At 55.6% G+C, this 230,686-nt stretch carries 211 protein-coding genes, 4 tRNA genes, 1 other RNA gene and 2 pseudogenes (2 of these 218 running past the window's edge); 77 read left to right on the top strand and 141 right to left on the bottom strand.

Going from position 1 to position 230,686, the window contains the following annotated elements:
• Window positions 1-22 carry the 3' portion of a glucitol operon DNA-binding transcriptional repressor SrlR gene (locus L466_RS16060; protein WP_014171348.1) on the top strand. It extends 752 nt beyond the left edge of the window, so the window shows 22 of its 774 coding nt (coding positions 753-774); its start codon lies off the left edge, out of view; it ends in the stop codon at window positions 20-22.
• Window positions 15-980, top strand: a complete 966-nt coding sequence (gene gutQ, locus L466_RS16065) for an arabinose-5-phosphate isomerase GutQ (RefSeq protein ID WP_014171349.1) — start codon at window positions 15-17, stop codon at window positions 978-980. The genes L466_RS16060 and gutQ overlap by 8 nt, the downstream gene beginning before the upstream one ends.
• Here gutQ and norR read toward each other — a convergent pair.
• Window positions 977-2,491, bottom strand: a complete 1,515-nt coding sequence (gene norR, locus L466_RS16070) for a nitric oxide reductase transcriptional regulator NorR (RefSeq protein WP_020883845.1) — start codon at window positions 2,489-2,491, stop codon at window positions 977-979. The genes gutQ and norR overlap by 4 nt on opposite strands.
• Before the next feature lie 186 nt (window positions 2,492-2,677).
• On the opposite strand from norR, the pseudogene norV reads away from it, so the two are divergent.
• Window positions 2,678-4,116, top strand: a pseudogene (gene norV, locus L466_RS16075) (anaerobic nitric oxide reductase flavorubredoxin).
• The gene (gene norW, locus L466_RS16080; protein ID WP_032680414.1) at window positions 4,113-5,246 is read left to right on the top strand and encodes an NADH:flavorubredoxin reductase NorW; all 1,134 of its coding nucleotides are present in this window, start codon (window positions 4,113-4,115) and stop codon (window positions 5,244-5,246) included. The pseudogene norV and the gene norW overlap by 4 nt, the downstream one beginning before the upstream one ends.
• Window positions 5,247-5,367: 121 nt before the next feature.
• Here norW and L466_RS16085 read toward each other — a convergent pair whose 3' ends face one another.
• From L466_RS16085 to L466_RS16100, 4 genes are all read right to left on the bottom strand, one after another.
• Window positions 5,368-6,390 carry a HoxN/HupN/NixA family nickel/cobalt transporter gene (locus L466_RS16085; protein WP_032680413.1) on the bottom strand — a complete coding sequence of 341 codons (1,023 nt, stop codon included), beginning with the start codon at window positions 6,388-6,390 and terminating at the stop codon, window positions 5,368-5,370.
• Between the two features lies 1 nt (window position 6,391).
• A complete protein-coding gene (hypF, locus tag L466_RS16090) occupies window positions 6,392-8,614 on the bottom strand; it encodes a carbamoyltransferase HypF (protein WP_032680411.1) in 2,223 nt (740 codons plus the stop codon).
• A gap of 6 nt (window positions 8,615-8,620) precedes the next feature.
• Window positions 8,621-9,166 carry an electron transport protein HydN gene (hydN, locus tag L466_RS16095; RefSeq protein WP_023308960.1) on the bottom strand — a complete coding sequence of 182 codons (546 nt, stop codon included), beginning with the start codon at window positions 9,164-9,166 and terminating at the stop codon, window positions 8,621-8,623.
• A gap of 134 nt (window positions 9,167-9,300) precedes the next feature.
• Window positions 9,301-10,314, bottom strand: a complete 1,014-nt coding sequence (locus tag L466_RS16100) for a LacI family DNA-binding transcriptional regulator (protein WP_032680410.1) — start codon at window positions 10,312-10,314, stop codon at window positions 9,301-9,303.
• A gap of 214 nt (window positions 10,315-10,528) precedes the next feature.
• Here L466_RS16100 and ascF point away from each other — a divergent pair, with 214 nt between their 5' ends.
• Both ascF and L466_RS16110 read left to right on the top strand, forming a co-directional pair.
• Window positions 10,529-11,980, top strand: a complete 1,452-nt coding sequence (gene ascF, locus L466_RS16105) for a PTS cellobiose/arbutin/salicin transporter subunit IIBC (protein WP_032680409.1) — start codon at window positions 10,529-10,531, stop codon at window positions 11,978-11,980.
• An 18-nt stretch (window positions 11,981-11,998) separates the two neighbouring features.
• Complete coding sequence (locus tag L466_RS16110; RefSeq protein WP_032680408.1) at window positions 11,999-13,423, top strand: 6-phospho-beta-glucosidase; 1,425 nt, start codon at window positions 11,999-12,001, stop codon at window positions 13,421-13,423.
• 87 nt (window positions 13,424-13,510) lie between these two features.
• On the opposite strand, the gene hycI is transcribed toward L466_RS16110, so the two are convergent.
• The 9 genes from hycI to hycA all read right to left on the bottom strand — a co-directional run bounded on the left by hycI (window position 13,511) and on the right by hycA (window position 21,374).
• Window positions 13,511-13,966 carry a hydrogenase maturation peptidase HycI gene (hycI, locus tag L466_RS16115; RefSeq protein ID WP_032680407.1) on the bottom strand — a complete coding sequence of 152 codons (456 nt, stop codon included), beginning with the start codon at window positions 13,964-13,966 and terminating at the stop codon, window positions 13,511-13,513.
• Window positions 13,959-14,369 carry a formate hydrogenlyase maturation HycH family protein gene (locus L466_RS16120; protein WP_032680406.1) on the bottom strand — a complete coding sequence of 137 codons (411 nt, stop codon included), beginning with the start codon at window positions 14,367-14,369 and terminating at the stop codon, window positions 13,959-13,961. Before L466_RS16120 ends, hycI begins: the two co-directional genes overlap by 8 nt.
• Window positions 14,366-15,133, bottom strand: a complete 768-nt coding sequence (locus L466_RS16125; RefSeq protein ID WP_014171362.1) for an NADH-quinone oxidoreductase subunit B family protein — start codon at window positions 15,131-15,133, stop codon at window positions 14,366-14,368. The genes L466_RS16120 and L466_RS16125 overlap by 4 nt, the downstream gene beginning before the upstream one ends.
• On the bottom strand, window positions 15,133-15,675 hold the full coding sequence (locus L466_RS16130; protein ID WP_014171363.1) for a formate hydrogenlyase complex iron-sulfur subunit: 543 nt from the start codon (window positions 15,673-15,675) through the stop codon (window positions 15,133-15,135). Before L466_RS16130 ends, L466_RS16125 begins: the two co-directional genes overlap by 1 nt.
• A 94-nt stretch (window positions 15,676-15,769) precedes the next feature.
• Window positions 15,770-17,479, bottom strand: a complete 1,710-nt coding sequence (gene hycE / locus L466_RS16135) for a formate hydrogenlyase subunit HycE (protein WP_020883834.1) — start codon at window positions 17,477-17,479, stop codon at window positions 15,770-15,772.
• A 15-nt stretch (window positions 17,480-17,494) separates the two neighbouring features.
• A complete protein-coding gene (locus tag L466_RS16140) occupies window positions 17,495-18,418 on the bottom strand; it encodes a respiratory chain complex I subunit 1 family protein (protein WP_032680405.1) in 924 nt (307 codons plus the stop codon).
• A 1-nt stretch (window position 18,419) separates the two neighbouring features.
• On the bottom strand, window positions 18,420-20,234 hold the full coding sequence (hycC, locus tag L466_RS16145) for a formate hydrogenlyase subunit 3 (RefSeq protein WP_032680404.1): 1,815 nt from the start codon (window positions 20,232-20,234) through the stop codon (window positions 18,420-18,422).
• Window positions 20,231-20,839, bottom strand: coding sequence for a 4Fe-4S dicluster domain-containing protein (locus L466_RS16150; protein WP_014171368.1), 609 nt, complete (start codon window positions 20,837-20,839; stop codon window positions 20,231-20,233). The genes hycC and L466_RS16150 overlap by 4 nt, the downstream gene beginning before the upstream one ends.
• Window positions 20,840-20,909: 70 nt before the next feature.
• Window positions 20,910-21,374: a formate hydrogenlyase regulator HycA gene (gene hycA, locus L466_RS16155; RefSeq protein WP_032680403.1), complete on the bottom strand. Its 465-nt coding sequence runs from the start codon at window positions 21,372-21,374 to the stop codon at window positions 20,910-20,912.
• Window positions 21,375-21,584: 210 nt separating this feature from the next.
• On the opposite strand from hycA, the gene hypA reads away from it, so the two are divergent.
• The 6 genes from hypA (at window position 21,585) to flhA (ending at window position 27,333) form a co-directional block, all read left to right on the top strand.
• Complete coding sequence (gene hypA / locus L466_RS16160; protein ID WP_014171370.1) at window positions 21,585-21,935, top strand: hydrogenase maturation nickel metallochaperone HypA; 351 nt, start codon at window positions 21,585-21,587, stop codon at window positions 21,933-21,935.
• Window positions 21,936-21,938: 3 nt separating this feature from the next.
• A complete protein-coding gene (gene hypB, locus L466_RS16165; RefSeq protein ID WP_032680402.1) occupies window positions 21,939-22,802 on the top strand; it encodes a hydrogenase nickel incorporation protein HypB in 864 nt (287 codons plus the stop codon).
• Window positions 22,793-23,065 carry a HypC/HybG/HupF family hydrogenase formation chaperone gene (locus L466_RS16170; protein ID WP_014171373.1) on the top strand — a complete coding sequence of 91 codons (273 nt, stop codon included), beginning with the start codon at window positions 22,793-22,795 and terminating at the stop codon, window positions 23,063-23,065. Before hypB ends, L466_RS16170 begins: the two co-directional genes overlap by 10 nt.
• A 3-nt stretch (window positions 23,066-23,068) precedes the next feature.
• On the top strand, window positions 23,069-24,190 hold the full coding sequence (gene hypD, locus L466_RS16175; protein WP_032680401.1) for a hydrogenase formation protein HypD: 1,122 nt from the start codon (window positions 23,069-23,071) through the stop codon (window positions 24,188-24,190).
• Entirely contained in the window at window positions 24,187-25,197 is a 1,011-nt protein-coding gene (gene hypE, locus L466_RS16180; protein ID WP_032680399.1) for a hydrogenase expression/formation protein HypE, read from the top strand. The genes hypD and hypE overlap by 4 nt, the downstream gene beginning before the upstream one ends.
• 63 nt (window positions 25,198-25,260) lie before the next feature.
• A complete protein-coding gene (gene flhA, locus L466_RS16185; protein WP_020883827.1) occupies window positions 25,261-27,333 on the top strand; it encodes a formate hydrogenlyase transcriptional activator FlhA in 2,073 nt (690 codons plus the stop codon).
• A 66-nt stretch (window positions 27,334-27,399) separates the two neighbouring features.
• Here flhA and L466_RS16190 read toward each other — a convergent pair whose 3' ends face one another.
• Window positions 27,400-27,744, bottom strand: a complete 345-nt coding sequence (locus L466_RS16190) for a nitrous oxide-stimulated promoter family protein (RefSeq protein WP_032680398.1) — start codon at window positions 27,742-27,744, stop codon at window positions 27,400-27,402.
• Window positions 27,745-27,918: 174 nt separating this feature from the next.
• On the opposite strand from L466_RS16190, the gene L466_RS16195 reads away from it, so the two are divergent.
• Entirely contained in the window at window positions 27,919-28,149 is a 231-nt protein-coding gene (locus tag L466_RS16195; RefSeq protein WP_032680397.1) for a SymE family type I addiction module toxin, read from the top strand.
• A gap of 113 nt (window positions 28,150-28,262) precedes the next feature.
• On the top strand, window positions 28,263-30,824 hold the full coding sequence (gene mutS, locus L466_RS16200; protein ID WP_032680396.1) for a DNA mismatch repair protein MutS: 2,562 nt from the start codon (window positions 28,263-28,265) through the stop codon (window positions 30,822-30,824).
• 97 nt (window positions 30,825-30,921) lie between these two features.
• On the opposite strand, the gene L466_RS16205 is transcribed toward mutS, so the two are convergent.
• From L466_RS16205 to L466_RS16215, 3 genes are read right to left on the bottom strand one after another with little or no spacing between them, the layout of a single operon-like run.
• The gene (locus L466_RS16205) at window positions 30,922-31,158 is read right to left on the bottom strand and encodes a non-oxidative hydroxyarylic acid decarboxylases subunit D (RefSeq protein ID WP_014171381.1); all 237 of its coding nucleotides are present in this window, start codon (window positions 31,156-31,158) and stop codon (window positions 30,922-30,924) included.
• 10 nt (window positions 31,159-31,168) lie between these two features.
• Entirely contained in the window at window positions 31,169-32,596 is a 1,428-nt protein-coding gene (locus tag L466_RS16210; RefSeq protein ID WP_025203369.1) for a non-oxidative hydroxyarylic acid decarboxylases subunit C, read from the bottom strand.
• The gene (locus tag L466_RS16215; protein ID WP_014171383.1) at window positions 32,586-33,188 is read right to left on the bottom strand and encodes a non-oxidative hydroxyarylic acid decarboxylases subunit B; all 603 of its coding nucleotides are present in this window, start codon (window positions 33,186-33,188) and stop codon (window positions 32,586-32,588) included. Before L466_RS16215 ends, L466_RS16210 begins: the two co-directional genes overlap by 11 nt.
• A gap of 171 nt (window positions 33,189-33,359) precedes the next feature.
• Between L466_RS16215 and L466_RS16220 the strand changes: the two genes are divergently transcribed.
• Window positions 33,360-33,767: a MarR family winged helix-turn-helix transcriptional regulator gene (locus L466_RS16220; RefSeq protein ID WP_020883824.1), complete on the top strand. Its 408-nt coding sequence runs from the start codon at window positions 33,360-33,362 to the stop codon at window positions 33,765-33,767.
• On the opposite strand, the gene L466_RS16225 is transcribed toward L466_RS16220, so the two are convergent.
• A complete protein-coding gene (locus tag L466_RS16225; protein ID WP_032680395.1) occupies window positions 33,764-34,651 on the bottom strand; it encodes a LysR family transcriptional regulator in 888 nt (295 codons plus the stop codon). The two genes, L466_RS16220 and L466_RS16225, sit on opposite strands and share 4 nt — an antisense overlap.
• Window positions 34,652-34,758: 107 nt before the next feature.
• Between L466_RS16225 and L466_RS16230 the strand changes: the two genes are divergently transcribed.
• Both L466_RS16230 and L466_RS16235 read left to right on the top strand, forming a co-directional pair.
• Entirely contained in the window at window positions 34,759-35,967 is a 1,209-nt protein-coding gene (locus L466_RS16230) for an MFS transporter (RefSeq protein WP_032680393.1), read from the top strand.
• Entirely contained in the window at window positions 35,964-36,341 is a 378-nt protein-coding gene (locus tag L466_RS16235; protein ID WP_014171387.1) for a DUF4440 domain-containing protein, read from the top strand. The genes L466_RS16230 and L466_RS16235 overlap by 4 nt, the downstream gene beginning before the upstream one ends.
• A 52-nt stretch (window positions 36,342-36,393) precedes the next feature.
• On the opposite strand, the gene rpoS is transcribed toward L466_RS16235, so the two are convergent.
• The 13 genes from rpoS to cysG form a co-directional block, all read right to left on the bottom strand.
• Window positions 36,394-37,386, bottom strand: coding sequence for an RNA polymerase sigma factor RpoS (rpoS, locus tag L466_RS16240; RefSeq protein ID WP_013098493.1), 993 nt, complete (start codon window positions 37,384-37,386; stop codon window positions 36,394-36,396).
• A 59-nt stretch (window positions 37,387-37,445) separates the two neighbouring features.
• Window positions 37,446-38,570: a murein hydrolase activator NlpD gene (nlpD, locus tag L466_RS16245; protein ID WP_020883821.1), complete on the bottom strand. Its 1,125-nt coding sequence runs from the start codon at window positions 38,568-38,570 to the stop codon at window positions 37,446-37,448.
• Window positions 38,571-38,686: 116 nt separating this feature from the next.
• Window positions 38,687-39,313, bottom strand: a complete 627-nt coding sequence (locus L466_RS16250) for a protein-L-isoaspartate(D-aspartate) O-methyltransferase (protein WP_020883820.1) — start codon at window positions 39,311-39,313, stop codon at window positions 38,687-38,689.
• Window positions 39,307-40,068, bottom strand: coding sequence for a 5'/3'-nucleotidase SurE (gene surE, locus L466_RS16255; RefSeq protein ID WP_020883819.1), 762 nt, complete (start codon window positions 40,066-40,068; stop codon window positions 39,307-39,309). The genes L466_RS16250 and surE overlap by 7 nt, the downstream gene beginning before the upstream one ends.
• On the bottom strand, window positions 40,049-41,098 hold the full coding sequence (gene truD, locus L466_RS16260; RefSeq protein ID WP_032680392.1) for a tRNA pseudouridine(13) synthase TruD: 1,050 nt from the start codon (window positions 41,096-41,098) through the stop codon (window positions 40,049-40,051). The genes surE and truD overlap by 20 nt, the downstream gene beginning before the upstream one ends.
• Window positions 41,095-41,574, bottom strand: a complete 480-nt coding sequence (ispF, locus tag L466_RS16265) for a 2-C-methyl-D-erythritol 2,4-cyclodiphosphate synthase (RefSeq protein WP_014171394.1) — start codon at window positions 41,572-41,574, stop codon at window positions 41,095-41,097. The genes truD and ispF overlap by 4 nt, the downstream gene beginning before the upstream one ends.
• The gene (gene ispD, locus L466_RS16270; protein WP_032680391.1) at window positions 41,574-42,284 is read right to left on the bottom strand and encodes a 2-C-methyl-D-erythritol 4-phosphate cytidylyltransferase; all 711 of its coding nucleotides are present in this window, start codon (window positions 42,282-42,284) and stop codon (window positions 41,574-41,576) included. The genes ispF and ispD overlap by 1 nt, the downstream gene beginning before the upstream one ends.
• A gap of 19 nt (window positions 42,285-42,303) precedes the next feature.
• Window positions 42,304-42,615, bottom strand: coding sequence for a cell division protein FtsB (gene ftsB / locus L466_RS16275; RefSeq protein ID WP_008499609.1), 312 nt, complete (start codon window positions 42,613-42,615; stop codon window positions 42,304-42,306).
• A 166-nt stretch (window positions 42,616-42,781) separates the two neighbouring features.
• Complete coding sequence (locus L466_RS16280) at window positions 42,782-43,108, bottom strand: DUF3561 family protein (RefSeq protein ID WP_014171396.1); 327 nt, start codon at window positions 43,106-43,108, stop codon at window positions 42,782-42,784.
• A gap of 58 nt (window positions 43,109-43,166) precedes the next feature.
• Window positions 43,167-43,772: an adenylyl-sulfate kinase gene (cysC, locus tag L466_RS16285; protein WP_014171397.1), complete on the bottom strand. Its 606-nt coding sequence runs from the start codon at window positions 43,770-43,772 to the stop codon at window positions 43,167-43,169.
• Window positions 43,772-45,196 (bottom strand): sulfate adenylyltransferase subunit CysN, encoded by a 1,425-nt coding sequence (cysN, locus tag L466_RS16290; protein WP_014171398.1) that lies wholly within the window; start codon window positions 45,194-45,196, stop codon window positions 43,772-43,774. Before cysN ends, cysC begins: the two co-directional genes overlap by 1 nt.
• Window positions 45,197-45,205: 9 nt before the next feature.
• The gene (gene cysD / locus L466_RS16295; protein ID WP_022649190.1) at window positions 45,206-46,114 is read right to left on the bottom strand and encodes a sulfate adenylyltransferase subunit CysD; all 909 of its coding nucleotides are present in this window, start codon (window positions 46,112-46,114) and stop codon (window positions 45,206-45,208) included.
• A 9-nt stretch (window positions 46,115-46,123) separates the two neighbouring features.
• Entirely contained in the window at window positions 46,124-47,473 is a 1,350-nt protein-coding gene (cysG, locus tag L466_RS16300; RefSeq protein WP_217493744.1) for a siroheme synthase CysG, read from the bottom strand.
• Between the two features lie 246 nt (window positions 47,474-47,719).
• Here cysG and L466_RS16305 point away from each other — a divergent pair, with 246 nt between their 5' ends.
• Window positions 47,720-48,763, top strand: coding sequence for an aminopeptidase (locus L466_RS16305; protein ID WP_032678868.1), 1,044 nt, complete (start codon window positions 47,720-47,722; stop codon window positions 48,761-48,763).
• Window positions 48,764-48,817: 54 nt separating this feature from the next.
• Here L466_RS16305 and cysH read toward each other — a convergent pair whose 3' ends face one another.
• Genes cysH through cysJ form a run of 3 tightly spaced genes read right to left on the bottom strand, consistent with a single transcriptional unit; the run spans window position 48,818 to window position 53,085 of the window.
• The gene (cysH, locus tag L466_RS16310; RefSeq protein ID WP_014171401.1) at window positions 48,818-49,552 is read right to left on the bottom strand and encodes a phosphoadenosine phosphosulfate reductase; all 735 of its coding nucleotides are present in this window, start codon (window positions 49,550-49,552) and stop codon (window positions 48,818-48,820) included.
• 15 nt (window positions 49,553-49,567) lie between these two features.
• Complete coding sequence (gene cysI, locus L466_RS16315; protein WP_014171402.1) at window positions 49,568-51,280, bottom strand: assimilatory sulfite reductase (NADPH) hemoprotein subunit; 1,713 nt, start codon at window positions 51,278-51,280, stop codon at window positions 49,568-49,570.
• The gene (gene cysJ, locus L466_RS16320) at window positions 51,280-53,085 is read right to left on the bottom strand and encodes an NADPH-dependent assimilatory sulfite reductase flavoprotein subunit (RefSeq protein WP_014171403.1); all 1,806 of its coding nucleotides are present in this window, start codon (window positions 53,083-53,085) and stop codon (window positions 51,280-51,282) included. Before cysJ ends, cysI begins: the two co-directional genes overlap by 1 nt.
• 306 nt (window positions 53,086-53,391) lie before the next feature.
• On the opposite strand from cysJ, the gene queD reads away from it, so the two are divergent.
• Window positions 53,392-53,754, top strand: coding sequence for a 6-carboxytetrahydropterin synthase QueD (queD, locus tag L466_RS16325; RefSeq protein WP_014171404.1), 363 nt, complete (start codon window positions 53,392-53,394; stop codon window positions 53,752-53,754).
• Window positions 53,755-53,782: 28 nt separating this feature from the next.
• Here the strand turns inward: queD and queE are convergent, their stop codons facing one another.
• Genes queE through L466_RS16340 form a run of 3 tightly spaced genes read right to left on the bottom strand, consistent with a single transcriptional unit; the run spans window position 53,783 to window position 56,775 of the window.
• The gene (gene queE, locus L466_RS16330; protein ID WP_020883810.1) at window positions 53,783-54,454 is read right to left on the bottom strand and encodes a 7-carboxy-7-deazaguanine synthase QueE; all 672 of its coding nucleotides are present in this window, start codon (window positions 54,452-54,454) and stop codon (window positions 53,783-53,785) included.
• Window positions 54,455-54,508: 54 nt separating this feature from the next.
• A complete protein-coding gene (locus L466_RS16335; RefSeq protein ID WP_032678870.1) occupies window positions 54,509-55,216 on the bottom strand; it encodes an N-acetylmannosamine-6-phosphate 2-epimerase in 708 nt (235 codons plus the stop codon).
• The gene (locus tag L466_RS16340) at window positions 55,216-56,775 is read right to left on the bottom strand and encodes a maltose/glucose-specific PTS transporter subunit IIC (protein WP_020883808.1); all 1,560 of its coding nucleotides are present in this window, start codon (window positions 56,773-56,775) and stop codon (window positions 55,216-55,218) included. The genes L466_RS16335 and L466_RS16340 overlap by 1 nt, the downstream gene beginning before the upstream one ends.
• A gap of 166 nt (window positions 56,776-56,941) precedes the next feature.
• On the opposite strand from L466_RS16340, the gene L466_RS16345 reads away from it, so the two are divergent.
• On the top strand, window positions 56,942-57,766 hold the full coding sequence (locus tag L466_RS16345; RefSeq protein ID WP_020883807.1) for a MurR/RpiR family transcriptional regulator: 825 nt from the start codon (window positions 56,942-56,944) through the stop codon (window positions 57,764-57,766).
• A 359-nt stretch (window positions 57,767-58,125) separates the two neighbouring features.
• Window positions 58,126-59,235: an SDR family oxidoreductase gene (locus tag L466_RS16350; protein WP_032680389.1), complete on the top strand. Its 1,110-nt coding sequence runs from the start codon at window positions 58,126-58,128 to the stop codon at window positions 59,233-59,235.
• 52 nt (window positions 59,236-59,287) lie between these two features.
• Here L466_RS16350 and eno read toward each other — a convergent pair whose 3' ends face one another.
• From eno to rlmD, 5 genes are all read right to left on the bottom strand, one after another.
• A complete protein-coding gene (gene eno, locus L466_RS16355; protein ID WP_014885045.1) occupies window positions 59,288-60,586 on the bottom strand; it encodes a phosphopyruvate hydratase in 1,299 nt (432 codons plus the stop codon).
• Between the two features lie 83 nt (window positions 60,587-60,669).
• A complete protein-coding gene (gene pyrG, locus L466_RS16360; protein ID WP_014171412.1) occupies window positions 60,670-62,307 on the bottom strand; it encodes a glutamine hydrolyzing CTP synthase in 1,638 nt (545 codons plus the stop codon).
• Between the two features lie 223 nt (window positions 62,308-62,530).
• Window positions 62,531-63,322 (bottom strand): nucleoside triphosphate pyrophosphohydrolase, encoded by a 792-nt coding sequence (gene mazG, locus L466_RS16365; protein ID WP_032680388.1) that lies wholly within the window; start codon window positions 63,320-63,322, stop codon window positions 62,531-62,533.
• A gap of 69 nt (window positions 63,323-63,391) precedes the next feature.
• Window positions 63,392-65,623: a GTP diphosphokinase gene (gene relA, locus L466_RS16370; protein WP_014171414.1), complete on the bottom strand. Its 2,232-nt coding sequence runs from the start codon at window positions 65,621-65,623 to the stop codon at window positions 63,392-63,394.
• Between the two features lie 51 nt (window positions 65,624-65,674).
• A complete protein-coding gene (rlmD, locus tag L466_RS16375) occupies window positions 65,675-66,973 on the bottom strand; it encodes a 23S rRNA (uracil(1939)-C(5))-methyltransferase RlmD (protein ID WP_032680387.1) in 1,299 nt (432 codons plus the stop codon).
• A 57-nt stretch (window positions 66,974-67,030) separates the two neighbouring features.
• On the opposite strand from rlmD, the gene barA reads away from it, so the two are divergent.
• On the top strand, window positions 67,031-69,790 hold the full coding sequence (gene barA / locus L466_RS16380; protein WP_032680386.1) for a two-component sensor histidine kinase BarA: 2,760 nt from the start codon (window positions 67,031-67,033) through the stop codon (window positions 69,788-69,790).
• 46 nt (window positions 69,791-69,836) lie between these two features.
• Here the strand turns inward: barA and L466_RS16385 are convergent, their stop codons facing one another.
• From L466_RS16385 to syd, 8 genes are all read right to left on the bottom strand, one after another.
• Entirely contained in the window at window positions 69,837-70,982 is a 1,146-nt protein-coding gene (locus tag L466_RS16385; protein ID WP_020883802.1) for a glycerate kinase, read from the bottom strand.
• A gap of 77 nt (window positions 70,983-71,059) precedes the next feature.
• A complete protein-coding gene (gene gudD, locus L466_RS16390) occupies window positions 71,060-72,397 on the bottom strand; it encodes a glucarate dehydratase (protein WP_032680385.1) in 1,338 nt (445 codons plus the stop codon).
• 15 nt (window positions 72,398-72,412) lie between these two features.
• On the bottom strand, window positions 72,413-73,753 hold the full coding sequence (locus L466_RS16395) for an enolase C-terminal domain-like protein (RefSeq protein WP_032680384.1): 1,341 nt from the start codon (window positions 73,751-73,753) through the stop codon (window positions 72,413-72,415).
• The gene (locus L466_RS16400; RefSeq protein WP_032680383.1) at window positions 73,753-75,108 is read right to left on the bottom strand and encodes an MFS transporter; all 1,356 of its coding nucleotides are present in this window, start codon (window positions 75,106-75,108) and stop codon (window positions 73,753-73,755) included. Before L466_RS16400 ends, L466_RS16395 begins: the two co-directional genes overlap by 1 nt.
• Window positions 75,109-75,479: 371 nt before the next feature.
• Complete coding sequence (locus L466_RS16405; protein WP_014171421.1) at window positions 75,480-75,929, bottom strand: flavodoxin; 450 nt, start codon at window positions 75,927-75,929, stop codon at window positions 75,480-75,482.
• Between the two features lie 15 nt (window positions 75,930-75,944).
• Complete coding sequence (truC, locus tag L466_RS16410; RefSeq protein ID WP_032680382.1) at window positions 75,945-76,730, bottom strand: tRNA pseudouridine(65) synthase TruC; 786 nt, start codon at window positions 76,728-76,730, stop codon at window positions 75,945-75,947.
• The gene (locus tag L466_RS16415) at window positions 76,727-77,056 is read right to left on the bottom strand and encodes a YqcC family protein (protein ID WP_032678877.1); all 330 of its coding nucleotides are present in this window, start codon (window positions 77,054-77,056) and stop codon (window positions 76,727-76,729) included. Before L466_RS16415 ends, truC begins: the two co-directional genes overlap by 4 nt.
• Window positions 77,057-77,686: 630 nt before the next feature.
• A complete protein-coding gene (gene syd, locus L466_RS16420; RefSeq protein WP_032680381.1) occupies window positions 77,687-78,232 on the bottom strand; it encodes a SecY-interacting protein in 546 nt (181 codons plus the stop codon).
• 69 nt (window positions 78,233-78,301) lie between these two features.
• Between syd and queF the strand changes: the two genes are divergently transcribed.
• From queF to xni, 5 genes are all read left to right on the top strand, one after another.
• Window positions 78,302-79,144, top strand: a complete 843-nt coding sequence (gene queF, locus L466_RS16425; RefSeq protein ID WP_032680380.1) for an NADPH-dependent 7-cyano-7-deazaguanine reductase QueF — start codon at window positions 78,302-78,304, stop codon at window positions 79,142-79,144.
• A 116-nt stretch (window positions 79,145-79,260) separates the two neighbouring features.
• Window positions 79,261-80,625, top strand: a complete 1,365-nt coding sequence (gene ppnN, locus L466_RS16430) for a nucleotide 5'-monophosphate nucleosidase PpnN (protein ID WP_032680379.1) — start codon at window positions 79,261-79,263, stop codon at window positions 80,623-80,625.
• A 514-nt stretch (window positions 80,626-81,139) separates the two neighbouring features.
• Window positions 81,140-82,435: an HAAAP family serine/threonine permease gene (locus L466_RS16435; protein WP_020883794.1), complete on the top strand. Its 1,296-nt coding sequence runs from the start codon at window positions 81,140-81,142 to the stop codon at window positions 82,433-82,435.
• Between the two features lie 65 nt (window positions 82,436-82,500).
• Window positions 82,501-83,868, top strand: a complete 1,368-nt coding sequence (locus tag L466_RS16440; protein ID WP_032680378.1) for an L-serine ammonia-lyase — start codon at window positions 82,501-82,503, stop codon at window positions 83,866-83,868.
• A gap of 112 nt (window positions 83,869-83,980) precedes the next feature.
• Window positions 83,981-84,736, top strand: coding sequence for a flap endonuclease Xni (xni, locus tag L466_RS16445; protein WP_014171431.1), 756 nt, complete (start codon window positions 83,981-83,983; stop codon window positions 84,734-84,736).
• 57 nt (window positions 84,737-84,793) lie between these two features.
• On the opposite strand, the gene rlmM is transcribed toward xni, so the two are convergent.
• The 4 genes from rlmM to L466_RS16465 all read right to left on the bottom strand — a co-directional run bounded on the left by rlmM (window position 84,794) and on the right by L466_RS16465 (window position 87,816).
• Window positions 84,794-85,894, bottom strand: coding sequence for a 23S rRNA (cytidine(2498)-2'-O)-methyltransferase RlmM (rlmM, locus tag L466_RS16450; RefSeq protein ID WP_025203351.1), 1,101 nt, complete (start codon window positions 85,892-85,894; stop codon window positions 84,794-84,796).
• Complete coding sequence (locus L466_RS16455; protein ID WP_008499646.1) at window positions 85,887-86,282, bottom strand: DUF423 domain-containing protein; 396 nt, start codon at window positions 86,280-86,282, stop codon at window positions 85,887-85,889. Before L466_RS16455 ends, rlmM begins: the two co-directional genes overlap by 8 nt.
• Window positions 86,283-86,321: 39 nt before the next feature.
• Window positions 86,322-87,239, bottom strand: a complete 918-nt coding sequence (gene gcvA, locus L466_RS16460) for a glycine cleavage system transcriptional regulator GcvA (RefSeq protein WP_014171433.1) — start codon at window positions 87,237-87,239, stop codon at window positions 86,322-86,324.
• Between the two features lie 349 nt (window positions 87,240-87,588).
• Window positions 87,589-87,816, bottom strand: coding sequence for a YgdI/YgdR family lipoprotein (locus L466_RS16465; protein WP_003862759.1), 228 nt, complete (start codon window positions 87,814-87,816; stop codon window positions 87,589-87,591).
• Window positions 87,817-88,018: 202 nt separating this feature from the next.
• Here L466_RS16465 and csdA point away from each other — a divergent pair, with 202 nt between their 5' ends.
• Both csdA and csdE read left to right on the top strand, forming a co-directional pair.
• Complete coding sequence (gene csdA / locus L466_RS16470) at window positions 88,019-89,224, top strand: cysteine desulfurase CsdA (protein ID WP_020883790.1); 1,206 nt, start codon at window positions 88,019-88,021, stop codon at window positions 89,222-89,224.
• Window positions 89,224-89,670, top strand: coding sequence for a cysteine desulfurase sulfur acceptor subunit CsdE (csdE, locus tag L466_RS16475; protein ID WP_032680377.1), 447 nt, complete (start codon window positions 89,224-89,226; stop codon window positions 89,668-89,670). The genes csdA and csdE overlap by 1 nt, the downstream gene beginning before the upstream one ends.
• On the opposite strand, the gene tcdA is transcribed toward csdE, so the two are convergent.
• Complete coding sequence (gene tcdA, locus L466_RS16480) at window positions 89,661-90,467, bottom strand: tRNA cyclic N6-threonylcarbamoyladenosine(37) synthase TcdA (protein ID WP_032678882.1); 807 nt, start codon at window positions 90,465-90,467, stop codon at window positions 89,661-89,663. The genes csdE and tcdA overlap by 10 nt on opposite strands.
• Window positions 90,468-90,543: 76 nt before the next feature.
• On the bottom strand, window positions 90,544-91,641 hold the full coding sequence (gene mltA, locus L466_RS16485; RefSeq protein WP_032680376.1) for a murein transglycosylase A: 1,098 nt from the start codon (window positions 91,639-91,641) through the stop codon (window positions 90,544-90,546).
• 209 nt (window positions 91,642-91,850) lie between these two features.
• Here mltA and L466_RS16490 point away from each other — a divergent pair.
• The 3 genes from L466_RS16490 (at window position 91,851) to L466_RS16500 (ending at window position 92,169) form a co-directional block, all read left to right on the top strand.
• Window positions 91,851-91,927 (top strand) — tRNA-Met (locus L466_RS16490).
• A gap of 44 nt (window positions 91,928-91,971) precedes the next feature.
• Window positions 91,972-92,048, top strand: a tRNA-Met gene (locus tag L466_RS16495).
• Window positions 92,049-92,092: 44 nt separating this feature from the next.
• Window positions 92,093-92,169: transfer RNA gene (locus tag L466_RS16500), tRNA-Met, on the top strand.
• An 87-nt stretch (window positions 92,170-92,256) separates the two neighbouring features.
• On the opposite strand, the gene amiC is transcribed toward L466_RS16500, so the two are convergent.
• The gene (gene amiC, locus L466_RS16505; protein WP_020883787.1) at window positions 92,257-93,510 is read right to left on the bottom strand and encodes an N-acetylmuramoyl-L-alanine amidase AmiC; all 1,254 of its coding nucleotides are present in this window, start codon (window positions 93,508-93,510) and stop codon (window positions 92,257-92,259) included.
• 227 nt (window positions 93,511-93,737) lie between these two features.
• Between amiC and argA the strand changes: the two genes are divergently transcribed.
• The gene (argA, locus tag L466_RS16510) at window positions 93,738-95,069 is read left to right on the top strand and encodes an amino-acid N-acetyltransferase (protein WP_020883786.1); all 1,332 of its coding nucleotides are present in this window, start codon (window positions 93,738-93,740) and stop codon (window positions 95,067-95,069) included.
• Window positions 95,070-95,103: 34 nt separating this feature from the next.
• Here argA and recD read toward each other — a convergent pair whose 3' ends face one another.
• The 12 genes from recD to rppH form a co-directional block, all read right to left on the bottom strand.
• Window positions 95,104-96,924, bottom strand: coding sequence for an exodeoxyribonuclease V subunit alpha (recD, locus tag L466_RS16515; RefSeq protein ID WP_032680375.1), 1,821 nt, complete (start codon window positions 96,922-96,924; stop codon window positions 95,104-95,106).
• Complete coding sequence (gene recB, locus L466_RS16520) at window positions 96,921-100,463, bottom strand: exodeoxyribonuclease V subunit beta (protein WP_032680374.1); 3,543 nt, start codon at window positions 100,461-100,463, stop codon at window positions 96,921-96,923. Before recB ends, recD begins: the two co-directional genes overlap by 4 nt.
• Entirely contained in the window at window positions 100,460-103,342 is a 2,883-nt protein-coding gene (gene ptrA / locus L466_RS16525; protein ID WP_032680373.1) for a pitrilysin, read from the bottom strand. The genes recB and ptrA overlap by 4 nt, the downstream gene beginning before the upstream one ends.
• A 139-nt stretch (window positions 103,343-103,481) precedes the next feature.
• Complete coding sequence (gene recC, locus L466_RS16530) at window positions 103,482-106,856, bottom strand: exodeoxyribonuclease V subunit gamma (protein ID WP_032680371.1); 3,375 nt, start codon at window positions 106,854-106,856, stop codon at window positions 103,482-103,484.
• Between the two features lie 12 nt (window positions 106,857-106,868).
• Window positions 106,869-107,192, bottom strand: a complete 324-nt coding sequence (locus L466_RS16535; protein WP_014171443.1) for a prepilin-type N-terminal cleavage/methylation domain-containing protein — start codon at window positions 107,190-107,192, stop codon at window positions 106,869-106,871.
• Window positions 107,177-107,578, bottom strand: coding sequence for a DUF2509 family protein (locus L466_RS16540; protein WP_032680370.1), 402 nt, complete (start codon window positions 107,576-107,578; stop codon window positions 107,177-107,179). The genes L466_RS16535 and L466_RS16540 overlap by 16 nt, the downstream gene beginning before the upstream one ends.
• Window positions 107,575-108,135 carry a prepilin peptidase-dependent protein gene (locus L466_RS16545; RefSeq protein WP_025203343.1) on the bottom strand — a complete coding sequence of 187 codons (561 nt, stop codon included), beginning with the start codon at window positions 108,133-108,135 and terminating at the stop codon, window positions 107,575-107,577. The genes L466_RS16540 and L466_RS16545 overlap by 4 nt, the downstream gene beginning before the upstream one ends.
• Window positions 108,126-108,590, bottom strand: coding sequence for a prepilin peptidase-dependent protein (locus L466_RS16550; protein WP_032680368.1), 465 nt, complete (start codon window positions 108,588-108,590; stop codon window positions 108,126-108,128). Before L466_RS16550 ends, L466_RS16545 begins: the two co-directional genes overlap by 10 nt.
• 184 nt (window positions 108,591-108,774) lie before the next feature.
• Entirely contained in the window at window positions 108,775-109,569 is a 795-nt protein-coding gene (gene thyA / locus L466_RS16555; RefSeq protein ID WP_032680367.1) for a thymidylate synthase, read from the bottom strand.
• Between the two features lie 6 nt (window positions 109,570-109,575).
• The gene (lgt, locus tag L466_RS16560; RefSeq protein ID WP_014171449.1) at window positions 109,576-110,451 is read right to left on the bottom strand and encodes a prolipoprotein diacylglyceryl transferase; all 876 of its coding nucleotides are present in this window, start codon (window positions 110,449-110,451) and stop codon (window positions 109,576-109,578) included.
• A 213-nt stretch (window positions 110,452-110,664) separates the two neighbouring features.
• The gene (ptsP, locus tag L466_RS16565) at window positions 110,665-112,911 is read right to left on the bottom strand and encodes a phosphoenolpyruvate--protein phosphotransferase (protein WP_014171450.1); all 2,247 of its coding nucleotides are present in this window, start codon (window positions 112,909-112,911) and stop codon (window positions 110,665-110,667) included.
• Between the two features lie 12 nt (window positions 112,912-112,923).
• Window positions 112,924-113,454 (bottom strand): RNA pyrophosphohydrolase, encoded by a 531-nt coding sequence (rppH, locus tag L466_RS16570; RefSeq protein WP_013098553.1) that lies wholly within the window; start codon window positions 113,452-113,454, stop codon window positions 112,924-112,926.
• 463 nt (window positions 113,455-113,917) lie between these two features.
• On the opposite strand from rppH, the pseudogene L466_RS23910 reads away from it, so the two are divergent.
• The 4 genes and pseudogenes from L466_RS23910 to L466_RS16585 all read left to right on the top strand — a co-directional run.
• Window positions 113,918-113,983, top strand: a pseudogene (locus L466_RS23910) (hypothetical protein); the annotation flags it as partial.
• 154 nt (window positions 113,984-114,137) lie between these two features.
• Window positions 114,138-114,830, top strand: coding sequence for a DNA mismatch repair endonuclease MutH (gene mutH, locus L466_RS16575; RefSeq protein ID WP_032678891.1), 693 nt, complete (start codon window positions 114,138-114,140; stop codon window positions 114,828-114,830).
• Window positions 114,831-114,958: 128 nt separating this feature from the next.
• Entirely contained in the window at window positions 114,959-115,177 is a 219-nt protein-coding gene (locus L466_RS16580; protein ID WP_020883776.1) for a YgdI/YgdR family lipoprotein, read from the top strand.
• Window positions 115,178-115,309: 132 nt separating this feature from the next.
• Entirely contained in the window at window positions 115,310-116,350 is a 1,041-nt protein-coding gene (locus L466_RS16585) for an NADP(H)-dependent aldo-keto reductase (RefSeq protein ID WP_032680366.1), read from the top strand.
• Window positions 116,351-116,428: 78 nt separating this feature from the next.
• Here the strand turns inward: L466_RS16585 and lplT are convergent, their stop codons facing one another.
• Window positions 116,429-117,622 (bottom strand): lysophospholipid transporter LplT, encoded by a 1,194-nt coding sequence (gene lplT / locus L466_RS16590; protein WP_032680365.1) that lies wholly within the window; start codon window positions 117,620-117,622, stop codon window positions 116,429-116,431.
• The gene (gene aas, locus L466_RS16595; protein WP_032680364.1) at window positions 117,615-119,774 is read right to left on the bottom strand and encodes a bifunctional acyl-ACP--phospholipid O-acyltransferase/long-chain-fatty-acid--ACP ligase; all 2,160 of its coding nucleotides are present in this window, start codon (window positions 119,772-119,774) and stop codon (window positions 117,615-117,617) included. Before aas ends, lplT begins: the two co-directional genes overlap by 8 nt.
• A 424-nt stretch (window positions 119,775-120,198) precedes the next feature.
• Here aas and galR point away from each other — a divergent pair, with 424 nt between their 5' ends.
• The gene (gene galR, locus L466_RS16600) at window positions 120,199-121,215 is read left to right on the top strand and encodes an HTH-type transcriptional regulator GalR (protein ID WP_020883772.1); all 1,017 of its coding nucleotides are present in this window, start codon (window positions 120,199-120,201) and stop codon (window positions 121,213-121,215) included.
• Here the strand turns inward: galR and L466_RS16605 are convergent.
• The 4 genes from L466_RS16605 to L466_RS16620 form a co-directional block, all read right to left on the bottom strand.
• Complete coding sequence (locus L466_RS16605; RefSeq protein ID WP_032680363.1) at window positions 121,176-121,652, bottom strand: GNAT family N-acetyltransferase; 477 nt, start codon at window positions 121,650-121,652, stop codon at window positions 121,176-121,178. The two genes, galR and L466_RS16605, sit on opposite strands and share 40 nt — an antisense overlap.
• Complete coding sequence (locus tag L466_RS16610; RefSeq protein WP_014171459.1) at window positions 121,649-122,422, bottom strand: GntR family transcriptional regulator; 774 nt, start codon at window positions 122,420-122,422, stop codon at window positions 121,649-121,651. Before L466_RS16610 ends, L466_RS16605 begins: the two co-directional genes overlap by 4 nt.
• A 90-nt stretch (window positions 122,423-122,512) precedes the next feature.
• On the bottom strand, window positions 122,513-123,940 hold the full coding sequence (locus L466_RS16615) for a glycoside hydrolase family 1 protein (protein WP_032681948.1): 1,428 nt from the start codon (window positions 123,938-123,940) through the stop codon (window positions 122,513-122,515).
• Window positions 123,941-123,947: 7 nt separating this feature from the next.
• Window positions 123,948-125,273, bottom strand: coding sequence for a PTS sugar transporter subunit IIC (locus L466_RS16620; protein WP_020883770.1), 1,326 nt, complete (start codon window positions 125,271-125,273; stop codon window positions 123,948-123,950).
• Between the two features lie 300 nt (window positions 125,274-125,573).
• Between L466_RS16620 and L466_RS16625 the strand changes: the two genes are divergently transcribed.
• Window positions 125,574-126,611, top strand: coding sequence for a LacI family DNA-binding transcriptional regulator (locus tag L466_RS16625; protein ID WP_032678896.1), 1,038 nt, complete (start codon window positions 125,574-125,576; stop codon window positions 126,609-126,611).
• Here the strand turns inward: L466_RS16625 and lysA are convergent.
• Window positions 126,581-127,843 (bottom strand): diaminopimelate decarboxylase, encoded by a 1,263-nt coding sequence (gene lysA, locus L466_RS16630; RefSeq protein ID WP_032680362.1) that lies wholly within the window; start codon window positions 127,841-127,843, stop codon window positions 126,581-126,583. The two genes, L466_RS16625 and lysA, sit on opposite strands and share 31 nt — an antisense overlap.
• Window positions 127,844-127,965: 122 nt before the next feature.
• Between lysA and L466_RS16635 the strand changes: the two genes are divergently transcribed.
• Window positions 127,966-128,889 carry a LysR family transcriptional regulator gene (locus L466_RS16635; RefSeq protein ID WP_014171464.1) on the top strand — a complete coding sequence of 308 codons (924 nt, stop codon included), beginning with the start codon at window positions 127,966-127,968 and terminating at the stop codon, window positions 128,887-128,889.
• Here the strand turns inward: L466_RS16635 and L466_RS16640 are convergent.
• On the bottom strand, window positions 128,884-129,576 hold the full coding sequence (locus L466_RS16640) for an aspartate/glutamate racemase (RefSeq protein ID WP_032678900.1): 693 nt from the start codon (window positions 129,574-129,576) through the stop codon (window positions 128,884-128,886). The genes L466_RS16635 and L466_RS16640 overlap by 6 nt on opposite strands.
• A 136-nt stretch (window positions 129,577-129,712) precedes the next feature.
• Between L466_RS16640 and L466_RS16645 the strand changes: the two genes are divergently transcribed.
• A complete protein-coding gene (locus L466_RS16645) occupies window positions 129,713-130,036 on the top strand; it encodes a cupin domain-containing protein (RefSeq protein ID WP_020883766.1) in 324 nt (107 codons plus the stop codon).
• Between the two features lie 41 nt (window positions 130,037-130,077).
• Here the strand turns inward: L466_RS16645 and wzz(fepE) are convergent, their stop codons facing one another.
• On the bottom strand, window positions 130,078-131,202 hold the full coding sequence (gene wzz(fepE), locus L466_RS16650; protein WP_032670189.1) for an LPS O-antigen length regulator Wzz(fepE): 1,125 nt from the start codon (window positions 131,200-131,202) through the stop codon (window positions 130,078-130,080).
• 540 nt (window positions 131,203-131,742) lie between these two features.
• Here wzz(fepE) and L466_RS16655 point away from each other — a divergent pair.
• Genes L466_RS16655 through L466_RS16670 form a run of 4 tightly spaced genes read left to right on the top strand, consistent with a single transcriptional unit; the run spans window position 131,743 to window position 135,969 of the window.
• Complete coding sequence (locus L466_RS16655; protein ID WP_014171468.1) at window positions 131,743-132,633, top strand: carbohydrate ABC transporter permease; 891 nt, start codon at window positions 131,743-131,745, stop codon at window positions 132,631-132,633.
• Window positions 132,626-133,528: a carbohydrate ABC transporter permease gene (locus L466_RS16660; RefSeq protein ID WP_025203331.1), complete on the top strand. Its 903-nt coding sequence runs from the start codon at window positions 132,626-132,628 to the stop codon at window positions 133,526-133,528. The genes L466_RS16655 and L466_RS16660 overlap by 8 nt, the downstream gene beginning before the upstream one ends.
• Window positions 133,529-133,540: 12 nt before the next feature.
• On the top strand, window positions 133,541-134,668 hold the full coding sequence (locus L466_RS16665; protein WP_032680361.1) for an ABC transporter ATP-binding protein: 1,128 nt from the start codon (window positions 133,541-133,543) through the stop codon (window positions 134,666-134,668).
• Window positions 134,669-134,682: 14 nt separating this feature from the next.
• Window positions 134,683-135,969 carry an ABC transporter substrate-binding protein gene (locus L466_RS16670; RefSeq protein ID WP_032680360.1) on the top strand — a complete coding sequence of 429 codons (1,287 nt, stop codon included), beginning with the start codon at window positions 134,683-134,685 and terminating at the stop codon, window positions 135,967-135,969.
• A 38-nt stretch (window positions 135,970-136,007) separates the two neighbouring features.
• On the opposite strand, the gene L466_RS16675 is transcribed toward L466_RS16670, so the two are convergent.
• From L466_RS16675 to kduI, 3 genes are all read right to left on the bottom strand, one after another.
• A complete protein-coding gene (locus L466_RS16675; protein ID WP_223862521.1) occupies window positions 136,008-137,441 on the bottom strand; it encodes an arabinose-proton symporter AraE in 1,434 nt (477 codons plus the stop codon).
• 295 nt (window positions 137,442-137,736) lie between these two features.
• Window positions 137,737-138,498: a 2-dehydro-3-deoxy-D-gluconate 5-dehydrogenase KduD gene (gene kduD / locus L466_RS16680; protein ID WP_032680357.1), complete on the bottom strand. Its 762-nt coding sequence runs from the start codon at window positions 138,496-138,498 to the stop codon at window positions 137,737-137,739.
• A gap of 63 nt (window positions 138,499-138,561) precedes the next feature.
• Window positions 138,562-139,398, bottom strand: a complete 837-nt coding sequence (kduI, locus tag L466_RS16685) for a 5-dehydro-4-deoxy-D-glucuronate isomerase (RefSeq protein ID WP_032680355.1) — start codon at window positions 139,396-139,398, stop codon at window positions 138,562-138,564.
• A gap of 298 nt (window positions 139,399-139,696) precedes the next feature.
• Here kduI and L466_RS16690 point away from each other — a divergent pair, with 298 nt between their 5' ends.
• Window positions 139,697-140,872 carry an oligogalacturonate lyase family protein gene (locus L466_RS16690; protein ID WP_020883760.1) on the top strand — a complete coding sequence of 392 codons (1,176 nt, stop codon included), beginning with the start codon at window positions 139,697-139,699 and terminating at the stop codon, window positions 140,870-140,872.
• Between the two features lie 152 nt (window positions 140,873-141,024).
• Here the strand turns inward: L466_RS16690 and L466_RS16695 are convergent, their stop codons facing one another.
• From L466_RS16695 to L466_RS16705, 3 genes are all read right to left on the bottom strand, one after another.
• Window positions 141,025-141,708: a porin gene (locus tag L466_RS16695; protein ID WP_032680354.1), complete on the bottom strand. Its 684-nt coding sequence runs from the start codon at window positions 141,706-141,708 to the stop codon at window positions 141,025-141,027.
• A 317-nt stretch (window positions 141,709-142,025) separates the two neighbouring features.
• On the bottom strand, window positions 142,026-143,204 hold the full coding sequence (locus tag L466_RS16700) for an acetyl-CoA C-acetyltransferase (RefSeq protein ID WP_032680352.1): 1,179 nt from the start codon (window positions 143,202-143,204) through the stop codon (window positions 142,026-142,028).
• Window positions 143,205-143,297: 93 nt separating this feature from the next.
• On the bottom strand, window positions 143,298-144,164 hold the full coding sequence (locus tag L466_RS16705; RefSeq protein ID WP_032680351.1) for a LysR family transcriptional regulator: 867 nt from the start codon (window positions 144,162-144,164) through the stop codon (window positions 143,298-143,300).
• Between the two features lie 103 nt (window positions 144,165-144,267).
• On the opposite strand from L466_RS16705, the gene L466_RS16710 reads away from it, so the two are divergent.
• Both L466_RS16710 and L466_RS16715 read left to right on the top strand, forming a co-directional pair.
• Complete coding sequence (locus tag L466_RS16710) at window positions 144,268-144,729, top strand: multidrug/biocide efflux PACE transporter (protein WP_014171480.1); 462 nt, start codon at window positions 144,268-144,270, stop codon at window positions 144,727-144,729.
• Window positions 144,730-144,847: 118 nt separating this feature from the next.
• Window positions 144,848-146,077 carry an amino acid permease gene (locus L466_RS16715; RefSeq protein ID WP_032678908.1) on the top strand — a complete coding sequence of 410 codons (1,230 nt, stop codon included), beginning with the start codon at window positions 144,848-144,850 and terminating at the stop codon, window positions 146,075-146,077.
• A 32-nt stretch (window positions 146,078-146,109) separates the two neighbouring features.
• Here L466_RS16715 and L466_RS16720 read toward each other — a convergent pair whose 3' ends face one another.
• On the bottom strand, window positions 146,110-146,583 hold the full coding sequence (locus L466_RS16720) for an Lrp/AsnC family transcriptional regulator (RefSeq protein ID WP_032681947.1): 474 nt from the start codon (window positions 146,581-146,583) through the stop codon (window positions 146,110-146,112).
• A gap of 116 nt (window positions 146,584-146,699) precedes the next feature.
• Between L466_RS16720 and L466_RS16725 the strand changes: the two genes are divergently transcribed.
• Window positions 146,700-147,311 (top strand): LysE family translocator, encoded by a 612-nt coding sequence (locus L466_RS16725; RefSeq protein ID WP_032680350.1) that lies wholly within the window; start codon window positions 146,700-146,702, stop codon window positions 147,309-147,311.
• 28 nt (window positions 147,312-147,339) lie between these two features.
• On the opposite strand, the gene L466_RS16730 is transcribed toward L466_RS16725, so the two are convergent.
• Together L466_RS16730 and yjdI are read right to left on the bottom strand one after the other, a co-directional pair.
• A complete protein-coding gene (locus L466_RS16730; RefSeq protein ID WP_014171484.1) occupies window positions 147,340-147,612 on the bottom strand; it encodes a GNAT family N-acetyltransferase in 273 nt (90 codons plus the stop codon).
• A gap of 10 nt (window positions 147,613-147,622) precedes the next feature.
• Window positions 147,623-147,853 (bottom strand): 4Fe-4S mono-cluster protein YjdI, encoded by a 231-nt coding sequence (gene yjdI / locus L466_RS16735; protein WP_032680349.1) that lies wholly within the window; start codon window positions 147,851-147,853, stop codon window positions 147,623-147,625.
• Between the two features lie 178 nt (window positions 147,854-148,031).
• On the opposite strand from yjdI, the gene L466_RS16740 reads away from it, so the two are divergent.
• From L466_RS16740 to L466_RS16760, 5 genes are all read left to right on the top strand, one after another.
• On the top strand, window positions 148,032-149,669 hold the full coding sequence (locus L466_RS16740) for an ATP-binding protein (RefSeq protein WP_032680348.1): 1,638 nt from the start codon (window positions 148,032-148,034) through the stop codon (window positions 149,667-149,669).
• 3 nt (window positions 149,670-149,672) lie between these two features.
• Complete coding sequence (locus L466_RS16745) at window positions 149,673-150,374, top strand: response regulator (RefSeq protein WP_032680346.1); 702 nt, start codon at window positions 149,673-149,675, stop codon at window positions 150,372-150,374.
• Between the two features lie 168 nt (window positions 150,375-150,542).
• Window positions 150,543-151,631, top strand: a complete 1,089-nt coding sequence (locus tag L466_RS16750) for an ABC transporter substrate-binding protein (protein WP_020883753.1) — start codon at window positions 150,543-150,545, stop codon at window positions 151,629-151,631.
• Window positions 151,632-151,709: 78 nt separating this feature from the next.
• Window positions 151,710-153,479: an ABC transporter permease gene (locus L466_RS16755; RefSeq protein ID WP_020883752.1), complete on the top strand. Its 1,770-nt coding sequence runs from the start codon at window positions 151,710-151,712 to the stop codon at window positions 153,477-153,479.
• Window positions 153,472-154,542 (top strand): ABC transporter ATP-binding protein, encoded by a 1,071-nt coding sequence (locus L466_RS16760; protein ID WP_020883751.1) that lies wholly within the window; start codon window positions 153,472-153,474, stop codon window positions 154,540-154,542. The genes L466_RS16755 and L466_RS16760 overlap by 8 nt, the downstream gene beginning before the upstream one ends.
• Before the next feature lie 77 nt (window positions 154,543-154,619).
• Here the strand turns inward: L466_RS16760 and manA are convergent, their stop codons facing one another.
• From manA to L466_RS16785, 5 genes are all read right to left on the bottom strand, one after another.
• On the bottom strand, window positions 154,620-155,786 hold the full coding sequence (gene manA / locus L466_RS16765) for a mannose-6-phosphate isomerase, class I (RefSeq protein WP_032680345.1): 1,167 nt from the start codon (window positions 155,784-155,786) through the stop codon (window positions 154,620-154,622).
• Window positions 155,783-157,201 carry a glycoside hydrolase family 1 protein gene (locus tag L466_RS16770; protein ID WP_032680343.1) on the bottom strand — a complete coding sequence of 473 codons (1,419 nt, stop codon included), beginning with the start codon at window positions 157,199-157,201 and terminating at the stop codon, window positions 155,783-155,785. The genes manA and L466_RS16770 overlap by 4 nt, the downstream gene beginning before the upstream one ends.
• A 51-nt stretch (window positions 157,202-157,252) precedes the next feature.
• A complete protein-coding gene (locus L466_RS16775; RefSeq protein WP_032680342.1) occupies window positions 157,253-159,448 on the bottom strand; it encodes a CBM35 domain-containing protein in 2,196 nt (731 codons plus the stop codon).
• A gap of 11 nt (window positions 159,449-159,459) precedes the next feature.
• Entirely contained in the window at window positions 159,460-160,797 is a 1,338-nt protein-coding gene (locus L466_RS16780) for a maltoporin (protein ID WP_025203318.1), read from the bottom strand.
• Window positions 160,798-161,005: 208 nt separating this feature from the next.
• On the bottom strand, window positions 161,006-162,277 hold the full coding sequence (locus L466_RS16785; protein WP_020883745.1) for a PTS sugar transporter subunit IIC: 1,272 nt from the start codon (window positions 162,275-162,277) through the stop codon (window positions 161,006-161,008).
• 169 nt (window positions 162,278-162,446) lie between these two features.
• Here L466_RS16785 and L466_RS16790 point away from each other — a divergent pair, with 169 nt between their 5' ends.
• From L466_RS16790 to L466_RS16815, 6 genes are all read left to right on the top strand, one after another.
• Window positions 162,447-162,758 carry a PTS sugar transporter subunit IIB gene (locus L466_RS16790; protein WP_014171497.1) on the top strand — a complete coding sequence of 104 codons (312 nt, stop codon included), beginning with the start codon at window positions 162,447-162,449 and terminating at the stop codon, window positions 162,756-162,758.
• Between the two features lie 14 nt (window positions 162,759-162,772).
• Window positions 162,773-164,095 carry a PTS sugar transporter subunit IIC gene (locus tag L466_RS16795; RefSeq protein ID WP_032680341.1) on the top strand — a complete coding sequence of 441 codons (1,323 nt, stop codon included), beginning with the start codon at window positions 162,773-162,775 and terminating at the stop codon, window positions 164,093-164,095.
• Complete coding sequence (gene chbA, locus L466_RS16800; RefSeq protein ID WP_223399221.1) at window positions 164,095-164,427, top strand: PTS N,N'-diacetylchitobiose transporter subunit IIA; 333 nt, start codon at window positions 164,095-164,097, stop codon at window positions 164,425-164,427. The genes L466_RS16795 and chbA overlap by 1 nt, the downstream gene beginning before the upstream one ends.
• 41 nt (window positions 164,428-164,468) lie before the next feature.
• Entirely contained in the window at window positions 164,469-165,374 is a 906-nt protein-coding gene (locus L466_RS16805) for an ROK family protein (protein WP_032680340.1), read from the top strand.
• 77 nt (window positions 165,375-165,451) lie between these two features.
• Window positions 165,452-166,411 (top strand): LacI family DNA-binding transcriptional regulator, encoded by a 960-nt coding sequence (locus L466_RS16810; RefSeq protein ID WP_025203317.1) that lies wholly within the window; start codon window positions 165,452-165,454, stop codon window positions 166,409-166,411.
• Between the two features lie 69 nt (window positions 166,412-166,480).
• Entirely contained in the window at window positions 166,481-166,693 is a 213-nt protein-coding gene (locus tag L466_RS16815; RefSeq protein ID WP_014171502.1) for a hypothetical protein, read from the top strand.
• 82 nt (window positions 166,694-166,775) lie between these two features.
• Here the strand turns inward: L466_RS16815 and L466_RS24100 are convergent, their stop codons facing one another.
• From L466_RS24100 to actS, 6 genes are all read right to left on the bottom strand, one after another.
• The gene (locus tag L466_RS24100; protein WP_369797172.1) at window positions 166,776-166,850 is read right to left on the bottom strand and encodes a hypothetical protein; all 75 of its coding nucleotides are present in this window, start codon (window positions 166,848-166,850) and stop codon (window positions 166,776-166,778) included.
• A gap of 413 nt (window positions 166,851-167,263) precedes the next feature.
• Window positions 167,264-167,620, bottom strand: a complete 357-nt coding sequence (locus L466_RS0122325; protein WP_025203316.1) for a putative T6SS immunity periplasmic lipoprotein — start codon at window positions 167,618-167,620, stop codon at window positions 167,264-167,266.
• A 2-nt stretch (window positions 167,621-167,622) separates the two neighbouring features.
• Window positions 167,623-168,165 carry a type IV secretion protein Rhs gene (locus L466_RS16820; RefSeq protein WP_032680339.1) on the bottom strand — a complete coding sequence of 181 codons (543 nt, stop codon included), beginning with the start codon at window positions 168,163-168,165 and terminating at the stop codon, window positions 167,623-167,625.
• Between the two features lie 103 nt (window positions 168,166-168,268).
• The gene (locus L466_RS23455) at window positions 168,269-168,502 is read right to left on the bottom strand and encodes a hypothetical protein (RefSeq protein ID WP_047356716.1); all 234 of its coding nucleotides are present in this window, start codon (window positions 168,500-168,502) and stop codon (window positions 168,269-168,271) included.
• A 374-nt stretch (window positions 168,503-168,876) separates the two neighbouring features.
• Window positions 168,877-168,950, bottom strand: a tRNA-Gly gene (locus L466_RS16830).
• An 80-nt stretch (window positions 168,951-169,030) separates the two neighbouring features.
• Window positions 169,031-169,771 carry an amidase activator ActS gene (gene actS, locus L466_RS16835; RefSeq protein WP_032680337.1) on the bottom strand — a complete coding sequence of 247 codons (741 nt, stop codon included), beginning with the start codon at window positions 169,769-169,771 and terminating at the stop codon, window positions 169,031-169,033.
• 162 nt (window positions 169,772-169,933) lie between these two features.
• Here actS and idi point away from each other — a divergent pair, with 162 nt between their 5' ends.
• Window positions 169,934-170,476, top strand: a complete 543-nt coding sequence (gene idi / locus L466_RS16840; RefSeq protein ID WP_025203284.1) for an isopentenyl-diphosphate Delta-isomerase — start codon at window positions 169,934-169,936, stop codon at window positions 170,474-170,476.
• A gap of 39 nt (window positions 170,477-170,515) precedes the next feature.
• On the opposite strand, the gene lysS is transcribed toward idi, so the two are convergent.
• The 5 genes from lysS to xerD form a co-directional block, all read right to left on the bottom strand.
• Entirely contained in the window at window positions 170,516-172,033 is a 1,518-nt protein-coding gene (gene lysS / locus L466_RS16845) for a lysine--tRNA ligase (protein ID WP_032680336.1), read from the bottom strand.
• Window positions 172,034-172,042: 9 nt separating this feature from the next.
• Window positions 172,043-173,141 (bottom strand): peptide chain release factor 2 gene (gene prfB / locus L466_RS16850; RefSeq protein WP_104440355.1). Its coding sequence is split into 2 segments (ribosomal slippage): window positions 172,043-173,065 and window positions 173,067-173,141, totalling 1,098 coding nucleotides; the frame shifts between segments, so codons are not numbered across the junction.
• Window positions 173,142-173,231: 90 nt separating this feature from the next.
• A complete protein-coding gene (gene recJ, locus L466_RS16855) occupies window positions 173,232-174,965 on the bottom strand; it encodes a single-stranded-DNA-specific exonuclease RecJ (protein WP_032680335.1) in 1,734 nt (577 codons plus the stop codon).
• 5 nt (window positions 174,966-174,970) lie between these two features.
• Entirely contained in the window at window positions 174,971-175,684 is a 714-nt protein-coding gene (gene dsbC / locus L466_RS16860; protein ID WP_020883731.1) for a bifunctional protein-disulfide isomerase/oxidoreductase DsbC, read from the bottom strand.
• A gap of 23 nt (window positions 175,685-175,707) precedes the next feature.
• On the bottom strand, window positions 175,708-176,604 hold the full coding sequence (xerD, locus tag L466_RS16865; RefSeq protein ID WP_014171511.1) for a site-specific tyrosine recombinase XerD: 897 nt from the start codon (window positions 176,602-176,604) through the stop codon (window positions 175,708-175,710).
• A gap of 101 nt (window positions 176,605-176,705) precedes the next feature.
• Between xerD and fldB the strand changes: the two genes are divergently transcribed.
• A complete protein-coding gene (gene fldB, locus L466_RS16870) occupies window positions 176,706-177,227 on the top strand; it encodes a flavodoxin FldB (RefSeq protein WP_032680333.1) in 522 nt (173 codons plus the stop codon).
• 6 nt (window positions 177,228-177,233) lie between these two features.
• Here fldB and L466_RS16875 read toward each other — a convergent pair whose 3' ends face one another.
• On the bottom strand, window positions 177,234-177,644 hold the full coding sequence (locus L466_RS16875) for a protein YgfX (RefSeq protein WP_014171514.1): 411 nt from the start codon (window positions 177,642-177,644) through the stop codon (window positions 177,234-177,236).
• Window positions 177,625-177,891, bottom strand: coding sequence for an FAD assembly factor SdhE (sdhE, locus tag L466_RS16880; RefSeq protein WP_003863437.1), 267 nt, complete (start codon window positions 177,889-177,891; stop codon window positions 177,625-177,627). The genes L466_RS16875 and sdhE overlap by 20 nt, the downstream gene beginning before the upstream one ends.
• A 294-nt stretch (window positions 177,892-178,185) precedes the next feature.
• On the opposite strand from sdhE, the gene ygfZ reads away from it, so the two are divergent.
• Window positions 178,186-179,166 (top strand): tRNA-modifying protein YgfZ, encoded by a 981-nt coding sequence (ygfZ, locus tag L466_RS16885; protein WP_020883730.1) that lies wholly within the window; start codon window positions 178,186-178,188, stop codon window positions 179,164-179,166.
• Between the two features lie 110 nt (window positions 179,167-179,276).
• On the opposite strand, the gene L466_RS16890 is transcribed toward ygfZ, so the two are convergent.
• The gene (locus tag L466_RS16890) at window positions 179,277-179,936 is read right to left on the bottom strand and encodes a PAQR family membrane homeostasis protein TrhA (protein ID WP_014171517.1); all 660 of its coding nucleotides are present in this window, start codon (window positions 179,934-179,936) and stop codon (window positions 179,277-179,279) included.
• Window positions 179,937-180,202: 266 nt separating this feature from the next.
• On the opposite strand from L466_RS16890, the gene L466_RS16895 reads away from it, so the two are divergent.
• Complete coding sequence (locus L466_RS16895) at window positions 180,203-180,934, top strand: MurR/RpiR family transcriptional regulator (RefSeq protein ID WP_020883729.1); 732 nt, start codon at window positions 180,203-180,205, stop codon at window positions 180,932-180,934.
• 116 nt (window positions 180,935-181,050) lie between these two features.
• Window positions 181,051-182,484 carry a 6-phospho-beta-glucosidase BglA gene (gene bglA, locus L466_RS16900; RefSeq protein WP_020883728.1) on the top strand — a complete coding sequence of 478 codons (1,434 nt, stop codon included), beginning with the start codon at window positions 181,051-181,053 and terminating at the stop codon, window positions 182,482-182,484.
• A gap of 36 nt (window positions 182,485-182,520) precedes the next feature.
• On the opposite strand, the gene L466_RS16905 is transcribed toward bglA, so the two are convergent.
• From L466_RS16905 to L466_RS16940, 8 genes are all read right to left on the bottom strand, one after another.
• A complete protein-coding gene (locus tag L466_RS16905) occupies window positions 182,521-183,264 on the bottom strand; it encodes an SDR family oxidoreductase (protein WP_014171520.1) in 744 nt (247 codons plus the stop codon).
• 75 nt (window positions 183,265-183,339) lie between these two features.
• The gene (gcvP, locus tag L466_RS16910) at window positions 183,340-186,213 is read right to left on the bottom strand and encodes an aminomethyl-transferring glycine dehydrogenase (RefSeq protein ID WP_014171521.1); all 2,874 of its coding nucleotides are present in this window, start codon (window positions 186,211-186,213) and stop codon (window positions 183,340-183,342) included.
• A gap of 124 nt (window positions 186,214-186,337) precedes the next feature.
• Complete coding sequence (gene gcvH, locus L466_RS16915) at window positions 186,338-186,727, bottom strand: glycine cleavage system protein GcvH (RefSeq protein ID WP_020883725.1); 390 nt, start codon at window positions 186,725-186,727, stop codon at window positions 186,338-186,340.
• Window positions 186,728-186,750: 23 nt separating this feature from the next.
• Window positions 186,751-187,845, bottom strand: a complete 1,095-nt coding sequence (gene gcvT / locus L466_RS16920; protein ID WP_032680332.1) for a glycine cleavage system aminomethyltransferase GcvT — start codon at window positions 187,843-187,845, stop codon at window positions 186,751-186,753.
• A gap of 430 nt (window positions 187,846-188,275) precedes the next feature.
• A complete protein-coding gene (ubiI, locus tag L466_RS16925) occupies window positions 188,276-189,478 on the bottom strand; it encodes an FAD-dependent 2-octaprenylphenol hydroxylase (RefSeq protein ID WP_032680331.1) in 1,203 nt (400 codons plus the stop codon).
• 12 nt (window positions 189,479-189,490) lie between these two features.
• Window positions 189,491-190,669: a 2-octaprenyl-6-methoxyphenyl hydroxylase gene (ubiH, locus tag L466_RS16930; protein ID WP_032680330.1), complete on the bottom strand. Its 1,179-nt coding sequence runs from the start codon at window positions 190,667-190,669 to the stop codon at window positions 189,491-189,493.
• Window positions 190,666-191,979, bottom strand: a complete 1,314-nt coding sequence (pepP, locus tag L466_RS16935; RefSeq protein WP_025203275.1) for a Xaa-Pro aminopeptidase — start codon at window positions 191,977-191,979, stop codon at window positions 190,666-190,668. Before pepP ends, ubiH begins: the two co-directional genes overlap by 4 nt.
• A 31-nt stretch (window positions 191,980-192,010) precedes the next feature.
• Entirely contained in the window at window positions 192,011-192,589 is a 579-nt protein-coding gene (locus L466_RS16940; RefSeq protein ID WP_155962752.1) for a YecA/YgfB family protein, read from the bottom strand.
• A 168-nt stretch (window positions 192,590-192,757) separates the two neighbouring features.
• On the opposite strand from L466_RS16940, the gene zapA reads away from it, so the two are divergent.
• From zapA to L466_RS0122310, 3 genes are all read left to right on the top strand, one after another.
• The gene (zapA, locus tag L466_RS16945) at window positions 192,758-193,087 is read left to right on the top strand and encodes a cell division protein ZapA (protein ID WP_006811891.1); all 330 of its coding nucleotides are present in this window, start codon (window positions 192,758-192,760) and stop codon (window positions 193,085-193,087) included.
• Window positions 193,088-193,128: 41 nt separating this feature from the next.
• Window positions 193,129-193,312, top strand: a non-coding RNA gene (gene ssrS, locus L466_RS22965) — 6S RNA.
• A 25-nt stretch (window positions 193,313-193,337) separates the two neighbouring features.
• Complete coding sequence (locus L466_RS0122310; protein ID WP_032680328.1) at window positions 193,338-193,934, top strand: 5-formyltetrahydrofolate cyclo-ligase; 597 nt, start codon at window positions 193,338-193,340, stop codon at window positions 193,932-193,934.
• A gap of 45 nt (window positions 193,935-193,979) precedes the next feature.
• Here the strand turns inward: L466_RS0122310 and serA are convergent, their stop codons facing one another.
• A complete protein-coding gene (gene serA, locus L466_RS16950) occupies window positions 193,980-195,212 on the bottom strand; it encodes a phosphoglycerate dehydrogenase (RefSeq protein WP_014171529.1) in 1,233 nt (410 codons plus the stop codon).
• Window positions 195,213-195,484: 272 nt separating this feature from the next.
• On the bottom strand, window positions 195,485-196,144 hold the full coding sequence (rpiA, locus tag L466_RS16955) for a ribose-5-phosphate isomerase RpiA (protein ID WP_014171530.1): 660 nt from the start codon (window positions 196,142-196,144) through the stop codon (window positions 195,485-195,487).
• Window positions 196,145-196,271: 127 nt separating this feature from the next.
• Between rpiA and argP the strand changes: the two genes are divergently transcribed.
• Window positions 196,272-197,165, top strand: a complete 894-nt coding sequence (gene argP / locus L466_RS16960; protein WP_008499727.1) for a DNA-binding transcriptional regulator ArgP — start codon at window positions 196,272-196,274, stop codon at window positions 197,163-197,165.
• A 47-nt stretch (window positions 197,166-197,212) separates the two neighbouring features.
• Here the strand turns inward: argP and L466_RS16965 are convergent, their stop codons facing one another.
• The 7 genes from L466_RS16965 to tkt all read right to left on the bottom strand — a co-directional run bounded on the left by L466_RS16965 (window position 197,213) and on the right by tkt (window position 205,644).
• Entirely contained in the window at window positions 197,213-197,953 is a 741-nt protein-coding gene (locus L466_RS16965) for an oxidative stress defense protein (RefSeq protein WP_025203272.1), read from the bottom strand.
• A 91-nt stretch (window positions 197,954-198,044) separates the two neighbouring features.
• Window positions 198,045-198,680, bottom strand: a complete 636-nt coding sequence (argO, locus tag L466_RS16970) for an arginine exporter ArgO (RefSeq protein WP_014171533.1) — start codon at window positions 198,678-198,680, stop codon at window positions 198,045-198,047.
• 145 nt (window positions 198,681-198,825) lie between these two features.
• Window positions 198,826-199,680 (bottom strand): small-conductance mechanosensitive channel MscS, encoded by an 855-nt coding sequence (gene mscS / locus L466_RS16975; protein ID WP_014171534.1) that lies wholly within the window; start codon window positions 199,678-199,680, stop codon window positions 198,826-198,828.
• 187 nt (window positions 199,681-199,867) lie between these two features.
• Entirely contained in the window at window positions 199,868-200,947 is a 1,080-nt protein-coding gene (gene fbaA / locus L466_RS16980; protein ID WP_014171535.1) for a class II fructose-bisphosphate aldolase, read from the bottom strand.
• 91 nt (window positions 200,948-201,038) lie between these two features.
• The gene (pgk, locus tag L466_RS16985) at window positions 201,039-202,202 is read right to left on the bottom strand and encodes a phosphoglycerate kinase (protein WP_014171536.1); all 1,164 of its coding nucleotides are present in this window, start codon (window positions 202,200-202,202) and stop codon (window positions 201,039-201,041) included.
• Window positions 202,203-202,251: 49 nt separating this feature from the next.
• Entirely contained in the window at window positions 202,252-203,271 is a 1,020-nt protein-coding gene (gene epd, locus L466_RS16990; RefSeq protein WP_014171537.1) for an erythrose-4-phosphate dehydrogenase, read from the bottom strand.
• Between the two features lie 381 nt (window positions 203,272-203,652).
• Window positions 203,653-205,644 (bottom strand): transketolase, encoded by a 1,992-nt coding sequence (tkt, locus tag L466_RS16995; protein ID WP_020883715.1) that lies wholly within the window; start codon window positions 205,642-205,644, stop codon window positions 203,653-203,655.
• Window positions 205,645-205,916: 272 nt separating this feature from the next.
• On the opposite strand from tkt, the gene L466_RS17000 reads away from it, so the two are divergent.
• Both L466_RS17000 and L466_RS17005 read left to right on the top strand, forming a co-directional pair.
• Window positions 205,917-206,675 carry a metalloprotease LoiP gene (locus L466_RS17000; protein ID WP_020883714.1) on the top strand — a complete coding sequence of 253 codons (759 nt, stop codon included), beginning with the start codon at window positions 205,917-205,919 and terminating at the stop codon, window positions 206,673-206,675.
• Between the two features lie 220 nt (window positions 206,676-206,895).
• Window positions 206,896-208,164, top strand: a complete 1,269-nt coding sequence (locus L466_RS17005; protein WP_025203270.1) for an OprD family outer membrane porin — start codon at window positions 206,896-206,898, stop codon at window positions 208,162-208,164.
• 59 nt (window positions 208,165-208,223) lie between these two features.
• Here the strand turns inward: L466_RS17005 and L466_RS17010 are convergent, their stop codons facing one another.
• The 14 genes from L466_RS17010 to L466_RS17075 all read right to left on the bottom strand — a co-directional run bounded on the left by L466_RS17010 (window position 208,224) and on the right by L466_RS17075 (window position 220,918).
• On the bottom strand, window positions 208,224-209,864 hold the full coding sequence (locus L466_RS17010; protein WP_014171541.1) for a thiamine pyrophosphate-binding protein: 1,641 nt from the start codon (window positions 209,862-209,864) through the stop codon (window positions 208,224-208,226).
• Between the two features lie 13 nt (window positions 209,865-209,877).
• A complete protein-coding gene (locus L466_RS17015; RefSeq protein WP_032680327.1) occupies window positions 209,878-211,347 on the bottom strand; it encodes an aldehyde dehydrogenase in 1,470 nt (489 codons plus the stop codon).
• 9 nt (window positions 211,348-211,356) lie between these two features.
• Window positions 211,357-212,127, bottom strand: a complete 771-nt coding sequence (locus L466_RS17020) for an aspartate dehydrogenase (RefSeq protein ID WP_020883712.1) — start codon at window positions 212,125-212,127, stop codon at window positions 211,357-211,359.
• Between the two features lie 9 nt (window positions 212,128-212,136).
• Complete coding sequence (locus L466_RS17025; RefSeq protein WP_032680326.1) at window positions 212,137-212,931, bottom strand: SDR family oxidoreductase; 795 nt, start codon at window positions 212,929-212,931, stop codon at window positions 212,137-212,139.
• A complete protein-coding gene (locus tag L466_RS17030; protein WP_025203266.1) occupies window positions 212,915-213,685 on the bottom strand; it encodes an alpha/beta fold hydrolase in 771 nt (256 codons plus the stop codon). Before L466_RS17030 ends, L466_RS17025 begins: the two co-directional genes overlap by 17 nt.
• 9 nt (window positions 213,686-213,694) lie before the next feature.
• Complete coding sequence (locus tag L466_RS17035; protein ID WP_014171547.1) at window positions 213,695-214,225, bottom strand: cupin domain-containing protein; 531 nt, start codon at window positions 214,223-214,225, stop codon at window positions 213,695-213,697.
• 10 nt (window positions 214,226-214,235) lie between these two features.
• Window positions 214,236-215,492 carry an MFS transporter gene (locus tag L466_RS17040; RefSeq protein ID WP_032680325.1) on the bottom strand — a complete coding sequence of 419 codons (1,257 nt, stop codon included), beginning with the start codon at window positions 215,490-215,492 and terminating at the stop codon, window positions 214,236-214,238.
• Between the two features lie 25 nt (window positions 215,493-215,517).
• Window positions 215,518-216,705 carry an NAD(P)/FAD-dependent oxidoreductase gene (locus L466_RS17045; RefSeq protein WP_032680324.1) on the bottom strand — a complete coding sequence of 396 codons (1,188 nt, stop codon included), beginning with the start codon at window positions 216,703-216,705 and terminating at the stop codon, window positions 215,518-215,520.
• Complete coding sequence (locus L466_RS17050) at window positions 216,702-217,628, bottom strand: VOC family protein (RefSeq protein WP_032680322.1); 927 nt, start codon at window positions 217,626-217,628, stop codon at window positions 216,702-216,704. The genes L466_RS17045 and L466_RS17050 overlap by 4 nt, the downstream gene beginning before the upstream one ends.
• 78 nt (window positions 217,629-217,706) lie before the next feature.
• On the bottom strand, window positions 217,707-218,495 hold the full coding sequence (locus tag L466_RS17055; protein WP_020883705.1) for an IclR family transcriptional regulator: 789 nt from the start codon (window positions 218,493-218,495) through the stop codon (window positions 217,707-217,709).
• A gap of 12 nt (window positions 218,496-218,507) precedes the next feature.
• On the bottom strand, window positions 218,508-219,257 hold the full coding sequence (locus L466_RS17060) for an SDR family oxidoreductase (protein ID WP_020883704.1): 750 nt from the start codon (window positions 219,255-219,257) through the stop codon (window positions 218,508-218,510).
• Complete coding sequence (locus L466_RS17065; RefSeq protein WP_032680321.1) at window positions 219,257-220,279, bottom strand: aromatic ring-hydroxylating oxygenase subunit alpha; 1,023 nt, start codon at window positions 220,277-220,279, stop codon at window positions 219,257-219,259. Before L466_RS17065 ends, L466_RS17060 begins: the two co-directional genes overlap by 1 nt.
• Before the next feature lie 10 nt (window positions 220,280-220,289).
• Entirely contained in the window at window positions 220,290-220,598 is a 309-nt protein-coding gene (locus tag L466_RS17070; RefSeq protein WP_014171555.1) for a recombinase-like helix-turn-helix domain-containing protein, read from the bottom strand.
• Window positions 220,595-220,918 (bottom strand): Rieske (2Fe-2S) protein, encoded by a 324-nt coding sequence (locus tag L466_RS17075; RefSeq protein ID WP_013098654.1) that lies wholly within the window; start codon window positions 220,916-220,918, stop codon window positions 220,595-220,597. Before L466_RS17075 ends, L466_RS17070 begins: the two co-directional genes overlap by 4 nt.
• Before the next feature lie 417 nt (window positions 220,919-221,335).
• Between L466_RS17075 and L466_RS17080 the strand changes: the two genes are divergently transcribed.
• A complete protein-coding gene (locus L466_RS17080) occupies window positions 221,336-222,547 on the top strand; it encodes an MFS transporter (RefSeq protein ID WP_025203263.1) in 1,212 nt (403 codons plus the stop codon).
• A gap of 3 nt (window positions 222,548-222,550) precedes the next feature.
• On the opposite strand, the gene speB is transcribed toward L466_RS17080, so the two are convergent.
• The 3 genes from speB to yqgB all read right to left on the bottom strand — a co-directional run bounded on the left by speB (window position 222,551) and on the right by yqgB (window position 225,796).
• The gene (gene speB / locus L466_RS17085; RefSeq protein WP_014071686.1) at window positions 222,551-223,471 is read right to left on the bottom strand and encodes an agmatinase; all 921 of its coding nucleotides are present in this window, start codon (window positions 223,469-223,471) and stop codon (window positions 222,551-222,553) included.
• A gap of 208 nt (window positions 223,472-223,679) precedes the next feature.
• Window positions 223,680-225,656 carry a biosynthetic arginine decarboxylase gene (gene speA, locus L466_RS17090; protein WP_020883700.1) on the bottom strand — a complete coding sequence of 659 codons (1,977 nt, stop codon included), beginning with the start codon at window positions 225,654-225,656 and terminating at the stop codon, window positions 223,680-223,682.
• Window positions 225,657-225,664: 8 nt separating this feature from the next.
• Window positions 225,665-225,796 carry an acid stress response protein YqgB gene (gene yqgB, locus L466_RS22955; protein ID WP_071605459.1) on the bottom strand — a complete coding sequence of 44 codons (132 nt, stop codon included), beginning with the start codon at window positions 225,794-225,796 and terminating at the stop codon, window positions 225,665-225,667.
• A gap of 332 nt (window positions 225,797-226,128) precedes the next feature.
• On the opposite strand from yqgB, the gene L466_RS23585 reads away from it, so the two are divergent.
• The 5 genes from L466_RS23585 to endA all read left to right on the top strand — a co-directional run.
• The gene (locus L466_RS23585; protein WP_025203262.1) at window positions 226,129-226,311 is read left to right on the top strand and encodes a hypothetical protein; all 183 of its coding nucleotides are present in this window, start codon (window positions 226,129-226,131) and stop codon (window positions 226,309-226,311) included.
• A gap of 147 nt (window positions 226,312-226,458) precedes the next feature.
• Entirely contained in the window at window positions 226,459-227,613 is a 1,155-nt protein-coding gene (gene metK / locus L466_RS17095; protein ID WP_014171559.1) for a methionine adenosyltransferase, read from the top strand.
• 367 nt (window positions 227,614-227,980) lie between these two features.
• The gene (galP, locus tag L466_RS17100) at window positions 227,981-229,378 is read left to right on the top strand and encodes a galactose/proton symporter (protein ID WP_014171560.1); all 1,398 of its coding nucleotides are present in this window, start codon (window positions 227,981-227,983) and stop codon (window positions 229,376-229,378) included.
• 58 nt (window positions 229,379-229,436) lie between these two features.
• Entirely contained in the window at window positions 229,437-229,934 is a 498-nt protein-coding gene (locus L466_RS17105; RefSeq protein ID WP_032670169.1) for a SprT family zinc-dependent metalloprotease, read from the top strand.
• Between the two features lie 94 nt (window positions 229,935-230,028).
• A protein-coding gene (gene endA, locus L466_RS17110; protein WP_020883698.1) for a deoxyribonuclease I crosses the window boundary here: on the top strand, window positions 230,029-230,686 show its 5' portion. It continues 50 nt past the right edge of the window; only the first 658 of its 708 coding nucleotides appear in the window; its start codon is at window positions 230,029-230,031; the stop codon falls past the right edge of the window.

The raw sequence follows: 230,686 nt of genomic DNA, 5'->3' as shown, positions 1-230,686 counted from the left end.
AACCGGAGAGAGAGATGAGTGATTTTCTGTTAAACGCAGGCCGCCAGACCCTGATGCTGGAGCTGCAGGAAGCCAGCCGCCTGCCGGAACGTCTGGGCGAGGATTTTGTGCGCGCGGCAAACACCATTATCCAGTGCGAAGGTAAAGTGGTGGTCTCCGGGATCGGCAAGTCCGGTCATATCGGCAAAAAGATTGCCGCTACGCTTGCCAGCACCGGCACACCGGCGTTCTTCGTGCATCCGGCTGAAGCGCTGCACGGCGATCTGGGGATGATTGAAAGCCGCGACGTGATGCTGTTTATCTCCTACTCCGGTTCGGCCAAAGAGCTGGATCTCATCATCCCGCGTCTGCAGGAAAAATCGGTCGCGCTGCTGGCGATGACCGGTAAATCCCGCTCACCGCTGGCACTGGCGGCCAAGGCCACGCTTGATATCTCCGTTGAGCGCGAAGCCTGCCCGATGCACCTCGCCCCCACCTCCAGCACCGTAAATACGCTGATGATGGGCGACGCGCTGGCAATGGCGGTAATGCAGGCACGCGGCTTTAACGAAGAAGATTTTGCCCGCTCGCACCCGGCGGGCGCGCTCGGTGCGCGACTGCTCAATAAAGTTCATCATCTGATGCGGACCGACGAGGCCATTCCGCAGGTCAAACTCAACACCAGCGTAATGGATGCGATGCTGGAACTGAGCCGCACCGGGCTGGGTCTGGTAGCGGTGTGCGATGAAACCGGTAGCGTTAAAGGCGTGTTTACCGACGGCGACCTGCGCCGCTGGCTGGTGGGCGGCGGCAAGCTGGAATCCCAGGTTTCGGAAGCGATGACCCGGGGCGGGTTGACCCTGAACGCCGAGAGCCGCGCCATCGAAGCCAAAGAGGTGCTGATGAAACGCAAAATCACCGCCGCGCCGGTGGTGGATGAGCACGGCACGCTGTGCGGCGCCATCAACCTGCAGGATTTCTACCAGGCCGGGATTATTTAACCTTTGAGTCCCAGACGTTTCGCCAGCCGGTGCAGGTTGGCGACGTCCATTTCCAGCGCTCGCGCGCACGCCGCCCAGCTGCGGTTATTCTGCTCCAGCGCGCGGGCGATCGTCTGACGCTGAAACGCTTCTGTTGCTTCCCGCAGGTTCTCATGGGCCATTTCCGGCGCGGCAGGCGTAACGAACGAAGCGGTGTCATCGTGCAATGCGAAATGCCGCGCGTGGATCACCACCTCATCTCCCGAACGTGTCGCCCGCGCCAGCACCACGGCGCGGTGAATCGCATGTTCCAGTTCGCGTACGTTACCCGGCCAGCCGTAGCGCATCAGATGGGCTCGCGCGCCGGGGCTTAATACCACGCGGGAAAGGCCCATTCGTAACCGACATTGCTCGCAGAAAAAACCCGCCAGCAGCACCACATCGTCACCGCGCTCGCGTAGCGGCGGCACGGTAAGCGGAAACACGCTCAGACGATGGTACAGGTCAGCGCGAAAATTCCCGGCCAACACCTCTTCGCGCAGGTCGCGGTTGGTTGCCGCCAGCACACGCACGTTGACTCTCAGGCTGCGATCGTCGCCGACGCGCTGAATATCGCCGTACTGCAGGACGCGCAGCAGTTTGGCCTGAAGTGACAGTGACAGTTCGCCAATTTCATCAAGGAACAACGTGCCGTTATCCGCCATTTCGAATTTGCCGCTGCGGTTGCTGATCGCCCCGGTAAACGCCCCTTTGACGTGACCAAACAGTTCACTTTCCGCCACGCTTTCCGGCAGCGCGGCGCAGTTGAGGTACACCAGCGGGTTGACCGCGCGCGGCGAGGCTTCGTGGATGCCCTTCGCCACCAGCTCTTTACCGGTGCCGGTTTCCCCGAAAATCAGCACGTTTAAATCCGAGGCCGCCACGATATCGATCTCTTTTTTTAGCTGCACCATCCCCGGTGACAGCCCAATCATCTCCGTGTGTGCCACCGGTTCAAACGCCGACGGGCTGCCGGGAAGGATGTTCTGGCTCTCCAGCTGTTCGATCAGCAGCGCGTTATTCAGCGCACCGGCGGCCAGCGCGGCAATCAGCCGCAGCTCTTCATCGCTAAAGGTGTCGAACTGATCCGGCGACAGGCCGTCGAGGGTTAATGCCCCAATCAGGTTTTGTCCGGCAAACAGCGGCAGACCGATACAGGCATGAACTTTCAGGCTCTCCTGCCCCGGGATCAGCCCGTCGTAAGGGTCGGGCAAATCACTGTCCGCCGGAAAGCGCACCACGTCACCGGCCCGGGCGATGGTTTCCAGACGCGGATGGCCTTCCAGGGAGAAGCGTCGCCCAAGAACGTCCTGCGCCAGCCCGTCGATAGCCAGCGGAATAAACTGCCGGGCGTCGTAGCGCAGCAGTGCCGACGCATCGCACGCCAGCACCTGGCGCAGCGTCGAAATCAGCCGCTGAAAACGGTCCTGATGACCGATACCGGTTTGCAGTTCAATGGCAATTTTTGCCAGTACGTCCACGGAAAAGCTCATCTGCGCCTCACTGTCATTTTGACCATTCATATTGTCACAATGACCATAAATCAGATAGTCATATTGACTACCCATTACGGATGATAAAATTAAAAAACCATAAAAAACAGCAATATGAAAACTGGCACGCAACTTGATAAAGGCTAGACATCTTATTTGAAAAACGCCGTATTAATTGAGGTTGCTATGTCTATTCTGGTTAAAAATAACATTCATTGGGTTGGTCAACGTGACTGGGAAGTGCGTGACTTCCACGGAACGGAGTACAAAACGCTGCGCGGCAGCAGCTACAACAGCTATCTCATCCGTGAAGGCAAAAACGTGCTCATCGATACCGTCGATCACAAATTCAGCCGGGAGTTCGTGCAAAATCTGCGCAGTGAAATCGATCTTGCGGATATCGACTACATCATCATTAACCATGCGGAAGAGGATCATGCCGGGGCACTGACCGAGTTAATGTCCTGCATTCCCGACACCCCGATTTACTGCACCACCAACGCCATCGACTCGATTAACGGCCACCATCACCACCCGGAGTGGAATTTCCACACCGTCAAAACCGGCGACACGCTGGATATCGGCAACGGCAAACAGCTGATCTTCGTTGAAACCCCGATGCTGCACTGGCCCGACAGTATGATGACCTACATGACCGGCGATGCGGTGCTTTTCAGCAACGATGCCTTCGGCCAGCACTATTGTGACGAGCGCCTGTTTAACGACGAAGTGGATCAAACTGAGCTATTCGAACAGTGTCAGCGCTACTACGCCAATATCCTGACGCCGTTCAGCCGTCTGGTGACGCCAAAAATCACCGAAATCCTCGGCTTTAACCTGCCCGTGGATATGATAGCCACCTCTCACGGCGTGGTGTGGCGCGAAAACCCCACCCAGATCGTGGAGCTGTACCTCAAATGGGCCGCGGATTATCAGGAAGACCGTATCACGCTTTTCTACGACACCATGTCTAATAACACCCGCATGATGGCGGACGCCATTGCGCAGGGTATTAACGAAGTCGATCCGAACGTGGCGGTGAAAATCTTCAACGTGGCGCGTAGCGATAAAAACGAGATCCTGACCAACGTCTTCCGCTCCAAGGGCGTGCTGGTGGGCACCTCCACGATGAACAACGTGATGATGCCGAAAATTGCGGGCCTTGTGGAAGAGATGACCGGCCTGCGCTTTCGTAATAAACGGGCCAGTGCATTTGGCTCCCACGGCTGGAGCGGCGGCGCAGTAGACCGGCTCTCCACGCGTTTGCAGGATGCCGGTTTTGAGATGTCCATGAGCCTGAAGGCGAAATGGCGTCCGGACATCGACGCGCTTGAATTGTGCCGCCAGCATGGCCGTGACACTGCGCGTCAGTGGGCGCTCGCGCCGCTCCCGACATGAACGCCAAAAACCCCGCGCCGCAACAAGCCTGCGCCGCAGCGGTCGCTGACGTTGGCCCTCGCATGCAGTGCAGCGTCTGCCAGTGGATTTACGACCCGGCACAGGGCGAGCCGCTACAGGATGTTGCCCCCGGTACCCCCTGGTGCGACGTGCCGGACAATTTCCTCTGCCCGGAATGTTCCCTGGGAAAAGAGGTCTTTGACGAACTGGCGACGGAGGCACAATGAACCACGGTATCGTTATCATCGGCTCGGGCTTTGCCGCCCGCCAGCTGGTGAAAAACATTCGCAAACAAGACGCCAGCGTGCCGTTGACGCTCATTGCCGCCGACAGCATGGACGAGTACAACAAGCCTGATTTAAGCCACGTTATCAGCCAGAATCAGCGAGCCGAAGACCTCACCCGCCAGACCGCGGGGGCGTTCGCGGAACAGTTTAGTCTGCGGTTATTTCCGCACACCTGGATAACCGACATCGACGCCGCCGCCCATGTGGTGAAAGCAAAAGACAAAACCTGGCAATACGACAAGCTGGTACTGGCGACAGGGGCGTCTGCTTTTGTACCTCCGGTGGAAGGCCGGGAACTGATGATCACCCTCAACAGCCAGCAGGCGTATCAGGCCAGTGAAACCCTGCTGCGTGACGCGAAGCGGGTGATGATTGTCGGCGCAGGGTTGATTGGCACAGAGCTGGCGATGGATTTTAGCCGGGCGGGTAAATCCGTCACCCTGGTCGACCATGCGGCAAGCATTTTGTCGGCGCTGATGCCAGCAGAAGTAAGTAGTCGCTTACAGCATCGTCTGACCGATATGGGCGTACATCTGCTGCTGAAATCCCAGCTGCAAAGCCTGAAGAAAACCGGGAGTGGGATTCATGCAACGCTCGACCGCAGCCGCAGCGTTGAGGTGGATGTGGTGGTTGCCGCCACGGGCCTGCGTCCGGAAACGGCGCTGGCGCATCGCGCCGGCGCGGAAACAGGTCGTGGCGTGAAGGTAGACAGCTACCTGCAAACCACGCAGCCCGATATTTACGCCCTGGGTGACTGCGCTGAAATTAACGGACAGGTCCTGCCCTTCCTGCAGCCCATTCAACTGAGCGCCATGTACCTGGCGAAAAACCTGTCTGGCGGCAGTGCGCCACTGAAATTACCCGCCATGCTGGTAAAAGTAAAAACGCCGGCACTCCCGCTGCACCTGGCAGGCGAAACCGAGCGTCCGGACCTGCACTGGCAACTCACCATTGAACCTCAGGGAATGGTGGCTCGTGGGTGCGACAGCGAAGGACAGATGCGCGCCTTTGTGGTGAGCGAAGACCGGATGAAGGAGGCTTTCGCTCTGCTGAAATCATTACCCGCTTAACGCTGATTCGCCTGCCACGCTAACGTAACCTTTGGATTTTATGGTCCACAGCCCCGATGTCCCGGGGCTTTTTTTTCAACGTCGTTTATCCAGATAACGACAATGATGTTCAGACGCCGCGTCAGGAACGTACGACAAGCGCATCGTAGCCGCGCCAGCGATAGTTGATCATGGAAATCAGCCAGCAGGCAACGAACAGCCCGACCACCACGAACCCGGCGTTACCGAGGTTGTCATTAACTGCGCCAATGCGATCCCAGAGGCCTCCGCTGAGGGCAAACTTATCCATCAACAGACCCAGAGCTTCCAGCCCGCCGATAAACAGCGCCACCACCACAGAGGTACCGGTGATGGTCATGTTGTAGTAAAGCTTGCGCTGCGGCTTATTAAACGCCCAGCCGTAAGCACCGACCATCAGCAGATTGTCGAGGGTATCGACCAGCGCCATACCGCTGGCAAACAGCGCCGGGAAGATCATGATGGACCAGACTGACATCCCGTTTGACGCGCTGGCGGCTGAAATCCCAAGCACACCGATTTCCGTCGCGGTATCAAACCCCAGACCAAACAGGAAACCGACCAGGTACATCTGCCAGCTCTTGTTCACCAGGCGGAACGTTGCGCCAAACAGCCAGTTCATGACTCCGCCTGATGCCGGAAGCGTGATGTCGTCACGCGTGACCTGACCGTTCTTCAGCGCCTGAAAATTACGCCACACGCCGCGCAAAATCACCAGATTGACCAGCGCCATCGCCAGCAGAAACGTTGCAGAAACGGCGGTGCCAATCAGGCTGCCGGTTTCATGAAACCATGCCATATTCTTCTGAAACGCCGTGGCGGTGGCCGCAATGGCAATGGAGGCCAGCACCACAATGGTGGAGTGTCCCAGAGAGAACCACGCCCCCACGCCGGAAGGGCGTTTACCCTGCTGCATCATCTTACGCGTGACGGTATCAATGGCCGCGATGTGGTCGGCATCCACCGCATGACGGAGTCCATAACACCAGGCCAGCAGGCTGGCGGCCATCAGCGCCGTACTGCCGCTGAAGGTTTGCCATGCCCAGCCCCATGCCAGAAGATTAGCCACTACCAGAGCCAGCAGCAGAAACGCCGCGCGGGGTTCATTGCGTAAGAGTCGTAACATTTTACATCCTTTGTGAACATGACCGGGCGGCAGCAACCACCGCCTGCCCGAAGGAGATAGCGCCGTCACCTGACGGCAGATGATGAGGAAAAAGCAGCGTGAAGTCTGAGAGGTAATGGCGCAGTCGCGCGCGCAGCAGACGGTTATGTAACACGCCGCCGCTGAAGCATACGGTGGAAAGCCCCAGTCGCCGGGTATGGGAGGTGACAAGCTCCGCCAGCCCTTTCGCCAGCGCATCGTGAAACGCCCATGCCCGCTCGCAGGGTTCCGCCTGCCAGTTCAGCCACTGTTGCCAGAAGCGCGTAAGGTTTTCGGCCTGAAGCGTAACCGGATGTTGAACGTCGTGGCACTGCGCGGCCAGCGCTTCAAGCCGGCAGGCGGCCTCACCTTCATAGCTCTGGGTTTCTGACGTGATGCCGAGCGCGCAGGCCACCGCGTCGAACAGACGTCCGCAGGATGAGGCCAGCGGCGCGTTTAAACCGCGCTGAATGGCCGTAGCCAGCAGCGGCCAGTTTTGCCGCTGAACGTCACGCGTTTCCGGGTACTGCTGCCAGTCCGGCACAAACGCCAGGCAGTGGGCGAGTAAATTGCGCCACGGCTGCATGGCAGCCCTGTCCCCGCCCGGCAGCGCAACCGCAGGCAGACCGCCCAGACGTTCGCAGTCGAGATAGCTTACCCGCAGGCACTCCCCGCCCCACAGCGCGCCGTTTTCGCCCATGCCGATCCCATCCAGCGTCAGGGCAATGACATCTCCGCCCTCAAGCGGCCAGCCGTTTTCTGCCATGCATGCCGCCGCGTGAGCGTGGTGGTGAAGCACGGTGTCGATCGGCAAAGCCTGGGCTTGCGCCCACTGTCGGGCGTGATAGCCCGGATGGGCGTCGCATACCACGCGCTGCGGCTGAAACGCATAGATCTGCTGCATCATCGACAGCGCAGAACGCCACTGGGCCTCGACACCGTCGTCACTCAAATCGCCAAAGTGCTGACTCAGTACCGCCTGGTTACCGCGCACCAGACAGAAGGTATTTTTCGTATCAGCACCGGTGCACACCATCGCCGGGACAGCGCTGAAACCGGCGGGCAGCGTGATGGCATCCGGCACAAAACCGCGCGCGCGACGCAGCATCATACCGTCCTGATCCATCACGGAATCATCCATACGCTGCAGGATGTCGCGGTTGTGCAGCAGGAATCCGTCAGCGATGTCGCCCAGTTCATCCAGTGCCTGCTGGCAGGTGATGGCCGGCGGACGCCCGCTGAGGTTGCCGGAGGTCATCACCAGTGCGCGCTGACAGTCCATCATCAGCACATGCTGTAGCGGGTTAGCGGGCAGCATCAGTCCAACGGTGTCCAGCCCTGGCGCGATCGCGTCAGGAAGCGGAGGACACCATGCTTTTGGCGTGAGCACGATGGGCGCTGCAGGCGAGCGCAGCAGCGTTTGCACTGATTCCGGCAGTCCCTCCGCCTGCGGGATCATGACCGCCAGTGGCTTCATCGGGCGCTGTTTGCGCGCCCGCAGGGTTGCCACCGCCTGCGCGTTGGATGCGTCACAGGCAAGGTGAAAACCGCCCAGCCCTTTGATGGCGACAATCCCGCCATTTTTGAGCATGTGGACCGCCGCACTCAGCGCAGACTCGCGGGTGGCAACGGTCTCGCCCGCGCGCCATTCCAGCTCGGGTCCACAATCCGGACAGGCTACCGGCTGCGCGTGAAAACGGCGGTCAGCGGGATTGCGGTACTCGGTTTCACACGGCTCACAGAGGGGAAATGCCGCCATTGACGTGGCCGGGCGGTCATAGGGCATGGCGCGAATGATGGTAAAACGTGGACCGCAATGGGTACAGTTGATAAACGGATAGCGATAACGGCGCGCTCGGGGATCGCGCATTTCAGCCAGGCACGCCGGGCAGGTAGCGGCATCCGGCACAATCTGGGTGTCCATCGCTCCGCCCGCGCTATGGCGAATGGTGAATGCCTGTGGCACCGTTGCCCAGGTGAACGGCTGGCTGTCGACAGCATCGATACGAGCCAGCGGTGGGCAGTCCTGATGCAGCCTCGCGGTAAAGGCCCCCCCATTACCCGCGAGACGCACCAGCACGCCCTCTCCGTCATTACAAACGTCACCCGTCAGCTGTAGCTGATGCGCCAGCTGCCAGACGAAGGGACGAAACCCTACCCCCTGCACCTTGCCGCGCACCCGCAACTGTACGCCGTTATCGCCCATCGCGACTTAAAACAGCAGTGACGATGATGTGTCGAACGCGGCACGACGACGTTTTTCCGCGCTCATCTGCTCAAGCTTGTCACGATCCACGCAGACCAGGGCGTGCGTCGGGCAGGCTTCCATACAGGCCGGGCCGGCGTCACGGTGGTAGCAGAGGTCGCATTTATTGGCTTCCGCTTTTTCCGCGCGCACGCTCAGCCCCATGCCGCTGTTGCGCACAACCGGACGCACCACGACTTCCATCGCACCGTACGGGCAGGCAACCACACAGGTTTTGCAGCCGATGCAGCGCTCCTGCATCACATGCACGAATCCTTTCTCACGTTTGATGGCCCCGTTTGGGCAGACGTTAGCGCACGGCGCATCCTCACACTGGCGACAGATAGCGGCCGTGGAGATATTCACGCCTTTAATGACGTGGATCCGCGGTAAAAAGGTATCAGGGGTGAGCGATGCGCAATCCTGCTCCGCCTGATGGGAAACCACACACGCCACTTCACAGGTACGGCAGCCAATGCATTTACTGGCATCGGCCATAATAAAACGGTTCATCTGCTTCTCCAGCATTACAGTCCTGCGCGGAGATATACATAAACCGTGCCAATTATTAACCTGTTGATTTTATGCAGTTTATAAAATGACAGTAGGGCTGTCATCGTCACTTCTGACGATGACAGCTGTCGACATCAGCGGTGAGGCCCGTCAATGACCGAGTCACGCAGGATAAGCTCGCCGGAGAAGGTTTGCTGGTACTTAAACTCACCGCCATCCAGCAGGAAGATCAGGCGGCTAATGGTCTCTTTGATCATCTCCGTCACCGGAATGCGCACGCTGGAGAGCGAGGGGACGATGTAGGGGGCGATGGCCACATCGTCAAAGCCAATCACCGACACGGCATCCGGGGTGGCGATCCCGCGCTCATGCAGCTGTTTCATGGCACCAATCGCCATATCGTCATTACTCGCCACCAGCGCCGAGAAGGTTTCACCGCGCGAAAGCAGGTCAGACACCGCTGCCGCACCGCTGGCCGGGTTCCATTTCCCCTGCGCAATCAGCGACGGGCGCAGCGGGATCTGGTGTTGTGCCAGGGCGTCTTTGTAGCCCGAGAGACGCTCAACGCCCGTGGGGGAATCCAGCGAACCGGTGATAAACGCAATCTCCCGGTGCCCTTTCTGAATCAGCTGCGACACGGCGTCCTGGCAGGAGGCTTTATGATCTGACCAGACGCTGTGACTGCTGTTTTTTCGTAAGCGGCGGTTAAGGACCATAATCGGCTGTTCGCATTTCTCAACGATATCGTCCATCTCATCCACGCTCAGGAAACGCGGGTAAATGATCACCGCGTCACAGCGCATATCGAGCAAATACTGAATGGCCTCGCGCTCTTCATCCGCACTGTGCTTACCGTCCGCCAGGATCAGCTGCCGCCCTTTCTCTTCCGTCATGCGGGCGGCGTGAAAGAGCAGTTCGCTAAAATAGACGCCGTGATAAAGGGTGTTGGTGACCACCAGACCCAGCGTCTGGGTACGTTTGGTCGCCAGATTTCGTGCCAGCAAATTCGGGCGATAGCCGCTCTCTTCAATCGCCTGAAACACCCGGTCTTTGGTCTCCTGGCTGACGTAGCCATTGCCCGACAATACCCTGGAAACCGTCGCTTTCGAAACGCCTGCCCGCTTCGCGACTTCAAGCATCGTGGTCATCGTAATCTTCCGTTTGAAACTACCAGGGCGCAGTGTACTGCACTGCAGAAAAATTGTCGCAGCGGCGATATCACGCTTTTTACCCCTCCAGGTGATCATCATCACGAAATGAAAAAATGTACAAAATGTGATCTTGTTTCATTCAAAGAAACTATTGATGATTATGTGGAACCGGTTTCCTACATTTCTCACAACGATAACAGGATTACATCCGATGGCCAAAAATTACGCTGCGCTGGCGAATGACGTTGTCAGCGCGCTCGGCGGCAGAGACAACATCGTCGCCGTCACCCACTGCATGACGCGACTGCGTTTCGTCCTCAAAGACGAAAGCCTCACCGATGCCCCACGCCTGAAAAGCATTAACGGCGTGCTCGGCGTGGTCCGCAACGACAACCAGTGCCAGGTGATCATTGGCAACACCGTGTCTCAGGCCTACCGCGAAGTGGTGAGCCTGCTGCCCACCGACCTGCAGCCTGCCGTACCGGAAGGCCCGCAAAAAATGACCCTGCGCCGCATCGGTGCCGGGATCCTCGATGCGCTGATCGGCACCATGTCACCGTTGATCCCGGCAATCATCGGCGGTTCAATGGTCAAACTGCTGGCAATGATCCTGGAGATGACCGGCGCGCTGGAAAAAGGGGCACCGACGCTCACCCTTCTGACGCTGATTGGCGATGGCGCGTTCTTCTTCCTGCCGCTGATGGTCGCCGCCTCTGCCGCAGTGAAATTCAAAACCAACATGTCGCTGGCGATTGCCATCGCGGGCGTGCTGGTACACCCGGGCTTTATCGAACTGATGGCGAAAGCCGCACAGGGCGAGCACGTTGAATTCGCCTTTATTCCGGTGACGGCAGTGAAATACACCTACACGGTCATCCCGGCGCTGGTGATGACCTGGTGCCTGTCGTACATCGAACGCTGGGTTGATCGTATTACGCCGGCGGTCACGAAAAACTTCCTTAAACCGATGCTGATCGTTCTGATTGCCGCCCCGCTCGCCATTGTGCTGATAGGGCCGCTCGGGATCTGGATCGGGAGCGCGATTTCAGCGCTGGTCTACACTATTCACGGCTATCTGGGCTGGCTCTCCGTGGCCATTATGGGCGCCCTCTGGCCGCTGCTGGTGATGACCGGGATGCACCGCGTATTTACGCCGACGATCATTCAGACCATTGCCGAGACGGGCAAAGAGGGAATGGTTATGCCGTCGGAAATCGGAGCCAACCTGTCGCTCGGCGGTTCATCGCTGGCGGTGGCGTGGAAAACGAAAAACCCGGAACTGCGCCAGACGGCGCTGGCGGCAGCGGCTTCTGCCATCATGGCAGGCATTTCAGAACCTGCCCTCTATGGTGTGGCGGTACGTCTGAAACGCCCGCTGATTGCGAGCCTTATCAGCGGCTTCATCTGCGGGGCAGTGGCTGGCATAGCCGGTCTTGCCAGCCATTCAATGGCGGCGCCGGGGCTGTTTACCAGCGTACAGTTCTTCGATCCGGCCAACCCAATGACCATCGTCTGGGTATTCGGGGTCATGGCGCTGGCGGTTGTGCTCTCGTTTGTTCTGACCCTGATTTTAGGTTTTGAAGATATCCCGGTCGAAGACGAGGCTGAGAAAGCACGCGCCCTGCAGAGCGCTCCGGTTCAGGCCAAAGCAGCACAAGTCTAAATTTATAGCGAGGTAAAGATGTCTGTTTTTCCACAAGGATTTTTATGGGGCGGCGCGCTTGCCGCCAACCAGAGTGAAGGGGCTTACCGTGAAGGCGGCAAAGGACTGACGACGGTCGATATGATCCCCCACGGCGCGAATCGTCTGGCGGTGAAGGTCGGTAAGGAAAAACGTTTTACGTTGCGTGACGACGAGTTTTACCCGAGCCACGAGGCGATTGATTTTTACCATCGCTACAAAGAAGACATCGCCCTGATGGCGGAGATGGGCTTTACGGTATTTCGTACCTCGATTGCCTGGAGCCGCCTCTACCCGAACGGCGATGAGCCGCTTCCCAATAAAGAGGGGATTGCCTTCTACCGCGCAGTGTTCGAAGAGTGCAAAAAATACAACATCGAACCGTTGGTCACCCTGTGTCATTTCGACGTACCGATGCACCTGGTCACGGAGTATGGATCCTGGCGCAACCGCAAGATGGTCGATTTCTTTGCCCGCTATGCCCGTACCTGTTTCGAAGAATTTAACGGTCTGGTGAAATACTGGCTCACCTTCAACGAAATCAACATCATGCTACACAGCCCGTTCTCCGGCGCGGGGCTGGTGTTTGAAGAGGGTGAGAACGAAGATCAGGTAAAATATCAGGCCGCGCATCACGAACTGGTGGCAAGCGCCCTGGCGACCAAAATCGCCCATGAGGTGAACCCGGAAAACCAGGTCGGCTGTATGCTGGCCGGCGGCAACTTCTACCCCTACTCCTGCAAACCGGAAGACGTGTGGATGGCGCTGGAGAAAGACCGCGAAAACCTGTTCTTTATCGACGTGCAGGCGCGCGGCAGCTACCCGGCCTATTCTGCCCGCGTGTTCCGCGAAAAAGGGGTGGTGATTGTCAAAGACCCTGGCGACGATGAACTGCTGAAAAACACCGTCGATTTTGTGTCGTTCAGCTATTACGCCTCGCGCTGCGCGTCGGCGGACATGAACGCCAGTAATACCAATGCGGCGAATATCGTGAAATCCCTGCGCAACCCGCACATCCAGGTCAGCGAATGGGGCTGGGGGATCGACCCACTGGGGCTGCGCATCACCATGAACATGATGTACGACCGCTATCAGAAGCCGCTGTTCCTGGTGGAAAACGGCCTCGGCGCGAAAGACGTCATGGATGAACACGGTGAGATTAATGACGACTACCGTATCAGCTACCTGCGCGAACATATTCGTGCGATGGGCGATGCCATAGAAGACGGTGTGCCGCTGATGGGCTACACCACCTGGGGCTGTATTGACCTGGTGGCCGCATCCACGGGCGAGATGAGCAAACGCTACGGGTTTGTCTATGTTGACCGCGATGACGCGGGCAACGGTACGCTGAACAGAACGCGTAAGAAATCGTTCTGGTGGTATAAGAAGGTCATTGCAAGTAACGGCGCGGATCTGGCGTAGGCTGTTGCTCTCTCCTCCGCCCTCTCCCACAAGATGCGGGCGAGGAGGTGTCCAGGCCGGGTGGAAGCTACCACCACCCGGCACTGCTCACAGTCGGGAAAAACCGCCGTCCCCACGCCATCCGGCAAGCCGGGAGTAAACCTCTTCGACGGCCTCTTTCACCGGCGGCGTCATCGGATAATAAAACCCAACGATGTCCGGCTGAATGCCCAGAAACAATATCTCCCCCACATCGTCTTTAATCTGATCGACCAGATAGTTCAGCGGCATATTGTGGGTGGTCATCATAAACATCTCGGCGATGTCATCCGGATCAATCAGGCGAGTTTCCCCCGGATTAAGTCCCATATCGGTTGCATCCACAATCAGCAGCCTGTCCGGGTGCAGCTCACGGATCGCCACCACATCGTTTTCCGGTGCGCTGCCGCCGTCAATAACCACCCATTCACCCTGCGGATGCGCGGCACACATTTGTGCAAGCAGCGGGCCCGCGCCGTCGTCGCCCATCATGCTGTTGCCGACACACAGTAAAACATCAGTCACGTAATCTCCTCACCATCAGGTAGATGGCACTCTCCTGATGAATATCATGCAGCATGCTGAGCAAAATTTTGCTCCAGGTCTGCTGCTGCGGGGTTTGCACGCTCAGCGCGGCGTCGAAAGCACTGGCGAGCATCGCAATGTGGTTGGCGTCGATAACGATCTCACCGTACTTCGGCACGCCTTCCATTTTGCGGCGCGCCGTACTGCCCTCCGCCAGCGTGGCGATCCACGCCAGATAGTCAGGCCACGGGCAGCTTAATGCCGTTTCGAGACAATCTATCACCCCGAGGTGATGCCCAATGGCCAGGCTGTAATAGACCACCTGCTGCGCCGCATCCGGCGTGGCATCGTTCTCATCAATAAACTTACGGCTCAGCTGACTGAACACCACCGTTTCACTCATCGGATACGCGCCTCTTCCACCACCTGATTCAGGTTCGCGACGATCTCATTAAGACGAGGATCGTTTTCCGCCTCCAGCCAGCGCGTGACCTGATGATCGCCCTGGCTCAGCAGACGCAGATAATCGTCGGCAATCTGGCGACCATAGCGATACCCCGCGAGCCGGCGCGCCGTGCGATCGACCTTCACGCGCAGCGGCTGCACCATATCCGGGTGCAGAATTGCGGCAGCCTGGTTGTCGCGTTCACCCGGTTCACGGGCATGTATTTTCTGCTCCAGCAGCCCGAGCGCCATGGCAAAACCGTACAGCGTGGCCGCAGGCGTTGGCGGACAACCGGGAATGTAGACATCCACCGGAACAATTTTATCGGTGCCACCCCAGACGCAGTACAGGTCATGGAAGATGCCGCCGCTGTTGCCGCAAGCACCGTAAGAGATACAGATTTTTGGATCCGGTGCGGACTGCCAGGCACGTAATGCTGGCGATCTCATGGCACGGGTAACGGCACCGGTAAACAGCAAAATGTCCGCATGACGCGGCGAAGGCACCACTTTAATACCGAAGCGTTCGGCGTCGAACAGGGGCGACAGCGTGGCAAAGATCTCAATCTCACAGCCGTTGCAGCCGCCGCAGTCCACGCGGTACACATAGGCCGAACGTTTAATGTTTTTCAGCAGCGAGGCCTTCATGCTGGCGATGGATTCCTCCACCGTCATCGGCACCGGAATGCCGTTAGCGTCGCGTGGGCCGATCAGGTTTTCCATCAGCTGGCCTCTCTCATATGACGGGTAATATCGATGCGGTCCGACGGCAGCAGGCATTTCTGCCGTTTGCAGTCCGGGCAGGTTTCAAAGCTTTCGCGATGATGCTCCGCGCGGGCATCACCGTTGTGCTGCAACAGCGCGATGGCGTAGTCGATCTCTTTTTGTACGGCAAACGGGCGTTTGCAGACACGGCAGTTGCAGAGCGCGAAACGCGACTGCTGCAGAAAATCCTCTTTCTTCCAGACCGCCAGCTCGTACTCCTGCGAAAGACGGATCGCCACAGTCGGGCAAACCTCCTCGCAACGGCCGCAGAAAATGCAGCGCCCGAGGTTGAACTGCCAGGCCAGCTCGCCCGTTTTCAGATCGGTTTCCACCGTCAGGGCATTTGACGGGCAGGCGTTAACGCAGGCAGCACAGCCGATGCACTGTTGCGGGTTGTGCTCCGGCTTGCCGCGAAAGTTTTTATCGACCGGCATCGGCTCCAGCGGATAGCGGCTGGTCACCGTACCGGTTTTGATCACTTTTTTGATGAAGGTAAACATGTTGACTCCTGCTTATGTGCTGCCTGAGCTCCGCACCCCGGATCTCTCATCAAAAAGAGGGTCAGGGTGAGGGCATCAGCCTGCACAAAATCCCCTATTTCAGCGGCGAGTTCTTACGCTCGATGCTGTAGCGCTCCAGCTCTTTGTACGGCACCACCTGGCTTTTCTTCTTGCGCACATCCACCACCGTCATGCGGTCGGTGCAGGAGTAGCACGGATCGAGGCTGCCAATGATCAGCGGCGCATCGGATACCGTATTGCCGCGCAGCATGTAGCGCAGGGTTGGCCAGTTGGCGTAGGTTGCCGCACGGCAGCGCCAGCGGTAGAGCTTCTGGTTGTCACCGGTCATGCTCCAGTGGATATCGTCTCCACGCGGGGCTTCGGCAAACCCCAGCGCGAAGCGGTTTGGAATGTAGGTGAAGCCCTCGACCATCAGCGGACCGCCCGGCAGATTATCCAGACCGAAGTCGATCATGTTCAGCGCGGTGAAGACCTCGTTGATACGCACCTTCAGACGCGAAATAACGTCGCAGCCCTGCTCGCTGTGCACGGTCATAGGCAGCAGGCCATAGCCGACGAATGGATGATCGGCGCGGGTATCGCGGGCGTGGCCGCTGGCACGAACCATGGGGCCAACGTTACTGAAATCGCGGGCGATTTGCGGATCCAGCCGGCCAATACCGACGGTACGCTGCTCAATGTTCGGCGTGCTGAGCAGCATATCCACCAGCTCCTGAACGTCGCGACGCATCTGCTGCGCCAGCTGGCGGGTCTGGATCATGTCATCTTTCAGCAGATCGCGACGAATCCCGCCGATCAAGTTCAGACCGTATGTTTTACGCGCCCCGGTCAGGATCTCCGCCATCTTCATGGAGGCTTCACGTACGCGGAAAAACTGCATAAAGCCGGAGTCAAAACCGACAAAGTGACAGGCCAGACCGAGGTTCAGCAGGTGCGAGTGCAGACGCTCCACCTCCAGCAGGATGGCGCGGATCATCTGCGCGCGTTCCGGCACCACAATCCCCATGCCGTTCTCCACCGAGGTGGTGTAGGCGGTACTGTGGGCAAACCCGCAGATGCCGCACACGCGGTCAGAGAGGAACGTCACTTCGTTATATCCCATCCGGGTTTCCGCCAGCTTTTCCATCCCGCGATGGACGTAGAACAGGCGGTAGTCGGCATCAATAATATTCTCGCCGTCGACAAACAGGCGGAAGTGGCCCGGCTCGTCAGACGTGACGTGCAGCGGGCCTATCGGCACCACGTTGTTCTTTTTGCTGCCGAGTTCATTGATGAACGCGTAAGTCTCGCTGTCGGTGGTCGGGGCCGGACGCTGACGGTAATCCATGCTGTCTTTGCGCAGGGGATAGAGTTCGTCTGGCCAGTCGTCCGGCAGCACCAGACGGCGCTCATCCGGAAGCCCAACCGGGACCAGACCATACATATCGCGCACTTCACGCTCGCCCCAGACGGCGGCGGGCACGCGCGGGGTGACAGACGGGTATTCCGGTTTGTTGGGATCCACTTCGACACGCACGGTGAGCCAGCACTTCTCGCCCTGCTCCATCGACATCACGTAGTAAACCGCATAGTTTCCGCACAGCTGACGCTCGTCGTTGCCGAACAACACTGACAGCCAGCCACCCTGCTGGTAGTAGAGAAACTCCACCACTTCCGGCAGGTAGTTCACTTTCACGGTCACCGTTATCTGGTCTTTGGTTTGCCAGGACTCCTCCAGCACCACGCCCGGGAAGGCCTGGTGCAACGCGGCGAGATACTGCTGACCTTTCTTTTCTTCAGACATAAAAACTCTCTTTAATCACGCCACCAGCAAGGAGACGAACGCTAAAAATGCAAAACCAAAACCGGCCCAGGTGATGCGCGACGTCGCCACAAAACGCAGACGCGCCATGCTGTTCTCAAACAGGGCAATCACCAGCACGCCGACAAGTAGCTTGAGCGCGGCAACGACCATCGCCAGCACCAGGCCGGCTACGGAAAAGTGCGTCATCTGCCCCCACGGGAAGAAGACACCGACAAACATCTGCAGCACCACCAGCTGTTTGAGGCTGATGCCCCATTTCAGTACCGCAAAGCCGTAACCGCTGTACTCGGTCAACGGACCTTCCTGCAGCTCCTGCTCCGCTTCCGCGAGGTCGAACGGCAGTTTGCCCATCTCGATAAACGTCGCGAATGCGCAGGCGCAGAGCGCCAAAAGCAACGGAAGGGAACGGTCCACGGGCCAGTGATACACGGTATGAGTGATAAAGCTGATATGGGTTGACCCCGCGACCTGCGCAGCGACCCACAGGCCGAGCAGCAGGATCGGCTCAACCAGCACGCCGAGCATGGCCTCGCGGCTGGCACCAATCCCGGTAAAGGGGCTGCCGGTATCGAGGCCGGCAATCGCGAAGAAGAAGCGCGCGATGGCGAAGAGGTAGATAAGCGTAATGAGATCACCCAGCACCGGCAGCGGCGACCCGACGGTGACGACCGGTAACGCCGTGGCGATGGTGAGCATGACGCCAGCCAGCACAAACGGTGTCAGGCGAAAGACCCACCCTGCCGCGTCCGGGGAAACGCTCTGACGTCCCATCAGCTTGAATAAATCACGGTACTCCTGGAGTACACCAGGCCCGCGACGGTTATGCATCCGGGCACGCGCCACGCGGCTCACCCCGGAGAGCAACGGCGCCATGGCAAATAGCACCAGCGCCTGAAGTATTGCCAGTAACAGACTCATGTCAGGCTCCTCGTGAAATCACAATCACAACCAGTACCGCCAGCTCGATCAACGCCAGTCGGCGGAACAGCACGGGCACGGCAGCGCTCTGCCAGCCCGGCACCCACCCCACCGGGTTAAGCCAGTCCCGCAGTTTCAGCACCGCGGCAAAGTTCTCTTTGACCGGCATGGCAAAGCCGTGCGCTGTGATCACCATGGATTGCTCGTGTGCGTAACCGCAAGCCCAGGCGGTACCGCGTGCTCGAGAGGAGAGGCGGTCGCGTCTGAAGAACAGCATCAGCACGAACGGCAGCAGCGGCGCGGCAATCAGCAGCAGCGCAATCATCGGCTGGGACACCGCGGTATGCGCCGTGGTGAGCGGCAGAGGAATGGCGTTACCCAACAGCGGCAGAAGCCACGGGGCGGCCACCCCGCCCGCGATGCAGCACAGCGCCAGCGCGACAACGCTCGCCCCCATCAATGCCGGCGCACAGCAGGCGTTTTCGGCCTCACGCGTGCGCGGTGCACCCAGGAAGGTCACGCCGTAGACTTTAGCCATACACATCACCGCCAGCGCACCGGTTATCGCCAGCCCAACCGCCAGCAGCGGGCCGAGCAACCGGGCGATAAACACCTCGCTCTGGCCGAGTGCGAAGAAGGACTGATAGATAACCCACTCGCCGGCAAAGCCGTTCAGCGGCGGCAGCGCAGCCATTGCCATCAGCCCCACCAGCATGCACAGAGAGATAACGGGCATTTTTTTGCCGATGCCGCCGAGTTTTTCGATATCGCGATGACCGGTGCGGAACCAGACGCTACCTGCCCCGAGGAACAGGGTGCTTTTAAACAGGCTGTGGTTGATCAGGTGATACAGGCCGCCGATAAAGCCGGCCGCAATCAGCGCCGGTTGATTGAGCGCCAGCCCGGTAACGCCTGCGCCAATACCCAGCAGGATGATGCCGATGTTCTCAAGGGTGTGGTACGCCAGCAGTCGCTGGATATTGTGCTCCATCAGGGCGTACAGGCCGCCGACGAAGGCGGTGATCATCCCGGCTACCAGCAGTACAACGCCCCACCACAGCGGTGGCTGCCCACCGGTGAGCGTTATCGTCAGAATGCCGAACAGACCAACCTTCATGACAACCGTCGAGAAGAGCGCTGCGGCAGGCGCGGAGGCATGTGCATGTGCCTGTGGCACCCAGCCGTGCAGCGGGATAATCCCGGCCAGCAGGCCAAAGCCGATCACGCCAAGGAGCCAGACATCATTCCCCAGCGACTGACCGTTAAGGGCGGAGAAGTCCAGCGTGCCGAAGCGCTGCCACACCAGCCAGCAGGCCAGTGCCAGCAGCAACGTGCCAAGACGCCCCAGCGCAAACCACAGTTTGCCGGAGGTGCTACAGCCCGTAAGGAATACGCCGCACAGCGCCATGATCTCGGCCATCACCACCAGCGCGCCGAGGTTGCTGGCAGTCACGGTACAGACCGCCGCGGCCATCAGCAGATTGACCAGCAGACCGTTGGGCTGAGTGTGCTGATGGCGGTGCCAGTCAATATTAAACAGGCTGATAAACACGCCGCACAGACCAAAGGTCACCAGCCAGATGGCATTCAGCGGCGTAATTTCAACGGTGTGCCGTATCAGCGGCATCACCGCTTCGACAGATTGTCCGCCTGTTAACACGAGGCCACCGGCCACCAGCGTCATCACGCTGCCAACCGCCCCGCCGATACCGGCTATCCAGCCGCTCAGGGTTTTATGGAAAGAGAAGATCAAGGCCAACACAGCGGCGGCGGCAAAATAGGCCACCGCGCTGGTAATCATCATCACCGCGTTCATTTCGCCCCCTCGTTCAGCGCCTGAAGCAGAGAAAGATCGCCGAAATCACTGTTAATGGTCAGCTCACGCTTACGTTTACTGGTGCGAACGATGTCGCGAATATTGACCAGAATCAGCGCCTTCGTCGGGCAGGTGCGCACACAGGCTGGCCCTTGTTCATCAAAGCTGCACAGGTCGCATTTGACCGCAACGGCACGCACGCCGGGAACCCAGTCAAGCAGCGTGCTCACCTTCGCCGGCGCAGGTGGCGCTGGCGGCGCTTTCGGGGAGTTGGCATTCGCCGGGATATGCAGCGGACGGCTGCCGGAAAATTCAATCGCGCCGAACGGGCAGGCAATGCCGCACAGTTTGCAGCTCACGCACAGACTTTCATTCAGCTGCACCGCCCCCTCGACACGGGTGATGGCATTAACAGGACAGACTCCCGCGCAGGGAGCATCTTCACAGTGGTGGCAGAGCTGCGGCGCAGACTCTTTTTCATTACGCATGACGCGCAGGCGCGGCATGGACTGTAGCCCGTGCTGACGGTGCGTTTCCGAACAGGCCGCCTCACAGGTTCGACAGCCAATACAGACCGTCGAGTCAGCAATTACAAAACGGTTCACCGGGTCATCCTCTGGTGATAGTCATTTTTGACGAAAAACTGTCTTGTCGACACTTCTCGACACGCAATGGTCAGGCCACGTTCGCTGAGGGATTTCCATCCATCAGCTGTTTCAGGTTGACCGGGAGATCGTGTTCAACAGCGGCGTACAGGCCGTTATAAACCGGCGCGATTTTTTCCAGATAGTGCTCCAGCACCTGCTGGCGATCGCGGTTACTGACGTGACCATCGACCATCCCGTCGGCCATCAGCTGCGCCTTCGCAATACACTGTTTTTCACCTTCTTTTGTTTCGACGTAGTACTCGATGGTGTGGCTGTTGAAGGTGTCTGCCAGGGTGACGTTTATCGTGAAATGGCCGAAGAGCACAAAGCGCATATCCCCCTGCGCTGCACAGCTCATGGCGTGGTGAAGACGGGCTTTTGACAGGGTGATGCCCTGAACCAGAGAGTTGCAGTAAAGGTGCCACTGCTCCTGTAACTGCTGATGGCGCTGCGCAATGTAATCCGCTTTTTCGCTAATTTCCCAAATAGTCATAAAAGGTATCCGGTTAATGGAGATAGCGGCTGTTAAGCAGATTCCATGCCAGTTTTTAACAGATTGATTTTTAACTCTTTTAATCAAAAGAAGCGTGTCAATCGCGCCGTGTCGACGTGTCATTTCGACAGCATTGACATCGTCACGCCTTAACAAAAATCAAGCTGGCACCGTTATTGCATTATCGGGGCAATTCATTGAGGAGACGTCATGCACGAAATCACCCTCTGCCAGCGGGCCGTCGAGTTAATTGAACAGCAGGCGCGGGCAAACAATGCAAAACGCGTCACCGGCGTCTGGCTACAGGTCGGGGCCTTTTCCTGCGTTGAAACCAGCGCCCTGACCTTCTGCTTTGAGCTGGTGTGCCGCGGCACGCTGGCGGAAGGCTGTGAACTTCATATTGAAGAACAGCAGGCGGAGTGCTGGTGCGCGCAGTGCCAGCAATACGTCACTCTGCTTTCATCGAAGGTTCAGCGCTGTCCGCAGTGCCAGAGCAGCGAGCTTCGCATCGTGGCGGATGACGGCATGCAGATCCAACGTCTCGAAATCGAGAAGGAGTAAAATATGTGTAGTACCTGCGGTTGCGCTGAAGGCAACCTGTATATAGAAGGGGATGAACACCGTCCTCACGCCGCGTTTCGCTCCGCACCCTTTTCACCTGCCCCTCGTCCTGCAGCGGCATTAACCGGTATCACCTTCGCCCCCCGACACTCCGCTGCGGGCGACCTGCATTACGGGCATGGCGTCGCCGGTACCCACGCGCCGGGGCTCAGCCAGCGTCAGATGCTGGAGGTGGAAATCAACGTTCTGGATAAAAACAACCAGATTGCAGCACGCAACCGCGCCCGCTTTGCCACGCGTAAACAGCTGGTCCTGAACCTGGTCTCCAGCCCCGGCTCCGGCAAAACCACGCTGCTGACACAAACGCTCCACCGCCTGAACGGGCGAATCTCCTGCGCGGTCATCGAAGGTGATCAGCAGACGGTGAACGACGCCGCGCGTATACGCGAAACCGGCACGCCCGCCATTCAGGTTAATACGGGTAAAGGCTGCCATCTGGATGCACAAATGATTGCCGACGCCACGCCGCGCTTGCCGCTGGCGGACAACGGCATCCTGTTTATTGAGAACGTGGGCAACCTGGTCTGTCCGGCCAGCTTCGATCTCGGTGAGCGACATAAGGTCGCGGTGCTCTCGGTGACCGAAGGTGAAGACAAGCCGCTTAAATATCCGCATATGTTTGCCGCCGCTTCGCTGATGTTGCTGAACAAAGTTGACCTGCTGCCGTACCTGAATTTCGACGTGGATAAATGCATGGCCTATGCCCGTGAAGTGAACCCGGAGATTGACATCATGCTGGTGTCCGCCACCCGCGGCGACGGGATGGACGCCTGGCTGAACTGGCTGGAGAGCGAACGATGTGCATAGGCGTCCCCGGACAAATTCACGCCATTGACGGGAATCAGGCCCGCGTTGAGGTGTGTGGCATATTGCGCGACGTCGACCTGACGCTTGTCGGCAGCACCGACGAAACCGGCGCCTCACGCCTCGGTCAGTGGGTGCTGGTGCACGTGGGGTTTGCCATGAGCATCATCAACGAAGCGGAGGCCCGCGACACGCTCGATGCCCTTCAGAATATGTTCGACGTGGAGCCGGACGTCGGGGCATTGCTGTACGGCGAGGAGCGGTAAACCATGCGCTACGTTGATGAATATCGCGCGCCTGAGCAGGTGATGCAGCTGATTGAACATCTGAAAATACGGGCGACACGGCTGAGCTATACCGCCGAAAAGCCGCTGCGTATTATGGAAGTCTGCGGCGGGCATACGCATGCCATCTTTAAATTTGGCCTCGACCAGCTTCTGCCGGAAAACATCGAGTTTATCCATGGCCCCGGCTGCCCGGTGTGCGTTCTGCCGATGGGACGCATCGACGCCTGCCTTGAGATAGCCCACCAGCCTGACGTGATTTTCTGTACCTTTGGCGATGCGATGCGCGTGCCAGGCAAAAACGGCTCGCTGCTGCAGGCAAAAGCCCGGGGCGCGGATATCAGGATCGTGTACTCGCCGATGGATGCCCTGACGCTGGCCACCCATAACCCCGGCCGCAAGGTCGTCTTTTTCGGGCTTGGTTTTGAAACCACCATGCCCGCCACGGCCATCACGCTGCAGCAGGCCAAAGCCCGCAACCTTGATAACTTTTTCTTTTTTTGCCAGCACATTACGCTCATCCCGACGTTACGCAGCCTGCTTGAAGAGCCGGACAACGGAATTGACGCTTTTCTGGCGCCGGGCCATGTCAGCATGGTTATCGGGACGGCGGCCTACGGCTTTATCGCTGAACAGTTCGAACGGCCTTTAGTGGTGGCTGGTTTCGAACCTCTTGATCTACTGCAAGGCGTGACCATGCTGGTTGAGCAGAAAATAGCAGCCCAGAGTGCAGTAGAAAATCAGTACCGCCGTGTCGTCCCCGACAGTGGAAATGTGGTGGCCCAGCAGGCGATAGCCGAGGTATTTAGCGTCGAGGGCGACAGCGAATGGCGTGGTCTGGGGCTGATTGCAGAGTCCGGCGTGCGCCTGACGCCGGCCTACCGGTCGTTCGACGCCGAAGCCCACTTCCGCCCGCAGCCGCAACAGGTGTGTGACGACCCGCGGGCCCGCTGTGGCGAAGTGCTCACCGGCAAATGCAAACCCCATCACTGCCCGTTATTTGGCAACACCTGTAACCCGCAAACGGCTTTTGGCGCGCTGATGGTCTCTTCCGAAGGGGCGTGTGCCGCGTGGTATCAGTATCGCAATCAGGAGTCTGAAGCATGAATACGGTTGAAATGGCACACGGCAGCGGCGGCCTGGCGATGCAGCAGCTGATTAACCGTCTGTTTATGGACGCGTTTGATAACCCCTGGCTGGCGGAGCAGGAGGATCAGGCCCGCATTGACCTCTCCACCCTGACCGCGCAGGGCGACAGGCTGGCCTTTTCCACCGACAGCTACGTGATTGACCCGCTGTTCTTCCCGGGCGGCGATATCGGCAAGCTCGCGGTCTGCGGCACGGCAAACGACGTGGCCGTCAGCGGCGCTGTTCCGCGCTTTCTCTCCTGCGGCTTTATCCTTGAAGAGGGGCTGCCGATGGAGACGCTCTCTGCGGTCGTCAGCAGCATGGCGCACACGGCACGCGAGGCGGGTATCGCCATCGTCACCGGCGACACCAAAGTGGTCCAGCGTGGCGCAGCCGACAAACTGTTCATCAATACCGCCGGCATGGGGGCGATCCCTGCCGACATTCACTGGGGCGCGCAGCAGCTTGCCGTCGGCGACGTGCTGATCGTCAGCGGATCGCTGGGCTGCCACGGGGCGACGATCCTGAACCTGCGTGAAGGCCTGGGGCTGGACGGAGAATTACGCAGTGATTGCGCGGTACTGACCCCGCTTATCCAGACCCTGCGTTCCCTTCCAGGCGTGAAAGCCCTGCGCGATGCGACCCGCGGCGGGGTTAACGCCGTGGTACATGAGTTCGCGGCGCGCTGCGGTCTGGGTATCGAACTCACTGAACGCGCGCTGCCCGTTAAGCCTGCCGTTCGCGGCTTGTGCGAACTCCTCGGGCTCGACCCGCTAAACTTTGCAAATGAAGGCAAGCTGGTCATTGGCGTGGAGCGCGCGGCGGCCGAATCCGTACTTGAACAGCTGCGGACACATCCTTTCGGTAAAGAGGCTGCGCTGATTGGTGAAGTGGTTGAGCGCAAAGGGGTGCGCCTGACCGGGCTGTATGGCGTCAAGCGGACGCTGGATCTGCCGCACGCGGAACCTTTACCCCGCATTTGCTAGAACCGCGCCAAAAGCGGTCAGCACTGACTTTCTCTTTTTTGCCAGTTTCTATTGGAAAGCAATATGCCGTATACACCGATGAGCGATCTTGGACAGCAGGGCCTGTTTGACATTACGCGCACACTTTTACAGCAGCCCGATCTTGGCGCGCTGAGCGATGCCCTGACGCGGCTGGTCAGGCAATCAGCGCTGGCAGACAGCGCCGCAATTGTGCTCTGGCATAGCGCAAGCCATCGCGCGAGCTACTATTCAACGCGCGACAATGGCAAAGCGTTTGAGTACGAGGATGAAACCTACCTCGCTCATGGTCCTGTCCGGCGTATTCTTTCCCGCCCGGAGGCGCTGCACTGCAATTTTGAGGAATTTCGCGAGGCGTGGCCGATGCTGGCGCAGAGTCAGTTATACCCGCCTTTCGGCCATTACAGCCTGCTGCCACTGGCGGTGGAAGGGCATATCTTCGGCGGCTGCGAGTTTATTCGTCACACCGACCAGCCGTGGAGCGAGGCGGAATACGAGCGTCTGCACACCTTTACCCAGATTGTGGCCGTGGTCGCGGAGCAAATTCAAAGCCGCGTCACCAATAATGTGGATTATGACCTGCTGAGCCGCGAACGTGACAATTTCCGGATCCTGGTGGCTATCACCAACGCGGTGCTTTCGCGCCTCGATATGGATGAGCTGGTCAGCGAAGTCTCAAAAGAGATCCACCACTATTTCAAAATCGACGCCATCAGTATTGCGCTCCGGGGGCACCGGAAAGGCAAGCTGAACATCTACTCCACCCACTATCTTGATGAGGCAAACCCCGCCCACGAACAGAGTGAAGTGGATGAGGCGGGCACGCTCTCTGAGCGGGTATTTAAAAGCAAAGAGATCCTGCTGCTCAATCTCAACGAGCAGGATGCGCTCGCGCCTTATGAGCGGATGCTGTTTAACACCTGGGGGAATAAAATCCAGACGCTGTGCCTGCTGCCGCTGATGTCCGGCAATACTATGCTTGGTGTCCTGAAGCTGGCGCAGTGTGAAGAGGGCGTCTTTACCACCGCCAACCTGAAACTGTTGCGCCAGATTGCCGAGCGTATCTCCATCGCACTGGATAACGCGCTGGCCTATCAGGAGATCCACCGTCTGAAAGAACGGCTGGTGGATGAAAACCTGGCGCTGACGGAACAGCTCAACAACGTGGACAGCGAGTTTGGCGAAATCATCGGCCGCAGCGATGCCATGTACAGCGTGCTGAAACAGGTGGAGATGGTGGCGCAAAGTGACAGTACGGTGCTGATCCTCGGTGAAACCGGCACCGGTAAAGAGCTGATTGCCCGTGCGATCCACAACCTCAGCAACCGTAACAGCCGCCGCATGGTGAAGATGAACTGCGCCGCTATGCCCGCAGGCCTGCTGGAAAGCGATCTCTTTGGCCACGAACGCGGCGCGTTTACCGGTGCCAGCAGCCAGCGTCTGGGCCGTTTCGAGCTGGCGGACAAAAGCTCGTTGTTCCTTGATGAAGTGGGTGACATGCCTCTGGAGCTGCAGCCCAAACTGCTTCGCGTCCTGCAGGAGCAGGAGTTTGAACGTCTTGGCAGTAACAAACTTATCCAGACAGACGTCCGGCTCATTGCCGCCACCAACCGCGACCTGAAAAAAATGGTCGCCGACCGTGAGTTTCGAAGCGACCTCTATTATCGCCTGAACGTCTTCCCAATCTGCCTGCCGCCCCTGCGTGAACGGCCGGAAGATATCCCTCTGCTGGTCAAAGCGTTTACCGCCAAAATAGCCCGCCGGATGGGCCGCAACATCGACAGTATCCCCGCCGAGACGCTACGTACCCTCTCCTCAATGGAGTGGCCGGGTAACGTCCGTGAACTGGAAAACGTCATTGAGCGCGCGGTATTGCTGACGCGCGGTAACGTACTGCAACTCTCCCTGCCCGAAGTTTCCCTGCCTGAAACACCGGTTACAGCCACCGACGTGGCGCAGGAAGGTGAAGACGAATATCAGCTGATCATGCGCGTGCTGAAAGAGACTAACGGTGTCGTGGCCGGTCCGAAAGGTGCCGCCCAGCGACTGGGGCTAAAACGCACCACGCTGCTGTCGCGCATGAAACGTCTCGGGATTGATAAAGAGAGCCTGGTGTAGCGTCATTCTGGCTGAGATCCCGCATGCAGGCGTTGGGATACGGTTGTCAGCGAAGCGCCTGAACGGTTACTTTTTCGGGCGATACTTTTCCGGTAATTCCGGCACCGGGCGACGGTCATCCATCAGGTGGCGTACCGTCAGGATGGGATGACGCCATAACATACGTGAGCCAGCCCAGCGCATCACCTGCTTCATCTCTTCGCGCCTGGCAGGCTGATAGCAGTGAACGGGGCACTGTTTACAGGCGGGTTTTTCCTCACCAAAAACGCATTTATCCAGGCGCTTATTGGCATACGCTTTCAGCGCCTGATAATGCCCCTCTTCCTGCGAAGCCTGAGGACTCTGTGTTTCATACAGCGCGATCATTTTCGCGATCGTCTCTTTCTCACGTGCAATGCGTTTTCCGGACATAACGGCTCACCAGACAATAAAGTGCATTTATAATACGCCTTTCAGATACTGATTTCAGGTGTTGCATTCTGTTTTCTGAAGGCTGATTCCAGTATTAAGCCCACGCCTGCAGTAAATTACTGGTATTTTATACAGCATCAGGAATGACCCTTGTCCACGTTGTCCGGAGGCCGTATGCACGAGATCGCTATCACCAAATCCTATCGTCATTTGAAAGTGGGGTATTTCAGAAAGCGTCATGAAGACCGTAACACCAAGATACCCAAACGCTACAGCGTGCATGCGGCGCTGAGCTTAAAGGGCGACTGGCTTGAAAAAGCGGGGTTTACCACCCATTCGCAGGTCAGAGTGGGGGTTGAGCATGGAAAAATTGTCATTGAGTTAGTGCAGGAAGGCGCCTCGTAAAGCCGCGACATTTTTCTGCGCCGTACCTTTTTTTCATGCGACAATAGAAGGAACTAACGGCCACTGAGCCGCCCAAAGCGTATTATTTTCAAAGAAATGGACATCATAACTCCATGAGCACAATCGACAATTTCGACGCACATACGCCGATGATGCAGCAGTATCTGAAGCTGAAAGCACAGCATCCGGAAATCTTGCTGTTCTACCGTATGGGCGATTTTTACGAGCTATTTTATGACGATGCCAGACGTGCGTCGCAGTTGCTCGACATCTCGCTGACCCGGCGTGGCGCATCTGCAGGCGAGCCCATTCCCATGGCCGGTATTCCGCATCACGCGGTAGAAAACTACCTTGCGAAACTGGTGAATCAGGGTGAGTCAGTCGCCATCTGCGAACAGATCGGCGATCCGGCAACGTCAAAAGGGCCGGTTGAGCGCAAAGTCGTGCGCATCGTCACGCCTGGTACGATCAGCGACGAAGCCCTGCTGCAGGAGCGTCAGGATAACCTGCTGGCAGCACTGTGGCAGGACGGCAAAGGTTTCGGTTATGCGACGCTGGATATCAGCTCCGGACGTTTTCGTCTGAGCGAACCGGCAGATCGTGAAACGATGGCGGCTGAATTGCAGCGCACGAACCCGGCAGAACTGCTCTATGCCGAAGATTTTGCCGAGATGGCGCTGATTGAAGGCCGCCGCGGTTTGCGCCGTCGTCCGCTGTGGGAGTTCGAAATTGATACCGCGCGCCAGCAGTTGAATCTGCAGTTTGGCACCCGCGATCTGATTGGCTTTGGTGTGGAAAACGCCCCGCGCGGACTGTGTGCCGCGGGTTGCCTGCTGCAGTACGTCAAAGATACCCAGCGCACCACCCTGCCGCATATCCGCTCGATCACGATGGAGCGGCAGCAGGACAGCATCATTATGGATGCCGCGACGCGTCGTAATCTGGAGATCACCCAGAATCTGGCCGGAAGCATGGAAAACACCCTCGCTTCCGTCCTCGACAGCACGGTGACGCCGATGGGCAGCCGTATGTTAAAACGCTGGCTGCATATGCCCATTCGCGATACCGACACGCTTACCTGTCGTCAGCAGACGATTGCCGCGTTGCAGGATCGCTACAGTGAACTGCAGCCCGTGCTGCGCCAGGTCGGCGATCTGGAGCGTATTCTTGCGCGTCTGGCGCTGCGTACGGCGCGTCCGCGCGACCTCGCCCGCATGCGTCACGCCTTCCAGCAGTTGCCGGAATTGCGCAGCTTGCTCGCCGATGTGGATAGCGCGCCGGTGCAGAAACTGCGTGAAACCATGGGTGAATTTAGCGAGCTGCGCGAGCTGCTCGAACGCGCCATTATTGACGCCCCTCCGGTTCTGGTGCGTGACGGCGGCGTAATTGCCCCGGGCTACAACGAAGAGCTGGATGAATGGCGTGCGCTGGCCGACGGTGCCACGGACTACCTGGATAAGCTGGAAATTCGCGAGCGCGAACGCCTTGGGCTCGATACCCTCAAAGTGGGCTATAACGCGGTTCACGGTTACTACATTCAGATCAGCCGTGGACAAAGCCATCTGGCCCCCATCCACTACGTGCGCCGTCAGACGCTGAAAAACGCTGAGCGTTACATTATCCCTGAACTGAAAGAGTATGAGGACAAAGTTCTCACCTCGAAAGGCAAGGCGCTGGCGCTGGAGAAACAGCTGTATGAAGAGCTGTTCGACATGCTGATGCCGCACCTTGCAGACCTGCAGTCAAGCGCCAGTGCGCTGGCAGAGCTGGACGTGCTGGTCAACCTGGCAGAACGCGCTGAAACGCTGAACTACACCTGCCCGACCTTTACCGATAAACCCGGTATTCGCATCACCGAAGGCCGTCATCCGGTTGTGGAACGGGTGCTGAACGAACCGTTCATCGCCAACCCGCTAAGCCTGTCGCCGCAGAGAAGAATGCTGATCATTACCGGTCCAAACATGGGCGGTAAAAGTACCTATATGCGCCAGACAGCGCTTATTGCCCTGCTCGCCTATATCGGCAGCTACGTTCCTGCGCAAAAAGTGGAGATTGGCCCTATCGACCGTATCTTTACCCGTGTCGGGGCAGCGGACGATCTGGCCAGCGGCCGCTCAACCTTTATGGTGGAGATGACCGAAACCGCCAATATTCTGCATAACGCGACCGAATACAGCCTGGTATTGATGGATGAAGTCGGGCGCGGAACATCAACCTATGATGGTCTGTCACTGGCATGGGCCTGCGCTGAAAACCTTGCCAATAAGATCAAGGCAATGACGCTGTTCGCAACCCACTATTTCGAGCTGACACAGTTGCCAGAAAAGATGGAAGGCGTGGCAAACGTCCACCTCGATGCGCTGGAACACGGCGATACCATCGCCTTTATGCACACCGTACAGGATGGTGCCGCGAGCAAGAGCTATGGCCTGGCCGTGGCCGCGCTGGCGGGGGTTCCAAAAGAGGTGATCAAACGTGCGCGCCAGAAATTGCGTGAGCTGGAGAGCCTGTCACCGAATGCCGCGGCCACGCAGATTGATGGCACGCAAATGTCGTTGCTAGCCCCGGCAGAAGAGACGTCACCGGCCGTTGAGGCGCTGGAAAATCTCGATCCGGACTCGCTCACGCCGCGTCAGGCGCTGGAGTGGATTTATCGCCTGAAAAGCCTGGTGTAGTCTGCACCCGGTGGCGCAATGCTTACCGGGCCTGCCGGGAAGTAGCGGTATCTTAAACATACAGGCCGGGTAAGGCGAAACCGCCTCCCGGCTTTTTTTAGCGCTTATCGTCGGCCAGTAACGGCGGGATCGTCGGCACCTGTGGTGCGTCATCGATATCCTTCTGCGTCATGCGAAACGCTTGCGGATAATGATCGCGGTGGGTCCGGCGTAGCGGTTCCGTGTCTCGCCAGGTATACAGACAATGCTGGCACTGATAGACAGTCCAGACCCCTTTCACCGGTGATGTTGCCATCACCTCAATATGCTCATCAGCACAACGTGGACATATCATCTTTTCCTCCTTATTGGCGTGCAGCCAGCATCGCAGTCAGTTTTTCGGCCCAGGCTTTGGTTTCAGGTAAATCCTGTACCGGCTGGCTGAAGTGGCCCCGGTTGTCGGGTGCAACAGGCGTGGTGGCATCAATAATCAGTTTGTCGGTAATGCCTGCCGGGCTGGAGCCCGGGTCCAGTTCAAGCACCGACATATTCGACAACTGCACCAGATCGCCCGCCGGGTTCACCTTCGAGGACAGCGCCCACATCACCTGCGGCAGGTTGAACGGGTCAACGTCTTCATCCACCATAATCACCATCTTCACGTAGCCCAGGCCGTGCGGCGTGGTCATAGCACGTAAGCCGACTGCGCGGGCAAAGCCACCGTAGCGTTTTTTGGTGGAGATAATCGCCAGCAAACCGTGGGTATACATGGCATTGACCGCCTGCACTTCCGGAAATTCTGCTTTCAGCTGCTGGTAGAGCGGTACACAGGTAGCCGGGCCCATCAGGTAGTCAATTTCGGTCCACGGCATGCCGAGGTAGAGGGATTCAAAAATGGGTTTTGTGCGGTAAGACACTTTATCAATACGCACCACCGTCATGTTACGGCCACCAGAGTAGTGCCCGGTAAACTCACCAAAGGGTCCTTCGATTTCGCGCTTGCGGCCTTCAATCACCCCTTCCAGAATGACTTCAGATCCCCACGGTACATCAAAGCCGGTCAGCGGTGCCGTCGCAATGGGATAGGGGCTTTCGCGCAGCGCACCGGCCATCTCATACTCAGATTGATCGTATTTCAGCGGCGTCGCGCCCATAAGTGTAATAATCGGATCATTGCCAAGCGTAATCGCGACCGGCAGATCTTCACCGCGCTCTTCCGCTTTATGCAAATGCAGGGCGATATCGTGCATCGGAACCGGTTGCAGACCCAGCTTGCGTTTTCCCTTCACTTCCATGCGATAGATACCGACGTTCTGCTTGCCGAAGTTATCCGCATCAAGCGGATCGCGCGAAACGACGCACGCTTTGTCGAGGTAAAAACCGCCGTCACCGTCGTTCAGACGGAACAGCGGCAGGATGTCGAAAAGGTTAATGTCTTCACCCTCCACCGTATTTTGAGCCCAGGCGGGATCTGCACGGCGCTCTGGCGTGACGGGGAATTTATCCCAGCGGCGAATAAACTCATCAATCTGTTTTTTGACGGGGGTGTTCGCGGGCAGTCCCATAGAAATGGCGTGATTCTGCCATGAACCAATGGTGTTCATTACCACCCGGGCATCGGTAAACCCGCGAATATTATCGAACCACAGCGCCGGTGCGCCGTCACCAATACGGCCTGTGGCATTGGCTGCCGCGGCCAGGTCCGGTTCTGCATTCACCTCTTCTTCAATTTTCAGCAGTTGCCCTTGCTCATCGAGCGCCTGCAGGAAGCTTCTCAAATCATCAAATGCCATCTTTATTCTCCTGTGAAAAATGTTTTGCTTCCCGCAACCCGTTCCAGCGGCGCGCTTTTTTGTGCTCCAGACCAAACTGGTCGAGCACGCGGGTCACAATGTGATGGGTGATATCGTCGGCGGTCTGCGGGTGGTTGTAATACGCGGGCATCGGCGGCACCATTGCCACGCCCATACGGGACAGTGCGAGCATATTCTCGAGATGAATGGTGCTGAGCGGGGTTTCACGAGGAACCAGCACCAGTTTGCGCCCCTCTTTCAGCACCACATCTGCCGCACGGCCCACCAGTCCTTCGGCGTAGCCTGCGCGAATGCCTGCCAGGGTTTTCATACTGCAGGGAATGACGATCATGCCGTCGGTGCGAAACGAGCCGGATGAGATAGTGGCAGCCTGATCGGCCGGGCTATGGACAACATCGGCCAGCGCAGCCACATCCTGTGCGGTGTAGGGTGTCTCCAGCTCAATGGTGGTTTTTGCCCATTTCGACATGACCAGATGGGTCTCCACCTCCGGCATGTCACGTAATGCCTGCAGCAACGCTACGCCCAGCGGCGCGCCCGTTGCGCCCGTCATTCCAACTATCAATCTCATTCAGCACCTCAATTAATTCGTTCGCATACGAACATATTAAATACGTTACTCCCGGATCCTGTTTCTGACAATATTGTTCGTACACGATCACATTAATTGCTAAAAATTGCCGCGTTAAAATCCTGGGCAAGAGCGGCTATCATAGGGAGAGAATTTTTCGTCGGAGTGTTCATGGAACTGAGACAAGAGGCGTTTCACCTGTTACGCCAGCTTTTTCAACAGCATACTGCCCGTTGGCAACATGCATTGCCGGAACTGACCAAACCGCAGTACGCGGTATTGCGGTCTATTGCCGAAAATCCGGGGATTGAGCAAGTTGCTCTGACAGAAGTGGCGGTCAGCACAAAGGCGACGCTCGCGGAGATGCTGAGCCGCATGGAGGCGCGTGGACTGGTAAAACGCGAGCACGATCCGGCGGACAAGCGCCGTCGTTTCGTCTTTCTGACGCCGGAAGGTGAAGCGCTGCTTGCCAGCTGTAAACCGCTCGGCAATGACGTGGATGAGGCGTTTTTAGGGCGGCTGAGCAACGACGAGCGGGCGCAATTCTCCGCACTCGTCAAAAAAATGATGCGCGACTAGTTAACCCGGGTGCGCATAAAGTCGATAAAGGTGCGCACTTTCGCAGGCACATGCGGGGCATCGGGATAAACCGCATAGATGCCCTGCCGCGCAAAGGTATATTCCGGTAAAACCGACACCAGCGTGCCGTCATCAAGCGCATGGCGCACCAGCCACGCCGGCAACAGCGCCACGCCACATCCCGCGAGCGCAAAGGCCATCAGCGCCTGAGCACTGTCCGCAAACAAACGCGGTGCTTTTTTAATTTCCAGCGTGGCAGGCTCACCGCTGGCATCGTTCACCTGCCAGCGCAGCGGCGAGGCTAAGCGCTCATGAATAATCCAGTCAGCTTTCGCCAGCTGTTCAAGCGATTCTACAGGATGGTTACGCAGCCAGCCGGGCGTCGCTACGGGGAAAATAGTGAACTGCGTTATCAATGCCGCGTGATAGCGTGAATCTGCAAGGGTTCCCAGCCGGATGGCGACATCAAAGCGCTCTGAAATCAGATCGGCATGCAGTGAAGACGAAACGTGACGCACGCGAAGGTCCGGGTGTTGCTGGCTAAACTCAGCCAGTAACGGGACCACAACCTGCGAGCCGTACTCCGGTGTGGTGGTGATCCGCAACTCCCCCGTGAGACCTGCATGGTTTGCACGGACGTCGTCCTTCAGGCGTTCCGCGTCCTTTAAAAGCGCGACGCTCCGTTGATGGAAAAGCCTCCCTGCCTCGGTTAACGTCAGTCGACGGGTGGAACGCAGCAACAGCGTGACACCCAGTTCATCTTCCAGCTGGCGGATATTGAAGCTGACCACCGCTTTTGTCAGCCCCATTGCCTCTGCTGCGGCGGTGAAACTCCCGCTATCCGCGACGGCGACAAACATCGCGGTACGCTGCAAATTAATCATTGTCAGCCCTATTACTGTCAAAAATTTTTTGACAGTATATCGCGCTTTATAACGTTTATCCGTACCTCCCTGCCCGATACGATACGCCCCTCACTGGAGGTGCCGCCATGTCGTATCGCAGCAAAGTCGCCGTTGTCTATCTGCTGGGCTTTTTTCTTGATTTAATTAATATGTTTATCGCCAGCGTCGCTTTCCCGGCAATGGCTCAGGCGTTCAGCGCCACGCCCTCATCGCTTGCCTGGGTCAGTAACGGCTATATTGCCGGTCTGACACTCGTCATCCCCTTCAGCACCCTGCTGACGCGCAGGCTCGGGCCGAAGCATGTCATTCTGCTTTCGCTTTTTCTCTTTAGCGCCGCCTCCGTTGCGGCAGGTTTGTCGTCCTCACTTGAGAGCCTGATTGCCTGGCGAGTGCTGCAGGGCATGGGAGGGGGGTTACTGATCCCGGTCGGACAAGCGCTGACCTGGCAACAGTTTAAACCCCATGAGCGTGCCAGGCTCTCTTCTGCGGTCATGCTGGTTGCATTGCTTGCGCCTGCATGCTCACCCGCCGTAGGGGGAATGCTGGTTCAGGCACTCAGCTGGCGATGGATATTTTTTGCCACAACGCCTGTCGCCGCCGTAACGTTTTTCCTGGCCTGCGTGTGGCTTAAGAATGAGAGGGCCCCCGTGAAAGCGAGCAGGCTGTTAAACCTGCCCCTGCTGGCCGACCCGCTGCTGCGTTTTTCGATGCTTGTCTATTTGTGCGTACCCGGCATGTTTATTGGGGTGAACGTCACGGGGATGTATTATCTTCAGAGCGAGGCGCACATGACACCTGCCGCAACGGGGATGCTGATGCTGCCATGGTCTCTGGCCTCGTTTATGGCGATCACCGCGACCGGACGTTATTTTAACCGCGTGGGTCCCCGGCCTCTCATTGTCGTGGGTTGCCTGTTACAGGCGCTGGGCGTTTTACTGCTGCTTAACGTCAGCCCGACTACCACAGTGTTGTTACCTGCCGTCGCGTTTACGTTAATGGGCGCGGGCGGCAGTCTTTGCAGCAGTACGGCGCAAAGCAGCGCATTTTTAACGACGGCGCGCGACGATATGCCTGACGCCAGCGCGCTATGGAATCTTAATCGTCAGATCAGTTTTTTTGCCGGGGCATTCCTGCTCTCGCAGATGCTGAACCTGACACTGGCGTTTTTCACGCCGCTCACCGCATGGCACTGGATGTTTAGTGTTGCTGCGGCCATCACATTACTGCCCGTCGTGTACGTCTTTCGTCTTAACAACACGCAGGTGCTTTCAGAGGTGCAACAGGAGAAACCATGACCCATTTCGAACAGGACATTATCGACGTTCACGTTATGCTGGAGAACTGGTTGGGTAAGGGCGAAGGGGATGTTGACGCCCTGCTCGCCCACTTTCAGCCGGATTTTATGATGCTCACCCCAGGTGGCGTCCATTTTGACTATAACGCGCTTGTCGGTTTCCTGGACCTTCAGCGCGGCAGCCGTCCTGGTCTGGAGATTGTTCTTGATGAGATAACGACGCTACAGACGTGGGCCAACGGCGCGGTGCTTCACTACCGGGAAACGCAAACTCGCCCGGATCAGCCCGTCAATGTGCGCTGGTCAACCGCCGTGCTCAATCAGAAGGATGGCAAGATAACGTGGCGTTTGCTGCACGAAACGGCACAACCGTAACGCAAAAGAAAAAGGCCCGTCTCACGACGGGCCTTTTTTGATGAAAGATTGCTTATTCGCGGAACAGCGCTTCGATATTCAGACCTTGTCCCTGCAGGATTTCACGCAGGCGACGCAGACCTTCAACCTGAATCTGACGAACACGTTCACGGGTCAGGCCAATTTCGCGGCCGACGTCTTCCAGTGTTGCAGCTTCATACCCCAGTAAACCGAAACGACGTGCCAGCACTTCACGCTGTTTGGCGTTCAGTTCGAACAGCCATTTGACGATGCTCTGTTTCATGTCATCGTCCTGCGTGGTGTCTTCCGGACCGTTGTCTTTTTCATCGGCCAGGATGTCCAGCAGCGCTTTTTCGGAGTCGCCACCCAACGGGGTGTCAACGGAGGTAATGCGCTCGTTGAGACGCAGCATACGGCTTACGTCATCAACCGGTTTATCAAGTTGTTCGGCGATCTCTTCCGCGCTTGGCTCGTGGTCCAGTTTATGGGACAACTCGCGCGCAGTACGCAGATAGACGTTCAACTCTTTGACGATGTGAATCGGCAGGCGAATCGTACGGGTTTGGTTCATAATCGCCCGTTCGATGGTCTGACGAATCCACCAGGTCGCGTAGGTTGAGAAACGGAACCCGCGTTCCGGGTCAAACTTCTCAACTGCGCGGATGAGACCTAAGTTGCCCTCTTCAATCAGGTCCAGCAGAGCCAGACCTCGATTGCCGTAACGACGGGCAATTTTCACGACCAGACGCAAGTTACTTTCAATCATGCGACGGCGCGAGGCAACATCACCACGCAAAGCACGACGTGCGAAATAGACTTCTTCTTCGGCCGTTAACAGTGGGGAGTAACCAATCTCCCCAAGGTAAAGCTGAGTCGCGTCCAGTACACGCTGTGTGGCGCCCTGCGATAACAGCTCTTCTTCAGCCAAATCGTTATCACTGGGTTCCTCTTCTACTAAGGCTTTTTCATCAAAAGCCTCTGCTCCGTTCTCATCAAATTCCGCATCTTCATTTAAATCATGAACTTTCAGCGTATTCTGACTCATAAGGTGGCTCCTACCCGTGATCCCTGAACGAGACACCCTGGCTGGCATGCCCCGTCAACTTATCGCTGCGGCAAATACTGCAGCGGGTTTACGGATTTCCCCTTGTAACGAATTTCAAAATGCAAGCGTGTAGAACTGGTGCCGGTGCTACCCATGGTAGCGATTTTTTGCCCCGCCTTAACTTCTTGTTGTTCCCGGACCAGCATTGTGTCGTTATGGGCGTAGGCACTCAGGTAATCATCGTTATGTTTGATGATAATAAGATTACCGTAACCGCGCAGAGCGTTACCGGCATATACAACACGACCGTCTGCGGTCGCGATAATAGCCTGTCCCTTATTCCCTGCGATATCGATCCCTTTATTTCCTCCCTCGGAGGAAGAGAAGTTTTCGATAACCTTGCCGTCAGTTGGCCAGCGCCATGCAGAAATTGGCGAACTGGAGGTCATACTGCTGGCAGTCGGTTCAGTAGAGCTAACCACAGGTGCCGTAGTCGGTGCTGTGACAACAGTCGCAGTCCCTTTATTATTCGGCAACATTTTGTTAGCAGTCTGATCACCTGAATCCTCAGAATACGTAATTACCGGTTGTGAAGCAACCACCGTGGTGGATTTTTGTGCAGGCTTAACGCTGTTATTTTGCGCAGTGACATCGGCCGCTGAAACGGTGTTGCCAGGCGTGAGCGGCGTACCCGTCGCATTGCCCACCTGGAGCGTCTGGCCGACTTCCAGACCATACGGGGCCTGGACGTTATTACGCTGCGCCAGGTCACGGAAATCGTTCCCGGTGATCCACGCAATATAGAACAGCGTGTCGCCGCGTTTTACGGTATAGGTGCTCCCACCGGTATAGCTACCTTTCGGAATGTTCCCATACTGGCGGTTATACACTATGCGGCCATTTTGAGTCTGCACAGGGTGTTCCACTGGCTGAACCTGTGTTGGCTGCGTAACAGGAGGCTGCATTGGCTGAATGGGCGGATTTTGTTGTGCCGCAGCAGTGCCCATTTTAGGCGGAGGGGTGATCAACATTCCGCTGGACGTGTTACCCGAGCTGCTGGATCCCCCCACGGAACTGACGGGCGCAGGTGCATTATTAGAACTTGTACAGCCTGCCAGCCAGAGCGAAACCAGTGATAATGCCGCAACACGGCTGATGGTGAATTTAGGGCTTCCCGCGCTCATTTATCCCCCAGGAATGTGTTAACTACCAGTGACTTAAAATTTACCGTGATGACACGAATCTTTCGCGCCACACCATACGCTGAATTTGCCTTAATAACCCTGGATAATTCTGAGTCTCAGGCCAACTCCCCCTTTACCAGAGGAACAAAGCGCACGGCTTCCACGGTATCGATAATAAACTCGCCGCCACGCCGACGAACGCGCTTCAGGAGCTGTTGCTCGTCCCCGACAGGCAGAACAAGAATGCCGCCTTCATCCAGCTGCGATAACAGAGCAGCGGGAATTTCAGGTGGAGCAGCCGTCACGATGATCGCGTCAAACGGGGCGCGTGCCTGCCAACCCTGCCATCCATCACCGTGTCGTGTCGAAACGTTATGTAAATCAAGTTGTTTCAGGCGACGACGCGCCTGCCACTGCAAACCTTTAATACGCTCAACGGAGCAAACATGGTGCACCAGATGCGCCAGGATCGCGGTTTGGTACCCCGACCCGGTGCCAATTTCCAGCACGCGCGAATGGGGCGTGAGCTCCAGCAGCTCCGTCATACGCGCCACCATGTAAGGCTGTGAAATCGTCTGACCCTGCCCAATAGGCAGCGCCACGTTTTCCCACGCTTTGTGTTCAAACGCCTCGTCTACAAATTTCTCACGCGGCACCTGGGCGAGCGCGTCGAGCACATGCTCGTCGCGGATCCCCTGAGCGCGTAGCTGTTCCAGAAGAGTTTGTACACGTTTGCTTACCATTGCGCGTTCACTCCTGCGCGATCCAGCCAACCCGACACCACATCATGCGCACTATACGCGGTTAAATCTACATGCAGCGGCGTAACCGAGACATATCCTTCATCAACGGCGGCAAAGTCGGTATCCGGTCCGGCGTCACACTTGTCGCCAGGAGGACCAATCCAGTAAAGCGTATTGCCACGCGGATCCTGCTGCGGGATCACCTGGTCAGCCGGGTGTCGGCTTCCGCAACGTGTTACACGAATGCCTTTGATTTCACTCAACGGCAGATCCGGCACGTTAATATTGAGGATGCGCCCGGTACGCAGCGGCTCGCGATTGAGCGCCCGCAGGAGAGAACAGGTCACCGCTGCCGCCGTGTCGTAGTGCGTGTGGCCGTTTAACGAAACGGCCAGCGCAGGGAACCCCAGATGGCGCCCTTCCATGGCAGCGGCCACGGTTCCGGAGTAAATCACATCGTCGCCAAGATTGGGCCCGGCGTTAATACCGGAGACGACGATGTCCGGGCGCGGGCGCATCAGCGCGTTCACGCCCAGAAAAACGCAGTCGGTCGGCGTGCCCATCTGGACGGCGATATCACCATTTTCAAAGGTAAAGGTGCGAAGCGACGACTCCAGCGTCAGAGAGTTAGACGCTCCACTGCGGTTACGATCGGGTGCCACGACCTGCACTTCCGCAAATTCGCGAAGGTGTTTCGCCAGGGTCTGTATACCCGGCGCATGGATCCCGTCATCGTTACTCAGCAATATTCGCATAATCACCCGACGTGTTGATAAGTTCCCTGACAACACTGGTGGCAAAGCTACCTGCCGGCAGCCAGAAGCGTAACTCGACGGTTACGTCGTCCCACCAGTTCCAGCTCAACTGTTGCGGATAGAGCAGCATCGCACGGCGTGCCGCCTCGACTTTTTCCCGCACCAGCAATGTTTGTAATGCCTGCATATCAGCGACGGCAGACTGCTCAGCAGCCAGCGCATCGCCCTGCGTACCCCAGTCGCCCGTGCCGGGCAAGGCTGCGGTAATCATCAGCGTTTGAGTATCCACGCGCGACTGCACATCGGCCATTTCTTCAGCCGTTGCCACAAACCAGCTCCCGCGTCCCGCTAATTGTAGCGCATCGCCGACAACAACTTGATTCGCGTCCGGTTTTTTCAGCCGTTCGCTCACAATCTGATTAAACAACGCACTGCGGGCCGCCGACAACCAAAAACTGCGTTTATTCCTGTCGCGGACCGGGGCATCGCTTTGCGCCCAGCGCAGTGCGCCGAGCAGGTTGCTGCCGCCGATACCAAAGCGCTGTGCGCCAAAATAGTTTGGTACGCCGCACGCGTTGATAGCGTTCAGGCGTTTTTCCACATCATCACGGTCCGAAATCTCGCGCAGTACCAGCGTAAAATGGTTGCCCTTCAACGCGCCCAGACGCAGTTTGCGCTTATGGCGCGCGTATTCCAGTACCTTACAGCCCTCAAGCTCAAATTTGCTTAAATCAGGCATCTTATTACCCGGCACGCGCGCGCAGAGCCACTGTTCGGTGACGGCGTGTTTATCTTTCTGCCCGGCAAAGCTCACTTCGCGGGCATGAATTTTGAGAAATTTTGCCAGCGCATCGGCCACAAAACGGGTATTGCAGCCATTTTTCAGAATGCGTACCAGGATATGTTCGCCTTCGCCATCCGGTGCGAATCCCAGGTCTTCCACCACAACAAAATCTTCAGGGCTGGCTTTCAGCAGCCCGTTCCCCTGCGGTTTACCGTGCAGCCAGGTCAGGTTGTCGAAGTCCGTCATTGGCTTGCCTTCACCAGCAGCGCCACGGCCTCACAGGCAATCCCTTCACCACGACCGGTAAAGCCCAGTTTCTCTGTCGTCGTCGCTTTGACGTTAACATCATCCATGTGGCAACCCAGATCTTCTGCAATGAACACACGCATCTGCGGGATATGCGGCAGCATTTTGGGGGCCTGAGCGATGATCGTCACATCCACGTTGCCGAGGGTGTAGCCTTTCGCCTGAATACGACGCCAGGCTTCACGCAGCAGCGCACGGCTGTCCGCACCTTTGAAGGCCGGGTCAGTGTCCGGGAACAGCTTACCGATATCGCCCAGTGCCGCAGCACCCAGCAATGCATCGGTCAGGGCATGTAAAGCTACGTCGCCATCAGAATGCGCAAGCAGCCCTTTTTCATAAGGAATGCGTACGCCGCCAATGATAATTGGGCCTTCTCCGCCAAAGGCGTGTACATCAAAACCGTGTCCAATTCGCATTATGCCTTCTCCTGATGGGTCGAACGGGTAAGATAAAATTCCGCGAGCTGTAAATCTTCCGGACGCGTCACTTTTATATTATCAGCGCGTCCTTCAACCAGCTCAGGATGGAAACCGCAATACTCCAGCGCCGAGGCTTCGTCCGTGATGGTCGCACCTTCTTTAAGCGCACGCATTAAGCAGTCGTGGAGTAATTCTCGGGGGAAAAATTGGGGGGTCAGCGCGTGCCATAAATCGACGCGCTCAACGGTGTGCGCGATAGCCTGCTTGCCCGGCTCAGCGCGCTTCATGGTGTCGCGTACCGGGGCGGCAAGAATACCACCTACCCGGCTGGTTTCGCTAAGCGCCAGCAGGCGCGCAAGGTCATCCTGATGCAGGCACGGACGGGCAGCGTCATGGACCAGAACCCATGGTGCCTCACCGGCGGCCTGAATGCCCGCCAGCACGGAATCGGCACGCTCGGCGCCGCCGTCAACAACGGTAATCTGCGGATGATTTGCCAGCGGTAACTGCGCGAAACGCGCATCACCCGGGCTGATAGCGATAATCACGCGCGTCACCCGCGGATGCGCCAGCAGCGCCGCCACGGAGTGTTCGAGGATCGTTTTATCGCCAATAGAGAGGTATTGCTTGGGACATTCTGTCTGCATGCGCCGGCCAAAACCCGCAGCCGGCACCACGGCGCATACGTCCGAAAAAGTTACTGCCATGTCGTAATCCTGGGCCTGATTATCGATTGTTTTGTGCTGAGCCCTGATTGCGTTTAGACGCATCCGGAACCAGACGATAAAAAGTTTCGCCCGGCTTAGTCATACTGAGTTCATTGCGTGCGCGTTCCTCAATCGCCTCTTGCCCGCCATTGAGGTCATCAATTTCAGCAAAGAGTTGATCGTTTCGCGCCTTAAGTTTGGCGTTTGTTGCCTGCTGAGCCGCGACGTCATCGCTTACCCGGCTATAGTCGTGCAGTCCGTTTTTACCGAACCACAGCGAATATTGCAGCCAGATCAGCAAAGCCAGCAACAGCAGCGTTAGTTTACCCATCCTGCCCCCTGAAAAACGGCATCATCATCCCAAAACGCCCCCAGATCTCTTTGCCGGGGTAACAGAGATGCCGCAACATCGCGGGCAAATGTACCACATTTTTTCCGCAGAATCGCCTTGCTCAATATCGTCACACAGTTGTTTACGGTTTGAATTATGGCTGAAGTTAGCCCATGAGCCACAAAAATAACAGACCAAACATCAGAACCACCGTCACAATCGTGACCACGGTACTGTAAAGAAGTTTGCCGTTAAGCAGCGAGTGCAGCGCAATACCGACGACAACTGCCACAGGCATCAGCGCCAGGAAGAAAGGCCAGGTATAGAGAAAGAAGAACAGCGTATTACCGCCGTAGATAAGAAAAGGGATGCCCAGGGCCAACAACCACGAGACGAAGCCGACTATGGCCCCAGGAAAGGACCAGGTCGTCTCGTCGTCGGTCGCTAACGGCTCCGACCCGGTGGTAATAATGTAGTTCTCACTGTTGCGCATAGCTGATCCTGTGACCGTGACTCATCGTTCGGGAAGACAGCTCCCGAACGATACCGTCTCAGGATCTGATAATATCGTCCCGTCTGAGCAGGTCTAATAATTGGCTTACTAAATTTGTTACCAATTGTTGACCTTCCAGGTGAATTTCAGGCGATTCAGGCGCTTCGTACACCGAGTCAATGCCGGTGAAGTTTCGCAGCTCTCCCGCACGCGCTTTCTTATACAGCCCTTTGGGATCGCGCGCTTCGCAAATTTCCAGCGGCGTATCGACAAACACTTCGATAAAGCGATCCTGCCCGACGCGCTCGCGCACCATCTGGCGTTCGGCACGATGCGGTGAGATAAACGCGGTCAGTACCACTAACCCGGCATCCGCCATCAGGCTGGCCACTTCCCCCACCCTGCGAATATTCTCTTTACGATCGTCGTCGCTGAAGCCCAAATCGCTGCACAGGCCGTGGCGCACATTGTCGCCATCCAGCAGGTAGGTACTAACCCCCTGCTGGTGTAGCGCCTCTTCCAGCGCGCCCGCTACTGTGGATTTACCAGAGCCGGATAGCCCGGTAAACCACAGTACCACACCACGATGACCGTGAAGTTTCTCGCGCTGCGCGACGGTGACCGGATGAGGATGCCAGACGACGTTCTCATCATGGGCGGCCATTACTTGCCTCCCAGCAGATCGCGCGCACCCCAGTGCGGGAAGTGCTTACGCACCAGCGCATTCAGCTCCAGCTCAAAAGCGCTGAACTCAGAGGCTACCGTAGCCTGTTCATTTGGCTCACGCACCATACCGGCACCCACGGTCACGTTGGAGAGGCGATCGATAAAGATCAGCCCACCCGTTACCGGGTTCTGCTGGTAGGGATCCAGCACCAGCGGCTCGTCAAAGGTCACGTCGACCAGACCAATGCCATTCAGCGGCAGTTCGGTGACGTCGCGCTGGGTCAGGTTATTGATGTCCACCTGGAACTGGATACCGTCCACGCGGGCTCGGGTTTTCTTACCCGCGATTTTAATGTCGTAGCTCTGACCGGCGGTCAGCGGTTGTTCAGCCATCCACACCACATCAACGGAAGCCCCCTGCACCGCTGCCAGCGTCTCCTGAGCGTCCACCAGCAGATCGCCGCGGCTGATATCAATTTCATCTTTCAATACCAGCGTGACCGCTTCACCCGCGCCGGCTTGCGGCAGATCGCCATCAAAGGTGACGATACGGCTGATGGTGGATTCCACACCAGACGGCAGAACTTTAACGCGCTGCCCGACCGCCACGGTGCCCGACGCGAGAGTGCCGGAGAAACCGCGGAAATCAAGGTTAGGACGGTTAACGTACTGAACCGGGAAGCGCATCGGCTGGGTGTCGACCACGCGCTGGATCTCCACGGTTTCCAGCACTTCGAGCAGCGTCGGGCCGCTATACCACGGCATGTTGGCGCTCTGGGAAGCCACGTTGTCGCCTTCCAGCGCAGAGAGCGGCACAAAGCGAATATCCAGGTTACCCGGCAGCTGTTCAGCAAACGTCAGGTAACTCTGGCGGATCTCATCAAACTTCTCTTCGCTGAAGTTCACCAGATCCATTTTGTTGACCGCCACCACCAGGTGTTTGATCCCCAGCAACGTGGAGATAAAGCTGTGGCGACGAGTCTGATCCAGTACCCCTTTACGGGCGTCAATCAGCAGGATCGCCAGTTCACAGGTAGACGCACCGGTCGCCATGTTACGGGTGTACTGCTCGTGCCCCGGGGTGTCGGCAATAATAAATTTGCGCTTCTCGGTGGAGAAATAGCGATACGCCACATCAATGGTGATGCCCTGCTCGCGCTCGGCCTGCAGGCCGTCCACCAGCAGCGCCAGGTCGAGTTTCTCGCCCTGGGTACCATGACGTTTACTGTCATTGTGCAGGGAAGAGAGCTGATCTTCGTAAATCTGTCGCGTATCGTGCAGCAGACGGCCGATCAGCGTGCTTTTCCCGTCATCGACGCTGCCGCAGGTCAGAAAGCGCAGCAGGCTTTTGTGTTGTTGCGCGTGCAGATAAGCTTCTACGCCGCCTTCATTGGCAATTTGTTGAGCAATGGTCGTGTTCATGGCGGCTCCTTAGAAATAACCCTGACGTTTCTTCAGCTCCATGGAGCCTGCCTGGTCGCGGTCAATCACGCGGCCCTGTCGCTCACTGGTGGTCGACACCAGCATCTCTTCAATGATCTCCGGCAGCGTCTGCGCACTGGACTCCACGGCACCGGTCAATGGCCAGCAGCCGAGGGTACGGAAACGCACCATCTGTTTTTTGATCACTTCGCCTGGCTGCAGGTTGATGCGATCGTCATCGATCATCATCAGCATGCCGTCACGCTCCAGCACCGGACGTTCAGCGGCCAGGTACAGCGGCACGATCTCGATATTTTCCAGATAGATGTACTGCCAGATATCCAGCTCGGTCCAGTTGGAGAGCGGGAACACGCGAATGCTTTCGCCCTTGTTGATCTGGCCGTTGTAGTTATGCCACAGCTCCGGACGCTGGTTTTTTGGATCCCAGCGGTGGAAGCGGTCGCGGAAAGAGTAGATACGCTCTTTCGCACGGGATTTTTCTTCATCACGGCGTGCGCCGCCGAAGGCCGCGTCAAAACCGTATTTGTTCAGCGCCTGCTTCAGCCCTTCGGTTTTCATGATGTCCGTGTGTTTGGCACTACCGTGCACGAACGGGTTAATGCCCATCGCCACCCCTTCCGGGTTTTTATGCACCAGCAGTTCGCAGCCGTAGGCTTTTGCCGTACGGTCGCGGAATTCATACATTTCACGGAATTTCCAGCCGGTATCAACGTGCAGCAGCGGGAACGGCAGCGTACCCGGGTAAAACGCTTTACGCGCCAGGTGTAGCATCACGCTGGAATCTTTACCGATGGAATACATCATCACCGGGTTAGAGAATTCGGCTGCCACTTCGCGGATAATATGGATACTTTCCGCTTCGAGCTGCCGCAGGTGAGTAAGTCGTTTTTGGTCCATAACCGTTCCTTAAGCCAGATTCACCACAGAGGAGCCAAACCCCTCTGAGTCTGTTGTATGTTGAAACCAGGCGAGTGTGCTGTGCAGGTGCACCACTTCCCCTACCACGATAAGCGCGGGCATAGGGGCCTCTTTCGCCAGGGTGGCAAGATCCTGTAGCGTACCGATAGCCACATGCTGATCGACGCGCGTGCCGCGAGAAATTACGGCGACCGGCGTGGTTGCCTCTCGACCGTGTTGAATAAGTTGTTCACTGATGTCCGCCGCCTTCATCGTGCCCATATAGATAGCCAGCGTCTGACGACTCTGGGCCAGATGCGACCAGTCAAACGGGGTGCTGTCCGCCTTGTAATGGCCCGTGACAAAGGTCACGCTCTGGGCATAATCGCGGTGAGTAAGCGGTATACCGGCGTAGGCCGTCACTGCGGAAGCCGCCGTGATACCCGGGACGACCTGGAACGGCACGCCCGCTTCAGCCGCCGCCTGCAGCTCTTCCCCGCCGCGACCAAAGATAAACGGGTCGCCACCTTTAAGCCGCACCACCGTTTTGCCCGCTTTTGCCGCCGCCACCAGCATCTGGTTGGTGTCATGCTGCGGTACAGAGTGCTCGCCCGCCCGTTTGCCAACGCAGATTTGTTCTGCGTCACGGCGAATCAATTCGCGCACCCCGTCGGTGACCAGATGGTCGTAGAACACCACATCGGCATCCTGAAGCACCTGCAGGCCGCGCAGGGTCAGCAGCCCGGCATCACCCGGCCCCGCACCGACCAGAATGATCTCGCCGCCGCTACTGCCAGGGTTATCCAGCTCATCTTCGAGGATCTGCTGCGCCGCCGTTTCATTTCCGGCATGCATCAGGCTGGCAAATCGGCCGCGGAACACGCGCTCCCAGAAGCGACGGCGTTCCGTCACGCTGTTCAGGCGCGTTTTCAGATGGTTGCGCCAGAAGCTCGCTTTCTCCGCCATCCGCCCAAGGCTGGTAGGCAAAAGCGCTTCGATTTTTTCCCGCAGCACGCGTGCCAGCACCGGCGCGGTCCCGCCGGAGGAGATGGCCACCAGCAATGGCGAACGGTCAACAATCGACGGGAAGATAAACGAACACAGCGGCCGATCGTCCACCACGTTCACCAGACGGTGACGGGCCTGAGCCGCCTCTGAAATACGGCGGTTGAGCTCGCGGTTGTCGGTTGCCGCAATCACCAGCACCACGGTGTCGATTTGCGACTCGTCGAAATCCGCCTCGTCGACTATCCGTACCTGCGCCCCCGCTCGCTGCAGAAACACGATTTTGCGATCGGCAACCTCACCGGTGCCGACTACCAGCACAGGTCTGTCTTTTATCGCGGCAAAAAGGGGCAGATAGTCCACAAGCTACAACTCACTAACAACAAGGAATAGTGGGACTATAGGGGGCGGCTTAGATCGAATGAAATTACGAATTGGAATGAGTAGTTACTCAATGGAATAACGCCGTGGAAAAGCAAAGATCAAAAAGTGCTTAACACGCGAATTTTCGGGCATTTAAGAGCAATTCAAATTGTGTATGGTCGATCACAGTTTCATACTAGGCGGGTTAAAATTTTGCTCTGTTTTTAAGGACTCACTATGTTTTCCGCAACGCGCCACCGTATCGCTGCCCTGGCGCTCGGCGTTTGCTTTATCCTTCCGGCCCAGGCAAAAAATCAGCCCTATGGTGAAATCGCGAATATGCAGGCGCGGCATATTGCGACCGTCTTTCCGGGTCGTATGACCGGCACGCCAGCGGAAATGCTTTCCGCCGATTATATTCGCCAGCAATTTGCTGACATGGGTTACCAGAGCGATATTCGATCGTTTCACAGCCGCTACGTCTATACCTCGCGCAATAAAACAAAAAACTGGCACAACGTGACCGGCAGTACGGTCATTGCGGCGCATGAAGGTAGCGCGGCGGAACAGATCATTATCATGGCGCACCTGGACACCTACGCGCCAATGAGCGACGCCGATACCGACAATAATCTCGGCGGGCTGACGTTACAGGGGCTGGACGATAACGCGGCGGGTCTGGGTGTGATGCTCGAACTGGCAGAGCGAATGAAAGACATTCCAACCCAATACGGGATCCGTTTCGTTGCCACCAGCGGTGAAGAAGAGGGAAAACTTGGCGCGGAGAATCTCCTGAAACGCATGAGTGCCGAGGAGAGGAAAAATACGCTGCTGGTGATTAACCTCGATAACCTGATCGTCGGCGATAAGCTCTATTTCAACAGCGGACAGAGTACGCCGGGTACCGTGCGTAAACTGACGCGCGACCGCGCGCTGGCGATTGCCCGCAGCCATGGGGTGTATGCCACCAGCAACCCGGGCGGGAATCCCGACTATCCTCGCGGAACCGGCTGCTGTAACGATGGTGAAGTGTTCGATAAAGCGGGCATTCCTGTTCTGTACGTGGAAGCCACTAACTGGATGCTGGGTAAGAAAGACGGTTATCAGCAGCGGGTGAAATCGAAGGCTTTCCCGGACGGGACGAGCTGGCATAACGTGCTGCTGGATAATCAGCAGCATATTGATAGCGCACTGCCGCAGCGGATTGAACACCGCAGTCGGGATGTGGTTAAAGTGATGCTGCCGCTGGTGAAAGAGCTGGCAAAAGCAGGGAAAGCGTAGAACAGAACATGTCCCTCACCCTTTGTAAGAGGGTGAGGGAAAAGGGAACAGAATTTACCCTTCGTGCAATCCGCACTCGCGCTTGAGTCCAAAGAATCGCGTCTCTTCTTCCGCCATGCCCGGTTCCCATTTACGCGTGGTATGGGTATCGCCCACTGACAGATAACCCTGGTCCCAGAGCGGGTGGTATTTCAGTCCGTGTTTTTGCAGGTACTGGTAAACCGTACGGTTATCCCAGTCGATGATCGGCAGCACTTTAAACACCCCGCGCTGAACCGCCAGCACCGGGAGCGTGGCGCGGCTTCCGGACTGCTCGCGGCGTAACCCCGCAAACCAGGTCTGCGCGTTAAGCTCTTTCAGCGCCCGGTTCATCGGCTCGACCTTGTTGATCTCATTGTATTTCTCAATGCCCTCAACACCCTGTTCCCACAGCTTGCCATACCGCGCCTCCTGCCAGGCCGCGCTTTGCTCCGCGCGGTAGACTTTCAGGTTCAGCCCGAGCTTGTCCGTCAGCTCATCGATAAACTGGTAGGTTTCCGGGAACAGGTAGCCGGTATCGGTCAGGATCACCGGAATGTCCGGACGAATCTGGTTCACCAGATGCAAACTCACCGCAGCCTGAATACCAAAACTTGACGAGAGCACATAATCACCCGGCAGGTTTTCCAGGGCCCATGCCACGCGGCCTTCGGCGTCGAGCTTTTCAAGCTGCGCATTGGTTTCTGCCAGCGCCAGAATGCGATCGACTTTTGGCAGTTCATTTAGGGCGTTTAGATCGAGTACGGACATAATTACCTCTCGTGTTTACTCCCAGAAATCCCTTGCGGGATCGAGCACCGGGCGAATAATGCCCGCACGCACCGTAAAGTCGCCGAAGCCTTCACCCGCTTCGCGCTCTTTCGCCCAGCGCCCGACAAGCTCGTCGATAGAATCAAGAATTTCCGGCTCGGTGATGTTCTCACGGAACATGCGCGGAATACGCGTTCCGATACGGTTACCGCCGAGGTGCAGGTTATAGCGACCCGGCGCTTTACCCACCAGACCCAGCTCGGCCAGCATCGCACGGCCACAGCCGTTCGGGCAGCCGGTGACACGCATAACAATATGCTCGTCCGGAATACCGTGTTTTTCCAGAATCGCTTCCACCTTATCGGTGAATGACGGCAGGAAACGCTCTGCTTCCGCCATCGCCAGCGGGCAGGTCGGGAACGACACGCAGGCCATGGAGTTTTCACGCTGAGGCTTCACCGCGTCCATCAACCCATGGTCGCGCGCCAGTTTCTCAATCTTCGCTTTCTGGCTTTCCGGCACGCCGGCAACGATCAGGTTCTGGTTAGCGGTGATACGGAATTCACCTTTATGGATCTTCGCAATTTCCAGCAGACCGGTTTTCAGCGGGCGGCCCGGATAATCAAGAATACGGCCGTTTTCAATAAACAGCGTCAGGTGCCATTTATTGTCGATGCCTTTAACCCAGCCAATACGATCGCCACGTCCCGTAAATTCATACGGACGGATCGGCTCAAACTTAATCCCCGCGCGACGCTCCACTTCCGCTTTGAACGTCTCTACGCCCACGCGCTCCAGGGTGTATTTGGTTTTCGCGTTTTTACGGTCCGTACGGTTACCCCAGTCGCGCTGCGTGGTGACAACCGCTTCAGCCACGGCCAGCGTGTGCTCCAGCGGCAGGAAACCAAACTCGCTTGCGGTACGGGCATAGGTTTTCTTGTTACCGTGTTCGATGGAGAGACCGCCGCCCACCAGCAGGTTAAAGCCCACCAGCTTGCCATTTTCGGCAATCGCCACGAAGTTCATGTCGTTGGCGTGCAGATCGATATCGTTCTGCGGCGGGATCACCACGGTGGTTTTGAACTTACGCGGCAGATAGGTCTGGCCGAGGATCGGTTCTTCGTCGGTGGTGGCCACTTTTTCCTGATCGAGCCAGATCTCCGCATAGGCGCGGGTGCGTGGCAGCAGGTGCTCAGAGATCTTCTTCGCCCACTCATAGGCTTCGGCGTGCAGCTCGGACTCGTACGGGTTCGAGGTGCAGAGCACGTTACGGTTCATGTCGTTGGCCGTGGCCAGCGCGTCCAGCCCGACAGAGTGCAGCATCTGGTGTACCGGCTTCACGTTCTTCTTCAGAATGCCGTGGAACTGGAAGGTCTGACGGTTGGTCAGACGGATGCTGCCATAAAGGGTATTTTCACCCGCAAACTTATCGATCGCCTGCCACTGTTTCGTGGTGATCACCCCGCCCGGAAGACGGCAGCGCAGCAGCATCGCATGACGCGGCTCCAGCTTCTGTTCTGCACGTTCGGCGCGGATATCACGGTCATCCTGCTGATACATACCGTGGAAACGGATCAGCAGAAAGTTGTCGCCTTTAAAGCCGCCGGTGAGACCGTCATTCAGATCTTCAGCAATGGTGCCGCGCAGATAGTTGCTTTCCAGCTTCATGCGCTCGGCGTCTGTCAGTTTACCTTCGACCACCAGTGGCCCTGGATGTTTTTCGCTCATTAGTAGACATCTCGCTGATAACGGCGCTCAACGCGCAGCTCACTTAAAAATTCATCCGCCGTTTCGGCATCCATACCGCCGAATTCGGCAATCACTTCCAGCAATGCCTGCTCAACGTCTTTCGCCATGCGATTGGCGTCGCCGCAGACATAAATGTGGGCACCGTCATTGATCCAGCGCCACAGCTCTGCGCCCTGTTCGCGCAGTTTGTCTTGTACGTATACTTTTTCTTGCTGATCGCGGGACCAGGCCAGGTCGATGCGCGTCAGGACGCCTTCTTTGACGTAACGCTGCCACTCAACCTGGTAGAGGAAATCTTCCGTAAAGTGCGGGTTGCCGAAGAACAACCAGTTTTTACCCGGCGCCTCATCTGCAGCGCGCTGCTGCATAAAGGCGCGGAATGGTGCAATACCGGTACCCGGCCCAATCATGATGACCGGTGTTTCCGGGTTCGCAGGCAGACGGAAGTTGTCGTTGTGCTCGATAAACACGCGCACTTCACCGTCTTCCTCCACGCGATCGGCCAGGAAGCTTGATGCCCCGCCCGCACGGGCACGGCCTTCGATGTCATAACGCACCACGCCCACGGTGATATGCACTTCGCTCTCCACTTCGGCCTGCGAAGAGGCAATGGAGTAGAGGCGCGGCGTCAGCGGACGCAGCAGGCCAATGAGCGCATCCGCATCCAGCTGTGCCGGAGAGAAACGCACCATATCGACAATCGGCGTCGTCGCGGCGTAATGCTGCAGCTTCGCCTTATCCCCCACCAGAGGCAGCAGCGATTCACTGCGCGTTAAGGTGGCGTAATTTTCAACGATGTTTGGCGTGTTGACCGTCAGCTCGAAATGCCACTGCAGCGCCTCAGAGAGCGGCTGCGTGTTACCGTCGACGGTGACAGGCTCATCCCCTTTCAGCCACAGCAGTTCGACCAGTTCTTTAACCAGCGCCGGATCGTTCTGGTACCAGATCCCAAGTGCATCGCCCGGCTGGTAACGCAGACCGGAATCACCGAGATCGATTTCAATATGCCGCACGTCTTTCTCAGAGGCGCGACCGGTAATTTTCTGATTAACCGCCAGGCTCGCTGCCAGCGGTGCCTCTTTGGTAAACGGGCTGGTGTGAATATCATTGACTGCACCCGCCGCGGTGACGGCAGCCTGCGCTGGCGTCTCTTTTGGCACGCGCGCTTTCAGCACGTCAACGATGCGCGCACGCCATTCAGCGGCTGCGGTCTGGTATTCCACATCCGCATCAACGCGGTCCAGCAGGCGCTCAGCGCCCAGTTCCGCCAGTTTGCTGTCGAAATCTTTACCGGACTGGCAGAAAAATTCGTAGGAGGTGTCACCCAGGCCAAACACGGCAAACGCCGTCCCGTTCAGTTTTGGGGCTTTTTTCGAGAACAGGAACTTATGCAGGGCTACCGCTTCTTCAGCCGGCTCACCCTCACCCTGGGTTGAAGCCACCACCACCAGCAGTTTTTCGGACGCGATCTGTTTGAATTTATAGTCCCCGGCGTTCACCAGGTTCACGTTCAGTTTGGCGGCCAGCAGGTCGTCGCGCAGCGCTTCGGCCACACGGCGAGCATTGCCCGTCTGCGAGGCAGAAATAAGCGTAATCGCCGGAATTTCTACCGCAGTTGCCGGTGCAGCAGCCACAGCGCCCGGTTGCTGGTTAAGCATTCCCCAGAAATAGCCGGAGACCCAGGCAAGCTGGGTGGGAGAAAAATCAGAGGTGGCAGCCTGAAGGCGCGCCAGTTGCTCCGGGTTCAGGGGAAGCAAATTTGAAGGTGGGGCCTGTGTTGTCATGCGTCGTTATGTTCCAGTAGCCAAGCGGACTTTAAGCGAATAAATCCAAACTGAAGATAAGGTTAACGGCGAGGATAATAACAATTAAAGAAGGGATGGAAATAATAAATAACCAAATGGACTAACCTGTTTTAGTTATCGTTCTTAACGATAAAAACGATTAACCAAACCATTGAAATTTAAGCATAAAACAGTTGTCTTTTCTCGTATGCACCACGTTGCAGCAACAGAGCCGTTTTAGTTAATGATAAAAATTGTGCTTTCCGGTACTATGCGGCGGTTTTTTCCGCATTACTGAGAGCAATAATGTCCACCACACTGTTTAAAGATTTCACCTTCGAAGCCGCCCACCACCTTCCGCATGTTCCTGAAGGGCATAAATGTGGCCGTCTGCACGGGCACTCGTTTATGGTGCGTCTTGAGATAACCGGTGACGTCGATCCGCATACCGGTTGGATCATGGACTTTGCCGAGCTGAAGGCGGCATTCAAACCGACCTACGATCGTCTGGATCACTACTATCTGAATGATATCCCGGGCCTTGAAAACCCGACCAGTGAAGTGCTGGCTAAATGGATTTGGGATCAGATGAAACCGCAGGTGCCTCTGCTGAGCGCGGTGATGATCAAAGAGACCTGCACCGCGGGCTGTATCTATCGTGGTGAGTAAAAAAAGCCCGGAATATCCGGGCTTTTTTTTAGGCGATGTTCAGGTACTTGTGCGTCTGCATCGACAGCCGCCAGTTGCGGGCAATACAGGTTTCAATACACAGGCGCGTGGCATCCTCTTTCTGGCTGATAGGCTGCAGCGCGATGATCCGCTGCTTTTCATCCGTCAGCGTGGCGAGCAGTTCATCCAGCGCTTCGATATCACGCACGCGGCCAACCGGGTGTTTAATCTCATCAGCACGCTCCAGCGCCTGAGAGAGAACATCGTAACCGCCGCGCATGTTAACTTTCGGCGAAACCGTCACCCAGGTGGTGTGAGAACAGCGCACTTCATGCGTGCCGCTGGTTTCAATCTGACAGCTGTAGCCGTTCTTTTCGAGCAGCTCGGTCAGCGGCGTCAGGTCGTGGATGCAGGGTTCACCCCCGGTAATCACCACATGGCGCGCCGTCCAGCCCTGACGGCCAATGATCGCCAGCAGATCTTCTGCACTTCCCGCGCCCCACTTATCGCTCTCTTTGGTTTTAGCCAGAATGCTAAACAGCGACACTTCCCGATCTGCGAGTTTATCCCACGTATGTTTGGTATCACACCAGGCACAGCCAACCGGGCATCCCTGTAATCGAATAAAGATGGCGGGAACGCCGGTAAAGTAACCCTCGCCTTGCAGGGTCTGGAACATCTCGTTAATCGGGTACTGCATAGTCATCTCAGTTAAGGGGATAAACGATAAGTATCGCAGATCCCCGTCAGATGGTCATGCTCCATCGGTGCTTTGAGCGCCAATCGCTGCCATAAACCGCGCAGTAATTTGCTGTGGACGGGTGATGGCCCCGCCGACAACGACCATAAAGGCACCAAGTTCCAGGCACCTCGCCGCCCGTTCAGGTGTGTCAACATTGCCTTCGGCCACCACGGGGATGTCGACGGCAGCCAGCACCTCTTTCAGAAACGCGCAGTCATTGTCCGGTAGCGCATGGCCTGCGGTTTCTGCCGTATAACCGTAAAGCGTGGTCCCCACACAATCAAAACCCAGCGCCTGCGCCGTCACGGCCTCTTCTGTTGTGGAAATATCCGCCATCAGGCGTACCGACGGGTACCGTGTGCGGATATGCGCGACCAGCGTCGCCAGGTCTTCGCCGCCAGGGCGCTGTCGCGCAGTCGCATCCAGGGCAATGATTTCCGGAGAAACCGTCATCAGCTCATCCACCTCTTTCATCGTGGCGGTGATAAACACCTCACTATCCGGATAATCGCGTTTGATGATGCCGATAACCGGCAGAACTACCTGCTGCTTGATGGCTTCGATATCCACCACGCTATTGGCACGGATCGCTGCCGCACCACCCTGCGCGGCGGCCAGCGCCATTCGTGACATAATAAACGCGCTATGCAGAGGTTCATTCTCCAGCGCCTGGCAGGAGACGACCAGTTTTCCCTTCAGGTTATCCAGTACAGTTTTCATTACGATAAGATCTCTTCCACTTCGTTTTTAATAATCGTCACATGCGGCCCATAAATGACCTGAACACCGTTGCCGCGGACGATAACGCCGCGCGCGCCGGTCGCTTTCAGCGCCGATTCATTCACTTTGCTGCCATCCTTCACCGTGACGCGAAGACGCGTCGCGCAGCAGTCCACCTCTTCGAGATTGTCTTTGCCACCTAACCCGGCGATCACCGCAACGGCACGCTCGCTCTGCGAAAAGGTCACTTCATCCGCCATTGCCTCTTTCTCACGCCCCGGCGTGGCAAAATCAAAGCGATTAATCAGATAGCGGAACGTAAAGTAGTAGAGGAAGAACCACGGCACCCCTACCAGCGGCACGAACATCCAGTGGGTTTTGGCCTCGCCCTGGAGAATGCCGAACAGCACGAAGTCGATAAAACCGCCTGAGAAAGTTTGCCCGATAGTGATATGTAAAATATGGGCGAGCATAAACGCCAGCCCGTCAAACAGGGCGTGAATGACGTACAGCACAGGTGCAACAAAAAGGAATGAGAACTCAATAGGTTCAGTAATCCCCGTCAGGAACGAGGTCAATGCCGCCGAAAGTAACAGCCCCGCGACGCGTTTTTTGTTCTCCGGCTTTGCCGTGTGGTACATCGCGAGGCAGGCACCCAGCAGACCAAACATCATCGTGATGAAGCGTCCGGACATGAAGCGCGACGTGCCTTCATAAAACTGGCGTGTTGTCGGGTCAGCAAGCTGGGCGAAGAAGATCCGCTGTGTACCTTCGACAAGCTGACCGTTAACGATCTCGCTGCCGCCAAGCGCTGTCGTCCAGAAGGGAAGATAGAAGATGTGGTGTAAACCAAACGGCCCGAGCATGCGCAAAATGAAACCGTACAGCATCGTCCCCAGATAACCGGTGGCATCCACAAGCCCGCCCAGACCGAAGATCAGCTTCTGGAAATGCGGCCAGATGACGGTCATTAATGCCCCGACAAGTATTGCCGCCAGCGAGCTGACGATCGGTACAAAACGTGAACCGCCAAAGAAACCCAGGAACTGCGGAAGCGCGATTTTATTGAACCGATGATGTAACGCGCAGGTCACGAGCCCGATGACGACGCCACCAAATACGCCGGTTTCCAGCGTCTGGATCCCCAGCGTCATTCCCTGCCCTACGGCACCCGGGTTCTCAAGCGCCAGTTTTCCGGTCAGGATCAGCAGCGCATTGATGGTGGCATTCATCACCAGAAAAGCGAGCAATGCCGCCAGCCCTGCGGTTCCTTTGTCATTTTTTGCCAGCCCGACGGCGACCCCGACAGCAAACAGCACCGAGAGGTTGGCGAACACAATCGAACCGGCACTGCTCATAATGGTAAAGATGGCCTGTAGCCACGCGACATCTAAAAACGGGTAGGCCGTGAGGGTATTGGGGTTTGATAACGCGCCTCCAATCCCCAGCAACAAACCCGCCGCGGGCAAGACGGCGATGGGCAACATAAATGATTTGCCAAAGCGCTGCGCTTTCTCAAACCATCCGCCAGAAGAAGCCCCACTGAACATTTGCATCATTTTTTCATCCCCTCGTGTATAGATGAAAATTTTTACCACATTAATTATTAATAGTGAAAATTATCATCAATAACCAGGATGACGATCATACTTTTTCGAAATGACTGGCATCTTTCCCCCGCTTTCCGCCACACTAGTCGACAGAAGAATGCATTAAGGATCTCGCATGTCAGACCATGAAAACCTGCTGCTGAAGCTACGCCAGGAGGCTTCCGGGTACAGCCCAACGCAACGAAAACTGGGTGAGTTTGTCCTCAACGATCCTGCCCGGGTGCTTTACCTGACGATCACTGAGCTGGCGCGCGAAAGTCATACCAGCGAGGCCAGCGTGACGCGTCTTTGCCGCACACTGGGCTGTAAGGGGTACACGGAATTCAAAATGGCGCTTGCGCTGGACATTCAGCAGGGTCAGCCAGAGCGTCAGGCCGGCGATGAAATTGATAGCGTAGTGGAAGAGTCTGTACAGGCTCTGCAGGATACCGCCAGACTGCTCGACAGAGCACTGCTGGAAAAGGCGGCACAGGCGCTGCATCAGGCGCAGTCAGTCCAGATTTATGGGGTCGCTGCCAGTGCGATCCTCGGCGAGTATCTGCATTATAAGCTGTTGCGCCTGGGCAAACCTGTGCAGCTCTTCAGCGATATGCACCGTGCAGCCATGAATGCGACCACCCTCTCTAAAGCGTCGCTGGTGGTAGCCATCTCCAGTTCAGGCTCAACACGGGATTTACTTCACGTCGTAAAACTTGCGCGCAAACGTGGCGTCCCCGTGCTGGCGCTCAGCAATACGCCGCGTAGCCCGCTGGCGTCCCTTAGCGATATGCTACTGGTTGCAGCCAAACCCGAGGGGCCGCTTAGCGCAGGCGCACTCAATGCCAAAGTGGGTGTTATGCTGCTGGTCGAGTTGCTTACCCACTCCCTTATTGCAATAGACGGTCATTACGGCGAGGTCAGCCAACAAACCGCCAGCGCAACGCTTCCTCTGTTGCTGTAAAAAACCTTCGCAGGCTATATATCAATAGCCTGCGAGTTCGTTATTTTAAGTGTACTTAAGCATCCGTTAAATTATTTACCGCATCAATGAATGATGTTACAAAGTATTTTTATAATTACATTTTGACTTAATATCCCCACGACACAGGAAGCACGTTTATAATATACAAATCAGTAAGTTAAAATAAATATCTTGATAAATTGAATTTTCTTCCCTCCTGCAATGTCCAATCTCATCCCCTGAATTCCTTACCTTAAAATAAGCTTAAGAAACGGTAAGGCTGGCCATTTTTTTATTTAAACGCCGTTTACTTTCGCCCGCCTACAATCCGCCTCATCAATCATAATGAGACGGTATCAATGAAAACCTTACTGATTACAGGCGTGACCGGATTTCTGGGTGGTGCAGTACTTGAAAAAATCCTGACCGGCGAGAGCGCCGTAAATTTACTTCTGCTTGCGCGCGCCAGCGACCCGCAAGGTGGGCTGGCGCGAGTGCAGGAGAATATGCGTAAGTTCAACGTGCCTGAGCATGCACTGGCCTCGCTGAGCGTGGAGAATATCCTCATTGGCGATCTCAGCCAGCCGGAAGCCTTCCTGAACGATCCGCGTCTTGAACAGGTGACGCATGTCGTTAACTGCGCGGCCGTCGCGTCGTTTGGCAACAACCCGCTTATCTGGAAGGTGAACGTCGAGGGAACCCTGGCGCTGGCGCGCCGCATGAAACGGGTGTCGACCCTACAGCGCTTCCTGCACGTTGGCACGGCGATGTCCTGTACGCCGGAGCAGGATTCGCTGGTCGCCGAAAGTGCAGAATTCAGAGAGAACGCCGAGCATCTGGTGGAATATACCTATTCGAAATCCACCATTGAACAGCTGATGCGCCAGCACTGTCCTGACCTGCCGCTGCTCATCGCCCGCCCGTCTATCGTCGTCGGCCATACCCGTCACGGTTGCACGCCTTCAAGCAGTATTTTCTGGGTCTTTAGCATGGGGTTAATGCTGCAAAAATTCATGTGTTCGATGGAAGACAAAATCGATGTCGTTCCGGTGGATTATTGTGCCGACGCGCTGTTAATGCTGCTTACCAGTGATGCACGTTCAGGGGAAGTGGTACATATTTCTGCCGGGGAAGAGAACAGCGTTCGCTTTGCTGATATTGATAAGGCAATGGCGCAGGCGCTGGAGAAAGCCCCTGTCGGAGATCGATACGCTCAGGTGAGTTACGAAACGCTGGTCAGAATGCGCCGCGAACTGAAGGATATTTTTGGGCCGTGCAACGAGCGCCTGATGCTGAAAGCAATGCGTTTATACGGTGCTTTTGCCACACTCAACGTGCGCTTCAGCAATGATAAGCTGCTTAGCATGGGCATGCCTAAGCCACCCCGCTTTACGGACTATATTGCCCGCTGCGTGCAAACCACTCAGGGGCTGACCATTCCGGAACAAATGGCGGTCGATTTTAAATAGCCAAAAAAAATGCCAGTCTTACGACTGGCATTTTCATTTTAAGGCTTAGCGATTATGCCTGGCCTTTGATCTCTTTACGACCGTTGTATGGTGCTTTTTCGCCCAGTGCTTCTTCGATACGAATCAGCTGGTTGTATTTAGCAACACGGTCAGAACGGCTCATAGAACCGGTCTTGATCTGGCCAGCCGCGGTACCAACAGCCAGGTCAGCGATGGTAGCGTCTTCAGTTTCGCCAGAACGGTGAGAGATAACAGCGGTGTAGCCAGCGTCTTTCGCCATTTTGATCGCAGCCAGCGTTTCGGTCAGAGAACCGATCTGGTTGAATTTGATCAGGATGGAGTTAACGATGCCTTTCTCGATGCCTTCTTTCAGGATCTTGGTGTTGGTTACGAACAGGTCGTCACCCACCAGCTGGATTTTGTCGCCCAGTACTTTAGTCTGGTATGCGAAGCCATCCCAGTCAGACTCGTCCAGACCGTCTTCGATAGAAACGATTGGGTACTGTTTAGTCAGGTCTTCCAGGAAGTGAGTGAACTCTTCAGAGGTGAACGCTTTGTTGCCTTCGCCAGCCAGAACGTATTTACCGTCTTTGTAGAATTCAGACGCTGCACAGTCCATCGCCAGAGTGATGTCTTTGCCCAGCTCGTAGCCTGCTGCTTTAACCGCTTCAGCGATAACAGCCAGTGCTTCTGCGTTAGAACCCAGGTTTGGCGCATAGCCACCTTCGTCACCAACAGCCGTGTTCATACCTTTAGCTTTCAGAACTTTAGCCAGGTTGTGGAACACTTCAGAACCCATACGTACTGCTTCTTTCAGGGATTTCGCGCCAACTGGCTGAATCATAAATTCCTGAATATCAACGTTGTTGTCTGCGTGCTCACCACCGTTGATGATGTTCATCATCGGTACAGGCATGGAGTATTTGCCTGGAGTGCCGTTCAGTTCAGCGATGTGTTCGAATAGTGGCATACCTTTAGCAGCCGCTGCAGCTTTGGCGTTCGCCAGGGAAACGGCCAGGATTGCGTTAGCACCGAAGTTAGATTTGTTTTCAGTACCGTCCAGATCGATCATGATCTTGTCGATGCCAGCCTGGTCTTTAGCGTCTTTGCCAATGATTGCCTGAGCAATAGGGCCGTTTACGGCGCCAACAGCTTTCAGTACGCCTTTGCCCATGAAACGGGATTTGTCGCCATCGCGCAGTTCCAGCGCTTCGCGGGAACCAGTAGAAGCACCTGACGGAGCAGCTGCCATACCGACGAAACCACCTTCCAGGTGAACTTCGGCTTCAACGGTCGGGTTACCACGGGAGTCGATGATTTCACGACCGATGACTTTAACGATTTTGGACATTAGATTTTCCTCAGTACAAGTTAAACTAAAACTCCAGACAAACAACGCGTACCAGGGGTACGCGTTGCCGTTCTAACTTTTTTTTACTTCGCCTGACGCTTCTGGTAATCGCTGGCGGCTTTCACAAAGCCTGCAAACAGCGGATGCCCGTCACGTGGCGTTGAAGTAAATTCCGGGTGGAACTGGCAGGCGACAAACCACGGATGGTTTGGCACTTCGATGATCTCGACTAACTGATCATCCCCGGAGCGGCCCGCAACACGCAGACCCGCAGCTTCAATTTGTTTCAACAACATGTTGTTGACTTCATAGCGGTGACGGTGACGTTCGGTGATAACCGGCTCGCCATACAGCTTGCGAACGACGCTATCGTCGGACAGTTGGCAGGCCTGTGCGCCAAGACGCATCGTGCCACCCAGGTCGCTCTTCTCGGTACGGACTTCGACGTTACCTTCTTCGTCGCGCCATTCAGTGATAAGCGCCACGACAGGGTACTTACAGTCTGGCACAAATTCCGTAGAGTTCGCGTTTTCCATTCCCGCTACGTTGCGCGCAAATTCGATCAGCGCAACCTGCATACCCAGGCAGATACCGAGGTATGGAATATTGTTTTCACGCGCATAGCGTGCGGTGGCGATCTTGCCTTCTACACCACGGTAGCCGAAGCCGCCAGGGATAAGGATTGCATCCAGATCTTTCAGAATTTCAACGCCACGCGTTTCAACATCCTGCGAATCAATCAGCTTGATGTTAACGGAGACGCGGTTCTTCAGACCACCGTGTTTCAGCGCTTCGATAACTGACTTATAGGCATCTGGCAGTTCAATGTACTTGCCAACCATGCCGATAGTCACTTCGCCAGCCGGATTCGCTTCTTCGTAAATAACCTGTTCCCATTCAGACAGGTTAGCTTCCGGACAGTTCAAGCTGAATCGTTTACAAATATAATCGTCCAGGCCCTGTGATTTCAACAGGCCCGGGATTTTATAAATGGAATCGACATCTTTCATTGAAATAACGGCTTTTTCCGGCACGTTACAGAACAATGCAATTTTCGCGCGTTCGTTCGCCGGAACCGCGCGATCGGAACGGCAAACCAGGATGTCTGGCTGAATACCGATGGAGAGCAACTCTTTAACGGAGTGCTGAGTAGGTTTGGTTTTCACTTCACCTGCGGCTGCCATATAAGGCACCAGCGTCAGGTGCATGAACAGCGCGTTTTCACGGCCAATATCAACCGCCAGCTGACGAATCGCTTCCAGGAATGGCAGGGATTCGATATCACCCACGGTACCGCCGATTTCAACCAGCACCACGTCGTGGCCTTCGCCGCCCGCAATAATGCGTTCTTTGATAGCGTTAGTGATGTGTGGGATAACCTGAACGGTAGCACCAAGATAATCACCACGGCGCTCTTTACGCAGAACGTCGGAGTAGATGCGGCCTGTCGTGAAGTTGTTACGACGGGTCATTTTAGTGCGGATGAAACGCTCGTAGTGGCCAAGATCCAGATCGGTTTCAGCGCCGTCTTCAGTAACGAACACTTCCCCGTGTTGGATTGGACTCATGGTACCCGGATCAACGTTGATGTACGGATCCAGTTTCATCATGGTCACATTGAGGCCACGGGCTTCAAGAATGGCTGCGAGGGAGGCTGCGGCAATGCCTTTACCCAGAGAGGATACGACCCCGCCGGTCACAAAAATATAGTTCGTTGTCATGCTGAACCTGAGAAGTTAGGGTGAAACGATGGAATAACCAGGACGGGAAAGTAGTATACCCGAACACGGCGAGCGCCACAAACTTTCATTCTCCGTCTCCTGTCCAGCCAATGACAAACATAAGGAGTGAGAAAATAGCCCCTTTTGGGTAAATGTTTTTGACGCAAATCAAGCGCTTGTCATTTAAAAAATCACACAAATTGCGCTTGATCGCAAAATTTCGTTAGAGATCAGTTTCCTGGCGTTTTACTTCTTGCCAGACTTCTTCCATCGCATCGAGGTCAATTCCGCTCATTTCCAGGCCGCGCGAGGCCACAATCCGCTCAACTTCGCGAAAGCGTCGTTCGAACTTAATGTTGGCTTTTTGCAGGGCGGTTTCCGCTTTTACACCCAGATGGCGAGAAAGGTTGACGGTCGCGAACAGCAAATCGCCCATCTCTTCTTCAAGCTTTGCTTCATCTACCACAGCCTGTTGCGCTTCGTGCATCACTTCGTCGATCTCTTCATGCACTTTTTCCAGCACCGGGCCAAGAGACGTCCAGTCAAAGCCAACCGCGGAGCAGCGTTTCTGAATTTTATGCGCCCGCATCAGCGCAGGCAGGTTCAGGGGAATGTCATCCAGTGCCGAGTGCTGGGATTTCTCCGCGCGCTCGGCGCTTTTAATCTGTTCCCAGCGCGCCAGCACTTCCGCGCTATCGCCTGCGGTGGCATCGCTAAAGATATGCGGATGACGGCGTTCCAGTTTGTCGCTGATGGCAGCGCAGATGTCGTCGAAGTTAAAACGCCCCTCTTCCTGCGCCATTTGCGCATAGAACACCACCTGGAACAGCAGGTCACCCAGCTCACCACGCAGGTCGTCAAAATCCTCGCGTGAAATGGCGTCCAGCACTTCATAGGTCTCTTCGAGGGTGTACGGGGCGATGGTGGCGAAAGTCTGCTCTTTGTCCCACGGGCAGCCGTTTTCCGGATCGCGCAGGCGTTTCATGATGCCAAGCAGGCGGTCAATTTGGGTCATAATTCTGTCCTGATTAAAAATAAATGCCGGGTAAAGGCTACGCCTTACCCGGCTTACAGAAAGGTGGGCTTACCCGCCGTGCAGACGACGTGCGTCAATCACATCCGGGACCTGGTTCAGTTTGCCAAGCACGCGGCCCAGCACCTGCAGGTTGTAGATTTCGATGGTCATATCGATGGTGGCAAGCTGCTCGCGCGTATCGCTGCGGCTGGCCACGCCCAGCACGTTGACCTTCTCATTCGCGAGAATGGTCGTAATATCACGCAGCAGGCCGCTACGGTCGTTTGCGGTGACGCGAACCACCAGCGAGTACCCCGCCGAGTAGCTCTCGCCCCAGACAGCTTCCACAATACGTTCCGGTGCATGCGACTGCAGCTCAGCAAGCTGGTCGCAGTCTGAACGGTGAATGGAAATCCCGCGTCCCTGAGTGATAAAGCCAACGATATCATCACCCGGGATTGGCTGGCAGCAGCGGGCAATGTGGTGCATCAGATTACCCACCCCTTCCACCACAACGCGGCCATTGTCTTTGCTGCGCTGCTGTGGCGCATAGGTTTTCTGCTGCAGCTGCTTCAGCGCCGCCGCATCCTGCTCCGCCGCGCTTGGCTTGTTGAACTGCGCCTGCAGGAAGTTCACCATCTGATTAAGACGGATATCACCGCCGCCAATCGCCGCCAGCAGTTCATCCAGCTCGTTGAAGTTGTAGCGCGGCAGCAGGAATTTCTCGGCCTCTTTCAGGCTTATGCCGATATGTTCCAGCTCGTCGTCGAGGATCTGGCGACCGGCCAGAATATTCTTGTCACGATCCTGCTTACGGAACCAGGCGTGAATTTTTGAGCGCCCGCGGCTGGTGGTGACATAGCCCAGGTTCGGGTTAAGCCAGTCACGGCTCGGGTTAGGCTGCTTCTGCGTGATGATTTCAATCTGGTCGCCCATCTGCAGCTGATAGGTAAACGGTACGATACGCCCGCCGATTTTCGCCCCGATGCAGCGGTGCCCCACATCACTGTGGATGTGATAGGCAAAGTCCAGCGGCGTGGAGCCTGCTGGCAGGTCGACCACGTCACCTTTCGGCGTAAAGACGTAGACCCGGTCGTCAAAGACCTGGCTTCGCACTTCATCCAGCATTTCGCCGGAATCCGCCATCTCTTCCTGCCACGCAATCAGCTTACGCAGCCAGGCAATGCGGTCTTCATGACCAGAGCGCACGCCACCTGACGTCCCCTCTTTGTATTTCCAGTGCGCCGCGACGCCAAGCTCAGCGTCCTCGTGCATCTGTTTGGTACGAATTTGAATCTCGACCGTTTTGCCGCCAGGCCCCAGCACCACGGTATGAATAGACTGATAGCCGTTAGGTTTCGGGTTCGCAACATAGTCATCGAACTCATCCGGAAGATGGCGGAAGTGAGTATGTACTATCCCTAACGCGGCGTAGCAATCCTGCAGACGCTCTGCAACGATGCGCACGGCGCGCACGTCAAACAGCTCATCAAAGGCGAGATGTTTCTTCTGCATTTTGCGCCAGATGCTGTAGATGTGCTTGGGTCGACCATAGACTTCGGCCCGCACATTCTCTTCTTTCATCGACTGGCGCAATCCGCTGACGAATTCCTCAATATAGTGCTCGCGGTCAATGCGGCGCTCGTGCAGGAGTTTTGCAATCCGCTTATATTCTGCCGGGTGCAGGTAACGGAAGCAGTAATCCTCCAGCTCCCATTTCAGTTGACCAATCCCTAAGCGGTTCGCCAGCGGTGCATAGATGTTCGTACACTCTTTCGCGGCCAGTACGCGCTCGTCTTCCGGCGCATCTTTTACTTCGCGCAGGTGGGCAACGCGTTCAGCGAGCTTGATGACCACGCAGCGGAAATCGTCCACCATGGCCAGCAGCATCCGGCGAACGTTATCAACTTGCTCCGAGGAGACGGAATCGGTATGTGCGGCTTTGAGCTGGCGGATTGCCGCCATATCCCGTACGCCGTGGATCAACGCCACGACGGATTGCCCGACGCTGTCGCGCAGCACGTCTTCAGTGACGACATCCGCATCGGCAAGAGGGAACAAAAGCGCGGCCTGCAGCGTTTCGATATCCATATTCAGCATGGATAAGATTTCAACCATCTCCACGCCGCGCCACAATAACAGTTCGGCGTCAGGATGCCCCAGAGTGGTGCGCTGACAGTAGGCCCAGGTTTCGGTTAAGCGTTCACACGACTGCTGGCTGGAAATCCCCAGACTTGCTATCCATTTTTGTGGGTCAAACTCCCCAGCTTTATTAAGATGTGCACTTCTTACCGCAACCATTGTCCTCTCCTTTAGGGACCAGGGCCTGTCGAAGTCGACAAGCCAAACTAATTAGATGTGCTCAAACAACACCATCGATTCCAGATGCCCAGTGTGCGGGAACATGTCCAGCATTGCCAGACGCTGAATCTGGTAACCCGCACGGATTAATGCCTCACTGTCTCGGGCAAGCGTTGCCGGGTTACAGGAAACATAGACCACGCGCCTGGGCGCGAGTTTAATTATATGTTGCATTACACCCGGTGCACCTGCGCGCGCCGGGTCGAGAAGAATTTTGTCAAACCCCTGCATCGCCCACGGCTGCTGCGTTACATCTTCCTCAAGATTTTGGTGAAAGAATGTCACATTTTGCAAGCCGTTCTGTCGTGCGTTCTCCTGCCCTTTAGCCACCAGCGCCTCAACGCCTTCGACGCCCACAACGCTTGCCGCCTGCCGGGCCAAAGGCAGCGTGAAATTGCCCATTCCGCAGAACAGGTCAAGTACCCGATCGCTCTTCTGCACATCGAGCCATATCAGCGCTTTCTCAATCATTTGCTGATTGACGCCATCATTTACCTGAATGAAATCGCGCGGACTGAACGTTAAGCGTAGCCCGTTTGACGCATACCAGGGCGCTTCACCTGTCAGTTGCTCAAGTATCTCGCTTTGGGGGGCAAGGAAAAGCGCCAGCTCGTGGGAATGCGAAAAGCGTTCCAGTTTTTCGCGATCTTTTTTCGACAGCGGCGCGGTGTGGCGCAGCACCATCAGCGGGCCATTGTTGGCCATGACCAGTTCGACGTGCCCGAGGTGGCGAACGCCGTCCAGTCCGCAGAGGCAGGCGTGCACGTCAGGAAGCAATGCCTCAAGACGGGGCACCAAAATGGGGCACTGCCTGATATCGACGATATCGCTGGAGCTGGCTTTGCGAAACCCCATCTCCAGCCGCTCAGTTTTTGGCTGATAGTTCAGGCTCAAACGCGCGCGACGACGATAGCCCCAGGGCTGGTCGGCGATGATCTCGTTGACGTCGTGCTTAAGCAGGCGGGCCAGGGCGCTGCTTTTACTTTTTTGCTGTAATTCTGTGCTGACATGCTGTTGCTGGCAGCCACCGCAGACGCCAAAATGCGGGCAGCGAGGCTTCACGCGGTCCGGGCTATCGTTATGACGCTGCTTAACCTGCCCGCGTGCAAACTGGCGTTTATCTTCCGTCAGCGTAATTTCTGCTCGTTCTGTTGGCAGTAAACCTGTTATAAACAGTGTCTTACCATTATGACGCGCAACCCCCTGGCCAAAGGGATCGAGGTCAGTGGCTTCAACAGTTATGATCTGACGCGTCGTCACGCGTCGCTTTGCAGAGTAGAATTGCGCCATCGCCGAGATTTTTCTCACATAAACATAATTATCCTAATTGTCCCATAACGGAACGCCATGACCAACTACAGCCTGCGCGCGCGCATGATGATTTTGATCCTCGCCCCCACCGTTCTCATCGGTTTGCTGCTGAGTATCTTTTTTGTGGTGCACCGCTATAACGATTTGCAGCGGCAACTGGAAGATGCCGGTGCCAGCATTATCGAACCGCTGGCCGTCTCCAGTGAGTATGGGATGAACCTGCAAAACCGCGAATCGATAGGTCAGTTAATCAGCGTGCTGCACCGCCGTCATTCGGATATCGTGCGTGCCATCTCCGTTTACGACGAGCATAACCGCCTCTTTGTCACCTCGAATTTTCATCTGGATCCAGCGGCCCTGAAAATTCCTGACGGTACGCCCTTCCCGCGCCACCTCACCGTGCTGCGACGCGGCGATATCATGATCCTGCGCACCCCGATTATTTCGGAAAGCTATTCACCCGATGAATCCGCCCAGTCTGATGCCAAATCCAGCGACAATATGCTCGGATATGTGGCGCTGGAGCTGGATCTCAAGTCGGTGCGTCTGCAGCAGTACAAAGAAATTTTCATCTCCGGCGTTATGATGCTGTTCTGTATCGGGATAGCACTTATCTTCGGCTGGCGCCTGATGCGTGACGTGACGGGGCCCATTCGCAACATGGTTAACACCGTCGACCGCATTCGCCGGGGCCAGCTCGACAGCCGGGTGGAAGGGTTTATGCTGGGCGAGCTCGATATGCTCAAAAACGGCATTAACTCGATGGCGATGTCGCTGGCAGCGTATCACGAAGAGATGCAGCACAATGTCGACCAGGCGACCTCTGACCTGCGCGAAACCCTGGAGCAGATGGAGATTCAGAACGTTGAGCTGGATCTGGCGAAAAAACGCGCGCAGGAAGCCGCACGTATCAAATCCGAGTTCCTCGCGAATATGTCCCACGAGCTGCGTACGCCGCTCAATGGCGTGATTGGCTTTACCCGTCTGACGCTAAAAAGCGAGCTGAACCCAACCCAGCGCGATCATCTGCACACCATTGAGCGCTCGGCCAACAACCTGCTGGCGATCATTAACGACGTGCTGGACTTCTCCAAGCTGGAGGCCGGTAAGCTGATCCTGGAGAGCATCCCATTCCCGCTGCGCAGCACGCTCGATGAAGTGGTGACGCTGCTCGCACACTCGTCGCACGATAAAGGCCTGGACCTGACGCTCAACATTAAAAATGACGTGCCGGATAACGTCATTGGCGACCCGCTGCGCCTGCAGCAGGTGATTACAAACCTTGTCGGTAACGCCATCAAATTCACCGAAAGCGGCAACATTGATATTCTGGTGGAAAAGCGCTCCATCAGTAATAACAAGGTTCAGATTGAAGTTCAGATCCGCGATACCGGCATCGGTATTCCGGAGCGGGATCAGTCCCGTCTGTTCCAGGCGTTTCGTCAGGCCGATGCAAGTATTTCCAGACGTCATGGCGGCACGGGGCTGGGTCTGGTTATCACACAGAAACTGGTTAAGGAGATGGGGGGAGATATCTCTTTCCACAGCCAGCCAAACCGGGGCTCCACGTTCTGGTTCCATATCAATCTGGACCTTAACCCGAACGTGTTGACCGACGGTCCGGTAACCAATTGCCTGAAAGGAATGCGCCTTGCCTACGTTGAGCCGAACGCCGCAGCGGCGCAGTGTACGCTTGATATCTTAAGCACCACGCCGCTGGAGGTGATCTACAGTCCTACCTTCTCAGCGCTTGCCGTGGAGCATTACGACATCCTGCTGTTGGGGATCCCGGTCACCTTTACCGGCGAGCTCACCATGCAACAGGAACGGCTGGCGAAAGCCGCATCGATGACCGACTACCTGCTGCTGGCCCTGCCGTGTCATGCCCAGATCAATGCAGAAGAGTTAAAAAATGACGGGGCCGCCGCCTGCCTGCTTAAGCCACTTACCGCGACCCGCCTGCTGCCAGCACTGACGGAATACTGTCGTCTGAGCCAGCACGCTCTGCCGCTGATTGACGATGAGCAAAAATTGCCGATGAGCGTAATGGCGGTGGATGATAATCCGGCCAACCTGAAGCTGATTGGCGTGTTGCTTGAAGATCAGGTTCAGCACGTAGAGCTGTGTACCAGCGGTGCGCAGGCGGTTGAGCATGCGAAACAGATGCAGTTCGATTTAATTCTGATGGATATTCAGATGCCCGGCATGGATGGCATTCGTGCCTGCGAGCTGATCCGTCAGCTCCCGCATCAGCAGCAAACGCCGGTGATTGCGGTCACCGCCCACGCGATGGCCGGTCAGAAAGAGAAGCTGCTGAGCGCCGGAATGAATGATTATCTGGCCAAACCTATCGACGAAGAGAAGCTGCACAGCCTGCTGTTACGCTATAAGCCGGGGCATATCGGCGGAACGTACACGGTATCGTCCGAACCGGTGGAAATCAGCGTCAATCAAAACGCCACCTTTGACTGGCAGCTTGCGCTGCGCCAGGCGGCGGGTAAGCCTGATTTGGCCCGCGATATGCTGCAAATGCTGGTCGCGTTTCTGCCGGAAATTCGTAATAAGGTCGAAGAGCAGCTGGTGGGTGAAAACCCGGAAGATCTGCTGGAAGCCATTCATAAGCTGCACGGTAGCTGCGGCTACAGCGGTGTGCCGCGGCTGAAGAATCTCTGCCAGCTGCTGGAGCAACAGCTTCGCGCGGGCACGCCGGAAACAGATCTTGAACCGGAATTTCTGGAGCTGCTGGACGAGATGGATAATGTGACGCGGGAAGCCATGAAGGTGTTAGGTAACTAGCGTTGCCCTCTCCCGCCGGGAGAGGGCAAACAGGATTGCCCGCCGTTCAGAGCCTGAACGCCTGCCCCACTTTCAGCACTGCAGCGATATTGCGTGCGGCCATCCGCACATTGTCGCTGGCATTTTCCAGCGCGTCCTCCAGCGAACAGATGGTATAAATCACGCTGAATACCGCGTCGATGCCGTGATTATGTACCACCCCGACATCCGCCGTCAGGCTACCCGCAATACCGATGACCGGTTTATTAAAGCGTTTAGCCACCTTCGCGACGCCCACCGGCACTTTGCCGTGGATCGTCTGACTGTCGATGCGCCCTTCTCCCGTAATCACCAGATCGGCGTTAGCCACCTGCTCTGCCAGATGCAGCGCATCGGTGACAATCTCAATCCCCTGACGAAGCTGCGCACCGCAGAAAGCGTAGAGTGCCGCCCCCATCCCACCCGCCGCACCGCCGCCGGCAAGGTTGATGACGTCGATATCCAGATCCCGGGCAATGACCTGCGCGTAATGCGCCAGGGCATTATCCAGGGTCACAATCATCTCCGGCGTGGCGCCTTTTTGCGGGCCAAAGACCGCGGATGCCCCTTCGTCGCCGGTGAGCGGATTAGTGACGTCACAGGCGACTTCAATCCGGCACTCCGCCAGACGTTTATCCAGCCCGCTCAGGTCGATACGGGCCAGTTTTGCCAGCTCGCCGCCCCCCTGTCCAAGGGGCTGCTCGTTGGTATCCAGCAGCTTTACCCCCAGTGCCTGCACCATGCCGGCACCGCCGTCATTGGTGGCACTGCCGCCAATACCAATAATAATATGCTTAACGCCCGCATCCAGCGCGTGCCGGATAAGCTCGCCGGTCCCCCAGGAGGTGGTAAGAAGGGGATTGCGTTGCGAAGGCGCGACGAGCTCCAGACCGCTTGCCGCCGCCATTTCAATAAACGCGCTCTGTTCGTCACCGGAGATGCCATAGAACCCGTCCACAGGCTCACCCAGCGGGCCTGAGACAGAGGCATGGACAATGCGCCCCTGCGTCGCCGCCACCATAGCTTCTACGGTACCTTCTCCACCATCGGCGACCGGCAATTTCACAAAGTCGGCCGCGGGGAAAATCTCGCGAAAACCCTGCTCAATCGCGGTGGCTACCTCAAGGGCGCTCAGGCTTTCCTTATACGAATCCGGTGCGATAACAATCTTCATAAGCCATCCTTACGCATAGTCATTACGTTAAGCATACACCACGTAAACGACCGCTCATGGGAGCGGTCCCAATGCGTTTATCGTACCATGCACGGACGTTTATTGTCGAATTTCCAGTCAGGTATCAAATATTGCATGGTCATCGCATCGTCGCGTGCCCCCAGACCATGTTTTTGATACAGCTCGTGGGCTTTCATCACCTGATCCATATCCAGCTCAATGCCCAGACCCGGCGTGGTTGGCACCTGCACCATGCCTCCTTTGATCTCAAACGGCTCTCTGGTCAGACGCTGATTACCTTCCTGCCAGATCCAGTGGGTATCGATAGCGGTGATCGTGCCCGGTGCGGCAGCGGCCACGTGGGTGAACATCGCCAGCGAGACATCAAAGTGGTTATTGGAGTGCGAGCCCCAGGTCAGGCCAAATTCATGGCACATCTGTGCCACACGCACCGACCCCTGCATCGTCCAGAAGTGGGGGTCTGCCAGCGGAATATCGACAGACTGTAACGACAGGGTGTGCCCCATCTGACGCCAGTCTGTGGCAATCATATTGGTCGCGGTGGGTAAACCGGTGGCGCGACGGAATTCCGCCATCACTTCACGGCCCGAGAAGCCCTGCTCAGCCCCGCACGGATCTTCCGCGTACGCCAGCACGCCTTTCAGTTGTTTACCAATGCGGATAGCTTCATCCAGAGACCAGGCACCGTTCGGGTCGAGCGTGACGCGCGCCTGCGGGAAACGTTTTGCCAGTGCGGTAATGGCTTCCGCCTCCTGTTCACCCGCAAGCACGCCGCCCTTCAGTTTGAAATCGTTGAAGCCATATTTTTCGTACGCGGCTTCCGCCAGGCGCACCACCGCATCCGGGGTCATCGCGTCTTCGTGGCGGAGTCGGTACCAGTCACATTTTTCATCCGCCTGGTTCTGGTACGGCAGCGGCGTCAGCGTGCGGTCGCCAACGAAGAATAGATAGCCCAGCATTTCCACTTCACTGCGCTGCTGGCCTTCGCCCAGCAGCGACGCAACGTTAACGCCCAGGTGTTGGCCCAGCAGATCCAGCATCGCGGCTTCGATACCGGTGACCACGTGAATGGTGGTTCGCAGGTCGAAGGTTTGCAGACCACGACCACCGGCATCACGGTCAGCGAAGGTGCTTCGCACGGTATTGAGGATATTTTTATATTCGCCCAGCGTTTTTCCCACCACCAGCGGAGCGGCCTCTTCCAGCGTTTTGCGGATCTTCTCACCACCGGGGATTTCACCCACGCCGGTATGCCCGGAGTTATCGTTGATAATGACAATATTGCGGGTGAAAAACGGCGCATGCGCTCCGCTCAGGTTCATCAACATGCTGTCATGGCCGGCGACCGGAATGATCTGCATGGCAGTGACTACAGGGGTAGTAAAAGTACTCATCGTTCAATCCTTTTATCAGTGACGTCCAAAAACAGGGCGCTTACGATCAAATGTCCAGCCGGGGATCAGGTACTGCATCGGCCCCGCGTCGTTACGCGCGCCGCCTGGCAGTTTTTTATACGCCTCATGCGCGTGATGAACCTGATCCCAGTCAAGCTCAACGCCCAGCCCCGGTGCATCTGGTACGGCAATCTTGCCATTTTTGATTACCAGCGGTTCTTTTGTCAGGCGGGCTTCTCCCTCCTGCCAAATCCAGTGGGTATCAATGGCGGTCGGGTTGCCCGGAGCCGCCGCGCCAACGTGCGTAAACATCGCCAGCGAAATGTCGAAATGGTTGTTGGAGTGACAACCCCAGGTCAGTCCCCATTCGTCGCAGAGCTGTGCGACGCGAACGGCACCTGAGAGTGTCCAGAAATGCGGGTCCGCCAGCGGAATATCGACCGCGTTCAGCATCACCGCGTGGCCCATTTCACGCCAGTTGGTGGCGATCATATTGGTGGCCACCGGCAGACCGGTGGCACGCCGGAATTCCGCCATCACTTCACGACCGGAGAAGCCCTGCTCGGCCCCGCACGGGTCCTCCGCGTAGGTCAACACGTCGTCCAGCCCTTTGCATAAGGCAATGGCCTCATCCAGCAGCCATGCACCGTTCGGATCCACCGTGATGCGCGCATCCGGGAAGCGTTTTTTGAGCGCGCGGGCAGTTTCAATCTCCTGCTCGCCGGGCAATACGCCGCCTTTCAGCTTGAAATCTTTAAATCCGTAGCGATCCTGCGCGGCTTCCGCCAGCCGAACCACCGCCTCACCGGAAAGCGCCTCCTGGTGACGCAGGTGATACCACTCGTGGTCGCCAGGGGAATGCGCCAGATAAGGCAGGTCGGTTTTGTTGCGATCGCCAACGTAAAACAGATAACCGAGCACCGTCACCGCGTCGCGCTGTTTTCCTGGCCCCAGCAGTTCGCAGACCGGGACCTTCAGCGCCTTACCCAGTAAATCAAGCAGCGCAGCCTCTAGCGCGGCGACAGCGTTGACGCGCAGTTCGAACGTCCAGGCGCCTTTACCGAACGTGTCAAAGTCTGCCGACTGATTGCCCTTATGCACCCGCTGCACCACGTTATTGAGGCGAGCGACCTCCTTCCCGACGACCAGCGGAATGGCGTCTACCAGCGTCTGGTGGATAACCTCGCCACCCGGCGCTTCCCCAACGCCGGTGTGGCCCGCGGAGTCCGTCAGCACCACGATATTACGGGTAAACCAGGCGTTATGTGCGCCACCGATGTTGAGCAGCATACTGTCCTGTCCGGCCACCGGTATGACCTTCATGTCGGTAATCACCGGGCTTGATTGAGTCGTCATCAGCCGCGCTCCACTACAGATTTAAGTTCCACGCGCTTGATATCACCCACCAGAACCAGGTAGCTCAGGACCGCCACCAGCGCGTGTACGCCAACGTAAATCAGCGCGCCGTTGAAGGAGCCGGTAGTTCCCACGATGTAGCCGATGGCAATGGGGGTCACAATCCCGGAGATGTTGCCAAACATGTTGAACAGTCCACCGCTCAGGCCGCTGATCTCTTTCGGTGCGGTATCCGCCATGACCGCCCAGCCGAGGGCACCGATCCCTTTACCGAAGAAGGCCATCGCCATAAAGCCAATAATCATCCACTCAGCGCTGACGTAGTTACAGAACACCATGGTCATGGAGAGCAGCATGCCGAGCACAATCGGCGTTTTACGCGCGATATTCAAAGAGCCTGTACGACGCATCAGCCAGTCGGAAATCACGCCCCCCAGCACACCCCCTACAAAACCGCAGATAGCCGGGACTGACGCCACAAAGCCCGCTTTCAGGATCGACATCCCGCGCGCCTGCACCAGGTAAACCGGGAACCAGGTGATGAAGAAGTAAGTTAAGGCGTTAATGCAATACTGGCCCAGATAGATGCCGATCATCATGCGCGAGCCGACGAGCTGTTTGATCTGCGCCCATTTCTGGCTGAACGGCACTTTTGCTTTTGCCGATTTCTGATCCATGTTGATCAGCGCCCCGCCTTCAGCAATGTATTCCAGCTCTTTTTTATTCACGCCGGGATGCTGGTTCGGTTCGTGGATCACTTTCAGCCAGACGAAGCTAATGATGATCCCAAGCCCACCCATAAAGAAGAAGACATGTGACCAGCCCACTTCATGCGTCAGCCAGCCCATAATCGGTGCAAAGATCACCGTAGCAAAGTATTGCGCAGAGTTAAAAATTGCTACCGCCGTTCCCCTCTCCTGCGCCGGGAACCACGCCGCCACAATACGGCTGTTACCGGGGAAGGAAGGTGCTTCGGCTAAGCCCACCAGGAATCGCAGGATGAAGAGCGCAACGATGATGCCAAATCCGTTGAACACATCGACGAAGCCCTGCAACAGGGTAAATGCCGACCAGATGAAGATGGACCAGAAATAGACGCGTTTGGAGCCAAAACGATCAAGCAGCCAGCCGCCAGGAATTTGGCCGATAACGTAGGCCCATGAAAATGCGGAGAAAACGTAGCCCATGCCAACCGGATCAAGACCAATGTCTTTTGCCATTTCAGAACCGGCAATCGACAGCGTGGCACGGTCACCATAGTTAAAGGATGTGACGATAAACAGCATCACCACTATCCAGTAGCGCGCATTTGTGCGCTTCTCAGCGCTGCTCGCCGCGTGGCTTAATGTACTCATTGTTGCACTCCTGAATCCAGGCTCTCGCCAGTTCATTCTGTACAGCACCGGTAGGGTAACCAGAATGAGGGTTAGTATTTGGCAGTTTTGGTACGGCTTGATGCCGTTTTATAGTGCGCACTGCCTTTTTGATGACTGACCGGAAAAGTATAGGGAGAAGTGCCTCTGTCCCTCACCGTGCATGAACACAACATTGAGGGGTCAATGAGAAGTTGTTTGGGGCATAAGCCCAAAGCAGTGGAAGGTAGTTCACGGAATTCGCCGGAAGGCGGGAGAAAAGCAAAACGGTAACCGACGTTACCGTTTTGTGTTTGCGCTCGCGCCACGTGGGCGCGGGGGCCGGGTATGCGAAGGGCTGCCCGGCCAGAGGGTTATTTAAGCAGCGTTGCCCAGTGTTCAACCCACGGGTTCGATTCACTCTCTGGCTCAGGGTGTTCACCTGCATCAATCAGCAACATCTCACCGACGCGTTGCGCGCTCTGTTCCTGCAAAAGCGCATCGAACTGCTTACCACCGCCGCAGAAATTGGCGTAAGAACTGTCGCCCAGAGCAATGATGCCGTAGTGAACATCCGGCTGATAGCCAAGCTGATCCTTGATTGCCTGGAAAAGCGGCACGATGCTGTCCGGCAGATCGCCCTGCCCGGTAGTGGAGGTAACCACCAGAATGTATTTATCTTTGTACTTTTCCCAGTCTGCCAGTTCCGGGTCTTCATAGACCGTGGCTTTATGGCCCTGACCTGCGAGTATCGCCTCAGCCTCTTCTGCTACCAGCAGCGAGTTGCCGTACATTGTGCCGACAAAAATGCCCACTTCAGCCATGATGTATTTCCTTGATTATTGCGCTTGCTGTTCATCCTGGACGTTGCCCGATACAAACTCAACCCTTTCATTTTCGGGGAGTTGCCCCAGCCAGCCAAACTGTGACAGCGCCTGCATCCAGACGTTGTCCAGCCCCGCATGGAGAGTCAGCGGTTCGCCGGTAAACGGGTGCGTCAGGCTCAGTTCACTGGCATGTAGCATCAGGCGGTCGCAGCCAAAATGTTCGGCAGCACTGCGGTTCTGGCGCAAATCGCCGTGCTTGCTGTCACCGATAATCGGATGACGCAGGTGTTTCAGGTGACGGCGGAGCTGGTGTTTGCGCCCGGTTTTGGGCAACAGCTCAACCAGACTGTAGCGGGTGGTCGGAAACTTGCTGATTGCCACCGGCATTTCCGTGGTCGCCATGCCGCGGTAATCCGTCACGGCAGGCTGCGGGCCTTTGTCATCGCGGGCAAATTTATCGGCAATCTTGTCCAGCTCTTCCACCAGCGGATAATCGAGCGTGGCGCTCTCCGTCAGCCAGCCACGAACGATCGCGTGGTAGCGTTTCTGGATCTGGTGCTGTTCAAACTGCTGCGACAGCAGGCGGCCCGCTTCGCTGGAAAGCCCCATCAGCAATACACCGGAGGTTGGCCTGTCGAGACGATGAGCCGTAAAGACGTGCTGACCAATCTGGTCGCGCACGGTTTGCATCACCACCACTTTTTCATCGCGGTCCAGCCAGCTTCGGTGCACCAGCCAGCCAGACGGTTTGTTTACCGCGACCAGCCACTCATCCTGATAGAGGATCTCAAGCGTCATGCATCTTCACCGGCAAACACAGCATCCAGCTTTTCCAGCTCAATCAGCATGACATCGCGCGCAGGGTGGGTCGCGTCCAGCGCCATTTCATAATAAGGCGCAACAGCGAACGCCTGCGGCAGCGGGTGGCCACCGTCGAGCAGCGCGTGCATGCGCGGAATTAATACCCACTGGAGCCATTCGAACGGTGCCAGCGTATCCAGACAGAACGGCTGAGTGCTTGCGAAGGCTTCTGGCTGCGGCGCGGTCTCCTGCCACAGCTGATGTTGGCGCAATAATGCCTCGATGGCGTGCAACCGGGCACGAACGCTATCGTGTTGCGTCATAGTAACCTCAACTGAAAAAGTGAACGGCGCGCAGCATAGCATTGCAGGAGACAGAAATAAAAAAAGGGAGCACTGTAAAAACAGTGCTCCCGGTTCGTTCCGCAGCAATCCAGCTACAATTCGTGCTCCCTGCTCATCCGTGACAACTTTTCCTGAAGCCCGAAGGCCTGGTCATCCTTCACCTTGTGCATCCTGCTCACATCGTCCTGATGTGTTTGTTTCATCCTGAAACGTCCTGGCCATCCTGACCCACCGACCATCCTGACCGGCTCTCATTCTCCCTTCCTGGAGGTGTCCCTTACGCATCCTGCGCGATCCTTTTGCTTCATCCTGAAGCCTTCCTGCAGCGTCATCCTGACGTGTTCCTGGTGAGAAACGCCATCATCCTGATGTTCGTTTCTCGTGTCGGCGTCCTGTCGACACAACTAGAATCCGCTATTCTGCTTCGTCTTACAACCCATGCTGGCAGCGCTGTAAGCCGTCCCGTGCCCCCCTGGACGCGGCGATAGCTCATTAACATATTGAAAAATAGAGTAATGTTAATCTTAATTAATTAAGGCAATACTGAATGATCCAGCGATCTCTCACAACTCTGTAAGAGATCTCTCACACGCGCGATGGCATCGTGGATTACAGAAGTGGCTCAAGTCGGGTGAGGAATTCCGCAAGTGAGGGGGAGAGAGTCTCGCGATTGCGGGTACCGATGGTCTCTTTAACCACTTCACCAGACAGGTTGCAGACTGAGACAACGTCCAGTTCACTGTCCAGCGTGGCAATAAAGAGCGTCGGAGAAAGCTTAAGGCGTTTTTGCGTGACCAGATGACCAATCAGGTTTTCCTGAACACGCTGCAGATCGTCTTCACTCCAGGTCTGCAACAGCGTCAGCGTGATACCAGCAAATCGCGCAGGCATATCCCCTGCAAATTGCGTGGTATAAAACGCGTGAACCGCTGGTTGTACCACAATGTCCATTGCACGTTCAACCGCATTTACATTTTGCTCACCCGTCGGGGGTTGCGGTTGCCAGATAACGTAATCATCCGGAGAAGAGATAATACATGGCGAAGGTACACCATATAAGTCAGTGCTTTGCGGCCATGTGCCGTGCGTTTCATGCCATGCATCGCAATAGCGGGTCGTGAAGGCAGTGAGGGCATTTGCAGTTTCGATGTCCACCGATTTCTCTCTTCTTGTAAGACAGGATAAACTCAGCCCATAAGTGTACCTGTAAAGTGGCTATGAAACATGTCTTACGAAAATCATCAGGCGTTAACGGGCTTAACGCTGGGTAAATCGACCGATTACCGCGACACCTACGATGCAAGCCTGCTGCAGGGCGTACCGCGCAGTTTGAATCGCGATCCTCTGGGCCTGCGCGCTGACGCGCTGCCGTTTGTTGGCGGTGATATCTGGACGCTCTACGAGCTTTCCTGGCTCAACGCCCGCGGTCTGCCGCAGGTTGCTGTGGGCCATGTTGAACTGGATTATGCCAGCCAAAACCTGGTGGAATCCAAAAGCTTTAAGCTCTATCTCAACAGCTTTAACCAGACCAAATTCGACAGTCAGGAAGAGGTTCAGCATACCCTGGAGCGGGATTTAAGCGCCTGCGCACAGGGTAAGGTGAGCGTGTCACTCTATCGTCTGAATGAGCTGGAAGGGCAGCCGGTTGCCCACTTCAACGGCACCTGCATCGACGATCAGGATATCGCAGTGGATAATTACGAATTCAGTACCGATTACCTCGAAAATGCGGCGAGCGGAAAGATCGTTGAAGAGACGCTGGTAAGTCATTTATTGAAATCCAACTGCCTGATCACCCATCAGCCGGACTGGGGCTCCGTGCAGATCCAGTATCGCGGTCCGAAGATTGACCGGGAAAAACTGCTGCGCTACCTGGTGTCGTTCCGCCATCACAACGAATTCCACGAGCAGTGCGTGGAGCGCATCTTTAATGATATTCAGCGTTTCTGTCATCCCGAAACGTTAAGCGTTTATGCGCGCTACACCCGCCGCGGTGGTCTGGATATCAATCCATGGCGCACCAACACAGACTTTGTGCCTGCCACCGGCCGTCTTGTACGCCAGTAACCTAAATATTTTCGCAATATGCGCGGTCTATTCCGCGCTTTAGGTTGTGAAACGTCGTAAGCCAGGGCTATTGTAATCAACAGGGAAAGACGATAATCGTCCCGTAAGGAGCTCACTTGATTACACATATTAGCCCTCTTGGCTCAATGGATATGTTGTCGCAGCTGGAAGTGGACATGCTTAAACGCACGGCCAGCAGCGATCTTTATCAATTGTTTCGTAACTGTTCACTTGCCGTACTGAACTCCGGAAGCCTGACCGACAACAGTAAAGAGCTGCTGTCCCGCTTCGAAAACTTTGATATCAACGTGCTGCGCCGCGAGCGTGGCGTGAAACTTGAAGTGATCAACCCGCCGGAAGAGGCCTTTGTGGACGGACGCATCATTCGCTCCCTTCAGGCCAACCTGTTTGCCGTGCTGCGTGACATCCTGTTTGTTAACGGGCAGATCCACAACGCAGGCCGCTTCCAGCATCTTGACCTGGAAAGCTCGGTACATATCACCAATCTGGTGTTCTCCATTTTACGTAACGCCCGCGCCCTGCACGTGGGCGAAGCCCCTAATATGGTCGTCTGCTGGGGTGGTCACTCGATTAACGAAACCGAATATCTCTATGCCCGTCGGGTGGGTAACCAACTCGGCCTGCGTGAGCTGAATATCTGTACCGGCTGCGGTCCCGGGGCGATGGAAGCGCCAATGAAAGGCGCGGCAGTGGGACACGCTCAGCAGCGTTACAAAGAAGGGCGCTTTATCGGCATGACCGAGCCGTCGATCATCGCCGCTGAGCCACCTAACCCGCTGGTTAACGAACTGATTATTATGCCGGATATCGAGAAGCGCCTTGAGGCGTTCGTCCGTATCGCCCACGGGATAATCATCTTCCCGGGCGGCGTGGGAACCGCAGAAGAGCTGCTCTACCTGCTGGGTATTCTGATGAACCCGGCTAACAAAGATCAGGTTCTGCCGTTGATCCTGACCGGGCCGAAAGAGAGCGCTGACTACTTCCGCGTACTGGACGAGTTTATCGTGCATACGCTGGGGGAAACCGCGCGTCGTCACTATCGCATCATCATTGACGATGCGGCAGAAGTGGCGCGTCAGATGAAAAAAGCGATGCCGCTGGTTAAAGAGAACCGTCGCGACACCGGAGATGCCTACAGCTTTAACTGGTCAATCCGCATCGCGCCGGACCTGCAGATCCCGTTCGAACCCTCGCACGAAAACATGGCCAACCTGAAACTGTACCCGGACCAGCCGGTAGAAGTCCTGGCTGCCGACCTGCGACGCGCCTTCTCCGGCATCGTGGCGGGTAACGTGAAAGAGATGGGTATCCGTGCTATCGAGAAGTATGGTCCGTATAAGATCCATGGCGATCGCGAAATGATGCGCCGCATGGATGACATGCTGCAGGGCTTTGTTGCCCAGCACCGCATGAAGCTACCCGGGTCAGCGTACATTCCTTGCTACGAAATCTGCACGTAACATTTTCACTCTCCTGATAAAAGCCGGGCCACGATGCTGTGGGGCCCGGCTTTTTTATTACCGAAACAACTCATAGATATTGCTTATACCTTTTACAAACTCTGACACCACGCAAACGATTACCTCGTTTTTACAACCGTAAATTATCAGCCTTAAACTAAATTACCTGCCAGAAAATCCTAAAAACCCATTTCTTTACAGCGTAAGACACCTATCTTCGCGGGTGCTCTTTTAGCTCACATGTTGTTGATGGTAGCCTTCGCGCCCGTAAATCCTATTCGATGTTTTTTTAATAGATAAATGGTCTAAAGATGCCCACATCAAAAGTGGATTATTGCAATTGGGATCGGGATCACTGATAGATTCATAACGAGAATGTATCTTTCCGCCCGCCAATAGTTACGGGCGAAAATTATTAAAAAACCGTCACTGAACGAATTTCATATTACCGTCAGGCATTTTTTCATCGGATTTGACTACAAACCTGACAATTTGCTTCCTCCAGGAGATACAGATGGAAACCACTCAAACCAGCACCGTTGCTTCGATTGAATCCCGAAGTGGTTGGCGCAAATCAGATACCATGTGGATGCTTGGCCTTTACGGCACAGCTATCGGCGCTGGTGTATTGTTCCTTCCTATTAACGCAGGCGTCGGCGGTCTGATTCCGCTGATCATCATGGCTATCATTGCCTTCCCGATGACCTACTTTGCGCACCGCGGCCTGACCCGCTTCGTGCTGTCCGGTAAAAATCCTGGCGAAGACATTACTGAAGTCGTTGAAGAACATTTCGGCGTGGGCGCAGGTAAACTGATTACCCTGCTCTACTTCTTCGCGATTTACCCTATTTTGCTGGTTTACAGCGTTGCAATCACTAACACCGTTGAAAGCTTCATGCTGCACCAGCTGCACATGACGCCACCACCGCGTGCCATTCTGTCTCTGATCCTGATTGTGGGCATGATGACCATTGTCCGTTTCGGTGAGCAGATGATCGTGAAAGCGATGAGCATCCTGGTGTTCCCGTTTGTGGCTGCACTGATGGTACTGGCGCTGTATCTGATTCCACAGTGGCACGGTGCCGCGCTGGAAACGCTCTCCCTGAGCAGCGCATCTGCGACCGGTAACGGCCTGCTGATGACCCTGTGGCTGGCGATCCCGGTGATGGTATTCTCCTTTAACCACTCACCGATCATCTCCTCCTTCGCAGTGGCGAAGCGTGAAGAGTACGGCGACGGTGCAGAGAAGAAGTGCTCCAGCATCCTGGCGCGTGCACACATCATGATGGTGCTGACCGTTATGTTCTTCGTCTTCAGCTGCGTACTGAGCCTCTCCCCGGCGGATCTGGCAGCAGCGAAAGAGCAGAACATCACCATTCTGTCTTACCTGGCGAACCACTTTAACGCACCGGTCATCGCGTGGATGGCACCTATCATCGCGATCATCGCCATTACCAAATCCTTCCTCGGCCACTACCTGGGCGCACGTGAAGGCTTCAACGGTATGGTGATTAAATCTCTGCGCGGTAAAGGCAAGAGCATTGAAGTCAACAAACTGAACAAGATGACCGCGCTGTTCATGCTGGTCACCACCTGGGCAGTTGCCACGCTGAACCCAAGCATCCTGGGCATGATTGAAACCCTGGGCGGCCCGGTTATCGCGATGATTCTGTTCCTGATGCCGATGTACGCGATTCAGAAAGTACCTGCAATGCGCAAGTACAGCGGTCAGATTAGCAATATCTTCGTGGTTATCATGGGGCTTATCGCTATCTCCGCAATCTTCTACTCCCTGTACACCATGTTCTGATTATCACCCGCGCCGTCTCAGGACGGCGCACTCCTCCCCCTCTGACTGAAAGCAATGGACGCATCATGATTAGCGTATTCGATATTTTCAAAATCGGTATTGGTCCTTCCAGCTCTCACACCGTCGGACCAATGAAAGCCGGTAAGCAGTTCACGGATGACTTGATTGCGCGCGGCATTTTGCACGACGTAACCCGCGTGGTTGTCGATGTGTACGGCTCTCTCTCCCTGACAGGTAAGGGCCACCATACTGATATCGCCATTATCATGGGCCTGGCAGGAAACCTGCCGGATACCGTTGATATTGATGCGATCCCTGGTTTCATCCAGGACGTCAATACCCACGGTCGCCTGCTGCTGGCAAATGGCGAACATGAAGTGGAATTCCCGGTTGATCATTGCATGAATTTCCATGCTGACAACCTGTCACTGCACGAAAACGGAATGCGTATTACCGCGCTGGCAGGTGACAAAGCGGTATACAGCCAGACTTACTACTCTATCGGCGGCGGGTTTATCGTCGACGAAGACCACTTTGGTGAAACCAGCACATCCTCCGTTGACGTGCCTTATCCGTACAAAACCGCGGCGGATCTTCAGCGTCACTGCCAGGAAACGGGTCTCTCCCTTTCCGGCCTGATGATGAAAAACGAGCTGGCCCTGCACAGCAAAGCGGAACTGGAACAGCACTTCACCAACGTCTGGGAAGTCATGCGCGGCGGTATCGAACGTGGGATCACTACCGAAGGCGTTCTGCCCGGTAAGCTTCGCGTACCACGCCGTGCGGCAGCGCTGCGTCGTATGCTCGTGAGCACCGACAAAACGACCACGGACCCTATGGCGGTCGTTGACTGGATCAATATGTTCGCGCTGGCGGTAAACGAAGAGAACGCTGCGGGTGGCCGCGTGGTGACAGCACCGACTAACGGCGCCTGCGGTATCGTTCCGGCAGTACTGGCGTACTACGACAAGTTTATCCGCGAAGTGAACGCCAACTCGCTGGCACGCTACCTGCTGGTCGCCAGTGCGATTGGTTCACTGTACAAGATGAACGCCTCCATTTCCGGTGCAGAAGTAGGCTGTCAGGGTGAAGTTGGCGTCGCCTGCTCCATGGCTGCGGCGGGTCTGGCAGAACTGCTGGGCGCAAGCCCGACACAGGTCTGTATTGCGGCTGAAATCGGCATGGAACATAACCTGGGCTTGACCTGCGACCCGGTTGCCGGACAGGTACAGGTGCCTTGCATCGAGCGTAACGCCATCGCCTCCGTGAAGGCGGTCAACGCCGCACGTATGGCGCTGCGTCGTACCAGTGAACCGCGCGTTTGCCTCGATAAAGTTATCGAAACCATGTACGAAACAGGTAAAGATATGAACGCCAAATACCGCGAAACATCTCGCGGCGGCCTGGCGATGAAGATCGTGACCTGCGATTAAGCCTTTCAGGAAGCCTCGTTTTGCGAGGCTTCTTCCTGTTTTCCCCACCGCACATAGTTTCCCACCGCTGACAATGTTACCCTTCCCCCATTAAACAGAAGGGAGATTATCTGTGGCTGTTCATTTGCTTATCGTCGATGCGCTCAACCTCATTCGCCGGATCCATGCGGTGCAAGGTACGCCCTGTAAGGACACGTGTCTGCACGCGCTGGAGCAACTTATCCGCCATAGCGAACCGACCCATGTGGTTGCCGTTTTTGATGACGAAGCGCGTAACAGCGGCTGGCGACACCAGCGCCTTCCCGACTACAAGGCCGGGCGCGCACCAATGCCTGACGATTTGCATGCCGAAATGCCGGCCATTCGCGCCGCCTTTGAACAGCGCGGCGTTCCCTGCTGGGGAGCCCATGGCAATGAAGCCGATGATCTGGCTGCCACGTTAGCCGTCAAGGTCGCGAGCGCCGGACATCAGGCCACCATCGTCTCAACCGATAAAGGCTACTGCCAGCTGCTTTCGCCCACCGTCCGCATTCGCGATTACTTCCAGAAGCGCTGGCTTGATGCCCCCTTTATCGCCAGTGAGTTTGGCGTCTCGCCGGAACAACTTCCTGACTACTGGGGGCTGGCCGGAATAAGCAGCTCGAAGGTTCCGGGAGTGGCAGGCATCGGGCCGAAAAGTGCCGCCCAACTGCTGACAGATTTTCAGAGTCTGGAAGGGATTTACGCCAGGCTGGACGAGGTCCCCGAAAAATGGCGCAAAAAGCTGGAGGCGCATAAAGAGATGGCCTTTATCTGCCGGGATGTGGCGACGTTACAGACGGATTTACAGCTGGACGGGAACTTGCAGCAGTTGCGCTTAGAACGTTAAATCGTTTTCAGATGAATCGCCCGGCAAGCAAAACGCCACCGGGCAATGTAACGCGTATTATCGCTCGTCGCGACGTCCGCCGACAGCAGCCCACCAGCGACGAATGTGCACCGTCACTTCTTCGCGGTCGTGATACAGCTGGCGCGCCTGAATCTCCACGTTAATGCCGTGCTCATCCATTTGCGCCTGGATATAGGCCAGGTTTTGCGAGACTTCCTCATAGCGCTTTTTCATCGGCAGCTTGAGGTTAAAGATAGTCTCACGGCACCAGCCGTTCACCAGCCAGGAGGCCATCAGCGCGGCCACTTTTGCTGGCTTCTCAACCATATCGCACACCATCCAGGAGATGTTGTTGCGGGTGGGACGATAGCGGAAACCATCTTCACGCAGCCAGGTGACCTGTCCGGTATCCATCAGGCTCTGGGCCATCGGGCCGTTATCAACCGAAGAGACCCACATGTTGCGTTTCACCAGTTGATAGGTCCAGCCGCCCGGACACGCGCCGAGATCGACCGCGTACATGCCGTTCGCCAGACGCTCATCCCACTCATCCGCCGGGATAAACACGTGGAACGCCTCTTCCAGCTTCAGGGTAGAACGGCTTGGCGCATCTGAAGGGAATTTCAGACGCGGAATGCCCATGAAGAAGGGAGAGTTGTTATTGGTGTAGGAGTAACCCGTGTAACAGCAGCCGGGGGCGATAAAGAATATATGCACCACCGGACGTTTTGGCGTTTCGTAGTTTGTCAGCACGCCTGCGTCACGCAGTGCAGCGCGCAGCGGTACGGTGAACTTACGGCAGAACTTCATCAGCTCTTTGCTTTCGTTGGTGTCCGCGACTTCAACACGCAGCTCGCCACCCTTTTCCACGACGCCCTGCAGCATACCCACAACCGGCGTGATGCGGTCTTCCGGCGGAAGATCTTTTAACAGTTCACCTGCGACAAACATCTGGCGAGCGAAGATCAGTGAGCTGAACGGCAGCTCACGCGCGAGTTTATCCGCATCCTCAGGCTGATAGCACTCGAATACGACGTAGCCGGCATTATCTTTAACGCGTGCAAAGCCAAAGACTTCGCGCTTCGCCGCTTTATCAGTAATTTCCGCGGCGCACTCTTTCTCAAACCCCGGGCGACAATATAAAACAACCTTATTCATGAACAACGCCCTTGCGTTTCAGACGGATGGCTCCGATAAACATTAATACCCAACCTGCCAGGAAGCTGACGCCGCCGACAGGTGTAACAAACGCCCACAGGCGTAAATGCGAAAGCGCCAGGCAGTACAGACTACCGCTGAACAACACGGTGCCTAACGCCAGGAATACGCTGCTCCAGTAAAACCAGATGCTGATGCGGCGCTGCATTGCCACCGCCAGCCCAAAAATCGCCAGCGTGTGGAATGCCTGGTATTCAAGGCCGGTCTGGATCCAGCCCATTTCTACCGCCCCCAACGACTTGCTTAATACATGTGCGCCAAAGGCGCCCAGTGCAACAAAAATAAAGCCACTCACCGCGGCAAAAATCAGCATGAATCGGCTGGTCATGTTTAAATCCTAAAGTGATGCGTGCCCGGCACACAAAAGTTACTGTTCATACCTGAAGCGGAATTTTTCTTGCTCACTCGCCGCTTTCGCCAGAATCCACTGTCGGAAAGCGGCTATTTTACCCAGTTCTGCCTGACTGTCATGACAAACCAGATAAAACGCGTTCTTGCTGACCAGCACATCATTAAATGGACAAACCAGACGGCCTGCCTCAATTTCGGACTGCGCCATGACGTTATTCGCCAACGCCACGCCTTGCCCGTGAATGGCAGCCTGTAACACCATTGCGCTGTGGCTAAAAATGGGGCCCTGCTGCACGTTTATATGATTAAGACCTAATTGACGGGTATAAGTTTGCCAGTCACGGCGAGAAGCATCATGTAAAAGCGTATGTCGCGCCAGGTCAGCGGGGGTCTTCAGAGCCTTTTCGCCCGTTAAGAGCAGCGGTGAACAGACCGGCAGCAGATATTCTGCGTATAATTTTTCCACACGCAAGCCTGGCCAGTTACCGCGGCCATAAAAAATGGCGACGTCCACATCATCGGCCAGCTTGTCTTCCTGACGGTCCACCGCCTGGATTCGAACGTCGATTCCCGGATAAGCTGAGTTAAAGCTTGTGAGTCTTGGCACCAGCCACTGAATGGCAAAACTGGGTAATAAACTTACCGTCAGCGCGCCTTTTGCACTGCGGGCCTGCAGCTTGCGCGTGGCTTCCGTGAGCTGGGAAAAAATCTCTTTAATATCCTGAAAATAGCTCTGCCCCTCTTCGGTCAACAGTAATGAACGGTTGCGCCGACGGAACAGCTTAAGGCCCAGGAAATCCTCCAGAGACTTGATTTGGTGACTTACTGCGGCCTGTGTCACAAAAAGCTCATCGGCTGCGCGCGTGAAACTCAGGTGACGTGCTGCTGCATCAAAAACACGTAATGCATTTAGGGGTGGCAATCGCTTCGACATGGTTATCTGGCTTAGATGTTAACGAGATTTAACAAACAGGAAACAATGTTTAACCTATTAGTTTTTTTTATCTGAGCCATTATAATTTGTCCGTTGAGGAACTACCAGCAAATACCTATAGTGGCGGCACTTCCTGAGCCGGAACGAAGAGCTTTTTTCGGAATGCGTGTTCTGAAGGGCTTTTGGCTTACGGTTGTGATGTTGTGTTGTTGTGTTTGCAATTGGTCTGCGATTCAGACCACGGTAGCAACGCTACCAATTTTTCACTTCCTGTACATTTACCCTGTCTGTCCATAGTGATTAATGTAGCACCGCCAATTTGCGGTGCTTTTTTTTCGCCTGCGATCGATTAATGCTCGATTTCTTTCATTTCCTTCACGTCAGTGCGATTAATCTGCTGCTTATTCCCGTTCGCATCTTTATACGAAATCATACCGGTGTCGTTATCGGTTGTCGGTTTCCCTTCAGAGACGATAGAACGGCCATCGTTAGTATGCATTACGTAGTTGTTACCGGAACAGGCGCTCAGGGCAAAGGTCAACGCACAGGCAGAGATAATGGCGGCTGTCTTTTTCATGCTTATTCTCCTTTAGCAATTAATGCTATTCAAACATCGATTTATAACAGGCTTAAACATTCACCTAACCTTATTTAGCATAACCTGCTTTTTCAGAGTCGCCAGGATAAGTAAGGATTAGCAGACAAATCTGATAGATATCAACCTCCTTGCCCTGCCGATGAAATTGCGCGACGATCTCACTATTGAGATGAGGAATTCCATGAACGCTTTCAGTCCCGCGCAGTTTCGCGCACAGTTCCCGGCGCTGGCCGATGCCGGTATTTACCTTGATAGCGCTGCCACCGCCCTTAAGCCTCAGGCAGTCATTGAGGCGACGCAGCAGTTCTACAGCCTGAGCGCCGGGAACGTGCACCGTAGCCAGTTTGCCGAAGCACAGCGATTAACCGCGCGCTATGAAGCCGCGCGCGATCAGGTCGCACGCCTGATCAACGCCGAAAGCGGGAAAAACATCGTCTGGACGCGAGGCACAACTGAAGCCATTAACATGGTGGCCCAGTGCTATGCGCGCCCGCGGCTAAAGCCCGGCGATGAAATTATTGTCAGCGAGGCAGAACACCACGCCAACCTGGTTCCGTGGCTGATGGTGGCTGAGCAAACGGGCGCGCGCATTGTGAAACTGCCGCTGGGTGCAGATCTTCTGCCAGACGTAGCGCGCTTATCTGAGTTCATTACCCCCCGCAGCCGCATTCTGGCTCTCGGACAAATGTCGAACGTCACAGGGGGTTGCCCGGATCTGGCTCTGGCCATCGACGTGGCCCACGCCAACGACATGGTGGTGATGGTCGACGGTGCCCAGGGCGTGGTGCATTTCCCCGCTGATGTACAAAAGCTGGATATTGATTTTTATGCCTTCTCAGGACATAAGCTGTACGGCCCAACCGGGATCGGAGTGCTGTACGGAAAACCGGCTCTGCTGGCGCAAATGACGCCGTGGCTTGGGGGAGGCAAAATGATCACCGAGGTGACCTTTGAGGGCTTTAAAACTCAGGATGTCCCTTACCGTCTGGAAGCCGGAACGCCGAACGTCGCAGGCGTCATCGGCCTGAGTGCCGCGCTTGAATGGCTGGCTGAAACGGATATCGCTCAGGCAGAACGCTGGAGCCGGGGTCTGGCGACGCTTGCAGAAGAAGCGCTGCAGAAACGTCCGGGTTTTCGATCGTTCCGCGTGCAGGACTCAAGCCTGCTGGCCTTTGATTTTGCCGGCGTTCATCATAGCGATATGGTTACGCTGCTTGCCGGGTATGGCATTGCCCTGCGTGCCGGCCAGCACTGCGCGCAACCATTACTGGCCGCATTGGGTGTTAGCGGTACGCTGCGTGCGTCGTTTGCGCCGTATAATACGCAAAGCGATGTGGATGCGCTGGTTGATGCCGTTGACCGCGCCCTTGAAATACTGGTGGATTAATGACGAGTTCAGCGTTAGCCGAGCATCCGTTTGGCACGGTTATCACAGAAGAGACCTTAAAACAGACTTTCGCCCCGCTGTTGCAATGGGAAGATAAATATCGCCAGCTGATCCTGCTCAGCAAGCAGTTGCCGGCGCTGTCAGACGAACGCAAAGCGCAGGCGAAAGAGATTTCCGGCTGCGAGAACCGTGTCTGGCTGGGATGCACGGTATCCGGTGAAAAACTGCATTTCTTTGGCGACAGCGAAGGGCGTATCGTTCGCGGACTGCTGGCGGTACTGTTAACCGCCGTGGAAGGGAAAAGCGCGGCGGAGCTGCTGACGCACTCGCCGCTGGCATTGTTCGATGAGCTGGGGCTACGGGCGCAGCTCAGCGCCTCACGCGGTCAGGGCCTGGTCGCACTCAGTGAGGCGGTACAGGATGCCGCGCGTCAGGCTCAGGCCTGACGTTCCGCCTTCGCCATCATTTTCTTCAGGGCGTGAGAGACGGCTACAAAGCCGAAAGAGGCGGTCACCATGGTGGCCGCGCCAAAGCCTGAGGCACAATCCATCCTTTTTGGCCCTTCCGCCGTGCTTTTCATCGCACACACCGAACCGTCAGCCTGCGGGTAGACCAGGGCTTCCGTCGAAAAGACACAGTCAATGCCCAGCTTGCCTTTGCTGTTTTTCACGACGTTAAAATCGCTTTTTAAGCGCTCGCGCAGCTTGGCCGCCAGCGGGTCCTGAATCGTCTTTGCCAAATCGGCCACCTGAATCTGCGTGGGATCGATTTGCCCGCCAGCCCCCCCGGTGGTAACCAGAGGAACCTTGTAACGCCGACAGTAGGCAATCAACGCCGCTTTTGGACGCACGCTGTCGATCGCGTCGATGACATAGCTGTAGCCTTTACTCATGTATTCGGCGACGTTATCTGCCGTCACAAAGTCATCGATCACCGTCACGCGGCATTCCGGGTTAATCAGGCGAATACGCTCCGCCATCACCTCAGATTTCGCCAGCCCGACGTTATCGCGCAGGGCATGGATTTGACGGTTGGTGTTGGTGACGCAAACGTCATCCATATCAATCAGCGTGATCGCGCCAATGCCGGTTCTCGCCAGCGCTTCCGCCGCCCAGGAGCCAACTCCGCCAATTCCCACGACGCAGACATGCGCATCCGCAAACAGCTGCAGGGCTTTTTCACCATATAGACGTGCCGTGCCGCCAAAACGCTGACGCCAGGCATCGCTGATTACTACAGACATAAAACCTCAGATGTCAAAAGGGTGAGGTTATTCCTCACCCTTCTCTGTTAATTCAGTACGACTCAGAATACCACAATCAGCCGCTGAATACGTTACCGCTGCCAGGGGCTGCCTTGAGCACCCATACGCGCCCATAGTGGTTATACCAGCCTGCACGGTGCCCCGCATCCGGGCCAATGCCCTGATAAATATCGAAGTGCTGACCTTTAATCGCACCGCCGACATCCAGCGCGACCATCAGACGTAGCTCGTACTGACCGTTAAATTTGCCGTTGTTATCCAGCAGAGGCACTTCCGCCAGCAGCGTGGTGCCCGCAGGAATAATAGAACGATCCGAAGCTACCGAGGCGCGGCCAATCAGTGGAACGGCACTCGCCCCTTTCACTGGCGCAAAGTTTTGCGGTTTAAAGAAGACAAACGACGGGTTCTGTTCCAGCAGCTCACGCACTTCGGCTTCGCTGTGTTTTTCACCCCACTCGCGGATCGCCTGCATCGACATGTCTTCTTTTTTCACTTCGCCTCTGTCGATCAGCACTTTACCAATGCTGCGATAGGCATGACCGTTTTTACCGGAATAACTGAAGAAGTTCAGGGGGGAGCCATCGCCAAAGTCGATATAGCCGCTGCCCTGAACATCCATGATGAAGTTGTCCATCAGCGAGTTGCTGTAGGCCAGAACGTAGTTTTCGCTCAGCGCACCGGAGTAGATCTCAGCGCGGGACGGCAGACGACCGCGTTTAGGCGGCATTCGGTAAATGGGATACTGGAACTCGCCCTGACGCGTGTGCCGCGCCTGGATAACCGGGGTGTAGTAGCCGGTAAACTGGACGTTGCCATAGTTATCCGCCCCTTCCATCTGCCAGGCGTCGATACCAAACTGGCGAATATTGCGCGTATCACCGCCCGCGCGCAGCCAGTCCTGTACCGCGTTATAAACGCTGCTCTGTGAGCCATACAGACGTGGCGACGCGTTGCGGATCTGGTAAACCTGCTCGGAAAAGTCTCCGGCGTTGATCGGTGCGCCAACGGCATCAGGTTGATTAACTAAAGAGAAAGGCTGGGATAGCTTCCCGTCTTTATACTGTTGACCGCGATCGGTCGGTTTAGAAGAGCAGGCCGCAAGAATGGCTACCATTGCCCCTGTCATTAGATACTTCGCCCAACGTCCTTTCATTATATCTCGTCTTAAAGTTGCCCATTACCGCGTGATGAAGATAACAAACCCACTGTTCTAAAGAAACGGAATCACATGCCCTTTGGCAAATTCTGAGCAAAAAATAGTCCAAATATCGCAACGCCGTTCAATTTACATACAAAGTTAATGATTTATGTGAAAAAGGGGTTGCATCACAAACCTAACCGAGTATAGTGCGCTTCCACGGACGCGGGGTGGAGCAGCTTGGTAGCTCGTCGGGCTCATAACCCGAAGGTCGTCGGTTCAAATCCGGCCCCCGCAACCAATTAAAATTTGATGAAGTATCTTCTACGACAGTAGGAAGACGGACGCGGGGTGGAGCAGCCTGGTAGCTCGTCGGGCTCATAACCCGAAGGTCGTCGGTTCAAATCCGGCCCCCGCAACCAATCAAATTTGAAGAAGTAAGTTTCTACAAGAGTAGAAAGACGGACGCGGGGTGGAGCAGCCTGGTAGCTCGTCGGGCTCATAACCCGAAGGTCGTCGGTTCAAATCCGGCCCCCGCAACCAACACTTCTAAAACAATAAACACCCTTCAGGGTGTTTTTTTGTATCTGCGGTGTGTGAAACTGCCGGGCGTTTACCCGGCGCACTCAACTACCCAAGCCTTGCCAGCGTCGCCCCATCTGAGAAATACGCCCGGATCCCTGCCAGAATCGACTCTGCCACTTCCTGCTGGAATTTTGCCGTCCTAAGCTTACGCTCCTCTTCCACGTTACTGATAAACGCGGTCTCGACCAGAATCGACGGAATATCCGGGGCCTTCAGCACCGCGAACCCGGCCTGTTCAACGCTGTTTTTGTGCAGCTTATTAACATTGCCTAGCTTGCCCAGCACCGCTTTACCAAATTTCAGGCTGTCGGTGATGGTCAGCGACTGCACCATATCAAACATGGTGTGGTCGACATAGCGGTCGCCACTTTTGCTCACGCCGCCAATCAGGTCCGAGGCGTTCTGAGAGTCAGCCAGGAATCTTGCGGCGGTGCTGGTTGCCCCTTTAGTCGAGAGCGCAAACACCGACGAACCGCTCGGCTGGCGGCTGGTAAACGCATCGGCATGGATCGAGACGAACAAGTCTGCACGCTGCTTCTGGGCTTTCGCCACGCGGACTTTCAGTGGAATAAAGACATCTTCGTTTCGCGTCATGTAGGCGCGCATATTGCCTTCTTTATCGATCAACGCCTTCAGCCGGCGGGCGATTTGCAGCACCACATCTTTTTCCCGGGTACGATATTTCCCCACTGCGCCCGAGTCTTCGCCGCCATGGCCAGGATCTAGCATGATCACAATCGGGCGATCGCGCCCTGCTTTTCCGGGCTGCGGACCGCTCTGGGCCGGTGGCACCTGCTTCTCCAGGTTGCCCTGGTTGTAGTCTTCCAGTAATGCCAGCAGCGGATCCTGAATATCCGTCGCATTCGCCGGATAGAGATCCATGACCAGACGCTCTTTAAACGTCGCAACAGGCGCCAGGGCAAACAGCTGCGGTTTAACGTTTTGCTTCAGCTCAAACACCATGCGCACGGTTTGCGGATCAAACTGACCCACTCGCGCCGATTTGATAAACGGATCGTCGCCGCGGATCTGCGCCGCCATTCCCTTAAGCACAGAGTTGAGGTTAACACCTTCGAGATCCACCACCACACGTTCAGGATTGCTGAGAGCAAATTGCTTATATTTCAGCACCCGATTGGATTCTACCGTAACGCGTGTATAGGTCGACGACGGCCAGACGCGCACCGCCACCACCTGACTGGTGGCGGCAAGACCCACCTGGCTGACGCTAAGCAACCACATCGCCCCTGCCCCTTTTAACAACCGGCGACGGCTTATTGCTGAATTGGATCCCGACATGCTTCTCCCGAGCAAGAAAAGTGATTGATTTACAAAATCGCTAAATTGACCGAAAACTTTAACGAATGACGCATAAACTGTCATCTATAAAAGGGTAAACATTCATACGCTAACGCACGGATTACTTATCAATTTCTGTGGGTCGCAGAAAATTTAGGCTTGCACACACGGCCACAATCGAATAAAAATACGGAAATTACGAATAAACATTCATTAAGGGTTGTGTCATGGTGAAGGAACGTAGAACCGAACTGGTCCAGGGATTCCGCCATTCTGTTCCCTATATCAACGCCCATCGGGGAAAAACGTTTGTCATCATGCTCGGCGGCGAAGCCATTGAGCATGAAAACTTTTCCAGCATCGTCAATGACATTGGCCTGCTGCACAGCCTCGGGATCCGCCTGGTTGTGGTGTATGGCGCGCGCCCGCAGATTGATGCCAACCTGGCCGCGCATCACCACGAGCCGATTTACCATAAACATACCCGCGTCACGGATGCGAAAACCCTTGAGCTGGTGAAACAGGCGGCGGGTCTGCTGCAGCTGGATATCACCGCTCGCCTGTCGATGAGCCTTAACAACACACCGCTGCAGGGCGCGCACATCAACGTTGTGAGCGGCAATTTTATCATCGCTCAGCCTCTCGGCGTGGACGATGGCGTGGACTATTGCCATAGCGGACGTATTCGTCGTATCGATGAAGAGGCCATTCACCGCCAGCTGGACAGCGGTGCCATCGTGCTGATGGGGCCTGTAGCAGTGTCCGTGACCGGTGAAAGCTTTAACCTCACCTCAGAAGAGATTGCCACTCAGTTGGCCATCAAGCTGAAGGCGGAGAAAATGATTGGGTTTTGCTCTTCCCAGGGCGTCGTGAATGATGAAGGGGTGATTGTGCCAGAGCTCTTCCCGAATGAGGCCCAGGCTCGCGTGGAAGCGCTGGAAGCCGAAGGGGATTACCACTCGGGTACCGTGCGTTTTTTGCGCGGTGCCGTGAAGGCCTGCCGCAGCGGCGTACGCCGTAGCCACCTGATCAGCTATCAGGAAGACGGTGCCCTGCTGCAGGAACTGTTCTCCCGCGATGGTATCGGCACCCAGATTGTGATGGAGAGCGCGGAGCAGATCCGTCGCGCCACCATCAATGATATCGGCGGAATTCTGGAGCTGATTCGCCCACTGGAACAGCAGGGCATTCTGGTTCGGCGCTCCCGCGAACAGCTGGAGATGGAGATCGACAAATTCACCATTATTCAGCGCGATAACCTGACCATTGCCTGCGCCGCTCTCTACCCGTTCCCGGAAGAGCAGATCGGAGAAATGGCCTGCGTGGCGGTGCATCCTGACTACCGGAGCTCTTCACGGGGTGAAATGCTGCTTGAGCGCGTGGCGGCTCAGGCGCGTCAGATGGGGCTGAACAAGCTGTTCGTGTTGACTACACGCAGCATTCACTGGTTCCAGGAGCGCGGATTTACACCGGTGGACATTGAATCACTGCCGGAGAGTAAGAAAGAGATGTACAACTATCAGCGCCGGTCAAAAGTGCTGATGGCCGATCTGGGATAATACGAAGCCCTCACCACCCGGTGGGGGCTATCGCTTAAAGGGATTCAAATATCGCGCTCAGGCCGCTTCGACGTTCCGTGCGGGTGGCAATCGCCTGTAGCAGTACGCGCTCATCGGCATACAGTGACAGGCGCTGACGCGCGCGCGTAATGGCGGTATAAATCAGTTCGCGGGTAATGACGGGCGAAAGCTGAGTCGGCAGGATCAGCGCCGCATGGTTGAACTCGGAGCCCTGAGACTTATGCACCGTCATTGCCCAGGCCGTTTCATGTTCAGGCAGACGGCTGGGCTGAACGGATTTCACGCTTCCATCCGGCATCTGGAACCAGACGCGCAGCCCCAGTCCACGATCGAGGGCAATCCCGATATCCCCGTTAAACAGCCCCAGCGCGCTATCGTTGCGGGCGATCATCACCGGGCGTCCCTCATACCAGCGCGAGTGCGGGGTGCGGTGGATTTTGCGTTTCTGGCCCAGGAGCTGTTCGAACCTGTCGTTCAGACCGCTTACGCCAAATGGCCCTTCCCTCAGTGCGCACAGTAGCTGATACTCGCCAAAGGCGGCGAGCGCCTGTGCCGGCGTGCATTGCTGTTGTACACCCGTCAGGAAATGCTGATACCCCTGCAGGGCGTCATCAAGCATCGCCTGATACTCTTCCCCGGTTTGCAGCGATTTTTTCTCGATATCGGTGAATTGACCGTCAAATACCGCACAGGTCGTGTGCCGGTCGCCTCTGTTCACAGCCGAAGCCAGCTGGCCGATGCCCGAGTCGCTGCCGAAACGGTAGCTTTTTTGCAGCAGGCACAGGCTGTCGCGCAGCGCCCCCGCAAGGGAATGGTTTTCACTGGCGAGCGAACAGCCGGTCAGACGGGACAGCTCCTCAGCGCGTTCAGCGGTATATCCCAGGCTTGCATAAGTGCAGATATCTCCCAGCACCGCCCCGGCTTCCACCGAGGCAAGCTGGTCGCGATCGCCCAGGAAAATGACGCGGGCGTGCGCTGGCAGAGCATCAATCAACCGCGCCATCATCGTCAGGTCGATCATCGACGCCTCATCCACCACCAGCACATCCAGGTGCAACGGGTTACCGGCGTGATAGCGCAGACGCTGGCTTCCCGGCTGAGCGCCCAGCAGCCGGTGCAGCGTGCTGGCTTCGTTTGGGAAAAGGGCAAGCTGCTCCCCGGTGAGTGGCAACTTCTGCAGCGCACCACCTAACGACTCGGTCAGGCGCGCCGCCGCTTTGCCGGTAGGGGCCGCCAGACGAATACGGCACTTTTGCTCACCTGATAACTGAATCAGGGCGGCAAGCAGTTTGGCCACGGTGGTGGTTTTACCGGTTCCCGGGCCGCCAGAGATGACGGAGATCCGCCGTGTTAAGGCCACGGCCGCCGCCACTTTCTGCCAGTCAGTCGCCTCAACAGAGGTAAACAAGGTATCCAGCGTTTGCCGCAGTTGGGCTTCATCGCAGGGAAGAGGCGCATTGGTCTCGCTGAAAAAACGCGCGACCGCCAGTTCATTACGCCACAGTCGGTTGAGATACAAACGATCGCCCGTCAGGATCATGGGTGTCTGGCTATCGGCTGCGCTGACGGCAGGCGAACGGTGCAACACCGTCGGCCAGTCCACGGATTCTCCCAGCAGAGCAAAGCAGGACTGCAGGGCCGCGGGCATTTTCTCATCCATCGCCAGACGCGAAAGCGGCAGGCAAACGTGCCCTTCCCCTGCGTCTTTACTCAGGATGGCAGCGGCGAGCATCACGGCAGGCTCATCACCTGACACCATCATGGCGAACTGTACGTCCAGGTGGCGCAGTAGTCGCTGTTCTACCGCTTCCAGCAACAATTCCTGCATCGTCATGCCACTTCCTCCGTGTTAGCTGCAAATAAGTTATCCATTTTCTCGATCAGTGCCGCATGTGGGCGTGTGCTAAAGATGCCTGAACGCGGGTCAGCCGCATCCACACCGCGCAGGAAAAGGTAAATCACCCCACCAAAGTGCTCTTCGTAACGGTAGTCAGCAATGCGGTGGCGCAGATAACGATGCAGCGCCAGAGTATAGAGCTGGTACTGCAGATCGTAGCGATGCATTTGCATGGCGGATGCCATCGCCTGCTGGGTGTAGGCTTCGCTGTTCTCACCCAGCCAGTTTGATTTGTAATCCAGCAGGTAGTAGCGCCCTTCGTGACGGAAAACCAGGTCGATAAAGCCTTTTAACATCCCCTGTACCTGGCGGAAGTTCAGCGGCGGGCAACCGGCGGACAACGGGTCATACTCGCGGATCACCGCATCAAGCGCGTCAGCCCGCAGCGGGCTGGCGATGGGAAGGTAAAACTCCATCTCCACCTGTTTATCTTTGGCGGTCAACTGGCTGAGAGAGAGGCCCTCGGCCGTGAGCGGGGCGTGCAGAATAGCGCGGATCCACTCGGTGAGGACCGGCTGCCATTGTGCATCATAGCCCCCACTCTGTAACATCTTCAGGACCCATTCGTCAGAGACAGGCTGGGTAAAATCCAGCTCTTCGAACAGGCTATGCAAAAAAGTTCCCGGTGACGCGCCGCGTGGAAATTGATGCGGCGTAAGCGCAGGCTCAACCGGCACGCTACCGGCTCCGGCGGCATCAATATCCAGCTTTGGCATCAGGTCCTGCGCAATGCTCTGCCCGTGCTGCTGTAACCCGGAGTAGCTGGTAACGCGCCAGTCGTCGGCAATGGTGCGCAGAATCTGCCGGGCTTCCAGTTTAGATTCCCGCCAGTCCGGCATCTGCCAGCGGCTGTTATCGGGTGGCGACGGAATGTGCAGGGCAACATGCTCGCCGCACAGCGACTCGATGCACTGGCGCAGCCCGGCAGCATCTTTGGGCTCGCCGAGCTGAATGAGTCGCCCCAGCGCGCTCAGGTGGAAATCGCTCTCCCCCGACTTGTCGCCACGACGGCGGAACAGCGGCGCCACGCCCAGGCTGCAGTGCCAGACCGAACGGGTCAATGCCACGTAGAGCAGGCGTAAATCTTCCGCCAGACGTTCGGCCTCGGCCAGCTCAACGCTGGACTCCGCTTTACTGAGATCGAGCACCGCGTCGAACGATTCGCGATCGTGGTAAAAGGCCTGATCCTGCACGCGGTAATTGGCGATAAACGGCAGCCAGACCAGCGGATACTCCAGTCCTTTCGACTTGTGAATCGTGACGATCTGTACCAGATGTTTATCACTCTCAAGACGCATCTGCTGGCTGGAGGCGTTGCTGTTTGGGTCGGCAATCTGTTGCGCCAGCCAGCGCACCAGAGCATGTTCGCTTTCAAGCTGCGTGCCCGCCTCCTGCAACAGCTCACTGATATGTAAAATGTCGGTCAGACGGCGTTCACCGCCTGCTGTCGCGAGCATATTCTCCGCAAGGTGTCGCTTCGCCATGAGCTCGCGCACCATCGCCATCACACCGCGCTTCTGCCATCGCTCACGGTAGTGAACGAACTCTTCGACGACCGCATCCCATGCGGCTTCGTCATTATTGAGTGCATCAATGTCACGGGCGTTCAGACCGAGCATTGCGCTGGCTAGTGCGCTGCGAAGCGTACTTTCGCGCTCCGGGGACAGCACGGCCTGAAGCAGCCACAGCATTTCCTGTGCTTCCAGAGTTTCAAAAACGCTGTCACGGTTTGAGAGGTACACGGACGGGATGTTCAGCAGGGTAAGCGCATCGCGGATCAGCGACGCCTCCTGACGACTGCGCACCAACACCGTGATATCAGACGCCTTCACGGGGGCTGACTCATTTTCCTTCCACAACAGCGCCTCGCCACGCGCACCAGCGCTGAGCCAGTCACGGATCTGCGCGGCACAATGCTGGGCCATGGCATTTTGATAGTCCGCGACGCCACAGCCTTCACCGTCCAGCAGCCAGAAGTTCATGGCGGGCTGCGTCACCCCGTTGAATTCAAAACGCAGCGAGCGGTTTTTTGCGGCAAACTTTACCGGCTGAAAGGGGATCTCACGGAACATAAACGCCGTATCCATGCGGCTAAACAGCGCATTGACGCTTTGCACCATGCCCGGGGAAGAGCGCCAGTTGGTATCCAGCGTATAGTGCGCCTCTACCTCACTGCGGGCCTTCATGTAGGTGAAAATATCCGCACCGCGGAAGGCGTAAATGGCCTGTTTCGGATCGCCGATTAACAACAGCGCGGTGTCGGGCTGTTGTCGCCAGATGCGGCGGAAAATACGGTACTGCTGAGGGTCCGTATCCTGAAATTCGTCAATCATCGCTACCGGGAAGCGGGTACGGATCGCGCAGGCAAGGGCTTCGCCGTTTTCACTGCACAGCGCCGCATCAAGGCGGCTCAACATATCGTCAAAACCCAGTTCGCCACGGCGACGTTTCTCACGTGATACGGCTTCGCGAATTTCCGTCATGGCGCGGGTGATCATCAGGTCATTGAGCGTGAGTGGCTCAGCGAGCAGCGATTCAATCGCAACAAACAGAGGATGCTCAGGCACAATGCCGTCGGCTTTAGTCCGCTCAATCAAAAAACGCTGCGAGAATTTCTCCAGTGCATCCGGAAGCTGATAACCGCGCGTCTCTTCCTGCGCCCAGGCGCTGATCTTCTCGATCCATTTACCCTGGTTGCCGCGGTTAAATTTACGTCGGTCAATCCCGGAGTTTTCGATGATCGCCTCAATCTCACCGACAGACTCATTCCATTTTTGCTTGAGCGCAGCAATTTTTCCGACAATCTTTTCATGCCGTGAAGCCAGCGTTTCGTCAGCAGGTGGCGGAGATTTGATAACCGGCGCTTCGCCCTGAAGATAACGGTCGATAGCGCGAAGAAGCTCTTCGGGACCTTTCCACAACGCATGGACCGCTTCAGCGATATCGCGCGATAAAGGGTAGCAGTGGCGACGCCAGAAATCCGCACAGGCCTGATAGCGAAGCACTGATTCATCTTCAATGAGCTGCTGTTCAAACAGCATTCCGGATTCAAACGCATTCAGGCTCAGCATGCGCTGACAAAAACCATGAATGGTGAAAACGGACGCTTCGTCCATCTGCCGTTCCGCCAACAGCAGCCACTGGGCGGCCTGTTGCTTATCTGCAATCTCTTCAAGAAGGCTGGCGTAGAGAGGGTTATCCGTGGTCTGGCGCAGGCAGGCGATGCGCAGCTCATGAATATTGGCACGAATACGACCGCGCAGCTCAGCGGTAGCGGCCTCGGTGAAGGTGACCACCAGCAGCTCTTCCACGCTTAACGGACGTGGAAAAGCGGCGTTACCACCAAGCCCTAACAGAAGACGCAGATAGAGCGCGGCAATGGTGAAGGTTTTTCCCGTTCCCGCTGAGGCTTCAATCAATCGTTCACCCTGTAGAGGTAAACGTAAGGGATTAAGGGGCTCAGCGGTATCGGTCATTCTTTCTTACTCCAGGGCATAGATTGCTGCAGCGCGCTGACGCTCTTCCAGATCGTCCAGCCTTTCGGGTTAACGTAGTCCGTTTTCCCGTTCTGACTACCGGAAACCTGCGACAGAATCGCCATTCCCTGCGGTTTAACCACCGCCTGGTGGAAGAAATCAGCAACCTTCTGCGGCGTCAGCTGTTTTATCTCGGCCACTACTTTATCACGCGAATCAAATTTCAGATTACCGCGATCAAAATCTTTGCTCAGTTGTGATGCTTCTTCACCCAGCGTCTGCGGCGGCTGCATCACCTGCGCGATGACGGCCTGCTGAATCTGAGCAAACTCCTCCGGCTTCATCGCCCGCAGCTTCGCTTCCGCCTGTGGGAAAAATGCCTGATAACGCTGCCAGAGATAAGCAGGCTGTTTATCACTGCTTTGCAGCAGGAAGCCCAGCCCCCACTGGCGACCTACGTTCATGGAGAAGGCAAAGACCGCGTAACCAAGCTGCTCTTCTGTACGCAGCTGGTTGTAGAACCACGGCTGAATAATCTGCCCCAGCACCGCACTCTGCGCGGTACTGGTGAATTCATCATAACCCGTGGGTACAAACACAGCGGCCAGGGCAGAATCCGTGCTGTTACCCGCCTTTTCAAAAATCACATTCTGTTTTTTCTCAACCAGTACGTCCTGATTGCGGCACCACTCATCGCCCTTCGAACCAAGCTGCGTACGGACATTTTCTGCCAGTGTTTTAGCCTGTACGTCACTCATGTTTCCGACGATAAGGAACTCCGGTCGCGTGTTCGTTTTCAGCGCATCACGATACACCAGCACATCTTTTAAGGTGATAAAGGGCAGCAGCGCCCGGCGATCTTCGCGCTGGAAATAGGGAATTTGCGAAAGCATTTGCGTCGGCATGAGCGCCAGGTCATACGCTTTACCCTTCTCGGCAGAATCCATCATCTGCGCATACCAGGATTTGGCCTGCTCAAGTTGCTCTTCCGTCGGGGTATAGCTGAAATAACCTTCCAGTAACGCCTGGAACAGCTGCGGCAGACGCTGGGTGTAGCCGTTGGCATTGACCATCAGACCGTTATTGGCGTTGGTCGAGAAGCTTATCCCGCCGACGGCCGCCTGATTGCTAAGCTGATCGAGTGCGATACCGGCAAGATAGTCATTGAGCGCAAACATCACCTGATTTTTAGCGCTGTTCATTGCTTTTGGGTTACGCAGAACCACGCTCACATCGGCTTTCGGTTCACTCGCGAAATAGCGGCTTGGCGTATACACCACGCGCAGCGTCGGCTCATCAACGATAAGTTCCGGGTGCGGATAGGCTTTCGTGGTTTTAATCAGCGAGAAATCATCCGGAATGTAGGGGTTCAGCTCCGGCAATTTAAGCGCGATCTCACCGGCCTTTTTCTGCCAGTCGGCGAAGGTCTGGTCACTGATTTTATCCACCTGATAAGGGGCATCGACAAAATAGGCCATTTTGTTATGCGGTTCGTTCGGGCTGATATACCAGACGCGGGCATTCTGCGGCGTCATCATCGCCAGGCGGGCTTTTACCGCGTCGGCGTCATACTGGTCGGCAATATTGACCGCGTCGAGGGTATGTTCCACCGGCACACGGATCATGGTATCCGCCAGCCACTCAACGTAATCCATGTCGCGGGTAATAGACGGATAACGGAAATCGAGATCCAGCACGTGCGCCAGTTCATCAAAGTAGCGTTTATCGACGCCTTTATCGCACAGCAAAGAGAGGTAGCTGAAGATAGCCGCCACGACGTCATCACGGTGAGCCAGACCTTTGTCAGTCAGGGTGGCGGAGATCGCCAGCACGCCGCTGTTGCCGTTCACAACCGGATCGGAGTCGGCACGAATACCTTCCACCAGCCCTTGTTTTTGCAGCCAGTCAGAAAGTGTACCCGGGCTACGGTTGCCAATCAGGTAGGTGACCAGTTCATCGGTTTTGCTGCGAAACTGCGCCGTATTGTTATCAATGCGGAACTCAACGCGTAACACTTTACGCGGCAGTGCAGGAACGTAGTGGATAACGATCCCTTTTTGCGCGTCCGTGACCACAGGAACGTTTATCTGCGGCAGGTCGATATTTTTATTCGGTACCCGGCCAAACGTCTGTGCCGCCATGCTTGCCAGCTCAGGCAACGGTTTGTTGCTGTAGATGACCGCTTTCATCAGATTGGCGGAGTAGTATTTATCGCGAAAGGCATGCAGGGCATCCAGCACCGGGCTGTTCGGTTTATCGCTCAGCGTCTCCAGGTTACCACCGGAAAAACGCGATCCGGGGTGCGCCGGGTTAATGGTTTCTGCACTCACCTGCGCCATGCGCATCCCGTCTCGCGTACGGGCAAGGGTCAGTTCAGCATTAACGGCATTGCGTTCGCGGTCAGCGTATTTTTTATCCAGCAGGGGAGCCGCGATAGAATCCGCCAGACGATCCACTGCACCTCCCAGCGCATCATTCTCTACTTCGAGATAGAAGGCTGTACGGTACGGCGCCGTGCTGGCGTTGTGGCTGCCGCCATGCATTTTGAGAAATTCGGACAGGCTATCTGGCTGTGGGTATTTTTTGGAACCCATAAGCGTCATATGTTCCAGATAGTGTGCAAGCCCAGGGTGGGCTTCCGGATCTTCCAGCGACCCAACCGGCACCACCAGTGCCGACAGGGATTTTACCGCCTGCGGATCGGAAACCAGCAGCACAGTCATCCCGTTATCAAGGCGAATAGCCTGATACTGACGGGTATCTTTTTCGCTCTTACGGATAGTTTCCTGAATGGGTTGCCAACCGGAGCCTGCCTGAGTGAAAGGTGCCCAAAGGGCGACAAACAAAACAAACGCTTTGAACAAGGTGCTGCCTGGCATTACGACCTCTTTATCACGGCTACATCATTAACAAACTGCGTGCTGGACTCACCAACATCTCTTTCTTTGGGTACATCAGTCCGTGATAAGAAGTGCATCATAAATGAACACCCCATGCTGCGCAATTTTTATACAGCGTTCAGGACTGATTAAATTTGAACAACGGTAACAGGTAGCGTTGTGCTTCTTCCGTGATAGCCTCGAAGTATTCAGGCTCAAGCGTTCGCCATAAACGTTGATACCAGACATCCTCACCTTCGCCGCGCACCATCATGTTACCTTCATACGCCTGCATGAATTTACTCCGTGCTTTCTGCAGTGAAGCGTCATCCGTTAACATGGCATCATTCTGTGCGTCATAACAAGCTTTTATCCAGGCGCCACCGCTCTCGGGCAGTAGCAGGAGCGGTTTATTCATTCCCCGCAGATAGCCTTCAACGTACAAGGATAAATAACGTAACGCCTGCTCTGCGTCCATCGGCGGAAAGCGCCATTCGCCCTCTTTGCGGACAAAAATACGGCTTTCGCCTTTATGGCCGCCAGCACTGTAGACAAGATGTTCGAGCCAGAGTTGCAAACCTTGTGAAACGCTAAGCATGGAAGGACGCCAGCGCAGGAGCCCATCCGGCTGTACCTGAGTTAGCCAGCCCGTGAGCTGCACACCCTGGCAGTTGAGATCGATTTCAAGACTGGTTCCGGGTTGCCGGCATTCCCTCACGCGTTCTGCCAGAGATTCCATCTCCTGGCGCTGCGCCTCCCAGACAATTTCTCCGAACGCCCCGTAGGGTAACTGCCCCGCAGCACGGTAGCGGCGGTAAAGCTTGTCGGCATCTTCCTCTTCAACCAGCGCGTTCAGCAGCTGCAGGTTTAACTGATACCGCTCCAGCCCTTCCAGCGTAAACGGCTCTGCATCAGGAATTTCACTCTCTTCAGAACGGAAATTGACCTGCAACCGTTGCTGGAAGAAAGCGCGTACCGGATGCCCCCAAAACCGCTGAAGCTGTTCAAAGGTCAGGGTGTCTATCGGGCGAGGATCAAGCTCCTGAATGAAATCGGTATGCGCTCTCCCCTCTTTTTTCGCCGCAGGCAGCCATTCGTGGGCATAGCTCTGATGATCGCTGACCACGTAGTTCACCGGGTCAAACGGCATGCGGCTATGGAAGCGGGTGATATGCGCTTTCACTCGCTGCGCACTTTCATCACAGTTACGGGCTTCATCCCCCGCCAGATAGTGGCTCTGCCCGATATAATCCACCAGTTCCTGCACCAGAACAGAAGGAAAGCGCTCGCTGTTGTCCTGGATAGAGCGGCCGATATAGCTGATATACAGCTGACGTTGAGCCGAAATGAGCGCCTCAAGGAAGAGATAGCGGTCATCGTCACGACGGCTACGATCGCCCCGCTTTGGATTCGCACTCATCAGATCAAAACCCAGCGGCGCCAGGGCGCGTGGATAAATACCGTCATTCATTCCGAGCAGGCACACCACTTTGAACGGGATAGAACGCATTGGCATCAGGGTGCAAATATTGATTGGGCCTGCCAGGAAACGCTGGCTAATTCGCTCCTGATCGAGCCGTTGCGTCAGCTCATCGCGCAGCAATGACAACGGGATAGCCTCGTTATAGTGGGAACTCACGCCCTCTTCGACGATTGCCTGCCACTGCGTTTCAATGAGCGCCATAGCGGCTTCGGTATCACTGTCCGGCAGGAAGAAATCATTGAGCAACGCCCTGCATACCGGGAGCCACGCATCCAGTGGACGCGGCTGCATCAACTCGAGCCGCCAGCGGTTAAGTTGCATCAGCAGGGAAGCTAAATGACCGACCAGCTCAGCGATCAACCCGCTGGACTCATCGTAGGGCAGGACTTCATTCCACTCGCCCTGGCTGCTTTCCATCGCATAGCCCAGCAGCATACGCGTCAGGCCAAACCGCCAGGTGTGCTGGCCGGTAGGAGGAAGCTCGAACGCCTGAACGTTGTCATCATCAATGCCCCAGCGTACGCCGGACTCGTTAACCCACTGGCGAAGGTAGCGCAGCCCCTCTTCATTGATATAGAAACGTGCGGCCAGGACTGGGACATCCAGTAATGCCAGGACATCTTCGGAGATAAACCGGCTATCCGGTAATGAAAGCAAAGTAATAAAGGCCTGCAAGGCCGGATGAGACTGGCGGGCCCGTCGGTCAGAAATGGCGTACGGCAGGTAGCGTTCACCTGTCGCACTCCCAAAAACAGCCTGAATAAAAGGACTGTAACTGTCGATATCCGCCACCATCACCACAATGTCACGTGGCGTCAGCTCAGGATCGTCCTGCAGCATCGCCAGCAGTTGATCGTGAAGCACTTCAACCTCGCGCTGCGGGCTGTGGCAAACGTGGATCGTGACGCTGCGATCGTCGCCATCCAGCTTGCGCTTACTGTCGCTGCGTTCAAATTCTTTCGCCGTAACGCCCATGACGGCGCGGTTTTCGAGATCCAGAATGTCGAGCTGGATATTATGCAGCAGGCTATCCGGAGCGATCTCGACGAAGGCATCCACATCCCCTTCGCCTGACGACGTGATGTCTGAGAGCATATGAATGTAGTCACGGCCCAGCTTTCCCCAAGAGGCAAGCAGCGGGTTCGGCAGATTTTGAATGCCGTGCTCATCAAAGAGCTGTGCGGCAGACGCGCTGTCTTTAAACAGTGGCACGGTACGCTCTTCAAACAGGCGTCGTCTCTGGCGAGACACCAGCCGCGAAAGCCAGCGTTCATCCTGAATGTCGCCCCAGTACTGGCGACACGGATTGGTAAAGAGGATATGTATGTCGATGTGTTTACCCAGCGCACTCAGCGCCTGCAAATACACCGGTGGCAGCGCCGAGATGCCGCAGATAAACACGCGAGAGGGCAGCCGGGCTGGTCGCTCAGCGCTGTTTTCCAGTATGGAGATAAACCGCTGGTAGAGGTTTGCACGGTGCCACTTCGGCTGGCCAAGTTTCTCAGTGTGTTCCACCAGCGCTTTCCAGAGCGGCGCCTGCCAGACTTGCGCCTCCGGTAACCCGTCGACCCGCTCGCCCGCTTCCCAGCGAGTCAGCCATTCCGGGCGATACACCAGATACTGGTCATAGAGATCGGCGGTGCGTGATGCCAGCTGGAACAGCTTGCGTTTATCGGTGTCGTCATTGAGGTAGTGGCGCAGCATGATGAATTCATCATGCTGCAGCATGTCCGGCAGCAATGCCATCAGCTTCCAGCTCATGCTTTGCTTGTTGAAGGCACTCTGCTCCGGGATATCCGGCAACACGCGGACAAACATCTCCCAGATAAAACTCGCGGGCAGCGGGAAATCGATATTTGCGGCAATGCCGAATTTACGCGAAAGCGACATCTGCAGCCACTGTGCCATACCGGTGCTCTGCACCAGCACCATTTCTGGCTCAAAAGGATCGTCAAGCCGCTCGCGCTCAACGATAAATTCCATCAGCGCTTCCAGCACATCCAGACGATTTGAGTGATAGACCCTTAACATAGACGCTCCCGACTACTGGCTAACCGGGCAATGCAGACGCGTCATCTCGCCGCGCCGCCCCAGAGGAGAAATAAGTGTAACCGTGATGCTGACACATCCAGAGAGTGTTGTCTGCCCCCGACTGACCTGCCAGCCTGCCGGGAGAGCAATTGTTGAAAGCTGAGACTGATTCCAGGCATGGTGCCAGAGCTGACGATACTGATTAAACATAGAGAACCGCGTCGCCAGTGCCCGCTGATAACCCGACAGTGCCGTGACAATCATCACCAGCAGCATCATCGCCAGAAGTACCTCAACCATGCTAAAGCCTTTTTCTCTGCTCACGGCAGCTGGCATAACGCACTCTCCTTAAGCGGACAAAAATCACTCCAGCCGTGTGGCGAGAAATGAATCTTGCCGTCGATGATTTCGCCTCTGCGCCATAGCAGCAGGTCATCACTCCCGGCGATAAGCAGCACACGCGTTTCATTCAGTAGCCGCAGGCAAACTCGCCATGCCGATCCCTTTTTGCACTGGATCTCAGGCTCAGATAACCAGCTCTGAACGCGTCCCCATTCAAGCGCTGACTGCACGGATGCCTGCTGTTGAACCGAGCGGCTCTCACCGCCCACCAGTGCGCTAAACGTGGTCAGCTGCTGATTGAGGCCGGTGAGGATCAGCGTGCCCAACACCAGTAAAAGTAACACCAGCGCCAGCGAGGACATCCCGCGCTGCCGGTTCACAGGTTGTACCCCGTGACGCCATAAAAAGCCTGACAGGGGGCCCCCTGCTCGCCCTGACGAAGGGCGGTCATTTCAATATTCAGCTGGGGGGCAAACCCCGCATGCTCAACTTGACTCACCACAAAGTGCTGGATGAGAAGCCTGTTGGGGTCAGTGAGTTTCTCCCATCCTTTACCCTCACACGAGGTCGCCCCATGCAGGGTCTCCAGTGCACCTGATTCCAGACGAAAACCTGTGCTGTCGTTTTCCGAAGACGAGCTATCCCAGTTACCGTTACTGTTTGCATCCCATCGTACAATGACACAGCGACCTTGTCTGCCGATCGTCAGTCCCTGCCCCGCACAGTTTCCGGCGCAATACCCCGCACGCTGAAGCTGTTTGCCGAGGGAAAAAAGGCGTTGCCACACCTCCTCCTCAAGCTCCCGCTGACCGGATTGCTGTAAAACAGCCCGCTGCAAGCCCGGTAAAAAGCGCGAGGCGCTTATCAGTAACAGACTGCTGATCGCCGTGGCAATCAGAACTTCCATCAGTGAGAAACCCTGCTGGTTTAGGGACATGAACCTTCTCCTGTGACATTGCACATCCTGATTCGCCCTCCATTCGAGACAATGACGAGCCATTCTCCTGCACGACTTTGCAGGCGTATTCGCCCTGCCCATGCCGTATCCCTGAGTCCATAGAAGCCAAATAACGGCGTTATTTCACTTACCGTGACCTCCGGCCACAGGGGAATAAATACAAACGGACTGCCTTTATCACAGCCCTGCACGAATGCGCTCATCAGACAGGTGACGCCCCTGTCGCGTCGCAGTGTGACCTGGTGGTCACGGTTGTGCCGGTTTGCGTCATTACGCAGAAAGACCAGGTAATCACGCACCTGCCCGGCGGTTTGCCAGAGCCGTTGCTGCCGTTGCCAGTTGTCCCAGCCATATAGCCCGGAGGCGCTGAGAATGACCACCAGCGAGATAGCCACCAGGGTTTCGATAAGCGTAAAACCGTTCTCTTTTTTCATGCCGGGAGTGTGGCGAAATGGCCTGGAATTGACGAGCAACGGATGACCGTTTTACGAGCCCTTATCAAGGAAAGTTAAGCGGTTGCAGTGCGTTGCATACATTCTGGATAACGCGTCGGAAAGCGGGAAGAAGGCGAAAAAAAACCGGCGCTAAACAGCACCGGTTATGTCAGGATTGACAGCCTCAGATAGCGACGGGCGCTTTGATGCCTGGATGAGGGTCATAACCCTCAATCTCAAAATCGTCAAAGCGGTAATCAAAAATGGATTCCGGTTTGCGTTTGATAATCAGCTTAGGCAAGGCGCACGGTTCGCGGGTCAACTGGAGATGCGTCTGTTCCATATGGTTGCTGTAGAGATGGGTATCCCCACCGGTCCAGACGAAATCGCCCACTTCCAGATCGCACTGCTGCGCCATCATATGCACTAACAGCGCATAGCTGGCAATGTTGAACGGCAGGCCGAGGAACACGTCGCAGGAGCGCTGATAGAGCTGGCAGGAGAGCTTGCCGTCTGCCACATAGAACTGGAAGAACGCATGGCACGGTGCCAGAGCCATTTTATCCAGCTCGCCGACGTTCCAGGCGGAAACGATAATACGGCGCGAGTCCGGATCGTTTTTCAGCTGGTTCATCACGGTGGTGATCTGGTCAATATGGCGGCCATCCGGCGTAGGCCATGCGCGCCACTGCTTACCGTACACCGGGCCCAGGTTGCCGTTTTCATCTGCCCATTCGTCCCAGATAGAGACGTTGTTATCATGCAGATACGCAACGTTGGTATCGCCTTGCAGGAACCAGAGCAGTTCATGAATGATCGAGCGCAGGTGGCAGCGCTTTGTCGTCACCAGCGGAAAACCTTCCTGCAGATTGAAGCGCATCTGGTGGCCAAAAATGGAGAGCGTGCCGGTACCGGTACGGTCATTTTTCGGCGTGCCCTCATCGAGCACTTTTTTCATCAGTTCAAGATACTGTTTCATGGTTCCTCAGGAAAGTTGTTGCTGTGGACGACGACGATACGCCCAAATCATCATAATGACACCCGCGACAATCATCGGAATGGAGAGGATCTGCCCCATGCTGATGTACTGTACCCATTCGCCGGTGAACTGTGCATCCGGCTGGCGGAAGAACTCGACGATGATACGGAATGCACCGTAGCCAATCAGGAACAGACCGGAGACAGACCCCATCGGACGCGGTTTACGGATAAACAGATTCAGGATGATAAACAGCACCACACCTTCCAGCGCCAGCTCGTAAAGCTGAGACATGTGGCGCGGCAGAACACCGTAAGTATCGAACAGGGATTGCCACTCAGGATGAGACGGCAGCAGCGCCATGTCCTCTGCACGCGAGCCCGGGAATAGCATGGTAAAGGAGACACTCGGGTCGACACGCCCCCAGAGCTCACCATTGATAAAGTTGCCCAGACGTCCTGCTCCCAGACCAAACGGGATCAGTGGCGCGATAAAATCTGACACCTGGAAGAAGTTGCGCTTGGTGCGTTTGGCAAAAATCACCATCACCAGGATCACACCAATCAGCCCGCCGTGGAAGGACATGCCGCCATCCCAGACGCGGAACAGGTAGAGTGGATCGTTCAGGAATACCGGGAGGTTATAGAACAGAACATACCCAATACGGCCGCCCAGGAACACGCCAAGGAAGCCTGCATACAGCAGGTTCTCGACCTCGTTTTTGGTCCAGCCACTGCCGGGACGACTGGCGCGACGGCCAGCAAGCCACATGGCAAAAATGAAGCCGACCAGGTACATCAGACCGTACCAGTGAAGCGAAACAGGTCCTATTGAGAAAATGACCGGATCAAATTCCGGAAAATGCAGATAACCACTGTTCATCTGTCACCACAAGATGTTGTTATTCCGCTGAAAGTGGACAGCGGTAGAAATGCGATTCTGCTGTTAGCAGAGGCTCCAAAGTTGCGAATCATAGCATAAGGCGGACGCGGAGGATGCGCCAGAGATGTAAAAGATGTGTATAGAGGAGTGTGTTATATCCTCACCTCCGCCCTGTCACAAAGGACGAGGACGGAGTGAGGAGAAAAGTACGTATTAGCGACCGCCGCGAATCAGGCCGCCCATACCGCGTCGTTCCATGAAGGCAGCCACCTGATGACGCACTTCGGCGGCCAGCTGCGCTTCAAGACTGCGTTCAGCCAGCTCGCGGGCATCCTCAATATCGATATGCCGCAGCAGGTACTTCACGCGGGCAACCGCACGGCCGTTCATGGAGAGGTGGCGGTACCCCAGCCCAATCAGGATTGCAACGCACATCGAATCCCCGGCCATTTCACCACACAGGCGCAAATCAATATCGTGCTGTTCGGCTTCTCGCGCGATCATCGCTAACGCCCGGATCATCGCAGGGTGCAGGCTGTCATAGATGCTGGCAACACGCGTGTTGTTACGGTCGACGGCCAGAATATACTGCGTCAGGTCATTGGTACCGACCGAGATAAAGTCGACACGGTTAGCCAGCTGCGGCAGCATAAAGACCATTGACGGCACTTCAAGCATCACCCCAATTCGTGGTTTGGGGATCGCATAGCCAATCATCTCTTCGACTTCACGACCGGCACGCTCAATCAGACGCCGCGCCTCGTCAATCTCATCAATGCTGGTGACCATCGGCAGTAAAATGCTGAGGTTACCCGTCGCCGCATTCGCGCGCAGCATGGCACGCACCTGGATCAGGAAGATCTCAGGCTGATCGAGCGTAATGCGTATCCCACGCCAGCCCAGGCACGGGTTTTCCTCACTGATCGGCATGTACGGCAGCTGTTTATCTGCCCCGACATCAAGGGTGCGCAGGGTGACCGGTTTGTCGTTAAACATCTGCAGCATGCCCTGATACTGCGCGACCTGCTCCTCTTCAGAGGGAAAGCCACTTTGCAGCATGAACGGGATTTCGGTGCGGTATAAGCCGATACCGTCGATGCGGCTGCCGAGCTTCTCTTCATGCTCGGGGCTTAAACCTGCGTTGAGCATGACTTTGATTCGCTCGCCGCTTTTGAGCTGCGCGGGCAGATTAACGTCATCCTCTGCCAGCTTGCTTAATTCATTCTCTTCGCTGATAAGGCGCTGGTATTCCTGAAGCAGAACCGGCTCAGGATCAACCAACAGCTCACCGCGATAACCGTCGACCACCAGGGTGCGTCGGTGCAGCACCGATGGCTGGATATCCGCCCCCATAACGGTGGGAATTCCCAGCGCGCGCACCATAATGGCCGCGTGCGAGTTCGCCGCGCCATCACGTACCACCACGCCCGCCAGGCGGTCATGAGGCAGTTCAGCCAGCGTTGTCGCGGAGAGTTCATCGGCAACCAGCACAAAACGTTTTGGCCAGGCATTCGCGCCCTGAATAGTGTCATCAAGATGGAACAGTAAACGCTGCCCCAGGGCGCGTAAATCACCGGCCCGCTCTTTCAGGTAACCGTCGGTCAGTGCCGCAAACTGCTCGGCAAATTTTTCGATGACCTTTTTAACCGCCCACTCCGCAACCGCACCTTTGTCGACTTCGTCAAAAAGCTCGCGGCGCAGACGTGCATCGGAGAGAAGGTGCGAGTAAAGGTCAAAAATGGCCGCCGTCTCTTTTTGCGCCCCAGCGGCAAAGCGCTTGCTGTAGCGACGAAACTCATTCGACGCCTCTTCCAGCGCGGCGGTGAGACGCTCACGCTCAAGCGCTTCATCAAGCGTTGAGGCTTCGTACACTTGCTCCATCAACGGCAGAGTGGCATCCATCCAGCCTTCGGCGATAGCGACGCCCGGCGACGCCGGAAGCGCGCGAATACGCGTATGGCGGTACTGACCAAACAGTGCCGTCAACTGGGACTGGGAGAGGATCGCGGCCATCTGCGTGGCCAGTGTGACGAGGAAAGACTCTTCGCTTTCATCGTACTGACGCAACTCACGCTGCTGTACCACCAGCACACCAAGCAGCTGACGGCGCTGAATAATCGGCACACCCAGGAAGGCGCGGAAACGATCTTCTTTTACGGAGGGGATATATTTAAAGCTGGGGTGTTTTTGCGCGTCGGCAAGGTTGATAGGTTCGGCGAGTCGCCCAACCAGACCAACGATACCTTCATCAAACGCGAGCGTTACGGTGCGTCCACGTGGCTTTTTCAAACCACGGGTCGCCATCAGGTAATAGCAACGCCGATCGTGGTCGGCCAGATACACCGAACAGACTTCGGTCTCCATCGCAAGACAGATGTCGGTAACCAGAATGTTCAGCGCCTCATTCAGACGCGGCGCACTGGCCACCTTCTCGACTATTTCTCGCAAGCGGGTGAGCATGATTTGCGTAGCTTAACCTCTTTTACGTCGCCAGGCAGGTGCGCTCTGCGGCTTAGGCGGGATCTCCTGAAGCTGCATGACAACACTTGCGAACTCTTTCATCACCCTACGGTAAACATCGCGTTTAAATGACACGACCTGACGAACAGGATACCAATAGCTCACCCAACGCCAGCCATCAAATTCCGGCGTACTGCTGGTTTGCATATTGATATCTGAATCGTTGCCCACCAACTGCAGTAGAAACCATTTTTGTTTCTGGCCGATACAAACCGGCTTTGTGTCCCAACGCACCAAACGTTTCGGTAACTTGTAACGCAACCAGTTGCGGGTCGAAGCCAGGATGCGAACATCTTTTCGGCTTAAACCAACCTCTTCAAACAGCTCCCGGTACATCGCTTGTTCTGGGGACTCTCCCGGGTTGATCCCGCCTTGCGGGAACTGCCAGGAGTGCTGACCATATCGACGGGCCCACATCACCTGGCCCTGACGATTACAAATTACTATTCCTACGTTCGGGCGGTAGCCATCGTCATCAATCACCGGACTACCCCAAACTAAACCTTATATATGAATGATTGTTTCACACTACAGGGAGGCGGTAAACCACTCTCTTACAGGGCTGCAACCTAATAACATTTGAATAACTCACAAATACAGGCAGAGTTATAAACAGATGAGCAGCTCTGAGGGGAATTTTATTCACCTTTTCTGTGGATATAGTTGTGAAGAAGTGTCTGATTACCGATGAACAACCTCAGCCGCCGTCAATCTCCCTCCATTACCAATAAAAAATAAAATCATTATTTTCATAAAGTTAATCGTCATAAAACCGACCCACACCGCTTAAGCGTGACGATCATCACATCAGGGATCGTTGTGCTGATGAAAGATCGAACAGCGTCGGTTTTATCCACAGATTGTGCCAATAAGTTAGGCACAATTTGTTTGAAAATTGGATTTTCGTCCCACGTCAAGGCTGTAAATTGAAACAGTAGTCAGGGTTATGCCCAGTTATCCCACTTTTCTGTGGATAACATGGTGTAAGATCCTGTTCATTGTCAGTGACCAGAATTGAACAACCGAATTTTTGTCCTTCGCCATCCATTTTTAGCGTACTAAAAAAACCTATAAATCATACACATGGCATATTCGTACAGAAAAAGTTAAACTCTATCCACAGGGGACAATTTCTTAGTGTATTTTTTAATCAAAAGGTTACCTTCATGCATTCGCTTTTACCCTTGCTTTCACCGCCGTCCAGCGAAACCCAGTTGCTACAGCAGGCGCAGCGTCTGGCTGGCTTTTCGCTTGGCGAGCTGGCGGCAATGGCTGGCCTGCCGATCCCTCAGGATCTGAAGCGGGATAAAGGCTGGATCGGCATGCTGCTGGAGCTGTGGTTGGGTGCAAGCGCAGGGAGTAAACCGGAGCAGGATTTCGCCGCCCTGGGCGTAGAGTTAAAAACCATTCCCATCGATAGCCTTGGGAAGCCCCTGGAAACGACATTTGTCTGCGTTGCACCGTTAACCGGGAATACCGGTGTGACGTGGGAAACCAGTCACGTTCGCCATAAACTGAAGCGCGTGCTTTGGGTTCCCGTAGAAGGAGAACGTCAGATCCCGCTGGCTGAACGCCGGGTTGGCGCACCGCTGTTGTGGAGTCCGGATGAAGATGAAGAGCATCAGCTGCGTCTGGACTGGGAAGAGCTGATGGATATGATTGTCCTCGGTCAGGTTGAGCGCATCACCGCCCGACACGGAGAGGTGTTACAGCTGCGGCCAAAGGCGGCGAACAGTAAAGCGCTCACGGAAGCAATCGGTGCCCGGGGCGAGCCGATACTGACATTGCCACGCGGTTTTTATCTCAAAAAGAACTTTACCGGGGCGCTCCTTGCTCGCCATTTCTTACTCAAAACGTAGTTTTTTACTTATTTTGAGAGCTCTCAAACATAATCACCTGGTTTTTAAGATTTTACCGCTTCCTCCTGTCGAAATATCGGGTTATTACTACACTATGATTTGATACGAGCCAGGTGAGGACGATAACGATGAAAAAATGGGCAGTGTTAATTTCAGCAGTCGGATTAGCGTTTGCAGTATCGGGCTGTAGCAGCGATTACGTGATGGCGACAAAAGATGGCCGGATGATCCTGACAGACGGCAAGCCGGAAGTCGATGATGACACCGGCCTGGTCAGCTATCGCGATCAGTCCGGGAATAAAATGCAGATCAATCGCGACGAAGTCTCGCAAATTATCGAGCGATAAACAGAGAGAGGTCAGTACCTTGCTGGCCTTTTTGATTTTTTTCTTCCCCTTTTGCTTCCCCTCTGCCATGTTTATATTCCTTTGTCGGGAGGTTCCTGACGCGGTCTACATGTCTATTGAAGGAAGCCGGCTATGCATTATCACCGTATCCCCCACAGCTCTCTGGAGATAAGCCAACTGGGGTTGGGCACGATGACATTTGGTGAACAAAACAGCGAAGCCGATGCCCATGCACAACTCGATTATGCCGTCAGCCAGGGCATTAACCTGATTGATGTCGCAGAGATGTACCCTGTTCCTCCACGCCCGGAAACGCAGGGGCTTACCGAAACCTACGTCGGCAACTGGCTGGCAAAACGCGGCAATCGCGAAAAACTGGTTGTCGCCTCGAAAGTCAGCGGCCCTGCGCGTAACAGCGATGCCGGGATCCGCCCAAACCAGATCCTCGATCGCAAGAATATCCGTGCCGCGCTGGATGCCAGCCTGAAGCGTCTGCAAACCGATTATCTTGATCTCTACCAGGTACACTGGCCGCAGCGTCCAACCAACTGCTTTGGTAAGCTCGGCTACAGCTGGAACGAAAGCGCTCCCGCCGTTACGCTGCTTGAAACGCTGGAAGCGCTGACCGAATGCCAGCGAGCGGGCAAAATCCGCTACATCGGTGTGTCTAACGAAACGGCTTTTGGCGTTATGCGCTACCTGCACCTGGCTGATAAACACGATCTGCCGCGCATTGTCACCATCCAGAACCCCTACAGCCTGCTCAACCGCAGTTACGAAGTGGGTCTGGCCGAAGTGACGCAATATGAAGAGGTTGAGCTGCTTGCCTATTCCTGCCTGGGCTTTGGTACGCTGACGGGTAAATACCTGAACGGTGCGAAGCCAGCCGGCGCGCGTAATACGCTCTTCAGCCGCTTTACCCGCTATAGCGGCGAGCAGACTCAGAAAGCCGTCGCGGCCTACGTTGATATTGCGAAGCGTCACGGGCTCGATCCTGCCCAGATGGCACTGGCCTTCGTACGCCGTCAGCCGTTTGTGGCCAGCACCCTACTGGGCGCAACGACGATGGAACAGTTGAAAACCAACATTGAGAGTTTCCATCTGGACCTGAGCGAGGACGTGCTGGCGGAGATTGAAGCGGTGCATCAGGTTTATACCTATCCGGCACCGTAAAAAAAACAAAACGGCAACCTCTGTTGCCGTTTTTAATGTTTGCACCCGCTTGTGAAAAGGCGCTGAAGACGATCCGAATCAGCGGCGGCGCTGCCAGACCCACAAGCCGGCAATCGCCAGCGCGAACAGTCCACCGAACCCGACGCCAATCCCCACCACCGGCGCGCCGGCTTTAACCGCCAGCGAATACAGGCCCAGCATCAGCAGCATCGCCAGGTTTTCACCGAGGTTTTGTACCGCAATAGCATTGCCCGCCCCGACCGTCTGCTTGCCACGCTCCTGTAATAGCGCATTCAGCGGCACCACGAAGAAGCCCCCCAGAATACCAATCAGGATCAGCAGTACGTAGGCTGGCAATAACGCGTGTTGCAGCGCGAAAAAAAGCACCGCAACGCCAATCAGGATCCCTGCCGGCATGCAGCGAGCAACGGTGTCGAGCGTCACCAGTTTTGCCGCTGCCCCCGCGCCCACCACAATCCCGATCGCCACCATCGCATTAAGGTAGGTTGGCGTCGCGTTGTCCGTGATCCCCAGCGCCACCGGCACCCACAATACCAGCAGGAAGCGCAGCGTAACGCCGGCGCCCCAGAACATACTGGTGCCCATCAAAGAGAATCGTGTTTCACCGTTACGCCACAGCACGCGGCAGGCATCGAAGAAGCTGCCGGTCATCGGCTTAAAGCGCCACGATTGCCCCGGACGCGCCACCGGCAGTTTCGGAATAAACAGGTTAGCGACTACCGCGCCACCGTACACCACGGCACACACGCCGAGAGCCGCCAGCACGTGCCAGTCAGCGAGGACACCGCCTGCGACGGAGCCAAGCAGGATTGCCGCAATGGTGGAGGACTCCATCAGCCCATTGGCTTTCACCAGCTTATCACCGGTGGTCAGCTCCCCGAGGATGCCATACTTCGCCGGGGAGTAGGCTGCCGCGCCAATGCCGACCAGCGTATAGCCAATAAACGGATTGAAACCAAAACAAATGCTGGCGGCTCCCAGCAATTTCAGGCCGTTGGCAAACATCATTACCCGGCCTTTCGGGAAGCTGTCCGCAACCTGTCCGACAAACGGTGCAAAGATAATGTAAGCGCCCACAAACACCATCTGCAGAACCGGCTGACTCCAGTCGGGGTAAAACTCAGCCTTGAGCAGTGCCAGCGTGGCAAAAAGCAGCGCGTTATCGCCAAAGGCGGAAAGGAACTGGGCGGCAATCACCGCCATCATGCCTTTTGAGCGCAGAGAGGTGTTAGTGTGTACTGACTCACGCATTATGTTGTTCCGCCTGTTCAACCATGCCCTTGAGGGTCACGAAGTCGGGCTTACCGCTGCCGAGCACCGGAAGCTGTTTCAGGTAGCGAATATCACGAGGTACCGCCAGCTCCGGGATGCCGTGCTCGCGGGCATAGCTCAGTAACTGGTCGCGCTTAAGCTCGCTGTCGGTGGTGAACAGCACCAGCGCCTCGCCTTTACTTGCATCACTCTTCACAACCGTGGCATGCATCTTGTCGGCGGAGACGCCCGATGCCAGCTGTTCAACCATCTCAAGAGAGACCATTTCACCCGCAATCTTGGCAAAGCGTTTTGCACGCCCCTGGATCTGCACAAAGCCTTGCTCATCGAAACGTACAATATCGCCGGTGTCGTACCAGCCCGTTTCAATCTCGCCATTAACGTTTTCTGCGGTCGGTGCTTCCAGCACACCGGGGTTTTCCACGCGCAGATAGCCGTTCATCACGTTTGGCCCTTTCAGCTGCAGACGGCCGCCGTCTTCAATACCAGGCACCGCCAGCAGACGAGCATCCAGCCCAGGCAGAATTCGGCCTACTGTCCCCGGCTTCGCCGCCATTGGCACGTTGATAGAGACCACCGGCGCACACTCTGTCACGCCATACCCCTCGAGGATGCGCAGACCAAATTTGTCCTGCCAGATCTGTCGCGTGCTCTCCTGCAGTTTTTCCGCGCCAGCAACCACGTAGCGCACGCGGAAGAAGTCATACGGATTGGCGAAACGCGCGTAGTTCCCGAGGAAGGTTGAGGTTCCAAACAACACGGTACAGTTACGGTCATACACCAGCTCCGGCACAATGCGGTAATGCAACGGGCTTGGATAAAGGAAGACTTCGGCACCGGTCAGCAGCGGCGTGAAAAGCCCCACCGTCAGACCAAAAGAGTGGAACAGCGGCAGCGCTGACATAAACCGGTCTTTCGCGGTAAAGTCGGCAATGCTTTTGATCTGCTCAACGTTCGCCAGAATACTCTTGTGACTGTGGACGACGCCTTTCGGGTTGCCTTCAGAGCCAGAGGTGAAGAGGATAATCGCGTCGTCTTCCGGCTGCTGTTTCACCTGGGCCAGACGCGGCATCAGCAGATGAGCAAAAATCCACAGTTTGTCGCCTGTCGTCACGTCCGCTTTAAGATCTTCCAGGAAGACCCAGCGTACCTGGGTAAGCTGTTCAGGAAGATGCCACAGTTTGCCTTTGTCGAGGAACTGGCGGGAGGTAAAGACGGTTTTGATTTGCGCTGCCGTGATGGCACTGGTCAGCCCTTTCACGCCCGCCGTGTAGTTCATCATCGCCGGAATACGGCCACGGGAAACGGCACCAAAAATCACCGCCGCACTGATGCCTGCGTTGGGCAGCATCAGGCCAATCTTTTCGCCCTGCTGACTGTACTTCTCAAGAATACGGCCCACGAACAATGTTTTGGTCAGCAGCTTGCGATAGGTATCCGGGGTAAAGTTGATGTCTTCGATGCAGTTTTTCTTCGCGCCGTAGCGGTGCTGTGCCGACAGCAGGGATTCATACAGCGTCTCGCGCGGGCGGACCGCCATACGCGCTTCCATCATAATCTGGTGCAGCATCTCCCCGGCAATTTTACGGCGATCGCGTGCACGGGGTGCGTCAGGCATCGGTAACGACGTTGGCGGCAGGATATGCAACGTAATTTTTGGGAACATGCGCTGCTTTACCAGCCCTTTCAGACGGCTGAAATAGGAGCGCTCCGCCCCTTCAATACGCAGTGGCACCACGGTTGCTTTTGACTTCGCCGCGACAAACCCGGCGCCGTCGTAGATTTTCATCAGTGAACCGGTCACCGAGATGCGCCCTTCCGGGAAAATAACCACCGGACGCCCCTGCTCTACCAGACGCACCAGATGTTTAATCATCATCGGTTTGGTCGGGTCGAGCGGCACAAAATCAATCAGCGGCGTGAGCCAGCGCATGTACCACTGCTGGCTGATGGAGGTATAAACCGCAAACACCGGACGCACGGGCAGAAATAGCGCCAGCAGAATGCCGTCGATAAAGGAAACATGGTTTGGTGTGATAAGAACGCGTTCGCCGCGAAGCGCCTGAGCATCGCCAGTGACGCGAATGCGGAAGAGAATACGGAAGAGTGTACGGAAGAACCCAAAAAGCATCTCAACTCCCTTTGCCAGCCAGTGTGAAGGGTTGATAGTAAATGGTGGCAGATTACACGAGAAGTGATACGGGAGCGACTGCAAAGTTGAGGCGAAAAAAAACCTGCGCATCCGCGCAGGTTGGTGCAAGAGAAGAGTACGAAACCGTACTAAGAATTCTCACCAATCAATACCTCTGGGATCTCGACTCTATCAATCTCCCCCTCATCCTCGCCATCGGACAATCGCAACAGCCTGAGGCAAAGTGTAACTAAAGGTTCAGATTGACATTATTCAGACATGACTGCCCGTGTAACGATTACACGGCCAGGGTTGTGCTGCGTCACGTTTGTGGAGGGCGAACCCCCGCGCCCCTTGAATGCACGGCGCTTTTCCGCAACACTATTTCGTGTGTAAACGCTTACCCCCACTAAGAAGGTATGTAATGGCGACAATAAAGGATGTGGCCCGTCTGGCTGGTGTTTCCGTGGCGACCGTCTCGCGCGTGATTAACGACTCCCCTAAAGCCAGTGACGCATCACGCCAGGCGGTGCAAAACGCCATGGAATCATTGAATTACCATCCGAATGCCAACGCCCGCGCCCTTGCCCAACAGTCTACTGAAACCATCGGACTGGTGGTGGGCGATGTGTCTGACCCGTTTTTCGGCGCCATGGTAAAAGCGGTTGAACAGGTTTCTTATCAGACCGGCAATTTTCTGCTGATCGGCAATGGCTATCACAACGAACAAAAAGAACGCCAGGCTATCGAACAGCTGATGCGCCACCGCTGCGCTGCGCTGGTTGTTCACGCCAAAATGATCCCCGATGCTGAACTCATTCATCTGATGAAGCAGATCCCCGGCATGGTGATCATCAATCGAATTATTCCCGGTTTTGAGAAACGCTGCGTGGCACTCGACGACCGCTACGGCGCCTGGCTTGCTACCCGCCATTTGATTCAGCAGGGCCATACCCGCATTGGTTATCTCTGCTCCAATCACCCGATTTCCGATGCCGAAGATCGCCTGCAGGGCTACTACGATGCCCTGCGCGAAAACGGTTTGCCGTGTAATGACCGGCTGGTGGCCTACGGCGAGCCAGATGAGAGTGGCGGCGAACAGGCAATGACAGAGCTGCTGGGGCGTGGACGGAATTTCACGGCGGTTGCCAGCTATAACGACTCGATGGCCGCCGGGGCAATGGGGGTGTTAAATGACAACGGAATCGAAGTGCCGGGAGAAATTTCACTCATTGGCTTTGATGATGTGCTGGTGTCCCGCTACGTGCGTCCCCGCCTGACCACGGTACGTTACCCGATTATCACAATGGCAACGCAGGCTGCGGAGCTGGCACTGGCGCTGGCCGAACAACGCCAGCCACCGGATATCACCCACCTGTTCAGCCCCACCTTAGTCCGCCGTCACTCTGTAGGTTCGCCAGCAGAAGCGGGAGAGGAATAGCGATACAGATGTACCGTTTTGTTCGGGTATTCGAGCGCATCGCCAATGTACTGCCAGCCGTAACGTTCGTAGAAGCCGCGGCAGGCAGACCACAGATGCAGTTCGTGATACCCGGCCTGTGCGGCATAGGCGATAACATGCTGCTGCAGTTTTCCCGCCAGTCCGTTACCACGCGCCGCTTCATCAACGTACAGCGCAGCCAGCCACGGACAAAGATCCTGTCGGGTGATTAAATCGCAGCGCCAGATCCCGACCGTACCCAGAAGCTGTTCGCCCTCCAGAGCAATAAAGGTCAACGGTAACGCGCCCGGCGTCTGGCTATGTTCAATGATGCTCTGGAAAAACGCCCGCGTAAGCCCGTCACCGAACGCCTGCCAGATCCAGTCAGTTACCTGTTCCGCATACTGAGGCGCGGCATAGAGAGGCAGAATAGTCACACCAGCTTCCCCTGAAACACGGGCACAGATTCAAAAAGATAACCGTCAAAATCCGGCGCATCTTCATCGGAGAGTTCAAGTAAACTCTTTTTCACATTTTCCAGATGCTGGAACATCGCCTGCCAGGCGCCCATCACGTCACGACGACGAAGCGCCGCGAGGATAGTTTGCCTGTCGCCCAGCCATTTCAGGCGGTATGCACGGCTGGCGATATGCCCATTGAATTGCTGCCACAGCGGGCTGCTGTCCATGTGGTGCCAGATACTCTCTACCGTTGCCAGCAGCATCTGGTTTTGCGTTGCCCCCGCCAGCACCAGGTGAAACATTTTATTGTTGTCCTGGCTGTTATCGTTGGCGGCAATGGCGCGCTGCTCCTGCTCAATAATACGGCGCAGATTGTCGATGTCTGCGCGTGTCGCCATTTTGGCAGCAAACGCGGCGATGTTGCTTTCGAGGAGCTGGCGCGCCTGCAGGATCTCAAAGGGGCCGACGTCGCTGTTCAGAAAACGTTCTTCTTCGTTTTCGTGTTCTTCAGGAATGCGCATCACATAAACGCCAGACCCCTGGCGGATATCCACCGTGCCCTGCAGCTCCAGCATCAGCAATGCCTCACGCACGATGGTACGGCTTACGCCGTACTTCTCAGCAATATTTCGCTCGGGCGGCAGACGGGAACCTACGGGATAGTGCCCCTGGATAATTTGCGCCCGTAAATCCTCGCCAATTTCCTGGTACTGTTTTTTTTCCGGCAGGATGACAGCCTTATCCACGTTTTCACCTGTTTTTTCAGTTAATGCGCAGGCCGGGCGTCCTCCCGGCCAGTTTGTGCGCTATTTTACCAGAACCAGCATGGTTTTCGCTTACTTCCATTCATCATCGACCGGGAGCGTGAGCGCGCGCGCATCGCGCAGCTGCCGGAACCAGCTCGCCGACCTTTTCGCCCGCCTGGCGCGATTGTTATCGAGATCGATCTCAATCAGCCCGTAGCGATTTTTGAAGGCGTTCATCGGCGATACGTTGTCCGTGAAGGCCCACAGCATATAGCCATGACAGTTTGCCCCCTCCTCCCGCGCCAGCAGCGTGTAATAGAGGTGCTCGCGAATGAACGCAATGCGGTACTCGTCGTCAATGACCCCGTCACTGTTGCGAAACTGCGCTTCGTTCTCCACGCCCATCCCGCTCTCCGCCACGAACCAGTCGATGTTGCGGTAGTCATTTTTTATCCGCATCGCCATATCGTAGATAATGCGGGGGTAGATTTCCCAGCCGCGGGATTTATTCATTCGCCGTCCTGGCAGTTCGAACGGTTCGTAGTAGTACGCCGGGTGGAACGGTGTCTCCGGGTGCCAGGCACGAGACGGCGCTTTCACCCGATGCGGGTAATAGAGGTTTATCCCCAACTCATCGACGGTGTTCTGCGCAATCAATTCCAGCTCTTCTGCGGTGTAGTCCCACGCCACCTGATGCTGTTCCAGCAGCGTAAACAGTTCTGGCGGGTAGCGCCCGTGCACCAGCGGATCGAGAAATACGCGGTTATAGAACAGATCGTACTTCTCTGCGGCGTTAACATCGTGCGGCGCGCACGAGCGAGGATAGGTGACTTCGGGGTTGAGAATACAGCCAACCGAGCCAGGGTACCCTTTGGCGCGAAACAGCTGTACAACCTTTGCCGTCGCCAGAACCTTATGGTGGTTCCACTGCATCCATTTACCGGTATTCTGCTCGTAGGGCCAGCGCAGCGCATCGAGATAAACGCGGGTCTGTACCACGATCGGTTCATTGAAGGTAAACCAGCGGGTGACTTTACCGTGGTAGCGTTCAAAGACTTTTTCCGCATAGCGGACAAACAGGTCGACAACCTGCTTTGAAGCCCAGCCGCCGTAAGTGTCAAGCAGCACGCCCGGCAGCTCGTAATGCTCGAGGCAGATCATCGGCTCAATACCCTGACGGTGCATCTCATCGAACAACGCGTCGTAATAGGCGGCGTACTCCTCGTCCACCGTCACTTTTTCATAGTCGGTTAAAAAACGTGACCAGTTAATCGAGGTTCGGTAGTGCGTCAGCCCCGCCTGCTTCATCAGCGCCACATCCTCACGAAAGCGGTTGATAAAGTCGGTCGCCACCGCCGGGCCATAGCCGTTGTGCCAGACGTGACGATCGTTTTTGTACCAGAGATCGATCCACGAATCCTGCCCCGCCTTTTTGCCGCACCAGCCTTCGGTTTGCCAGGCTGACGCGGCCGCGCCCAGAATGAAATCCTGCGGAATGGTTATCTGTTTTGTCGTCATCACATCCTCATGCATTGTCGGTCGCCTGTTGCAGTGCGGCCTGTTCGGCACGTCGTGAAGCAATCTTCACAAACGGCAGGTAGATAATGACGGCAGTCACAATGCAGATAAGCTGAGTGATGACCGCCCCCATCGATCCGGCGGTGGAGAGCCAGGCGTTGATCAGCGGCGGCGTGGTCCACGGCACCATTACCACGGCTTTACCGGCAAAGCCGGTCACAGTGGCAAAGTAACCGATAGAGCCGGTCACCAGCGGCGTGATAATGAAAGGAATGGCGAGGATCGGGTTAAGCATGATTGGCATGCCGAAGATCACCGGCTCGTTGATATTAAAGAGCCCCGGACCAATGGAAAGCTTGGCGATCTCTTTCATCTCTTTGCGTTTGGTGGCAATCATGACCGCGATCAGCAGGCCGATGGTCAGCCCCGACCCGCCGATGCTCATGTACACATCCCAGAACGGCATGGTGATGATATTCGGCACCTCTTTGCCCTGCTCAAAGGCGCTCATATTAACGGTGATGGCGCCTAACAGCAGCGGCTCGCGGATCGGTTTGATCATCTGGTTGCCGTGAATACCAATCACCCAGAAAAGCTGTGCGACAAACATCAGCAGCAGAATGCCCGGCAGGCTTTGCACCACGCGCTCCAGCGGCTGTTGCACCACCTGATAGACCGCGTCATAGAGATACATGCCGGTGAGTTGATGGAAGACGAAACCCAAAGTGGCAATCGCGGTAGTGGTGATGATCGCCGGGATCAGCGCGGAGAACGATGCCGCCACGTTTGGCGGTACGGTGTCCGGCATCCTGATCTTCAGCCCCTTGCGGTTTTCCAGCCAGCAGTAAATTTCTACCGACAGAATCGCGATAAACATGCCGAGGAACAGGCTGCGGGTATCAGAGAACTGACGCAGCAGCACGTCTTTCACCACGTGCATTTCACCATCCACCAGCATCTCGACGGTGGTCGGCGTCACGCAGATAAAGCAGATCACCGCCAGCAGGCCAGGGAATAAGGATTTGATCCCGTTGATGCGGCCCAGTTCGATGCCGATTAAGAACACCGCGCCAATGTTAAGGAAATTCAGGGTGGCGTAATTGAGCGCGCTGGTGATGGGTTTTAGCGTGGCGAGAAAAGAGAGGGACTGGAAGCTCGCCAGGCCATTTTTCGGATCCAGTACCATATTGGAGATCAAGACAGAGAATGCCCCAACGATGATGACCGGCATTAAGGTAATAAAGGCAGACTTGATCGCCATGATATAGCGATAACTGTTGAATTTTGTGGCAAAACTGCCCAGAGCGTCGATCAGTTTTTCCTGTAATGCCATAGGGTAATACCTCAGTAAAAGGGCTTTTATTGGATAAGGTGTACAGCCGGATACTATTGGCATACCAAAAATAGCTTCATGTCTGGTTTTGTTCTGTGATTAAGCTCTCAACGACGTAACAGGTATTCCAAAATGCGGTTTATATCGATTTTGGCATACCACTTAAAACCCGGTATTTCGAACTGACCGATCGTTACCTAAAAGCGTGATCGTGCTGGAAGTTTTGCCCTTTCCGCATCGCTTATGCACCGGATGGTCTGTGTTAAACTGCAGATCGTTACGTGGAATCAGGAATGTCTAATGGCAACAATGCTGGATGTCTCATTGCGCGCGGGCGTGTCGAAAGCCACGGTATCGCGCGTGCTGAACGGCACAGGTCAGGTTAAAGAGAGTACGCGTCAGCAGGTGTTTAATGCGATGGAAGAGCTGGGCTACCGCCCAAATTTTCTCGCGCGTTCGCTGGCGAACCAGACCAGCAACAGCATTGGTCTGGTGGTCTCTACCTTTGATGGTTTTTACTTTGGTCGTCTTCTTCAGCAGGCCTCCCGGCAGACGGAAACCCACGGCAAACAGCTGATCGTCACGGATGGTCACGACGCCCCGGAGCAGGAAGAGCAGGCGGTACAAATGCTGGCCGATCGCAAATGCGATGCCATCGTGCTTTACACCCGCTACATGAGCGAAAAAGCGATCATGAAGCTGATCCATTCGGTGCAAACCCCGCTGGTGGTCATCAACCGTGAAGTCAGCCAGGCGCCCGATCGCTGCGTGTTCTTCGAACAGCAGGATGCCGCCTTTAAGGCCGTGGATTACCTGATCAACCAGGGCCACCGGGAGATCGCCTGTATCACCGTCCCGATCCACACGCCAACCGGTAAAGCGAGGCTGATGGGCTATCGTAAAGCGCTGGAAAAGCACGGCATTCGTCTGGACGAGCGGCGGATTAAGTATGGCGATGCGGGAATGACGCGAGGATATGAGCTCTGCAAAGAGCTGATTGCCGACGGTATAGCGTTTAGCGCTCTGTTTGCCTGTAACGATGATATGGCGCTGGGTGCGTCCAAGGCGCTACACCAGGCGGGGCTGCGGATCCCACAGGATATTTCCCTGTTTGGCTTTGACGATGCCCCATGCGCGAAATGGCTGGAGCCAGCGCTCTCGTCGGTTTATCTGCCTATCGACAATATGATCGTTACGGCTATCGATCAGGCGATCCGGCTGGCAAAAAACCAACCGGTCGACGCGATCCCGCCGTTCACCGGTACGCTGGTATTACGCGACTCGGTCACGACGGGGCCGTATTTCACTCAGACGAGTTCCAGCGCCAGCAGCTCCTGAATGGTCTGGCGGCGGCGGATCAGCCGCGCCTTGCCGTTATCAAACAACACTTCTGGCAGCAGCGGGCGGCTGTTGTAGTTTGAGGACATTGACGCCCCGTACGCACCGGTATCGTGCAGCACCAGATAGTCGCCTGGTTTGACTTCCGGCAGCGCGCGGGTTTCCACTTTCCCCCCTTCCTGCTGGGTAAAGACATCACCAGACTCACACAGCGGGCCCGCGACAACCGTCTCGATACGCGGCGCGTGAGTTAAATCGCGGCCATCGGCAGCCAGAGCCGAAATGTGGTGATAGCTGCCGTACATTGACGGGCGCATCAGATCGTTAAAGCCGGCGTCAATCAGCACAAAGTGGCGCGAGCCCATCTCTTTCACGCTGCGAACCTGCGCCACCAACACCCCGGATTCAGCCACCAGGAAACGACCCGGCTCAATTTCCAGCTTAACGGCATGACCAAGATGCGCGGCGACCTGGTCACGCGCGGCGCTCCACAGGCCGTAATAGTGATCGGTATCGATCGCCTCTTCCCCTTCACGGTATGGAATGGAAAGACCGCCCCCGGCGGAGATCGCCTCCAGATCCTGACCAGACTCGATCACCTGGCGCACCATTGCGCCACAAACCTGCTCAAGGTGCGCGTAATCCACACCGGAGCCGATGTGCATATGAATGCCCACCAGCTTCAGATTGTAACGCTGCAGTACGTCCAGGGCAGCGGGCATATCGGCATACCAGATACCGTGCTTGCTGTTTTCGCCGCCGGTATTGGTTTTTTGGCTATGACCGTGACCAAAGCCAGGGTTCACGCGCAGCCAGACGCGGTGGCCCGGAGAAACCTGCCCAAGCTGTTCCAGCATATCCACGGACCCGGCGTTTACCGGCACCTGTAGCTCATGGACGCGAGCAAGCGTGGCGTCGTCGATCACATCGGCGGTAAACACAATCGCGTCAGGATCGGTTTTCGGATCAAACCCGGCCGCCAGCGCGCGCTCAATCTCCCCCAGGGAGACGGAGTCGACCTTCACACCCTGCTCACGCATCAGACGCAGAATGTGGATATTGGAGCACGCCTTCTGGGCAAAACGCACCACGTCAAACTGATGCAGGGCAGCAATCTTCTCGCGAACAATCTGCGCGTCGTAGACCCACACCGGACAGCCAAACTCGGCAGGCAGGCGTAGCAGGTTTTCGGCATTCAAATCAGTATCAGTCTGGTTAAGCGGGCGTGGCATGGTCTTTCTCCGGGGTGATATTTTTTTATGATTACGCCACAGCAGGAAGAGAATAAAAAATATCGTTTTATCGCGAGTCTATGCAAAAATGATATGGACAGTTCTTTGTATTCAGGTGACCTATGCCCGCCGTCAATTTACGCCATATCGAGATTTTTCACGCCGTGATGACCACGGGCAACCTCACCGAGGCTGCGCAGATGCTCCATACCTCGCAGCCAACGGTCAGCCGCGAGCTGGCGCGATTCGAGAAAGTGCTGGGACTGAAGCTGTTCGAACGCACCCGGGGAAGGCTTCACCCGACGGTACAGGGGCTGCGCCTGTTCGAGGAAGTGCAGCGCTCATGGTACGGGCTGGACCGCATTGTCAGTGCGGCGGAAAGCCTGCGCGAGTTTCGGCAGGGCGAGCTATCGATTGTCTGCCTGCCCGTCTTTTCACAGTCTTTTTTGCCGACGCTGCTCCAGCCTTTTCTGGCCCGATATCCGGAGGTGAATCTCACGATTGTCCCGCAGGAGTCACCGCTGCTCGAGGAGTGGCTCTCCGCACAGCGCCATGATTTAGGCCTGACCGAAACCCTCTCTACGCCCGCGGGAACGGAACGCACGGAACTGCTCTCTTTAGATGAGGTGTGCGTGCTGCCAGCCGGGCACCCGCTTGCCCGCAAGCAGATTCTGACGCCAGCGGATTTTCACGGTGAAAACTACATTAGCCTGTCACAAACCGACAGCTACCGGCAGCTGCTGGATTCACTTTTTGCCGAGCATCAGGTGAAGCGCAGGATGGTGGTCGAGACCCACAGTGCGGCCTCCATTTGCGCCATGGTGCGCGCCGGGGTGGGCGTTTCGGTGGTGAATCCACTGACGGCGCTGGATTACGCCGGGCGCGATATTGTCATCCGCCCGTTTAGCCTGTCAGTCCCGTTCACCGTGAGCCTGATCCGCCCCCTCCATCGCCCGGTCTCAGCGCTGGTGGAGGCGTTTACGGAGCACCTGATAGCCCATGCCCGTCAGGTGGCGCTTCGTTTATCCGATCGGCAAAGTTTATGACAGCATAAACTCCACGGCATCGGCGGCATGAATCGCGGCGGTATCGAAGACCGGAATCGGGCTTTGCTCAACCGGCACCAGTAAACCGATTTCCGTACAGCCAAAGATCACCCCTTCCGCCCCCTGCTGCGCGAGTTTTTCAATCACGCTGACGTAATATGCCCGGGATGATTCGCTAAAGGTGCCGAGGCAGAGTTCATCAAAGATAATCTGGTTGATGCGGGCCCGGTCTGCCTCATCCGGGATCAGGCTTTCAATGCCAAACTGGCTGCTCAACCGACCGCGGTAAAAATCCTGCTCCATGGTGTAGCGCGTTCCCAGCAGCGCCACACGACGTAATCCGGTTGCGGTGATAGCCCGCCCGGTTGCATCAGCAATGTGCAGGAAGGGCAGCGAACAGCGCGCTTCGATATGGGACGCGACTTTATGCATGGTGTTGGTACAGAGCAAAATCCCCTCTGCTCCCGCACGCTCCAGCCCCAGCGCGGCCTCGGCCAGTATTTCACCGGCTTTATCCCATTCACCGCTCGACTGGCAGGCTTCGATTTCATGGAAATCTACGCTGTGCAGCAGCAGGCTGGCAGAATGCAGGCCCCCCAGACGTTGCTTCACCCCTTCATTAATCAGGCGGTAATAGGGGATTGTCGATTCCCAGCTCATCCCCCCTAACAGGCCGATCGTTTTCATCATCCCTCCTTATGTGTTTGTCCCAGTGAAGCAAACTTGTGATCGTGTTTCCAGTTCTTTGTCACGTCGTTTCTTTTTAACCCATGATGATATAAATTAAATGAAACATTGTTTTAATACACTCCGGGGTGACGATATGTTTATTTTCCACAACGAGACCACGCTTGACGATCTGGGGAACGGCGTGACGCGCCGTATTCTTGCCCATGGCGGTAAAATGATGGCGGTGGAGGTGAATTTTGAACAGGGCGCGACAGGCCCACTGCATAACCATCCTCATGAACAGTTAACCTATGTGCTGTCCGGCGAGTTTGAGTTCACGATTGGAGATGAAAAACATGTGGTGACGGCCGGGGATACCCTCTACAAAAAGCCACATGTGATGCACGGCTGCGTGTGTCTTAAACCCGGCACGCTGCTGGATACCTTCACGCCGGTACGTGAGGATTTTTTGAAATAAAAAAAGGGCGCTGATGACAGCGCCCTTCTCGTCTGCGTTTTTTATTCCGTTACAGGCTCGACCAGAGGATTGCGGCTGAGCATGGCCTCACGCAGTAATACGCTGCCACAGGCAAACAGCCCGCCCAGCAGTCCCGCCAGGATCACAATCAGGGCTTTGCCCGGACCGTCTTTTTTCACCGGCATGGATGGAGAGAGCTGATACTTGAACGGTTCAAGTTTGACGTCTTCGACAGACAGCTTTTTCAGCTGCGCCAGGTAGTATTCCCGGTTCTGGAAGTCTGCGTTCAGCTCAGCGATGTCCTTGAGATTTTTTTCAATCTGCAGTTTTTGCGCGATACCGTCGGCACCGAGCGCGACGGAGTAATCCGGATCGTCTTTAACCGCCTGACCGTTGCTGTAGACCGGCTTTTTGATACCCGCCGCGTTGGCCACTTCCAGAGAATAGTTAAGACGCTGCAGATTGGTGTTGTGCACATTCGTCAGACGTACCCGATCCAGCTCCAGCTGTTGCTCCACCACTTTGGTTTTCAGGGTGATCTGGTTACGGATATTCTCCATGGTTTCCTGCTCAACAATCTGCGAGATGTAATCCACGTAACCTTTAAGAACCGTTTGCGCATCCCCCGCCGTCGGCGCGGTGAAGCTCAATGTCCACGAGACGTACGGCGCTTTATCCGCGTCTTTTGCCAGGGTGTTATCTACCGCTTTCATCTTTTCGGAGATATTGACCACCGCACGATGCAGCTCAAGCGGATCCACGTCAGTGCCTTCCAGCTGTGCCATCACGTAAGGTGAGGATTTCATGTACTCCTCAAGCAACGACTGCGACTGGAACTTTTTAATAAACTGGTTAAACACGTCCGGACGGGTAATTTTCACGTCCACGTCGAGCACCTGCAGGGCCACCATCATCTGGCGCAGCGGGTTCCACTGCGTCTGTTCCGCCGGTGTGATCACCGCTTTACTGGTCCATTTTTGTGGCAGTAAGAACGCGATGGCCAGTCCAACCAGTGCGAATGCGAAGGCAATCACGACGATACGTTTTTTTGCCGCCAGAAGAACTTCTAACAGTCCCAGAAGGTCAATTTCTTTGGAACTGACTGCCGGGGCCGCGTAATGGGGGAAGTCGAGATCCGTATTTTTTTTGAAATCCATTGCTGACATAGCCATTCTTCTTTTGAGGGTGCAGACCATTTCTGCCTGATTGGTTACAGTGGTCCGATGATACAAGAAAGTAAGAATTATCTGAACGAAAGAATGATCCAGCTGTAGACCTGCTATCAGAATTAGTAGTTAGTTTCTCCACGGTATTGTCTTTATTAATCATCCGGTTCTTTCCGCCCGACCTCCTCTCTCTTCTTTGAACGCCTGAAATAGCGCAAAAATGCCATCCTCATCACCTTATTGAAACACCGTTTCGACTTTGATCACATTTCCGCTATTAAGCGAATGACGCAGAAACAAATAGCAATAATATAAAATAAAACGGCGTTTTATTATCCAGGAACACGAGTTCTACCGTATTGAAACCCAGGCGTTTGGCTCAACGATGAAATAGAAAAAAGTCTTATAAAACAAAGTTAAATGAAGTAACCGTGACACGTATTACCCAGAACATCGCCGTTCAGGCTCGGTTTCGACAGCCTGAAAGGTTGTTACAGATGCAGATTCCGTTTTAAACCATTGATTACCAGGTAGGTAAGTATGAATGAAAACAAGCTGCTGGGGCTCGCGTGGATATCACCCTACATCATTGGGTTGATACTCTTTACGGCTTTCCCCTTCGTCTCATCGTTTTTCCTGAGTTTTACGGATTATGACCTGATGAGCCCGCCGGTATTTAACGGCATTGAAAATTATCGCTACATGTTTACGGAAGACACGCTCTTCTGGACATCAATGGGAGTGACGTTTGCGTATGTATTTCTGACTATCCCCCTGAAGCTCGCCTTTGCATTAGGGATTGCGTTTGTTCTGAACTTTAAATTACGCGGTATTGGATTCTTCCGTACCGCCTACTATATTCCGTCGATCCTCGGCAGCTCCGTGGCCATTGCTGTTTTGTGGCGCGCGCTCTTTGCCATTGATGGTCTGCTGAACAGCTTTATTGGCGTATTTGGTTTTGACCCGGTGAACTGGCTGGGTGAGCCCTCGCTGGCCCTGATGTCGGTCACCCTGCTGCGCGTCTGGCAGTTCGGTTCCGCGATGGTCATCTTCCTGGCCGCGCTGCAAAACGTACCGCAGTCGCAGTATGAAGCGGCGATGATCGATGGGGCATCCAAATGGCAGATGTTCACGAAAGTGACCGTGCCGCTGATCACGCCGGTGATTTTCTTCAACTTCATTATGCAGACCACCCAAGCGTTCCAGGAATTTACTGGACCGTATGTCATTACCGGCGGCGGGCCAACGTATTCCACTTACCTGTTCTCACTCTACATCTACGACACCGCGTTTAAATACTTTGACATGGGTTACGGCGCAGCACTGGCGTGGATCCTGTTCCTGGTGGTGGCCATTTTTGCCGGTATCGCCTTTAAGTCATCGAAATATTGGGTGTTCTACTCCGCCGATAAAGGAGGCAAAAATGGCTGATATCCAACAACTTTCCACGGCGAGGACGATTGCCGAGCGTGAAGTCGCCCGCACGCTGCGCAGAGAGAAAATTAACGCCGCTGTGCGCTACGTGATCCTGCTGTTTGTCGGCCTGCTGATGCTTTATCCGCTGGTGTGGATGTTCTCGGCGTCGTTCAAACCGAACCACGAGATTTTCACCACTCTCAGCCTGTGGCCTGCCCATGCGACCTGGGACGGTTTTGTGAATGGCTGGAAAACCGGTACCGAATACAACTTCGGCCATTACATGCTGAACACCTTTAAGTATGTGATCCCGAAAGTGATCCTGACCATTATCTCCTCCACCATCGTGGCGTACGGCTTTGCGCGCTTTGAAATCCCGTGGAAGAAATTCTGGTTCGCCACCCTCATCACCACCATGCTGCTCCCCAGCACCGTGCTGCTGATCCCGCAGTACCTGATGTTCCGTGAAATGGGCATGCTCAATAGCTATATGCCGCTGTACCTGCCGCTGGCCTTCGCCACCCAGGGGTTCTTCGTCTTCATGCTTATCCAGTTCCTGCGCGGCGTGCCGCGTGACATGGAGGAGGCGGCGCAAATTGACGGCTGTAACTCGCTTCAGGTGCTGTGGTACGTGGTGGTGCCGATCCTGAAACCGGCCATTATCTCCGTCGCCCTGTTCCAGTTCATGTGGTCAATGAACGACTTTATCGGGCCGCTGATTTATGTCTACAGCGTGGATAAATACCCGATAGCACTGGCGCTGAAAATGTCCATCGACGTCACCGAAGGGGCGCCGTGGAACGAAATTCTGGCAATGGCGAGCATCTCCATTCTGCCATCCATCATTGTCTTCTTCCTGGCACAGCGCTACTTCGTCCAGGGCGTCACCAGCAGCGGAATTAAAGGTTAAGAGGGAAATATTATGGCTGAAGTTATCTTCAACAAACTGGAAAAGGTCTACTCCAACGGCTTTAAAGCGGTACATGCCATTGACCTGAAAATCGCTGAAGGAGAGTTCATGGTGATCGTCGGCCCCTCCGGCTGCGCCAAATCCACCACCCTGCGCATGCTGGCCGGCCTGGAAACCATCAGCGGGGGTGAAGTCCGCATCGGCGATAAGATTGTGAACAACCTCGCGCCAAAAGAGCGCGGGATTGCGATGGTGTTCCAGAACTACGCGCTCTATCCCCACATGACGGTGCGCGAAAACCTGGCCTTTGGTCTGAAGCTGAGCAAACTGCCAAAAGATCAGATTGAATCTCAGGTCAACGAAGCGGCCAAAATCCTTGAGCTGGAAGAGTTACTCGACCGCCTGCCACGCCAGCTTTCCGGCGGCCAGGCACAGCGCGTGGCGGTAGGCCGTGCGATTGTGAAAAAGCCGGATGTATTCCTGTTCGACGAACCGCTGTCAAACCTCGACGCCAAACTACGCGCCTCAATGCGCATTCGTATTTCCGATCTGCACAAGCAGTTGAAGAAATCCGGTAAACCGGCGACCACCGTCTACGTCACCCACGACCAGACCGAAGCGATGACCATGGGCGACCGCATCTGCGTGATGAAGCTCGGCCACATCATGCAGGTTGATACCCCGGACAACCTCTACCACAAGCCGAAAAACATGTTCGTGGCAGGCTTTATCGGCGCGCCGGAGATGAACATTCGTCAAAGCCTGCTGGTGGAAAGCGCCGGGAAACTGCACATCGCCATCGGCAATGAAACCATGCCGCTGAACGCCGGGATGCAGGAGAAAGTCTCCGCTTATGCCGGGCAGGCCATTTACTACGGCGTACGTCCGGAATTCGTTTCCCTCTCCGACGCACCATTCGTTGACGGGGGCTGCAGTGGCGAAATGGTTCGCGTGGAAAACATGGGCCACGAATTCTTCGTCTATCTGAAGGTTGCGGACTACGAACTGACCGCCAGAATTCCATCCGATGAAGCTAAGCCAATGATTGATAAAGGCCTTCATCGCAAGGTGTATTTCAAATTTGATATGAATAAATGTCATATTTTTGACGCAAAAACTGAACAGAACCTCTCTCTCTGATGGAGTTTATAAAAATGAAAAAAGTGCTTTTAAGCGCAGCAATCTCCGCGACGCTGGGCCTTACCGCTTTGCCATCGATGGCGCAAGATGTCGAATTACGCATGTCCTGGTGGGGCGGTAATGGCCGCCATCAGGTGACGTTGAAAGCGCTGGAGGAATTCCATAATCAGAACCCGGATATCAACGTTAAAGCAGAGTACACCGGCTGGGATGGGCACCTCTCCCGCCTGACCACCCAAATTGCGGGCGGCACCGAGCCGGATGTGATGCAGACCAACTGGAACTGGCTGCCAATCTTCTCGAAAACCGGCGACGGGTTCTACGACCTGAACAAAATGAAAGACGTGATCGACCTGACCCAGTTCGATCCCAAAGAACTTCAGTCCACCACCATCAACGGCAAGCTGAACGGCATTCCGATCTCCGTCACCGCACGCGTGTTCTACTTCAACGACGAGACCTGGAAAAAAGCCGGTATTGCATACCCGAAAACCTGGGACGAGCTGATGGCGGCGGGTAAAACCTTCGAGAGTAAACTCGGCAAGCAGTACTACCCGGTCGTGCTGGAGCATCAGGACACGCTGGCGTTGCTGAACTCGTACATGATTCAGAAGTACAACATCCCTGCCGTGGACGAGAAAACCAAGAAGTTCGCCTACAGCAAAGCGCAGTGGGTGGAATTCTTCCAGACCTACAAAACGCTGGTGGATAGCCACGTCATGCCGGACACCAAATACTATGCGTCGTTTGGTAAGAGCAACATGTATGAGATGAAGCCGTGGATCCAGGGGGAATGGGCGGGAACCTACATGTGGAACTCCACCATCAACAAGTATTCCGACAACCTGAAGCCACCGGCAAAACTGGTGCTGGGCAGTTACCCGATGCTGCCGGGCGCAACCGATGCGGGCCTTTTCTTCAAACCGGCGCAGATGCTCTCGATTGGTAAATCCACCAAAAACCCGGAAGCGGCGGCGAAACTGATTAACTTCCTGCTGAACAGCAAAGAGGGAGTAGATACGCTGGGTCTGGAGCGTGGCGTGCCGCTGAGTAAAGCCGCGGTGCAGTTCCTGACCGAAGACGGCACCATCAAAGAGAGCGATCCGTCGGTTGCGGGGCTGCGTCTGGCGCAGTCTCTGCCGGCCAAACTTTCCGTGTCACCTTACTTTGACGATCCGCAGATTGTGGCCCAGTTCGGCACCTCTCTGCAGTACATCGATTATGGACAGAAATCCGTGGAAGAGACCGCCGCTGACTTCCAGCGTCAGGCTGAACGTATTCTGAAACGCGCGATGCGCTAACGAAAAGCCGGGTGGCCTCTTCGCCACCCGGCAACAGATTACACGCCAATATTACGCAGCTTCTCGCCGGACATCAGCCTGCGCTCGATATGCTCCAGCGTGACGCCTTTGGTTTCAGGGATCAGCCAGAACGTGACCCCGATAAACGCGACGTTGAGAACCGTATAGAGCCAGAAGGTTCCTGCCGCGCCAATTGAATCCAGCAGCGTCAGGAAGGTCGCGCCGATGATCATGTTCGACACCCAGTTGGTGGTCGTGGAACAGGTGATGCCAAAGTCACGGCATTTGAGCGGCTGAATTTCGGAACACAGGATCCACACGACCGGCGCAGCGCTCATCGCATATCCGGCAATACACATCATGGTCATGCCAACAGAGAGCCAGGAAAGACCGCTTGAGGCCGTGCCGTTATCAAACTGCATCAGGCAGTAGCCAAGGATCAGCGTACCGAGCGCCATGACGCTAAAGCCAATCTTGAGTGCCGGTTTACGTCCGGCTTTATCCACGGTGAACACCGCGATAAAGGTGGCGAACATAAAGGTCAGCCCCACCACCAGCGTGGCAACCATTTGTTGTTCCGTGGTGGTGAACCCCGCCATTTTGAAGATACGTGGCGCGTAGTACATGATGATGTTCATCCCGGTGAACTGCTGCATCGCCTGCAGCAACATGCCGAGGAACACCGCGCGACGTACGTTGCGGTTGATCTTAAACAGCGCCCAGCCCCCCTGCTTCAGCTTCAGGCTTTCGCGGATCTCATTCAGCTCTTCACGTGCTTTTTCTGAGGTATCACGCAGCATCCGCAGCACCTCTTCCGCTTCCACATGACGGCCCTTTTGCGCCAGCCAGCGCGGACTGTTTGGCAGGAAAACCACCAGAACAATCAGCACCAGCGCCGGGAGCGCCAGCACGCCCAGCATCGCACGCCAGTTGCCGCTGTAGCTGAAATAAGTGTCAGACAGAAACGCCAGCACGATGCCCAGCGTCACCATCAGCTGGTACATACTGATCATCTTGCCGCGCACGTTCTCGCTCGCCATTTCGGAGAGGTACAACGGCGCAGTGTAAGAGGCAATCCCCACCGCCACGCCGAGCAGCACGCGGGAGAGCAGCAGCATTTCCACGTTCGTGGCAAATGCTGACCCAATAGAGCCGGCGACAAACAGAATCGCCCCCACCATCAGGCTGTATTTTCGCCCGAGGCGGAACGAAAGCCAGCCGTTAAACAGCGCGCCGATGGCCGCACCCAGCATCATGCTGCTGACCACCCACTCCTGCAGGCGGTTACTCAACGTAAAGTGATCGGTGATAAAGGGCAGCGCCCCGGCGATCACGCCAATATCCAGACCGAACAGTAAACCGGCCACTGCAGCCGCGATGGAGACAAACTGATTCATGCGTCGGGTATCACGCAACGCGGCGGGCATAAGGGTAGAGTCATTTATAGATGTCATATTTTCCTGCCTGAACAGCGAAATTCGTTAACTGAAATTACGAGATAGCGCGGAAAAGTGTCAGGCCGTAATTCGCGAAGATATGGATTATTTCGCTGTGGCATAGCGATCTGTGATGGACATTACAATTTCAACTAACGATGAATTACCGCCAGTTTTTATTAATCATTTAATTTTTAAGCAATAAAACTGTGATGCATATCATTTATGATTTTTTAGTATGGATTTTTCGTCTTGAGCCATATGGATAATGGCAATTTTTGAGCAAAAAAAACCTCCACCCACCGGCAGAGGTTTAAGACGGAATACGCAATTAACGCGCCAGCCAGCCGCCATCGACCGCCACGGTATAGCCGTTGATGTAATCGGATGCCGGAGAGGCCAGGAACACGATCGGCCCCTTAAGATCGTCCGGAAGGCCCCAGCGGCCCGCCGGGATACGGTCGAGGATTTCCGCGCTACGCTGTTCGTCAGCACGCAACTGCTGAGTATTATTCGTCGCCATGTACCCCGGCGCAATCGCGTTGACGTTGATGTTGTGCTTCGCCCACTCGTTTGCCAGCAGACGGGTAACGCCCATCACCGCGCTCTTGGATGCGGTATAAGACGGCACGCGGATACCGCCCTGGAAGGAGAGCATAGAGGCGATATTAATGATCTTGCCGCCTTTCCCCTGGGCAATAAAGTGTTTCGCCGCCGCCTGGGACATAAAGAACACGCTCTTAATGTTCAGGTTCATCACGTCGTCCCAGTCGCGCTCGCTGAAATTAATCGCGTCTTCACGGCGAATCAGTCCGGCATTGTTCACCAGAATGTCGATATGGCCGAATTCCGCCACCGCGCGATCCAGCAGTTCAGGGATGGCGTCAATTTTACGCAGATCGGCGGTCAGGCTCAGAAAACGACGACCCAGCGCGGTGACGCGCTCGATGGTTTCAGTAGGCTCAACAATGTTAATCCCGACGATATGGCAGCCCGCTTCCGCCAGCCCTAACGCCATACCCTGGCCCAGTCCGGTGTCACAACCGGACACCACAGCCACTTTACCCTGCAGAGAAAATGCATCCAGAATCATGTTTGTTCCTTAATCTTTCAGCGCCTGTCACCAACAGGCAGGTTTATGCTTAACTGCCTGCGGCTAGCGCAGATCGTTAACCGCGACGTGGTCCATGTCATCAAAGACCTGGTTTTCACCGACCATACCCCAGATGAAGGTGTACGCTTTCGTGCCTACGCCCGAATGAATAGACCAGCTCGGCGAAATCACCGCCTGCTCGTTATGCATCACGATATGGCGCGTTTCCTGCGGTTGCCCCATCATGTGGAACACGCAGGCGTCCTCGTCCATGTTGAAGTAGAAATACACTTCCATACGGCGCTCGTGGGTATGGCACGGCATGGTGTTCCACAGGTTGCCCGGAGCAAGCTCGGTCAGCCCCATGCTGAGCTGGCAGGTTTCCAGCACATCCGGAACAAAGTATTTATTGATGGTGCGACGGTTGCTGGTGAGGTTGTCACCCAGCGTCACCGGGGCGACATCCGCCGGGGTCACTTTTTTGGTGGGATACGGGGTATGTGCGGGCGCACAGTTGTAGTAAAACTTCGCCGGTTTACCGCTGTCGATGCTGGCGAACACGACCTCTTTCGCCCCTTTACCGACATACAACGCGTCGCGATGACCTATCTCATAGCACTGTCCGTCTACGGTAATGGTGCCGGGGCCCCCGATGTTAATCACGCCCAGCTCGCGACGCTCAAGGAAATAGCTCACACCAAGCTGTTTACCCACTTCACCGCCCACGGAGACGGTCTGCGTCACCGGCATAATCCCGCCAATGATAATACGGTCGATATGGCTGTAGACCATGGTGTACTTATCGGCCTCGAACACCTGCTCGACTAAAAACTCATTGCGCAGCCCCTGAGTATCCAGCGTTTTGGCGTGCGCACTGTGGATGCTTTGTCTGACGTCCACCGTAACCTCCAGAAATGATCGTGCCCGCAGGCAGAAAATTAACGAAACGACGTTCCGTTTTCATGATGAGCACAGTCTAGCCCCAGAGAAGGGGGTTTTCAATTACATTTAAAACAACGTTTCATTTTTTCTGTTTGTTTATACCAGAAATGGCGTTCGGATCACGATAAAGAGAGCCAGACATTAATCTCGCCAATGAAACAGACAAAGTGCGCCATCAGTCACACATAATGAAACATTGTTTTGATAATTTAATACTTACTTTTTAATCTACTTTTATCGTTCAAAGGAGTGCATTATGGCTAAAGGTATGCGGGTCAAGCTGAACTACGAGGTCAGCCACGATCCGGATACAGGCGTGGAAGTCACCCGCCTGACCCCACCCGACGTGACCTGTCACCGCAACTACTTCTACCAGAAGTGCTTCTTTAATGATGGCAGCCACCTGCTGTTCGCTGGGGCGTTTGACGGTCACTGGAACTACTACCTGCTGGATCTGCAGAAGGCCGAAGCGGTACAGCTGACGGAAGGCGCGGGGGATAATACCTTTGGCGGGTTCCTCTCTCCGGATGATAAATCCTTCTACTATGTGAAGAACGACCGCACGCTGCTGGAGGTGGATCTCCATACCCTGGTAGAACGCGAGGTGTACCGTGTCCCCGATGACTGGGTCGGTTACGGTACCTGGGTCGCCAACAGCGACTGCACCAAACTGGTTGGGATAGAAATCGCCCGACGTGACTGGACGCCGCTCAACGACTGGAAAATTTTCCACGACTTCTTCCATAAGGGGCCGCACTGTCGACTGCTGCGGGTGGATCTGAAAACCGGTTTAAGCACCACAATCCACGAAGAGAAAAACTGGCTTGGCCACCCTATCTATCGTCCGTTCGATGACAACACGGTGGCGTTTTGCCATGAAGGGCCCCACGACCTGGTCGACGCCCGCATGTGGCTGGTCAACGAAGATGGTACGCACGTGCGCAAAGTGAAAACGCATGCGGAAGGCGAAAGCTGTACCCATGAATTCTGGGTGCCGAACGGTTCTGCCCTTGTGTATGTCTCTTATCTGAAGGGCCAAAAGGGCCGCACCATCTGCAGCTTCAATCCGGATACGGGCGTCAATGACGCAGTCATGCCAATGCCCGCCTGTTCCCATCTGATGAGCAACGTTGACGGCTCCCTGCTGGTGGGCGACGGTTCAGGCACGCCGGTTGATGTGAAGGATACGCACGGTTACACCATTGATAACGATCCTTATCTGTACGCCTTTGACGTGGCAAAAAAAAGCTACTTCCGCATTGCCCGTCACGACACCTCCTGGGCAACGGTGGCAAATAGCCGCCAGGTCACCCACCCGCATCCCTCCTTTACTCCGGATGAGAAAGCGGTGCTGTTCAGTTCCGATAAAGACGGTCAACCCGCCCTCTATATCGCGAAACTTCCTGAGCAACCTGAAATGTTGCATGCATGATTTGAGTTTGTGTTTCTGTAACTGGCCTTGCCCTCCGTTTCGGAGGGCTTTTTTTTCAGTGGGCTTTTGCCCGTTGGGCGGCGCTTATCAGACATGGGTAAGCCGGGTAGGCACTGGCGCTACCCGGCAATGTTCAGCGGAATAACGTGATATCAGAAAGAATAGGCCACGCCTAAACGAAGGCGGGTCTGACGTTCATCGGTGTCTTTCACGCCGATGTTACCCACTTCAACATACGGTGCCCAGTTTTTATCCCATTTATACGCCAGCTTGGCGTTATATTCGTTGGAATAATCTTTGTTATTATTACGAACCATACCTTCAGAACTCTTCGCATAAACATAATTGAGTTCGGTACGCCAGTCACCCATTACCCAGCCAACCCAGGCATCACCACGGTTAACTTTGTCGTCATCTTTATTCGAGCTTGACGGGTAGCGGGTATATTCATAACGATAACGCGCGGCAACGTAGAAGCCGTTGTCGAAACTATATTGCAGATGCAGATTCGGTTTATATATTGTGCGGCTGTCGTTACTTTCAAGGGTAAACGCCGGCGTCAGTGCAATATTATCAGTCGCTTTCCAGCGCCAGCTAATTTGATCTTCATGCCCGTTACCCACCACATCCGCAAACGGCTGGTCGGCTTTATCACCGCCGGATTTCCATTTAGCTTCTACAGAAAAACCGACCCCGTTAGCAAAGCGATGTGAGACCGAGACACGGTCAGCATTGGCACCACTGTCGATATATTCATGGCGCAGATCGACGGTAACGGCCTGAGCCATGAAGGACGTACCGATAAGGGAAGTAAGGACCAGAGATTTCTTAAACATGAAAAAACCCTCAACTGAAATAATGTTTCTTATTTATGAAACTGCAGTTTATTTTTTAAAGAACATTATTTTAGTGACAAAGATCGTAATTATTTGTTTCATTTTTTTTGGCAAAGATGGACGTGACACCCATCAACAAACAGGGTGTATTAGCGTGAAATTATCGGAGGGGGATCACACTAAGACATTAACAACGATAATAATTAAGGCCGTAATTATTCAATAACAGAGTGAGAATGTGCTAATAACGGTTAATTCGTCATACGTTATGTAAAAAAAAACCTCCTGAAGGGAGGCTCTTTTATGCGGGCGGGATTTTAGCGTTCAATGGCGAGGGCGACACCTTGTCCACCACCGATACAGAGCGTCGCAATGCCTTTGCGGGCATTGCGCTTTTTCATCTCATGCACCAGCGATACCAGAATTCGACAACCGGACGCGCCGATAGGATGACCCAGTGCGATTGCCCCACCGTTCACGTTTACCCGCAGGGGATCCCATTCCAGCATTTTGCCAACCGAGATTGCCTGTGCGGCAAAGGCCTCGTTGACTTCAATCAGATCCACATCAGAGAGTTGCCACCCTGCGCGTTCCAGGCAGCGACGGGTGGCATAAACCGGGGCGATACCCATTAACGCAGGATCAACACCCACGCTGGCAAATGCCTTAATGCGGGCCAGAACGGGCAGATCCAGCTCGAGGGCTTTGCTTTCACTCATCATCATCACGGCCGCAGCGCCATCATTAATGGAGGAGGCGTTTCCCGCCGTCACTGAGCCCTGAGTTTCAAACGCAGGATTGAGCCTCGCCAGCCCTTCAGCGCTGGCGTCGGTGCGCGGCTGCTCATCGGTATCCACCACGGCAACCTCACCGTTCTGACGCTGCGTGCTGACCGGGACGATTTCATCCCGAAAGCGCCCGGCATCAATCGCCGCGCGCGCTTTTTGCTGCGAGCTTAACGCGTAAGCGTCCTGCAACTCACGGCTGATACCATACTCACGTGCCAGATTTTCCGCCGTCACGCCCATATGATAGTCATTGAACGCATCCCACAGACCGTCATGCACCAGACTGTCGAGCAACTGGCTGTTGCCCAGCTGCGCGCCGGTACGGCTGTCGGTCAGCACGTGTGGTGCCCGGCTCATATTTTCTTGTCCGCCGGCAATCACGACATCCGCTTCACCACACTGAATGGCCTGCGTCGCCAGATGCAGCGCTTTTAACCCTGAGCCACAGACGTCGTTGATGGTGATAGCGGAGACGGTATTGGGCAGGCCACCCTTGAGCGCCGCCTGACGGGCAGGGTTTTGCCCGGCACCGGCGGTCAGCACCTGTCCCAGGATCACCTCATCAATTTCATGTGCTGCAATCCCGCTGCGTTCCACCAGCGCTTTCACCACTACGCTGCCCAAATCAACAGCCGAGTGGCGTGAAAGCGCCCCCTGAAAACAGCCGATAGCCGTACGCAACGCACCCACTATAACGACATCTTTCATCACAACCTCTGTGTTAAATGACATGACGATAGTAGTGGATTGTTATTGGCAATTATCTTAATTGTTTAAAAATAGTGAGTTTAATCACAAGGATTAGCGCGCATCCTGCAGATACTGCCGCAGCCAGCTTCCGGCAACGCCGGGCGGGGATCGTTTATTCCAGAGCAGATCGATACCGATCGCCCGTGGCCAGCCGGGGACATTCAGCTGCACCAGCGATTTCGCGGCGGCAAATTCATCCACCAGCGCGCACGGCAGCACGCACCAGCCAAATCCCTGCACGGCCATACTCAGCAGTAACAGGTAGTTGGGTGCCGACCAGACGGGTCCGCGTGCGAGCGTTGCCTCCCGCTCCAGATAGGTGCTGAGCCGCAATTCCCGCCAGCCGTGCAGCTCTTCGGCCTGGATTTCTTGCTGCCCGGCCAGAGGATGGTTGGTCGCGACATAGATTGCCATCCGGGTCTGTATCGGCAACCGGGTAAACCCAATATCGGTCGGATAACTGTCACGCGCTTCCGTGAGACCAACCTGCGCACGCGACTTCTGCAGCAGATCGATAACGTCCTCTTCCTCGCCAATCAGGCATTCAAATTCGGTATGGGGAAAGCGCTGGTCGAACTGGTTCATCAGGTCTTCCAGGACGTCCGGGTTGAGGGTATCGGAAAGAACAAACGTCAGGCGCGCCTCCGTTTGTGCCGTTAACGACACCGCCAGCTCGTCAAGCCGCGTGCTGGCCGCGAGGATCGCCTGCACATAACCCAGTACCTGTTCGCCCTGGGCGGTTAACACCGGCTGACGGGCCGAACGGTCAAACAGATCGAAGCCCAGATCGGCTTCAAGATTGGCGATGGATGTGCTCACGGTCGACTGGCTTTTACGTAACCGACGCGCGGCGGCAGAAAAAGAGCCCGCCGCGACGGTCTCAACGAATGCGGTAAGGGCTTCAGGAGAATAACGCATGCACTATCTACTTTATCGATGGATACCATCTTTAATATATCACCTTTAGCGATAACAATAGGCCGCATCAACGCCAAAATGCGTATTCACGAGGTCTAAAACTATGCAACATCAGGATGCACTCCAACGTAAACTGCCGGAGCGGATCTTTCATGCCGTCTGTTTCGAAGGGATTGCCACGGCGATCCTCGCCCCGACGGCGGCGTGGCTTATGCAACGTTCCGTGGTGGAGATGGGTGGGTTGACCATTATCCTGGCAACCACCGCCATGCTCTGGAACATTATCTATAACGTCGGCTTCGACCGTTTCTGGCCGGTTCACCGCATCACACGCACGGCAAAAATCCGCGCACTGCATGCGCTGGGATTCGAGTGCGGGTTTATTGTGATCGGCGTGTCGATAGTCGCCGCGGTGCTGGGCGTCACGCTGCTGCAGGCATTCACACTGGAAATTGGTTTCTTCCTGTTCTTCCTGCCGTACACCATGTTCTATAACTGGGCTTACGATACGCTGCGCGAGAAATTCCTTAAACGTCGCCAGCAGCGACGCGCCCTCGCAGGCTAATTCCCTCTGGCCGGACGCCCGCTCCGGCCAAACTCCTTCGAAGCAACTGCGCTCTCAACCCATAATTATGGTAAATTGCGCTCCATTCTGTTGGTTTGATAGTTGATACGTTGCTCTAATGTCGAAAATTTGGTCAAAAGATGAGACTCTCTGGAGTTTCGCTCTCTATGGCACGGCCGTGGGCGCAGGAACGCTGTTCTTGCCCATACAGCTGGGCTCCGCAGGCGCTATCGTCCTATTTATCACTGCCCTTGTGGCCTACCCATTAACCTACTGGCCGCACCGCGCGCTGGCACAATTCATCCTGTCGTCGAAAACAAAAGGCAATGAAGGGATCACTGGCGCCGTCTCCCATTATTACGGCAGGAAGATAGGCAACCTGATCACCACGCTCTATTTCATCGCCTTCTTCGTGGTGGTGCAGATTTATGCAGTGGCCATCACCAACTCGTTAACTGAGCAGCTGGCAAAACACATGACGGTGGATACCGCCGTTCGCGTGCTGGTCAGTTTTGGCGTGGTGCTGGTGTTAAATCTGATCTTCCTGATGGGACGGCATATCACCATAAAAGTGATGGGCTTCCTGGTGTTTCCGCTGATCGCCTACTTTCTGTTTGTCTCGCTCTATCTGACCGGAAGCTGGCAACCCGCGCTGCTCACAAGCCAGATGGCATTTGACCGCCATACGCTGCATCAGGTCTGGATTTCGATCCCGGTGATGGTATTCGCTTTCAGCCATACGCCGATTATCTCGACGTTTGCCGTTGACCGCCGTGAGAAGTTTGGCGACGCCGCCATGGACAAGTGCAAGAAAATCATGAAGGTGGCGTACCTGATTATCTGCCTGAGCGTGCTGTTCTTCGTGTTCAGCTGCCTGCTCTCTATTCCACCGTCCTATATCGTTTCGGCAAAACAGGAAGGGGTAACCATTCTGTCGGCGCTGTCGATGATGCCCTCTTCTCCGGCATGGCTGGGGATTTCCGGGATTATTGTGGCGATTATCGCCATGTCGAAATCGTTCCTCGGCACCTATTTTGGGGTGATCGAAGGGGCGACGGAGATTGTGAAGTCATCGCTGAACCAGGTGGGCGTGAAAAAGAGCCGCGCCTTTAACCGCGCGATCTCCATCATGGGGGTGTCGTTAATCACCTTTGCGGTGTGCTGCATTAACCCGAATGCCATTTCGATGATTTATGCCATCAGCGGTCCGCTTATCGCCATGATCCTGTTTATCATGCCGACGCTGTCGACGTACCTGATCCCGTCCCTGAAACCGTACCGATCTGTCGGCAACCTGCTGACGCTGATCGTTGGCGTACTGTGCGTGTCAGTGATGTTTGTAGGCTAAACGCCCCTGCGCCCGGCGTTCTGCCGGGCGCGTTATTCGTCACGCCCTGAGATGTCGAGCGGAAACGGCCTGTCCTGCACGACCGTTTTCATGACCAGCGTTGAGCGAAGATGCTGAACGCCGGGCATCGCAGAGAGCTTCTCATCATAGAGTTTCTGAAAAGCCGGCAGGTCGCGGGTCACGACGTGCATCAGATAATCAGGATCGCCAAACAAACGCTGCGCCAGCACAATTTGCGGGATCTCTTCCACCGCCTCCTCAAAGGCGCTCACCGCCTTTCTGTCGCCCTCTTTTAGCGTCGCAAACACGATCGCCAGAAAGTTAAACCCCATTTTGGCGGGATCGAGACTGGCCCGGTATCCCGTAATGGCCCCGCTCTGCTCCAGTGCCCGCACGCGCCGGTGACACGGCGAGAGGCTCAGGTTCACCCGTTCAGCCAGCTCCGTAAGAGATAAACGGCCATCCGCCTGCAACTGCGAAAGAATTTTTCGATCGATGCTGTCCATGTGGAAGATTTTGTCAATTTCACCGTCTTTTGAGCATAACATTGAAAACTCATTTCGTCCGGATACCGATATGCTTTCTCTCTGTTGACGGGTGAAATTCTGGAGTTTTACAGACGATGGAAATGAGTATTGTGGCTGGGTTTTGGGTGGTGTCTTTCCTGCTCATCATGACGCCGGGCGCCGACTGGGCTTACGCCATTAGCGCCGGCATCCACGGGCGGCGCGTGGTACCCGCAGTGATGGGCCTCATGTCCGGGCATCTGCTGGCGACACTGATTGTGGTCGCGGGCGTGGGCGTCATGATGGCGCAACATCCGCTGGCATTATCCGGGCTGACGATAGCGGGAGCGCTTTACTTGCTGTGGCTTGGTATCTCACTGTTACGCGCTCCTGGCGCACCGGAAAGCGCCACAACCTCGGCGGCAAACTGGAAACAGTGGGCGGTGAAGGGATTATGTATCAGCGGCCTTAACCCGAAAGTTTTTTTGCTGTTCCTGGCCCTGCTTCCACAATTTACTGACCCGAAGGGAAGCTGGTCGGTTGCGATGCAGATGTCCGCGCTGGGCTTGCTACATCTCATCACCTGTACGCTGGTCTATCTGCTGGTGGGATACGGTTCAAAAGCCATCCTGGCCACCCGCCCGCAGGCCGCGCGTCTGGTGAGCAGAGCATCAGGGGGAATGATGGTAGTGATTGCGGTGGTGCTGCTGTTTGAACAGATCAGATAAAAAAACACCGGCCATCGCCGGTGTGTTTCTACGCCCGAATATCGTCATATTCCCGCGTATTATCAAACTCATGTTTGGCAAACGGGCATAGCGGGATAATTTTTCGATTTTCACCGCGCATCTTTGCGACCACTTTTGCCACCAGCTGTTTACCCACACCTTGCCCTTTCAGGCTTGGATCCACATCGGTGTGCTCGATAATGCTCAGATGTTCACCGGTCGGTACGAAGACAATCTCTGCAACCTGGTTACCGTCAGCATCGTTGACGTAAAACTTGTTATGGCCTTCCAGAATATCCATGGTTCCTCGCTTATTTTTGGCGATACTTCAGCGCACCGCTCGGGCAGGTATCAATCACATGTATAACCGTTTCGACGTCCACTTCATCCGGTATAATCCACGGTTTACGTTTCAGGTTGAAGAGCTTAGCGCTCCCGCGCACGCAATTGCCTGAGTGTTTGCAGATCGCGGTGTTGAAGTAAACGTCAATTTTCTCTCCGGTATAGGCCCGGTAGCCTGCATCCAGTAGCGCTTTATCCACGACATTGCCTCTGTAATTATTCGGGTGCTGAATGAAGCATAGCCTTACGCGATCCTGATAGCTATAACCCCCAAAACGAAAAGCCAGGTCACAACTCTGTTTTCGCCAGATTGCATCCCCCATTTCCTCATGTCAGTCTGCGCAGACCGCTCTAATCAGACTCCCCGCGTCAGGTCGTATGAAACGCAGACTCTCTTTTCAGGTAAAACTTTTTTTAGCGCTGGTGTGCTTCTCCTGCCTGCTGTTAGTTCTGCTGGGAACCATCCTGTTTCATTTTATTGACCGGCAATTGCATCACGATCTCGGCCAGCGCGCCCGGGTTCAGGCCAGCGAAATCGCGTTGATGCCGGGTCTGGCGGAAAACGTCGCGGCCAGAAATATCCCCGCCATCGCCCGTTTAATTCAGCCTATACGGGCCGAAAGTGATGCCAGTTATATTGTCATTGGCGATACCCGGGAACAGCATCTCTATCATTCAGAATCACCGGAACGCATCAATTTACCGATGATCGGCGGGGATAATGCGGAGGTATTACAAGGTAAAACGATTATTTCGGTGCGTAAGGGTGGGATTGGGGTTTCACTGCGCAGCAAAGCACCCATCTTTAATGCGCAGCATCAGGTGATTGGGATTGTCTCGGTCGGTTATTTGACGTCGTACATTGCGAATATCAATGCGCGTATTCTCTGGCAGTCCGGGTTATACGGTATGGGTCTGTTGCTGTTACTGTTTATTTTTTCCTGGTTGTTTACCCGCAACCTTAAAAAGCAGATGTTCCGCCTTGAGCCAAAAGATATTGCGCAACTGGTCTTACAGCAACGCGCGCTGCTGGAAGCAATGTATGAAGGGGTATTTGCCGTCAATGAAGAAAAGCAGCTGATTTTAATTAACCGTGCCGCCAGAGAGATGCTGGATATTCATCAAAGTGAGAAAGCGCTTATCGGCAAACCGCTGGAAGACGTTCTGCAAACGTCCCCCGGTTTTTTATCGCAGCGCTACACCTCGGTTAGCCGCGGCAGCCACGACCAGATTGCGGTGCTTAACCAGCGCGAGGTGATTGTTAACCGCGTGGCGATTGAGGTTGAACCTGGTGTTGAAAGCGGTTGGGTTTATAGCTTTCGCGACAAGAATGATATCAACACTCTCAGCAGCCAGCTAAGCCAGATTAAACGCTATGCGGATAACCTGCGCATTATGCGTCATGAACAGCTGAACTGGACCGCCACGCTGGTGGGGTTGCTGCAGATGAAACACTATGACGAGGCGATCCGTTACATCCAGGCACAGTCAGAAGGGGCGCAGCGCGTGCTGGACTTCGTCTCAGCCCATTTTGTCTCGCCGGCCCTGTGCGGATTGCTGCTAGGGAAATATGTCAGCGCCCGGGAAAAGGGCGTTGAACTGCAGTTTGATCCCGCCTGCCAGCTCACCCGCATGCCTGCCAGCATCACGGAAATGGAGCTGGTGTCGGTAATTGGCAACCTGCTGGATAACGCCGTTGACGCCACCCTGAAAGCCCCGGTTCCCGCAGCTGTAGAGCTTTACATTTCCGATCGCAACCAGGAGTTGCTGATAGAGGTGGCCGATCGGGGTTGCGGGGTGGATGAGGCGATGAAACCGCATCTCTTTCGCCAGGGATTCAGCAGCAAGCCGGAAAGCGAGAACGACATTGTGGGCACAGAGCACGGTATTGGCCTGTTTCTGGTGGCAGGCTATATCAACAAGGCGGGCGGCAGCATTGAGATAACGGATAACGCTCCTCAAGGCACGATATTCTCTGTGTTTATTCCCAATCCACTCCCCGTTCGACAGGGCTAACGCATGACAACGACCCGAGCACTTGATGTTGTGATTGTTGAGGATGAGCCGCACCTGGCGGAACTGCATCGCGAGTATATCGAGCAAAATTTCCATTTGCGCGTGGTGGGCATTGCCGCGTCGATTGAGCAGGCGTGTAACCTGATACGCCAGTATCAGCCGAGGCTGATACTGCTGGACAATTATCTCCCGGACGGTAAAGGCGTGGCGTTAATCGATAACCCGCTCCTGAAAAGCTATGAATGCTCGGTGATCTTTATCACCGCAGCCAGCGATATGCAGACCTGTAGCCATGCCATGCGCAGCGGCGCGTTTGACTACCTGATTAAGCCCGTTTTTTTCCAGCGTCTGCACGCCTCGCTGGAGCGTTTTATGCGTTTCATCCACACCGTGCAGCAGGTGAAGGTTGTCGACCAGCATGCGCTGGATCGCCTGTTTAACCTCCCCGCCGCGGACGCCTCGCAGACCCCGTCCACAAAGGGTATTGAACCCCACACCCTGGACCGTATTAAGCGTTTATTTGCGGAACACCCCGAAAAAACAATGTCGGTGGAAGAGGTGGTGGAATACGTCGGGATCAGCAAAACCACGGGCCGCCGTTATCTGGAATACTGCGTGGAAAGTGGGTTAATCAGCATCGAAATGCTGTATGGCAATATCGGACATCCCAGAAGGCTTTACCGCAAAGCGGCAGAGAAAACGTAATCCGTAACCGTTCGTTTGCTAAGCGTCGCGGATTTTATGGTGTTAATTGCTGAAACGACGCTGACAATCACACTTCGGAACCGCAACCCGCGCCCCCCTATTGTCGGCGCGGAGCTATGCGCTATGTTGACAATTAGTTCCTCAAATGTAACTAAAAGGTTAACTATAATGTCGAACATTTTCCGAATTTCTCTGATTACCGCTACCGTACTGTGTTCTGCTTCCGCACTGTCTGCTTTGCCGCAGGGCTACCCTGCTGACTATCAAAAAATGGTCGATGCCGCGACCAAAGAGGGCAAAGTGGTGATCTACTCCACCACCGACACCAAAGCTGCCGGGCCGCTGATTGAGGGCTTCGAAAAAACCTATCCGGGCATCAAAGTTGAATATAACGACATGAACAGCACCGAGCTGTACAACCGTTTTATCAGCGAACAGGCCTCGGGTGGCGGTAGCGGCGATGTGGTCTGGAGCTCCTCCATGGACACCGGGCTAAAGCTCGCTACCGACTACGCCATGGAGTACAAATCACCGGAGCAAAGTCAGCTGCCGAAATGGGCGGTCTGGAAAGATAAAGCCTACGGCACCACCTATGAGCCCGTCGTGTTTATCTACAACAAACGGCTGATCCCGGCGGGCGACGTGCCTGATTCCCATGCGGCGCTGGCTAAGCTTATTGCCAGCCAGACGGATAAATTCAAGAGCAAAGTCACCACCTACGACATCGAAAAATCGGGTCTGGGCTTTATGCTCTCGGTGCAGGATCACAAGGCCGATCCTAACTACTTCAAAACCCTGGCCGATATCGCCAAAGGGGGCTTAGCCGTTCAGTCTTCAACCGGCACCATGATGGAGAGGGTGTCATCAGGGGAAAACCTGATCGGTTTTAATATCCTCGGATCCTACGCGGAAGCGCGCGCGAAGAACGATCCGTCGCTGGGCATCGCCTATCCAAAAGATTACACCCTGGTGTTATCACGCGTGTCGTTCATCAGCCAGCAGGCGCAAAACAGCAATGCCGCGAAACTGTGGCTGGACTACGTCCTGTCTGAAAAAGGACAAAGTATTCTGGCAAGCCAGGCGGATATCCCGTCCATTCGTAACGATATCGACGGCAAAAATGATATCGACGGCCTGACGAAAGTGCTCGGCAATGCGCTGAAACCTATTCCGGTTGATGAAAGCCTGCTGGAGTATCTGCAGCCGAAAAAACGCCTGGAGTACATCAAACAGTGGCGTACCGCCGCCGCCAAATAAGCGTCTGAGCGCGACGCGGGCCGTCGCGCTCCTGTTACCTGAGTTCGTTTTGCTGGGCTGCAACACCAGGGATACCCCATGAATACATTACGCAGAAAGTGGCAAAGCCTGCCGCGCGGTATTGTCGTGTTGATAACCGCCCTGGTTATCTACACGCCGCTGTCGTTTATCGTGATACAGAGCTTCTTGTCCGCCCCGTTCTTTTCACCGGCAAAAGAGTGGAGCCTTGAATCATTTGGTTTTATCTTCACCGACCCTGATTTCTATAAGGCGCTGAAAAGCGGTTTTATTCTGGCTTTCGGGCTGGTCATCATCGCCATTCCGTTAGGGGGCGTGCTGGCCTTTCTGATGGTGCGTACCGACCTGCCCGGCCGCCGTCTGATTGAACCGCTGATCCTCGTGCCGGTTTTCGTGTCGCCAATGGTGCTGGGATTCGGCTACGTGGTGGCCGCCGGTCCGGTGGGCTTTTTATCCCTCTGGGCGCAGGCGCTGATTGGTTTCGTACCGTGGAATATCTACGACATGTCGAGCATCGTGGTCATTGCTGGCCTGACGCATGTTCCGCATGCCTATCTCTATATTTCGTCCGCGCTGCGAAGCGTCGGTTCCGATGTGGAAGAGGCCGCACGTACCGCGGGCGCGTCGCCGTTACAGGTGATGACCTCGGTCAGCCTGCCGATGGTGCGCCCGTCCATTTTGTACGCCATCGTTCTGCTGTTCTTCCTCGGTCTTGAAGTGTTTGGTCTGATGCTGGTCCTCGGCGATCCGGAGGGCAACATGGTGCTGGCAACCTACCTGTACCAGCTGACCAACAAGCTTGGTACCCCTTCCTACCACCTGATGGCGGCGGTTGCGGTGGTGCTTATCTGTATCACCATTCCGCTGGTCATGCTGCAGCGTCGCCTGATGCGCACCGCCAACCGTTTCGTGACCATGAAAGGCAAAGCATCCCAGGCCCGGGCCTTACCTCTGGGTAAATGGCGCTGGGTGGCGGGCGCGGTGGTCGCCTTCTGGCTTACCGTCACGATCGGCGTTCCCCTGCTCGGCGTGGTATTGCGCGCGTTTATCTCAAACTGGGGCGTGGGCGTTTCGCTGTGGGACGAGCTTTCCCTCAGTACTTTTCGCACGATATGGGCGCAGCCGAACCTGCTGCGCGCCATCGTCAACTCCATGTCCATTGGGGTCATTGGCGGCGCGCTGGCCGTGGCGTGCTACCTGTTTGTCGGTATCGCCATGCACCGCAAACCGGACAATACCACGCGTTTCCTGGATTACAGCGTCCTGGTGCCGCGCGCCGTGCCTGGCCTGCTCGCGGGTCTGGCCTTTCTCTGGGTGTTCCTGTTCCTGCCCATGTGGCTGGATAACTCGCTGAAATCGGGCTGGCTTTCCGGGTTCGCCTGGAGCGACTGGATGCGTGAAAACCTGATTGTCTGGCTACGTTCGCTGCGCAGCACCATTTTCAGCGTCTGGCTGGCCTATACGGTGGTCTGGATGGCGTACGGGCTGAGACTCATCTCGTCCACCCTGCTGCAGGTCGCGCCGGAGCTTGAAGAGGCCGCCCGCAGTACGGGGGCTACGCGTGGCCAGATCACCCGCCATGTCACGATCCCGCTCTCCCGCTACGGTCTTATCGGTTCGTGGCTGCTGATGTTCCTGATTTTTGAACGCGAATATTCAACGGGTGTATACCTGCTTTCACCCGGCACGGAAACCATCGGCTCGATGCTGGTATCCCTCTGGGCCGCGGGAGCCATTGATATTGTGGCGGCGCTCTCTTTTATTAACATCCTGCTGGTGGTGGTAGGTCTGGGCATTGCCCTTCGTTTCGGAGTGAAAATACATGATTGAATTAGCGGTTAACGATCTGCACCTGACCTACGGCGACAATCCTGTTTTAAAAGGGGTCTCCATGAACCTCAACCGCGGCGAAGTGGTTTCCCTGCTGGGGCCATCCGGCAGCGGGAAAACCACCCTGCTGCGTGCGGTGGCGGGCCTGGAAAAACCGACTCAGGGCTCGATTATCATTGGCAAAAACAAAGTCTATGACGGCACGCCGCGCAGTGAGATCCCGGCGGAAGAGCGTAACCTGGGCCTGGTGTTTCAGTCGTATGCGCTGTGGCCGCACAAAACCGTTTTTGAAAACGTGGCCTATCCGCTCAAGCTGCGCAAGGTTCCGGCCAAAGAGATCCAGCAGCGCGTACAGGACGTGCTGGACCAGCTCGGGCTGGGCCATCTGGGCAAACGCCACCCGCACCAACTCTCCGGTGGACAACAGCAGCGCGTGGCAATTGGCCGGGCGCTGGTCTACAACCCGCCGGTCATTTTACTGGATGAACCGCTCTCTAACCTCGACGCTAAGCTGCGTGAAGAGGCTCGCGTATTCCTGCGTGAGCTGATTATCAAGCTGGGCTTATCCGCATTGATGGTAACGCACGACCAGAATGAGGCGATGTCGATTTCCGACCGTATCCTGCTGCTTAACAACGGTAAAATCGAGCAACAGGGCACACCGCAGGAGATGTACGGCTCGCCGAAAACGCTGTTTACCGCTGAGTTTATGGGCAGCAATAATCGCCTGCACGGCAAGGTAACGGAAGTACGCGACGGTAAAGCGCGTATCGAAGGCAAAGGCTGGGTGCTGTGGGGCCAGGCCGGTGAAGGGGTACGAAGCGGTGAAGACGCCACCGCGGTGATCCGCGTCGAGCGCGTGGCGGTGGTTGAGGGGCCGGGGGAAAACCAGCTGGCGCTCCCGTTACTGACCAGCATGTATCTCGGTGACCGTTGGGAATACCTGTTCCGCACGCCGGGGGATGATTTTGTCATTCGCGCCTATGGTCACGAGGCCCGGGACCCGCTGCACTGCCACCTTTCGCTGCCTGAAAAGCACGTATGGATCTTCCCGAAAAACTAAATGTAAAAAGGCTGCGATAAGCAGCCTTTTTTATGCCCGACATACTGCCTGCACACGGCAGTGAAAGCCTTACGTCATCAGCTTACCAGGCAAGACTGCCCGCGCTGAGTCAACGTCCATAAGGTTGTGACCGCCGGGATGAACGCAGACTGACCGGCGTTCAACGTCATGGTGGCACCCTCGGCGTGGCTGAGCGTGGCACTCCCCTTCAGCACCAGCAGAATTTGCGCACGGTCTGTCCGGATGCTTTGCTGCTCGCAATGTTCAATGACGCTAAAGCGAAAATCCGTTACCGGGATCGGGTATTGCTGCATCCCCTCTTCCCGCTGCGGATGCATCCTGAGGCGGTCGGCTGGGGTTTCGTCAAACACCGTACAGCGCACCAATTCTGCCACGTTGATGTTCTTGGGGGTTAAGCCCGCACGCAGCACGTTGTCAGAACTGGCCATGACCTCTACCGCCGTACCGTTCACATAGGCATGTAGCGTACCGTCGCGCAGGAACATCGCCTCACCCGGCGCAAGCGTAATGCAGTGCAGATACAGCGGGGCCAGAGCCCCGATGTCCCCCAGGTAATCTCGCAGTAGCCGTTCGATAAAGGGCGCTACCGGAGCAAACACCCCGCATGCAAGTCGCGCTTCCAGACACGTCAGCACGCCCTCTTTTTCCGCCGGCTCAAGCGCCATCAGACGCGTAAAAAAGGCCTTAAGCCCTTCAGCATGCAGGTTGTTGCGAAACAGCGACAGCGCGGACGTCAGGGCCGGGGCATCCAGACGCAAAAAGTGATTAGCAATCTCCTGATACGGCCGGAAGCCGTTCATGGCCATAAAAGGCGTCAGGGCAAAAACCAGCTCGGGCTTATGGTTCGCATCGGTGTAATCCTCTCCGGGCAGGTTGCCCTGACGGGCGAACCCGTCTTCTGCCTGGCGCTTATTGGGATGTACCTGCAGCGACAGTGCGCGCTCCGCTGACAGCAACTTCAGCAGGTAAGGCAACTGCCCCGCAGTTTCTCCCGCGCACGCGCCCAACATCTCTGCCGGCCTCTGTGAAATAAGATCCTGTAAAGAGCGTAACCCCGTATCGGTTTCAATCTCTGAGCAGCCTGCGGGGTGGCTTCCCATCCAGACCTCGGCCTGGGGTTGATCGTCAGGGTTGAGCAGGCCAAAAAGATGATTAAGCGCTACGCGACTGCCCCAGGCGTAATTTTTGATGCCGTTACGCATCCGGTAAAAAGGCTGACTCATTGCGTATCCTGTTCACATTCGCCAGGGGTGAAGCCATTTTCAGCCGCCAGCTGCGCAAACCACAATGCGTTACGTTTGATTTGTCGCTCCCCGCTGGCTAAATCCAGACGCCAGAAGCCATATCGCCGCTTGAAGCTGTTGATCCAGGACCAGTTATCAATGAAGGTCCACTGATGAACACCAAAACAGTTGGCGCCGTCAGCGATACCACGATGCAGCTGAGCCAGATGCTCCTCCATCAGAGCGATACGGAAGGTGTCATCTATCACGCCATCGGCCTGCACCGGCCCTTCGGACTGCAGATCCATCGCGATGCCAATTTCCGCCAGATACCATTTGATGTTGCCGTAGTTATCGCGAATATTGCAGGCAATGTCATAGATAGCTTCCGGGTGGATCTCGTTATTGTCGCGATAAGGGTTAAACCGTCCCTGAGGATCGACGTAATTTTCGAAATAGACTTCCGGCGTGAAGTAATCGAGCGCGTAAACGCTTTCCCGCGCTTTCACCCTTCTCGGCACATAATAATTCACCCCCAGAAAATCAATTCTCGACTGCAGGATCGTCTCCACATCCTGCCGTGAAACCTCTGGTAAGCAGCCGTTTGCGGTTAAGATTTCGCACAGTTCTTTGGGGAATTCATGTTTAACCAGCGGGTCGAGGAAGCTGCGGTTAAACAGCAGGTCGGCATACCAGGCCGCTTTTTTATCGGCCTCGCTGTCGCTGCGGGTATAAGAAGGCGTGAGGTTGAGCACGACACCAATCTCACCCGGCAAGCCCATTTCACGGTAGACATTCACCGCCCTGGCGTGCGCCAGCATAATATTAAAGGCGACCTGAGCCGCCAGTTTGCCATCTTTTTTACACGGATAATGGAAGTCATATAAATAACCGCCTTCCACCGGTACGATCGGCTCATTAAAGGTTATCCAGTATTTCACCTTATGGCCAAACAGCTCGAACGCGGTGCGGGCGAAGCGGGCAAAAAGCTCGGTTACGTAGGATGACTCAAATCCGCCATATGCTTTTTGCAGCGCCTCGGGCATATCAAAATGGTAAAGATTGATGATGGGCTCGATGCCGTTGGCAATCATTTCATCGAAGTAATCATTATAGAAGCGGACGGCGTCGCGGTTTGGCTGTCCGGTTTTGAAATCATCGATCAGACGCGACCACTGAATAGAGGTTCGAAACGAGTTAAACCCCGTTTGCTTCATCAGGGCTACGTCTTCTTTATATTTACTGTAGGTTTCACAAACGTGCTGCGGACCAATCTGCTGAAAAAAACGCTCCGGTTGTTCGGCAAACCAGCTGTCCCAGACAGAACGGTGCGGCTTATTGGCTATGCCTTCCGTCTGCGGACCTGATGCCGCTGCGCCCCAAAAAAAACCTTCCGGGAATTGATACCGGTTCATAACGCCTCCTGAATGAAAAAAAAGGCTGCCCCGAACAGGGCAGCCAAATAACTACTCTGCAGTGACTTCAATTGATTTGATGAATATATATCCCCAGTCGCCAGAGAACTTGCCAAAGCTAATGGTGTTGTCCCCTGCCCTGAGCGTGACCGGTACGATCATCGTCTGGCCTTTCTCATCCGTTTGCGGGAATTCAATGCTCACCGGCGTTCCGCCGTTCACAATGAACGAGTTTTTCTTACTCCCCCATTTGCCGTTAAATTTCACGTGCAGGGCAAACTTACCGTCCCAGGGGGCGTTAACCTGCCAGGTCACGCTGTCTCCGTCATTGGCAAAAGGGCCAAGGAAACCGTCTTCACCAATCGCTAACGTATCTTTATCGCTCTTGGTGATGTTCAGTTTCCCCTTGCTGACGTCCAGCGTTCCGCCGCCAAAATGACAGTAGTCCGCCGGCACGGGTCCCGCCGCGGCCTTCACGCTAACGTTTACCGTCTTGCTGCTTTTCAGCAGTCCATCGTCAGCGGTAAAGGTCAACGCATAGTCACCGGGAGCCGAGAACCAGGCACGGGTTTCCGCTTTGGTGCTGTCACAAAAGTGGACGTTATCCTTGCCTTCGTGATGCCATGCCACGCTGACCTTCGGCTCCGGCAGATTGTCATCCTGCCAGGCCGCGGTGAGCTGAACGCCTTTATCCACGGTGGTAGAGAGCGCATCCTGCAGAGTGATGACCGGCGGCAGGTTTTTCTGCGTATGCTCAAGGCGAATCACGTTTGAAGGCGCAGACTGACCGCTTTCGTTCTTTGCGATCACCCGGTAGTAGTAAGTCTGGCCCAGCGTCAGGCTGCGATAGTCATCACGGAAGAGATCCATTTTTGCCGGATCCCACTCATTTTTGCCGTCAGAGATATCCTGACCAACGCGGGTCCACGGGCCGTGTGGCTGAGTCGCTCTCTCCACATCGTAATAACGCCCGACGGGAGACCCCATCCAGTTAATGGCAAACGGTGAGTTGCTCTCGCGCAGCTTAGGCGCTTCCGGGACCGGCAGAGCCGGCGCCTTGCTCAGCCCCGCCATTTGCGCCGAGGCGGTTCGCACCAGATTGACGACCTCCATCTCCTGGTTTGCTTTGCCCTCGACCGGGAAGCCAGGCAGATGGTAGCTGTAGTGCCCGGTAAACTCTTTGTGCCAGTAAAAACCACCATCATGGCGATGACCACGGAAGCCCCAGATAAAGCCCCCCGCCGCCTGTGCGCCGTTGACCTCGGTATGCACAATGGCCTGCATGATAGTGTTAAGGTCTTTTTGATCGAGCAGACCAAATTCGCCAACCAGATAGACCTTTTTGCCGCCAATCGCCTCCAGATCGTTGCGAACCTGCTCGGGGTGGTTGTTCTGGGCGTTGGTGTAATAGTGGTTACTGATGATGTCGACGTTCGGATCGTTGAGCGCGAAATCATTCACCTTTTTATAGGTACCATCGACGACAAGCTGATGGGGCGCCCACTTGCGGATCCAGGCCGACGTTTTCTGCAGGAAATCAGCATTGGTGTTTTCCAGCTCATTACCCGTTTCCCAGGCCATGATCGCCTTTTCATCGTAGTAATGGCGTCCCGTAATGGTGTTGGTACGGGTAATCACCTGACGGATCACGTCCTGATAAGCACGGTAGGTTTTACTGTCGGTTTGATAAAAATCTTCCGGCTTTTCATGATAAAACGCGGCCAGCTGTTCGCGTCCCCCCCACCACCACCAGTGGTCAATAAACGGCAGAATCAGGCGCAGCCCCTGCTTATCTGCCTCGGCAATCATGTTGTCATACACTTTCATGGCCGTTTCATTCAGCCGCGGCATGCCGTCCGGCGTTGCCGGTGCCAGAATATGTGTCTCACGTCCGCAGGCAGCATCATTTTCCTGCTGCACGGAAAGCACATATACACGCTGTGCTTTAGCACCGGTTTGCACCAGCGCTTTGATCCAGTTCTCCTGCTCTTCAGCAGTCGGCCATCTAAAGTATTGCCCCCAGCCGCGCGGATCCGCCTTACAGGTTCCGCGCGCGTCATCTTCTATACGATGCAGCTCCGGGGCGTGGATCCCGGCGAAGCGAAAGACGCGATCGCCATCTTTTAACGCTGCGCCATCGCGAGTAATAAAGTGTTCAAAATGGGATTGCTCGGCCGCCAGAGCCCCCGCGCTTCCCAGCGCGGAGAGTAAGGAGACGAGAAGCAGTTTTCGAATCGGGAAAGCCATCTCTTTTCTCCTCAGAACCAGACTTCAGCCTGCACACCAAAATTCAGCGTATCGGTATCGCCGCTACGTGAATATCCCCCCGGACTCAGGGTGCCAGTGCTCCAGTCGTAATTTCTGTCCATCGCATCCGAGACGCCTTTATCCCATTTTGCGTAGGTGGCAAAGAAGCGCAGCTGCGGACGGCTCCAGAAACCTGAATCAAAGGTCAGGGTCGGCGCAATGGTCACCTTGGTCAGGCCACCTTTCCCTTTACCGTTTACGCCCATGTAGTTTTTATCATCCAGATATTCGTAGCCCACCTCATATTGCATGGCGAAGTTTTTGGTTATCTGATGATACGGACGGATACCCGCGACCCACATGGAACGTCCCCAGCCGTCATCGTCGTTGGTCCACCAGCGGTAGTTTTTGTCTTTCTGATAAAACGCAAAGGTCGATACCTCCACGTCACCCAGGTTGGCCATGCTGTCCAGCACGACGCGCCAGGATTGCGTATCCTCAAGGTTTGCCCAGCCCCAGCCGTTTTTACCCAGCGAATCCGCGGCGGCCAGGCCTTTGCCATACTGGAAAGCGATGCGGGAGTATCCGTTGGTCAGGCCGTAGAAGCTGTCAAAGTTGTACAGCGCGGTCACGCCGTACCCCTTCTCAGCCGAGGTAGGATGGTTTTCATTGCGGTTCATGTGGTGGCCGATAAGTTCGACATCGAGCCCGGTGCCGCCGATCTTTTTAAACCACAGGTTAAGCGAATAGTCGTCCGGATAGCCCTGATCCCCCAGATCTACCGGATAAGCTTTGGCTTCGTCGGTGGTCGAGAAGGCATACACACCCGCATCAAAGCGCGCAAAGCCTAAGTCCAGGTTATCGAACCCGCCCCCGGTTCCGTTGTACTGAATGTACTCCCAGTCGAACTGGTGGCTGGAAAGGTTGGAGCTGCTGTAGCGTTTACCGGCCCAGAAGGTCATGTCCGGGGCAAAATCGAGATTCGTTAATTCAGCAAACCCTTCGCGGAACTGGGTCTCTTTGCCGTCATCGTCAGTACAGTTCCAGTCGGCGGTACATTTGGTCTGGTGCGTCAGGTTGGCCTGAATACGTGCGACTGCGCCTGAATCCGACTTCAGCGTTACCGTCGGGATCAGCTCAATTTTGGTATCTTCTTCGTTACCCAGACGCCATTTCCCGTCAGGCATCAGCCCCACCGAATCGACCCGGTTGCCATCGCTATTGGCAAGAATACCCGAGCGTAAATAGCCGTGGAGGGCGAAATCATATTTCTCATCGGCGCTGGCATAACCGCTGATGACAGTAAGAGCAATCAAGGACAGAGGTATTGATTTCATTAACGTTTGCATAGGTTCCCTTTGAATTTTTATTTTCACGGTTAAACGTGCAGGGGAAATGTAAGGATCAAATCTGGAAATGTACATCCACAAACGGAAAGCGCTTTCCATGTTTGCCGGATTGAATCACAAATTTAAGATCAAAGAGAAAATTTTTGTGAAGAATGTCACGAAATAATCTTCTGCCCATCAGGAACGGGCAGAAGCAGGGAGGCGGGGATTATTTTTCCAGCTGCATCAACTGGCGTTCATGAACCTTGAAGAAGGGGCGATAGAGCATCCATGCATTAAAAAAGGCGAACAGGCACATGCACATATTTTTCCAGCTGCCGTTCGCCGACCAGGCTGCGCCCAGCGGTGAAGGCATAGACCAGGGCAGCATGGCGACGGCTCTGTCGAGCACGCCAAGCTGGGTTAAATACCAAGCTATACAGGCATTTATCAGCGGTACAAACACAAAGGGCAGTAAAAAAACCGGGTTCATGATGACGGGGAAACCAAACAATATCGGCTCGTTAATGTTGAACAGCGACGGCAGAAGGCCAATTTTCCCGACGCTCTTCAACTGCCGGGATCGGCTTCGCATCGCCATAAAGACCAGCGGCAGCGTAGAGCCGATACCGCCAATCAGCAGATAAAAATCCCAGAATCCCTGCAGATAAATATGGGGCAGCACGGCTTCCCCGGCGGCCAGGGCCCGCTGGTTTTCAAACAGATAGGTGAGCCAGAACGGGTTCATGATGCCCGTAATGATCAGGGCGCCATGAATACCGACGAACCATAAAAGATTACATAGAAACAAGGAGATAAGCACAGCCGTAAGGGTATCGGATGCCACGATAAGCGGGCGTAACGCCTCGCCAATCAGCTGCGGCAAAATTTGTCCGGTCGTCTGCAGCATCACGGCATTCATTACGCTAATGGAGAGCATGATCACCAGCAGCGGCATCAGCAGCTGGAAACCATTTCGCGTCATCACCGGTACCTCCTCCGGTAGACGAATGCACCACCCTCTTTTGTAGAAAAACCTTATTATTTCAATAGAGTAAGCGCTTGAAATGAGCGCAGTAAAAAGCCCCATCCCGCCCAGAAAAATATTCGTTGCACCGTTATCCCGAAAGCCAATGAACAGCAAAAAGGAGAGGCAGCCGGTGAGTCCACACAGCCGTTCCGGGAGTTGATACTGCTTGGCCAGACTGGCGCTGGCACCAAACGCGACAATCAGCGCCACCAGTCCGAGCGTCAGCTCAAAGGTTGGCAACAGCATCGGACGCAGCAGCAGATAGACGTGCCCGAGGCGCGATGCACTTGAAATGGCGAACGGTGGAAACAGCAGCGGCACCATCAGGCTTCCCACAATCACAAAAGGCATGGCGAGGGAAAAGCCGTCCCGCATCGCGGTAATATGTTGATTTCTGGTGATTATATTGGCTGCTGGCGTGAGACGTTGCTCAATCAAATCCACAGCAACATTCATCAAATGAATGTTCATAACTCGACCTTAATAGTTCGTGAATAGCCGCGATGATCTCGCACATCCGGACAAAGTGAAAGATTCCCTCAGGTGATCGCGGTCACAATTACCTTATCCACCAATGGAAAGCGCTTTCCGTTTTGTTCCATGATGACTATATTCCAGCCATAAGTTCAAAGGAGACGTTATGAAAAAAATCATGTTGTGTTGTTCTGCCGGGATGTCCACCAGCCTGCTGGTGAAAAAAATGGTCGACGAAGCGCAAAAGCGTGGCCTGGAAGCGGAGATCAAAGCGTTTGGCGTGGCCGAATTCGCCGAGCAGGTCGGTCACTATCAGGTGGTGCTGCTTGGACCGCAGGTGAAGTACATGCAAAGCGATCTTCAGAAACAAGCTGATAAATACGGGATCCGTGTTGAGCCTATCAACATGATGGATTACGGCATGCAAAAAGGGGGCGCCGTTCTCGATTTCGCCCTCTCCCTGATAGATAACAAATAACGAAGGGAAAACCCATGAGCTCTCTGTACGCGAAACTTATCCAGGTCATTGAACAGAAAATTACCCCGATGGCAGGCGCCGTCGGGCAGCAGAAGTATGTGACCTCGATTCGTGACGGCTTTATCACCGCTCTGCCGTTCATGATCGTCGGTTCCTTTATGCTGGTGTTTATTTTCCCGCCCTTCTCACCCGACACGTCCTGGGGTTTCGCCCGGGCATGGCTGCAATTCTCCTTGGATCACCGTCAAGCCCTGATGCTGCCGTTCAACTTCAGCATGGGGATCATGACGATCTTCATTTCAGTCGGGATCGCCGCGAGCCTGGCCAAACATCACGATCTGGATGCCCTTACCGCCGGCATGCTGTCGCTGATGGCATTTCTGCTGGTGGCTGCGCCGTTAAAAGACGGGCAGATTTCTACCGCCTATTTCTCCGGGCAAGGGATCTTCACGGCCATTCTGGTGGCTATCTACTCTACCGAGCTGTATGCCTTCCTGAAGCGTCACAATATTACCATCCGCCTGCCACCAGAAGTGCCTACGGGCGTTGCGCGTTCGTTCGAAATTCTGATCCCGGTGCTGGCAATTGTTGTCACTCTGCACCCGCTCAACCTCTTCATTGAGGCTCAGCTCGGCATGATTATTCCGGAAGCGATTATGTCGCTGGTGAAACCGCTGGTTGCCGCCTCCGATACGCTGCCTGCCATTCTGCTCTCGGTGCTGGTGTGCCAGGTTCTGTGGTTTGCGGGCATCCACGGCGCGCTGATTGTCACCGGAATTATGAACCCGTTCTGGATGGCGAACTTGTCGGTTAACCAGGCAGCAATGGCTGCCGGTCAGGCGATCCCGCACATTTATGTTCAGGGATTCTGGGATCACTACCTGCTGATTGGCGGGGTCGGCTCCACGCTGCCGCTGGCGTTACTGCTGCTGCGCAGCAAAGCGGTGCATCTGCGTACCATTGGGCGTATGGGTGTGGTGCCGGGGATGTTTAATATCAACGAACCGATTTTATTCGGTGCCCCTATCATCATGAATCCGCTCTTTTTCCTGCCGTTCGTGCTGGTTCCGATGGTCAACGCCACCCTCGCCTACTTTGCCCTTGATTTCGACCTGGTCAGTCGCGTGGTCTCGATGACACCGTGGACAACGCCTGCCCCTATCGGCGCATCCTGGGCGGCCAACTGGAGCTTTAGCCCGGTGATCCTCTGCCTGCTGTGCATGGTGACCTCAGCGGCCATGTACTTCCCGTTCCTCAAAGCGTACGAGAAGCAGCTGCTGGAACAAGAGCATGAAAATGCGGTTGAACAATCTGAAGAAGCGGCACAGTCCGCCTGATAGTAAAAACACAGAGGTTACGGATGGAATTAGAAGAACAGGTCATGGGCATTATTATCAATGCCGGTCAGTCACGCAGTCTCTGCTACGAAGCGCTTGGCTTCGCAAAAAAAGGTGACTTTGCCTCAGCCGACGCGCGAATGAAAGAGGCGGCGCACTTCGCCCGTGAAGCGCATCTGGTACAAACCCAACTGATCGAAGCTGACGAAGGGGAAGGCAAAACCAAAATGACGCTGGTGATGGTGCACGCTCAGGATCATTTGATGACCTCGATTCTGGCGAAAGAACTGGTGACGGAGCTGATCGAGCTGTACCGCACTCGTCAGGCATAACCATTCAGGAGAGGCGCTGGCCTCTCCTTTTCGAGGAACGTATGCACTATCTTGGACTCGATATTGGCGGCACAAAAATGGAAGCCGTCCTGCTTTCGCCTCAGGGCGAATGCCTTTGGCGTGAGCGTCGTCCGACGCAAAAAGAGAGTTATGACGCCTTTATGCACCATCTGCTGGCGTTTATCGGCGAAGCGCGCGCGGTAAGTGAGGTGCCATTCAGTATCGGTATTGGCCTGCCGGGGGCCATCGACCCACAAAGCGGGCTGATTAAAAACTGCAACTGCCTGGTGCTCAACGGTCACGACCTGAAGCATGATTTAGCAAATCAGCTCAATCAGCCCGTGTGGATAGCCAATGACGCGGACTGCTTCACGCTGTCTGAAGCGGTTGATGGCGCAGGCGCGGAAGCAGATACCGTCTTTGGCGTAATTGTCGGTACCGGATGCGGCGGTGGCGTGGCGGTACATAAGCGTCTGCTTCAGGGGCCAAACGCCATCGCTGGCGAATGGGGACATAACCCGTTGCCTGGCTATGCCCCCGAGACGGATGGTCCGGCGCAGCCCTGCTATTGCGGGAAACATAACTGTATCGAAACCTTTATCTCTGGCACCGGCTTTGCCCGCCGTTATCCCAGCGAACTGAGCGCGCAGGCCATCATTGAAGCGGCGGCCCAGGGAGACCTGACCGCGCGGGCCCACTGGCGACACTTTATCGACGCCTTTGCCCGCAGTCTGGCCTCGGTGATCAATATTCTTGATCCGCAGGTTATTGTCTTGGGCGGTGGGTTATCAAATGTCAGCCAGCTGTACGACGAACTTCCGGCCGCCATCAGGCCCTACATCTTCTCGGAAAGCTGCCGTACCCGTATCGTCCCGGCCCGTTACGGCGACGCCAGTGGCGTGCGTGGCGCGGCGTGGCTACCGGGTTTGCACGCCGCGCAGACGTGAAACCGCCTGTGGGGGGCGCTAAGATTCTTAAGGTGGGTTATGTTAAGATAACCAAAACCCACCACGCAGAAAATGCTATGCCAACGATTGACGATGTATCACGATTAGCCAATGTCTCACGAGCAACCGTCTCACGCGTGTTGACGGGGACGCGCGGCGTGCGCGAAGAGAGCCGTGAAGCCGTGCTGCGCGCCGTAGAAGAGCTTAATTATCGCCCAAGCTTTGCCGCGCAAAACCTGGCAAGTCAGTCATCAAGCTACGTTGGTCTGGTTCTCTCTGCGAAGGATGAAAGCAGCGGAGCACGTTTGCTGCCTGCGCTCTCCCGCGCCATGAAAGCGTTGAATAAAACGCTCATCGTAGAGTACGTAAACGATCCTGTTGAGCAGGCTGTCACCGTCGATGATCTTCAGCGCCAGTGCGTTGCTGTCGTAGTCTTTGGGCCGGTTGCGGCCGGTAGCGCAGAGAATGTCATCTCCTTCGATCGTCCCGTGGTGGATGCGAAACCTCAGGGATATGACTTTGCCTTTGCGACGGAAAGCGCCTGTCGCTACATGACGGGCAAGGGCCATCGCAATATCGCACTGGTGATTGACAGCGAACACGATGACAACAGTAAAAAGATGGTGGAAGGCTATCGCAACGTCCTGCAAAACTACTCTTTGCCGTTTAATCGCCAGCTGGTGTTAACGGCGAATGAAGATGTTGAACAGGCGCTGCTGACGCTTATCAACAGCCTGAGCAAATTTTCCGCCATTGTGGTTAAACGTGATGCCTATGCCGCTGAAGCGATGCGTCTGTTCCGGGAATTTGGCATTTCCGTTCCGCAGGAAGTGTCGCTGCTAAGTCTGGAAGATTCACCTCTGGCAACCCAGCTCTATCCACAGCTGACCTGTATCTCGTGGCCAATGGATCAGTTGCTCACTCAGTGCGTTGAGCGCATTAAAAGCCTGGTGGATGGCCGACCTGTTCGCACGTCAGAGCTCTCCCCCGTGATTGGTAAACTCACACCTCGCCAGTCGGTGATGGAAAAAAGCTAGCGGGTACGCAGCGATTGCCGGCTTAAGGGTGTGATAACACAGTAAACGTTATCCCTGTTCTGGAGCGAGATGATGAAAACCTTTCTGTTCATAAGTGCCCTCACCCTTTTCCCGGCGCTCTCCTGCTATGCCATCGCCCAGGAAACGCCCCTGCCGCTGAAAGAGCAAATTCATACCGATGAAGGTACGTTATGCGTGTATGGCGATGCTTCGCGCAGTGAAAAGGTTGTGATGCAGGGCGGCAACGATTGCCCACAGAGTAAAGCGGCAAAACAGTCCTGATTGTTTTGAGGGGGTGGAGTTATTACCAGGCGGTAAGAATGTACACCCCTTATTTTTGATTAAAAGTCAGTCCTGCGACAAATTAAGATGGAGTCTGGTCATTAAGCGATAAATGAGGTCTGTACTCGTTATAGCCCTGCCGCAAGCCATTTATGATTTTCCGGGCATGGAAATATCGCTGAATCCGTGCTCACTCAGACATAACGCCCACGGCTTCCCGCTTCACTTCGGGTACTTCCATACCGCCAGACTTCTTGCATAAGTTCCAGAAGATGGCGTCTTAAATAGCATCCTTAAGACAGCGTTTCAATGCAAAACCCCGGTTCGTCCTGGCGGAGGATACAGATGATGTATTTGTCAAAAAACACTTTTTTAAGGGGACGTTCTCATGTGGTTTATACAGATATAACTTACATTGTGATGTGTTAATGAATGGGGAGCAGGTCACGGCGGTTATACCTGAGTTTGTTCTCAACCATCCTCAAGCGGATGTATGGAAACAATAGTCACAATGGAATATCAATATACTGGTGACTTGAAGAAGTAAGATCTTGGGGGCATTCAGCCCCCTTATCCTTTGGGATACGAAAATTCTGCGGTGACTAAATGCGATTCTGACTTATCAGATTGGACGTCATACGCGAAGTTATATCGTTTTCCAGATGTAAACTTAAATCCAAATACTGGAAGACACTCACCCTTCGGTACATAAACAGGCTTGTCATCGAAAATCTTGTGAAGAGAGTCGCTATTATCGCTATTGATTTGAATAGCAGTGATCCGTTCCTGCGGCTCCAGTGGTGACACCACACAAACTTGATTATCTTTGATTAATGCCGTTGTAGATTCGCGATCTACCATTCGATCACCAGGCCCAGGGCATCCCGTTAAGAGGAATACAACACCCAGCAATATTTTATTCTTCATGTTTAACGTCCCTTCCCTGTTACGATTTTCTGATAAAGCGAGGGGACATCCTGCAACATATCAACGCCCCTGTACATCCCCATGCGCCCTGGTCTCTGATAGTAAGACCACTTACTGATACCATAAACCAGCAGTAACCAGTAATCAGCCAAAATAGAGGCTTGCTGTTCAAGAGAGTAATCAGTGAGCTTTTCTTTATCCAGCTTGTAGGTATATTCAGCAGCCCAGCTAAAAGCCCCCCTCACTCTCACCCATTGCCCATGTTGGTGTTGCCACACATGCCCCAGTTCATGGATGAAAACGTATTTATCTTCGATAAAAACAGAGTTTGCGGAAAAATCTTCTCTGTACATCGACTTTCTGTACCATAACTCTCCGTTGGGAGTCATCGCATAGTTTTGTTTCTGTAGTCCGAAGGGTAAATAGCTGTCGCAATGAATCCAGACACGGCTATAAACTATTGAATCTCCGAACACCCTACGAGCCATTGCAATCTCGCCTAACGTCATCCGGCGTAATGTACCTTCCTCCGCCTGCGCGCTCATAAACTGCCCTCCTTGTATGATTTATCTACATCGTAAAATCATAATTCGAAATAGTCTATACGCGAACTTTAGCCATTCATCAAACGCAGTGACGGTGCAAACACTACTCCCCGTTGCTTTTATCCCCCTCCTCTTGCCGCATAGATTCTATAAACTCTCGTTGCTCTTGTGTGAGTTCAAGCTCATCCAGCAAGCGATCTAACTCTTCTTCAGGTGATTCCTTTTGGTTCTGTCTCTTCCCGATAGCCATGCTCACCCTTGAGTTAATAGGATTAATCTCAGGGTATCCAGGGTGCATAAAATGCGCAACTAACAGATTTTGGACAATAGAAGCCATAAAGCCCCGTTAGTGGTACAAGTAACAAGCGGAGCGTAACGACGTCATCAGATTGTCTGAGGGATCACACCTTATCAGGGTGCTCGTATATCTGTCGAAGCGCTGGAAGAGCCTGTATATCGGGCTTTAATGCGAGTGATCAGTCTGTCGATGCCATAACAATGCCAGGATAGGTTTTTTTCACGTTTTACTATCGCGGTGTGAGGATGCAACTGCCGCCAACGCTGAGTTATCCTGTCATCTCACCGTGTAACTTAGCGTGACAGTTACCAGGGGCGGATCATAGTGGTAGAACCCATAGGCGACTAAAACAGGTAACTATTTAATTTGCTGATAGAGAAGGATTTAAAGGGCTTCTTCAGAAAGGGAGAGACTGGAGCGGGCGAAGGGAATCGAACCCTCGTATAGAGCTTGGGAAGCTCTCGTTCTACCATTGAACTACGCCCGCTTTGAGGTGCGTAAGGCATTATAGACCTTACGCCTCTTCATACAAGCCTCTTTGCAACTAAATGGCGATTATATAATCACTTAGCACTTTGGCTTACTGCCTGGCACCGGAAGATAACGCTGCGGATCGATGGCTGTGGCGCGATAGCGGATCTGGAAGTGTAACTTCACCGAGTCCGTGCCGGTACTGCCCATGGTGGCAATCTTCTGCCCAGCCTTCACATTCTGCCCGTTGTTCACCAGCATCGTATCGTTGTGGGCATAGGCAGTGATGTAATCTTCCCCATGTTTAATCATGATCAGGTTACCGTAACCGCGCAGCTGGTTGCCGACGTAGACCACCTTCCCTGCCCCTGATGCATAGACTGGCGTGCCGCGCGCAGCAGCGATATCAATGCCTTTATTGCCCCCCTCAGACAAGGAGTAAGGCAACACGACCTTGCCGCTGGCAGGCCAGACCCAGCAACGCTGGCCGACCGGAGGCCATGAAGACTGCGGCACCGCGTAAGACGGCGTCACTTTAGCTGTTTTGCCTTTAGAGGATTTCTTCGTTGAAGACGCGCCACCGTTAACCTTCAGTTTCTGCCCCACCTCGATGGTGTAGGGTGGAGAGATGTTATTCAGACGCGCCAGATCCTTCACGCTGGTCCCCGTTGCGCGCGAAATCCGATACAGCGTATCCCCGCGCTTAACGGTATAAACCGCACCGGAATAGCTGCCCATATCCGACGACTTGCTTCCTGAACAGCCTGCCAGTAATAGCGTCAGCGTCAGACAAAAAACGGCGGTAATGGGATTTCTCGTCAGGCTTCCTGCAAACAAAACAGATCCTCGGTCAGCGTGAATGGCGCACTATGATACCAGCCCAGACTGATATGGGTCAGCCCTTTTCCGCTCTTGAGAGCAAACGGCGCATGGAGGAATGCAGTATAATGCAACTGCTGATGGTGCAGAGCCATCCGCATCGTTGGCACTGGAGCATCAATGAGTATTCAAGAACACGTTATTTTGGTAAATGACCAGGGAATGGTGATTGGCACTCAGGAAAAGTACGCCGCGCACACCGCCCACACCCCGCTGCACCTGGCTTTCTCATCGTGGCTTTTTAACGCCAGAGGTGAGTGTCTGGTTACCCGACGCGCCTTAAGCAAAAAAGCCTGGCCAGGTGTCTGGACCAACTCCGTTTGCGGACATCCTCAGTCCGGTGAAAAGACGGAACAGGCTATCATCCGCCGTTGCCGCTTTGAGGTTGGCGCGGAGATCGCCAATATTACCCCCATTGCCGCTGAATTCCGTTACCGTGAAGCCGATCCTTCGGGGATCGTGGAGAACGAGATTTGCCCGGTATTCGCAGCACGCATCACCAGCGAACTGCATATTAATCACGATGAAGTGATGGAGTATGAATGGGTCGAGCTGGAAGCGTTGTTCCGCGCACTGGACGCTGCCCCCTGGAGCTTTAGCCCGTGGATGGTGCAGGAAGCGACGGTCGCCCGCGACGCGCTCAGGGCCTTCGCGGCGCAATAAAAAAGCCCCTTTCGGGGCTTTTTTTACTGTCTTAACGGCTTACTTCACCGGGCGCATCGCCGGGAACAGGATCACATCACGGATGGTGTGGCTGTTAGTGAACAGCATAACCATACGGTCGATACCAATCCCCAGACCTGCGGTTGGTGGCAGACCGTGCTCCAGCGCAGTCACATAGTCTTCGTCGAAGAACATCGCTTCGTCATCGCCCGCCGCTTTCGCGTTAACCTGATCCTGGAAGCGCTGAGCCTGATCTTCTGCATCGTTCAGCTCGCTAAAGCCGTTGCCGATTTCGCGGCCACCGATGAAGAACTCAAAGCGGTCAGTGATTTCCGGGTTCACATCATTACGACGTGCCAGCGGAGAAACTTCTGCCGGGTATTCGGTGATGAAGGTCGGCTGAATCAGGTGCGCTTCGGCCACTTCTTCGAAGATCTCGGTCACGATACGGCCCAGACCCCAGCTCTTCTCAACGTTGATACCGATGCTTTCCGCGATCGCTTTCGCAGAGTCGAAGTTATCCAGATCGGCCATGTTGGTTTCTGGACGGTATTTCATGATCGCTTCGCGCATGGTCAGTTTTTCGAACGGCTTGCCGAAGTCGAAGACTTCTTCACCGTAAGGCACTTTAGTGGTGCCCAGAATGTCCTGCGCCAGGGTACGGAACAGTGATTCGGTCAGCTCGATCAGATCTTTATAATCCGCATACGCCATATAGAGTTCCATCATGGTGAACTCTGGGTTATGACGCACGGAGATGCCTTCGTTACGGAAGTTACGGTTGATTTCGAACACGCGGTCAAAACCACCGACGACCAGACGTTTCAGGTACAGTTCCGGCGCGATACGCAGGTACATGTCCAGATCGAGGGCGTTGTGATGGGTGATGAACGGACGTGCAGACGCGCCGCCCGGGATCACCTGCATCATTGGGGTTTCCACTTCCATAAAGTCGCGGTTAACCATGAACTGGCGGATACCGGCCATGATCTGAGAGCGAATCTTGAAGGTCTTACGGGATTCATCGTTGGAGATGAGATCCAGGTAACGCTGACGGTAGCGCGCTTCCTGATCCTGCAGGCCATGGAATTTGTCCGGCAACGGGCGCAGGGCTTTGGTCAGCAGACGCAGTTCGGTGCAGTGGATAGACAGCTCACCGGTCTTGGTTTTGAACAGCTTACCTTTCGCCCCCAGGATATCGCCCAAGTCCCACTTCTTGAACTGCTCGTTGTAGATGCCTTCCGGCAGGTCGTCACGGGAGACGTACAGCTGAATACGGCCGCCAACGTCCTGCAGCGTCACAAAGGAGGCTTTACCCATGATACGACGGGTCATCATGCGGCCAGCAACGGCCACTTCGATGTTCAGCGCTTCCAGCTCTTCGTTCTCTTTATCGTCGAAGTCAGCGTGCAGTTGGTCTGAGGTATGGTCACGACGAAAATCGTTCGGGAACGGCACGCCCTGCTCGCGCAGTGCTGCCAGCTTCTCGCGGCGGGTTTTCAGTTCGTTATTAAGATCGACTACCGCGTCAGCGCCCTGTGCTTGTTGTTCAGACATGTTGGTTCCTCATAACCCTGCTTTCAAACTTGCTTCGATAAATTGGTCCAGGCTGCCGTCCAGCACCGCCTGCGTGTTACGGGTTTCAACCCCGGTACGCAGGTCTTTGATGCGGGAGTCATCAAGGACGTAAGAACGGATCTGGCTGCCCCAACCGATGTCAGATTTGTTATCTTCCATCGCCTGTTTCTCAGCATTTTTCTTCTGCATCTCCAGCTCATAAAGCTTCGCTTTCATCTGCTTCATGGCCTGGTCTTTGTTCTTATGCTGGGAACGGTCGTTCTGGCATTGCGTCACCAGCCCGGTTGGAATGTGGGTGATACGCACCGCAGATTCCGTACGGTTAACGTGCTGACCACCCGCGCCGGATGCGCGGTAAACGTCGATACGCAGATCCGCCGGGTTGATGTCGATATCGATATCTTCGTCAACTTCCGGATAGACAAATGCGGAGCTGAAGGAGGTGTGACGACGGCCGCCGGAGTCGAACGGGCTCTTACGCACCAGGCGGTGAACCCCCGTCTCGGTACGCAGCCAGCCGTAGGCGTAATCGCCAATAATCTTGATGGTGACAGATTTAATACCGGCCACTTCACCTTCAGACTCTTCGATGATTTCGGTTTTGAAGCCGCGGGCTTCCGCCCAGCGCAGATACATGCGCATCAGCATGCTGGCCCAGTCCTGGGCTTCGGTACCGCCAGAACCTGCCTGAATATCGAGATAGCAGTCAGCGTTATCGTATTCACCGGAGAACATGCGACGGAATTCAAGCTGTGCCAGCTTCTCTTCGAGCACGTCGAGTTCAGCCACGGCTTCGTTAAAGGTTTCTTCGTCGTCAGCTTCGACGGCCAGCTCCAGTAAACCGGAAACATCTTCCAGCCCCTGAGCCATTTGATCCAGCGTATCTACGATAGCTTCGAGAGAGGAACGCTCTTTACCCAGCGCCTGCGCGCGTTCAGGTTCGTTCCAGACGTCCGGCTGTTCCAGCTCGGCGTTTACTTCTTCAAGACGCTCTTTCTTGGCATCGTAGTCAAAGATACCCCCTAAGAACGTCAGAGCGCTCCGTGAGGTCCTGAATACGGTTTTTTACCGGATTAATTTCAAACATGGTCTGTTTTCTTTTATGGACTTGTCAAAATGCGGTGATAAGAGCGGGATTGTACCGAATCCACGCCCTTTTTTATAGAGATTACTGCCGCTAAATTGGCCAGATATTGTCGATGATGATCTGAAGGGTGCGGTTACCGCGGAACTCGTTTATATCCAGTTTGTATGCCAGCTCAACTTCGCGCACGCCGTTGTCCGGCCAGACAGCGGTATCGACGTTAAAGGCAATACCGTCCAGCAGCGGGCCACCGCCTACAGGCTCGACCATCACTTTCAGATGGCGCTCACCAACAATGCGCTGTTGCAGCAGACGGAAGCGGCCATCGAACAGGGGTTCCGGGAACATCTGCCCCCACGGCCCTGCATCCCGGAGCATCTGTGCCACTTCCATCGTCATCTCAACCGGCGTGAGTTCGCCGTCGGAAACCACTTCGCCCTGCAGCAGGGCCGGGTCAATCCAGTCGGTGACCAGCTCGCCGAACAGACGCTGGAACTCGTCGAACTTCGCCTCTTCCAGCGACAAACCTGCCGCCATGGCATGACCGCCAAACTTGAGCATCAGACCCGGGTAGAGGGTATCCAGACGCTCCAGCGCATCGCGCATGTGCAGCCCCTGAATCGAACGCCCGGAGCCTTTGAGGGTGCCATCACCAGCCGGTGCAAACGCAATGACCGGGCGGTGGAAACGCTCTTTAATACGCGAAGCCAGAATGCCCACCACGCCCTGATGCCACTCAGGGTGATACATCGCCAGGCCGCCCGGCAGCGTATCGCCGCTGCGTTCCAGCTTTTCGCACAGGGTCAGCGCTTCAACCTGCATTCCCTGTTCAATTTCTTTACGGGTCTGGTTCAGGGCGTCCAGCTCATTAGCCAGCACGCGCGCTTCACCAATGTTGTCGCACAGCAGCAACGCGACGCCAACGGACATGTCGTCCAGTCTGCCGGCCGCGTTCAGGCGAGGCCCCAGAGCGAAGCCCAGATCGCTTGCCGCCAGCTTGAGCGGATCGCGGTTAGCAATCTCAAGCAGCGCTTTGATACCGGGACGGCATTTGCCCGCCCGGATGCGGCTTAAGCCCTGCCAGGTCAGAATACGGTTATTGGTATCGAGCGGCACCACGTCTGCGACGGTCCCCAGTGCGACCAGGTCGAGATACTCGGCCAGGTTCGGCACGGCAATACCGCGGGCGTCGAACCAGCCCTTATCACGCAGCAGCGTGCGTAACGCTAGCATCAGATAAAATGCCACGCCGACGCCTGCGAGTGATTTCGACGGGAAATCGCAGTCGCGCAGATTCGGGTTGATGATCGCTTCCGCGGCAGGCAGCGTTTCACCCGGCAGGTGGTGATCGGTAACCAGCACCGGGATCCCCAACTGATGCGCATGATCGACGCCCGCATGGGAAGAGATCCCGTTGTCTACGGTCAGGATCAGCTGTGCGCCGCGGGCATGGGCCTGATCGACCACTTCCGGGCTGAGGCCGTAACCATCTTCAAACCGGTTCGGCACCAGATATGTCACATTGTCGCAGCCCAGCGCGCGCAGGCTCAGCACGCTCAGCGCGGTACTGGTTGCGCCATCAGCATCAAAATCCCCCACCACCACAATGCGCGTACCTTCATACAGCGCGTTGTAAAGTATTTCTGTGGCTTTTTCGATGCCGTTTAACTGCTGCCATGGCAACATCCCTTTAACGCTGCGCTCAAGGTCGGCGGCGGTACGCACGCCACGGCTGGCGTATAGCCGCTTTAGCAGCGGCGGGAGGTCGTCAGGCAAATCAGCATGTTCAACCGCCTCGCGGCGGCGCAGTTTTATTGGGGCTTTCACGCGAATTATTTACCACCAAACTGTTTCTGATGCGCGTCGAGGAACTCTTTCATCTCTTTAGGTCCCTGATAACCCGGAACAACATAGCCGTTGCTCAGGACAATCGCTGGCGTACCGTTCACGCCAAACTGCACACCCAGCGCGTAGTGGTTAGCGATATCAATGTCGCAGGATGCAGGCTGCACGCCTTTGCCATTCATCGCGTCATCAAAGGCTTTGTTGCGGTCTTTCGCACACCAGATAGCTTTCATATCCTGCTCTGGCTTGCTCTCAACGCCCGCGCGCGGGAAGGCCAGATAACGCACGGTGATCCCCAGCGCGTTGTAATCTTTCATCTCTTCATGCAGCTTATGGCAGTAGCCACAGGTGATGTCGGTGAAGACGGTAATGACGTGTTTTTCCTGCGCCGCTTTATAAACGATCATCTCTTTTTCGAGCGCGTTCAGGTTTTTCATCAGCAGCTGGTTGGTTACGTTGACCGGCTGTGCACCGCTCACGTCGTACATTGGCCCCTGAATAATGTGTTTTCCGTCTTCGGTCACGTACAGCACGCCGCTGTTCGTCAGAACCGTTTTCATGCCGGCAACCGGTGCAGACTGGATATCACTGCTGGTGACGCCAAGCTTCGCCAGAGACTGTTTGATAGCGGCGTCATCCGCATGGGCAAAACCGGTAAATGAGGCTGCCAGCAGGGTGAACAGCGCGAAAGACTTTTTCATATAAGATCCTAATTCGTCGGCACTCACGCTCGCGGGTGGTGCTGTTGGTGTAGCTGCCGCAGCCGTTCCGTCGCGACATGGGTATAAATTTGGGTCGTGGAAAGATCGCTGTGTCCCAGCAGCATCTGCACCACGCGCAGGTCGGCGCCGTGGTTCAGCAGATGCGTCGCAAAGGCATGACGCAAAACGTGTGGCGAAAGCTTTTCACTGTCGATACCCGCCAGTGTGGCGTAATGTTTGATGCGATGCCAGAACGTTTGCCGCGTCATCTGTTGTGCGCGCTGGCTGGGGAACAAGACGTCGATTGAAGCGCCATTAAGCAACCATGGACGACCGTGCTCCAGATACGTTTCCAGCCAGTACACCGCCTCTTCACCCAGCGGCACCAGCCTTTCCTTGTTTCCTTTACCGATTACGCGAACCACGCCCTGACGAAGGCTAATGTCGCTCATCGTCAGGCCGACCAGTTCAGAAACACGCAAACCGGTAGCATACAATAGCTCAAGCATGGCTTTATCGCGTAACTCCAGCGGCAGGTCAACTGCGGGTGACTGTAATAATCTCTCAACTTGTGCTTCGCTGAGATCTTTCGGCAGCCGCTGCGGGAGTTTCGGGGAGGCCAGGAGCGCGCTGGGATCGTCTTCGCGAATTTTTTCACGGTTGAGGTGCTGGAACAGCCGACGCATTGCGCTGAGCAAACGTGCGGAACTGGTGGCCTTGTAGCCCCCTTCCATCCGCTCGCCCAGCAGCGCCTGCAGGTCGTCGCTTTGTGCGTTCGCCAGCGACAGCCCGCGGTGCGCCAGCCACTCCACCAGCATGGTGAGATCGCGCCGGTAGGCACTGAGCGTATTCTCGGCCAGGTTCTTCTCCAGCCACAGTGCATCGAGAAACTGTTCGATGAGTGCGAGATCCTTTTCCACATCAGCCCCTTTGATTCTGCAGTCAGGCCATTATGCCTGATTGCTACCGGTTTCTGGTACACTACGCGCAAAGTCAAAGCAAGAATTGAGATAGTCACGCGATGAATATTGGTCTGTTCTATGGTTCCAGCACCTGCTACACCGAAATGGCGGCAGAGAAAATTCGGGACATCATTGGCCCGGAACTGGTGACGTTGCATAACCTGAAAGATGACGCGCTTACGCTGATGGAGCAGTACGACGTGCTGATCCTCGGCATCCCGACCTGGGATTTTGGCGAAATACAGGAAGACTGGGAAGCCATCTGGGACCAGCTTGATACGCTTAACCTCGACGGCAAAATCATTGCCATGTACGGCATGGGAGATCAGCTGGGTTACGGTGAGTGGTTCCTGGACGCACTCGGCATGCTGCACGACAAACTGGCACCGAAGGGCGTCACGTTTATCGGTTACTGGCCAACCGAAGGGTACGAGTTCACCAGTAAGAAACCGATTATTGCCGATGGGCAGCTGTTTGTCGGGCTGGCACTGGATGAAACCAACCAGTACGATCTCAGCGATGAGCGCCTGCAAAGCTGGTGTGAGCAGATTCTGGGCGAAATGGCAGAAAAGTTCAGCTAAAGCGAATTACTCCTGCGTCAGCTGCTGTAATAACATCCGACGCAGGTCCCGCCACTCAGCGCTATCCATACTGTCCGCGGCCAGCCACAGATGCTGGCGACGCCCGCTGTCCACGCTACGTAGCCGCAGCATCATGCCGGAAGCGATCATCCAGGGCATACCGAGAATTTCCCACTCTTTTCCCTGCCAGCGCAGGCGGGAATCCATCAGTAATTTGATCTCCCCCTGACGGGCATGAATGCGGCGCTGGCTGCGCACGCTGTCAAACACCACAAACGACAGCAACAGCAGCCACAGAGGCGTATAGCTAAGCGGCCACGGCATCAGTAACACAAAGGCCGCGACCAGGCCGTGGAGCAACAACGACATCCACTGCGAGCGCCACGAGACGCGAAGGTCAGATTGCCACAGGACCACGTTCCTGATTCCGTGTTTGAATTAATTGCACCATCCGTTGCAACTCGGTGTCGGCGGGTTTGCCGTGATTCATCAGCCAGTTAAATAAATCAGGATCGTCAGACTCAAGCAGGCGAACAAACAGACGCTTATCATCATCGCTTAAGCTGTCATACTCATATTCGAAGAAAGGCATGATGGAAATATCAAGTTCACGCATGCCGCGACGGCACGCCCAGTGAATACGGGCCTTGTTGTTAATATCCATGTTCTGTTTCCTGCATTACGTTTGGCACAGTCGGCACCCCGTCCAGTGTTCTTGATTTCTCTGCGGGGACACCAGCTAGTGTAACGTGTTTTTGACCGTTTCTTTACTGGAATATTGCGAACCACGAGCGCGCTTCCACAATAAACCCTATAAAGACAGCGGATTACACTATTTTGCGTGGCACTACGCATAACCGGGTTATGGCACAAATGGCCTGTTGAAAGCGCTTGCAATGCCAGCAGGCTCTTTTACCATTAGGCATTATCAAAGCGTTAAGCAATTCAGGATATCGTTATGGCCTTTACACCATTTTCTCCTCGCCAGCCCGCCGCCTCTGCGCGTCTGCCGCTGACGCTTATTACTCTTGATGACTGGGCGCTGGCGACACTCACCGGTGCAGACAGCGAAAAATACCTGCAGGGCCAGGTAACCGCCGACGTCAGCCAGATGGACGAACATCAGCATCTGCTGGTCGCACACTGCGATCCAAAAGGGAAGATGTGGAGCAACCTGCGCCTGTTCCGTCGTCAGGAGGGTTTTGCCTTTATTGAGCGCCGCAGCCTGCGGGACGCGCAGCTCACCGAGCTGAAAAAATACGCGGTCTTCTCAAAAGTCACTATCGCCGCGGATGATGAACACGTTCTGCTGGGCGTGGCAGGCTTCCAGGCCCGTGCGGCGCTGAAAAATCTGTTCAGTGAACTCCCGGATGCCCAGAAACAGGTCGTCAGCGAAGGCGCAACGTCTATCCTGTGGTTTGAACACCCGGCGGAACGCTTTCTGTTAGTCACGGATACCGCGACCGCCGAACGCGTCACCGAGGCGCTGCGTGGTGAAGCCCAGTTTAATAACAGCCAACAGTGGCTGGCGCTGAACATTGAAGCCGGGCTGCCGGTGATTGACGCCGCAAACAGCGGGCAGTTCATTCCTCAGGCCACCAACCTGCAGGCGCTGGGTGGCATTAGCTTTAAGAAAGGGTGCTATACCGGCCAGGAGATGGTGGCACGCGCCAAATTCCGCGGAGCCAACAAACGCGCACTGTGGACCCTCGCGGGCCACGCCAGCCGCGTGCCTGACGCTGGTGAAGATTTAGAGCTGAAGATGGGCGAGAACTGGCGCCGTACCGGCACGGTGTTAGCCGCAGTTCAACTGGATGATGGCCGCCTTCTGGTTCAGGCCGTCATGAACAACGATATGGAAGCCGACAGCGTGTTCCGCGTGCGTGACGATGCCAATACACTGAGCATTGAGCCACTGCCGTATTCGCTGGAAGAGTAAGGCGTCATTGCCCGGCGACGAGATAAAAAAACGGTAACCTGACGGTTACCGTTTTTTTTTGCTTACTCTCACGAAGAGAGGGCGGAGGCAAGAAGATCAACGTTCTGAAATTAAACCTGCCCCACATAGAGATAAATCGCTAAAAAGTGGCACACGCTACCGCCCAGCACAAACCCATGCCAGATAGCATGATTGTACGGGATACGCTTGCAGACATAGAAAATGACGCCCAGCGAGTAGACGATGCCCCCAACGGCCAGAAGCGTCACGCCCCCTACCGCCAGCTTGATCGCCAGTTGATAAACCACAATCAGCGAAAGCCAGCCCATCGTGAGATAGGTCACCAGCGACAGCACCTTAAACCGGTGCGCAATGGTCAGCTTAAACAGGATCCCCAGCAGCGCCAGGCTCCAGATAACAATCATCAGGCCACGCGACAGCGGCGAGTTAAGACCCACCAGCAGGAAAGGCGTGTAGGTCCCTGCAATAAGAAGATAGATAGCGCAGTGGTCGAATTTCTTGAGCCAGATCTTGGCCCGTTGATGCGGGATAGCGTGGTACAGCGTCGACGCCAGGAACAGCAGGATCATACTCCCGCCATACAGACTGTAGCTGGTAATGGCCATTGCGCTGGCATTCGTATCCACCGCCTGTACCAGCAATAACACTAAACCGACAATCCCAAAAACCAGGCCAATACCGTGGCTAATACTGTTGGCTATTTCCTCAGCCAGCGAATATCCCTGTGCAATTAATGGTCTGCTCACCATACAAAACTCCGGGAAAACTAACGATGAATATTCATCACCTGTCTATGCTAACTGAGAATGATTCCAGTGAACACCTGTTAGCTAAAATAATTTCACAAACATAATTTTTATCTATAAATCATGAACATAAACAAATTATTCACCTAACGTTTGTTCACATTAAAATTTAATCATTAAGAATCAAGGGCATAAAATTGGATCCTGCCGACTTGCTGCATGTTATGATGGATAAATGATGTCTGAATGAGAGTTTCGCCATTGTGAGTATGTTCACCCACGCCGCCATTGCCAGTCTCAATAATCTGGAAATGATGGTCTACAACTATGTCATTAAAAATCGTGACAAAGTCATGTACATGACCATCCGCGAGCTGGCGGATGCGGCTGGCGTCTCAACGACCACTATCCTGCGCTTTTGCCGCAAACTCAACTGCGAAGGCTACTCTGAATTCCGCGTGCGCTTTAAGCTCTATTTAGAGCAGAACGAACCTCAGCAGGCAAATTTTGGTGCCAGTGAAATTATCAGCTTCTTTAAAGGCGTTAATAACGAAGAGTTCGATGCTTTATTAGATGAGGCGGTCGATATTATTTTATCTTCCGAACGTATTATATTTGTCGGTGCGGGCACGTCTGGCTCGCTGGCAAAATATGGCGCACGCTTCTTTTCGAATATCGGTAAATTCAGCAACCACATCGACGATCCTTATTTCCCGGTCACCAATGATATGGCTAAAAACGCGCTGGCGATTGTGCTGTCGGTATCCGGTGAAACCGAAGAGATCCTGCGCTTTGCCAGCCAGTTTAGCCTGCATCGCTGCAAAGTGCTCTCCATAACCAGCCACGAGCACTCGCGCCTGGCAAAGCTCGCGGACTTTAACCTCTCCTGGCATGTCCCTCAGATGCGGATAGGCGGCGTGTACGATATCACCACACAAATACCCGTCATCTATATTCTCGAATCGCTTGGCCGGAAACTGGCGAAGAAACTGACAGAATAAAACACCCTGTTTTTTCGATGTGACAAATTACATTTTCAGCGAATTGTTATATCGTGACATTTAATTCCGCTTTGCTAGACTCGAACGCAATATGTCATTTACTGAGAATAGCAGCGATGAAAAAACTTACCCTACCAAAAGACTTTTTATGGGGCGGCGCAGTGGCCGCTCACCAGGTTGAAGGCGGCTGGAACAAAGGCGGTAAAGGGCCGAGTATCTGCGATGTCTTAACGGGCGGTGCGCACGGCGTGCCGCGCGAAATCACGCAGGAAGTCGTGCCGGGGAAATACTATCCTAACCACGAAGCTATCGACTTCCATGGCCATTACAAAGAAGACATCAAGCTGTTTGCTGAGATGGGCTTCAAATGTTTCCGCACCTCTATCGCCTGGACGCGTATCTTCCCGAAAGGGGATGAAACACAGCCGAATGAAGAAGGCCTGAAGTTCTACGACGACATGTTCGATGAGCTGCTGAAATACAATATTGAACCGGTCATTACCCTCTCCCACTTCGAAATGCCGCTCCACCTGGTGCAGGAGTACGGCGGCTGGACCAACCGTAAAGTGGTGGATTTCTTTGTGCGCTTCGCGGAAGTGGTGTTTGAGCGCTACAAAAATAAGGTCAAATACTGGATGACCTTTAACGAGATCAACAACCAGCGTAACTGGCGTGCGCCACTGTTTGGCTACTGCTGCTCAGGCGTGGTTTATACCGAGCATGACAATCCGGAAGAGACCATGTACCAGGTGCTGCACCACCAGTTCGTTGCCAGCGCGCTGGCGGTGAAAGCGGCGCGTCGCATTAACCCGGAAATGAAAGTCGGTTGTATGCTGGCAATGGTGGCGCTCTACCCGTTCTCCTGTAAACCAGAGGACGTGATGTTTGCACAGGAATCCATGCGTGAACGCTATGTCTTTACCGATGTCCAGCTGCGCGGTTACTACCCATCCTATGTGCTTAATGAATGGGAACGCCGTGGCTTCACCATCCATATGGAAGCGGGTGACGAGGAGATCCTGCGTGAAGGCACCTGTGACTATCTGGGCTTCAGCTATTACATGACCAACGCCGTGAAAGCGGAAGGCGGTACTGGCGATGCTATCTCAGGCTTTGAAGGCAGCGTACCGAACCCGCATGTGAAAGCCTCTGACTGGGGCTGGCAGATTGACCCGGTGGGTCTGCGCTATTCCCTGTGCGAATTGTACGAGCGTTATCAGAAACCGCTGTTTATCGTGGAAAACGGCTTTGGCGCCTACGACAAAGTAGAAGAAGACGGCAGCATCAATGATGACTACCGCATCGACTACCTGCGTGCGCACGTGGAAGAGATGATGAAAGCCGTCACGTATGATGGTGTGGATCTGATGGGTTATACCCCGTGGGGCTGCATCGACTGCGTGTCGTTCACTACCGGCCAGTACAGTAAGCGCTACGGCTTTATTTATGTGAACAAGCACGACGACGGTACCGGCGATATGTCACGCTCGCGGAAAAAGAGCTTTAACTGGTACAAAGACGTGATTGCCAGCAACGGCGAGACGCTTTAACGCTTTTCTCCTCTCCCCGATGGGGAGAGGAGACGTTTATTTCCCACCCGCCAGTTCAATAAAACTTCCCGTCACATACGAGGCTTTCTCGCTCAGCAGCCAGACAATCGCCTGCGCCACCTCTTCCGGCTGACCGCCACGCTGCATAGGCAGCATGGATTTGACCCTATCCACCCGGCCCGGCTCACCGCCAGATGCATGAATCTCGGTGTAAATCAGCCCGGGACGCACGCAGTTTACGCGGATCCCTTGCGCTGCCACTTCCAGCGATAATCCCGTCGTCAACGAATCGACAGCACCTTTGGACGCGGCGTAATCCACATATTCACCCGGAGCACCGAGGCGCGATGCCGCGGATGACACGTTCACGATCGCGCCGCCTTTGCCACCATGTCTGAACGACATGCGTTTTACCGCTTCGCGGCAGCAGAGGAAATAACCGGTCACGTTCGTGGCTAACACGCGGTTGATCCGTTCAGCAGAGAGGTGTTCAATCGTGGATTGTTCAAACAGGATCCCGGCGTTGTTCACCAGTGCGGTAAGCGGTCCGGCTTCACGATCGATACTGTCGAACATTGCCAGCACCTGAGCTTCATCACTGATATCTGCACGCACGGCAAACGCGTTACCCCCCGCGTCGGTAATCATCGTGATCACATCCGTCGCGGCTTTAATGTTGTGGTGATAGTTCACCGCCACGGTGTAGCCTTCGCGCGCCAGCTGCAGCGCGGTAGCTTTACCAATACCGCGGCTGGCGCCGGTGACCAGTGCAATTGCCATCTATGTCTCCTTATAAAAAAAGCCGGGTAGCGTTAACGCTGACCCGGCCTGTAACACGTTATAACCGCGGAACGATTACTGGTATTCGCTCATTGGCACACACGAGCAGAACAGATTACGGTCACCGTAGACGTCATCGAGACGTTTCACGGTCGGCCAGTATTTGTTTGCTATGCCAGCCGGGAACACCGCCTGCTCACGGGTATAACCGTGCTCCCACCCGGAGACCAGCTCATTCTGGGTGTGCGGTGCGTTAACCAGCGGGTTATCAGCCAGCGTCCACTCGCCGGCTTTCACGCGGTCGATTTCAGCGCGGATAGCCAGCATCGCGTCAATAAAGCGGTCCAGCTCAACTTTGCTTTCAGACTCGGTGGGTTCAACCATCAGCGTACCCGCCACCGGGAACGACATGGTTGGCGCATGGAATCCGTAGTCAATCAGACGCTTAGCAATATCCAGCTCGCTGATACCTGTCTCTTCTTTCAAAGGACGGATATCGAGGATGCACTCGTGCGCCACACGACCATCACGGCCCGTGTAGAGCACCGGATACGCTTCTTTCAGACGCGTTGCGATGTAGTTAGCATTGAGGATAGCCACCTGGCTTGCCTGCTTCAGCCCTTCCGCGCCCATCATGCGGATATACATCCAGCTGATGGGCAGGATTGAGGCGCTACCGAACGGTGCCGCAGAGACCGCGCCCTGACGGGTCAACATGCCTTCAATCTGCACTACGCTGTGGCCTGGGACAAACGGCGCCAGGTGTGCTTTCACACCGATTGGGCCCATACCCGGACCACCACCGCCGTGTGGAATACAGAAAGTTTTATGCAGGTTCAGGTGCGACACATCCGCGCCGATAAAGCCCGGAGAGGTAATGCCAACCTGTGCGTTCATGTTCGCACCGTCGAGATAAACCTGACCGCCAAACTGATGGACCACTTCACACACTTCACGGATGGTCTCTTCGTACACACCGTGGGTGGATGGGTAGGTCACCATGATGCAGGAGAGTTTTTCGCCCGCCTGCTCGGCTTTCGCACGCAGATCGGCCAGGTCAATGTTGCCATTCTTGTCGCAGGCCACCACCACCACTTCCATACCCGCCATCTGGGCAGACGCCGGGTTGGTGCCATGCGCAGAACTCGGGATCAGGCAGATATCGCGATGCCCTTCATTGCGGCTTTCGTGATAGTGACGAATTGCCAGCAGGCCCGCGTATTCCCCCTGCGCCCCGGAGTTTGGCTGCATGCAGAGTGCATCGTAACCGGTCAGCTTCACCAGCCAGTCGGAGAGCTGGTTGATCATCAGATGGTAACCTTCCGCCTGCTCTGGTGGGCAGAACGGGTGCAGCTCGGAAAATTCAGGCCAGGTGATTGGGATCATCTCTGCCGCAGCGTTCAGCTTCATGGTGCAGGAGCCCAGCGGGATCATCGCCTGGTTCAGCGCCAGGTCTTTGCGCTCCAGAGAGTGCATATAGCGCATCATCTCGGTTTCGCTGTGGTAGCGATTGAACACCGGGTGAGTCAGGATCGCATCATCACGCAGCATGCTTTCCTGGATAGAGCGGCTGTCGAGCGCGACATCTTTATCGAGCGTATCAATATCCAGGCCGTGCGCATCGCCCAGCAAGACGTTAAACAGGTTAACGATATCTTCGCGGGTAGTGCTTTCATCCAGGGTAATGCCTACCGCGTTATGGATGTCGCTACGCAGGTTGATCTCTGCCGCGTCAGCACGAGCCAGCACCGCGGCTTTGTCAGCCACTTCAACGCACAGCGTGTCAAAGTAATGGGCGTGGCGCAGTTTCAGGCCTTTCTGCTGCAGACCACAGGCCAGAATATCCGCCAGACGGTGAATACGGCTGGCAATGCGTTTCAGGCCAACCGGACCGTGGAAGACAGCGTACAGGCTGGCGATATTGGCCAGCAGGACCTGCGAGGTACAGATGTTGGAGTTCGCTTTCTCGCGACGAATATGCTGCTCGCGAGTCTGCATTGCCATGCGCAGCGCGGTGTTACCGGCGGCATCTTTTGAAACGCCGATGATACGGCCAGGCATGGAGCGTTTGAATTCATCTTTTGCGGCAAAGAACGCCGCATGTGGGCCACCGTAGCCCATCGGGACACCAAAGCGTTGTGCAGAACCGAAAACAATGTCCGCGCCCTGTTTACCTGGAGCCGTCAGCAGGACCAGCGCCATAAAATCAGCCGCGACGCTGACAACCACTTTGCGGGCTTTCAGCTCAGCAATCAGTGCGCTGTAGTCGTGAACGTCGCCGGTGGTGCCGACCTGTTGCAGCAGCACGCCAAACACATCCTGATGATCGAGGACTTTGTCGGCGTCGTCGACAATCACGTCAAAACCAAAGGTTTCGGCACGGGTACGAACCACATCAAGCGTTTGCGGATGCACGTCCGCTGCCACGAAGAAGCGGTTGGCATTTTTCAGTTTGCTCACGCGCTTCGCCATTGCCATTGCTTCGGCGGCGGCGGTGGCTTCATCCAGCAGTGAAGCGGACGCGATATCCAGGCCGGTCAAATCCAGCGTAACCTGCTGGAAGTTCAGCAGCGCTTCCAGACGGCCCTGAGAAACTTCTGGCTGATACGGGGTGTAGGCGGTGTACCAGCCCGGGTTTTCCAGCATATTACGCAGAATAACCGGGGGTAACTGCACGTTGGTGTAGCCCATGCCAATGTAAGACTTATAGCGCTTGTTCAGGCCGGCAATTGCCTTCAGCTCCGCCAGAGCGGCGAATTCAGTGGTGGCTTCACCCACCTGAGGCGGCGTGGCAAGCTGGATGTCTTTTGGCACAATCTGGCCGATCAGTGCATTTAATGAATCCGCGCCAACTGTCTTCAGCATCTCCTGCTGTTGCTGAGCATCCGGCCCAATGTGACGTTCAATGAAGGCGCCACGGTTTTCAAGCTGGCTTAAAGTCTGTGTCATGAGCGATGGTTCCTGAAACGTGCAGTGAATGTGTTTTCTCCCTCACCCTGAGGGAGAGGGCTGGGGTGAGGGTGTCGTCTGTTCCCCTCACCCTACCCTCCCCCAAAGGGGAGAGGGTTAAGGCTTACTCGTTTTCTAACAGCGCTTCGTACGCGGTGGCATCCAGCAGCGCGGTGACCTGCGATTCGTCGCTGGCTTTGATCTTGAAGATCCAGCCGCCTTCATAAGGCTCGCTGTTCACCAGCTCCGGGGAGTCGCTCAGGGCGTCGTTCACGGCAACAATTTCACCGCTTACCGGGGCGTAGATATCAGAAGCCGCTTTAACGGACTCGGCCACGGCGCAGTCATCGCCAGCTTCCACGGATGCGCCGACTTCAGGCAGGTCAACAAACACCATGTCGCCCAGCAGCTCCTGCGCATGCTCGGTGATCCCTACGGTGTAAGTGCCGTCCGCCTCTTTGCGCAGCCACTCGTGTTCTTTGCTGTATTTCAGTTCTGCTGGCACATTGCTCATTGAAGTTCTCCTGATAAAAATGATTAGGCGACCGGCTTACCGGCGCGAACAAAAATCGGTTTGGTCACGTTGACCGGCATTTCACGGTTGCGGATTTGCACCACTGCCGTTTCGCGAATGCCCGCCGGAACACGCGCCAGTGCAATACTGTAGCCCAGCGTCGGGGAGAAGGTACCGCTGGTGATCACGCCTTCACGCGGGTTGCCGTCAGCATCTGTAAAACGCACCGGCAGCTCGCCGCGCAGCACGCCTTTCTCGGTCATCACCAGGCCTACCAGTTGTTCAGTGCCCTTTTCACGCTGCATTTCCAGCGCTTCACGGCCAATAAACTCACGGTCAGCCGGTTCCCAGGCGATGGTCCAGCCCATGTTGGCCGCCAGCGGTGACACGCCTTCATCCATCTCTTGCCCGTAGAGGTTCATACCGGCTTCCAGACGCAGCGTATCGCGCGCGCCCAGACCTGCCGGCTTAACGCCGGCTTCCACCAGCGCACGCCAGAAATCGGCGGCTTTCTCATTCGGCATGGCAATTTCATAGCCCGCTTCACCGGTGTAGCCGGTGGTCGCGATAAACAGATCGCCCGCCTGTACGCCGAAGAACGGCTTCATGCCATCGGTGGCTTTACGCTGCTCATCGGTGAACAGAGAGGCGGCTTTAGACTGCGCGTTCGGCCCCTGTACGGCGATCAGCGACAGATCATCGCGGACGGTGATGTCGATGGCGTAAGGTTCAGCGTGTTGGGTAATCCAGGAGAGGTCTTTTTCGCGGGTGGCGGAGTTTACAACGAGGCGGAAGAAATCTTCAGAGAAGTAATAGACGATGAGGTCATCAATTACGCCGCCGGAGGCATTTAGCATGCCGGTGTAGAGCGCTTTGCCTGGCGTCTTCAATTTGGCGACGTCGTTTGCCAGCAGATAACGTAAAAACTCCCGGGTGCGGCTGCCATGCAGGTCGACAATCGTCATGTGTGACACGTCGAACATACCGGCATCGGTGCGCACCGCGTGGTGCTCATCAATCTGCGAGCCGTAGTGCAGCGGCATCATCCAGCCATGGAAGTCCACCATGCGTGCGCCGCATAACACGTGTTGTTCGTACAAAGGAGTCTGTTGAGCCATCTTTTCCTCGTTGAATAAGCAGGGCTGTCTTGCGTTTCGCACACCTGAACAGTGCCACGAAACCCGGCGCCGCGATCGCTTTCTGGACCCCGACGCAAACGTTCTCTTTTACCTGAACTTACCACCGAAACCGGCGATTAACCATAAGGTAAAACGGGTCATCACATTAGCTTATGACCTAAAAACACGAAAAAGCTTACAGAGTTATTCACTGGCAAACTGCGATTAAACCCGCATAAAATTAACATTGCTCTAACAGGATTTAGCATATGGTGATATTTCATGCGGAAAAACGGGCGGAATTTCCGTAACATAAAAATAGTAAGATTAGATTTTCTAATGCGAAAAATGCGGTGAAATTAGATTATTTCAAACGAGTGAATTTCCCCGGCGCAGAGGCCGGGAAAACAAAGTGTGACGGGGGTCTATATTAGCGCAGCCAGTCCGGCAGGTCGTTAAGACCCATCGCCTGGCGAAGGAGTTGAGGTTTTACGCCCGGAAGGGTATCGGCAAGTTTAAGGCCGAGGTCGCGCAGCAGTTTTTTCGCTGGATTCGCGCCGGCAAACAGCTCACGGAAACCCTGCATGCCTGCCAGCATCACCGCTGCACTGTGCTTACGGCTACGTTCGTAGCGACGCAGATAGAGATGCTGGCCGATATCTTTGCCTTCGCGATGCAGGCGACGCAACTCTTCTACCAGCTCTGCCGCGTCCATAAAGCCAAGGTTCACGCCCTGCCCGGCCAGCGGATGGATCGTATGCGCCGCGTCACCCACCAGCGCCAGACGGTGCGCCGCAAACTGACGCGCATAGCGTCCGGTTAACGGGAACACCAGCCGCTCGCTCTCAAGGGTGCATAGCCCAAGACGGTTATCAAACGCGACGCACAGCGCCTGGTTGAATGCCTCGGGAGTCGCCTCCTGCATCTGTTGCGCTTTATCAGGAACCAGAGACCAGACAATCGAACACAGGTGCGGATCGCTCAACGGCAGGAATGCCAGAATGCCGTCATTGTGGAAGATTTGGCGCGCCACCCCACCGTGCGGCTCTTCAGTGCGAATCGTTGCCACCAGAGCATGATGGCGATAGTCCCAGAACGTCAGCGGAATATCCGCCTTGTTACGCAGCCAGGAGTTGGCACCGTCAGCGCCCACGACCAGTCGCGCGGTCAGCATGTCACCGCTTTGCAGGGTGATAAACGCGTCGTTTTCTCCCCAGGCGACCTGCTGGATTTGCGCCGGTGCCAGCAGCGTGACATCGCTGCAGGACTGCGCTTTTTGCCACAGAGCATGGTGGATAACGGCATTTTCGATGATGTGTCCCAGATGGCTGTAGCCCATGCTTTCATCATCAAACGCGATATGACCAAAGCTGTCTTTGTCCCACACTTCCATGCCGTGATAACAGCTGGCACGCTGCGCCACGATCTCTGACCAGACGCCAAGGTGCGTCAGCAACTTTTCACTGGCCGCATTGATTGCCGAGACGCGCAGTTCCGGCGGCGCGTCCTGCGCGACGGGCTGAGGCACGTTTTGCTCCAGTACCGCAACGCGCAGGCCGCTGCCCTGTAAACCACAGGCCAGCGCCAGTCCTACCATTCCGCCGCCAACGATGGCGACATCAACATTTTGCACGGTGATAACTCCTTAACGCGCGACCCAACCAAGAGTCCGCTGCGCCAGCACGTCACGTGCCGGAATGAATAATTCCATCGCCATTAGCCCAAGATTGCGGCCTGCAACCAGGGGTGCCCAGCGATTGGCAAACAGGTGCACCAGACCATCCGTCACACCAATCGTCGCCTCTTTATCTGCCCGGCGTCGCTTCTGGTAATGGCTGAGCACCGACCAGGCACCACAGTCTTTTTGCTCGCTCCACGCCTGTGAAAGCGTTTCTGCCAGGCTCATCACGTCGCGAAGCCCGAGGTTAAACCCCTGCCCGGCGATGGGATGCAATGTCTGCGCGGCATTGCCGACCAGCGCCATGCGATGGGAGATAGACTGCGAGGCGGTGGTCAGCGACAACGGGTATACGCTCCGCTTTCCCGCGTGGGTAATACGTCCCAGCCGCCAGCCAAAGGCTTTTTGCAGCTCGGTACAAAAACGTTCGTCAGACCAGGTCTGTATCTCAGCCGCGTTGTCCTGCGGATGGCACCACACCAGCGAACTGCGATCGTGGGACATGGGCAGCATCGCCAGCGGGCCATGCTGGGTGAAACGCTCAAAAGCGCGGCCGTTGTGAGCGCCCGCTGTCGAAACGTTAGCAATGACGGCCACCTGCCCGTAGGGCTGTTGTCGCCACTCCACGCCGCACTGCGTGCCGAGCGAAGAGCGCGAACCGTTTGCCGCTACCAGAAGCTGGCCTTCAAGGACGGTACCGTTATCCAGCACCACGTTGACCGACGCGTCACTGCGGCTAAAGCTGGCCACACGCGCCGGGCAATGCAGGGTCACGCCTGGCGCATCCTTAAGCAGGCGGAACAGGCGTAACCCGACGTCGTGCAGCTCCACAACCCGGCCCAGCGCATCTATACGGTAATCATGCGCATCCAGGGTAACGAAACCGGCATGACCGCGATCGCTGACGTGAACGGTTTTAATCGCCGTCGCACAGTCGGCTATCGCCTGCCAGATGCCAATGCGTGAGAGTTGCTGACAGGTACCCTGCGCCAGTGCAATGGCGCGGGCATCAAAACCGGGGTGATCAGAGGCCTCTGGCGCAACGGCCTCCACCAGATGCACCGGCAGTTTTCCCTGCGTAAAATGCGAGATGGCCAGTGCCAGCGTGGCTCCGGTCATCCCGCCGCCAACGATAATCACGCTCATACGCGTGCCGCTGCCATCAGCGCCTCGATATCGTCAGCATTTTTCACGACGCTGGCGGTCAGGTTTTCGTTGCCGGTTTCGGTAATGACGATGTCGTCTTCGATACGAATGCCAATCCCACGGTATGCTTCCGGCACGTCGGCATCCGGCGCGATATACAGCCCCGGCTCAACGGTTAATACCATGCCTGGCTCAAGCACGCGGGAACGATCGGCACCGTATGCTCCCACGTCATGCACATCCAGCCCCAGCCAGTGGCTCAGGCCGTGCATAAAATACGGACGATGCGCGTTCTCGGTAATCAGGGTATCCACGTCGCCTTTCAGGATACCGAGCTTCACCAGGCCGGTGATCATGATGCGCACCACTTCGCCAGTCACTTCCTGAATAGACGTGCCTGGACGGTACAGCCTGAGCGCCGTCTCGAGCGATTCGAGGACGATGTCATACACCGCGCGCTGTGCGGGGGTGAATTTACCGTTCACCGGGAACGTACGGGTAATATCGCCCGCATACCCCTGGAATTCGCATCCGGCGTCAATCAGCACCAGATCGCCGTCGCGCAGCGCACTTTCGTTTTCGGTGTAGTGCAGAATGCAGCCGTTTTCACCGCCACCGACAATGGTGTTGTAAGAAGGATAACGCGCGCCGTGGCGGTTAAATTCGTGATGAATCTCCCCTTCCAGCTGGTATTCAAACATTCCCGGGCGGCATTTCTCCATGGCACGGGTGTGTGCCAGCGCACTGATTTCACCCGCGCGGCGCATCACGTCCAGCTCTTCCGGGGATTTGAACAGACGCATCTCATGCACCACCGGACGCCAGTCCGTCAGGGTGGCTGGCGCGGACAGATTCTGCCTCGAACCTTTGCGCAGCTTATCCAGAGCGGTAAAGACAATCTCATCGGCATACGCATACTCGCCCTGCGCGTGGTAAAGCACATCCAGGCCATTGAGCAGTTGATAGAGCTGCTGGTTGATTTCACTGAATGCCAGCGCCCGATCCACCCCCAGCTTCTCTGGCGCAGCCTCTTGCCCTAAGCGGCGGCCGAACCAGATTTCGGCAGTGAGATCGCGTACGCGGTTAAAAATCACGCTGTGGTTGTGGGTGTCATTACTCTTAATCAGCACCAGTACCGCTTCCGGCTCGTTGAAGCCGGTGAAGTACCAGAAATCGCTGCTCTGGCGATAGGGGTATTCGCTGTCGGCGCTGCGCGTCACTTCTGGCGCAGCAAAAATCAGCGCGGCGCTGCCCGGCTGCATATTGGCCAGCAGCGCCTGACGACGGCGCGAATACTCTTGATTTGAGATAACCATGACACCCTCCTGTGCGTTATTTTTCTTAATGTAAGGTTGGCTTGCGGACTTCCGGCGCGGTCGGCTGCGAACGCGTAAAGTGGTCGTGGCACAGCAAAGCAGCAACGCGAACGTATTCGATGATCTCTTCGAGAGACATTTCCAGCTCTTCCTGGTCTTCGTCTTCATCGTAGCCCAACTGCGCAATGTTACGCAGATCGTCGATCGCCTCACCCGCTTCGCCGGTCACTTTATCGAGTTTCGGCTGCGTGACGCCCAGCCCCAACAGGTAGTGGTTGACCCAACCTGCGAGCGCATCGGCACGATCGAAGACGCTGACGCCATCACCTTCAGGCAGATAAAGCTGAAAAAGGAAGCCATCGTCTTCCAGCGAATCGCTGATCGCGGAGTGCATTTTACGCACGGCTTCCGCCAGCTCGTGACCAAACGCCAGCCCTTCGTTCGTCAGGTCGTGGATCAGCGGCTGCCATGAGCTGTCGCTGTTTCCGCCGCACAGCATGCCACTGATCAGACCGTGCATTTCCGCAGAGGTTAAACCGACTCCCTGCTGGTTCAGTAACTGGTTTAAATCCTTGTAACCAGGCATTTCGTTCTGTATAGACATGCGCATTCGTCATCGTTGGGAGGAATATTCATGATATGCTACCACTTTGGACCCTGGTGATACCAGAAAAGGGCTTGTATCTTCACATCAGGGTAGCTATAGTGTCGCCCCTTCGCAGCCCCCGGGGCAGTAAGCGAAGGCAGCGCAGTCAATCAGCAGGAAGGTGGCATGTCTGCACAACCCGTCGATCTCCAGATTTTTGGCCGTTCACTGCGAGTGAATTGTCCGCCTGAACAAAGGGATGCCTTGAATCAGGCTGCGGACGATTTGAATCAGCGGTTGCAAGATCTCAAAGAACGCACTAGAGTCACAAATACTGAGCAGCTGGTTTTCATCGCCGCGTTGAACATCAGTTATGAACTGACTCAGGAAAAAGCGAAGACCCGCGATTACGCGGCAAGCATGGAGCAGCGCATTAAAATGCTCCAGCAGACCATTGAACAAGCATTGCTTGATCAAGGTCGCAATCCCGAAAGACCGGGGCCAAAGTTTGAATAACACTTCTCAGTTGACTATGGTAGAGTAACTGTGAAGACAAAATTTCTCTGAGATGTTCGCAAGCGGGCCAGTCCCCTGAGCCGATATTTCATACCACAAGAATGTGGCGCTCCATGGTTGGTGAGCATGCTCGGTTCGTCCGAGAAGCCTTAAAACTATGACGACACATTCACCTTGAACCAAGGGTTCAAGGGTTACAGCCTGCGGCGGCATCTCGGAGATTCCCTCTCTTTTTCTTCTACCGACTACCATGACCCAACTCCCTGAAGTCTCTTCCTCACGCCAGGGCATCCGTCAGCTCATGCGTCAACGCCGTCGTGCGTTAACTCCCGAACAGCAAGCACAGTTTGCCCAGCAAGGCGCAGCCCGTATGATGGCCTATCCCCCTGTTGTGATGGCGCGTACCGTCGCCCTGTTCCTCTCGTTTGATGGCGAGCTGGATACTCAACCGCTGATAGAACAACTGTGGCGCGCCGGGAAAAGAGTGTACCTGCCGGTGCTGCATCCGTTTAGCCAGGGAAATCTGCTGTTTTTACACTACCATCCGCACAGCGAACTGGTGGTGAATCGTCTGAAAATCACCGAACCAAAACTCGACGTCCGCGACGTCCTCCCCCTCTCAGAACTGGATGTACTGATCACGCCGCTGGTGGCGTTTGATGAGCAGGGTCAGCGCTTAGGGATGGGTGGCGGTTTTTATGACAGGACGCTGCAAAACTGGCAGCAGTATCATTTACAGCCTGTGGGATACGCACATGACTGTCAGGGCGTGGAAGCCTTGCCGGTAGAGAAGTGGGATATTCCGCTGCCTGCGGTAGTGACGCCGGGCAAAACGTGGCGCTGGTAAAATAAAGCCGGGTAGCGACCCGGCTTTATGCTCACAGAAACAGAATCAGTACAGCAGACGGGCGCGAATGGTACCCGGAATAGCCTTCATGCTCTGCAGCGCTTTTTCCGCTACATCTTCGTCCGCTTCAATATCAATTACCACGTAACCCATCTGAGAGTTCGTTTGCAGATACTGCGCGGCAATGTTGACGCTCTGCTCGGCAAAGATCTGGTTGATCGCAGTCAGCACGCCCGGACGGTTTTCATGGATGTGCAGCAGACGACGGCCACCGTGCAACGGCAGAGACACTTCCGGGAAGTTCACGGCAGAGAGCGTAGAACCGTTGTCGGAGTATTTGCTCAGCTTGCCCGCGACTTCCAGACCGATATTTTCCTGCGCTTCCTGCGTCGAGCCGCCGATGTGCGGCGTCAGGATCACGTTGTCGAATTCGCACAGCGGAGAGGTGAACGGATCGCTGTTGGTAGCAGGCTCAGTCGGGAAGACGTCGATTGCCGCCCCCGCCAGATGCTTACGCTTCAGCGCATCGCACAGCGCCGGAATATCGACAACCGTACCGCGCGCGGCGTTGATCAGCAGTGACCCCGGCTTCATCAGCGCCAGTTCCTCAGCACCCATCATGTTCTTCGTCGACGCATTTTCCGGCACATGCAGGCTGACCACGTCGCTCATGTTCAGCAGGTCAGAGAGGTGTTGAACCTGAGTGGCGTTGCCCAACGGCAGTTTGCTTTCGATATCATAAAAATAGACATGCATCCCCAGGGATTCAGCCAGGATCCCCAGCTGAGTACCGATGTGACCATAGCCGATGATACCGAGTTTTTTACCACGGGCTTCGTATGAACCCGCAGCCAGTTTGTTCCACACGCCGCGGTGCGCTTTGGCGTTAGCTTCCGGAATACCACGCAGCAACAGCAGCAACTCGCCAATCACTAACTCCGCCACGGAACGGGTGTTGGAGAACGGGGCGTTAAAGACAGGCACACCGCGTTTTGCGGCGGCATTCAGGTCAACCTGGTTGGTACCGATGCAGAAACAGCCGATGGCAACCAACTTTTCCGCCGCGGCAATCACGTCTTCAGTCAGTTGGGTACGGGATCGCAGGCCAATGAAATGGGCATCACGGATGGACGCTTTCAGCTCTTCGGTGTCCAGCGCGCCTTTGTGAAATTCGATGTTGGTGTAACCTGCTGCACGAAGGCTATCAAGCGCTTTCTGATGCACGCCCTCAACCAGCAGGAATTTAATCTTGTCTTTCTCCAGTGATACCTTTGCCATTTACCTTACCCGACCCTGTTTTTGTCTGAACTGATGTTGTGCTGGATTTAAATCCGCTGTAGCCAACATATCAAAAAAAACTATTGCAGCAATATGAACGTTTGCGTCGGCACTCTGAAGAAAAGTCATACAGAGCAAAATGACAGAGGAAAATGCTGTAGAAATTTGCGAATGCGGCAGGATCGGCAAACGAGAGGTAAAAAGCGTGACACAAGTCACCGAATTTAGCTTTTCAAAATTTTTTTAGCGGGGGGAGGGCTCCCCCCATCAGATCATTTTACGATGGTTTGCACGCCATCTGCCGTGCCGATCAGCGCGACATCCGCGCCACGGTTGGCGAATAACCCTACAGTCACTACGCCTGGAATACCGTTAATGGCATTTTCCAGCGCAATGGCGTCGAGAATTTCCAGACCGTGAACGTCGAGGATCACGTTGCCGTTATCAGTGATGACGCCCTGACGATATTCCGGGCGTCCACCCAGTCTCACCAGTTCACGCGCCACAGCGCTCCGCGCCATTGGGATCACTTCTACCGGCAGCGGGAATTTACCCAGGATATCAACCTGCTTTGACGCATCGGCGATACAGATGAATTTATCCGCCACGGAGGCGATGATTTTTTCACGCGTCAGCGCCGCACCGCCGCCTTTGATCATCTGCATATGGCCGTTGATTTCATCCGCGCCATCAACGTAGATACCAAGACGGTCAACTTCATTCAGATCGAAAACGGTGATGCCAAGGCTTTTCAGCTTTTCCGTGGAAGCGTCGGAGCTGGAAACTGCGCCCTCGATCTGCCCTTTCATCGTGCCCAGCGCATCGATAAAGTGTGCCGCCGTCGAGCCCGTACCAACACCGACAATGGTACCCGGTTGCACATACTGGAGAGCGGCCCATCCTACTGCTTTTTTCAGTTCATCCTGCGTCATGATCGTTTAGCCTGTGGTGTGAAAACGTAGGCCGCATTATAGAACACGTCGGGTGGATTTCGTCTGCCACGAAGGGAAAATTGTGTCATAGTGCAGATTAAGCAAAATTAAGGAGTCAGCCAGAGCAATGAAACGTCCGGACTACAGAACACTACAGGCACTTGATGCAGTTATTCGTGAACGCGGTTTTGAGCGCGCAGCGCAAAAGCTTTGTATCACTCAGTCCGCCGTATCACAACGCATCAAGCAGCTGGAAAACATGTTCGGGCAGCCTCTGCTGGTACGTACTGTTCCACCGCGTCCAACGGAGCAAGGGCAAAAGCTCCTCGCCCTGCTGCGCCAGGTTGAACTGCTCGAAGATGAGTGGCTGGGTGACGAACAGACCGGCTCAACGCCGCTGCTGCTCTCGCTGGCGGTGAACGCCGACAGTCTGGCAACCTGGCTGTTGCCGGCCCTTGCGCCGGTGTTAGCGGACTCCCCGATTCGCCTGAATCTGCAGGTTGAAGATGAAACCCGTACACAGGAGCGCCTGCGACGCGGTGAAGTGGTTGGGGCGGTCAGTATCCAGCCTCAGGCGCTGCCGAGCTGTCTTGTCGATCAGCTGGGCGCACTGGACTACCTGTTTGTCGGCTCAAAAGCGTTTGCCGAGCGCTACTTCCCGAACGGCGTCACCCGCGCCGCGCTGCTGAAAGCCCCTGCGGTAGCGTTCGACCATCTGGACGATATGCATCAGGCCTTCCTGCAGCAAAACTTCGATCTGCCGCCGGGCAGCGTGCCATGTCATATCGTGAACTCGTCTGAAGCGTTTGTGCAGCTCGCGCGTCAGGGCACCACCTGCTGTATGATCCCGCACCTGCAGATAGAGAAAGAGTTGAAAAGCGGTGAGCTGATTGACTTAACACCGGGGCTGTATCAGCGCCGGATGCTCTACTGGCACCGTTTTGCGCCAGAAAGCCGCATGATGCGCAACGTCACCGACGCGCTGCTGGCGTATGGGCATAAGGTGTTGAGACAGGATTAAGGAACAATCCCCCTCTCCTGACGGGAGAGGGGGAAAGTGAAGACAGATTACTGCGCTTTTGCCGGCTCAGTCTGCTGACTTTGGGTCGGCTGCAGCTGGAACACCACATCAACCTGATCGTCGAACTGAATCGTCGGCTGCTCATAAGTTTCCTGAGCAGACACCGGTGCCGCGTCGGCCTTCATCATCCGCACCATCGGGCTTGGCTGATAATTTGAGACGTGGTAACGCACGCTGTATACCGGACCGAGCTTACTGTTGAACCCGGACGCCAGCTGTTGCGCCTGATGGATTGCATCATCAATGGCGGCTTTACGCGCCTGGTCTTTGTATTTTTCCGGTTGCGCAACGCCCAGTGAGACGGAACGAATTTCGTTCAGACCCGCTTTCAGCGCGCCATCCAGCAGCGAGTTCAGTTTATCGAGCTGACGCACGGTCACTTCAACGGTGCGCACGGCACGGTAGCCTTTCAGGATGCTTTTACCGTTCTGGTAGTCGTAATCAGGCTGGGTACGCAGGTTGGCAGAGCTGATGTCTTTTTTAGCGACACCGTTCTGCTCCAGGAAAGAGAGATATTGCGCAACACGATCGTCAGCCTGCTTCTTGGCAGAAGCGGCATCTTTCGCGGCCACGTTCACTTCAATTGCCAGCGTTGCAACATCGGGTACCGCATCCACGCTTGCGGTGCCTGAAGTGACGATGTGCGGGCCATCAGGCAATTCACTTGCCTGCACCGACACCGCACCTAAACTCACTAATGCCGCCAGGGCCATCACTTTAAACTTCACTGTCATTCCTCCATGTTGCGAAGAGTGCCCAACAACAGGGCGCATGCCAGCAAGCTTAGCGGCTCTCGCTCAGTTGTCCATAAGACAACGCTTAGTTGAGCAATTCCTGAACATGATGAATCCCCTCTTTTGCCAGCTGAAAGGCGATAAACCACATCACCACGCCCACCAGCGTATTGATGATCCGCTGGGCTTTAGCGGTACGCAGACGCGGGGCCAGCCATGCCGCCAGAATCGCGAGACCGAAGAACCACAGGAATGAGGCGCTGACGGTACCCAGGGCAAACCAGCGTTTTGGCTCAACGTCGAGCTGCCCACCCAGGCTGCCCAGCACCACAAAGGTATCCAGATAAACGTGCGGGTTGAGCCAGGTGACCGCCAGCATGGTGACGATAATCTTCCAGCGGCCCTGCTTCATGACCTCGGCGCTCGCCAGTTCGAGATTGCTGCTCATTGCCGTTTTCAGCGCGCCAAACCCATACCACAGCAGGAACGCTACCCCACCCCAGGTCACCAGCGCCAGCAGCCAGGGAGACTGCATCAGCAGCGCACTGCCGCCAAAGATTCCGGCGCAGATCAGCAGCAAATCGCTCACCGCGCACAGTAGGGCAATCATAAGATGATACTGACGGCGAATGCCCTGGTTCATCACGAACGCGTTCTGCGGGCCAAGGGGAAGGATCATGGCCGCACCTAATGCAAGACCTTGAAAATAATAAGATAACATGAATAAATTCTCAGCAAGTTGTCCTGGGAGCTGACTATACTGCGAGAATCTTATTAGAGGAAATTGATAATATTAATTGGTGATTAGTATTGCTAATAAAAGGCCCGGTGGCGTTGCCGCTCACCGGGCCTCCTGAGGAAGAGGATTACTCGGCTTCTTTCTCGCGTTTAAGGTTCACGTCCATCTGTGGATACGGGAAGCTGATCCCGTTGGCATCAAAATCACGTTTGATACGTTCCAGAACATCCCAGTAAACGTTTTGCAGATCGCTGCTTTTGCTCCAGATGCGCACAACAAAGTTGATGGACGATGCCCCCAACTCGTTCAGGCGAACGGTCTGCTCTTTATCTTTCAGAATACGATCGTCGGAGGCAATGATATTGGCGATCAGCGATTTCACCTGATCGATATCAGAGTCATAAGCCACGCTGATAATCAGCTCGTTACGACGCACCGGCTCGCGGGAGAAGTTAATGATGTTGCCCGCGATGATTTTCCCGTTCGGTACCACCACGATACGGCCATCAACAGTTCGCAGGGTGGTTGAGAAAATCTGCACCTGCAGTACGGTGCCGGCAATACCGCCCAGGTCAACGTACTCGCCAGAGCGGAACGGACGGAAGGTTACCAGCAACACACCCGCAGCCAGGTTCGAGAGCGACCCCTGCAGCGCCAGACCAATGGCCAGACCGGCGGCACCGAGAACAGCAATCACCGAGGCAGTCTGTACGCCAACACGCCCCAGTGCAGCAATCAGCGTAAAGGCAATAATACCGTAGCGCACCAGTGCAGAGAGGAAGTCAGCCACAGTGGCGTCAATGTGACGCGCCAGCATCACGCGGTTTACGGCGTTTGATACGATACGTGCCACGATCATCCCGACGATGATGATGGCAATCGCCGCGACGATGTTAACGGCATAGCTCAGCAGCAGCGCCTGGTTGCGCACCAGCCAGTTACCGGCATTATTGATGCTGTCTACAACATCGAGTTGTTCCATTTAGTCTTCCTTTTGTTATCCCAAAAACACAAAATCCATCCCCCATGGAGACAGGCAGGTCAGTAAAGGGTAAACAAAAAGGACCGGTTTTGCCAAACAGATCACATAAACGGACCGGGCAGACCATTGAAAAAGCATAAAAAAAGGCCCGCATTCGCGGGCCTTCTGATGCTATGAGGAGCTTAAATTACAGAACGTCAACCGCGTTCAGTTCTTTGAAAGCCTGCTCCAGACGCGCCACCATGGAAGTCTGCGCAGCACGCAGCCATACACGTGGATCGTAGTATTTCTTGTTCGGCTGGTCTTCGCCTTTCGGGTTGCCCAGCTGGCCCTGCAGGTAAGCTTCGTTCGTTTTGTAGTACTGCAGGATACCGTCCCATGTTGCCCACTGGGTGTCGGTATCGATGTTCATTTTCACTACGCCGTAGCTTACGGAGTCTTTGATTTCCTGAGCAGAAGAACCGGAACCGCCGTGGAAGACGAAGTTCAGGCTGTTGTGCGGCAGGTTGTGTTTCTTAGAAACGTATTCCTGAGAATCACGCAGGATAGTTGGGGTCAGAACCACGTTACCTGGTTTGTAAACGCCGTGTACGTTACCGAAGGACGCTGCGATGGTGAAGCGTGGGCTGATTTTGCTCAGCTCGGTGTAAGCGTAATCAACGTCTTCTGGCTGGGTGTACAGTGCAGAAGCGTCCATGTGGCTGTTGTCCACGCCGTCTTCTTCACCACCGGTGCAACCCAGTTCGATTTCCAGGGTCATGTCCATTTTGGCCATGCGCGCCAGGTACTTAGAGCAGATTTCGATGTTTTCGTGCAGGGACTCTTCAGACAGGTCGATCATGTGAGAAGAGAACAGTGGCTTACCGGTCGCTGCGAAGTGTTTTTCACCCGCGTCCAGTAGACCGTCGATCCACGGCAGCAGTTTCTTCGCGCAGTGGTCAGTGTGCAGGATAACCGGAACACCGTAGTGTTCAGCCATCTGGTGTACATGGTGCGCACCAGAGATTGCGCCCAGGATTGCCGCGCCCTGAGGAACGTCAGTTTTCACGCCTTTACCAGCGATGAATGCTGCGCCACCGTTAGAGAACTGAACGATAACCGGTGCTTTAACTTTTGCAGCAGCTTCCAGTACGGCGTTAATGGAGTCGGTACCAACGCAGTTAACTGCTGGCAGAGCGAAGTTGTTTTCTTTAGCTACCTGGAACACTTTCTGAACGTCATCACCAGTGATCACGCCAGGTTTTACGAAATCAAAAATTTTAGACATGTTGCTTAGTCCTGTATCTTCGGCCGTTAGAAAAGGTGCGAGCTCTTAAAGCGCGCTGAAAATTGGGCAGGTTTCCCTGCCCTTGAATGGCTTACTTCTTAGCGCGCTCTTCGAGCATTGCTACTGCTGGCAGTACTTTGCCTTCCACGAACTCGAGGAATGCGCCGCCACCAGTGGAGATGTAGGAGATCTTGTCAGAAATACCGAACAGGTCGATTGCTGCCAGCGTATCACCGCCGCCTGCGATAGAGAACGCTTCGCTGTCTGCGATAGCGTTAGCAACGATTTCAGTACCTTTGCGGAAGTTCGGGAATTCGAACACGCCAACAGGACCATTCCACAGGATAGTTTTCGCGTTTTTCAGGATTTCAGCCAGTTTCTGTGCAGAAACGTCGCCCAGGTCCAGAATCTGCTCATCATCTTTGATGTCGTTAACAGATTTCAGGGTCGCAGTCGCTGTTTCAGAGAACTCAGTCGCGACGCGAACATCCGTTGGAACCGGGATATCGCAGGTGGTCAGCAGACGTTTTGCTTCGTCAACCAGATCCGCTTCGTACAGGGATTTACCGACGTTATGGCCTTGTGCCGCCACGAAGGTGTTCGCGATACCACCGCCAACGATCAACTGGTCAGCGATTTTAGACAGGGAATCCAGTACGGTCAGTTTGGTAGAAACTTTAGAACCACCAACGATTGCAACCATTGGACGAGCAGGTTCTTTCAGCGCTTTACCCAGTGCGTCCAGCTCAGCAGCCAGCAGAGGACCGGCACACGCGACGTCTGCGAATTTACCGATACCGTGGGTTGAAGCCTGCGCACGGTGAGCAGTACCGAAGGCGTCCATCACGAATACGTCACACAGTGCAGCGTATTTTTTGGACAGCGCTTCGTCGTCTTTCTTTTCGCCTTTGTTGAAGCGAACGTTTTCCAGAACAACCAGTTCACCGGCAGCGATGTCTACGCCGTCCAGGTAATCTTTTACCAGGCGAACCGGGTTGGACAGTTTGTCTTTCAGGTAATTAACAACTGGCAGCAGAGAGAACTCTTCATTGTACTCGCCTTCAGTTGGACGACCCAGGTGGGAGGTCACCATCACTTTAGCGCCCTGCTTCAGAGCCAGTTCGATGGTTGGCAGAGATGCACGGATACGCGCGTCGCTGGTCACTTTGCCATCTTTAACCGGTACGTTCAGATCAGCACGGATGAAAACGCGTTTACCAGCCAGATCCAGATCGGTCATCTTAATTACAGACATGGTGAATCCTCTCGTTGATTCTTAAAGTTTTGCAGACGCACGATGCGTCTTACCTGAAACCTTGAGCGGCCATTGCTAACGTGGTGTCGAGCATTCGGTTAGCAAAGCCCCATTCGTTATCACACCAGACCAGCGTCTTGATAAGGTGTGCGCCACTGACGCGCGTTTGAGTGCCATCGACAATGGCGCTGTGCGGGTCGTGGTTAAAATCTACTGAGACCAACGGTAATTCCGTATAGTCAACTATACCATGAAATGCCCCCTGTGCCGCTTTTTGCAGCAACAGGTTGACTTCACAGGCTTTTACCGGTTTTTTCACCGTCACGCTCAGGTCAATTGCGGTGACGTTAATCGTCGGTACACGTACGGCAATTGCTTCAAAACGATCATTAAACTGCGGGAAAAAACGGGTGATACCTGCCGCCAGTTTTGTGTCCACCGGAATGATTGACTGGCTCGCGGCTCGCGTGCGTCGTAAGTCCGGATGGTAGGCGTCAATCACCTGCTGATCGTGCATCGCTGAATGAATCGTGGTTACGGTGCCGGATTCAATGCCATACGCATCGTCTAACAGTTTGATGACCGGAATAATGCAGTTGGTGGTGCAGGAGGCGTTGGAAACAATGCGGTGTTCGGCTTGCAGCTCATGCTGATTCACGCCAAATACGACGGTCGCGTCGAGGTCGTTGCTGCCAGGATGGGAAAACAGGACTTTTTTCGCACCTGCTGTCAGATGCGCTTCGCCATGCTCGCGGTTACCGTATACGCCAGTACAGTCAAGTACGATATCCACACCCAGTTCACGCCACGGTAGCCCGGCAATACTGCTCTCATGCAGCACGCGGATAGCATCGTCGCCGACAAACAGCTGATCTCTTTCCTGGCGAACATCCCAGGCAAAGCGTCCGTGGCTGGTGTCATATTTCAACAAATGCGCCATGCCCGCAGCATCCGCCAGTTCGTTGATAGCCACCACGGTTATTTCCGCCCGACGCCCGGATTCATATAAAGCACGAACCACGTTACGCCCGATGCGACCGAAGCCATTAATCGCTACGCGTACGGTCATAGATCTCCTGCAAAGCTATCCCTGAGTTTGAGGTGGCTGAAAGAGTAATCCAGCTACGCCCGAAGGGGAATCCTTGCTGTCACAAACTGCGATTGATTGGTCAATTGTCGAACATTTAATCGACTGAAACGCTTCAGCTAGAATAAGCGAATCAGGGAATAAAAGGAATGTCTGTCCAGAGCAATAAGCGCGCTATATGACTTACGTCACATTTTGGATGGAATAATTCACAGGAACGTTACATGTTTGAGGAATAGTGGACATATAAGGCGGATAGCGTGAAAAAACAAAACGGTAACCCAAAGGTTACCGTTTAGGGTGTTTGCGCCCTCTTCTCAGTGAGAGCATGGACAGGGGCTCGCGCCCCTCCCCTACAAACGATTACAGCAGTTCTTTTGCTTTCGCGACAACGTTTTCAACGGTGAAGCCGAACTCTTCGAACAGCAGCTCTGCCGGAGCAGATTCACCGAAGGTGGTCATGCCGACGATTGCGCCGTTCAGGCCCACATATTTGAACCAGTAGTCAGCGATACCTGCTTCTACTGCCACGCGCGCGGTAACGGCTTTAGGCAGTACGGATTCGCGGTAGGCGGCATCCTGCTTGTCGAACGCATCGGTAGACGGCATGGAAACCACGCGCGCTTTAACGCCTTCGGCAGACAGTTTTTCCCATGCGGCAACAGCCAGCTCAACTTCAGAACCGGTCGCGATGAAGATCAGCTCTGGCTGACCCGCGCAATCTTTCAGCACGTAACCACCACGAGCGATGTTCGCCAGCTGCTCTGGAGTACGCTCCTGCTGTGCCAGGTTCTGACGGGAGAGGATCAGTGCGGTTGGACCGTCCTGACGCTCAACACCGTATTTCCACGCCACGGCGGACTCAACCTGGTCACATGGACGCCATGTGCTCATGTTTGGCGTCACGCGCAGGGAAGCCACCTGCTCTACCGGCTGGTGAGTTGGACCATCTTCGCCCAGACCGATGGAGTCGTGGGTGTAGACCATCACCTGACGCTGTTTCATCAGCGCAGCCATACGCACGGCGTTACGCGCGTACTCGACAAACATCAGGAAAGTAGAGGTGTACGGCAGGAAACCACCGTGCAGGGAGATACCGTTCGCAATCGCGGTCATACCGAATTCACGCACACCGTAGTGGATGTAGTTACCGGCAGTGTCTTCGTTGATTGCTTTAGAACCAGACCAGATTGTCAGGTTAGATGGCGCCAGGTCAGCGGAGCCGCCCAGGAATTCTGGCAGCAGCGGACCGAACGCTTCAATCGCATTCTGAGAGGCTTTACGGCTGGCGATTTTGGATGGGTTCGCCTGCAGTTTAGCAATGAACTCGTTCGCTTTGGCGTCGAAGTCAGACGGCATGTCACCCTTCATACGACGGGTAAATTCAGCCGCTTCCTGTGGGAAGGCTTTCGCATAGGCAGCGAACTTCTCATTCCATGCGGATTCTTTCGCCTGGCCCACTTCTTTAGCATCCCACTGCGCGTAAATTTCAGATGGGATTTCGAAAGCAGGATATTTCCAGCCCAGCGCTTCGCGCGTCAGTGCGATTTCCGCGTCGCCCAGTGGCGCACCGTGAGAATCGTGGGTACCCGCTTTGTTCGGGGAACCGAAACCAATGATGGTTTTGCACATCAGCAGTGACGGCTTGTCCGTCACAGCGCGCGCTTCTTCTACTGCACGTTTAATCGAGTCAGCATCGTGACCGTCAACGCCACGCACAACGTGCCAGCCGTAAGCTTCGAAACGCTTCGCGGTGTCGTCAGTGAACCAGCCTTCAACGTGACCGTCGATGGAGATGCCGTTGTCGTCATAGAACGCAACCAGTTTGCCCAGCTTCAGGGTACCTGCCAGGGAGCACACTTCGTGAGAAATGCCTTCCATCATGCAGCCGTCGCCCATGAATGCGTAGGTGAAGTGGTCAACAATGTCATGGCCTGGACGGTTGAACTGCGCGGCCAGGGTTTTCTCGGCAATCGCCATACCCACCGCGTTAGCAATACCCTGACCCAGCGGGCCGGTGGTGGTTTCTACACCTGCGGTGTAACCCACTTCCGGGTGACCTGGCGTTTTGGAGTGCAGCTGGCGGAAGTTTTTCAGCTCTTCAATTGGCAGATCGTAGCCAGTGAGGTGCAGCAGGCTATAGATCAGCATTGAGCCGTGGCCATTAGACAGCACGAAACGGTCGCGGTCAGCCCAGGAAGGGTTCTGCGGGTTGTGGTTCAGGAAATCGCGCCACAGGACTTCGGCGATATCAGCCATCCCCATAGGGGCGCCCGGGTGGCCGGATTTGGCTTTCTGTACTGCGTCCATGCTCAGCGCACGAATAGCATTAGCAAGCTCTTTACGTGAGGACATTTTAACTCCAGATCGGACTGTTAAAGGCCATGCCCTTGACGACAGCGCGTTTTGGGCTACGCCGGAAAAAAGTGCCAACAATGTAACCCAAGCGGCATGTCATGTACATGGAGCATTCTTTTGCAGCTTAAGAAATCTCTGGATCATGCTCGCATGTTGCGCAATCTGCTCGCCCGGCCCCGTAGATATTCCTTATACTTAGCCCGACCCCGGCTTCGTTGCCGGTGCACTTTTCAGATTTTATTCAGATTAACGAGTACGGAAGCGACATCATGAAAATGCGTGCAATAGTGCTGGCCCTGGGTACAACGCTCCTGCTGAGCGGCTGTCAGAATATGGATTCTAACGGCCTGATGTCCTCAGGCGCAGAAGCCTTTCAGGCCTACTCCCTGAGCGACGCACAGGTTAAAGCGCTGAGCGACCAGGCCTGTAAAGATATGGACGGAAAAGCCACGCTTGCCCCGGCCAATAGTACCTACACGCAGCGTCTGAATAAGATAGCCTCCGCGCTGGGTGATAACATTAACGGCCAGCCGGTGAACTATAAGGTGTACATGGCCAAAGATGTAAACGCCTTCGCGATGGCGAACGGCTGCATCCGCGTTTACAGCGGGCTGATGGATATGATGACCGACAACGAAGTTGAAGCGGTTATCGGCCATGAAATGGGCCACGTTGCACTTGGCCACGTGAAGAAAGGCATGCAGGTTGCGTTAGGCACTAACGCCATCCGCGCCGCGGCGGCGTCTACGGGCGGTATCGTCGGCAGCCTGTCACAGTCGCAGCTTGGCGATGTGGGTGAAAAACTGGTTAACTCTCAGTTCTCGCAGCGTCAGGAATCCGAAGCGGATGACTACTCCTACGATCTGTTGCGCAAACGCGGCATTAATCCATCAGGTTTAGCCACCAGCTTCGAAAAACTGGCCAAACTGGAAGCCGGTCGCCAGAGCTCTATGTTTGATGACCACCCGGCGTCAGAAGAGCGCGCACAGCATATTCGCGACCGTATGGCCGCAGACGGAATTAAATAATTCGAAAGGAGGCATATTTGCCTCCTTTTTATTTCGCATGAATTGTTAATTTAACCGCACATATCGGTAATAGCGCTTGAGTACCTTTCTAAGCCGCGCAAACACTGGCTTATTGCCCTGAAACGTCTCGTCACATAATTATTGCAATCATTTACCATTCGGGTAATTATCGAGCTCGCAGTAATTCAATTTACAATATTAAGACAGAGACGTTCCCTCCGTGAAAAAAGAATTTTCATTAATTGCGTTAAGTTTATTCGCCGCATTACCCGCCGTTGCAAGCCAGCAATCCGACAGCAAAGGGTTTGTTGACGACAGCCATTTAGATCTGTTTTTACGCAATGCGTATATCAGTCGTGATTATCATCAGGGCCAGCAGGACAAAGCCGAATGGGGTCAGGGTATCGTTGCCACGTTCGAATCCGGCTATACCGAAGGGCTGGTTGGCTTTGGTGTGGACGGCATTGCCCAGTATGGCGTGCGTCTGGACGGCGGTCGTGGAAAGAGCGGCGCGGGCGGCATTGACTTCTTTAAACAGGAAGACGATGGCCGGGCTAAATCCGATCTGGCGAAATTTGGCGCCACAGCAAAAATGCGTATTTCCAATACCGTGCTGAGCTACGGTAACCAGCGTCCGGAATTACCGATTGTGAATGCCGACAATTCCCGTCTGCTGTTTGAAAGCTTTACCGGCACCATGCTGACCTCAAAAGAGATCGCGGGCCTGGAAGTGAACGCCGGTTACTTCACCGATGAGCAGCGCAAAAGTGACGACCGCCACGACAGCGGCCTGAAGAGCCTCTCCTTCGGCGGTGCGAGCTACCAGTTCAACGACCAGTTCAGCGGTGCGCTGTATGCCTCTCATGTGGAAGAGGTGATGAACAAGCAGTACCTGGGAATGAACTTCAAACAGCCGTTCAGCACCGGGCAACAGCTGGTGCTCGATTTCAACGGCTATAACTCACGCCTGGATCAGCGCTACGCAGACAGCCTTGATACCGGACGCAGCAATAGCATCTGGAGCCTGGCGGCAAGCTACATCTGGGATATTCATACCTTCAAGGTGGCGTATCAGCAGAGCAGCGGCAGCACCGGCTATCACTATGGCAGCTATCGCGATCAGGGTGGCGTAGGTGACGGCGGCAATACCATCTGGCTGGCGAACTCCTACTGGTCTGATTTCAACGGCGAAGACGAGCGCTCCTGGCAGGCTTCTTACGCGCTGGACTTCGGCGGTCTGGGCTTACCAGGCCTGAGCTGGACCACAGCTTACGTGCGTGGCGACAACATCAAGACCTCTGAAACCAGCAACGGTAAAGAGCATGAGTGGTTTAACCAGATCCAGTATCAGGTGCAGGACGGCCCGGCTAAAGATCTGAAACTGAAACTCCGTTACTCCGTCCTGCGCGTGTCCAGCAACGCCAGCGACTATAACGTGGGCGGGGATGAGATCCGCGCGTACGTGGAATACCCGTTTAACGTGTTCTGATTAAACCCCTCACCCGCCCTTCTCCCTAAGGGAGAGGGCTGGAGTGAGGGTAAACACGCTTAGTACAACGTCTTCTGCGGCGGCCCGGCAAACTTCAGCGCGCCAATCTGTCCCATCCGCACTTCCACTACCGACGGTCCTGGCATGGCAAGCGCTTCGGTCATCACCGCGTCAAAATCCTCAGCCCGTTCGACGCTCCACGCCTGTAACCCCATCGCATGCGCCAGCTGCGTAAAGTCCGGGGTATGCAGCTCGTTATAATACTGACGCCCGCCGAAATACTTATCCTGAATGCCGCGCATGACGCCGTAACCGCCGTCGTTCATCACCAGCAGCGTCACGTTGGCCTTCTCCTGCGCCAGCGTTGCCATCTCGCCCAGATTCAGGCTTACGCCACCATCGCCCACCAGCCCCACCACTTTGCGTTGCGGGTTGGCAATCGCCGTGCCAATCGCCATCGGTAGCCCCATGCCGATGGCGCCTGCCAGCGAGTGAATGTTCATCAGCGGTCCGTTGGCGCGGAACAAACGGCTGCCCCACAGGCTTCCGGATACGGTGATATCACGGACCAGCAGGCCATCTTGCGGCAGCGCGTTCTCGATGGCGTCGTTGAGCTTCGCATAAGCACCGCACTGCTCACGCAGTCCCGCAACGGCTTTCGCCAGCGCCTGCTGCACCTGTGTATCCCACTGTGCATCGCCCCATTCACGCCCCTGCGCTTTAGCCGCCAGCGCGGTTAACAGCGCCGCGCAGTCGGCCACAAGGGTTGTGTCCATCAGATAGTTGCGGCTCGCCGCCGCGGGGTCGATATCAATCTGGACGCGGGGATGCGGTAATTCAAGCGTCCACGAGCGGGTTTCGTTGCTGCGCAGGCGTGAGCCAGCGACCAGCGTAAAGTCGCACTGGGCGATCAACGCCTCAACTGACGGCGAGTTATGAAACGCCCGCAGGCTGGCGCGATGGCTGTCCGGCAGCACGCCGCGTGCGTGGGTGCTGGAGATAACCGTCACTCCCGCATCCGCCAGTTTTTTTACCGCATCAGCGCTACCAAGCGCTCCGCCCCCCAGCCACAGCAGCGGCTGTCTGGCCTGTTTAAGCTGCGCCCACAGCGTGTCGACCACTGCCGTATCAACCGCGGAAACCGACGTCGGTTTCACCGGAGCGGTGATCAGCGACACGGGGATTTTCGCCCCCTGAATATCAATCGGGATCTCCACGGAAACCGGCCCGCACGGCGGAGTTTGCGCCTCCTGAATGGCCTTGTGAAGGATCGCTATCGCCTGGTTCGCGTTGCTGATGCGGTATGCCCGTTTTGAGCTGGCCTTCAGGAAGGTCAGCTGGTCGCGGGTTTCGTGGATAAAGCCGGTGTCGGCATCCAGCCAGGCTTTTTCCACCTGGCCCGTGATATGCAGCAGCGGCGTGCAGGCATTCATGGCTTCCACCAGCGCGCCGACGGCGTTACCCGCCCCGGCGCCGGTACTGGTCAGCGCCACGCCGAGCCCGGAAAAACGGCCGTGGGCATCGGCCATGGTGACCGACCCCGCTTCGCCACGTGCGGGTACAAAGCGAATATTCCCGCGCTGCCCTACCGCATCGGCGATGGGTAAATTGTGGATGGAGATGACGCCGTAGATGGCCTCAACCTGATACTGCTCCAGCGTTCTGGCGATGGCGTCGCCGACGGTTATCATTTCGCTCATTACTCACCCTTTCTCAGTCGCACCAGTGGTTGACGCTGTTACCCGTCGCCAGATAAATGCTCTTTTGCTGCATCCAGGCTTTCAGCCCCTGAATGCCCTTTTCGCGGCCCAGACCGCTCTCTTTAAAGCCCCCGAACGGGGTCGAAATTGCAAACACTTTGTAGGTGTTTATCCACACCGTGCCCGCTTCAAGCTGCTCGCTCAGGCGCAGGGCGCGCCCGGTATCCCGCGTCCAGATCCCGGCGGCAAGGCCATAAACGGAGTCATTCGCCTCACGGATCAACGCGGCTTCATCGCTAAAGGGCATCGCCACCAGCACCGGGCCGAAGATCTCCTCCTGACAGGCGCGCGCGCTGTTGGTCACGCCTTCGATGATGGTGGGCTGGAAGTAACTGCCGTTTGCCAGCAGTGGATCGGCAGGGATCTCCCCGCCACACAGCACGCGGCCCCCTTCACGCTTTGCCAGTTCAACGTAAGCCTGCACGCTCTTGCGGTGCGCGTCGTTAATCAGCGGCCCCACATGGGTGCCGTCGGTAAAGGGATGTCCGACCCGCAGGCCGCGCGTTAACTCGAGCAGCCTCGCCATCAGTGGGGCGTAAAGGCGCTCATGGATAAAGAGCCGCGAACCGGCAATACAGGCCTGACCTGCCGAGCTGAAAATGCCGTAGCAGATCCCGCGCGCAGCCAGCTCAACGTCGGCATCTTCCAGCACGATGGTCGGGGATTTACCGCCCAGTTCCAGCGAGGCCGGGATCAATTTTTCCGCCGCCACGTGCGCCAGATGACGGCCCGTGGTGGTGCCACCGGTAAAGGAGATTTTTCGCACTTTCGGGTGACGCGCCAGCGCATCGCCAATCACCGAGCCTTTGCCCGGCAGCACGCTCAGCAGCCCGGCGGGTAAGCCTGCCTGCTCAAAAATACGCGCCAGCTCCAGCGCCATCAGCGGGGTGGCTTCGGCTGGTTTGAGAACCACCGCGTTACCGGCAGCAATGGCCGGCGCCACTTTCTGCATTTCGCTGGCAATGGGGGAATTCCAGGGCGTGATAGCCGCCACCACGCCGAGCGGTTCATATCGGCTGAGGGTAAGCACATCAGGCTGGCGTGGGGTCGGCAGTTCACCTTCCAGCAGCTCGCAGGCGGCGGCAAAATAACGCGCCGTGCCTGCCGCGCTCATCACCAGCCCTCGCGCTTCCTCCAGCGGTTTACCGTTGTCGCGACTCTGCATGCGGGCCAGTTCATCGACGCGGGATTCGATCAGATCCGCCACCTTATGCAGGATCTTCGCACGCGCATGCGGCAGGCTGTTACGCCAGGCAGGATCGCGCCACGCGCGCTCTCCTGCGTCGATAGCCTCCTGCAGATCCTCCAGGCTTGCCGCGTGGAGCGTGGCGTTCACCGCACCGTCTGCCGGAAAATGGCTCTGCATCAGGTTACCGCCGCCACGCCGCCAGTTGCCGCCAATGAAAATGTTAAGATCGTCCATCGTCGCTCCTCAGCGCTGCGTCAGTTCACGGCAGGCGCGAACCGCGCTGAGTGCCGCCAGGGTGGAGGTTTTGGGGTTGCTGGCAAGCGGTAGCCCGCTCAGCTCCAGATGGAACTCGCCAAACATTCCTTCGACGTGCAGCGTGTGGGTATTACGTTGAGTGGCCGGGTCGACCATCAGTTGCACGCGGGTGTCGTCCATCCCCACGCCGCCAAGTGCCACGGTCGCCGCCACGTTGGCGTTGGCCGGAAACAGTCGTGCCGCTTCGCGTGCGCTGCCTTCAAAGAAGATCTGCGCCTCGGACACGGCGTTAAGATCGATAAGTTGCTCGGCATAGCTGCCGCGCCAGCTGGCCGGGCTTTTACGCGACTGGTAGGTCACCTTCTCAAGCCCGCCCTCTTTTGCCGCCGCCAGGCCATCAATGCCCGCCACCGCCCCGGAGAGCAGCGTCAGCTTTCCGCCTGCGTTAAGCAGACGCTGTTCCAGCGCGCTGTCAGCCAGCGCGCCGGTGGAGATCACCGCCAGATGCCATCCACGGCGTAAAATCGCTTCCCCGTACTGCGCCACCGCCTGCTGGCTGGCACATTCCAGCACCAGATCGGGAGTATCCGTACATAATGCGGGCGAGGTCAGTGCCACCACCGCATCGCCAAACTGCTGGCGAATCGCGGCATGATGCGTCTCGCGCGCCACGATCCAGCCGATGGCCACCTGCTCGGGCAGACGCTCAATGACCGCCTGCGCCATGGCACCGTAGCCGATTAACATGATTTTTTTCATGATGTGTCCTTACAGATGACGGCAGAAGCCGCCGGAAACGTCCAGCGCCGCACCGGTGGTAAACGAAGCCAGCGGCGAAGCGAGGAACAGCAGAGCCTGCGCAGGCTCCTGTGGCTTACCGAGACGCGCCATCGGAATGCCGCGTTTGCGGGCGATATCCGCCGTCCACTGCGGCCAGCTCTGACTTTTATCCGCCCGGTTCTCAAAGCGACGCCGCCACTGGCCGGATTCCACCATGCCAAGCAAAATGGAATTCACGCGGATGCCCTTACTCACCAGCTCTTTCGAGAGCGTGAGCGTCATGTTGAGCAGCGCGGCACGTGCTGCGGAGGTGGCAATCATGTGTTCCTCTGGCTGCAGCGCCAGCAGCGAGTTCACGCAGGTAATGGAGGCAATGTCCGATTGCTCCAGCTGCGGCTGAAAAGCCTGCACGGGGTTAATCACCCCAAACAGTTTCAGTTCGGCTTCATGCAGCCAGGCCTCGCGCGGGGTGTCATTGAAGTGCGCCACATACCCCTGTCCGGCGTTATTAATCAGCAAGTCTGCCCCGCCAAAGCGGGACTTAACGGCCTGGGCGAAGATCTGAACCTGGTCTGCATCCAGCACGTCGCAGCGGTGAGAGAAAATCTCGCCATCAGGGAATTCGTTTTGCAGCGACGCATGCGCGCTGGCAAGCCGGTCCGGGTCGCGGCCACAGAACGCCACTTTTGCCCCCTCGCCCAGCAGCAAGCGCAGTGTTTCAAAACCAATGCCAGAAGAACCGCCGGTGACTACCGCTACGCGCCCGTCAATTTGTGCATTCATCGCGCACCTCTTCGTTGATACGTAAAAGCTGTTGATTAAAAAACGCGTCGTTATCGAGATAGCTGGCGTGCCCGGCCAGGGGAATCGCGGTAAACGGCATGCCGTAACGTAACGCCAGCCCCTGAACCAGCTCAGGCTGGGTAATGGCGTCCTGCTCGCCGCACCAGACTTCAAAGTCACCGGCGTAACGCTTCAGCCAGCCGTGAATATCGTCATGTGCCAGCATCCATGCGGCAGCAAGGTAGCCTTCCGGGCGCAGTTTGCGCATGCCCGCCGCAACGGTGGCAATATCGTCCTCACGCGCGCCCGGGCGTAATAATTTAGCGGCCCGGGTTTGCGCCAGGATCTCGCCCCCAAGCGCCATCTGCTGCTCCCGGTTACGCCAGACCTGCTCGCGCTGCGCCGGCTCGGCCTGGCCGTAACCCTGCGCGGCATCGGCCAGCACCAGATGCAGCACGCGTTCGGGATACTTCGCCGCAAAGGCGCTTGCCACCAGGGCCCCAAGCGAATGCCCGACCAGAACGACCTGCCAGACGCCCGCGCGGTCCAACATGGCCGCCAGCGCGTCGGCGTAATCCCCCGCGTTGGCGCGCTCAACCGCCAGCATCGGGCTTTCGCCATAACCGGGCATGTCCCACGCCAGCACGCGAAAACCGTTCAGCGCCATCTGTTTATGCCAGGAGGCAGCACCGGAGCTGATGCCGTGGAGCAGCATCAGCGGGATGCCGCTTCCCTGTTCACGAAAGCCCGTCATCGCGCCCCCTTAGTTCCGCTTCACTTTCGACAGCGGGTGATCGGCCGGATAGGTCGGGATTTCCGGCTTGTTGGTGCCGAGCATCACGCACATCAGCGCCTCTTCTTCACCATGATTGAACAGACCGCGATAGATGCCCGGCGGAACGGAGATCAGATCGCGTTCGCGCAGCACGGTTTCGGTGTAGTGATCGCCGTCCTGGATCATCAGCGTGATCTGCCCTTTAAGCATGAAGAACACCTCTTCCACGTCGTCATGCAGATGCAATGGTCCCTCGCACTTCGACGGCAGCACCATGGTGGAGAAGGTAAAGTGCTCAGCCGGCACGGTATTGGTATCGCTTGCCACGCCCGTCGCCCCGGTACCGATGTAGCGCATCTGCGCACGGCGGTATTTAGGATCGAAATCGGCCTGGAACTTCAGCGCGTTCCAGTCATATTTACGCCCTTCAAAGCGCGCAATGCGCGACTCGACCCACTCTTCCATGGTCAGATGGTCAGGTTTAATGCCTGGTTTTGCAGTTACGGTTGAATCAGTCATGACACTCTCCTCAGTAACGTCTCAGCAGCGGCAGTAACAGGACGCAGCCCACCGCCGCCATCACCGCCAGAAAAATCAGCCCGGAATCCATGCTGTGGGTGAAGGCGATCAACGCGCCCATCACCGCCGGCGACAGCGCGCCCGCAAAGTTTCCCAGCCCGTTGAAAATACCGCCCGCCGTCGCGCTCACCCGGGGATGGGTCGCCTTCGCCAGCAGTGCGAAAATGTTCGGCGCACCGGTGCCCCACATAAAGGTGCTAAAGCTCATCGCCGCGATAACGGCCAGCGGGGTATCAAGATGCATGACCGCCGTCAGGCCTAATCCCGCGCCAGCCATCGAGATAAAGCAGGCCACCGCGCGTTTATCGACCCGGTCAGAAAGCCATGCGCCAATCACCTCACCCGCCAGCATGGCAATAAACGGCATCGACGACAGCCAGCCCGCGTGTTCAAGATGAATGCCTTTCCCTTTAATCAGGTAACCCGGCAGCCAGCCATTGATTCCCCACAGGTAGGTGAGAAACGCGATGTTAAAGATGCAGATAATCCAGAAGTGCGGGCTGACAAACAGCTCGCGCCGCGCGGCACGTCGTTCATCCTGTGATTCGCGATCCGCAGCCGGTTTGGCACCCAGATGGATCCCGCGCAGACCGATGCGCACGAACACCAGCACCGGCACGGTGAGCATCGCCATCACAAAGAAGGTGCTCTGCCAGCCGAAGGCATTCAGCAGCCAGATAGAGAGAGGGAAACCAATCGCCGCGCCTACCGGGGTACCCAGCAGCCACAACATGGTGGCTCGCGCCTGCAGATGCTGCGGGAAGTTATGCCGCACAATGGCAAACGCCAGCGGAAACAGCGGCCCTTCTGCCACGCCCAGCAAAATGCGCAGGACGATCATGACCGTGTAGTTATGGGTAAACCCCATGGCCACCATCAGCACGCACCACACCACCATCATGCCGGTGAGCAGGCGAAGCGGCGCAATCTTGTCCCCCAGTCCGCTTAAAAAGACCGATGAGAAGCCGTAGCTCAGCAGGAAGGCGCTCATCAGAATGCCGAGGCGCGTGGTGTCAAAATCAATGCCCATCGCCTGCTGGAAATGGCTGTCGGAAAAGAGCGCCGCAATGCTGATTTTGTCGAAAAATGCCAGCAGCACGCAGGCCAGCAATGACAGCGGGATGGCCCAGCGCACCGCTTTTTCGGGCGTGCGGGTGCCCTCACCGCTTGCCTCAACCGGCGCGGTGTTAGTCTCAAATGTGGTCATGTCTCCCCCTACGGGTGCGGGTTAGCTATCGCAATGACATCAGTGAAAAAGTCGGGTCAGCCAGCGGCACCGCGGACAGATCCCTTCCGGCAGCCATCCAGCGCTTCGCCAGCTTGACGGTACGCGCATCGTTGAACGCCACCAGCTGGGTCAGCCGTCCGTTTTCATCCAGTGAGAAAAACAGCGCATTATCCCGGGCAAGGGTTGTGCAGCCGGCTTGCGGAATACCGAGGATCTGAATGTTGTGCTGGTATTGATCCGACCACAGCCACGGCGCGTCGTCATAGCCGGGGGCATCGGGATTGAGCATCGCCTTTGCCGTGGCAACCGCCTGATTCTGGGCAAAGGCCCACGACTGAATGCACAGCCCATAGTGATGGTGCTGGGCCACATCACCGGCAGCAAAAATAAACGGATCCGACGTTCGCCCCTGAGCATCCACCACGATCCCGCGCTCAGTCTGCAGACCCGCATCGCGTGCAAGCTCGAGATTGAGATCAACACCGATCCCGACGACCACGGCATCAAAGGTTTCACGCTGGCCGTCACAGTGAATGACCGGCAGACCATTGTTATCTTCCAGCTCCAGCGTTCCGCAGCCGATGCGGATATCCACGCCCTGTTCGCGGTGAAGTGTTTCCAGCTGCTGCGATACCTCGGCACTCACCGAACGCATGCACAGCGCGGGCTGCTGCTCAAACAGCGTCACGTCGACGCCACATTTACGCGCGGAGGCCGCAATCTCCAGGCCAATCCAGCCTCCGCCGATAATCGCCAGGTTTTGACTCTCTGCCAGGCGCGCCTTCAGCCGCTGTGCGTCCTGCCAGTGGCGCAGGGTATAGACCTGCGGGTGGGCCGCCCACGCGTCGCCCGGCAGACGCGCCCGACCACCGGTAGCGATTAAAAGAATGTTGTAACTAAGGTATTCACCGTTGCTTAAGCGCACCGTTTTCGCGTGACGATCGAGAGATTCCGCGCGCACCGGCCGGCACCATGTCAGGTTCAATGCCTGTTGCGCCGCTTCAGGAAAGAGACGCGGTAGCGGCGCGTCCGGCTCCAGTAACGCAGCCTTGGACAGCGGCGGGCGTTCGTAGAAATCCCACGCCTCTTCCGCCACGACACAAATCTCGCCGTCGAAGCCTTCGTCACGCAGGGTTTTCGCCGCCCAGCCACCTGCCTGACCGCCGCCAATAATGACAATGCGCGAGGTCATACCGCCTCCGGCTTTTTCTGCTGACGGCGCGTGTCGTGGTCAATCCCACCCTCTACCGCCCACTCGGTGAATGACACCAGCGAATGTTCCAGCTCGCGCGGCTGCCAGTTTTCGGTGAGGTAATCATCGTTGGTGTAGTATTCAAACGCCCCGCCGGTTGGGCTGTTGACGTACCAGAAATAGGCCGAGGAGACCGGATGACGCCCCGGGCCAATAAAGGTGCTCCAGGCGTTTTTGTTCATCGCTATCCCACCGCCGATCACCTCGTGAATGTCGCGTACGGTAAAGGCCACGTGGTTCAGACCCCGCTTACGGTTAGGCAGCTGAAGAAGGAACAGGTTGTGATGCCCGCCGCGCACGCCGCAGCGCAGGAACACCGCACGGTTGATGTAGCGGTCAGACACCTGGAACCCAAGCACCTCACGGTAGAACGTCTCCACCGCCGCCAGCTCCTCCACGAAGAACACCACGTGGCCCACGTTAATAGGCTGGGCGCGATCGTAGACCGGGCTTGGCGTGTCGATACGACGGGCATCGCCCCACTGGTTAATCGGCTCGACGTTCAGCTCCACCGGCACCTGATGGCTAACCTGTACGCGCAGGGTCATGCCGTTCGGATCGCGGCACTCCAGCGCGTCGCCCACCTCACAAAAACCGGTCTGCTTCGCAAGCTTCGGGCGCAGCGCCTCCAGATCGTCCCGGGTGGCGACTGCCCAGGTCATCCGGCGCAACGTATTTCCTGCTTCAAACGCTGGCGGCAGGTCAGGGCTGTCGACAGGATTAAGCTCCACGCGCGCGCCGCTCAGGGTAGTAAAACGCTGGCCGCTGGCATCGCCCGTCAGGCCAAAATCACGCATAAATTTGGCGCAGTGCGTCAGGTTCTCGACGCCAAATTCCAGCTTTTCAATTCCGGTTATACACATCGTTCGTTGCCTCGTCTGGCCCAGATTGGGCGTAAAACATGCCCGACGCAATGAAGCGCCTGGCGTTAACCTGATGATTTAACTGGCCTGTGACAAATACCCTAAGAAGCCAGAAATTTTATCCGCCGCCATGCGGACATCGTTTTGCAGGCGCTCGCGATCGGTCTGCGGGATCTCCTCCGAAGGCACCAGAATGCTCACCACGGCTGCCACCCTTCCGCTGCGGTCATACACCGGATAAACGATGGAGGAGATGCCATGACGGAAGAAGGATTCGCCGATCACATAGCCGCGTGCTTTGTCCTGCTGCACCATCTGCCACAACGCTTCACGGTCGTGGATCTGGCCCGGCGTGTTGCCCGGCAGACGCTCGTGCGGGAACAGCTGTTCGAAATCGGCTCGCGAAATATCGGTCAGCAGCATGCGCCCCAGCGACGTGCAGTGCACCGGCAAACGGGTACCAATGCTCACCTGATTGATGCGAGAACCGGCGGCGCTGACGCGGGCGATATAGATGATGTCGCGCCCGTCGCGGATCGCCAGATGACTGCTGCACTGGCTGACGTCACGCAGCTGCTCGATGACCGGCTGACCGACCTGCGCCACATCCAGTGAGGCGATGTATTCAAAGCCCAGACGCAGGACGTTCATGCCAAGCGAGAAGGTATTGGTTCGCGTGTTGCGCTCCAGAAAACCCATGTATTCCAGCGTTTGTACCACGCGGTAGGCGGTGGCTTTCGGCATATCGACCAGCCTGTGCAGCTCGGCAAAGGTCAGTTCACGGTGCTGCTCGCCAAAGGCCAGCAGCAGCTGTAAGCCTCGCTCCAGCCCGGGCACCAGGTACTTCACTTCGTGATCGCTTGCCATATTTGCTTTACCTCAGTTAAAGACAAAACCGCCGTTGACCGGAATCAGCTGGCCGGTGATAAACCGCGACAGATCGCTTAACAGCCAGACCACGCTGCCGGTGACGTCTTCCGGCTGCTGCGCCCCGGTGAGCGCCCGGCCGTTTTCGTAAAGCTGATGCCGCTCTGCAGGAACATATTCCGTCGCTTCGACGCGGGTTAAGCCCGGGGCGATGGCGTTAATACGAATGCGTTTTTCACCCAGCTCACGTGCCATTGAACGGGTCATGGCAATCACGGCGCCCTTGCTGGCCACGTAGGCCATCAGACGCGGCGCGCCCCACAGCGCGGTATCGGAAGCCACATTGACAATGGCTGCCCCTTCGCGCAGCAGCGGTACCGCATCCCGGGTAACCAGCCAGGTGCCTTTGACGTTAACGCTCATCACCCGGTCCCACAGATCCGGATCGTAATCAAGCATGTCCTTACCGCCGACCCCGGTCGCCATCGCCGCGTTATTGACCAGACCGTCGATCGGTCCCTGTTCGCCAATAGCGCTGAACACCCGCGAAATGGAGAGCGGATCGGCCAGATCGATAACGTGTGATTCAATCGCATAGCCCTTCTCACTTAAGCCATGCGCGCTTTCAGCCAGTTCGCCCTGAAGGATGTCGCACATCACCACCGCCGCGCCCTGCTCTGCGCAGGCTTTCGCGAAATGAAAGCCCAGCCCACGCGCGGCACCGGTCACCACGATGCGTTTCCCGTTCAGCAGCCCATTCATCAGGCGGCTCCCTGCTGAGCTTCACGCGCCGCCAGCTGCTCTTTCGCCGCTTTTTGCATCATGCGGCGCAGGCGCGAAAGGCCCACATCATGCTGGTAAAGGTATTCGTGTTCCCGTGCATCTGGCGCCATGCTCTCCAGCACCACGCGGTCCTGCTCAAGAACTTCCCAGTGCAGTTTTTCCAGACGGTTACGGTACATAAAACGCCACATATCGCGCTGCCAGCCCTGCACGCGGCGGATACGCCAGAAGAAGACGCGGCAGTTATCGTTATCTTCCGGCACCACCATGCCAACAATGAAGAAGTGACCGCCCGGCCCGAAACGATTCTTATAAGGAATGGACAAACGCATCCAGTAGGTGCCGCTGTTGCCCAGCTCAACCCAGTCGAAGTTGACGCCGCTCTGGCCTTTTTTCTCGAAGATAAACCCGGTTTTCGTTGGCTGCAGAACCATATCCGCTTTGCGATCCCCTTCCGCCATGGAGTGCGACGAAGAGTGCAGATAGGTGCCGTGCATCGGGTCCATCACGTTTTCCAGTGCGTACTGGTAATTGCATTTCCACGCGGCGGTGCAGAGGAAATTGCTGTAGGCGTCGGTGTCAGCCAGTTCGTCCGGGAAGCTCAGTTCGTCGGGTTGCTGATCGGCGGTAACGCCAAACCAAAGGAAGATGGCCCCGTGCACTTCCTGCACGTTGTAGCTGCGCACACACTGCTGGCCGACCAGCGGACATTTGTCCACTGCAGGCACATCCTTCACTTCGCCGTTGCCCGCAACTTCCACGCCGTGATACCAGCAGGCGATACGATCGCCCAGATTCCAGCCCATCGACAGACGCGCGCCACGGTGCGGACAGCGATCTTCCAGCGCCTGCACCTGGCCATCTTTGTTGCGCCAGACCACAATCTGTTCGCCCAGACGGGTGATCCCCACGGGCGCAGACTGAACTTCCCAACTGGCCAGCACCGGGTACCAGAGGCCGCGCAGACCTTTATCAAGATAGTTTTGTACGGTAGTCGTCATCGCATTGCCCTCAGTAGCCGTTAACCTGTAAGAAAGCCTGGAAGCTGGCATCGCTCCATGGCTCGCCCTGCTGATCGTGCATACGTACCGCGTTCAGCCCGTTGACCAGTTCCGGCACGGTTTCAGCCCCCTGTTCGAAAAGGTCTTCCAGCGTGGAAATAAGCGTGATTTCCCAGTTTTCCGGTACGCGGCTGCGGGTCTGCCAGATCAGGTTCTGGTAATCACCGGGCTTATGGATGGCGCCGTTACCGCCCTCAGCCGGAGGGGTAAACTGACGGCTTTCCGGCAGCGCCGGGTTGAAGTTCAGACTTTCGCTCATGCCACTGTCTCCTCGACGAAGGTAATCTGGATCTGGTTTTCAAATACCCGAACCGGGTAACGATTGAGGTTACGTCCGCCGGGGCCGTGCAGGCACTGGCCGGTTTTGACATCGAAAACCGCCTCATGCAGCGGACATTCCACTTTACCGTCCTCGACGAAACCCTGACTCAGCAGCGCGTAAGCGTGCGGGCATACGTCTTCCAGCGCGTAATATTCGCCATCAATCAAATAAACGCCGATCTCTTTGCCCTCGACGTTACCGCTAAAAGGGAAATCTTCCTGTACTTGTTCTGCGTCACATACGCCTATCCAGCTCATCACGATCCTCCAGGCTTTTGTTTCATATATGAAACTCTGTTTCTTATTTAATACGGTCAATATAAAAGCGATGAATGTTTCGTCAAGCGCGAATGTGACGAATTTGTTAATCAGTCGAGGTTTAATTAGCTAAGTGTGCAAGCGATCACGAAAAAATGCAGCGATATGAAATTTTCATTATTAAGGCGTGAATGAATACATTTTTTTGATGATGTTTTATTTTTTAGAATAGAGATTGACTTCTTTTCTTTTTATTCCTTAAAAATTATATACGCGCATACCTATGGCGTTTCACCTGTGAAACTTTTATTTAATTTATCTCATTAAAACAAAGAGTTTCACAGGTGAATCATTTTAGTTACGTGACAATAACGTTCATAAAAAATATAAACAGACAGCACGATTAAGGCGGGTTAAATGACGGCAAGATGGCAAGGCACGGTGGCACTTCTGGTGCTCATTATTATTTCCTACGTTGACCGAGTAAATATCTCGGTGATGATTTTAAACCCTGAATTTGCCGAACATTTTCAGCTAAATGAAAACAGAATGTTACAGGGAATGCTCATGACCTGCTTTTTGCTGGGTTATGGTTTTTCCGCTTTACTATTGACCCCAGTTATCGAAAGCAAATTACATTATCGACAGGGATTGTTAACCAGCATTGCGATATGGGCCGTGGTTTGCGCCATCTCGCCACTGCTGGGGTCGCTGATGGGCATGCTCATCGCCCGCCTGATTTTGGGCATTGCCGAAGGCCCACTCTTTTCACTGAAAACACGCTTTATCAGCGATAACTTTAGCGCCGGGGAGATTGGCAAGCCCAACGCCGTTACCGCGCTGGGCGTTTCACTGGGGCTGGCAGTAGGCTTTCCGCTGATCACCTGGCTGATGGCACACCTTGGCTGGGCGGGCTCATTTTATGCCCTCGCGGCGATCAATCTGGCGCTGGGTGGGGGGTTAATCTGGCGTTTCCTGCCGGCCCCTCAACATTCGGAAAAGCGCCGAACGTCCGGGTTTGTGCAGACCTTTACGCTTGCCTGGCAGACGCCGCTTCTGGGCTGGATCCTGCTGGTTGAAATCGCCACGCTGAGTTATCTCTGGGGCAGCAGCGCCTGGCTTCCGGCCTGGCTGCGCGATGAACACCACTTCTCCCTGCACGCGACCGGCTTTCTCGCGGCTATCCCCTTCCTGCTGAGTCTTGGCTCAAAGTTTCTGGGCGGTGTGCTGCTCGACAAAATGCGCCCGGACCAGGCACCGCTGCTGTTTGTGGTGGGCGGGATCTTAACGGCGAGTTCCGTCGTCATGCTGATGCTGAGCCACCAGCCCGGCTGGCTGGCGCTATTTATGCTCTCGGCCAATATTTTCTGGGGACTTCAGGGGGCAGCCATTCCGGCGGTTATCCAGCATCATGCGGCGCGGGAAGCCGTTGGCAGTGCCTACGGGATCATCAACGGGATTGGGAATATTTGCGCGGCGTTTATTCCGCTGCTGATGGGGATGGTCATGAAATCGGTGGGTTCAGTCAGCTCAGGGTTTTCGGTGCTGGTCGTCTCGCAGGTTATCACCCTGCTGGCAGGAGGCATGTTGCTGCTGCGCATGCGTCGCGCAGCAGCAATCCGGGCGTAAGGCTTATTCGCCTTTTTTCGCGGCCTGGATGTAGAGCATTTCCAGCGCGAGGGTGGCCGCTGCCAGAGCAGTGATCTCTGACTGGTCGTAAGCCGGAGCCACTTCCACCACGTCCATACCCACGATGTTCAGATCCTTCAGGCCGCGTACCAGTTTGATGGCGCGGTCAGAGGTCAGGCCGCCGATCACCGGCGTGCCGGTGCCCGGGGCAAACGCCGGATCCAGGCAGTCGATATCGAAGGTCAGGTAAACCGGCATATCGCCGACAATCTGTTTTACCTGAGCGATGATGTCATCCACGCCGCGATCGTTCACCTGGCCGGCATCCAGCACGGTGAAGCCGTTGTCTTTATCAAACTCGGTACGGATACCGATCTGCACAGAGTGGTTTGGATCGATCAGACCTTCGTTTGGCGCGGTGAAGAACATGGTGCCATGGTCGAATTCACAGCCGTTCGCGTAGGTGTCGGTATGGGCATCAAAATGCACCAGCGCCATCTTACCGAAGTGCTTCGCGTGAGCACGCAGCAGCGGCAGCGTGACGAAGTGGTCACCCCCGAAGGAGAGCATGCGTTTACCGGCAGCCAGCAGTTTTTCGGCATGGGCCTGCAGTTTTTCACTCATCTCGCGCGCGTCGCCAAAGGCGTACACCAGGTCACCGCAGTCAACCACGTTCAGGCGCTCGCGCATGTCGAAGTTCCACGGGAAGCGGTTGTGCTCCCAGGCCAGGTTAGTGGAGACCTGACGAATAGCTGCCGGACCATGACGGCCACCAGCACGGCCTGACGTGGCCATATCAAACGGCACGCCGGTGATCACCCAGTCAGCGTCACTGTCGTACGGCTGGAAGTTCATCGGGAGACGTAAAAAACCAAACGCGTTAGATACCAGAGAGTTATCGTACTGATGGCCTAAAGTGCTCATGTCCTGACCTCTTTAAAGTCGATACATTAAAAACAGATGAAAAAAATCCCCTCCGCGTCGTTAAACCCGACGAGGAAGGGATTGATTTGTAAATCGCTTATTGGGGCGAATTATCGCCGCTAATTCATACGGGTTCAAGTGAGTATAGGCGAGGGTATTGCCCCTTGCCCTCACGCCGCCCCTCTCCAACAGAGAGAGGCAGGTTTACTTACTCGTCTTCCAGATAGGTGTATCCGTAAAGACCCGCTTCAAACTCTTCCAGGAACTGCTGCTGCAGCGCATCGTCCAGACCGGTATTTTTCACCTGGTCACGGAACTGGGTCAGCAGCTTTTTCGGATCCAGCTGAACGTATTCGAGCATATCCGCCACGGTGTCCCCCTCGTCGGACAGCTCAACTTCCACGCTGCCGTCAGGGAAGACAAACACGTCAACCGCTTCGGTATCACCGAACAGGTTATGCATGTTGCCGAGGATCTCCTGATAGGCACCAACCATGAAGAAGCCCAGCATCGGCGGGTTCTCCGGATCGTACTCTGGCATAGGCATCGTGGTCGCGATACCGTCGCCGTCGACGTAGTGATCGATAGCACCGTCGGAGTCGCAGGTGATGTCCAGCAGCACCGCACGACGTTCCGGGGCGTGGTTCAGCCCTTCCAGCGGCAGAACCGGGAACAGCTGATCGATACCCCAGGCATCCGGCATCGACTGGAACAGCGAGAAGTTGACGTACATTTTGTCCGCCATGCGCTCCTGCAGTTCGTCAATAATCGGACGGTGGGCACGGTTGCTCGGGTCCAGCTGCTGCTGTACGTCGTGGCACATGTTCAGATAAAGCTGCTCTGCCCATGCGCGTTCCTGCAGGCTGAACGTGCCCGATGAATACCCCACATGAATATCATGCAGGTCCATCTGGCTGTCGTGCAGCCACTCGCGCAGCGAACGGCGGGTACCCGGCTCGTGCATCTCCTGCCAGGTCTCCCACATGCTTTGCAGCGCACGAGGCGCGTCCTCAGCCGGCGGGGTTACCTCGGAAATTTCACTGCGCTCAACGCCGATAATGTTCGATACCAGCACGGTGTGGTGTGCGGTAACCGCGCGACCAGACTCGGTGATCACAGTTGGGTGCGGCAGGCCGTGCTCTTCACAGGCATCGCCAATCGCCCAGATGATGTTATTGGCATATTCGTTCAGGCCGTAGTTCACGGAACAGTCGGACTGCGAGCGGGTACCTTCATAATCCACGCCCAGACCACCGCCCACGTCGAAGCACTGAATGTTTACGCCAAGCTTGTGCAGCTCAACGTAAAAACGTGCTGATTCGCGTACGCCGGTGGCGATGTCGCGAATGTTGGCCATCTGCGAGCCGAGGTGGAAGTGCAACAGCTGAATGCTGTCCAGACGACCACGCTCACGCAGAATCTCAACCAGCTGCAGAACCTGGGTCGCCGCGAGACCAAATTTGGATTTTTCGCCGCCTGAGGACTGCCATTTACCGGAACCCTGCGACGCCAGACGCGCACGCACGCCCAGACGCGGGATAACGTTCAGACGCTCTGCCTCTTCCAGCACGATAGCGATCTCTGTCATCTTCTCGATAACCAGATAGACTTTGTGGCCCATCTTTTCGCCAATCAGCGCCAGACGAATGTATTCACGGTCTTTATAACCGTTACAGACGATCACCGAACGGGTCATGCCAGCATGTGCCAGCACGGCCATCAGCTCCGCTTTGGAACCCGCTTCCAGGCCCAGCGGTTCACCGGAGTGGATCAATGATTCAATCACGCGGCGGTGCTGGTTCACCTTGATAGGGTAAACCAGGAAGTAATCGCCTTTATAGCCGTAAGATTCACGCGCGCGTTTAAACGCGGCGTTAATGGAACGCAGACGATGTTGCAGGATCTGCGGGAAGCAGAACAGTGCAGGCAAACGCTGGCCCTGCGCCTCGCGTGCTTTCACCAGTTTGGCGAGATCCACGCGCGCTTCAGGAACGTCAGGATCCGGGCAAACGCTGATATGGCCCAGTTCGTTGACGTCGTAGTAGTTATTGCCCCACCAGGCAATATTGTAAGTGCGCAGCATCTTGCTGGCTTCCTGGGAGCTCATCGCAACCTCCTGCATGGAACGTAGTACACCCTGTTCGCCCGCTGACGAAGGCGAAAGCGAAGACATGTCGTCAGACATAGCGAACCTCAACTCTTTGTATTAAGTGTAAAACAGTTGACTACTATCGCAGCGTTATACGGCGATAACAACCCATAAACGGATCCATTTCCCAGCAGACTATGCTGAAAACCAGACCGTGCGACCGGTTTCATATTCATATCATTGTAAACACGTGTCCGAACTTAATTATGACAACGTTCGGCGAAACCACGAGAAAACTCTTGTCTTAACAAGAGCGCCCTTGTTCAGTTTTCACAAAGCGTGACCGGCCCTGGAATCCTGAGAAGCCCCGAGATGGGTATAACATCGGCAGGTTTGCAGATTAGAAATGCGGGTTGCGGGAATCAAATACGCGCCAGAACGGCTGCGCTGAATTAGCGGAAAACACTGGTTCATTATCTCGTATCACCTCCACGGCCGCTCCTGCTGAAACGGACCACAAGCCAAAGCTAAAAGTTCACTGCTTAACCCGGCTGGAAGTGGCGACACGATGAGTTCATCGAGCGCTTATTGGTATGAGCCGCGCGCCGCGTTTTATACCGAGAACAGGGGTAAATTGCAAAAGATAAATGCGCGGGTTGCCAGCGCCGTCAGGAAAAATTTCCAGCAGCGAATTCAACTCAGTGAGAGGTTAGTCAAAAAAAACTGGAAATCGGGCGAAGAACTGACCTAAAATAGCCATCCAGATGTTAATCCATCCATACTGATTAACACTCAGACTGCCAGTGTCATTAACCTGCAGGCCTTGGTAGAATTATCTCCTTTGGCTATTCCACACAGCAGCTTGAGCTAAACAAATTCCTTTTAGGTGAAATAAAACATGGCAAAACACCTGTTTACGTCCGAGTCCGTATCAGAAGGACATCCAGATAAAATTGCTGACCAAATCTCCGATGCGGTGCTTGATGCGATCCTGACGCAGGATCCAAAAGCGCGCGTCGCGTGTGAAACCTACGTCAAAACCGGCATGGTTCTGGTTGGCGGTGAGATCACCACCAGCGCATGGGTGGATATCGAAGAGATCACCCGTAACACGGTTCGTGAGATCGGTTATGTCCATTCTGATATGGGCTTTGATGCCAACTCTTGCGCGGTACTGAGCGCAATTGGCAAACAGTCTCCGGACATCAACCAGGGCGTTGACCGTGCCGATCCGCTGGAACAGGGCGCGGGCGACCAGGGCCTGATGTTTGGTTATGCAACCAACGAAACTGACGTGCTGATGCCAGCGCCAGTGACCTACGCACACCGTCTGGTGCAGCGTCAGGCTGAAGTGCGCAAGAATGGCACCCTGCCATGGCTGCGTCCTGATGCGAAAAGCCAGGTGACCTTCCAGTACGACGACGGCAAAATCGTCGGTATTGACGCGGTCGTTCTGTCTACTCAGCATTCCGAAGAGATCGACCAGAAATCCCTGCAGGAAGCAGTGATGGAAGAGATCATCAAGCCGGTTCTGCCAACTGAATGGCTGAGCTCCGCAACCAAATACTTCATCAACCCAACCGGACGCTTTGTGATCGGCGGCCCAATGGGTGACTGCGGTCTGACCGGCCGTAAAATCATCGTTGATACCTACGGCGGCATGGCACGTCACGGTGGCGGTGCCTTCTCCGGTAAAGACCCGTCTAAAGTTGACCGTTCTGCTGCGTACGCTGCGCGTTATGTTGCGAAAAACATCGTTGCTGCTGGCCTGGCTGACCGCTGTGAGATTCAGGTTTCCTACGCTATCGGCGTGGCTGAACCGACCTCCATCATGGTTGAAACCTTTGGTACCGAGAAAGTGCCATCCGAGCAACTGACGCTGCTGGTGCGCGAGTTCTTCGACCTGCGCCCATACGGTCTGATTCAGATGCTGGATCTGCTGCACCCAATCTACAAAGAAACCGCTGCATACGGTCACTTTGGTCGTGAACATTTCCCATGGGAAAAAACCGACAAAGCCGCTCTGCTGCGTGAAGCTGCTGGTCTGAAATAATCGACTGACAGCGAATGTTAAAAAAGGCCAGCCCCGTGCTGGCCTTTTGCTTTTGGCAGCCAGAGAGCCTGACATTGCGCTTTGCGTGAAACCGATTACACCCCACCCGATATACCTCGCTTTCAGAATAATCTCTTTGCATGATCGCATGTCTTATGCTGTTACATTTCCTTTCAGTTAAGTCTGAAATTCATTCAAACGCGATGCGCATCAACTAATTTACCTCTATATTTTCAAAGCTTTAATTTTATTTACGGTTGCACACCAGTGTAACCGATTACACCAATGTGATTTATCTCACATATTTATACGGGTTGCTCACTTACCCTTAACATCGATAAAACTGATAACCCAACTGGAGGGCATAATGCCTGACAATAAAAAACAGGGGCGTACGTCCAATAAGGCGATGACATTTTTCGTCTGCTTCCTCGCCGCCCTGGCAGGATTACTTTTTGGCCTGGACATTGGCGTGATTGCTGGTGCGTTACCCTTTATCACTGAAGAGTTCCAGATAAGCGCTCACACCCAGGAGTGGGTAGTAAGTTCCATGATGTTTGGTGCGGCCGTGGGTGCCGTGGGCAGCGGCTGGCTCTCTTTCAGGCTAGGCCGCAAAAAGAGCCTGATGATCGGTGCAATCCTGTTTGTTGCCGGTTCGCTCTTCTCAGCAGCGGCTCCAAACGTTGAGGTATTGCTGCTTTCTCGCGTGCTGCTTGGCCTGGCCGTGGGTGTGGCGTCGTATACCGCCCCACTCTATCTCTCTGAAATCGCACCCGAGAAAATCCGTGGCAGCATGATTTCGATGTACCAGCTGATGATCACCATCGGCATCCTCGGAGCTTACCTTTCCGATACCGCGTTCAGCTACAGCGGCGCATGGCGCTGGATGCTTGGCGTGATCATTATCCCTGCCATTCTGCTGCTGATTGGCGTTTTCTTCCTGCCGGACAGCCCACGCTGGTTTGCAGCGAAGCGTCGTTTCGTCGATGCCGAGCGCGTGCTGCTGCGACTGCGCGATACCAGCGCGGAAGCCAAAAACGAACTGGAAGAGATCCGCGAGAGCCTGAAGGTAAAACAGTCAGGCTGGGCGCTGTTTAAAGAGAACAGCAACTTCCGTCGTGCGGTATTCCTGGGCGTGCTCCTGCAGGTGATGCAGCAGTTCACCGGGATGAACGTCATCATGTACTACGCGCCAAAAATCTTTGAACTGGCGGGGTATACCAATACCACCGAGCAGATGTGGGGGACCGTCATCGTTGGGCTGACCAACGTTCTGGCGACCTTTATCGCTATCGGTCTGGTGGACCGCTGGGGCCGTAAGCCAACCCTGACGCTGGGCTTCCTGGTGATGGCCGCCGGTATGGGGGTTCTCGGCACGATGATGCACGTGGGGATTCACTCTCCAACCGCCCAGTATTTCGCAGTGGGCATGCTGCTGATGTTTATCGTCGGGTTTGCGATGAGCGCCGGTCCGCTGATTTGGGTGCTGTGCTCTGAAATCCAGCCGCTGAAAGGGCGTGATTTCGGTATCACCTGCTCCACCGCGACCAACTGGATTGCCAACATGATTGTCGGTGCGACGTTCCTGACCATGCTCAATACGCTGGGCAACGCGAACACCTTCTGGGTCTACTCCGGCCTGAACATCTTCTTTATTGTTCTGACGCTGTGGCTGGTTCCTGAAACCAAACACGTGTCACTGGAACATATTGAACGTAACCTGATGAAAGGTCGTCCACTGCGCGAGATTGGCGCACACGACTAATTCTCTGGCGGGAGGTGCCTCTTGCACCTCCCCGCTTCGCGCTTTATGCTCTGCCCCTATGAAAGCACCCCGTCTCCCCATCGCCCTTCAGCAAGCCGTTATGCGCAGCCTGCGGGAAAAACTCGCTCAGGCCAACCTGAAACTCGGCCGGAATTACCCTGAGCCGAAACTCGTCTACCAACAGCGTGGCACGGCGGCGGGCACGGCGTGGCTCGAATCCTATGAGATCCGTCTGAACCCGGTGCTGATGCTGGAAAATCAGCAGGCGTTTATTGAGGAAGTGGTGCCGCACGAGCTGGCGCACCTGCTGGTATGGAAACACTTTGGCCGCGTGGCACCCCACGGCAAAGAGTGGAAGTGGATGATGGAAGCCGTGCTGGGCGTTCCGGCACGCAGAACCCATCAGTTTGAACTTGAGTCGGTACGCCGCAATACCTTCCCCTACCGCTGCCAGTGTCAGCAGCATCAGCTTACTGTTCGCCGTCATAATCGCGTGGTGCGCGGCGAGGCCACCTACCGTTGCGTCAAATGTGGTGAACCGCTGGTCGCGGAATAACCAACTGAACTTTCAGGAACTTTCCTGATCTGACTGATTGCATACAGGAACAACATTCGTTACGTTGCGGGCTCGTTTTGACACGGAGTGTAAGATGTCCCGTAATTTTTCTCTCGCGGTCGCTTTTCTGGCGACAGCACTCTCCGGCCAGGCTCTGGCCGACGGTATTAACAGTTTCTCCCAGGCAAAAGCGGCGGGCGTGAAGGTCAACGCGGATGTTCCCGGTGATTTTTATTGCGGCTGTAAGATTAACTGGCAGGGTAAAAAAGGGATCGTTGATCTCGAATCCTGCGGCTATAAAGTGCGTAAGAATGAAAACCGCGCCAGCCGCATCGAGTGGGAACACGTGGTGCCGGCATGGCAGTTTGGCCACCAGCGTCAGTGCTGGCAGGATGGCGGTCGTAAAAATTGCGCCAAAGATCCGGTCTATCGCCAGATGGAAAGCGATATGCACAACCTGCAACCCGCGGTTGGCGAGGTGAATGGCGATCGCGGCAACTTTATGTACAGCCAGTGGAACGGCGGAGAGGGTCAGTACGGCCAGTGCGGCATGAAAGTTGATTTTAAAGAGAAAGTCGCTGAGCCCCCGGCCCGCGCGCGCGGCAGTATCGCCCGCACCTATTTCTATATGCGTGACCGTTACGACCTCAACCTTTCCCGCCAGCAGACGCAGCTGTTCAACGCATGGGACAAGCAATATCCGGTGACGGAATGGGAATGCCAGCGTGACGCGCGCATCGCGAAAGTTCAGG

Origin of the sequence: Enterobacter sp. BIDMC 30 (assembly GCF_000534355.1) — a bacterium.
Taxonomy (GTDB): domain Bacteria; phylum Pseudomonadota; class Gammaproteobacteria; order Enterobacterales; family Enterobacteriaceae; genus Enterobacter; species Enterobacter ludwigii.
Note: the sequence above shows the minus strand (reverse complement) of the source record. Positions and strands in the feature narration are given on the sequence as shown.

Coding starts and splice junctions, on each gene's coding strand:
- surE (WP_020883819.1), bottom strand. CDS start 40,068: ATGCGAATATTGCTGAGTAACGATGACGGGATCCATGCGCCGGGTATA.
- truC (WP_032680382.1), bottom strand. CDS start 76,730: ATGACGCTTGAGATCCTCTATCAGGATGAGTGGCTGGTCGCGGTAAAC.
- L466_RS16545 (WP_025203343.1), bottom strand. CDS start 108,135: ATGTCCCTAAACCAGCAGGGTTTCTCACTGATGGAAGTTCTGATTGCC.
- queE (WP_020883810.1), bottom strand. CDS start 54,454: ATGCAGTACCCGATTAACGAGATGTTCCAGACCCTGCAAGGCGAGGGT.
- speA (WP_020883700.1), bottom strand. CDS start 225,656: ATGTCTGACGACATGTCTTCGCTTTCGCCTTCGTCAGCGGGCGAACAG.
- yqgB (WP_071605459.1), bottom strand. CDS start 225,796: ATGAATATGAAACCGGTCGCACGGTCTGGTTTTCAGCATAGTCTGCTG.
- dsbC (WP_020883731.1), bottom strand. CDS start 175,684: ATGAAAAAGTCTTTCGCGCTGTTCACCCTGCTGGCAGCCTCATTTACC.
- L466_RS16715 (WP_032678908.1), top strand. CDS start 144,848: ATGTCGAAAATTTGGTCAAAAGATGAGACTCTCTGGAGTTTCGCTCTC.
- L466_RS16465 (WP_003862759.1), bottom strand. CDS start 87,816: ATGAAAAAGACAGCCGCCATTATCTCTGCCTGTGCGTTGACCTTTGCC.
- L466_RS16750 (WP_020883753.1), top strand. CDS start 150,543: ATGTCGAACATTTTCCGAATTTCTCTGATTACCGCTACCGTACTGTGT.
- L466_RS16890 (WP_014171517.1), bottom strand. CDS start 179,936: ATGGTGAGCAGACCATTAATTGCACAGGGATATTCGCTGGCTGAGGAA.
- argP (WP_008499727.1), top strand. CDS start 196,272: ATGAAACGTCCGGACTACAGAACACTACAGGCACTTGATGCAGTTATT.
- gcvA (WP_014171433.1), bottom strand. CDS start 87,239: ATGTCGAAGCGATTGCCACCCCTAAATGCATTACGTGTTTTTGATGCA.
- L466_RS16690 (WP_020883760.1), top strand. CDS start 139,697: ATGGCTAAAGGTATGCGGGTCAAGCTGAACTACGAGGTCAGCCACGAT.
- L466_RS16585 (WP_032680366.1), top strand. CDS start 115,310: ATGCATTATCACCGTATCCCCCACAGCTCTCTGGAGATAAGCCAACTG.
- L466_RS16210 (WP_025203369.1), bottom strand. CDS start 32,596: ATGGCATTTGATGATTTGAGAAGCTTCCTGCAGGCGCTCGATGAGCAA.
- serA (WP_014171529.1), bottom strand. CDS start 195,212: ATGGCAAAGGTATCACTGGAGAAAGACAAGATTAAATTCCTGCTGGTT.
- L466_RS16770 (WP_032680343.1), bottom strand. CDS start 157,201: ATGAACCGGTATCAATTCCCGGAAGGTTTTTTTTGGGGCGCAGCGGCA.
- L466_RS17105 (WP_032670169.1), top strand. CDS start 229,437: ATGAAAGCACCCCGTCTCCCCATCGCCCTTCAGCAAGCCGTTATGCGC.
- hypF (WP_032680411.1), bottom strand. CDS start 8,614: ATGGGCGATAACGGCGTACAGTTGCGGGTGCGCGGCAAGGTGCAGGGG.
- ubiH (WP_032680330.1), bottom strand. CDS start 190,669: ATGAGCGTGATTATCGTTGGCGGCGGGATGACCGGAGCCACGCTGGCA.
- L466_RS17045 (WP_032680324.1), bottom strand. CDS start 216,705: ATGACCTCGCGCATTGTCATTATTGGCGGCGGTCAGGCAGGTGGCTGG.
- gcvT (WP_032680332.1), bottom strand. CDS start 187,845: ATGGCTCAACAGACTCCTTTGTACGAACAACACGTGTTATGCGGCGCA.
- L466_RS17065 (WP_032680321.1), bottom strand. CDS start 220,279: ATGACGACTACCGTACAAAACTATCTTGATAAAGGTCTGCGCGGCCTC.
- L466_RS16345 (WP_020883807.1), top strand. CDS start 56,942: ATGTCAGACCATGAAAACCTGCTGCTGAAGCTACGCCAGGAGGCTTCC.
- recB (WP_032680374.1), bottom strand. CDS start 100,463: ATGACCGATACCGCTGAGCCCCTTAATCCCTTACGTTTACCTCTACAG.
- idi (WP_025203284.1), top strand. CDS start 169,934: ATGAGTATTCAAGAACACGTTATTTTGGTAAATGACCAGGGAATGGTG.
- rpoS (WP_013098493.1), bottom strand. CDS start 37,386: ATGAGTCAGAATACGCTGAAAGTTCATGATTTAAATGAAGATGCGGAA.
- lplT (WP_032680365.1), bottom strand. CDS start 117,622: ATGCGTGAGTCAGTACACACTAACACCTCTCTGCGCTCAAAAGGCATG.
- L466_RS16710 (WP_014171480.1), top strand. CDS start 144,268: ATGCAACATCAGGATGCACTCCAACGTAAACTGCCGGAGCGGATCTTT.
- lysA (WP_032680362.1), bottom strand. CDS start 127,843: ATGCCACGCCCGCTTAACCAGACTGATACTGATTTGAATGCCGAAAAC.
- truD (WP_032680392.1), bottom strand. CDS start 41,098: ATGACGGACTTCGACAACCTGACCTGGCTGCACGGTAAACCGCAGGGG.
- L466_RS16385 (WP_020883802.1), bottom strand. CDS start 70,982: ATGAAGATTGTTATCGCACCGGATTCGTATAAGGAAAGCCTGAGCGCC.
- L466_RS16140 (WP_032680405.1), bottom strand. CDS start 18,418: ATGAGTCTGTTACTGGCAATACTTCAGGCGCTGGTGCTATTTGCCATG.
- cysH (WP_014171401.1), bottom strand. CDS start 49,552: ATGTCCGTACTCGATCTAAACGCCCTAAATGAACTGCCAAAAGTCGAT.
- recD (WP_032680375.1), bottom strand. CDS start 96,924: ATGACGATGCAGGAATTGTTGCTGGAAGCGGTAGAACAGCGACTACTG.
- L466_RS16730 (WP_014171484.1), bottom strand. CDS start 147,612: ATGGATATTCTGGAAGGCCATAACAAGTTTTACGTCAACGATGCTGAC.
- hypE (WP_032680399.1), top strand. CDS start 24,187: ATGAATACGGTTGAAATGGCACACGGCAGCGGCGGCCTGGCGATGCAG.
- cysJ (WP_014171403.1), bottom strand. CDS start 53,085: ATGACAACACAGGCCCCACCTTCAAATTTGCTTCCCCTGAACCCGGAG.
- L466_RS16110 (WP_032680408.1), top strand. CDS start 11,999: ATGTCTGTTTTTCCACAAGGATTTTTATGGGGCGGCGCGCTTGCCGCC.
- L466_RS16550 (WP_032680368.1), bottom strand. CDS start 108,590: ATGAAAAAAGAGAACGGTTTTACGCTTATCGAAACCCTGGTGGCTATC.
- L466_RS17070 (WP_014171555.1), bottom strand. CDS start 220,598: ATGAGCGAAAGTCTGAACTTCAACCCGGCGCTGCCGGAAAGCCGTCAG.
- rpiA (WP_014171530.1), bottom strand. CDS start 196,144: ATGACGCAGGATGAACTGAAAAAAGCAGTAGGATGGGCCGCTCTCCAG.
- L466_RS16635 (WP_014171464.1), top strand. CDS start 127,966: ATGCCCGCCGTCAATTTACGCCATATCGAGATTTTTCACGCCGTGATG.
- L466_RS16805 (WP_032680340.1), top strand. CDS start 164,469: ATGCACTATCTTGGACTCGATATTGGCGGCACAAAAATGGAAGCCGTC.
- ygfZ (WP_020883730.1), top strand. CDS start 178,186: ATGGCCTTTACACCATTTTCTCCTCGCCAGCCCGCCGCCTCTGCGCGT.
- rlmM (WP_025203351.1), bottom strand. CDS start 85,894: ATGAATAAGGTTGTTTTATATTGTCGCCCGGGGTTTGAGAAAGAGTGC.
- gudD (WP_032680385.1), bottom strand. CDS start 72,397: ATGAGTACTTTTACTACCCCTGTAGTCACTGCCATGCAGATCATTCCG.
- L466_RS16615 (WP_032681948.1), bottom strand. CDS start 123,940: ATGACGACAAAACAGATAACCATTCCGCAGGATTTCATTCTGGGCGCG.
- L466_RS16670 (WP_032680360.1), top strand. CDS start 134,683: ATGAAAAAAGTGCTTTTAAGCGCAGCAATCTCCGCGACGCTGGGCCTT.
- L466_RS17000 (WP_020883714.1), top strand. CDS start 205,917: ATGAAAATGCGTGCAATAGTGCTGGCCCTGGGTACAACGCTCCTGCTG.
- gcvH (WP_020883725.1), bottom strand. CDS start 186,727: ATGAGCAATGTGCCAGCAGAACTGAAATACAGCAAAGAACACGAGTGG.
- eno (WP_014885045.1), bottom strand. CDS start 60,586: ATGTCCAAAATCGTTAAAGTCATCGGTCGTGAAATCATCGACTCCCGT.
- L466_RS16535 (WP_014171443.1), bottom strand. CDS start 107,192: ATGCCAGCTGCCGTGAGCAGAGAAAAAGGCTTTAGCATGGTTGAGGTA.
- L466_RS16225 (WP_032680395.1), bottom strand. CDS start 34,651: ATGATTAATTTGCAGCGTACCGCGATGTTTGTCGCCGTCGCGGATAGC.
- L466_RS0122325 (WP_025203316.1), bottom strand. CDS start 167,620: ATGAAGAATAAAATATTGCTGGGTGTTGTATTCCTCTTAACGGGATGC.
- L466_RS16280 (WP_014171396.1), bottom strand. CDS start 43,108: ATGCGCAACAGTGAGAACTACATTATTACCACCGGGTCGGAGCCGTTA.
- lysS (WP_032680336.1), bottom strand. CDS start 172,033: ATGTCTGAACAACAAGCACAGGGCGCTGACGCGGTAGTCGATCTTAAT.
- norW (WP_032680414.1), top strand. CDS start 4,113: ATGAACCACGGTATCGTTATCATCGGCTCGGGCTTTGCCGCCCGCCAG.
- L466_RS16705 (WP_032680351.1), bottom strand. CDS start 144,164: ATGCGTTATTCTCCTGAAGCCCTTACCGCATTCGTTGAGACCGTCGCG.
- cysI (WP_014171402.1), bottom strand. CDS start 51,280: ATGAGCGAAAAACATCCAGGGCCACTGGTGGTCGAAGGTAAACTGACA.
- L466_RS17020 (WP_020883712.1), bottom strand. CDS start 212,127: ATGAAAAAAATCATGTTAATCGGCTACGGTGCCATGGCGCAGGCGGTC.
- L466_RS16170 (WP_014171373.1), top strand. CDS start 22,793: ATGTGCATAGGCGTCCCCGGACAAATTCACGCCATTGACGGGAATCAG.
- nlpD (WP_020883821.1), bottom strand. CDS start 38,570: ATGAGCGCGGGAAGCCCTAAATTCACCATCAGCCGTGTTGCGGCATTA.
- barA (WP_032680386.1), top strand. CDS start 67,031: ATGACCAACTACAGCCTGCGCGCGCGCATGATGATTTTGATCCTCGCC.
- L466_RS16400 (WP_032680383.1), bottom strand. CDS start 75,108: ATGAGTACATTAAGCCACGCGGCGAGCAGCGCTGAGAAGCGCACAAAT.
- L466_RS17040 (WP_032680325.1), bottom strand. CDS start 215,492: ATGACCACATTTGAGACTAACACCGCGCCGGTTGAGGCAAGCGGTGAG.
- L466_RS16125 (WP_014171362.1), bottom strand. CDS start 15,133: ATGGAAAACCTGATCGGCCCACGCGACGCTAACGGCATTCCGGTGCCG.
- rlmD (WP_032680387.1), bottom strand. CDS start 66,973: ATGGCGCAATTCTACTCTGCAAAGCGACGCGTGACGACGCGTCAGATC.
- metK (WP_014171559.1), top strand. CDS start 226,459: ATGGCAAAACACCTGTTTACGTCCGAGTCCGTATCAGAAGGACATCCA.
- argO (WP_014171533.1), bottom strand. CDS start 198,680: ATGTTATCTTATTATTTTCAAGGTCTTGCATTAGGTGCGGCCATGATC.
- queF (WP_032680380.1), top strand. CDS start 78,302: ATGTCTTACGAAAATCATCAGGCGTTAACGGGCTTAACGCTGGGTAAA.
- kduD (WP_032680357.1), bottom strand. CDS start 138,498: ATGATTCTGGATGCATTTTCTCTGCAGGGTAAAGTGGCTGTGGTGTCC.
- L466_RS16775 (WP_032680342.1), bottom strand. CDS start 159,448: ATGGCTTTCCCGATTCGAAAACTGCTTCTCGTCTCCTTACTCTCCGCG.
- hypA (WP_014171370.1), top strand. CDS start 21,585: ATGCACGAAATCACCCTCTGCCAGCGGGCCGTCGAGTTAATTGAACAG.
- fbaA (WP_014171535.1), bottom strand. CDS start 200,947: ATGTCTAAAATTTTTGATTTCGTAAAACCTGGCGTGATCACTGGTGAT.
- argA (WP_020883786.1), top strand. CDS start 93,738: ATGGTGAAGGAACGTAGAACCGAACTGGTCCAGGGATTCCGCCATTCT.
- L466_RS17030 (WP_025203266.1), bottom strand. CDS start 213,685: ATGACGGGCTTTCGTGAACAGGGAAGCGGCATCCCGCTGATGCTGCTC.
- L466_RS16895 (WP_020883729.1), top strand. CDS start 180,203: ATGTTCACCCACGCCGCCATTGCCAGTCTCAATAATCTGGAAATGATG.
- L466_RS16645 (WP_020883766.1), top strand. CDS start 129,713: ATGTTTATTTTCCACAACGAGACCACGCTTGACGATCTGGGGAACGGC.
- hypB (WP_032680402.1), top strand. CDS start 21,939: ATGTGTAGTACCTGCGGTTGCGCTGAAGGCAACCTGTATATAGAAGGG.
- L466_RS17060 (WP_020883704.1), bottom strand. CDS start 219,257: ATGAATGGGCTGCTGAACGGGAAACGCATCGTGGTGACCGGTGCCGCG.
- galP (WP_014171560.1), top strand. CDS start 227,981: ATGCCTGACAATAAAAAACAGGGGCGTACGTCCAATAAGGCGATGACA.
- relA (WP_014171414.1), bottom strand. CDS start 65,623: ATGGTTGCGGTAAGAAGTGCACATCTTAATAAAGCTGGGGAGTTTGAC.
- mutH (WP_032678891.1), top strand. CDS start 114,138: ATGCATTCGCTTTTACCCTTGCTTTCACCGCCGTCCAGCGAAACCCAG.
- csdA (WP_020883790.1), top strand. CDS start 88,019: ATGAACGCTTTCAGTCCCGCGCAGTTTCGCGCACAGTTCCCGGCGCTG.
- L466_RS16790 (WP_014171497.1), top strand. CDS start 162,447: ATGAAAAAAATCATGTTGTGTTGTTCTGCCGGGATGTCCACCAGCCTG.
- L466_RS17015 (WP_032680327.1), bottom strand. CDS start 211,347: ATGGACGATCTTAACATTTTCATTGGCGGCAACTGGCGGCGTGGCGGC.
- hydN (WP_023308960.1), bottom strand. CDS start 9,166: ATGAACCGTTTTATTATGGCCGATGCCAGTAAATGCATTGGCTGCCGT.
- aas (WP_032680364.1), bottom strand. CDS start 119,774: ATGCTTTTTGGGTTCTTCCGTACACTCTTCCGTATTCTCTTCCGCATT.
- L466_RS17080 (WP_025203263.1), top strand. CDS start 221,336: ATGACGGCAAGATGGCAAGGCACGGTGGCACTTCTGGTGCTCATTATT.
- L466_RS16085 (WP_032680413.1), bottom strand. CDS start 6,390: ATGTTACGACTCTTACGCAATGAACCCCGCGCGGCGTTTCTGCTGCTG.
- L466_RS0122310 (WP_032680328.1), top strand. CDS start 193,338: ATGACCCAACTCCCTGAAGTCTCTTCCTCACGCCAGGGCATCCGTCAG.
- L466_RS16745 (WP_032680346.1), top strand. CDS start 149,673: ATGACAACGACCCGAGCACTTGATGTTGTGATTGTTGAGGATGAGCCG.
- L466_RS16190 (WP_032680398.1), bottom strand. CDS start 27,744: ATGTCCGGAAAACGCATTGCACGTGAGAAAGAGACGATCGCGAAAATG.
- L466_RS16100 (WP_032680410.1), bottom strand. CDS start 10,314: ATGACCACGATGCTTGAAGTCGCGAAGCGGGCAGGCGTTTCGAAAGCG.
- L466_RS17035 (WP_014171547.1), bottom strand. CDS start 214,225: ATGACTGATTCAACCGTAACTGCAAAACCAGGCATTAAACCTGACCAT.
- amiC (WP_020883787.1), bottom strand. CDS start 93,510: ATGTCGGGATCCAATTCAGCAATAAGCCGTCGCCGGTTGTTAAAAGGG.
- L466_RS16780 (WP_025203318.1), bottom strand. CDS start 160,797: ATGCAAACGTTAATGAAATCAATACCTCTGTCCTTGATTGCTCTTACT.
- recC (WP_032680371.1), bottom strand. CDS start 106,856: ATGTTAAGGGTCTATCACTCAAATCGTCTGGATGTGCTGGAAGCGCTG.
- L466_RS16415 (WP_032678877.1), bottom strand. CDS start 77,056: ATGACGCAACACGATAGCGTTCGTGCCCGGTTGCACGCCATCGAGGCA.
- L466_RS16250 (WP_020883820.1), bottom strand. CDS start 39,313: ATGGTAAGCAAACGTGTACAAACTCTTCTGGAACAGCTACGCGCTCAG.
- queD (WP_014171404.1), top strand. CDS start 53,392: ATGTCCACCACACTGTTTAAAGATTTCACCTTCGAAGCCGCCCACCAC.
- lgt (WP_014171449.1), bottom strand. CDS start 110,451: ATGAACAGTGGTTATCTGCATTTTCCGGAATTTGATCCGGTCATTTTC.
- L466_RS17050 (WP_032680322.1), bottom strand. CDS start 217,628: ATGTGTATAACCGGAATTGAAAAGCTGGAATTTGGCGTCGAGAACCTG.
- L466_RS16940 (WP_155962752.1), bottom strand. CDS start 192,589: ATGTCTATACAGAACGAAATGCCTGGTTACAAGGATTTAAACCAGTTA.
- L466_RS16350 (WP_032680389.1), top strand. CDS start 58,126: ATGAAAACCTTACTGATTACAGGCGTGACCGGATTTCTGGGTGGTGCA.
- L466_RS16640 (WP_032678900.1), bottom strand. CDS start 129,576: ATGAAAACGATCGGCCTGTTAGGGGGGATGAGCTGGGAATCGACAATC.
- L466_RS16755 (WP_020883752.1), top strand. CDS start 151,710: ATGAATACATTACGCAGAAAGTGGCAAAGCCTGCCGCGCGGTATTGTC.
- L466_RS16235 (WP_014171387.1), top strand. CDS start 35,964: ATGACCCATTTCGAACAGGACATTATCGACGTTCACGTTATGCTGGAG.
- hycE (WP_020883834.1), bottom strand. CDS start 17,479: ATGTCTGAAGAAAAGAAAGGTCAGCAGTATCTCGCCGCGTTGCACCAG.
- L466_RS16810 (WP_025203317.1), top strand. CDS start 165,452: ATGCCAACGATTGACGATGTATCACGATTAGCCAATGTCTCACGAGCA.
- L466_RS16120 (WP_032680406.1), bottom strand. CDS start 14,369: ATGAGTGAAACGGTGGTGTTCAGTCAGCTGAGCCGTAAGTTTATTGAT.
- mltA (WP_032680376.1), bottom strand. CDS start 91,641: ATGAAAGGACGTTGGGCGAAGTATCTAATGACAGGGGCAATGGTAGCC.
- L466_RS16740 (WP_032680348.1), top strand. CDS start 148,032: ATGAAACGCAGACTCTCTTTTCAGGTAAAACTTTTTTTAGCGCTGGTG.
- L466_RS17055 (WP_020883705.1), bottom strand. CDS start 218,495: ATGGCAAGCGATCACGAAGTGAAGTACCTGGTGCCCGGGCTGGAGCGA.
- L466_RS16760 (WP_020883751.1), top strand. CDS start 153,472: ATGATTGAATTAGCGGTTAACGATCTGCACCTGACCTACGGCGACAAT.
- L466_RS16230 (WP_032680393.1), top strand. CDS start 34,759: ATGTCGTATCGCAGCAAAGTCGCCGTTGTCTATCTGCTGGGCTTTTTT.
- L466_RS16335 (WP_032678870.1), bottom strand. CDS start 55,216: ATGAAAACTGTACTGGATAACCTGAAGGGAAAACTGGTCGTCTCCTGC.
- L466_RS17075 (WP_013098654.1), bottom strand. CDS start 220,918: ATGAGCTGGATAGGCGTATGTGACGCAGAACAAGTACAGGAAGATTTC.
- sdhE (WP_003863437.1), bottom strand. CDS start 177,891: ATGGATATTAACAACAAGGCCCGTATTCACTGGGCGTGCCGTCGCGGC.
- L466_RS16655 (WP_014171468.1), top strand. CDS start 131,743: ATGAATGAAAACAAGCTGCTGGGGCTCGCGTGGATATCACCCTACATC.
- ptsP (WP_014171450.1), bottom strand. CDS start 112,911: ATGCTCACCCGCTTGCGAGAAATAGTCGAGAAGGTGGCCAGTGCGCCG.
- fldB (WP_032680333.1), top strand. CDS start 176,706: ATGAATATTGGTCTGTTCTATGGTTCCAGCACCTGCTACACCGAAATG.
- L466_RS16215 (WP_014171383.1), bottom strand. CDS start 33,188: ATGAGATTGATAGTTGGAATGACGGGCGCAACGGGCGCGCCGCTGGGC.
- hycA (WP_032680403.1), bottom strand. CDS start 21,374: ATGACTATTTGGGAAATTAGCGAAAAAGCGGATTACATTGCGCAGCGC.
- gcvP (WP_014171521.1), bottom strand. CDS start 186,213: ATGACACAGACTTTAAGCCAGCTTGAAAACCGTGGCGCCTTCATTGAA.
- L466_RS16795 (WP_032680341.1), top strand. CDS start 162,773: ATGAGCTCTCTGTACGCGAAACTTATCCAGGTCATTGAACAGAAAATT.
- L466_RS16665 (WP_032680361.1), top strand. CDS start 133,541: ATGGCTGAAGTTATCTTCAACAAACTGGAAAAGGTCTACTCCAACGGC.
- L466_RS16435 (WP_020883794.1), top strand. CDS start 81,140: ATGGAAACCACTCAAACCAGCACCGTTGCTTCGATTGAATCCCGAAGT.
- L466_RS16205 (WP_014171381.1), bottom strand. CDS start 31,158: ATGATATGTCCACGTTGTGCTGATGAGCATATTGAGGTGATGGCAACA.
- L466_RS17010 (WP_014171541.1), bottom strand. CDS start 209,864: ATGAGCGAAATGATAACCGTCGGCGACGCCATCGCCAGAACGCTGGAG.
- csdE (WP_032680377.1), top strand. CDS start 89,224: ATGACGAGTTCAGCGTTAGCCGAGCATCCGTTTGGCACGGTTATCACA.
- L466_RS16195 (WP_032680397.1), top strand. CDS start 27,919: ATGCACGAGATCGCTATCACCAAATCCTATCGTCATTTGAAAGTGGGG.
- norR (WP_020883845.1), bottom strand. CDS start 2,491: ATGAGCTTTTCCGTGGACGTACTGGCAAAAATTGCCATTGAACTGCAA.
- L466_RS16785 (WP_020883745.1), bottom strand. CDS start 162,277: ATGAACATTCATTTGATGAATGTTGCTGTGGATTTGATTGAGCAACGT.
- L466_RS16620 (WP_020883770.1), bottom strand. CDS start 125,273: ATGGCATTACAGGAAAAACTGATCGACGCTCTGGGCAGTTTTGCCACA.
- L466_RS16305 (WP_032678868.1), top strand. CDS start 47,720: ATGTTTTCCGCAACGCGCCACCGTATCGCTGCCCTGGCGCTCGGCGTT.
- ascF (WP_032680409.1), top strand. CDS start 10,529: ATGGCCAAAAATTACGCTGCGCTGGCGAATGACGTTGTCAGCGCGCTC.
- L466_RS16905 (WP_014171520.1), bottom strand. CDS start 183,264: ATGGCAATTGCACTGGTCACCGGCGCCAGCCGCGGTATTGGTAAAGCT.
- L466_RS16405 (WP_014171421.1), bottom strand. CDS start 75,929: ATGGCTGAAGTGGGCATTTTTGTCGGCACAATGTACGGCAACTCGCTG.
- L466_RS23585 (WP_025203262.1), top strand. CDS start 226,129: ATGAGTTCATCGAGCGCTTATTGGTATGAGCCGCGCGCCGCGTTTTAT.
- cysN (WP_014171398.1), bottom strand. CDS start 45,196: ATGAACACGACCATTGCTCAACAAATTGCCAATGAAGGCGGCGTAGAA.
- pgk (WP_014171536.1), bottom strand. CDS start 202,202: ATGTCTGTAATTAAGATGACCGATCTGGATCTGGCTGGTAAACGCGTT.
- L466_RS16440 (WP_032680378.1), top strand. CDS start 82,501: ATGATTAGCGTATTCGATATTTTCAAAATCGGTATTGGTCCTTCCAGC.
- L466_RS16725 (WP_032680350.1), top strand. CDS start 146,700: ATGGAAATGAGTATTGTGGCTGGGTTTTGGGTGGTGTCTTTCCTGCTC.
- cysD (WP_022649190.1), bottom strand. CDS start 46,114: ATGGACCAAAAACGACTTACTCACCTGCGGCAGCTCGAAGCGGAAAGT.
- ftsB (WP_008499609.1), bottom strand. CDS start 42,615: ATGGGTAAACTAACGCTGCTGTTGCTGGCTTTGCTGATCTGGCTGCAA.
- ispF (WP_014171394.1), bottom strand. CDS start 41,574: ATGCGAATTGGACACGGTTTTGATGTACACGCCTTTGGCGGAGAAGGC.
- bglA (WP_020883728.1), top strand. CDS start 181,051: ATGAAAAAACTTACCCTACCAAAAGACTTTTTATGGGGCGGCGCAGTG.
- L466_RS16815 (WP_014171502.1), top strand. CDS start 166,481: ATGATGAAAACCTTTCTGTTCATAAGTGCCCTCACCCTTTTCCCGGCG.
- mscS (WP_014171534.1), bottom strand. CDS start 199,680: ATGGAACAACTCGATGTTGTAGACAGCATCAATAATGCCGGTAACTGG.
- L466_RS16395 (WP_032680384.1), bottom strand. CDS start 73,753: ATGACGACTCAATCAAGCCCGGTGATTACCGACATGAAGGTCATACCG.
- gutQ (WP_014171349.1), top strand. CDS start 15: ATGAGTGATTTTCTGTTAAACGCAGGCCGCCAGACCCTGATGCTGGAG.
- L466_RS17025 (WP_032680326.1), bottom strand. CDS start 212,931: ATGAATGCACAAATTGACGGGCGCGTAGCGGTAGTCACCGGCGGTTCT.
- ptrA (WP_032680373.1), bottom strand. CDS start 103,342: ATGCCAGGCAGCACCTTGTTCAAAGCGTTTGTTTTGTTTGTCGCCCTT.
- hypD (WP_032680401.1), top strand. CDS start 23,069: ATGCGCTACGTTGATGAATATCGCGCGCCTGAGCAGGTGATGCAGCTG.
- galR (WP_020883772.1), top strand. CDS start 120,199: ATGGCGACAATAAAGGATGTGGCCCGTCTGGCTGGTGTTTCCGTGGCG.
- L466_RS16700 (WP_032680352.1), bottom strand. CDS start 143,204: ATGAAAGATGTCGTTATAGTGGGTGCGTTGCGTACGGCTATCGGCTGT.
- pyrG (WP_014171412.1), bottom strand. CDS start 62,307: ATGACAACGAACTATATTTTTGTGACCGGCGGGGTCGTATCCTCTCTG.
- thyA (WP_032680367.1), bottom strand. CDS start 109,569: ATGAAACAGTATCTTGAACTGATGAAAAAAGTGCTCGATGAGGGCACG.
- L466_RS16720 (WP_032681947.1), bottom strand. CDS start 146,583: ATGGACAGCATCGATCGAAAAATTCTTTCGCAGTTGCAGGCGGATGGC.
- L466_RS16580 (WP_020883776.1), top strand. CDS start 114,959: ATGAAAAAATGGGCAGTGTTAATTTCAGCAGTCGGATTAGCGTTTGCA.
- L466_RS16820 (WP_032680339.1), bottom strand. CDS start 168,165: ATGAGCGCGCAGGCGGAGGAAGGTACATTACGCCGGATGACGTTAGGC.
- L466_RS16455 (WP_008499646.1), bottom strand. CDS start 86,282: ATGACCAGCCGATTCATGCTGATTTTTGCCGCGGTGAGTGGCTTTATT.
- manA (WP_032680345.1), bottom strand. CDS start 155,786: ATGAGTCAGCCTTTTTACCGGATGCGTAACGGCATCAAAAATTACGCC.
- speB (WP_014071686.1), bottom strand. CDS start 223,471: ATGAGCACTTTAGGCCATCAGTACGATAACTCTCTGGTATCTAACGCG.
- mazG (WP_032680388.1), bottom strand. CDS start 63,322: ATGACCCAAATTGACCGCCTGCTTGGCATCATGAAACGCCTGCGCGAT.
- cysC (WP_014171397.1), bottom strand. CDS start 43,772: ATGGCCGCCCATGATGAGAACGTCGTCTGGCATCCTCATCCGGTCACC.
- L466_RS16130 (WP_014171363.1), bottom strand. CDS start 15,675: ATGTTTACCTTCATCAAAAAAGTGATCAAAACCGGTACGGTGACCAGC.
- tkt (WP_020883715.1), bottom strand. CDS start 205,644: ATGTCCTCACGTAAAGAGCTTGCTAATGCTATTCGTGCGCTGAGCATG.
- tcdA (WP_032678882.1), bottom strand. CDS start 90,467: ATGTCTGTAGTAATCAGCGATGCCTGGCGTCAGCGTTTTGGCGGCACG.
- L466_RS23455 (WP_047356716.1), bottom strand. CDS start 168,502: ATGGCTTCTATTGTCCAAAATCTGTTAGTTGCGCATTTTATGCACCCT.
- flhA (WP_020883827.1), top strand. CDS start 25,261: ATGCCGTATACACCGATGAGCGATCTTGGACAGCAGGGCCTGTTTGAC.
- zapA (WP_006811891.1), top strand. CDS start 192,758: ATGTCTGCACAACCCGTCGATCTCCAGATTTTTGGCCGTTCACTGCGA.
- mutS (WP_032680396.1), top strand. CDS start 28,263: ATGAGCACAATCGACAATTTCGACGCACATACGCCGATGATGCAGCAG.
- L466_RS16220 (WP_020883824.1), top strand. CDS start 33,360: ATGGAACTGAGACAAGAGGCGTTTCACCTGTTACGCCAGCTTTTTCAA.
- L466_RS16340 (WP_020883808.1), bottom strand. CDS start 56,775: ATGATGCAAATGTTCAGTGGGGCTTCTTCTGGCGGATGGTTTGAGAAA.
- L466_RS16660 (WP_025203331.1), top strand. CDS start 132,626: ATGGCTGATATCCAACAACTTTCCACGGCGAGGACGATTGCCGAGCGT.
- L466_RS16695 (WP_032680354.1), bottom strand. CDS start 141,708: ATGTTTAAGAAATCTCTGGTCCTTACTTCCCTTATCGGTACGTCCTTC.
- epd (WP_014171537.1), bottom strand. CDS start 203,271: ATGACCGTACGCGTAGCGATTAATGGCTTCGGTCGCATCGGGCGTAAC.
- L466_RS16625 (WP_032678896.1), top strand. CDS start 125,574: ATGGCAACAATGCTGGATGTCTCATTGCGCGCGGGCGTGTCGAAAGCC.
- ispD (WP_032680391.1), bottom strand. CDS start 42,284: ATGGCAGTAACTTTTTCGGACGTATGCGCCGTGGTGCCGGCTGCGGGT.
- hycC (WP_032680404.1), bottom strand. CDS start 20,234: ATGAACGCGGTGATGATGATTACCAGCGCGGTGGCCTATTTTGCCGCC.